Genomic DNA, 172,734 nt, shown 5'->3' on the forward strand with positions numbered 1-172,734 from the left:
CGTAGCTCGTAGCTAGAGACCTTGCTTCAAACTCGCTTCGATGAACTGATCCAGATCGCCGTCGAGCACCTTGTCGCAATTGCTGCTCTGCACGCCGGTGCGCAAATCCTTGATCCGCTGATCGTCGAGCACGTAGGAGCGGATCTGACTGCCCCAGCCGATATCCGCCTTGCTGTCCTCGGCCTGCTGCTTGGCCTCGTTACGCTTCTGCATCTCGTGCTCCCACAGCCTCGCCTTCAACTGCTTCATGGCGAAGTCGCGGTTGGCATGCTGGCTACGCTGGCTCTGGCACGCCACTACGATGCCCGTCGGCTCGTGGGTGATACGCACGGCCGAATCGGTGGTGTTGACGTGCTGACCGCCAGCGCCGGAGGAGCGATAGGTATCGGTTCGCAGATCGGCCGGATTGATCTCCACCTCGAACTTGTCGTCCACCTCGGGGGAAAGAAACACGGACGCGAATGAGGTGTGGCGACGGCCGCCAGAGTCGAACGGGCTCTTGCGCACCAGACGGTGGACACCGGTTTCGGTCCTGAGCCAGCCGAAGGCGTATTCGCCCTGCACGTGAATCGTGGCGGACTTGATACCGGCGACTTCGCCTGCCGAGACTTCGGTCAATTCTGCCTTGAAGCCGTGATGCTCGGCCCAGCGCAGATACATGCGCAGCAGCATGTTGGCCCAGTCCTGAGCCTCGGTGCCGCCGGAGCCGGCCTGGATATCGAGATAGGCGTTATTCTCGTCCATCTCGCCGGCGAACATGCGCCGGAATTCCAGCTTGTCGAGCTGCCCCTCGAGATACGCAAGCTCCTTGCGCACTTCGTCGATGGTGGCGTCGTCCTCTTCCATCACCGCCAGCTCGAGCAGCTCGCGGTTGTCGGTGAGGCCGCTGTCGAGCGTATCGATCGTCTCGACCACCGCCTCGAGGGAGGCACGCTCCTTGCCCAGTTTCTGGGCATAGTCCGGATCGCTCCAGACATCCGGGTTTTCCAGCTCGCGGGAGACTTCTTCTAGCCGGTCTTTCTTCTCGGCATAGTCAAAGATACCCCCTCAGGACGTCTGTCCGTTCGGACAGGTCCTTGATGAGGTTGTTGATCGGGTTGATCTCTTGCATGGGGTTCCTGCCAACGTAGCCACGGGCGCTCCCCCGAGCCGACAAAAGCGTGAGCCGGAAACCGAATCGAGAGAACGCCCCAAAAGGGCGCTCATTGTAGCCAAATGGCGCCATAGCGTCATCCCGNNCGGGATGACGCTATGCGCTAAGGTTGGAAAAATCGCGCGTCATCGATACGCGTTCGACTCAACAATCATTCGAGGGATAGCGCTTCCATGATACCGACCCGACTTGCCACCGCTATCGGTTTTGCCGCCAGCTTGACCGCCCTGCCGCTTCAGGCCGCCACGCTACAGGTGGGCATCTCCGGCGATCCCGCCTCGCTGAGCCCGGCCAAGATCACCGGCGGCGTGTGGGAAGAGGATGTCCTGCGGGATATCTTCGAAGGCCCGATCGCCATCGATGCCGACGGCCAGATCATCCCCGGTGCCGCCGAAAGCTGGGATATTTCCGCTGACGGCAAGATCTACACCTTTCACCTTCGCGACGATCTCGAATGGTCCGATGGCGAACCGTTGACCGCCGATGATTTCGTCTACGCCTATCGTCATCAGGTCGATCCCGAGACGGCTTCCAACTACGCGCATCGCCTTTATCCAGTGGTCAACGCTCAGGCGATCAACGCCGGTGACAAGCCGTTCGATTCACTGGGTGTCGAGTCCCTGGACGACGGCAGGACGCTCAGGATCACCTTGAACGCCCCTACCGTCTATTTCCTCAAGACGCTGGTGCTGCCGTTCGCCTACCCGATCCCGAAGCACGTCGTCGACGAGTTCGGCGATGACTGGAGCGATCCGTCGCATATCGCGGTCAACGGGGCGTTCAAGCCAGTGAAATGGGTCTCCAACACCGAGCTGGAAACGGTCAAGAACCCGAACTTCCATGATGCCGACAACGTCAGCCTGGACGGCGTCGACTACTATCCGCTGGAGGACAAGAACGCCGGCATCCAGCGCTTCCGCGCCGGCGAGCTCGATATCCTGCGCGACTACCCGGCGGCGCAGTATCCACGGCTGTCGGAAAACCTGCCGGACGCCACCCACCTGTTCCCGTCACTGGGCACCTACTACTACGTGTTCAACCTTCGCGACGGCTCCCCGGTCGCCGACAAGCGCGTCCGCGAGGCGCTGAGCCTGGCGATTCGTCGCGACGTGATCGCCAAGCAGCTGCTGAAAGGCGGTGTCGAGCCGGCGACCTCTCTCGTTCCCCCGGGTACCAGCGACTACGAGGCCCAGTCCCAGCCGGGCCTCGACGACGACATGGACAGCCGACTGGCCAAGGCCAGGTCGCTGATGCAGGAAGCCGGCTACGGCCCGGACAAGCCGCTCGAACTGACGCTGCGCTTCAACAGCGGCGACGAGCATCGCCAGATCGCGGTGGCCGTGGCAGCCATGTGGAAACCGCTGGGAGTCGACGTCGAACTCAGAAATACCGAAGCCAACGTCCATTACGCCGATCTGATGGAGGGCGATTTCCAGGTCGCCCGCGCCGCCTGGATCTCCAGCTACGATGATCCTCAGAATTTCCTGCAGCTGCTGTCGGCGGAGACCAACAATTACGGCGGCTACCAGGATGCCGATTACAATCGGCTGATCAGCCAGTCGGACGCCGAGCAGGACCCGGCCAAACGCAGCAAGCTGATGGCCCAGGCCGAAGCGCTGGCCCTGGCCGACTATCCGCTGACCCCGATCTATACCTATAGCTCGCGCAACCTCGTCGATCCCGAAGTCGAAGGCTGGAAAGACAACGCGCTGGATATGCACGCCTCGCGCTGGGTCGATCTGCCAGAGTGAATAGACCAACGTCTAACGGGGATCGAATGCAAGGCAAAGGTGGCGTATCCGCCGCCTTTGCGGTCCTCTATGCGTGAAATGAAACAGGCCATCGAGCATTTGAATTAGACGGCTCATGAGGTTCGCGCGAAGGTACTGCATCGAATCTACGGGCCATACCGGCCATAGGTCGGGAACGCATTCGGATCGGCTCCTTCTCGGCGCTGCCCCGTAAAGATTTCCACCAAGAATGTTTCACAACGAAATGTTTCACAACAACAAGCCGGAGTGCTCCATCCATGTCGAAGACGTCCCTCCCCCGCACGCTGTTTCCGCTCAGTGCTTTGGCGCTGGCCACCTCGCTGATGGCATCGCCGGCGTTGGCCGAGACACTCAACATCGGCGTCATGGGCGAGCTCGCCTCCTTCGATACCTCGCAGGTTTCCGGCGGCGTGTGGGAATCCCAGGTGTTGATGGACGTCTACGAAGGGCTGTTCAAGAAGTCGCCGGATGGCGAGCTGCTGCCGGGCATGGCGACAGACTGGGAGGTCTCCGACGATGGCAAGACCTACACCTTCCAACTGCGTGAAGGCGCCAAATGGTCCGACGGCGAGCCGGTCACAGCCGAGGACTTCGTGTTCGGCTGGCAGCATCTGCTGGCGCCGGAGAACGCCTCCAAGTACGCCTACATGCTCTATCCGATCGTCAACGCGGAAGCGATCAACACCGGCGACAAGGCCGCGGACACGCTGGGAGCGGAATCTCTCGATGGCGGCAGGACGCTCAAGGTCACGCTCAACCACGCCACGCCCTATTTCCCGCAACTGCTGACCCACTACACCTCCTACCCGGTACCCAAGCACCTGGTCGACGAGTACGGCAAGGATTGGGTAAAGCTCGACCACATCGCCACCAACGGGGCGTTCAAGCCGGTGGACTGGGTCTCGCAGTCGAAGATCAGCGTCGAGAAGAGCTCGACCTACTACGATGCCGACGATGTCTCCCTGGACGGCGTCAACTACTTCACCACGGAAGATCGCAACGCCGGCATCTCGCGCTTCCGCGCCGGCGAGCTGGACGTGCTGCGAGAATATCCCTCCAGCCGTTACCAGTGGCTGACCGAGAACCTCCCCGACGCCACCCACATGAGCCCATATCTTGGCTCCTACTACTACGTGCTCAACAACCGCGAGGGCAGCCCCACCGCCGACAAGCGCGTGCGCGAAGCGCTCAACCTGGCGGTCCGTCGCAACGTGCTCTCCGAGCAGATCATGGCCGGCAGCTTCAAGGCCTCGACTGCCATGGTCCCGCCGGGCACCAGCCACTACGACGTCCAGCAGATGGATCTCGGCAGTGACGACATGAACGCGCGCATGGCCAAGGCGAAGGAACTGTTGAAGGAAGCCGGATACGGGCCGGATCACCCGCTGGATCTACGCCTGCGTTACAACACCAGTGACGAGCACAAGAAGATCGCCATCGCCGTTGCCGCCATGTGGAAGCCGCTGGGCGTCAACGTGCAGATGATCAACTCCGAAGCGACCGTCCACTACCAGACCATTCAGCAGGGCGATTTCGACGTCGCCCGGGCCGGCTGGATCGCCGACTACGACGATGCCGAGAACTTCCTCACCCTGCTGCACACCGGTGTCGGCAACAACTACGGCGCCTACTCCAACCCCGAGTACGACAAGCTGATGGACCAGGCGGCTCAGACCCTGGATCTGGATGCCCGCGAGAAGCTGCTCGAGAAAGCGGAGAACGTGGCCCTGAACGACTATGCGTTCATTCCCATGCTGACCTACGTCACCCGCAATCTGGTGAACCCGAAGCTCGAAGGCTGGGCAGACAACGTCGAGGACGATCATCCGTCCCGCTGGGTTCACTTCACGGAGTAATCGCGTGAATGACGCTCAGCGAGGCTTGACGTGAGTTGCGTAGGTGTTGCCGTCGCCGGATTGTGGACATCCCCCGAAGCGCCGAGAGCCATCGACTCCCCGGCGCTGGCCGACCCGGTGCTGCTGGAGCAGTGGCTGGCCGATCTGGACGACGACACCCGCCTTGCCCTGTGCCAGGAGAAGCGGCTCGCCACGCAGGTCCTGCTGGACACGCCGGTCGAGGTGCTCGAACGCCAGCGGGACAGCCAGGGCAACGACTGGAATCGGGTGGTGGTCCCGAGCCAGCGGTCCTCGCTGGACGAGCGCGGCTACCCCGGCTGGATTCCGGCGACGCAGCTCGTCGAGGCAGAGGGCTGCCCGGCCGATGCCGAGTCGGTGGTGGTGATGGCTCCCATCGCCTGGCTCCAGGGTCTACCCCAGGGACGCTCGCTGAAACTGAGTTTTCTGACTCGGCTGAAACTGGCCGAACCGGGAGACAACGCCAAGACCCGCGAAGGGTCGCGAGTGTGGGTGAAGACCTCGCTGGGACGCGGTTGGCTGCCACGCGACAGCGTCCAGTTACCGGGCGACGCTTTCCCGGCTACCGCGGCCACCCTGGAAATGCTGGGTCGACGATTCGATGGACTGCGTTATCTGTGGGCCGGCAACTCGAGCTTCGGCTACGACTGTTCAGGGCTGGTTCATAGCCTGTTCGCCGCCATCGACATCGCGCTGCCTCGCGACGCCCACGATCAGGTCAAGACGGGTCAGCCGGTCGAGCTCGACGAGCGGCGCTCCGGCGATCTGCTGTTTTTCGAGAAGCCCAACGACCAGGGCCGGCGGGTCGTCGATCATGTCGCGCTATACCTCGGCGAGGATCGCATGCTGCACTCGCCCACCAACAATGCGCGTATCGAATGCCGTCGACTTTCGGGTAGTCGCTATGAAACGGAGCTCTGCGCCGTGCGTCGCTATCTCGACCCGGGCGGTCAGGAAACGGTGATTCCCGCAGGAACTGTTCCAGCGGGAACATGAAGACTTAAGATCGAGACGGGGTCGCCAAAACCGGCGAAGGCGCCAGCAGCCCCGGCAATAACAAACGCTCAACAACGGATGGACTCGATCATGCGTACACAGCCCAGATACGGCTCACATCGAAGAACCGCCAGGCTCGTCCTTCCCCTGCTCGCGGCCGTGAGCCTTGCGACATCCCTGTCCGTCGACACCGCCCGGGCCGCCACGCTGAATATCGGCATCCAGGGCGAACCGGCATCACTGGATACCGCCCGGATCGGCGGTACCACCTGGGAGAACGACGTCCTCGGCGACCTGTTCGAGGGCCTGGTGACGTTGAATCCGGGCGGCGAGTACATCCCCGGCGCAGCCAGCAGCTGGGACATCAGCGACAATGGCACCGTCTACACCTTCAAGCTCCGCGACGACGCCAACTGGTCGGACGGCGAACCCGTGGTTGCCAAGGACTTCGTGCTCGCCTTCCAGCGTCTGTTCGATCCGGCCAACGGCGCCGTCTACGCCAGCCTGTTCTATCCCATTCGCGGCGCCGAAGCGCACACCAAGGGCGAGCAGGACGCCCCAGAACTCGGCGTCGAAGCCATCGACGCCAAGACGCTGAAGATCACCCTGAACCAGCCAACGCCCTACTTCCCGACGCTGCTGGCGCACATCGCCGCGTCTCCGGTGCCCTCGCATCTGGTCAAGCAGTATGGCGACGACTGGACCCAGATGGACCATATCGCCACCAACGGTGCCTTCACCCCGACAAGCTGGACCTCTCACGATCACATCGCGGCGCGCAAGAACGCCGAGTTCCATGCCGTCGACGACGTCGCCCTCGACGGCGTCGACTACTATCCGGTCGAGGATCGCAGCGCCGGCCTGCAGCGCTTCCGCGCCGGCGGCCTCGACATCGTCCGCGACTTCTCGCCGGATCGATATCAGTGGCTGCAGGAGAACCTGCCCGACGCCGTGCATCTCGCCCCGCAGCTGGCCAACTACTACTTCGCCCTCAACCAGCGCGACGGCCACCCGACCGCCGACAAGCGTGTCAGGAAAGCGCTCAACCTGGCGATTCGCCGGGACGTCATCGCCGACAAGATCATGGGCGGCGTCGTCTCCCCGGCCAGCGGCTTCGTGCCCGATGGCGTCGGCCATTACGATGCCCAGACCATGCCCGGCCTCGATCAGGCGATGGACGACCGAGTCACCGAGGCCAAGGGCCTGCTCGATGAGGCCGGCTACGATGCCGACCACCCGCTCGAATTGACCCTGCGCTACTCCACCACCGAGGCCAACAAGCGAATCGCCGTGGCGCTGGCCGCGATGTGGCAGCCGCTGGGCGTCGAGACGCAGCTGATCAATGCCGAAGGCGCCGTGCACTACGCCGAGCTCGCCGCAGGCAACTTCGACGTCGGACGCGGCAGCTGGGTCGCCGACTTCGACGACGCCAGCAACTTCCTCGGCATTCTGCAGAGCGACTCGCCCAAGAATTACGGTGGCTACAAGGGCCAGCCCTTCGACGAGCTGATGACCAAGGCCAGTCGCGAAACCGACCTGGCGGCCCGACAGCAACTGCTGCAGCAGGCCGAACAGCAGGCGCTGTCCGACTACGCGGTGGCACCGATCTACGTCGACGTCTCGCGCAATCTGGTCAATCCCAAGCTGGAGGGATGGGAGGACAACGCGCTCAACCGGCATCTGTCGCGCTGGTTTTCACTTCAGTGAACCAGAGCAGGATGTCGTGACCGGACCGGTGCCGAATCCCGGTGAGAGACAAACACAATGACAATGACAAAAGCCGCCAGCAGCGAGTGGCGGGATAAGGGAAAACAGGTATGACGATCAAGCAGTTCATCGCCGGTCTAGGCTGTGCCCTCATGGTTTTGACACCAGCGGTGGCCGTGGCAGACATTCAGGGATCGAAACAGATACTCAGGCGGGCCAACGGGGCCGAGCCTTCGTCACTGGATCCTCAACTGACGACGGGGACGTGGGAATCGACCATCGTCTCGGATCTGTTCGAAGGCTTGCTGGCACGCAACGCGGCAGGCGAGTCGATTCTCGGCGTCGCCGAATCCTGGGATGTCTCCGACGACGGGCTGCACTACACCTTTCACCTGCGTGACGACGCAAAGTGGTCGGACGGAACGCCGCTGACCGCCGAGGATTTCGTCTATGCCTGGCGTCGAATCCTCAGCCCGGAACTCGCCGCCCCCTACGCCTACATGCTCTATCCGATCCTCAACGCCCGTGCCTATAACCAGGGCGAACAGCCAGCCGATGCGCTGGGCGTCGAGGCCAGCGACGGCCACACGCTGAGCGTCACACTGGCCCGCCCCGCGGGCTATTTCCTGGAGATGCTGAGCCACGCATCGACCTACCCGGTTCCACGCACCGCCATCGAGCGGTACGGCAGCGACTGGACCAAGCCCGGCCACATGGTTTCCAACGGCGCGTTCGAACTAACCGAGTGGGTCTCCCACGACCACATCGCCGCAGTGAAGAACCCCGACTTCCATGACGCCGCCAATGTCGCGCTCGACGAGGTCCGGTTTCTGCCCATCGACGACGGTCGCGCCGCCCTCAATCGCTTTCGCGCCGGCGAGGTCGACATGACCAGCAGTGTGCCGACCGATCGCATCGAGTGGGCTCGCGAGAATCTGCCCGAAGCGCTGCATGAAACGCCGACGCTGGCGACGTTCTATTTCGCGTTCAACCAGCGCCCGGGCAGCGTTCTTGATGATCCCCGTATTCGCGAGGCGCTCAACCTTGCCGTTCGTCGTGACATCATCACGACGCAAATCACCAAACTCAATCAGCCCCTCGCCTACAGCCTGGTGCCCACCGCAATCAGCCATTATGACGGCCCCGAGTTCGACTTTGCCCGGGAGCCGATGGCTGAGCGGCTCGCCGAAGCGAAAGCGCTCATGCAGGACGCCGGCTACGGCCCCGATCACCCCCTGCATCTGACGATCGACTACATCACCAACCAGGACACCAAGCGCATCCCTGTTGCCATGGCCGCGATGTGGAAACCGCTCGGGGTCGAGGTAACGCTCACCAACAGCGACGCCGCCGTCTACTACTCGAAATTGCGCCAGGGCGACTTCCAGATCGGCATGGCGCCGTGGAACGCTGACTACAACGACGCCAGCAACTTTCTGGATCTGTTCCGCACCGGCGTGCCCAACAATCACTCCGGCTATAGCAACGCCGACTACGACGCCATGATGGAGCGCGCCTCGAACGAGCTGGATCTGGACAAGCGCGCGCGGCTCATGGCCGACGCGGAGGGCATTCTGCTGGACGACTACGCCATGTTGCCGCTCTATTTCTACATTCGGCCGGCACTGGTCTCGCCGTCACTCTCCGGCTGGAAGGAGAGCCCGATGGACGATCATCTGAGCCGTTGGATGCACTTCAAAGATGCCGAGTGACGAACCTGAGACCATGCCGACTACTACATACTAGAAGGTTACTCATGACCGCAGCCAAGCCGAGAAGAGACCGCAACACATGCTGATCTACACCCTCAAGCGCCTGCTGCAGGCGATTCCCACGCTGCTGATCGTGATCACGATCTCGTTCTTCCTGATGCGGGTGGCACCGGGCGGGCCGTTCGACGGCGAGCGCCAGCTGCCGCCGGAGATCGAGGCCAACCTGATGGCGGCCTACCATCTCGACGAGCCGCTGCCGATGCAGTATCTGCGCTACATGGGCAACCTGCTCCAGGGCGATTTCGGGCCGTCGTTCAAGTACAAGGACTTCTCCGTCACCGAGCTGATAGCCCAGGGCTTCCCGGTGAGTCTGGAGATCGGCGGGCTGGCGATCCTGCTGGCACTGATCATCGGGTTACCGCTGGGGATCGCCGCGGCGATCAGGCGAAATTCGACCGTGGACTACGTGGTCATGGGCACGGCGCTGACCGGCATCGCCGTCCCCAACTTCGTGATCGCGCCGATCTTCGCGCTGGTGTTCGGCGTCCTGCTGGGCTGGCTGCCGGCGGGCGGCTGGAACGGCGGCGCCCTGCCCAACCTGGTGCTGCCGGTGGTGGCGCTGTCGATCCAGCAGATCGCCTACATCGCGCGGATGATGCGCGCCAGCATGATCGAAGTACTGGGTAGCCACTTCATCCGTACCGCGCGGGCCAAGGGTCTCAACGAGGGCGAAGTGATCTGGCGCCACGCCATTCGCCCCGCCCTGCTGCCGGTCATGTCCTATCTCGGACCGGCCATCGCCGGAATCATCACCGGTTCGGTGGTGATAGAGCAGATCTTCGGCATCCCCGGCATCGGCCGCTACTTCGTGCAGGGGGCGCTCAACCGCGACTACACCCTGGTGATGGGTACCGTGGTCTTCTACGGCGTCTTGATCGTGCTGATGAACCTGATCGTCGATCTGCTCTATTCCGCGCTCGATCCCCAAATTCGCTACGACGACTGACCCATGAACAATAACCGCCTCATGAACAACGACCGAGCCTCGACTCCATTCATTCGTGCCACCGGGGAGGCCGCTAATGACGTCTGAATCCAAGCCCTACAGCGGCGAACAATCCCATGGTGCTCCGCTGCCCGCGGGCGGCCCCAATCCGCCCCGCGCGCCGGAGCCGGAGGCGGGCGCCGCCCCTATGGGTGAAAGCCTGGCCCGCGACGCCTGGCGGCGGCTCTCCCAGAACCGCGCTGCCATGCTCAGCCTGGGCCTGCTGATCGCGATCATCGTGGTCTGCATCGTCGGCCCGTGGCTGCTGCCGTGGGGGCTGGCCGAGGTCGACTGGAATGCCTTCGGCACCGGCCCTGCGCTTGAGGGCGCCCACTACCTGGGTACCGATGCCAACGGCCGCGACCTGCTCACCCGGGTGCTCTACGGCGGGCGTGTCTCCCTATCGGTGGCACTGGTCGCCTCCTTCGTCAGCCTAGTGATCGGGGTGCTCTATGGCGCCATCTCGGGCTATCTGGGTGGCCGCGTCGACAACGTCATGATGCGTTTCGTCGACATCATGTATTCGCTGCCGTTCATGTTCCTGGTGATCCTGCTGATGGTGGTGTTCGGGCGCAACATCTTCCTGATCTACGCCGCCATCGGTGCGGTGGAGTGGCTCGACATGGCCCGCATCGTGCGCGGCCAGACCCTGGCGCTGAAACGTCGCGAGTTCATCGAGGCCGCCCATGCGCTCGGCGTTCGCGATACCAAGATCGTCACCCGCCACCTGATCCCCAACGCCATCGGACCGGTGATCATCTACGTCACCCTGACCGTGCCCAAGGTGATTCTGCTCGAAAGCTTCCTGTCGTTCCTGGGACTCGGCGTGCAGGAGCCGTTGACCAGTTGGGGCGTGCTGATCTCCGAAGGCGTCGACATGATGGAGAGCGCACCGTGGATGTTGCTGGTGCCGTCATTCTTCCTCGCGGCGACGCTGTTCTGTCTCAACTTCCTGGGCGATGGGCTGCGCGACGCCCTCGATCCGCGCACGCGTTAAGGACTGATCGATGACTCAATCCCTGCTCGAAATCGACAAGCTCAGCGTGACGTTTCAGCTGCCCAATGGACCGGTGACCGCAGTCAAGGACGTCAGTTTCTCCATCGCCGAGGGCGAAACGATGGCGCTGGTCGGCGAATCCGGTTCCGGCAAGTCGGTGACTTCCACCGCCGCGATGCGTCTGCTTCCCGAGCTCGCCGAAACCACCGGTGCGATCCGCTTCAATGGCGAAAATCTGCTCGAGGTGACCCCCAAGCGGATGCGTCGCGTGCGCGGCAACGATATCTCGATGATCTTCCAGGAGCCGATGACCTCGCTCAATCCGCTGCATCGCATCGGCCGCCAGATCGGCGAGGTGCTGATCAAGCACAAACAGCTTACCGGCAAGGCCAATCGCCAGCGCGTCCTGGAGCTATTGAACCAGGTCGGCATTCCCGAGCCGGAACGACGCATCGATAGCTATCCCTACGAGCTCTCCGGCGGTCAGCGTCAACGGGTGATGATCGCCATGGCGCTCGCCTGCGAGCCCAAGCTGCTGATCGCCGACGAGCCGACAACGGCACTCGATGTCACCGTACAGGCGCAGATCCTCGACCTGCTCAAGTCGCTGCAGGCCAAGTACGGCATGGCGATCCTGTTCATTACCCATGATTTGAGCATCGTTCGTCACTTCGCCGATCACGTCGCGGTGATGCGCTATGGCGAGGTGGTCGAGAGCGGCCGCACCCTCGAGGTATTCGACAATCCCCAGCACGACTATACCCGCATGCTGCTGGACGCGATTCCGCGAGGCCGCAAGGAGCCGGCGCCGGCGGATGCGCCGGTGTTGATGAGCGGGCGCGACATCAAGGTCCGCTTCGCGCTCAAGAAGCGTCTGTTCGGCAAGAGTCAGTACTTCGAAGCCGTCCGGGGGATCGACCTCACCATTCGGCGTGGAGAGACGCTGGGCATCGTCGGCGAGTCCGGCTCGGGAAAGTCGACGCTAGGCCGAGCCCTGCTAAGGCTGCTGAAATCCAAGGGCGATATTCGCTTCGAAGGGACCGATATTTCCGGGCTCGACAAGTCCGGGATGCGGCCGCTGCGGTCGCGCCTGCAAGTGGTATTCCAGGACCCCTTCGGTTCGCTCTCACCGCGCCTGACGGTGGGCGAGATCATCAGTGAAGGCCTCAAGGTGCATCACCCGGCGCTGAATCGGCGTCAGCGCGAGGTTGAGGTCATCGCCGCGCTGGAAGAGGTCGCACTGGACCCCTCGATGCGCAACCGCTACCCGCATGAATTCTCCGGCGGCCAGCGTCAGCGAATCGCCATCGCCCGCGCGCTGATTCTGAAGCCCGAGCTGCTGCTGCTCGACGAACCGACCTCGGCCCTCGACCGCTCGGTTCAGGTCCGGGTCATCGACCTGCTGCGGGATCTGCAGAAGAAGCACGGCCTGACCTATCTCTTCATCAGCCATGATCTCTCGGTGGTTCGCGCGCTCTCCGACGACGTGATGGTGATGAAGGAGGGGCGGGTCATCGAACACGGCTCGGTGGAGGATATCTTCACCCATCCGAGAGAACCCTACACTCAAGCACTGCTCAAGGCGGCATTTCTGGAGTCCGAGGCCGCAGCCTGAGACAGCCGAAACGGCAACAATGACGATCGACCAACAACAATCGACCAACAACAACAATCGACTCGAGAGGCCATCGTGGTTTTCCTAAGATTTACCGACAACAAGACAGCCGCGTCACTGATTTTCGGCGCTCTACTGACGAGCGCTTCGTTCATGGCGTCACCGGGCGCGCTGGCGCAAGCACAAATGCCCTCGGCCGAGAATGGCGAGTGGAATCTCACCGATCTCTACCCGTCCCTCGACGACTGGCAGCAGGCGCTGAAAGATGTCGACGAGCGCATCGGCGACCTCGGCGACTATCAGCGCACGCTGACCGAGAGCCCGGAAGCGCTGGCCACGGCGCTGGATGCTATCCGCTCGGTCGAAAAATCCGCCAATCGCGTTCAGGCCTATGCCTCTCTTCAGGCCGATGAGGATCTGCGTGACGGTCAGGCGCAGGAGCGACAGGGACGCGCCGAGCAACTGATGGCGCGGTTCGAATCCGCCATCGGCTATCTGCGTCCGATGCTGATCGCGATGGACCGAAGCACACTCTCGAGCTGGCTCTCCAACCCGCAACTCCAGGATCATCGCCGCTTTCTGGAGAACGTGATTCGGGAGGCGCCCCACACGCTCTCCGAGCAGACCGAAACCGCGCTGGCGGCTCTCGGCCCGGTGATGAGCCACGAGACACCTTATTCGCTACTGGCGAACTCCGACATCGACTGGCCCACTATCACCATCGACGGCAAGCGCGTGCGACTCGATGCCGCCGGTTACAGTCATTGGCGAGAATCCAGGGATCGCGACGTACGCCAACGTGTCTTCGAGGCCTATTGGCCGGCCTGGCAGCAGTTCACTTCCACTTTCGGGTCGCTCCTCAACGCCCAGGTGCAGCAGCATGTCACCGAAGCCAAGCTGCGTCACTACGACAGCGCGATGGCCGCCGCGGTCTCCCGCGACGATATCCCCACGGCGGTCTATCAACAGTTGGTCGACTCGACAAACGCCCATCTGGATACGCTGCATCGCTACCTCAAACTGCGCCAACGCATTCTCGGTGTCGATCAACTGCACTACTACGATATCTATCCACCGCTGGTGGAACTCGACAAGACCTTCGATCTCGCCGACGCGCGACAGCTGACCCGGGAAGCGACGGCACCGTTGGGTCCGCATTACGCCGAACTGCTCGAGCGTGCCACCGATTCCCCCTGGACCAGCGCCTACCCGAGTCAGGGCAAACGCTCCGGCGCCTACATGAACGGCTCGGCCTACGATGTGCACCCTTACGTGCTGATGAACTTCAATGGCAGTTACGGCGATGTATCGACCTACGCTCACGAGTGGGGCCATGGCCTTCATAGCATGCTGACCGAGGAGAATCAGCCATACGCGACGTCGGACTACTCGATCTTCACCGCCGAAGTCGCGTCCACGACCAACGAGCAACTGCTGGTCGATCGCATGATCCAGCAAGCCAAGACGCCGGAGGAAAAGCTCTTCTATATCGGCCAGGCACTCGAGGCGCTTCGCGGGACCTACTTTCGCCAGGCGCAATTTGCGGAGTTCGAACTGGCCATTCACCAGGCAGCCGAAAATGGCGAACAGCTATCCGGTGATCGCCTGACGACAATGTACGGCAAGATTCTGCGCAAGTACTACGGCGTCGATGAGGGCATTACCGACATCGACGAGACGGACTATGCCGAGTGGGCTTACATCCCGCATTTCTACTACGACTTCTACGTCTACCAATACGCCACCTCGATCACAGCGGCACAGGTTTTTGCCCAAGGACTGGAAAAGGACCCCGAAACATGGAGAGATCGCTACCTCAACGTGCTTTCCCAGGGTGGCGCGCAAAGCGGATATCAATTATTGAAAAATGCCGGCGTCGACCTCGCAACGCCGGCACCTTACGACAATCTTATCGAAACCATGAATCAGCTCATCGATGAGGCGGAAGACATTCTCGACCAGAAAAGCTGACGGCCAGCGCTCTTTTCTCGCCGCTTTCAATAACGGCCTCGCCATGAGCCACACCCAACGCCTTCCTTCCGGAAGGCGTTTTCTATTCTGAGATGCATAAAACCTCTCTCACCTTCTCAAAATCATCATTCAAATTCTCTATTCACATATTCAATAAACGTATGTTTTTTTCGAGAGCAAAATCTATAAACACGCACAAACAAAGTGCAATAAATTGGCACGATACGGGACATTCTGAAATACAAGTACGCTACTCAAAACAACGCCACACAAAGACAACAATAACGCCATGGCGCCGAACGATTCTAAGATACCGCGACACAAGAACCCTGCACGCCATAGACTGGCGCATCGCCCCTGTTTCATGAAAATACTCTGTACAAACAAACGCTTATTTTAATTTAAATATTGCCAAATCATTTTGTATAAAATATTCACCCCCCCCCTTTTTATCATCTCATTGCCTGACGTCGGAATCTCACTCCGAAAAACCCGTGATTACTGCCAAATCTGGCACACAAATTGCTCTAAACCTCAGAAGGGAGAGCGGCCGCCTATTGGTAGGTCGCAAGCAAGCAGTCACTAGAACAATCGAGACAATATGACCGCGATCGAGCACGCGCTTCCCGCTCAGGGATTCACGCAAAAAAACAGACGTTCGATATCACGACCGGAAGTGCTGGTCCTGATAGCGATATCGGCGCTGATTCACGGATTGATATGGTGGTCGTTGAATCGTCAACCCATGGTTGCGGCCGAAGTTCTGCCCAATCAGGCATCCCAGGCCTCGGAAGTCACGGTCTCGCTGACCAGCGCACCTCCGCCGCAACCACCGCCCCCGCCACCGCCTCCCCCGGTCGAACCGCCGCCCGTTCAGGAAGCACCGGTCGTGGATGATGTCGCCGTCACACCGGCCGAAGAGGAAGTGGATCCCGAACCAGAGCCGGAACCTCAACCAGAGCCTGAGCCACAACCCGAGCCCGAGCCCGAACCGGAACCGGAACCGGAACCGGAACCGGAACCGGAACCGGAACCGCAGCCTGAGCCTGAGCCACAACCTCAGCCCGAGCCGCAACCGAAGCCAGCACCCACGCCGGCTCCGCAGAAGCCTGCACCGACACCGAGCCAGCCTTCTAAGCCGGCGCAGAGTGCCAGCGCATCGTCGAGCAACGAGGTCACGCCCGCAGTATCCGGCATGCAGAGTCTCGGCAACCCGCCGCCCCGCTATCCTTCGCTGGCACTGCGCCGCGGATACGAAGGCAATGTGCAGTTGAAGATCCTGGTCATGCCTGATGGCACGGCGGGTCAGGTACAGGTCATTCAGTCCAGTGGGCATCGAGAACTGGATGAAGCCGCCGTCGAGACGGTTCGTGGGTGGACGTTCAAGCCGGCAAGACGTGGCGATACGCCGATCAAGGGCTGGGCGCTGCAGACAATCGCGTTTCAGCTTCCCAACTGACAAACAACAACGATGCAACATCTTCAGCAAGGAAAACACCATGATGGAATCCAACGATATTACCGCCATGATCGTCCCCGGCGTGCTGTGGACGCTGATCGTATTCTCCATCGCGACCTGGGCCATTCTGCTGATCAAGGGCCTTCAATTCGCCAGGAACCGAGTCGAGAACAAACGCTTCCAGAAGGCTTTCTGGGAGGCCAAGAGTATGGAAGAAGGCGAATCCATCAGCGAAAAACGCCCCGGCACCATGGCATCGATCGCGCGAGCCGGATTCGATGTCATTACGGGACGAGACATCGCGCCCAGAAATCAGGATCTGGCCCAGAAGATCAATCGCTCCGATCGCCTCGAACGTACGCTGAGACAGCAGATCCAACGTGAAAGGCGCTCTCTGGAAGGCGGCCTGGCGATCCTCGCCAGTATCGGCAGTACCTCGCCGTTCATCGGTCTGTTCGGCACGGTGTGGGGCATCATGGAGGCATTGATTACCATCGGCGAAACCGGCGAGGCGGGCCTGGATACCGTGGCCGGCCCCATCGGACATGCACTGATCGCGACAGGGGTGGGTATCGCTGCCGCCGTGCCAGCCGTGCTGGTTTACAACTACTTTACGCGGCGCCTGAAACTCAACGTCTCGCTGATGGATGACTTCGCTCACGATTTCTACAGCCTGGCCCAACAGCATGCCTTTCAAAGCCATGCCCCCAGACCTGTCGCACCGGAAGTACCATCGCCTGCACCGGCAATGGGTTGACCCCGACGTACGAGTTCTCCCTCAACCTGCAAATAAGAAGGTAACGAGACATGGCTTTTTCCAGTCACGACGATGACGAAGTGCTCAGCGAGATGAACGTCACGCCGCTGGTCGATGTGATGCTGGTGCTACTGGTGGTCTTCATCGTCACCGCACCGCTCATGACCAATGCCGTCCACGTCAATTTGCCCAAGACGGGGGCCGTCGCGCCTCCCGAAACCAAGGAGCCAATGGTCGTGAGCGTCGATGCCGATGGTGCTTATTTTATTGGCAAAAAGGAGTACAGCTTCGAAGACCTGGAGCAGGCGCTGGTCCAGGCTCACGAGGACAACCCCGACCAAGCCGTACAGCTTCAGGCGGATGAAGGGGTGGAGTACGGCACGGTTGCCAAGGCCATGGCAGCGTTGGAACGCTCCGGCATTCAGAAAGTGGCCGTGCTCACGCAGCCCTAGGCTTTCCGGAATAGCCGTCGCTCTCAGCTAGCAGCGGGTTCACTCTCATCCTGAAAGGAGAAAAAGCACCACTCATAACAACAATCTAGAGCATCCAAATAATAGCTATTGAATTTCGAATACCAACAACTGCTATTCAAGGAACACCCCGACAATGACCACCCCAAAAATTTGGGATGCCAAGCATCCCACGGACCCGTTTTGCCCGAAATTCGGCTGGCGACGCTCGATCCTGAATCCCGGCGTATGGCGCAAGTCATCCCTGCTGGCGTCGACCTGTCTGATCCTGGCAGCGGCACCACTGGCCATGGCGCAGAACAGTGACGACGATTACGTCGCCCCGCCGGCCGGTGCATCCGACGAGATTGCCGAGCCGGCACCGGCCGCTCCCGCCGAAGCGGCACCCGCTGCGGCTGCCGCGGCCGTCGCGGCGCCCGCAACGGCACCGACGCAGGATCTCGGCCGTATGCAGGTGACCGGCTCGGCAATTGCCCGGACGGACGCCGAAACTGCCGTCCCGGTCACCATCATCGAAGCCGAGGAGATGCGACAGCAGGGCATCACCTCGACCGCCCAACTGCTCTCGCAGATTTCCGCCAACGACACCAGCTACGGGCCCGGTTTTGGCACAGGCACAGCCATTACCGGCGGTGCCAGTTTTGCCAACCTACGTGGCATCGGCACGGACAAGACATTGGTACTGCTGAATGGTCGCCGACTGGCCAATAACTCGCTGGACGGCAGCGCCGTCGACCTCAACTCGATCCCGTTCGGCGCCATCGAACGCGTCGAGGTCCTGCGTGACGGCGCCTCCGCCATCTACGGCACCGACGCCATCGGCGGGGTCATCAACTTCATCACCAAGAAAAATCTTACTGGCGGTAATGTTGAGTTAGGTTACGACGCGCCCACCCACAGTGGCGGCGGCGATAGCGGCGACATCAGCGCCACCTGGGGTAACGGCGATCTCGAGAAAGATGGCTTCAACTTCATGGGGTCAATGCGATACCGCAAGCAGGATGCCGTCGACTACACCGACCGTGGCAATATTCGGCAGATTTACGATCCCTCAAGCGGTATCAACGGCACTTCATCCTTTGCCTATCCAGGCAATTACTATCAAGGCGGCGTAGCAGGTAATCCGATTGCGGGAGAAGGGTGTGGCGGAGAGGGATTGGTCGATACCGGTGGCGACACTTGTACCTATGATTACGGTCGGTACGGGCAAATACAGCAGGAAACCGAGAACACATCTCTCTATACGCGAGCAGCAGCCAAGCTGGCGGAGAATCACACGGCATCTCTTTCCTATCTGTGGTCACGCAACAAGAACACCTCATTGAGCGCGCCGTCGCCCACTTCCGGTGGTCCAGTGATGCAGCCAGGTACACCCTTCTATCCGAACGATCCGGCGCTCGATCCGACCCAGCCGATCGATGTGCGCTGGCGCGGTATCCCTGCAGGGCCCCGTGTGACTGACAACACCATCGACGCCCAGCGTCTGGTGCTGGATTTCACCGGCGATTTCTCCGGTTTCAACTACGACAGTGCCGTCTCCTGGAACCAGAGCACTACCGACCTGAACTATCGCAGCGGCTATCTCGATGACGACGATCTGCAAGACGCTTTCAACAACGGATTGATCGATCCGTTCTCCACCGACCCGCTGACCGCAGCTGGCCAACAAGCGCTGGCGGATGCCGAGGCCAGCGGGCTCGTATGGAGCGCGCAGAACGACGTCTATGCCTGGGACGGCAAACTCAGTCGTGAAATCGGCGACTGGTTTGGTGCAGGCTCCTCGGCGATTGCCGTCGGCGCCGACTACCGTCACGAACGGCTGAAGCTAGAAACCGATCCCGACGTAGCCTCCCGCGCTACCAGCGGCGGGCTGTCGCCGGATGCCTCGGTCAACGAAAGTCGTGATGTCAAAGGCATCTACAGTGAACTGAACGTACCGATTATCGACGGCCTCGAAGTCACGGCCGCGGTACGATACGACGACTATAGCGACGTCGGCGACACCACCAACCCCAAGATCTCCTTCCGCTGGCAACCATTTCAACAACTGCTGGTTCGTGGTGCCTATAGCGAAGGCTTCCGCGCCCCCTCGCTCTACGAACTCTACGATCCCGCAGCGCAAACCTTCTCGCCAGGCGGCCTAAATGACCCGCTCCTTTGCCCCGGTGGCTCGCCAGCCAACGGCGGCGTTGGCAGTCGCGACTGTAACACCCAGTTCCTGGAAGAGCAGGGAGGTAACGAGGATCTGAAACCGGAAGAGGCCAAGAACTGGACGCTCGGCTTCGTCTATCAGCCATTCCAGAGCTTTTCAGCAGGGCTGGATTTCTGGTGGATCGAGATCGAGAACGAGATCGATCTTCCGACCTCGGATTACGTTATCGCCAACGAGCCAGGCACTATCGTGCGTGACGGAGAAAATGGACCGATCAACTATATACCGGTTCGCTATCAAAACCTTGGCACGACCAAGACAAACGGTGTCGACGTGTCGGCAAATTACCGCCTCCCGACAGACTACGGCTTCTTTTCCGTGGGCTATACCGGCACGTACGTCGACCGCTATGACTTCCAGGAAACGCCGGATGGCAGCTATGTCAGTCGCGTCGGCCATTACCGCTCGGGTTATGGCACTGTCTTCCGCTGGAAACACAAACTTTCCGTCAACTGGAACAAGGGCCATTGGGGTGCCGGTGTCATCAATCACTACATGACGGGTTATGACGACTACGACACCTCTACTCACAGTAAAGTCGGTTCCTACACCACTTGGGACGCACTGGGTTCGTACGCGTTCACGGCCGGCCCGACGGTCACCCTCGGCGTACGTAACATGTTCGACCGCGATCCCCCGTTCTCCAACCAGCCGGAGGTCGGCCAGCTCGGTTACGATGCCCGCTACGCCGATGCACTGGGTCGCACTGTCTACGCCCGTTTCAATTACGCTTTCTGACGGGCATCGCGTTCCTTAACGATCGATTGCCGCTGACTCGTGCAGCGGCTTTTTTTCATCCGAACTACCGAGACGTTATGACTGACAGACACTTCAAGCTAACGGCGGCGATCCGCCGCGCCCTCTTGCTCCTGATGATTACCGGTACCGCCAGCTCGAGCGCGCTTGCCGATGCCCCAGAGAGCGCTTCGCCCTCCGCGCCCGCCGCTGCCAGCGCCTCTGCCACGGCGCCCTCTTCTGCCATGCTGGGGCCCTGGGGTGTCGATCTGGGAGCCAGAGACACTGCCATCGACCCCGGCGACGACTTCTACCACTACGTCAACGGCGGCTGGCTGGCACGCACCCCAATTCCGGCCGACCGCAGCAACTACGGCGCCTTTACCGTGCTGGCCGACCGCGCCGAACAGCAGGTGCGCGACATTCTCCGCCAGCTCGATGGCGCCAACACGCCGCCGAACTCGCCCCAGCAGCGGTTGGGCGATCTCTACCACGCCTGGATGGACGAGGGCGCTATCGAGGCCAAGGGCCTCACGCCGCTGATACCGGACCTGGAGCGCCTGGCGGCGATCGGGAGCAAGGGGGATCTGGCCCGGTTCAGCGCCGACAGTCGCCTCGGCGTGCCGGCTATCGTGACGCCAGAGATCGATATCGACGTCAAGGCGCCGGATCGCTACGCCGTCTACCTGTCGCAGATACCGCTGATCCTGCCCACCCGGGACTATTACCTTGGCGAAGATCCGCGGTTCGACGCGATTCGCCAGGCCTACCTCGGCTACATCGACAGGCTCCTCACATTGGCGGGGCAGCCTCATCCCCGACAGAGCGCACAGCGAATCCTCGAGCTGGAAACTGCCATGGCGAGGGTCGAGTGGGCACCGGCCAAACAGCGGGATCGCGATCTGACCTACAACCCGCTACGACAGGATCAGATTGGCGAATACGCCGCCGGCTTCCCGTGGCAGGGCTGGCTCGCGGCCAGCGGTCTTTCCGGGCAGGATAAGATCGTGCTGACGGAAAACACCGCCATTCGCGACCTGGCACGGCTTTATGACACAACGCCGCTCTCGACGCTCAAGACCTACTCGATGTTCCGCCTGCTGGATGCCAAGAGCCCGTACCTTTCGAGCGATTTCAGTCAGGCGCACTTCGATTTCCACGGCAGGCATCTGTCCGGCCAGCCGGAGCAGCGCGAGCGCTGGAAACGCGGCGTATCGCTGATCAATGATTTTCTGGGCCAGGCCGTCGGCAAGCTCTACGTGATGCTGCATTTCCCGCCCCGGGCCAAGAGCGAGATGGAGACGCTGGTCGCCAATCTCGAGGACGCTTACCGCGACCGTCTGCAACACCAGGTGAGCTGGATGACCGACCAGACCCGCCAGCGAGCGCTGGACAAGCTCGACGCCTTCACCGCCAAGATCGCCTATCCCGATGAATGGGAAACCTATGCAGGGATGGACATCAGTTCAAACGATCTTTACGGCGATATCGGAGCCGCGCGCCAGTGGCACTGGCAGGATGATCTGGCCAAGCTCGGTGGTCCGGTAGACCGGGACGAATGGTTCATGAACCCGCAGACCGTCAATGCCTACTATTCGCCATCACGCAACGAGATCGTCTTTCCGGCGGCGATCCTGCAGCCGCCCTTCTTCGATCCGAACGCCGATCCGGCGGTCAACTACGGTGGCATCGGCGCGGTGATCGGTCACGAGATGAGCCATGGTTTCGACGATCAGGGCCGCAAGTCGGACGGTACCGGCATGCTGACCGACTGGTGGACACCGACCGACGCCGAGCATTTCGACGAACTGGCCAAACGCCTCGGGCAGCAGTACGCCCAGTACGAACCGGTGCCGGGCTACCCGCTCGACCCGCAGTTGACGATGGGCGAGAACATCGGCGATCTCGGCGGACTCAACATTGCCCTGGGCGCCTATCACCGCTCGCTCGATGGCAACCCCGCGCCGGTCATCGACGGCTTCACCGGTGACCAGCGCTTCTTCCTGGCCTGGGGCCAGGTCTGGCGCCGCCTGATGCGCGAAGAGGAGATGATCAACCGGGTGCAGGGCGACCCCCACTCGCCGTCGCAGTTCCGCGTCAACGGCATCGTGCGCAACATGGATGCGTGGTACGACGCCTTCGATGTCACGCCCGGCGACGATCTCTACCTACCGCCAGAAAAGCGGGTGGTGATCTGGTAGCGTTCAGCGACGATCGTGCCAGCCCGAACGACGAACCCCAGCCATGTGGCCGGGGTTCGTGGTGGTTGTGATCCAGGTCGTGACGATTCAATGGGGGACCAGCTCGCCATTAGGCTCAGGCGATATCAAGAAACTTCTTGAGATCGTCGAGATCGTTGTAATCGTCGGTACTTCCGAACAGCTCGTCGATCTGCGCCGCGAGACGCTTGTTCAGCACACCATCATCGTGGGTGATGTCGTAAAGCTCCTTGAGGTAGCCGGTGAACTTGTCGAACTCGCCGTCGATCTTGCTGTTGGCGTTCGGTGTGAGCACGTACCAGGTTCCCGACTTCTTGAAGTAGACCTGGCCATCGTCGAACACCCGGATGGAGGCCACATCGACCTTGTCCATGTCCTCCTTGAAGTCTCCGAAATTACCCGGGCTCCCCTTGTCGCCGAAGATATTGACGACATCAGGCTTTTCGTCCCAGGCGGCAGGGTCTTCCGCCTTGACGTAATTGCCGATGGCATCGACATCGTTGTAGCGATCGGTCTGGGCGAATACGCTATCCATCTCGTCGATACGCTGCTGGCTTCTCTCCCCGTCTGGATGCGCGAGATCGTAGAGCCCCTTGAGGTAGTCGATGATCTCGGTGCGAGTCTCCTTGTCCGAGTGACTGTCGCCGGCCTCGGGGTCGATGATCTGCCTGACGCCATCTTTCACGAACACGACGCGGCCATCATCGACGAGCTCGATGGAACCGATATCGACCCGGTCGATATCCTCTCTGAAGTCGCTGAAGGTGCCCGCGCCGCCACTATCACCATATCGGGGCAGACCGGATTCGTCCGCAGGGTCCAGTATTTCCGTGTCCGTATCGCCCCAGGGACGCCAGTCATCGGTTTTGTAGTAGCTGTCCTTGCCGTTCTGTCGCGTGGTGCCGCCATCCAGATGTTTTTCCCAGAGATTTTTCTCGTCCGGGTCGCCGTCCTTGTGTAGATGAGGCGCCAGGCGCGGCAACGAGCTGCCTTTCTCGCCCTCGGTGTTCTGGAAGTGTTCCCATTCGTCGGCCTGGTACTCGAAGATCGACTGATCGTCGGGCGAGTCGCGCCCGCCATACATGTAGGACTCGTAGCGGGCGAACTCGAGCTTGTCGCCCCAGTCCTCCTCGGTCACGCCGTACTCGGAGAGATCCTTGAAGAACTCGCCCTGGGAGTCGGTCAGCTTCTGCAGCTTCTTGTGGTTGATCGCCTCGGCGATCAGCGTCCCGGCGATACCGAAAATGGTGCCGACGACACCCAGTACCGGGCCAGCCACGCGGGCTCCCATGAAGATCCCGCTCATCACGCGAGTGCCGATTCCGCCGATATTGGCAGCCAGATTGCTGCCGCTGGGCGCGAACATCGACACCGTATTGGCGATCGCCATGCCGGTGCCGGAAGCACCGAGCCCGATCTGAAGGCCGGCCCCTGCCCTTTCCAGCGCGGTGTCGGCATCCTTGAGCTTCTTGACGCCGCTGACGAGGTCCATGACGCCACCGGTGATATCCAGTCCGGCGCCCCCCATGAAGCGAAGGAACGAACGCCCGGCATTCTTGGCGATATCCCCGCCCGAGGTGCGAGACCCCGTGTCGATCATCTGATTGCCCAGGTTTTCCGCCAGCTTCTCGAAATTCTTGCGCCCGTTCTCGTCGAGATCATCCAGCGGGATCCCCTGATTGCCCAGATTCTCGGAGGCCTTGTTGACTCGGGTACTGATCGCCTCGGAGAACAGGTCGGCCTTGACGTCGGCTCCGGTTCTCCAGATATCCGGGAAGTTGTCGCCCAGCAGCCCCAGCCAGGAGGTCGCCTGCGCTCGGGGAACGCCACCCTCGACGCCGGGCACATCGATCTTGCCCGATAGTTGCTCGATGAGGTTCGAACCGAATCGGGCGAAATCGTTGCCGAAACTCAGCGCACCGACCAGATCCCTGACCGCGGCGACGCGCTCGTCGGTGGACATGTCGTCCCAACCGCCGTTGGAAATCTGCATACCACCGCTGATCAGGCTCATCGTGCCACTCATCGCGCCCAAGGTGCCGGTGGAACTCGCCGAGTCGAGCAGTTTCTTGAAGGTACCTCTCTCCGCTGCGGGCAGCGATTTCAGGTTATCGTTGATGACCGACTGGAACAGCTTGTTCTTCTCATTCTGACTGATGCCAGGACGATTGGTGACCTCGGTCGCCAGCTGCAGCGCCTTGGCCAGTTGCTTGTGGCCCTCCGGCGACAGGCTGGGCAGAGACTGCTTGAAGGACTCCAGATCCTTGTTCAGGGTCTGATAGGCGTTGTAGGACTTGTCGGACTTGTCGAGGCTCTGAAGCGTACTGTTGACCCCGGCCTGCACGATATCGATCGTGTCCCGCAGGCCAATGCTGGCATTTTCGGCATCCACCGAGTCGGGATTCTCCATATAGGAGTCCAGCTGGTGCGTCATCATGTTCTGATCGAAGGTCTGTTTACGATCGACGTAGCTGTCCGGCTCCAGCGCCTGCAACGCTTCGAAATAGTTGTCGACCTCTTTCTGGATCTCGTCCGACAGCGCCTCGTCATCCGTCGCGTCCGCCTTCTCCTTCATGGCGATGACGTAATCCTCGAAGTCCAGATTGGGGTCCTTGCTGTCGGGCTCGAATAGCGCCTTGTCCACCCTGTCGGCGATATCCGTCCTGGTATCCTCGGGGATGCTCTCGATCGCGCCTTGCAGGGCATCGTCGTAACGCTTGCTGATACCTTCCTTCTGCATCAGGCCGGAAATCTGTTTGGCCAACTCGTCTTCGTCGATGATCGCCTTGGCGTCATCGCCCGTAAGGTGCGTCGGGTCCGTCTGGGTTTGACGGTAGGTCGAGCCGCCAGACTCCATCAGCTCGACGTAGCCGTAGAGATCGTAGCCGTTTTCGGTGGCGCCCTGAGCGTCGATCAGATCGACCAGTTTCGCTTCATCCGAATCCTCGGCGAGTTTTCCACTCTTCACGTCGTCGCGGATACCGTTGATGAAATCCTCGGCGGCTTTCTCGCCCACGGTCTTGTCGTCACCGACCTTGACCTCCAGCAGACCGTCACCTGTGAAATCCGGAATGTCGTACTTGTCGCGCATCTGCTCGACGCTCAGCGAGGTATCGGAGGTCGATTCGGATGCCTCGGAATCACGACTTTCTTCCGTTTCGCCATTGGACTTGCTCGAAGCGATGGCCTTCACCAGCGTCGACAACCATTGTGGAGAGCCTGCCGTGGCGGCTGTGGCATCCAACGTGTTGATATCGCGGTCTGAGTTCACCGAAGGTGCCATCGATAGCCTCCTGAGCCATGAAGATATTAAGGAGTCGGTCAAGACAAGAGAGACGAACAGGTCTCGGCCTGAATCAGTATCCCGTCTCTCTATTCTTCTGAGAGCGCTGCTACGTGACATATTTTTTTATTATGTAAAGGAAATGAAACGTCCAACGTTATTTATGCATCTCCGTGACTCGGGTAGAGGGATCGTCCCGACGCGCCCCATGACGCAAAAACCCCGGCCTGGGCCGGGGTCATAGGGTTGCCGCGACTGGCGTGGCATCAGAAGCGGTAGGTCGCCTGTAGTCCGAACAGATTGAGGGTATTGTCGTACTCGGCGCGGTAGGAAGTGCCGTTGGCGTCCTGCAGATCGACATCCGCTCGATCTTCCCAGATATAGCTGTAGGCCGCGTCGATGGTCAGGTCGTCGATCGGCGTCCAGCCGGCACCGATCGAGACCAGCGTCCGGTCTGCGGATGGCACACGCGGACTACGATGCTCGTCGTTGATCGGCGATTCGTCGTAGCCGATGCCGGTACGGAGCAGCCACTGCGGATTGACGCGATAGGAAAGACCCGCGCGATACTGCCAGACATCGTCGTAATCCTGCTCTTCCACGATGTCGCCGGTTGGCGCGCCGGGCCCGACATTCACCTTGATTTCGTCGAAACGACTCCAGCGGATGTAACTCGCGCCGGCCATCAGCGTCCAACGCTCGTCGAGCTCGTGGGTCAGTGAGAGATCGATGGTCTCCGGCAGCGTGATCGCCAGACCCGCATCGGCACTGGTGTTGATGGGCCCGGCCAGCGGATTGGCGCTATTGAAGATATTGTCGTAGTCGACATCACCATCGAGATCGAAATCGACCTTCGAGTGGTAGGTCAGACCGAGTGTCGTCGACTCGACCGGGCGATAGATCATGCCGATATTGTAGCCCCAGGCGTCGTCGTCAGCCTCCATGTTGACGGTGCCGTCACCGGTGCCGCCAAGTGCTGTTGGCAGCGGATTGGGCGTCTTGCTCTCGAGTTCGCCGTTGATATGGTTCCAGGTCACGCCGACCCCGATCGCGAATTGATCGCTGAAGCGATAGGCGAGCGTTGGCTGAACGGTGATGACTTCGACTTCACTGTAGTTGCCGAAATAGCGACCCTGAAAATCGTTGTCGTAATCGGTGACCAGGCCGAAAGGCACGTAGGCGCCGAGGCCGAAGGTCCAGCGGTCGTTGATCGGCTGGACGTAGTAACCGAACGGGATCGCCTTGTGCGGGATCATGTCGCCGTCGTTACTCCCGCTGGAGGGCACGGCGCCGATCACGGGCCCGCCCGGACCGACACCGGTTACCGCCGGCTGAGTGCCGCTGGCCTCGTCGATGTCGGCACTGGCATCGATGAGGTTGGCACCGGCCGTGATCTGGGCACGATCGAGGAAGGACATCCCCGCAGGGTTACCGTAGACGATGGAAGCATCCTGTACGTTGGAAGCTCGCCCGGCCCAGGAGGTGCCCTGACCGCTGACGCTCTGCTCCTGCAACTGGAACGACCCGGCGAAAACCTGTCCCGATGTCGCGACGCTCGCTAAGGCGATGGCCAATGTCAGACGGTGATAACGAATAATCATGATTGGTTCCCCTGGACCCAGGAAGCCGCCGCGGCGGCTTGTTTGCCTTTAATGCGGTCGGTGATTCCGTTTTTCTCTGAGCCATTTCCCGAGATGAAAAAGCTCGACTTTTCGCTATCCGTTTTGACGGAACGGGGGTTGAGCGTCAATGCGCAAACGGTCGTTTTAATCGCTTTTTAGAGATTTCTTTAGTCGTAAGACCAACCGCTATATCCCGGTCAGGCCAGGGGCAACCGATGACGAGGCTGCTTGACCATTGGGCTACACCTGGGTTTTAGACTGACGTTATCAGTGGATCAGCGAGGACGAGAGATGAAGGTAACCGAACTGGCCCGAACCGCCGGTGTCACCGCCGAGACGGTGCGTCACTACACGCGTCAGGCGCTGCTGAAGCCCAGCCGCGACCCGGACAATGGCTATCAGCTGTTCGATCAGCGAGATCTCGAACGGCTGCGTTTCATTCAGCGAGCCAGGACGCTGGGCTTCAGCCTCAAGGAGATCGCCGACATTCTCGAGCAGGCCGATCAGGGGGACTCTCCCTGTCCGCTGGTCCGCGACCTGCTGGCCGCGCGTCTGCCGCAGATTCACGCCCGGATCCGCGAACTTCAGGCGCTGGCGGATCGGATGGAGCGTGCCATGAACGAATGGTCGCGACTGCCGGACGGCACGCCCGACGGCCATAGCATCTGCCGCCTGATCGAGCAGACGCCCGACAACGCCGATGCCTGTTGCGCACCGGCAAGGAAGAGCTCATGAACCGCTACCAGTATCGCGTCGATGCCATGCACTGCCAGGGCTGCGTCAAACGGATGCGCGTGGCCATTCAAGCCGCGGATGATCAGGCCGAAGTCACCGGCGAACCGGATCGGCATCGCCTTCACGTCATCAGCACGCTGTCACAGGATCGGCTCGCCCAACTGCTGACCGAAGCCGGTTATCCCCCGGTCGAGGGGGCGCGCGAGGAAGACGCCGGGACACCAGACACGGCTCCGGTCGAGGCCGCAGTCGAGTCCAGCGCCGATGGGAGCGAATCCGACGAGACGGGATCGACCTCAGAGATCGGCCAGTTGCAACGCCTGTCGATCAGCGGCATGACCTGCGCCGGCTGCGTCAACGCAGTGCAGAAAGCGCTGTCGAACACGCCTGGCGTGCAGCATGCCCAGGTCAACTTCGCCAGCGAGACGGCTCAGGTCAGCGGCCAGGCAGGCACCGCCGAGCTGATCGCGGCGGTCGAGAGCGCCGGCTATGGTGCCTCGCCAATCGAGGATCTGCGCGAGGCCTCCGCCAAGCGCCAGCAGAACGCTTCCCGCCTGGCTCGCCGCCATGCCATCGAATCCGCCATCAGCCTGGCGCTGGGGGTGCCGATGATGTTGGCCATGTTCGTGCATACCCCACAGCTCGAAGGCGGCGAACGTGGGATCTGGCTGCTGCTGGGCCTTGCCACCCTGGGCGTGCTGGCGACCGCGGGCCGACGTTTTTTCGACGGCGCCTGGAAAGCGTTTCGTCATCATCAGGCCAACATGGACACGCTAATTGCCCTGGGCAGCGCCGCCGCATGGCTCTATTCGATAGCCGTGCTGCTGGTACCCACGGCCATTCCCGAGGGTTCCCGCCATCTCTATTTTGAAGCGTCACTGATGATCATCGGTCTGATCGGCATCGGTCAGACACTGGAGCTGAGGGCCCGAGGCCGCACCAGTCAGGCGCTGTCTCGACTGCTCGATCTGCAGAGCAAGACGGCCCGGGTGATCCGTGATGGACAAGAGCGCGATATCGAGATCGAGCAGGTTCAGGTGGACGATCGAATTCGCGTGCGGCCCGGCGAGCGTCTACCGGTCGATGGCGACGTCGAGGAAGGCGAAAGCTTCATCGACGAGTCGATGCTCACCGGCGAGCCGGAGCCGATACGCAAGACGCCGGGAGATCGTGTCAGCGCCGGCACGGTCAATGGCAAAGGCAGCCTTATCTATCGAACGAGCCATATCGGCGACGACACCCGGTTGGGGCGTATCGTCGATCAGGTCTCCCGCGCCCAGGAGTCGCGGCCGCCGATCGGCGCGCTGGCAGACCGGGTGTCGGCGATCTTCGTGCCCAGCGTGATGATCGCCGCCGTCGTCACGGCGCTGGTCTGGCTCAACTTCGGCCCCGCACCGCAACTCGTGCACATGCTGGTGGCGGCAACTACCGTGCTGATCATCGCCTGCCCCTGTGCGCTGGGTCTGGCGACACCGATCTCGACCATGATCGGCATCGGCAAGGCCGCCGAATACGGCATTCTAATTCGCGACGGCGAAGCGCTGCAGACCGCCAGCCACTTGACCACGCTGGTGGTCGACAAGACCGGCACCCTGACCGAGGGCAAGCCGCGCGTCACCGATAGCCGCTACTGGCAGCACGAAGCGCGTGTCAACGCGGTGGTAGCGGCCGTGGAGCGCGGTTCGGAGCACCCGCTGGCCGATGCGTTTATGACCCATGTCGGCGATACCGGGGATACTCTGTCGATTCACGACTTCCAGAGCCTGACCGGCCGTGGCGTCAGCGCTACGCTAAATGACGGAAGCCAGGTGTTTCTGGGTAACGCCGCGCTGATGAACGAGCACGACATCGATATCGCTCCCGCCGCGTCCGCTGCCGGAGAGTGGCAGGCGCAGGCGACCAGCGTGATCTATCTCGCCATCGGCGGTGAGCTGGCAGCCCTTTTCGGGATTCGCGATGCACTGCGCCCGGATAGTCGCGCGGCGATTTCGCGGTTACAGGCGGAGGGCCTGAAAGTGGTGATGCTGAGCGGTGACAATCGTGCTGCCGCCGAAGCCATCGCAAAAGAGGCGGGCATCGACGAGGTTCGTGCCGAACTGATGCCTGGCGACAAGCAGCAGGCCATCGCCGAGCTGCAGCGACGCGGCGAACGTGTCGGCATGGTCGGCGACGGCATCAACGACGCCCCGGCACTGGCCCAGGCGGACGTCGGCTTCGCCATCGGTCAAGGCACCGACATCGCCATCGAAAGTGCCGGCATCACGCTGATGCGCAACTCGCTGCATGGCGTCGGCGACGCCATCGCCATCAGCCGCGCCACGCTTGCCAACATCAAGCAGAATCTGTGGGGCGCGTTCGGCTACAACGCGTTGGGCATCCCGATTGCCGCCGGTATACTCTACCCGTTCACCGGGATGCTGCTGTCGCCGATGATCGCGGCGCTGGCGATGTCGCTCTCTTCGGTCACGGTGGTCAGCAACGCCAACCGACTGCGCCTGTTTCGGCCCGATCGCGGTCGCCATTCGAAACCCGAGATCCAAGCAGAGGAAGCAACGGCATGACACTCCTGCTCAACACCCTGGGCATCGCCGTGATCGTGTTCATCGTCTGGTGGTTCTGGCTGCGCGGCTGATCGCAGCCAGCCAAGGCCGAAACCAGCAAGGAGATAGCGATGACTTCACCACGCCAGGCACCACCGCTGGGCAGCGTCATCGAGAGCGTTCTTTACACGGCCGACATGCAGCGGGCGCGGGACTTCTTCATGCGCGTGCTAGGGCTCGAGCCTCATCTCGAAGACGAGCGCTTCACCGCCTATCCCACCGGCAACACCATGCTGCTGGTGTTTCAGCGGGGTCAGACCGACGAGACGATATTCCTGCCGGGTGACATGGGTACGATTCCGCCCCACGACGGCGAGGGCCGTCAGCACCTGGCGCTGGCGATTCCCACGGCGAGTCTCTCAGCCTGGGAGGCGCACCTCGCCGACCAAGGGATCGAGATCGAAGGTCGAACCCGCTGGCCGAAAGGCAGCGTGAGCCTCTATTTTCGAGACCCGGACGGCCACCTGCTCGAACTGGTCACCCCGGGCCTGTGGCCCAACTATTGAATCGCGGCGCTGGCGGACGTTTTCCGGCGCGTTCTTCAGCTCTGGCTGATGCCGGCGTAGAGTCCCGGGCGGTGATTGATGGTCAGAATCGCACCCAGCACCACGGTGCCGACGATCGAATAAAGCACGTTGGTCACCGGCAGCACGAAAAACGCGGCCAACATGATCAGGCCATCCAGCCCCATCTGCACCTTGCCTGCCGGCCAGCCATAACGATCCTGCAGATAGACCACCAGGATGTTGAAGCCGCCGAGACTGCCACGATGGCGGAACAGAAACAGCACGCCCAGACCGATCAGGCTGCCCCCGGCCAGCGCCGCGAACAGCGGGTCGACCTCGCCGATCTCCAGCCAGCTCGGCAGCATCCAGGATATCCACGAAAGCAGTGCCACCGCGCCGAACGTCTTGAAAGTGAAGTGATGGCCGATGCGCCGCCAGGCGAGCCAGTAGAACGGCAGGTTGATGACGAAGAAGACGGGCCCGAAACTCCAACCGGTGATATAGGTCACCAGTAACGCCATGCCCGCTGTGCTGCCGATCAGAATCTCGGCATGGTGATAGAGCGCCAATCCCAGCGCCGCGCAGGACGATCCCAGTAAAATAGCCAGCGCATCCTCGTAGGAACGGTGACGTTGCGTCGCTTCCATCAGGCAATCCCTGTTGTCTTGTCACTGCCGGATAGGCAGCCGAATTCAAAGGCGGCGCTTGTGGCGCATCCGGGGGGATTATAACGGCAAGTCTATAAAGCAGACGGCAACAAGTCAGCGAAAATCTCTTGAACCCCGATGAGCCGAGGACATGCCGAATCAATCGGCGAGCAGAGTCAAGCACAAGGCGTGCGGAGCAAAGACTTGAAGCGAAGCGGAAAGAACGTCCGAAGGACGGCTCCGAAGGGGCGAGAAATCGCAGGTTTCAAGTCAACCGGAGCCTATGGGGTATCGGTGAGGGTTCCGATCGGCCCGGCGCCCCGGCACCGCACAACGCAGTGATTCATCGGGGACGCCGAGTTCGCGCAGCCATCTAGTCAGTGTTGTCCTGAAGGCGCTCGGCGTGCTCGACCATCAGCTGCAGCGACTCACGCCCCTTCCAGCGATTGCGGGAGAGCTTGAACGCACAGCGCACTCGATCGCCCAGCGAAATCGGGGCGGCTTCGCCGGGGTTGAGCGCGCGGAACCAGATGGCCCGACTGACGACTGCCTCGCAGGAGAGTTCGAGCATCAGGTGATTGCCCTCGGCGCCCACCGGACGCAGCTGCTCGACCAGGAACTCGGCCTCGAACAGCGGCGCATCGAATTCACGGCCGTAGGGCGCCAACACCTCGAGTTCGTCCAGCGTTGCCAGGGTCAGCTGCGACGCGTTCAGGCTGCCGTCGGTCCAGACCACCGGGAACAGCTCACGTTCGCCCAGCTGTTCCCGCACGGCCTGCAGAAAGGCGTGGCGGAACGTACCCAGCTCGGCCAGCGGGACACCGACACCGGCCGCCCCGTGGTGGCCACCGAAACGCGGCAGGCTCGAGGGTGCGAGATCGTGGGTGCGCTGCAGCGCATCACGCAGATGCAGCGCCTCGATCGAACGTCCGGAACCGGTCAGCATGTCCGGCGCGGTGGCCGGCGTCAGCACCAGCGTCGGGCGACCGTAGGACTGGACCAGGCGCGAAGCGACGATGCCCTGCACCCCGGCGTGTCCTTCCGGCAGGTGGATCACCAGCGCCGGCAGATCGTCCGCCAGCTGCGGTTTGGCCAGCGCACGGGCGCTTTCGACCATATCGGCCTCGAGCGCCTTGCGGGCCTGATTGTCGTCGTCAAGTATCTGAAGATGCTGGCGGGCGATGCCATCCTCTGCTGCCAACATGTAGTGCAGGGCCGCGTAGGGGTCATCCAGGCGCGAACGGGCGTTGATGCGCGGCCCCATCTGAAAGGCGAGCGTTTCGGCGTTGAACGGCACGCTGTCGGCACCCAGGCGCTCCGCCATCACGCGCCAGCAGGCCGCTTCCATCCGGTTGATCAGTCGCAATCCGCAGGTCACCACGGCGCGGTTGGCGGCACTCGCCCCCAGCGACACGCAATCGGCCACCGTACCCAGCGCGACGTAGGAGAGCCAGGGCGAGAGCTTGGGGGTAGAGGCCGACAGCACGCCCTGCTCGATCAACACCGAGCGGGTCAGCGACATCGTCAGCCACGCCACCATGCAGCCCGCGATGGTCTTGTCGGGATAGCCGCAGTCCGGACGAGTGGGATTGATCGTGGCGTAGGCGGAAGCCGGCGGGCCTTCGATGGGCAAGGCGTGGTGATCGGTGACGACCACATCGATCCCCGCTTCGCGCAGACGGGCGATACGCGGCTCGTCGGAAGAGCCGCAATCGGCGGTAATCACCAGGCTGGGACGTGGCTTCAGTGCCAGCGTCCGCTCGACCAGCGGCAGGCTGATGCCGTAACCGTCGTTGATGCGATGACCGATCAGGCTATGCAGCTTCTGGGCCGGCACGCCGAACAGCTCGGTCATCGAGCGCAGCATCACCACATGCGAGGTGATGCCGTCGACGTCGTAATCGGTGAGGATGCCGATGTGCTCGCCATCGCTGACGGCACGCGCGATGCGCTCGGCACCCCGGCGGGCGTCGCAAAGCTGCTCGGGATGGCTGAGATAGCGCAGCGCCGGTGCGGTCAGTGCCTCCAGCGGCCCGTCGTACCCGTGCAGCCGACCGGCGAGAATGCGCGACTGGAGCTCGCTAAGCCCGCCGTCCAGCCCGCGCCGATAGACACTCTCGTCTCTCGGCCGCGATTGGATTCGACACCGGGCAGAATCCGGAATGGCAATGGCCTCAGGCATGCGTCGCGCTCAGCGTCGGTTATCGGCGATGAAGCTCTGTACCGCTTTCAGCTCGGCCGGCAGCACCGTATAGCGCTCTTCGCGCTCGAGCAGATCGTCCATGTGCGGCGGTAGCGGCACGCCGGAGAAACCCGCCCTCACCACGGCTTCGGCAAACTTGGCCGGATGCGCCGTCGCCAGGGTAATCATCGGCGTCACCGCATCGGCGCGGGCGCGCTCTGCCGCCCGGTAACCGGTGGCGGTATGCGGATCGAGCAGCGCCTTGGTGCGATGATGGGCATCACGAATAGTTTCGAGGATGGTGTCGTCATCGACGCTGAAACTGGAGAATTTCTCGCGCAGCTTGGCGAGCGGGGCTTCGGCCAGCACGGCCGGCTCCTGCTGGAAACGCTCGAGCAGTTCGCGCACGGCATTGCCGTCCCGGTCGTAGGCATCGAACAGCAGGCGCTCGAAGTTCGACGACACCACGATATCCATTGACGGCGCCAGCGTCGCTGCCAGCTCGCGCTTCGAAAAATCGTTGTCGGCCAGCGTGCGGTGCAGAATATCGTTGGCGTTGGTGGCGATGATGAACTGTTTGACCGGTAGCCCCATCTTGTAAGCCATGTAGCCGGCGAAGAGGTTGCCGAAATTGGCCGACGGCACGCAGAAGCTCACTTCACGATGCGGGGCACCCAGCGCCACGCCAGCGGCAACGTAGTAGACGATCTGGGCCATGATGCGGGCCCAGTTGATCGAGTTCACCGCCACGAGTCGAGCGCCGTTCAGGAACGCCTGGTCGGCGAAGCTCGCCTTGACCATCGCCTGGGCATCATCGAAGTTGCCCTCGATGGCGATGTTGAAGACGTTGTCGGCCAGCACCGAGGTCATCTGGCGTCGCTGTACTTCGGAGACGCGGTTGTGCGGATGCAGGATGAAGATGTCGAGATGATCGCAGTGACGACAGCCCTCGATGGCGGCAGAGCCGGTATCGCCGGAGGTGGCGCCCATGATCACCGCCCGCTCGCCACGCTTGGCCAGGAAGTGATCGAGGATGCGCCCCAGCAGCTGCAGCGCGACGTCCTTGAACGCCAGCGTCGGGCCATGAAACAGCTCGAGCAGGAAGTGGTTGGCATCGAGCTGATTGAGCGGCACCACGGCATCGTGGCTGAAGGTCGCGTAGGCATCGCGTACCAGCCCGCGGAAGGTGTCGTCGTCGATCTCGCCGCCGACGAACGGCTTCATCACCCGAAAGGCGATCTCGGCGTAGGAGAGCCCGGCCATCGCGGCCAGCTCCTCGTGCGACAGCTGCGGCACCGTCTCCGGCACGTAAAGGCCACCGTCGACCGCCATGCCAGTCAGCACGACCTCCTCGAAACTCAGCGCTGGCGCCTGGCCGCGCGTACTGATGTAACGCATCGTCAATTCCTCACCCGAAAGAACGCGGCGGCGCCGCTTGAAGACAGAATGGCGGCGCGTTGCGCCAGGAAGAGCCAGAGAACCCAGGAGCCCAGGAGCCCAGGAGCCCAGGAGCCCAGGAGCAGGATATTGCCCGGTTCCTCGCACTTCTCTGGTGCGACTGGCCTCTTCCCTCTCGGTTTGTTACTGCTCGTCCAGCGACTCGACCCGAATCCGCGTGACCGGCCCGGCGATGTCAGCCAGCGATTCCAGCTGTCGAATCGCATCGTTCATATGCTGTTCGCGAGTGCGATGGGTCAGCAGAATGATCGGTACCAGCTCACCTTCGGTCGCTTCTTTCTGAATGATGGCCTCGATCGAGATGCTCTGCTCGGCGAGAATCGTCGCCACTCGAGCCAGCACGCCAGGGCGATCCACGGCCAGCAGTCGCAGGTAGTATGCCGTGACGATCTCTTCCATCGGCAGAATTGGCAGCGCGTTGGCTTCATCGTTGATGCCACTGAAAGCGAGGTATGGCACGCGATAGCGATGCGCGGTGGCAATGTTCCGCGCGACGTCCAGCAAATCGGCAACCACGGCCGATGCCGTGGGTTCCGCCCCGGCGCCCGCACCGTAGTAGAGCGTCGGACCAACCGCATCACCCATCACGGCGATGGCGTTCTTGACGCCGTGCACATTGGCCAGCAGCCGCTCTTTGGGAATCAGGGTCGGATGGACTCGCAGTTCGATACCATTGTCGCCGCGCCGGGTAATGCCGAGATGCTTGATGGTATAGCCCAGGTTGTCGGCCTGTTCGACGTCTTCGGCGGTAATCCGCGCGATGCCCTCGGTATAGGCACGATCGAACTGCAGCGGAACGCCGTAGGCGATGGATGCCAGAATCGTCAGCTTGTGGGCGGCGTCGATGCCCTCGACATCGAAGGTCGGGTCGGCCTCGGCATATCCTAGCGCCTGCGCTTCGGCGAGTACGTCGTCGAAAGCCCGCCCTTCGTCACGCATGTGGGTGAGGATGTAGTTGCCGGTGCCGTTGATGATGCCAGCCAGCCACTGAATGCGGTTGCCGCCCAGGCCTTCCCGCAGCGATTTGATCACCGGTATACCGCCAGCGACGGCAGCTTCGAAAGCGACGATGACACCCTTTTTGTGGGCGGCATGGAAAATTTCGTTGCCATGAACGGCGATCAGCGCCTTGTTGGCGGTGACCACGTGCTTGCCGTTTTCGATCGCCGTCATGACCAGCTCGCGGGCGACGTCGTAGCCACCGATCAGCTCGACCAGTACATCGATATCAGGATTGCGCGCGACTTCGAAAATGTCGCGTGTCACCTTGACCCCGGTGGTGTCGCAATCGGGGTTGTCACGACGGGCACCGACCTGTTCGATGACGATGGGACGTCCCGCACGACGGGCAATCTCGTCGGCATTGCGCGTCAGAACGTCAAAGGTGCCACCGCCTACGGTGCCCAGTCCGCAGATACCCACTCTCACCGGATCCAAGATGTCGCTCTCCCCTACTGATATGTACTCTTCGCATCACCCTCCGGAGCGGTAACCGCGGTCACGGCACCAGACTCTTTGCAGTACCGATATTGACGCACAAAGTGCCCTGAAGGGCGGTCACGGTAGAAAGCCCAGCCCCCCTTGTCAAGCTGACTCGAGGGGTTTCGCGCCGGCGATCAGCTATCGCCGTCCGCATCGATGCCGAGCATCGTCGCCAGGCGCTTCGCCGGCAGATAGCCCGGCACCATCTTGCCATCGGGGAAGATGATCGCGGGCGTGCCCTGAATGCCCGATTCGACCCCCAGCCGATACTGCGAGTCGATGGGTGCCTTGCAGCTGCCGGACGCCTCCACGCTGTCACCGCGGAAGGCCGCGCTCATCGCTTCGGAACGGTTGTCGGCGCACCACACCTGGGCGAGCTGTCTCGCCGCATCCGAATTCGGCCCCATGCGCGGGAAGGCCAGATAGTCGACTTCGATACCCAACTCATTCAACTGGGGCATCTCCTCATGCAACTTGTGGCAGTAAGGGCAGGTGGGATCGGTAAACACGGTGAGCCTGGCCTTGACCTCGCCAGCCGGTCTGTAGACCACGCGCTGCGCTTCGGGGATCGCATCGACCAGCGCCTTGCGCCGCTGGTTGGCAGCCTGCTCGGTCAGGTTGACCATGCCGTCGTCGGCATTCTGATAGAGGTCCCCGACGATCAGGTACTTCCCGTCGGCATCCGAATAGAGCGTATTGCCACCACGTAGCCGAACTTCGTAAAGCCCCGGCACCGGCGAATCGTCGATGGCCTCTATCGGCAGAGGTTGTCCGCTATGCGCATTGAGCTTGTCGGCGAGATCGGCCGGGGGGGCGGCAAAGACCGCCGGCGCCAGAACGGTCCCCAACAGCGCGATAGTGGACAACAGTAGACGACTTCTCATGTTCAACCTCTTGGATGGTGTTGAGCGTGTAGCGCTTCCAGACGCGCCTGGGCCACGTGGGTGTAGATCTGCGTGGTCGACAGATCGCTGTGACCGAGCAGCAACTGTACGACACGCAAATTGGCTCCATGATTCAATAAATGCGTCGCAAAGGCGTGACGGAGGGTATGCGGCGACAGCGGCTTGTCGATGGCGGCGAGCTGGGCATAGTGCTTGAGTCGATACCAGAAGGTCTGGCGGGTCATGAAACCATCATGGCGCCCAGGAAACAGCGGCGGCTGGCGGATATCCTGCATCAGTTCGCTGCGCCCTTGGCGGAGATAGCGCTCGACCCAGGCCATCGCCTCTTCGCCCAGCGGCACGAGCCGCTCCTTGTCGCCCTTGCCGCGGATCAGCACGACACCCTGGCGCAGGTTGACCGCGGCCACCGTCAACCCCACCAGCTCTGAGACGCGCAGCCCGCAGGCGTAGAGCACCTCCAGCATGGCCCGGTCGCGCAGGCCCAGCGCCGTCTCCACGTCCGGTGCCATCAGCAGCCGGTCGACATCGTGCTCCTCGAGCGTCGACGGCAAACCCGGCTGTACCCGCGGCGCCTGAATCTCGACCAGCGGGTCGTAGCTCATCAGGCTCTCCGCCAACGCCCACCGGTAGAACCGTCGCAGGCAGGAGAGCTGTCGCGCGATGGAACGTGGGTGGTAGCGTTCGCGACACGTCTCGACGAAGTCGATCAGGGTGGCGTCGCCGGGCGCCAGCAGACGCTCGTCCTGCGCCTCGAGATAGACGATCCACGCCGTCAGGTCCCGGCGATAGGCGCTCAGCGTGTGCTCGCTGACACCCCGCTCCAGCCACAGCGCGTCGAGAAAGGCATCGCGTCGATCGTGATCGTTCATGCGGCTCCGAAGCGGAAATTGGCGGGTGAAACAAGGAGCCCAATCATAACGCGGAAACCCCGCGAGCCGAATGACTCGCGGGGTTTCCGTAGCTCCTGCCGGGCACGCTCCAGAGCGATGAACGGGAGCGCGTGAATCAGCGGCGTGCGCTGAATCAGCCCAGCTTTTCCTTGATACGAGCAGACTTGCCGCTGCGCTCGCGAAGGTAGTAGAGCTTGGCCTGACGCACGTCACCGCGACGCTTGACCTCGATACCGGCCACCAGCGGGCTGTAAGTCTGGAAGGTACGCTCGACGCCGACACCGTGAGAGATCTTGCGCACGGTGAAAGCGGAGTTCAGACCGCGGTTACGCTTGCCGATGACAACGCCTTCGAAAGCCTGGAGACGTTCACGGCTACCTTCCACGACCTTGACCTGGACGATGATGGTATCGCCAGGCGCGAACGCCGGGATTTCCTTGCCCATCTGCTCGTCTTCGAGCGCCTGGATCACTTTGCTCTTGCTACTCATGTCTTGCTCCTGATTGAAGAAACATCCCTGGGGGACATTTCGTGATCCCGGCGCCCGTCCGACAGACGGTCGGGGCGGAATCGGACTCGTGGATGACGCATGTCGACGATTCATCCGTTCGAAATTCACGCATTCGAAGATCGATCGCCTCATGCACCGCCGTCACGAAAAACCGCTTCCTTCGCGACGTGTTCATCGATGAATTCGTCGAGCAGCTTGCGCTGTTCACGATCCAACGTTCGGCTCTGCAACAGGTCCGGACGCCTGAGCCAGGTGCGCCCGAGAGATTGCTTCAGTCGCCAGCGACGAATCAGCTCGTGATTGCCGCTGAGCAGGACGTCCGGCACCCGGTGGCCGTCGATGACCTCGGGCCGCGTATAGTGCGGACAATCCAGCAGGCCGTCGGCAAACGAGTCTTCGCTGGCCGAAGACTGATGACCCAACACGCCCGGCACTTCTCGCGCCAGTGCATCGATCAACACCATGGCCGGTAGCTCGCCACCGCTGAGCACGTAATCGCCGATCGACCACTCTTCATCGATATCGGCCTCGACCACGCGCTCGTCGATACCTTCGTAACGCCCCGCCACGACGATCAGGCCATCCCGCGATGCCAGCTCGCGAGCCCCGGCCTGATCCAGCCTGCGTCCCTGGGGCGAGAGATAGATCACGCTGGGCCGATGCCCGGCGGCTTCCGCGCCGGCCCGCGCTTCGACCAGGGCTCCACGCAGGGTGTCGACTTTCATCAACATGCCGGGGCCACCGCCGTAAGGTCGATCATCGACCGTACGATGTCTGTCCGTGGCATAGTCCCGGGGATTCCAGAACGCCACTTCCAGTAGTCCACGCTCCACGGCGCGACCGGTGACGCCATGCCGGGTAATGGCCTCGAACATCTCCGGAAACAGGGAGACGACACCAATCCACACGGTACGCTTCTCCTGTCCGTCGCCGACGATCGCTCTCTCGCTGAGCTCTGCTACCGGCATCCACCCGCCAGCGTACAGAGTGTCAGAAGGCAGGATCCCAATCGACGATCATGGATTGCCCGACCAGATCGACCTGAACGATGACATCGTCAGGCAGGAACGGCAGCAACCGTTCGCGATCATCGAGACTGCCCTCGGCGGGCTTGATCACCAGCACATCGTTGGCACCGGTCTCGAACAGATGATCGACTCGCCCCAGCTTGACGCCGTCGCGGGTCTCGACCTGCAAGCCTTCCAACTGATACCAGTAGTACTCGCCGCTATCCAGTTCGGGCAGCGCCGTCTTTTCCATCAACACGTCGGCGCCGGCCCACTGCTCGGCCAGCTCTCGCGTATCGATACCTTCCAGTCGGACCACCAGACCTTTGCCTTGCGGCCGCGCCTCGAGCAGACGCCGCGACTCGCGCTGCCCCTGCCTCGAAAGCACCCATACCGGATAGTCGAAGATGCCTTCGCTCGGACTGGTATAGGAGTAGACCTTGAGCCAACCCTTCACGCCGTGCGGGCTAGTCAAACGCCCCAGCACCAGGTGCTGCGTCTCTTCACGCTGGATCGGTTCGTCCTTGCCGGATTCATTCGGCAAGGGTTCACCCGGCAGCGTTTCGTGAGCCGACTGCGGCATGATGATCGAACTCAGGCCTGGGCCTTGCGCGCTTCTTTGACCAGCTCGGCCACGCGCTCGGAAACCTGTGCACCCTGGGACTGCCAGTGGGTGACGCGTTCCAGATCGACACGCAGGCGCTCTTCCTGGCCGCGGGCGACCGGGTTGAAGAAGCCGACGCGCTCGATGAAGCGGCCATCGCGAGAAACGCGAGAATCGCTAACGGTCAGGTGATAGAAGGGACGCTTCTTGGCGCCACCACGTGCCAGACGAATGGTTACCATTGCGTTGATAATCCTTCGGTTAAGTTAATCGTTACGCCACGAAATCAAGTCTTCTCGAACACTTGCCCGAGACGAAGACGCAGCATTCTACGGAAAAGGCCGTGCCTTGGGAACCTTTTGTTGCGGTCAGCGAACGAATCAACGTCGGGGGAAACCGCCGCCGCCCATCCCGCCCATGCCACCGGGGCCTCCAGGACCACCCGGGCCTCCGCCACCCATCATGCCGGACATGCCGCGCATCATTTTCTGCATACCGCCCTTCTGGCCGGCCTTTTTCATCATCTTCTGCATCTGCTTGTGCTGCTTGAGCAGACGATTGAGATCCGGCACCTGCAAGCCCGCGCCCATGGCGATGCGGCGCTTGCGCGACCCGTTGATGATCTCGGGTTTGCGGCGCTCCTGCGGGGTCATCGAATTGATCAGCGACTCGAGCTTGCCGAACTCCTGCTCGGCGCCCTTGTTCTGGGCCATCTCCGCCATTTGCCCCATACCCGGCATCTTGGACATCAGCCCGCCCATACCGCCCATCTTCTTGAGCTGCTGGAGCTGATCGCGAAAATCCTCGAGATCGAAGCCCTGCCCCTTCTTGACCTTCTTGGCGAGTCGCTCGGCCTTGCCCTTGTCGACGTTGCGCTCGGCTTCCTCGATCAGCGACAGCATGTCGCCCATGCCGAGAATACGCGAGGCCACGCGATCGGGATGGAAAGGTTCCAGGGCGTCGACCTTCTCGCCCATCCCCATGAACTTGATCGGCTTGCCGGTAATGTGGCGTACCGAGAGCGCAGCACCACCGCGCGCATCACCATCGGCCTTGGTCAGGATCACCCCGGTCAGCGGCAACGCGTCATGGAAGGCCTTGGCGGTATTGGCAGCGTCCTGGCCGGTCATGGCATCGACGACGAACAGTGTCTCCTGCGGCTGAATCGCCTGATTCAGCGCCTGGATTTCCGCCATCATCGCCTCGTCCACCGCCAGCCGCCCGGCGGTATCGACGATCACCACGTCGTGGAACTGAATCCTGGCGTGCTTGATCGCGGCTTCGGCGATCGCCACCGGCTGCTGGGCACTGTTCGACGGAAAGAAGTCGACCTCGACCTCCTTCGCCAGCGTCTCGAGCTGATCGATCGCCGCCGGACGATAGACGTCGGCAGAAACCACCAGTACCTTCTTGTTTTCCCGCTCGCGCAGATACTTGGCCAACTTGGCGACGGACGTGGTCTTGCCCGCGCCCTGCAGACCGGCCATCAGCACCACGGCGGGTGACCCTCGAAGCGTCAGCGCCTCGTTGGCCTGACCCATGATCGCTTCCAGCTCCTGCTGGACGATCTTGACGAACTGCTGACCCGGGGAGAGGCTTTTGGAAACCTCCTGCCCCACGGCGCGTTCACGCACCCGCTCGACGAAATCCTTGACCACCGGCAGGGCAACGTCGGCCTCGAGCAAGGCCTTGCGCACCTCGCGCAGGGTATCCTTGATATTGTCTTCGGTCAGACGTGCCTGGCCGGTAATCGACTTGAGCGTCTGCGACAGGCGATTGGAGAGACTTTCGAACATGGAACGCTCCGGGCAACGATGCCTGGCGCCACCGATGCTCGAACTCAAGCTCGCGGCGCCGCTAGAAGGAATGTGGCCGGTATTATACGCATGGAAGCGGCCTGGCTCCATGCGACCGGTCGCATCCCGTTACTTCGCCGTGCTTGGCCGCTGGAAGCCATGGCTGGGCGAGGTGGCAGCGATTGGGTATAGTAGCGGCGAAACGCGATTGCCTATCATCCAGCACATCTGCTTCTCGAACTCTTTTCATCGTCACGGCGGCCACCAGAAACCGCTAACGAGGCCAAACCACCGATGCCGGCGCTTCCTTTCGCCCTTGTCGCTATTGTCTGTTATCTCGCCGCCGGGCTATGGCAAAGCCTGAGCCTCGCCCGGCGCGTGACCGAACGCCCGAACTGGGTGCGCGGCGCCGGGCTGATCGCACTGCTCTGTCACACCCTCATCGTCGGGGTGGCGATCATCGGCCCGTACGGCCTGCACCTGGGCCTGACCCAGAGCGCGGCGCTGGTCGGCTGGCTGGTGGTGGCACTGCTGCTGCTGGCCAGCCTGTTCAAACCGGTCCTCAACGCGGGCGTCTGCGTCTTTCCGCTGGCCGCCGTCACCATCGTCGGCGTCGTCGGCATGCCCAGCCGAATGATCGAATCCGGCGTTTCGCCCGGACTCTATTTCCATATCCTGAGCTCGATCGCCGCGTTCTCCTTTCTCGCCATCGCCGCCGTTCAGGCAGCGCTGCTGGGTTTTCAGCATCATGCCCTCAAACGCCGCCACACCGGCGGCATCGTCCAGGTGCTGCCACCGCTGACCCGGATGGAACAGCTGCTGTTCGAACTGATCTGGTGCGGCATGCTGTTGCTGACCGTCGCTATCATCAGCGGCTTCGTGTTTCTGGATAACCTGTTCGCCCAGCACCTGGCCCACAAGACCATTCTGTCGCTATTGGCGTGGTTGATCTTTGCCGGACTGCTGGCGGGACACCATTATCTGGGCTGGCGCGGCCAGAAGGCGGTACGCTGGACGCTGGCCGGCGCCGGCGTGCTGGTACTGGCCTTCTTCGGCACCAAGTTCGTGCTCGAGTACATTTTTCACTACAACGCCTGACTCCTGTCAGCCGACAGCCGCGACGGATGCGGCTATCGGCGGCGTTGACAGGATTCGGTTAACGCCCTAAAACAACCTGACCACCCCTGAGGAATTCCCCGCCTTGAGCGATGACATACCCTTGGGCCTGATGCTGGGCCTGCTGTTCATTCTGGTCTGCCTGTCAGCATTCTTCTCAAGCTCCGAAACCGGCATGATGTCGATCAATCGCTACCGATTGAATCATCAGGCCAATGCCGGATCTCGCTCGGCCAGGCGTGTCGTCGAACTACTCAAGCGTCCCGACCGATTGCTGGGCGTGATACTGATCGGCAACAATCTGGTCAATAACCTCGCGGCTTCGATCGCCACCATCCTCGCCATCCATTTCTTCGGCGATGTCTCGGGGCCGGCGATCGCGACGCTGGTGCTGACGATCGTGGTGCTGATTTTCGGTGAAGTGACACCCAAGACCTACGCGGCCATCAAGCCCGATCGGATCGCGCTGCCGGCGTCGCTGGTCCTGGCGCCGTTGCTGAAGCTATTCTACCCCCTGGTCTGGCTGGTCAACGCCATCTCCAACAACCTGCTGCGGCTCATCGGCGTTCGCCACCTCAACGCGGGCGCCGACAGTCTGACCCGAGACGAGCTGCGCAGCGTGGTCCACGAAGCCGGATCGCTGATTCCCGGCCGTCACCAGGCGATGCTGCTGTCGATCCTCGATCTGGAAAACGTCACCGTCAACGACATCATGGTGCCGCGCCACGAAATCGTTGGCCTCGATCTCGACGACGACCTTGAGACGCTGCTCGCGCAGATTCGCCAGAGTCAGCACACCCGTCTGCCGATCTTCAAGGGCGACGTCAACAACATCATCGGCATCCTGCATCTACGCAACGCCTCGCGTTTTCTCTCCAAGCCGGATCTGCAGAAGGCGGCGATCGTGCAGGAAGCGCGCGAGCCCTACTTCATTCCGGAGTCGACGCCGCTGCATACGCAACTGCTCAACTTTCAGCAGCAGAAGCGCCGCATCGGCGTGGTCGTCGACGAGTACGGCGACGTGCAGGGGCTGGCGACGCTGGAAGACATTCTGGAAGAGATCGTGGGCGAGTTCACCACCGATGTCGCCGGCACCTACCGGGACATTCACCCGCAGACCGATGGCAGCTACGTGATCGAAGGCACGGCCAACATTCGCGAAGTCAACAAGGCGCTCGGCTGGCAACTGCCGACGGACGGCCCCAAGACCCTGAACGGCCTGATTCTCGAGGAGCTGGAGTCCTTTCCCGACGCCCAGGCCTGCCTGCAGATCGGCGCCAATCGGCTGGAGATTCTCGAGATCGGGGATAACCTGATCACCTCGGCACGCTGCTGGCAACAAGGCGTTCGACGCCGCAGCAGCGAGTAGACCGGCCGGTCTTCGAGACGACGGCCAGTCGCCGGCGCTGGCGACTGGCAAATCCGGGAAGTCGGCCGCGATGTCCGGCGGCTAGATCGGACCACCCAGCCTCGAGGCCAGACTCTGGTCCGCCGCCCGCTTGAGACCACGGACCCGCCGCTCCAGCGTCCGGCGCGGCGAGTGCCCTGCCGGGATCGGTTCACCGAAGACCAGCAGTACCCGAGCTCTCAATCGCCGCGGCCATTTGGTCAACGCCTTGCCGTCCTTGTTCGATGTCCACGATCCCCACAATCCCGACAGCGCCGCCGGCACTACCGGCACCGGATCGCGCGCCAGCACCAGATCGAGACCGCGCCGGAAGGCCTGCACGTCGCCGTCCGGCGTCAACCGGCCTTCCGGGAAGATCATCACCACCTCACCATTGCGCAGGGCTCGGCTGACTTCCTCCAGGGCTCGCCGCACGCCGCCCGGGTCGCGCCGGTCGGAATCCACGGGAATCGCGCCGGCGATGCGGAAGAACCAGTTGACCCAAGGGTTTTCGTAGATCGGCCGATCCATCATGAAGCGCAGCGGACGAGGACAGGCGCCGCCCAGCACCAGCGCATCCATGAAACTGACGTGATTGCAGACCACCAGTGCCGGGCCGGTCGCCGGCACATGCTGTCGACCGCGGCAGCGAAGCCGATAGAGCACTTGGATCAAGGCGAAGATCAACAGCCGCAGCGCCGGTCTCGGGTTGCGCATCAGCAGGGCGATGCCCACCAGCAGCGCCGACCACCCGAGGCAGGCGAACAGTACGAATAGCGACAGCTTCATCACGCTCAGCACCACGATCCCGAACACGGCGGACAGGATCATGAACAACGCGTTGAGGATATTGTTGGCAGCGACCATGCGGGCGCGCCGCTCATCGCGACTGGCCACTTGCATCAAGGTATAGAGCGGCACGCTGTAGAGACCGCCACCGAGCCCCACCAGCGCCAGCAGCGTGCTCATCTGCCAGAAACCGGTCATCGTCAGCAGTTCGCCAAGCGCCAGCTGTTCGCCGGCAAGGCCCGATTGCGAGGCCAGCTCGATACCTGACACGCCGATCACCAGCGCCCCGATCGGCACCAGTCCGAGCTCCAGACGCCCTGCCGACAACCGCGAGCAGAGCAGCGCCCCAAGTCCGACGCCAACCGCGAAGGCCCCCAGCAGAAAGCTGACCGCGCCTTCGCTGCCGTGAACCACGTCACGCACCCAGGCCGGTAGCTGGGTCAGATAGCAGGCCCCCAGAAACCAGAAGAAGCTGATCCCGATCAGAGCCGGCCGCACCCGCTTTTCGCCGAGACCGTCGCGCATCACGCGCCAGGTCCCGGAAAACGGTCGCCATGCCACGCGCCCGGCCACACTCGGCGGCGCGGCGGGAATCTTGAGGCTGACGACGACGCCGATCAGCGCAATGATGATCAGGCTCGCCGCAATCGTCGCTCGGCCCAGGGCGCCATCCAGCGATGCCAGCACGCCGGCCAGCAGCGTGCCCAGGAGTATCGAGACGAACGTGCCCAGATTGACCCAGGCGTTGCCCTTGACCAGCTCGGTGGCGGCCAGATGCTGGGGGAGAATGGCGTACTTAACCGGCCCGAACAGCGCCGACTGAGTCCCCATCATGAACAGCAATGCCAGCAGCAGGCCGAACAGTTCGAACCAGACCGCCACCGCCGCCGCGATCATCGTCACCAGCTCCAGCAACTTGAGCCGACGTACCAGACGCTGCTTGTCGAGATGGTCGGCGAGCGTACCGCCCCAGGCGGAAAACAGGAAGAAAGGCAGGATGAAAAGGCCCGCTGCCAGATTGTTGAGCAGTCCCGTGTCCCAGCCATATCGAGGCACGGCAACGAATGTCAGCAGCAGCAGCAGGATGTTCTTGAACAGATTATCGTTGAACGCGCCCAGCGCCTGAGTCCAGAAGAACGGCGCAAAGCGGCGCTGGGTCAGAAACCCCGAGATCACGAGGCATCCGGTCGGTAGCTCAGCCCGTTCAGGGTCATCGTCAGCAATTGATCGAGCAATTCACCGACTTCCATCGGCTGCCCCTGCCAATAACCGAGACGATCGTTGAGCCCCAGTTGGACCAGACCGTGGACACTGCCCCATAGCGTTCTCGCCATGCGTCGGGCGCCGAGGTCGTCGAGGGCCGGCTGATGCGCCTTGAGGGCGCTCTCGACCCGCAGAAACAGGGCTTCGATGATATGACTCTGGCGCTCGTCCAGCTCACCTTCGTCGGCAAGCGGATATTCGAACAGCATCTGCCAACGGTGGGGTTCATGCTGGGCAAATTGCCAGTACGCCGTCGCCAGCGCCTTGAGCTGCGGCTCCGGATCGGCATCCTCGAGCCAGGAGACAGCAGCGCCCATACGATCGAGCGTCTCGATATTGACGTACTGCAGCAGGTTGCTGAAGCTGCCGTACAGTTTGAGCAGCGTGCTCGGTGCACAGCCCACATCGCGAGCCAGCGAGCGCAGCGACAGCGTGTGCACGGGATTGTCTCTCAGCCAGGCATTGCAGGCCGCCATGACCTGAGCATGGAGCGCCTCGGGGGCGTGCTGTCGCGGTCGAGCCATGAAATTCCTCGCTCGGAATAGTGTCGAATCGCTGCCGATGGTCCGGAAGCCGGAAAAATGTTGTTGTCGACTTAAAATCGAACAGCGTTTCCCAGCATATCGCCATACCGCATAAACGCAAGCGTCATGCGCATTAACGCTACGTTTTCGCGAGAGTTTTACGCCTGATGACCGTAGCTGGCCCAGGCGGAAGCTGGCTGGGCCATCCGCGCGATAACGCCTTGGCCCCGAGCCCACGGTGGCATAGGCTGTGACTCCTGCAGCCCGCACACCCACGAGGAGAAATCATGGCTGGTCGACTGCATGTCGACGACTGGACGCGCCATCCGCAACGTCCCGCATTTCGTGGCATCGATCCACCGGTGCTCGGCCCCAACCTGGCGCCTCGCCGCTGGTTGTCGATGCTGCGCCGGGAGGCGAATGTCACCGTGCTGCGCGACGCGTTCTGGGGCCTCACCCCCACCTGGCTGAAAGTCCTCGATCAGGCGCCTCACTGCGCGCGCGCCGAGTCCCTCGACGAGCGCCCGATGTTCCGTGAAGCGATGGCGCAACGGCGCTGCCTGATTCCCGTGACCGGCATTTACGTCTGGCAGCCCGGGCTACGCGGCAAGCAGCCCTTCATGGTCACTCACACCGACCGTTCGCCACTGTTGCTGGCCGGCATCTGGAGTCGCTACGCACCGGATACCGGCGAGTCACGCGACTCGTTTGCGCTGATCACCGTGCCCACCACGGAGGTCATCTCGCCGATGAGCGATCGTCTGCCTGCGGTCATCGCCTTGTCGCAGGCCGAAGAGTGGCTCTCTCAGGAGACCTCGCTGGCCTCGGCGCGCAACCTGATCGGCGTGGCGGATAGGGAACTGTTGGGCGCTTTTCCGGTATCAAGGCAGGTGAACGACCCGGCAAATCAGGCGTGGGCTTGCGGTTATCCGACCGGCCCCATGCGGGTGTGGAGTGCCTGAAAGGCCACCTCGCCACCTGCTTCGCTGTTGACGACCGGGTAGAGAGTTCACCGCCTGACCCTTGTTCATCGCCTGGCGTTGTCAGCCAATGAGTCGATCCATTACTGAGAGAGTCTGTATGCAGCAATTCCATCACCGAGCGTCATCGCACCGTGCGCGGCTCCCCGGCACCTCGGTAGCGCAGCGTTTTGGACTTCGCACCTGGTTCGCTGCCGGTTATCTGGCCCTAGGGCTTGCGCTGGTCGGCATCACGATGCCTGCAACCACCCTCGCCGCTGCCGATGCCGCCTCGGTGGATCGTGTTCAGCCGAGCCAGAGTTCCGCAGCCCAGAGCGCTCTGGTTCAAAACGCCCTGATCCAGAGCCCTAATGACGACCGCCAGTATCGGGCCATCACGCTCGACAATGGTCTGCAGGCACTGCTGGTCAGCGACCCCGATGCCGACAAGGCCGCGGCGGCGATGGATGTCTCGGTGGGCAGCGACAACGATCCGGCCGACATGCCCGGGCTTGCACACTTTCTCGAGCACATGCTGTTTCTGGGAACCGAGGGATATCCCGATCCGGACGGTTATCAGCGCTTCATCAGCCAGAATGGCGGGTCCCACAACGCCTTTACCGCGGACCAGGACACCAATTTCTACTTCGATGTCGATCCCGGCGCCTTTCCCGACGCTCTCGATCGCTTCTCGCAGTTCTTCATCTCCCCCCAATTCAATCCCGATTACGTCGATCGCGAACGACATGCGGTCAACTCCGAGTATCAGGCGCGTCGTGACGACGACGGCCGTCGCATCAACGAAGCGCTGGGCAAGGCGCTCAACCCCGATCATCCGATCAATCATTTTTCCGTCGGCAGCCTGGAGACGCTCAATAGCGACAAACGTCCGCTGCGTCAGGCCTTGCTCGATTTCTATCACCAGCATTACGGTGCCAACGTGATGCACCTGGCCGTGTTGGCTCCGGAGCCGCTGGACACGATCGAACAGCAGGTGCGTCAGCGCTTCGATGCGGTGCCGGATCGCGACCTGAAAAAGCCGGTCGTCGATCAGCCGCTGGCGAGAGACGGTGACCTGCCGGCATCGCTGCGCATCAAGACCAACGAAGCCCGGCGCCAGCTGGAGTTCCTGTTCCCCGTCGACGACCCGATCCTCGAGTACGCCGACAAGCCCGACGATTATCTTGCCAACCTGCTGGGCCACGAAGGCGAAGGCAGCCTGCTGGCCGCCTTGCGCAAGGCCGGCTGGGCCGATGGCCTGTCCGCCGGCACGAGCCAGGGCGACGGTCAGCATGCGCTGTTCGATATCTCGATCAGTCTGACGCCGAAGGGCGAAAATCACCTCGACGACATCCAGGCAAGCCTGTTCGACCAGATTCGGCGCATCCGCGATCACGGCGTCGACGCCTGGCGCTACGACGAACAAGCCAAGCTGGCCGAACAGAGCTTCCGTTTCCAGCAGCGCAGCGAGCCGATCGATACCGTCAGCGGCATGGCAATGAGCCTGGCGCACTATCCGCTCAAGGACGTGCAGTACGCGCCCTACCGCATGGATCGATTCGACAAGGCGGCGATCGACGACATTCTCGACCGGCTGACACCGGGCAACCTGCTGCGGGTCTATAGCGGGCCGGATGTCTCGGGAGACGAAACCACACAGTACTTTGCGACGCCCTACACCTTGACGCGTCGCGACGACTGGCCCCGCGGAACGTCACTCGACGGACTGGCGCTTCCCGAGCCCAACCCCTACATCGCCGAGGACCTCAGCGTCCAGCCGTTCGATAGCGCCGAACCCGCGCGCCTCGTCGATTCACCCAGCGTCGAGATCTGGCACCAGGCCGACAGCGAATTCGGCGCCCCGCGCGTCGAATGGCGCTTCAGCCTGCAGAACCCCGATGCCACGCAGGATGCCCGCCATGCGGTGCTGACACGACTGCTGGCCGGCTGGTTGAACGACGGCCTCAACGAGCGCTTCTATCCCGCTTCGCTGGCCGGCCAGGAGTTTGCGGCCTATGCCCACGGTCGCGGCATCACGCTCGCCTTTTCCGGATGGCGTGACCATCAGGACCGCTTGATGCAGACGGTCATCGAACAGTTGCAGCAAGGCGACATCACCGATGGCAGCATCGAGCGGGTCAAGCAGGGATTGGAGCGCAATTGGGAAAACGCGCCCCAGGATGCGCTCTACCGGCAGATGCAGCGAACACTGGGCGAGGCCTTGATGCGCCCTCAGATCAGCACGCCCAATATGCTGGCAGCGATCGACGAGATCAGCGCCCAGGATGTGCGCGACTACCGCCGGCAGTTTCTCGGCAAGCTCTACGTACAAGCGATGGCGGTGGGCAACCTCGATGCCACGCTTGCCAAGCGCGAGGGGCTGTTGGTGGCCAACGCGCTGGCGCCCCGACTTCGCGCCGACGACATCCCGCCTTTGACCGTGCTCGACGTACCGCCGGACGCGCCGGCTCTGCACCCGGCGACGGCGCGAAACGACGCAGCCGTGCTGCGCTACCTTCAGGGGCCCGACCGCGCGCTGCAAAGCCAGGCCAGCCTGGCCGTGATCGGGCAACTGATCGGACCACCTTTCTTCGCCAAGCTGCGCACCGACGAGCAGCTGGGCTACATCGTCAGCGCCGGCTACGCACCGTTCATGGATGCCCCGGGGCTGATACTGCTGGTGCAGTCGCCAAGCGTCGCAAGCGACACCATCGAACAGCGCATGGATGCCTTCCTGAAGACCTTCGATCAGCGCATCGAGGCGTTGAGCGATGATGATCTGGCGCCCTATCGCCAGGCCGTGCGTCAGCAGCTGCTGCAGCGCGATCAGTCATTGTCGGCGCGGGCCGATCGACTGTGGCAGACGCTTGCCTACCCCGAGGCGGATTTCGATCGTCGCCAGCAGTTGGCCGCGCAGGTCGATAAGCTGGCCGCCTCGGATATCCGCAGCGCCTGGCAGACCCTGCGCCACAGCCCGGCGCTCGACATCACCGCCGACCCGCGCGATCAACCCAGTGACGTCGATGCGCTGACCAGCGACTTCGAGCCTTTGACACAATAGGGCCCCGCATCGTCGCGGATCCGTCAACGCAAAACCCCAGCCGTCTGGCTGGGGTTTCGTCGTTAGCGCAGGCTCGGCGCGGTCGATTATCGGATAGTGCCTAGAAACGTATCTTCAGATTGGCGTCGATACTCTGGTCCCGTGCGTCGCTGGCCAGTCTGCCCGTATAGCCTACCCCCACCGAGGTTGCCGGCGAGATCGCCATGTCGATCCCGGTTTCGAGCGTGATGGCGTCCTCGCCCACCGGAACGGCATCGACCGAAAAGGTGTCCCCGCCCCGGAATGCCTGGTCCGCCGTCGGTGTCCGCTCGCCAAAAGCGTGCTGCCAGCCCACCGCCGCCTGCCAACCGGCGTTTACACTGCCGATCTCGAATGGCGTCGTCGACCGCAGCCCCAGCGTCGAAAAGGTAACGTCGGCGTCCCCATCCTGGCCATGCAGGCCCGCCTTTCCGCTCTCCTGATAGCCGTCGCTGTGCAGATCGACATAGGCGAGTCCGGCGTAGGGCTCCAGCCGAATCCGGCCCGCCGTCAGAGAGATGCCGATCTCGCCGAACACTTGAGCGGTGCGAGCATCGTAGGAAGCCTTGGCCGTCTCGAAGTCCGCGACGTCGATCGAGCGGCGCGTGTCGACATCGTGCCAGGATTGCGCCGCCCCCAGACGCAGACCCAACGGCCCGAAGGATCGGCCGGCGTAGGCGGCCAGGGTGTAGCTGTCGATATCAGCGGACGAATCGCGACGGTCGACATCGTAGTCCGAGCGACCATAACCCGCGGCCATACCGAGTCGCCACGCATCATTTTCGCTGGCGCCCATCATCGTATCGACCCCCACGAAAAGCCCGTGTATCGAGCGCTCCAGCCCGGCCGCATTGTCATCGCCGTCACTCTCACCCCAGCCGCCAAACCCTTGCAGCCAGAACCCCGACCGGTCGCTGGACAGCCCTTCCATGGCCGATGAGGTGGCAATGGCGACATGAGGAGACTCCGCGTCGGCACGACGGATCCGCTCGAACACCGCCTCGCGCACGAACCGGCTCTCCTCGATCAGCCCGGTGCGCGTGCTGGCATGAATCTCGCCGGAAAGCGCGTCGTAATCGTGGCGAAGCTTCGCGGTATCGGTCGTGCTGATGATCAGGTCGTAGAGACCGTTGCCCGCGCCCAGACTCTCGATCCCGGCGGCCGCCGCACGCTGATTATCGCTCGCGGCAAGATCGGCGAAGCGGGTGTCGTTGCGCGTGACGTCGAGCACGACGGCATTGTTCCGATAATCCAGATCGAGATCGAAAAACGGTGAGTATGCTTCGGGATCGGTGTAGACGCCGCTGACGCCCTCGGTCGCGGTGACCAGGGTGTAGCTCGAGGCCGCATAAGCGGCATCCGATAGCGGCGTCACGACGAGCTCGCCAGCCAGCGCCGCCATGCCATCGACGCGGATTCGATCGGCGCGCCCGGCGCCATCGATCTCCGCCTGATAGGTCGAACCGGCGGTCTGCCGGTAATCGCCGGTCACGTTCAGCTGGCCGACGGAGTGGCCGGGCGAGATGGTGCCATTCACGGTCACCTCCCCCAGCGTGCCATTGCCTTCGAGCAGGCCCTCGGCCGCAACCGCCAGCGGGCCATCCAGCGTGCCGTCCAGATCGAGACGACTGCCGCTGGTGACGTCGATCCCATCCGCATAGCGCTGATTGCCGGTGATCCGCCAGTCACCGTTGATCGAGAGCGACTCGAAACCGTCGCCACCGGCAAATTTACCGTCACCGTCGAGCAGAACGCTATCGACGCCATCTCCACCGTCGATACGACCATCGAACGCCCCGCCAGTCTCGACGACCAGCGTGTCGTCACCATCACCCAGATCCAGCGCCAATCCGTTACCGCCGGCAATCCGCCCCGAGTTGACGACGGTGTCGTCGTAGTCGCCGACCAGCGAAATCCCGTAGCCATCGATGCCTTCGATGGTGCCGCGGTTGACGATCGTGGTCTCGCCATAGGCACCACCGCTGCTGCCATCGTCGATCAGAATGCCGTTGTCGGCGCCGCTGATCAGCGCACTCTCGCTGGCATTGACGATGGAGCCGCCGCCCATGGCGATACCTTCGCTCTGATTGGGCGTGTCGCCCGGCTTCTGGCCCTTGGCCCCGGTTCCCCGGATCGTGCCGCGGTTGGTGATATCGCCGATGAAGTCGATATCCACGCCGTCGCCATCGCCCAGTTCGGAGTCGCTATCGATGTCGCCGCTGATCAAGCCCTCGTTGACGACCGTCCCATTGCCATCGGAACCGATACCCGAGCCGTTGCGACCCCGGATCGTCGCCCCGGCCGCGTTGTAGACGGTCACGTCGACATCGGTCGTGATACCGTGGCGTGCGCCGGAGATCGTGCCACCGGCCAGATTGTTGACCGTCACGGCATGGGCTTGAAGATCGACCGCGTCGTTGGAGGCATCGGGTTCGCTGCTGTTGGAGACGATGGTGCCGGTATTGTTGACCGTGGCGCCCTCTCCCGGGCGCAGGGCATCGGCATCTTCGGCCCGGATTTCGCCGCCGACGTAGTTATTGATCGTGACGGCGGTCTGCCCGGACTCGATGTGATCGAAATCGATCGCCTGACCGGCATCGTCGCCGGTGCCGGAAGAGAGAATCAGGCCGTGGTTGTCGACCGTGACGACGCCGTTGGCGCCCCGCTGGTCGTCATCGCCATCGATTCGCACGGCGTCGTCGATGGACTCGATGATCCCGGTACGATCGTTGGTCAGATGAAATTCGGAAAGGTTGGCGACATCGTCGACATTGATCGCCCGGTTGGCGGAGGCCGTCGACAGAATCCGGCCCGCGTTATCGATGATGATCTTGCCGGCGCCCGGGCGAATCGCATCGTTGTCGTCGGCCTCGATCACGCCACTTTCGGCATTGGTGATCGTGACGGCGGCCGTCGGCGATGCGATCGAGTCGAAATCCAGAACCTGACCGCCGATCGAGTGCAGGGTGCCTGCGTTATCGACGCTGATCTCGCCATCGGTGACGTCGGTGTCGTCCCGGAAGGCGTCGTCACCCGTTTCGATAACCGCGCCGGCGGCGTTGTACAGCGTCAGCGAGCGCTCGCTCTCGTCGCCATCGGTATCGATGCCCCGGCCCCGACTGAGAATCGAGCCGGCGTTGATGATGGTCACGCCGGGCGCGGGCGACGCCCCGGTCCACTCGACCGCGGTGTCCCCGGTTTCGAGCACGGCCCCGGCCTCGACGCTCAACGTATCCGTACCGGTCACGCTGCGAGGCGTCGCTTCGCTGTCACCACCAGCGATGGTATAGACGTCGGCAATGCTCAGCACCGGCACCAGTGCCGAGAACGCCGCCGCAGAAAACGACACCGCCATCAGCGCCACGCCGCGACGCCGTCTGATCTCGATCCCCATGAAGCTCCCCTGATCCATGCTTGTTGTTTGTCATCAAGGGAATGCAGGCTAGGCAGTGTGTGTGACAGCGCGATGACGCGCGACGATTGCGCCCTGAATGTCGGGCACGAGACATCTCAGTAGGCGTCGAAGGCCTGCTCCGGCATGATCGATTCGACGTACATCACCAGTTCCTCGAGCACCTGGCGTTCACGATCCTCCAGCGGGGTCTGATTGAGGCGTTCGATCTCGCGGGCGAAATCCTTGAGCGTCATTCCGCCACTGTGGGCGTCGTTCATGCGCGTCCAGCGGAAGGCATCCCACTGCGCTTTCTCGTCGCTGCTGAGGGTATCGGGGTAGCTACGCGCCCGCATCCGGAACAGCATCTCCTCGAGCCGAGGATCCTGAAATGCGAAGCCGGTTTCGCCCAGATCATCCGGCGAGGTGGCATGCACGCGCTCCATCGCCTGGCGGTCGTGCGGCGAGAAAAAGCCGCCGGAGTAGAGCATCAGATCGGGATCCTGCGGCGGATCGGCGGGCGCATCGGCGAAGGCCAGAGCTGCCTTGCTGGCGGATTCCGGATTCTGCACCAGCGCTTGCCAGTGGCGCTCGCACAGCGGCCGGTCGAGCCCCAGGCGCTTGGCCACGGTCTCGTCTGCCGTGGCGATCGGCAGCAGCACCGGGCTACGATTGAGATGGACCACTTTCAACGGAATTCGCGTCTCGCCTTCGGCCAGCTCGCTGTCGCTGACGAAGATGCGCGCGCGAATCTCCTCGGGCGTCAGCGAGAACAGCGGCGCCGGGTCGACGGCGAGATCATAGACGATGATCCCGTTGGGATTCGAAGGGTGTGCGGCCAGCGGCACGACCAGCGCGCTGCAGCCCCGACTGGCGGGATAGCGCCGCGAGATGTGAAGCATCGGCTTGCGGGCCTCGACATCGAGCAGCCCGGCTACCCGGCGCTTCTGACGCAACGACAGCAGATAATCGAAGAACTTGGGGTTCTGCGCCCGCAGCAGCCGAGCCAGGCCGATCGTGGCACGCACGTCCGCCAGCGCATCGTGAGCGCCCTCGTGCTCGATACCATTGGCTGCGGTGAGATGCTCGAGCTTGAAGCTCGGCGCGCCATCCTCGCGCTTCGGCCATTCGATGCCCTCGGGACGCACGGCATAGAACGCGCGCACGGCATCGATCAGATCCCAGCGTGAATTGCCGTTCTGCCACTCTCTGGCGTAAGGATCGAAGAGATTGCGATAGAACAGGTGGCGGCTGACTTCGTCATCGAAGCGCAGGCTGTTGTAGCCCAGAGAACAGGTGCCGGGAACGCTCATTTCCGCCTGAATCCGCGCGGCGAATTCCACCTCGGGCACGCCACGGCGTAGCGCCGCCTGGGGCGTGATACCGGTGATCAGACAGGCTTGGGGGTTGGGCAGGTCGTCATCGGCCGGACGCGCGTATAGCGTCAGCGGCTCGCCGATCTCGTTGAAATCGGCATCGGTGCGAATCGCCGCGAACTGGGAGGCTCGGTGCCGTCGCGGATCGGCGCCGAAGGTTTCATAGTCGTGCCAGAGGAACGTCAGTTCTGCCTGGGGCTGGGCTTTTTTGCCATGGACCATTCCACTCTTGGCCATTCCGCTCTCCGCCTGCGCAAAAGGCCAAGCCTAGCATAGCCGGCAACACGACTCATGTGCCGCTGAGCGACTGACCGACCATCGACTCGCGAAGCATCTGTTCGCGAGCCCTGATCCGAGTCGTCGGCGACACTAACCCTTGACCGTTTCGCCTTCGTTGGGCAGCGTCACGTTGAGTTCGAGCACCGAGCAGTCGTTGTCGCTGTCCAGGCTGATATTGATGGCATCCTGGTCGACCTTGACGTAACGCCGAATGACCGCGAGCAACTCCTGCTCCAGCATTGGCATGTAGTCGGGCTGACCCCGATGTCCGCGTTGATGGGCAACGATGATCTGCAGCCGTTCCTTGGCAACGGATGCCGATTTCTTGCGTTCGCCCTTGAGAAAATCGAGTAGCCTCACCGGCGGCCTCCTCCTCCGAACATGCGTGCGATCAACCCGCGTTTCTGCACCGACTGGAAACGTAGCGGTACGTCCTCGCCCATCAGGCGTGACACGGTATCGGCGTAAGCCTGCCCGGCATCGCTCTTGTCGTCATGGATGACCGGCACCCCCTGGTTGGAGGCGCGCAGGACGGCTTCCGATTCGGGAATCAGGCCGACCAGATCGATCGCCAGAATCTCGCGAATGTCGTCCAGATTGAGCATGTCGCCGTCGTCGACCCGGTTCGGATTGTAGCGGGTGACCAGCAGATGCTCCTTGATCGGTTCGCGGTTCTGCTCGGCGCGGCGCGACTTGGAAGACAACAGCCCGAGAATGCGATCGGAATCTCGCACCGACGACACTTCCGGGTTGGTGACGACGACGGCCTCGTCCGCGAAGTAGAGCGCCAACTGGGCGCCGCGCTCGATACCGGCAGGAGAGTCGCAGATGATGTAGTCGAACTCTTCCGACAGATCCATCAGCACCTTCTCGACCCCTTCCAGCGTCAGCGCATCCTTGTCGCGGGTCTGGGAAGCCGGAAGGATGTGCAGATTCTCGGAGCGCTTGTCGCGAATCATGGCCTGCTTGAGCCCGGCCTCGCCCTGAATGACGTTGACCAGATCGTAGACGACCCGGCGTTCGCAACCCATGATCAGATCCAGGTTCCGCAGCCCCACATCGAAGTCGATGACCACGGTCTTGTTTCCGCGCAGCGCCAGCCCCGTGGCAATAGCCGCTGCGCTGGTCGTTTTACCGACGCCACCTTTACCGGATGTTACAACGATGATCTTGGCCAAGATGAACTTCCTGTTACCCGATAAATGTTGATCATTCTCGCGCCATTCAGTTCAGCGCCGAGATCCTTAGCTGGTCTTCCTTGAGCTGCACTTGTACCGAACAACCCAGAATCTTGGGGTCGATATCTTCCAGCCGCTTGTACGTTCCGGCCACGGAGAGCAGCTCGGCATGCAGGTCATGGCAGAAGATGCCGGCTTCACGGTCGCCGTGAATGCCGGCCAGCGCCCGCCCCCGCAACGACCCGTAGACGTGCACGCTACCCGCCGCCAGCACTTCGGCGCCGGGGTTGACGGCTCCGATGACGACCAGGTCGCCTTCCGAGGCGGAGATCTGCTGACCAGAGCGCACCGTGCCACGATGAATACGCCCCCCGGCGTGGACCGACACCTCCGGCGGCGGTACCGGCAGCTCCGCTTCGACCGGCGCTTCGACGGGGCGGGGCTCGACCGCCCGCGGACGACTCTCCTGCGGCGGGAACCATCCCAGTCCCAGCGCCCACGCCGACTGCTTGACCGGATCCGAACCGCCGCGCACGGCCACCGGCAACAGCTTGTGCGCACGGCAGACAGCACAGATGCGCTCGAGCGCGAGATGTGGCTCATCGAGCTGTTCGACGCTCAACACCACCGGGGTATGCTGAAAGAAGGCTGGTGCCTGACTCACCTTGCCAGCCAACTGCGCGCGGATACGCTCGGGGTCGCCACTGGACAACTCCATGACTGTCATCGGCAGCATGCCGCCTTTGAATGTAAAGGCAGTATCTGCCCGATCCCTGTTGAGACTCATGACCGAACTCCGCAGCGGGGGAATGGGGTTACGCTAAGCGAGGGAGGGCGTCGCTGCAACCGATCATAAGGCTCCTCAGACCTTTTGTCAGGTGTCTCCACAGACCGACGCAGCTGACGATCCCGGACCGATGCATTCATTGGTCGCAGACCGCCGCATCCATCAATACCAGACTTCATCGCAGACCGACGTCCATCAATCGGGCTTTTACCGCCGGCCGTCAGATGGTTAGATAGACAGTTGCCGTCGGCGCCGCCAAGTTGCGAGGTCGACCTTTGCCAGCCTCGTCGTTTTCAGGATGCCACACCGGCCATGCCAGGACTCTTTCAACGTTTTTTCTCTCCCCGCTGGCGGCACAAGGATCCCGCTGTCCGCGCCCAAGCCGCCTCTCAGCTGAGCCCGGACGACCTCGACACGCTTCGACAGCTCGCCCAGGATGATTCGCCCGCGGTTCGTCAGGCAGCACTCGCTCGGGTGCAGGCGCTCGATCCGCTGTTTCAGTGGCACCGCCAGTCGCCCAGCGAAGAGTCGTTCCAGCGCCTCGTCGATCTCCTCGGCGGTCGCGTCTCGCCCAGTCCCGACCTCAATACCCGTCTCGCGAAGGTCGAGCAGCTCGAGGACATGGCGCTGGTCGATGCGCTGATCGTGCTCAGTGACAATCAATCCCTGCGTCTCGCCGCGCTGGCGCGCATCGACGATGAAAGTCGCCTGATTCATCACGCCAGTGAAAACGGCATTACCGCCGTGCGCCACGCCGCCGCGGAGCGAGTCGTCTCCGCCGAGGGGCTCGCGCTGTTGTCCAAGCAGGCGCGACGCGACAAGCAGGTGGCTCGCCTCGCCCGCGAACGTCTGGCACGGCTGCGCGCCGATGCCGAACAGCAGAGTCGTGAGGAGGGTGAGCGAGAGCAGCTTCTGGAGACGCTGGAGGCACAGGCCAACCGCCCCTGGGAACCGACGTTCGAGGCGCGCTTGAAGCACTGGATCAAGCGCTGGGACGCTCTCACCAGTAGCGTCGACGAGAGCCAGCATGCCCGCTTCGAGACCGCAGTGACACGCTGTCGCCAGCGCATCGCCGAGCACGACCATCAACACCGCGAACTCGAGCGCGTCAAGCGCGAGAAGTCCGAGGCACAAGCAACCCGCGACGGGATTCTCGAGGCGCTGGGTCAGGCACTGGCGATCGTCGGCGAATCCGAACGGCTGACGCCGGAAGTCATGCAGGCGCTGCAAGGCAAATGGCGGCTGCAGGAGGAGCGCTGGCAGGATGTCTCGGACCGTTACGGCGTCAGCGAGCCTTACCAGCAACGCTACGTCGCGCTCGATCAGCAGGCCCAATCCATCTGGCAGGCCTGGGAGCGGCTGCAGGCCGAAGCCCCCGCCCTGCGCGCGGGTCTGGAGAAGGGCGAACCGCTGCAGCCCGCTCTCGATCGGCTGGCCTGGCCAGACACGTTGCCGCCGACCGAGCTGGTACTCGACGCGCAGCGCCAGGCGACGGCCAGCCAGCGATATCTCGATGCCCAGGGCGCAGCCAAGGCCGAGAGTCAGTGGTCGCAAGAGGAGATCGGCGAACACCTCGACGCGCTGTCTCAGGAACTCGACCAGGGCCGCTATCGCCCCGCCTCGCAGCTACATCGCCGATTGCGTCAACATCTGGAGTCCAGCGGGCAGCCCCTCTCCTCGACTCACGAGCAGACCTACAAGCAGCAGTCCGCCCGACTGGCCGAACTGAAGGACTGGCGCGGCTTCGCTGCGGCGCCGAAGCGTGAAGCCCTGCTGGCGAACATCGAAGCGCTGGCCGAAGCCCGAGAGCAGCCGGATGCGGAGCGTCATCGCCGACATCAGCAGCTGATCCGCGACTGGCGCCAGCTCGGCGACGCCGCCGCGACCCGTGATCTGGCCCAGCGCTTTCGCACCGCCTCGGATGCCCTGCATGCACAGCTGGCGGAGTGGGAGGCCGAGCTCGAGTCGCGGGAACAGGATAACCTCGCGGTCCGCCAGGCGCTCTGCGAGCAGCTCGAGACGCTGCTGGCCCACCCTTCCGACGCCGCCGATCCGGACGGCCTGCGCAAGGTTCGCGATGCCGCCCAGGAGCAGTGGGATCAGCACTGGCCGGTGCCGCGGCGCCAGGCCGCCTCGACCGGCCGGCACTACGCGCGCCTGCGCCGCCAGCTGCAGTCGCTGATCGACGAGCGCGCCGGTGATGTCGCCAGCCGCAAACGCGACCTGGTCGAGCAGGCACGACAGCTGGCAGAAGATGCGGCGCCGGCCGGGCAGCGAGCCGAGCAGGCCAAAGCGTTGCAGCAACGCTGGCGAGAACTGGGTCGAGCGCCCAAGGGCATCGAACAGACTTTGTGGCGCCAGTTCCGCAGCCACTGCGACACCATTTTTGCCTCCCGCGACAGCGTCCGCGACGAGCAGCAGGCGAAACAGCAGCAGCGCTTCGACGATATGCAGGCGCTGATCGACCGGCTGGACGCCTGGCAGCCCGAATCCGCCAGAGAGCGACATGTCCTCGACTCGGCACTGGCAGAAGCGCAGCGTCTGGTGCCGCTGCCGCGCAGCCGACGCAGCGAAGGCATGGAGAAGCGCTGGCAAGGCATCGTCCACGCGCGGGAAGTCACGCTGGACCGGCTCTCCCTGATGGAAGAGGCGCGACAGTGGCCCGAATATCGCGAGTGGATGCGACCGGAAACAGCAGAGGCCGCAGAGACGACCCAGCTCGACAGCGAAATCCGCCAGGCGCTGGAAGCCCGCCACACCCAGCGCCAGACGCAGTCTCCGGAGCAGGCCGAGGAGCACCTCCAGCGCTGCCTGGTCCAGCTCGTGCTGCTCGCCGGCGACGCCATTCCTACGGCGCTGGAGCCGCTGCGCCTGGAAGTTCAGGTGGCACGACTCAACGATGGCCTGGGCCGCCCGCCCACGCCCCCGGAAGAATTGCATCAGACGCTGCTGCGCTTGTTGTCGATCGCTCCGGTCTCGGGCGAGTTGTGGGAGCGCTATGAATCCGCGTTCGATAACGTGATGGCACACCTGGGCCGCCCAGGACATCGTCATGAAGATGACGGTGTTGACATCGTCTAATCCATACGTATAATACGCCACAAGTTGATGCGGGGTGGAGCAGTCTGGTAGCTCGTCGGGCTCATAACCCGAAGGTCATCGGTTCAAATCCGGTCCCCGCTACCAAATTATTTAACCGGTGCCTTCCTCAGGCGCCGGTTTTTTTTGTTGCTACTTTTGGGTTTGGCAAATCTTTCTGCGATGCCCGACCGTCTCTACGAGCATCGCGCCGAGGCTTTGCCTCACCCACCTTTGCGCTGTCGTTCTATCGAATTTCTTCTCGAAGTCCTTCCTTCAAGACCTGTCATTCAACGCACTTGATGCGACGAGCCACCTCCAACGGGATTGTTCCGGACCGCCCGGCTATCCATCCGTTCTGATGCCGGTTCATGATTGGAAGCGGAGAGTCACCGCCTAAGGCATGTCCTGCTCCACTGCCTTTTGTGACTGGCTGCCGGTCGGCTGCGCCATGCCGACCCGGCCGATACCGGGCAACTTGAGCGCCGGCGACTGCCAGTCGAACCCGACCGTCAGGCCAAGCACATCGAGTTCGAAGCCCTCGTCCCAAGCCAGCATGACGCCGAACAGTCCACCGAGCGAAAGTTGATAGCCGGTCTGCGTCGGCGTCTGCGCCATGATCCGGCCCGGCAGATAATCCTTGCCGATGGCATTGGGCGGAAAATCGACCGACAGCTCCGGCACCTGTCGCACTACCCAGGCAACGAAGGTATTGCTGTTGGGGCCGGGCCAGATACGGTATCGATCGGGATCCGGGTAATCGGGCACGACACGCTCGATCTCGCGGATCGCCCGCGCTGCCTTGTCACCTCGGATCTCTGCCAGCAACGTCGGCGGGTTGCCGTACCATTGACGATCCGGCAACGCATAGCCGGTTTCCACCGTGGGCCGACGCCAGCTCAGCACCTGATAGACGCGGTAGCGACTGGCGCCCTCGGCCTTGGTCGCTATCCAGGTATGGACGCCGAATGCCCCGCGCCACTCGAAAGTGCGCGCCGCGTAGACCTGGACCACGGCCTCGCGCATCTCATCCGGGTCCGGCGCCAGGCCACTGGAAGAGCGGTCGGCACCCTGCCAGTTGGCATGCAGCGGCACCTGCTGCGAAGCCAGCATGTAGGCAGGCCCCAGCAATAGCGCGATGACCAGAACGGCGAACGCCAGCACGAGGGCCAGCGTGCGCCTGAGTATGCGAGACAATGGCATGAAATGGCGGATTCCAGAGGGTGAGTCGAACGCCGGGGTTGAATAGACGCACCGTTACCCGCATAACACTCAGCAATCTCGAATCGAACATCAAGGGTTTTTACATGGCTATCGTCGATCCCCGTACCGGACAGCCGCTGACCGGCCCGGAACAGAGCAATCCGAACGGCACCGGCAGTAGCGTTGCCCCGGAGGACGTCATTGTCGACGTCACGCTGGAAAACTTTCAGCAGGTCGTGCTCGAAGGCTCGATGCAGTACCCGGTGGTGTTGCAGAGCTGGGCCAACTCGAGCGAGTCGTGCAGGGGCCTGAAGCCGGTGCTGGAAAAACTCGCCCAGGAGTACGCCGGCGCGTTCGTGCTGGCCCGGCTCGATATCGAAGCCTTCCCGCAGATCGCGTCACAGCTTGGTGTGCGCTCGGTGCCGGACGTCAAGCTGATCTCTCAGGGTCAGCTCTATGATCATTTCCAGGGCGCGCTACCGGAGAAGCAGGTGCGCGAATGGCTGGGCAAGTACATCGAGGCGCCGGCCGATGCGTCCCAGAGCCCGGAGGAGATGGCCGAGTCGGCACTGGCCGCCGGTGACACCGAAACTGCCGAGGCGATCTATCGGGAGCTGATCCAGCAGTACCCGGAACATCACGACTACCAGATCGATCTGGCCAGCGTGCGAGTGGCCGCCGGCCGCACCGACGACGCCAAGCAGATTCTCGACAACCTGCCGCCGGAACAGCGCGATGCCGCGAAGGCGCGCGGCGTACGTGCCCGCATCGAATTCGGCGAGGAAGCCTTGAGTCAGGCCGACATCGACGCCCTGGGCGAGCGCGACGATAGCGAAGCGCAGTATCAGCGCGCCATGCGCCAGATTGCCGACGGTCACTACGAAACCGGCCTCGAGGCACTGCTGGCGGTGATGAAGCGTGATCGCGCCTACGGGGAAGACGCCGCACGCAAGACGCTGCTGCGCGTTTTCGACGCGCTGGGTGCCGAGCATCCGCTGACCGTGGTCTACCGCCGGCGTCTGTTTGCCCTGCTCTACTGATCGGCGCCGATTCGGGGAGAGTCAGGAACGCCCGGTCCGAGTGGAGTCTCGGGCCGGGCGTTTTTGTCAGGCCGGTTCCGCCAGCAGCCTGTCCAGCCTCATCAGCGCCTCTTCCAGCCAGCTTCGCGGCATCCCGAAGTTGAGCCTGACGAATCCCGGAGAGCCGAAGTCGGCGCCATCGGAAAGCGCCACGCGGGCTTCCTCCAGCAAGCGCTGCTGCGGCGATTCGGCCAACGCGCTATGGCGGAAATCCAGCCACGCCAGATAGGTCGCTTCCGGCGTCGCCATGGTCACGCCCGGCCAGCGCGAGACATGGGCCTCCACCATGGCCAGGTTGTCCCGCAGCTCGCTCAGCAGCGCCTGCCGCCAATCTTCGCACTCGGCGTAGGCGGCCAGCGATGCGCTCAGCCCGAGCACGTTGACGCCGGGCAGCAAGCCGGCGGCCGCTGCCTGGAATCGCTGGCGCAGGTCGTCGTCGGCGATGATCGCGCAGGCCGAAGAGAGCCCTGCGATGTTGAACGTCTTTGACGGCGCCCACAGCGTGACCAGGCGATCCGCCAGCGCCGGGCACAGCTGGCCCAGCGGGCGATGGGGGAGCGCCGGATCGAGAATCAGATCGCAGTGCAGCTCATCGGAGACGACGATCAGGTCGTGCCGTACCGCCAGCTCGGCCAGCCCCTCGAGCTCATCGGGATTCCACACCCGGCCGGTGGGGTTGTGCGGATGACACCACAGCAGGACGCGGGTGTTGGGCCGGATCGCCGCCTCCAGCGCCTCGAGATCGAGCCGCCAGGGCCCGCCGGCTGCCACGGGTTCGGCCAGTTCGAACGTCTGCGCCTCGCGTCCGGTGTTACTGGCCACGCTCAGGAACGGCGGATAGATCGGGGTCGCGGTGAGCACGCCCTGGCCGGGGTCACTGAATGCCATCGCGGCCAGGTTGAGCGCCGGTACCACACCGGGCACCCAGTGTTGCCACCGCGCGTCTATCGCCCAGTCATAGTGATGGCGGCTCCATTCGCACAGCGTCTGCTTTAGACTCTCGGAGACCCCGCCGTAACCGAACACGCCATGTTCGACGCGCGTCGCCAGCGCCTCGAGTATCGCCGGCGGCGAGCGGAAGTCCATGTCGGCAACCCACAGCGGCAGGACGTCTTCGTCGTACTGCTGCCATTTCTTGGTGGGGTGCTGGCGGCGATCGATACGCGTGGCAAAATCGAAGTTCACGATAGTGTTCTCATCATCGGAAATGGATGGACGAATATGTGCAAGCGGCCTGACGCGCCCGACAACGCTTCCTCCCGGCCGTTCTACGCTCGGGTGCTGGCCGGCAACTCGAAACTGGTCGGCCACTGGCTGATGCTGGGGCAGGCCGATCCCGACCGGCTGGCCATGATTCTGGCCGATACCGCGCGCATCGCCAAACTGGGAGAGCCCGAGTCGACACCGGACGGCGCCACCCTGACCCACTGGAGCGGCGACGCCAGGCCGCCGCGCTGGGCCGCCAGAACGGCGCTTTTCCTGCTGGTGCAGATGCCCGCCAAGCCCCTGCCCCGTGACGAAGACGAGGCCTGTGCCTGGGCTTATTGCTGGCTGCACAACCGTGATTTCGAAGCCTTCGAGACGGCACGTGACAGCCTGCCCGAACATTTGCGTGACCGCCTCTCGGCACCGCTCGCGGAGGCGTGGCAGGATTTTCGCGGCCTGCGCCTGGTCTGATATCCATGAGGTCACGATCCGCGGCGCCTAGCCTGACGCTTGGGCACGAAGCCATCCGGCTTGGTCGACAGCCATGCGGCGAAGGCGCGAATGTCGGGATGCGACAGCAGCGCCTCGCGGCTTGCATAATGATCGGCGAGTTCGCGTTCGCTCAGGGTACGGTGCAGATGGGAATGGCACGGCCGACAGACCCACAGCACCGCCATCTGCATCCGATCGCGACCATGACGCTTGCGATAGCGCGGCTTGCGGTGCAACGATCTGGGAATCAGATGATGACGCGTCAACGGCGCGGCACGCTCGCAAAGCGCGCAGCACCCGGTCGGCTCGCAGTCGGTCAGTTCGCAGTCAGTCGCCATCGGCAGGGAGTCTCCATAGCATGATCAGCGTAGAAACGTCCCCGGGTACTCCGCAACCCGGTACGAGCGAGAGGCGGGCAACCTCGTGACGCCGGCCGTCCGGCTGCTCGAGTCGCGCAAGATTCCTCATCAGGTCACCAGCTACGAACTGAATGGCGAGTCCGACTCCCAGGGTTCCTATGGCCTCGATGCCGCACAGGCGCTCTCGCTTCCACCTGCCAGCGTGTTCAAGACACTGCTTGCGCAACTCGACGATGGCCGTCTGGTCGTCGCTCTCGTTCCCGTCGATGCCACGCTGGATCTCAAGGCATTGGCCAAGGCCGCCGGCGGGCGCAGGGGCCGCATGGCTGAAGCCGCGACGGCCGAACGCACCACCGGCTATCTGGTCGGCGGCATCAGCCCGCTGGGCCAGAAGAAGCGGCTGCCGACCTTCATCGACGAGAGCGCCATGACCCTGGCGACGATACACGTCAGCGGCGGCCGGCGCGGGCTGGAGCTATCGCTGGCGCCCAACGACCTGATCGCCCTGACCGCAGCTCGTACTGCGGATCTGGCGCGACGCGGATAATCCCCGCATGTCGATAGACTTCGACCTGTGGATCGATCCTGACGATCTCGATCGTCATCGCGCGGTCGAGCGTGTGCTGGAGCACTACTTCATGGAACGCCTGGCCGACTATCCACATCTGCGTTTGCCGGGCCCCGATCCCTACGACTATGATGCGCCGTTCAATCGACTGCACGCGGTGTTGGTCGAGCGCGCCCGCGATTACCTGTTGCGCGACTATCTCTACTCGCCCACCCCGATGCAGCTGAGCCAGGCCTTCTATCGCGCCGTGGCGCGCTCCAACAAGGTCATACTGGACTGAGTCGTGGCAGGCTGAGTCGCAACGGACTAGGTCATACTGGATTTCGCTATGGTGATACACCCCAATCAGGCCCCCACCGACGAGCAGCTATCGATCATCGCCGAGCAGCTGGGCCGCCCGCCCCGAGGCCTGGAGGCGGTTGCCGCCACCGATAGCCACGGCCGCCCGCTGGTGCTGCGAATGGCCCCGATCGTCGACGAGGCACCGTTTCCGACGCTCTACTGGCTCTCCTGCGAGCGTCTCAAGATCGTGCTGTCCCGTCTCGAGGCCAGCGGTGTGATCAAGGAGCTGGAGGCCCGGTTACAGCAGGATTCCGAATGGCTCGCCAGCTATCATCAAAGCCACGCCGACTATGTCCGCCAGCGCTGGGACTTCATGAGTGACGAACAGCGCCAGGCGGTCGAGCAGCGCGGCTACTCGCAGCTGATGCGCGAGCGCGGCGTCGGCGGCATCACCAACTGGGATCAGGTGCGCTGCCTGCACACGCAGTACGCCCACCATCTCTGCGGCGACAACGCCATCGGTCGCTGGCTCGACGCAGAGCATGACGTCGCGGCCAGCATTCCCTGATCGTAGACGAGGTCCCGGCCACTCCCTTTCATTCATTTTCCAGGAGCGATAGCGTGAAAATCTGTGTTTATCTGGGCTCGCGCGAAGGCAACGATCCGCGGTTCGCCGAGGCGACGGAAGCGCTGGGTGCGGCGATTGCCAGACGCGGCTGGGGTCTGGTCTACGGTGGTGCCCGTAACGGTCTGATGGGCAGACTGGCCAACGCCTGCCTTGCCGAAGGCGGTGACGTGATCGGCGTGATGCCCGAACATCTGGTACAGCGCGAAGTCTCGCATCACGGCCTGAGCCGGCTGATCCGGGTCGACAACATGCACGAGCGCAAGGCGGCCATGGCCGCACATGCCGATGCGTTCATCGCCCTGCCCGGCGGTATCGGCACCCTGGAGGAGCTGTTCGAGATCTGGACCTGGCGCTATCTGGACCTGCACGGCAAGCCGATCGGCGTGCTCAATGTCGCCGACTTCTACTCGCCACTGCTGACCTTCCTCGACACCACCGTCGAGCACGGTTTCCTGGATGTCGAAACCCGTCGCACGCTGTTTTCCGAGAGCGATATCGAGGCCTTGCTGGACCGTCTGGCCGACAGTGCAGCATGAACGAGACCGGGCTGGAAAACGACCGGGCTTGAGTGAAGCGATTCGAAGCTCGGTAACGCACGCCGTACCATCAAGGAGGATTACGAATGCATGCCATCGCTATCGAAGCCAATCAGATGATCTGGCGCGAGCACGACGCCCCCGGCGCCTTGGGTGCCAGCGACGTGCGAATCAACGTCGCCTGGGCGGGAATGAATCGCGCCGACTTGATGCAGCGTGGCGGCAACTACCCGCCGCCGCCGGGAGAGTCCGAAATACCGGGGCTGGAAGTCAGTGGCACGATCAGCGAAGTCGGCCACGGCGTCGAGCGTTTCCGGAAAGGTGACCGGGTCTGTGCCCTGCTTGCCGGCGGCGGCTATGCCGAACAGGTCGTCGTCAATGAAGCGCAGGTGCTGCCCATTCCCCAGGGCCTGGGGCTGCGTGAGGCCGCCGCGCTGCCGGAAGTCTTCGCCACTGCCTGGCTCAACCTCTACATGGAAGGCGCCGTTCAGACCGGCCAGCGCGTCCTGCTGCATGCCGCCGCCAGCGGCGTGGGCACCGCGGCGATTCAGCTCTGCCGAGTGTTCGGCAACCCCTGCTTCGTCACCGCCGGCAGCGCCGACAAGCTGGAGACCTGCTATCGACTGGGCGCCGACGCCGGCTGGAACCGGCATGACGGCAGCTTCGTCGAGGCGGTCAAGAACTGGGGCGGCGCCGACATGATTCTCGACCCGGTAGGTGGCGACTACATCGCCCAGGATCTGGCCGTACTGAACGCGGATGGCCGACTGGTGCTCATCGGTCTGATGGGCGGGCTGGAAGCGCAGATCAACCTGGGCCGCATGCTGATGAAGCGCCAGCGGGTGATCGGCTCGACCCTGCGCTCGCGCTCGGCGAAGGCCAAGGGGGCGATTCTCGATGCGCTGTACGCCCACGTCTGGCCCAAGCTGGTCAGCGGCGACATCAAACCGCTGATCGCCGGGGCCTGGCCCATTCAGGAAGCGGAGACGGCGATGCAGCATCTGTCCGACAATCGCAATACCGGCAAGATCCTGCTGAGCGTCAGCGGAGAAGGTTGAGGCGCCGCCGGGCCGTCGTCCACGATCAGCAGGCGATGGCGGCGAACTAGTCGAGATTCAGCGTGGCTTTATAGGTCAGCTGCAACAGGCGGGCGTCGTCACCGGCACGATGACGGCGTATGTCGTGCTGCTCGGCGATCCGCTCCTTGGTCGCAGCCCAGCACTCGGTCTGCGCCTCGCTCAGCAGTCGTCGCAGTGCTTCCAGCCGAAACCGCGGCAGCATGCCGGCCTGATCGAACAGCAGCGACAGCCAGGTATTGTCGTAGCCCCAGCAGTCGCTGTAGGCGATACCGCTCGCCGCCAGCTCGTCGTTGAGCCAGCGCGCGACTTCGATCGGTGGGTGACCTTCACGCAGCAGACGCGATCGGGAGATGCCGTGCAGCAGTTCTGCCTTGGGATCCCAGTGCGTCCACGCCTGGATCGGCTGGATCAGGAACGCACAGCGACTGCCATCGCCACGGGCCAGGCCGATCTCGATGGGATAACTGCCACGGCCAAAGCCGGAAGCTTCGATGTCTAGCAGGGTGGGCAGCAACACGTTGCGGGCTCCCTCTCCATGATGCCGTCTCATCTTGCGACGCCGATGAGGCATCATCATGACAGCGTTGGGGCGTGACTTCATCCCGCCACCGGAGGGTGACGGGGTTCACGCGGAGTGCTCCGACGGTTGCGGGCGGTCAGTGCGTGGCGAGCGCGGCAGGCGTCTCGCCGTTGGGTCCGTCTGCAGCGAGATTGTGCGCCCAGCGCTGCCATTCGTCCGCACGCACGGGGTCATGGGGCAAGCCCAGCTCACCGCGGCGATACGCATCGGCCAGCCGCTGCGCCGCCTGGAGATGTCCATTCTCGCCGGATCGCGCGTACCAGGTCACCGCGTGATGCACGTTGGGCTGATACTGCGAGCAGCCCAGCTCGTAGATGCGTCCGGCCTGATACTGAGCGTGGCTGTCGCCCTGCTGGGCTGCCTGCAGCACATAGCGCGCACCGGTCGACTTGTCCCGCGGCGAGATTCCGCGATGCATCAGCACGCGACCGTAGAGCGAGCGCGCCGGTACGTGGCCGGCGTCGGCGCAACGCTTGAACCAGCGCAGCATGAAGCGCTGCTTGCCCGGCGACCCCGTCATCCAGCGCGTGTGGCTGAGCTGCGTGGCCAGCTGAAACTCGAAGCGCGTAAAGAAAGAAAACGTCTGTGGCATAACTGACAGTGACCCTGGAGACTGGGATCCGTTGACGGTCCGAACTACCGTGTCGATCTGGAGGCCTCTTGTTCTCTATGGCCGCACGCTGTCTGGACAGCAGGACAGCGTGCCGCTTTTTTACAATCCATGGCGCGTCGGAATCGACTCTACACAGGCGCGCTCGACCGGGGCCGAGCGGCGAAAGGCCGCAAGAATACGCCTGCCCGGGCAGCGACTCAACCCCTGACGCCCAGCCCTGGTTTGCCGCCTCACAGCGGCGCCAGTAACATACGATTTTCACCGCCTTTTTCGTCTCGGTCCGGTTCCTTTCGACCCGGCTTTTTTACACTCTGGAGCGCAACATGCAGCGACGCCCCCTAGGCAATACCGACATGCAGGTCTCGCGTCTGTGCCTCGGCACGATGACATTCGGTGAACAGAACACCGAAGTCGAAGCGCACCAACAGCTCGACCGGGCCATCGCCGCCGACATCAACTTCATCGACGCTGCCGAGATGTACCCGGTGCCGCCGAAGCCCGAGACTCAGGGGCGCACCGAAGCCTATATCGGCAGCTGGCTGCAGAAACGTGGCAAGCGCGACGATCTGATCATCGCCAGCAAGGCAGCGGGCGCCGGCCGGGGCATGGAGCACCTGCGTGGCGGCCCGCGACATACCCGCGAGCAGATCCATCAGGCGCTGGACGCGAGTCTGAAGCGCCTGCAGACCGACTATCTCGATCTCTACCAGCTTCACTGGCCGGACCGGCACGTCAACTGCTTCGGTCAGCTGGGCTACCTGCCCGGCGACGACAGCGATGCCACACCGCTGGAAGAGACCCTCGGCGCGCTGAAAGAGGCCATGGAGGCAGGCAAGATCCGCGCCGTGGGACTCTCCAACGACACCCCCTGGGGCGTCATGCGCTGCCTGCACCTGGCCGAGACTCAGGGCCTGCCGCGGGTCGCCAGCGTGCAGAACCCCTACAATCTGCTCAACCGAAGCTTCGAGATCGGCCTGTCCGAAATCGCTCATCGCGAGTCCGTCGGCCTGCTGGCCTACTCGCCGCTGGCGTTCGGTGTGCTTTCGGGCAAGTATCTCGACGGCCAGAAGCCAGCCAAAGGTCGGCTGACGCTGTTCGAGCGTTTCTCCCGCTACACCTCCGAACTGGCGAACGAGGCAACGCAGGCGTACGTCGACATCGCCCGCGAGCACGGCCTGGATCCGGCCCAGATGGCACTGGCCTACGTCACCTCGCGGCCGTTCGTCACCAGCAACATCATCGGCGCAACCACCCTCGAACAGCTCGATGCCAACATCGACAGCGACTCGCTCACGCTTTCCGACGAGGTACTCGACGCCATCGAGAGGGTTCATCAGCGGATTTCCAATCCCTGTCCTTGAAGCTCGGCCCCGGGGCGCGTTGTTGAAACGCGATCCTGACGCTCGCCGACAGCAGCGCACCATAACGAATCGTTCACGAAACGGATAAGCACGCCATGCTCAGCATCCTCTCTCCGGCCAAGACGCTGGACTTCGAGACGCCCCCGACGACCCGGGACGTCACCCGCCCCGACTATCTCGATCTGAGCCGGGAGTTGATCGACATCCTGCGCGGCTATTCGCCCCAGCAGCTATCGAAGCTGATGGGTATCAGCGACAAGCTGGCCGGACTCAACGCCGCCCGTTATGCCGACTGGAAGACGCCGTTCTCGCTCGACAATGCCAAGCCGGCAGCGCAAGCGTTCCAGGGCGACGTTTATATCGGACTGGAAGCCGGCAGCTTCAGCGCTGCCGACAACGCCTTCGCTCAGGACCACCTGCGGATTCTATCCGGGCTCTACGGCATGCTGCGCCCGCTGGACCTGATCCAGCCCTATCGACTGGAGATGGGTATCCGTCTGGAGAACGCCGCCGGCAAGGACCTGTATGCTTACTGGCAGGATCGCTTGACCCCGGATCTGGACAAGGCGGTCGCCGCCAGCGGCAGTTCGACGCTGGTCAATCTCGCCTCCAACGAGTACAGCAAGGCGATCGACTTCAAGCGGCTCGAGGCCGATGTCGTCTCGCCGGTCTTCAAAGACGAAAAGAATGGCCAGTTCAAGATCATCAGCTTCTACGCCAAGAAGGCCCGCGGGTTGATGGCAGCCTGGCTGATTCGGGAACGGATCGAGAAGCCGGCGACGCTGGCCGAGTTCGACGTCGCCGGCTATCGCCATTCGCCGGAAGAGTCGAAACCGGGCAAGCCCGTCTTCTGCCGACGCGAGCGGGATCGCGAGTAGATCGCCACGATCGTGCTATCGGGCGATAGGACGATCGCGACCAAAGAATCAGGCCGGAAGCCGGTACGTTCAGCTTCCATTCATGCCCGTCTGCGACAATGCTCGCAGCAACGAGTGCGCTCGATCGAGACTCGTTTCGAAACCCGCATCGGTTCGAAACCCCTGTTCGGTCGCAATCCGCATCCATCCGGCCTCTTGCCGGTTCGGGCTCGGTACTCGTCCAGGACAACGATTTTCAGGAGAACGCCATGCGCCATCTGCTCGTCATGTTAATGGTCGGCCTGCTCGGCTTCAGCGCCGCCGTCGACCACGCCGAGGCCCGCCGGCTGGGCGGTGGCAAGAGCTTCGGTTCCTATTCGCGTTCGGCCCAGCAGCCGACCCCGACCACCACGCGCAGCAACGCCGCCGCGCCGCCGCGTCAGCCAAGCGCGGGCCTGTCCCGTTTCGCCGGTCCGCTGGCCGGCATGCTGGCGGGCGGCCTGCTGGCATCGCTGTTCTTCGGCGGCGCCTTCGACGGTTTCCGGATGCTGGACATGCTGCTGATCGCGCTGGTGGCGTTCATCGCCTTCCGGTTCATTGCGGGACGTCGACGCCATGCGCCGGCCGGCCATCGCGACGGCGGTCAGCCGCGCGACGCGGCGCACCACGATGCCAGCTCGCAGCCGGCACCGTTCATGGGCGGCAACGCCACCGGAGCGAGCGCCGGCGGTATCGCCACCGAGCCGCAGTGGTTCGATCGCGAGCGTTTCCTGACCGGAGCCAAGGAGCACTTCACCACCCTGCAGCGCGCCTGGGACAACAACGATCTGAGCCAGATCCAGGAGTACGTGACGCCGGAGCTCTACAACCTGCTCAAAGCGGAACGCATGGCGCAGCCGGCCAACAACCGCACCGAGATCGTGCGTCTGTTTGCCGAACTGGGCAGTGTGCAGGAACTCAAGGATGAAGCCGAAGCGACCGTATTGTTCCATGGCGTGCTCGATGAGAACGGCGAAGAGACCGAATTCAACGAGACCTGGCACTTGAAGCGGGCCCTGCGCGATGGCTCTCCCTGGTACGTTCAGGGCATCGAGCAGAATCCCGGCGTCTAACCATAAAGCTCAAGCATTCCAGCAAGCTCTGACGCAAGGCCAATAAGAAAGACCAACGAGAAAGGCCCGAGCCCTGTCAACCACAGGCTCGGGCCTTTTGCGTATATCCTCTCGCCGGCTCGTTATCGCGCCGGCTTCCGAACCGCCATCAGTCGTCGCGATCGACCGCGAAAGCCGACCAGGCCTGGCGCGTCGGCATCACCTCCACGCGGTTGAAATTGATGTGCGCCGGCAATGTCGAGATGTAGAACATCTGCTCGGCGATATCCTCGGCCGTCAGTGCGGTGGTACCGCGATACAGCTTGTCGGAAGCCGTCTGATCGCCGCCGGTACGTACCAGGGTAAATTCGGTTTCGGCCATGCCCGGGGCCAGATCGGTCACCCTCACGCCGGTACCTTGTAAATCGCAGCGCAGGTTGTAGCTGAACTGCTGAACGAAAGCCTTGGACGCGCCGTAGACATGACTACCCGGATAGGGCCACTGGCCGGCAATCGAGCCCACATTGACGATCGTCGCCCCTTCACCGACCTCGATCAGCGTCGGCAGCAGCGCATGGGTCACATTGACCAGGCCGGTAACGTTGGTATCGATCATCGTATGCCAGTCCTTCAGCGCCACCTTCTGTGCCGGCTGCGGCGCCAGCGCCAGACCCGCATTGTTGATCAGCGTACGCACGCGCTTGAACGGCTCCGGCAGTGTATCGACGGCCTTCTGTACGGCCTCGTCGTCGCGCACGTCCAGAACCAGCGTATGCACCGCGACCTTGTCCCCCAGCTCGGCTTCGAGCGCATCCAGACGATCGCCCCGGCGACCGGACAGCACCAGCGACCAGCCGGCCTCGGCGAAACGATGGGCCGCGGCACGGCCGAAACCGGAGGTCGCCCCGGTGATGAAAACGATATCGCTCACAGTATGTTCCTCGTCAGATTTCGATAGGCCGAGCGACAGCGCTCGACGGTGTTCATCCGCTCGCCAGACGGTTCTAGCCATAGCCAGCTTCACGGGCCAGCACCCAGACCGACAGCACGATCAGCAGCGGCGCCACGGTGGCTCTCATCGAGCGTGGTCGGGAGTGCTCGAACGCCCACTGCCCCAGAATATTGCCGATCAGCGCCGGTGCCACAAGCCAGGCAGCGCGGATCAGTGTTTCCCGGCCCAACTCTGCCGCCAGCGTCAATCCGATCAGCGACGCCGTGCTGCTGGCCGCGAAGAACATGATCGCCGTGGCCCGCAGCGCCTTGGGGTGCAGTCGCTGATGAAGCAGATAGAGCATCAGCGGTGGCCCGCCGGAAGAGGCCAGCGTCATGCAGAGACCGGAAATGCCGCCGGCAGCCACGCTGGACCAGCTTCCCTTTTTGCCGCTGCCGGCCCGCGCTGGAGCGGGCTCTTCGGCTTCGACCGGCGACTCCCGCCGCAGCAACAGCGCCACGGCTCCGGTCAGGGCCAGCAGGGCGACCGCAATCCGCATCGGTGCCGTCGGCAACGAGGCCATCAGGCCCACACCCAGAGCGGTCGCCACCACCATGCCACAAAGTAGCCGCCGAAGGCGGGGCCAGTCGGCCAGACGACCGGCGCGCCGCCACAGGCCGACACTGGTGACCAGATCCAGCAGCAACGCCAACGGCACCGCTTCGATCGGCGGCAGAAACAGCATCAGCCCCAGGGCCAGCAGCATGGCGAAGCCGAAGCCGCAGTAGCCCCTGACGAATCCGGCAAAGCAGGCAAGCCCCATGGCCGGCCACAGCATTGGCATCGATGAGATCACGCTGAGGGGTACTTCCCTGATAGATCGGCCTTGATCCACCGAGCATGGGTTGCCTGCCGATATCGCTCATTCCAGATATCGATCGGCTACAGATATCGTTGGGTGCCATGAGGTTCGCTCGGTGCCGAGCGAGAACCATACCCAGCGGCTCGAAGCCCGGGTAGGGCCAGTTTGGCGTCCAGCTCGGGACATCCGGCTACGCTGTCACGACCTCTGCCGAATTCTGGCTCTACGCGTTTCGATCGCAGCGTCCTAGTCTTTGAACATCCGGCTCGAACCTCCGCAAGCCCGGCCAGGAATCAAACCCGAACAACAGGAAGCTCGCCATGACCGACACCATCATCAACGAAGACGTGTCCAATGAGTACGTCCACCAGCTCGACCGCCAGCACGTGTTCCACTCCTGGTCGACGCAGGGCAATCTCTCGCCGATGGTGATCGCCGGTGGCAAGGGTTGCCGGCTGTGGGACTACGCTGGCAAGGAGTATCTGGATTTCAGCAGCCAGCTGGTCAATACCAACATCGGCCACCAGCATCCCAGGGTCGTTGCTGCCATTCAGGCCCAGGCCGAGACCTTGACCACCGTCGCGCCAGCGCATGCCAATCTTGCCCGGGGGGAAGCGGCCAGGCGCATTCTCGAACGCGCGCCGTCCGGCTTCGGCAAGGTGTTCTTCACCAACGCCGGCGCCGATGCCAACGAGAATGCCATGCGCATGGCCCGCAGCGTCACTGGCCGCGACAAGATTCTGTCGGCCTACCGCTCCTATCATGGCAATACCGGTGCGGCGATCGTCGCAACCGGTGACCCCCGCCGGGTCCCCAACGAATTCGCCCGCGGTCATGCCCACTTCTTCAACCCGTTCCTCTACCGCAGCGACTTCTGGGCCGGCAACGAGGAAGAGGAGTGCCAGCGCGCGCTGCAACATCTCAAGCGAGTGATCGAGTGCGAAGGCCCCAGCGCCATCGCGGCGATTCTGCTGGAGTCGATTCCCGGCACCGCTGGCGTGCTGATTCCTCCCAGGGGCTATCTGGAAGGTGTCCGCCAACTGGCCGACCAGTACGGCATCCTGGTGATCTTCGATGAGGTCATGGCCGGCTTCGGCCGCACCGGACGCTGGTTCGCCCTTGAGCATTTCGGCGTCAGGCCGGATCTGATCGTGTTCGCCAAGGGCGTCAATTCTGGCTATGTGCCGGCCGGCGGGGTAATCATTTCGGATGAGATCTGCCGCCATTTCGACGATCACATGTTCTTCGGCGGCCTGACCTATTCGGGCCATCCGCTGGCGATGGCTTCGATCGTCGCCACGCTGGATGCGATGCGCGACGAAGGCATCGTGGAAAACGCCGACCGTGTCGGCAACGGCCCGCTGGCCGCCGGGCTCCAGCAGCTCGCGAAGGATCATGCCATCGTCGGCGAAACCCGAGGCCTCGGCGTCTTCCATGCACTCGAGCTGGTCAGCGATCGCAATACCCGTACCCCATTACCGGCTGCTCGAATGGGCGCCATCAAGAACGCGCTGATCGCCAAGGGACTGCTACCGTTCGTGGTCGAGAATCGCATTCACGTGGTGCCACCGTGCATCGTCAGCGAAGCGGAAGTCACCGAGGGGTTGACGATCCTCGACGCCGTGCTGGGCGAGTTTGCGGCTGGCTGATTGGTTTCCTAAGACCAGACAGCGGCGACCGGCGACATGCCGGTCGCCGCTGTCCGGCTGAACGCAGGCGTTTGAATGCGCACAGGATATCCGCCTAACCGAAGGCCCGAGCCAATCGGGTGATTCCCGGCGCAATGCGCTCGGCATCGATGGCCCCGAATCCCAGTCGCATGTAGTTGCGCGGTGGTGCCTGATCGAAGAAGTGCTGAAAGCCTGGCTCGATCAGCACGCCGTACTGCGCGGCCTGCCACGCCAGACGTTGGGTATCGACCGACTGGGGGGCTTCCAGCCAGAACACGCTGGCATGGTCGCCACCGACTCGACGACAGGCGGGGAGATCCCGACCGATGGCAGCGTCCATGATCTCCCAGCGATGACGCATTTCGTCGGCGAACAGCCTGAGATAACGGTCGTAATGCCCCTGGGAGAGAAACTGCGCCAGTTGCTGCTGCAGTCCGGAAGGCGGGTGTCGATACATCAGCCGGCGCAATGCGCGAAGCTCCTCGATCAGCTCGGCATCGGCCACCACGTAGCCCAGTCGCAGTCCCGGCGACAGCGGCTTCGACAGACTGCTCATGTAGATCACGCGGGAGCCTGCCCGGCTCGCCTTCAATGCCGGCTGAGCATGACGATCGAAATTGACCTCGGCGTCGTAATCGTCTTCCAGCACGATCTGATCGCGGCGCTGGATCTGCTCGATCAAGGCTTCCCGTCGACGGCGGCTCATGGTCACCCCGGTCGGCCCCTGATGGCTCGGCGTCACGTAGAGGTAGTCGCTCCCGGCCGCTGCCGCATCCAGACAAATGCCTTCAGCATCGATCCGCTGGTAGCTCAGCTGAGCGCCCTGCCGCAAAAAGACGTTGGCGGCTTCCCGGTAGCCGGGATTCTCCATTGCCACCCGCGTCCGCGCATCGAACAGCAGTTGGGCGATCAGAAACAGGGCATTCTGCGATCCCAGCGTGATCAGGATCTCGTCGCTGCGAGCATGAATTCCGCGCTTGGGTAGCACCCGGGTTCGCAGTTGCTCGACCAGCATGGGATCGTCCTGATCGTAGCGATCGCTCAGCCAGTGGCGTTCGCGCCGTCCGCCCAGTAACCGGCGCGACGTCTCTCGCCACTGCTCCAGCGGAAACAACCGGGTATCGAGCTGACCGTAGACGAAAGGAAATTCGTAGCTCATCCAGTTGCCGGGACGCAGGACGCCCTGCAGATGGCTGGGGCGATGGGTGAAACGACTGCCCCACACGGGTGCATCCACGATCTCGTCGCGCATCCCCCGGCCCGTTTCCAGTGCATCGGGCTCGTGGTAGGCATCGTGCAGGTAATAACCGCTGCGCGGCCGGCTGACCAGATAACCGTCCTCCACCAGCCCCTCGTAGACCAGCGCGACCGTATTGCGCGAGATGCCGAGCTGCAGCGACAGCTTGCGACACGAGGGCAGCGCCTCCTCGGTCGGGATCGTGCCGGTGTGAATGGCATCCAGCAGCGCTTCGCGCAGCTGCTCCTGCAGGCCGCGCCGGGTATCGAAGTCGAGGTGAAAATAATGATCGAGCATGCCGAGCTCCCGCCCCGTGGCTGAGCTCTAAACGCTGCAAGATTCGCGCCAGTCGACCTGTTCGACAGGCGGCCGGGGTTCGGAACTGTCCCGAGCATGACGAGAATCTGGCCTGTAGTGCCGTGCAGCGCGAACTTTAGTATGAGCCAACCATAACAACGTCAATCACGAGGACTACATCATGGGCAGCACCTTCCCTGGCGTCATTGCCTTCGCGCTGATCGCCGCCCTGCTGGTCGCCGGCAGTCTGCTGCGCAGTCGTCTTTCCTGGCTGCGTGCCAGCCTGATCCCCGGCAGCATCGTCGCGGGGATCATCGGCTTCGTCGGACTCTCCGCGGGGCTGATTCCCGGCTATGGCCCTTCGGATTTTACCGCGCTGGCCTTCCACTTCTTCACCCTGAGCTTCATGTCGCTGTGTCTGACCGGCAGCCCCAAACCGGCCGCGGGCGAACAGCGTCAGGGTATCGTCGGTGGCGGGCTGTGGTTGACGCTGATCTGGACCGCCAGCCTCGGCGCTCAGGCGGTGATCGGTTATGGCTTGATGGCGGGCTACGACCTGATTACCGACAGCGATCTCAGCCCGCTGCTCGGCGCCATCGTCACTCATGGATTTACCCAGGGGCCGGGCCAGGCGCTGACCTACGGCACGATCTGGGAGAACGATTACGGCATTGCCAACGCCGCGCAAGTGGGCGTGATCTTCGCCTCGCTGGGCTTCGTGGCCGCCTTCCTCGTCGGTGTACCGGCCGCACGCTATTTCCTCAAGCGAGGGCTCAACGCCAATCGCCATTCGACGCTCGACGACGACTTCGTGCGCGGCTTTCACACGCCCGAGACTCAGCCTTCGGCCGGCAGACAGGTGTCGCACGCCGGCACCGTCGACTCGCTGGCCTGGCATCTGGGCCTGCTGGGCGTGGCCTATGTCATTACCTATGCATGGCTGAGTGCGATGCAACCGCTGGTGGCGGGCAATCAAGTGCTGTCGGTGTTCTTCAGCTATAACCTGTTCTTCATCCACGGGCTGACGGTCTGCGTGCTGATGCGAATGGCGATCGACCGCTTCGGCTGGGCCGCCAAGGTCGACGACGACACGCTCAAGCGCATCACCAGCGGCTCGGTGGACTTCATGGTCGTCGCCACGCTGATGAGCATCCAGATCGCCGTGCTGTCGGCCTTGCTGGTGCCGATCCTGCTTATCGCGGTCGCGGTGACGACGGTCACCTTCTTCGGCGCGATGGCGATCGGCAAGCTCAGCGGACGACTCGGTCCCGAACGCGCCGTCACCGCCTTCGGCTGCTGCTGTGGCTCCACCGGCACCGGCCTTTTGTTGCTGCGCATGCTGGATGCCGACTTCAGCACCTCGGTACCCAAGGAGCTGGCGTTCTTCAACATCGCGATCATCGTGGTCAACATTCCCACGCTGTTCTTCGTCGCCCCGATCGCCCCCTCCCTCGGCGCCTGGAGCTACCTGGCGATCTTCGGCGGCTACGTGATACTGATGTTGATCTGCATCCCGCTGCTGCTGAAATGGCAGCGCCGTCGGGGCGGTGAGACATCTTCCGTTCAGGAGCCCAATCCCTCATGAGCCATCGCATCTTCTCCGCCCGGCGCATCCTGACCATGAACCCTTCGCAGCCGGAGGCCACGCACATCGCGGTACGCGATGGCCGGATTCTCGGCGTCGGCTCGCTGGAAACGCTGTCGGATCTGGGAGACTTCGAGCTCGACGAGCGCTTCGCCGACAAGGTGATTCTGCCCGGCTTCGTCGAGGGCCACAGCCACGCGCTGGAAGGCGTGCTATGGGAGTATCCCTACGCCGGCTTCTTTCCCCGACAGGACCCCGACGGTCATACCTGGCCGGGGCTGACCGACATCGCTTCACTGCAGCACCATCTTGGCGAGCAGGTAGCCAAGCTCGACGCCGAGACGCCACTGATCGCCTGGGGCTTCGATCCCATCTACTTCCCGGATCGTCGCCTGGATCGCAACGACCTCGATGCCGTCGACGCCGAGCGGCCGATCGTGGTCATTCATGCCAACCTGCACATGATGACCGTCAACAGCGCCATGCTGCGCGCCTCGGGACTCGAATCGCAGGCCGACATCGAGGGCGTGGTGACCTTCGAAGACGGCCGTCCCAACGGCGAGCTGCGCGAGATGGCAGCGATGTTCGCGATCTTCGACTCGCTCGACCTCGATCTCTTCGACCGCGGCAGCGAGGAAGCGACACTCGAGCGCTACGCGCGCATCGGCCAGCGCCACGGGGTGACCACGCTGACCGACCTCTACAATCCGCTGAGCGAGGCCGGCGTCGAGAGCATGCAGCGCACCTGCAACCGGGACGACGTGCCGATGCGGCTGGCGCCGGCGATGAGCGCGCTGACCTACACGCCCGAAGACGGTATCGAGCGGGTGCTGGGCTGCCGCGACAAGAGCAGCGACAAGCTCCATTTCGGACTGGTCAAGCTGATGACCGACGGCTCCATCCAGGGCTATACCGCACGCCTCATGTGGCCGGGCTACCACGACGGCTCGCCCAACGGCATGTGGAACGCCGAGCCGGAACGCCTGACCGAGATCGTGCAGCGCTATCATCAGGCCGGGCTGCAGCTGCATATCCACACCAACGGCGACGAGGCCGTCGAGCTGATGCTGGACGCCATCGAATCGGCGCTGGAACTGTGGCCGCGGGCCGATCATCGCCACACCCTGCAGCACTGCCAGATCATCAGCCACGCCCAGTTGAAACGCGCGGCACGACTGGGGGTGTGCCTCAACATGTTCGCCAACCACCTCTACTACTGGGGCGACATCCACCGCTCGCGCACGCTGGGTTTCGAGCGCTGCCAGCGCCTCGAACCGCTGGCCTCGGCGGATCGCCTGGGCATCCCCATCGCGGCGCATTGCGATGCCCCGGTCACCCCGCTGGCGCCGCTGTTCACGGCGTGGTGCGCCGTCGCCCGTCAGACCGCCAGCGGCGAGGTGCTGGGGCCCAACGAGGCGCTGAGCGTGGAACGCGCGCTGCGCCTGATCACGCTGGACGCGGCCTACACCCTCAAGCTGGACGACCGCGTCGGCAGCCTGGAGGTGGGCAAGCTCGCCGACATGGCGGTGCTCGACGAGGACCCGCGCGAGGTGCCGCTGGCGCGGCTGGCCTCGATCGGCGTCGCCGCGACGGTCGTCGGTGGTCGCGTCTTCGACAATGGCTGAGCCCGACGCCGATCCGATCCCGGTGATACTGATTGCCGGCTATCTCGGCGCCGGCAAGACCACCTGGCTCAACGCCTATCTGCGAGACGGCGTGGCGCCGGATACGCTGGTGCTGGTCAACGACTTCGGCACCATCAATGTCGATGCCGAGCTGATCGACTACGCCGGGGAGCGCCTGCTCAAGCTCAGCAGCGGCTGCCTGTGCTGCTCGCTGAGCGACGAGCTGGGAACCCAGCTGTCGCGTATCGGCCGTTGGCCGGCGCCGCCGGCGGCGCTGATCATCGAGACCAGCGGCGTGGCCCGGCCGCGCCGGATCGCCGACCTGATCCGGGTGGCGCGCCGCTTCCGGCTGGCACGCATCGTCACCCTGGTCGATCTGGCGAGCCTGGCACAGCGGCTGATTGACAGCCGCGTCGGCGAGCTGGTGGCCGATCAGATTGCCAGCGCCGACACCCTCTCGCTCAATCGCGGCGACGATCTCGACGATGCCGAGCGCGAACGATTGATGCGTCGGCTGCATTCGCTCAATCCCCATGCCCAGGTCGCTCACGCCGGTTTCAGGACCGGACGACGGGAGCGAGCGGCACCGAAGCGACCGCTGACATTGCGCCGTACCGACGAGCGCGACCCCGACTGGCAACGCTTCGCGATCGCGCTTCCCTCCTCGCTGTCACGGCAAACGCTGGAAGCGTTGCTGACCGAGCATGCCGACGGCCTGGCGCGAGCCAAGGGGTTCCTTCAGGCCGACGGCCGGCACTACGTGTTCCAGTGGAGCGGCGGACAGGCCGAATGGACGCCCACTGCGCCACGCCCGGGGGCCAGCCAGCTGGTGGGAATCGGCTTTGCCGGGGCACCCTTGGATGCGCTGATCGCGGCACTGAGGGCCCTCGCCTGATTTGCCGGCAGCAACGCCGATCTGGCCAGCCGATGTTCATCAACTGGCTCTACAGCAACAGCTCCCGGATTCTTTAGGGTGGGATCACCGGTACGCAATCGTCACGACCCATCACCGACACCAACAACAATGAGAGGGTGTACTTCATGATGCGCTTCCCGAACCGCAAATCCACCGTCAGGTTCCCACTGTCCCGTCTCGCCGCCAAGGCCATGGCCGGTACGCTGATGGCACTTTCCCTGTCGACTGTGTCGCTGGCGACGTTCGCCGCCGACCTGCCGGAGATCGAAAGCCGCGGCTATCTGAGCGTGGCGACGGAGGACAACTACGCCCCGTTCAACTTCATCGAGGATGGCAACGCCAAGGGCTTCAACACCGACATGCTCGAGGAGCTGCGTAACTACGCCGACTTCGAGATCCGCCAGGACATCCTGCCCTGGACCGGCCTGCTGGCGGCCGTCTCTACCGGCCAGTACGACATGGCGCTGACCGGCGCCTCGGTCTCCGACGAGCGCCTGCGGGTGTTCAACTACACCCCGCCCTACGCCTCCGCCCAACACTTCGCGATCAAGCGCGCCGACGACGACAGCATCAACGACGTCGACGACCTCAGCGGCAAGAAAGTGGGCGTTCAGGCGGGCAGCGTGCTGCTGTCGCGGCTGCCGGAGCTGAAGAAGATGCTCGAGGACGACGGCGGCGAGCTGGGTGAGGTAGTGCAGTACGAATCCTACCCCGAAGCCTTCGCCGACCTGGCCAACGGCCGCCTCGATTTCGTCATCGACTCGGCCGTGCCGGTCAACACGCTGGTGACTTCCAAGCCGGACGTCTTTGCCAAGGGCCCGGCGGTCTCCGGCGCCGGCTACGTCTCCTGGCCGATCCCCAAGTCGAGCCCGGAACTGCTCGCCTACATGACCACATTCCTCGATCACATGAAGGAAACCGGCCGTCTGGCCGAGCTGCAGGAGAAGTGGTTCGGCGAGAGCTTCCCCGATCTGCCCGACGAGCCGTTGGAAAGCGTCGAGCAGTTCCACGAGCTGGCGGGCCTGGACGACTGATCCTGGTGGCCCGATCGTCGAGTCGCACGACACACCTCATCGCCTGACACGTCACAGCGCCTGACACGTAACATCCTTGGCGCCGCAGGTTTGCGCGGCGCCTTCCCCGTTCTCAAGTCTTCGGGAGCCGCCCATGAACGCCAGTGCCTGGCAGATGCTGCTCGAGGGCGCCTGGACGACCGTCTGGATTTCCGGCGTATCGATCGCCATGGGGGTCACGGCCGGCCTGATGCTGGCCCTGATCCGCCTCGCCCGCATTCCCGTCATCGATCAGATTCTGGTGCTGTATATCAGCCTGGCGCGTGCCACGCCGCTGGTCACGCTGGCGCTGTTCATTTTCCTCAGCGCCCCGACCTTCGGCATCAACCTCGATCGCAACGTCGCCGGCATCCTGGCGCTGACGCTCAACACCACGGCGTTCAACGCCGAAATCTGGCGCAGCGCCTTTCGCAACTTCTCCCGCGATCAGCGCGAGGCGGCCATGGCCGCCGGCATGACACCGTGGGTCACTTTCCGGCGCATCATGCTGCCGCAGATGATGATCACCAGCCTGCCCGGATTGATCAACGAGATGTCGTTTCTGATCAAGGGCAGCCCGGCGATCGCGGTGATCGGGATCGTCGACCTGACCCGGGTCACCAATCGCATCTCGGCCGTCACCTACGAACCCCTGCCACCGATTCTGGTCGCCTGCGCGCTCTACATGGCCGCGATCGGCTGCCTGGTCTGGCTGCAGCGAATCGCCGAACGTCGCGCCAATCGGCTGGCGGTGTGATGGGCCAACAACGACAGGGCGGCAGTCCCCAAACGCCGAGGAGGCGCCATGAGTAACTGGGAGATTCTGTGGAGCGCCCGTGACCAGTTCTGGAGCGGATTCTTCAGCACGATGGAGATCTTCGGCCTGTCGATCAGCGCTGCATTCCTGATCGGCTGCGGCATGCTCTATCTGCTGGAGGGAAGCCGGCCACGCCTGACCGTGCCGCTGCGGGTAGTCATCGACGGCATGCGGATGCTGCCGTTTCTGATCCTGGCCTATCTGCTCTACTACGGTCTGCCGGCGTTCGACATTCGTCTCGATGCGTGGTGGTCCGGCGTCGGGGCACTCGCGGTCTACCACGGCTGCTATTTCGCCGAGATATTCCGCGGCACCCGGCTGACCTTCCCGCCCGGCCAGGTCGAAGCCGCCAAGGCGCATGGATTCACCAAGGGCAAGATGTTCTTCCGCCTGATCCTGCCCCAGATCGTGATGCAGACCCGGCCGCTATTGGGCAACCAGCTGATCTACGCGCTCAAGGACACCGCCTTCCTGGTAATCATCACCGTGCAGGAACTCACCGCCGCCGCCAATAGCCTGTCGGGAACCTATTTCATCCCTACCGAGGCCTTCATCGTGGTCATCGGCTTCTACTGGGCGGTCAGCGTGGTCATGGAGATCATCATCAAGCAGTGTGGCCGCTTCAGCGCCAAACGGGGGTTCGACAATGTTTGAGAAGAACACGTCTGAAAGGGTCGGGGCTGAACAAACCGTGCCTGACGCAGCCCGCAGCGAGCGGACCGCGGTCTCGATCCGCCATCTGTCGAAGAGTTTCGACGGCGTCGAGGTCCTGCGCGACGTGGATCTGGAGGTGCGCGAAGGCGACGTGGTGACGATTCTGGGCTCCTCCGGCTCCGGCAAGTCGACGCTGTTACGCTGCATCAACTGGCTGGAGCAGCCCGACCGCGGCAGCATTCATATCGGCGGCCAGCGCATCGGGGTCAACGACGCCGGCCGGCCCATGCCGGTGCGCGAGCTGGCCAGGGTTCGCGCCCGTACCGGCATGGTCTTCCAGAGCTTCAACCTGTGGCCGCATCTCAACGTGCTGCACAACGTCACCGAGGCGCCGATCCACGTACTGGGCAAATCGAAGACCCAGGCCGAGGCCCACGCTCGCGAACTGCTGGAGAAGGTCGGCATGTCGCCCAAGGCCGACGCCTACCCCAGCACCCTCTCCGGCGGCCAGAAGCAGCGCGTGGCGATCGCTCGCGCCCTGGCGATGCAGCCGGAGGTGATGCTGTTCGACGAGCCGACGTCGGCGCTCGACCCGGAGCTGGTCGGCGAGGTGCTGTCGGTGATCAGGGATCTCTCCGCCGAGGGCTACACCATGGTCATCGTCACCCACGAGATGGCCTTCTCCCGGGCGGTGTCCGACAAGGTCGTGTTCCTGGACAAGGGGCTGATCATCGAACAGGCGGACCCGGAGACGTTCTTCACCAACCCCAGTACCGAGCGGGTACGCAAGTTCCTGGAGCGCGAAGAGAGTTGAAACGAAGACCGGCCATCGAAGACGGTGAAAGCGACTCGACAGCCGATGGCGAAAGTGCCAACAATGCGCAAACGCCATCATTTCGAGGGATCAGTCATGTCGATAACGGTCACGGTCTTGGACGACTATCAGGGATGCTGTGCCTTTCTCGATGCCGCCCACGAACTCGACGGCAGCGATGTGCGCCTGGACATCGAACATCGACATCTCGACGACCAGGCGCTGCCCGCCCGCCTGGCGGACAGCGACGCCATCATCCTGATCCGCGAACGCACCTCGTTGACCCGCGAACTGCTTGAGCAGCTGCCGAATCTCAAGCTGGTGGTCCAGACCGGGCGACTCTCCTCGGCCATCGATGTCGAGGCCTGCCAGGAACTGGATATCGCCGTACGCGACGGTGGCGGCTCGCCAATCGCGCCGGCGGAGCTCACCTGGCTGCTGATCATGGCGGGCTGTCGGCGTCTGGGCGGCTATCTCGCCCGACAGGCCGAGGGTGACTGGCAGCGCACCAACCAGCTCCTGGAGGCGGAGTCGCTGGGCCACACCGTCCACGGGCGTACGCTGGGCATCTGGGGTCTGGGCAAGATCGGCAATCTGGTTGCCGGTTACGCCCAGGCCTTCGGCATGAACGTCGTCGCACACGGTCGGGAAAGCAGCGCCGGACGTGCCTTCGAAATGGGCGTCGAATTCGAGCCCGATCGTCACGCCTTCCTTGCCCGCTGCGACGTGATCAGCCTGCATCTCAAGCTCGATGGCGATACCCGAGGCATGATCACGCCGGCGGACCTTGCCGCGATGCGCGCCGATGCGCTCTTGGTCAACACCAGCCGTGCCGAGCTGATCCGCCCCGGTGCGCTGCTCGACGCCCTCGATGCCGGGCGTCCCGGGGCGGCCGCGCTGGACGTATTCGAGAACGAGCCCGCCGGTGCCAACGCTTACCAGGCCCATCCCCGGGTGCTGGCGACCCCGCATATCGGCTTCGTCGAGAAGGACACCTACGAGCTCTATTTCTCGACCGCGTTTCGCCAGGTCCGGGAGTTCTTTGCCGGCTAGAGCGCAAAACGACAACCCCGGCCGAGGCCGGGGTTGTCGTGGATATCGCCAAGTCTGGCGTCGTGGCGCAGGCGCTACTGCCCGAACAGGTGCTTGCGCGCCTCGTCGGTCATTTCCACGTTGTTCTGCGGATTGATCTCTTCCGCCCTGGCGTAGGCGACCCTGACCGCCTCGCGCTGGCCGATCTGCTCGAACCAGCGCTGCAGGCTGGGATAGTCTTCCAGGTCCATGCCCTGCTTCTCGTAGGGCTTGATCCACGGCCAGATCGCCATATCGGCAATGGAGTAATCATCGCCGGCGACGAAATCGTTATCGTCGAGCTGCTTGTCCAGCACGCGGTAAAGCCGCGAGGTCTCGTTCATGTAGCGTTCGACGGCGTAATCGATCTTCTTCGGCGCGTAGTTGCGAAAGTGATGGTTCTGGCCCGCCATCGGCCCCAACCCGCCCATCTGCCAGTTGAGCCACTGCAGCACGCGATAGCGCTGGCGCCCGCTCTTGGGCAGGAACTTGCCACTCTTGTCGGCCAGATATTCGAGGATCGCGCCGGATTCGAACAGCGACAGCGGCTGACCGCCATCGGCCGGCGCACGATCGACGATCGCGGGAATACGGTTGTTGGGGGCGATCTCGAGAAACTCAGGCGTGAACTGCTCGCCCTTGCCGATATTGACCGGATGAATACGATAATCGAGACCCGCTTCCTCGAGAAAAAGCGTGATCTTGTGACCGTTGGGGGTCGTCCAGTAGTAGAGATCGATCATCACAGGCTCCTGTCGTGACGCCCGGCGGTAAGCCGGATGCTGTCAGGATAGGCTTTGCGCGAGGCGGCGTCTTCCGACATCGCCCCGCGCCGTTCAAAAGCGCCTGCTCGATCGGCTAAAGCTCGCGATCAGTTGGCATAGCCGCCGTCGATATCGACGATCCGTGTGGCATTGCGGCCGACGCCGCCATGCAGATCCAGCATTCGCTGGAACCAGGCGTAGACCGGGTCGGCGTTGGAGATCAGATCGGCCGCGGAGGTGACCCGCGCCCACATGAACGCGCCCACCACCAGATAGTCCGATGCGCCCGCTTCGTCGCCTTCCAGAAACGGCGATTCTTCCAGTCGACCGCGCATCGGCTCCAGTGCCTTGTCGAGCATCGATAGCCCCTGGCTCGGCGAGTGCATCTCCTCCAGCGTGCGGCCGAACGCCTTTTCGCGCGTGGTACGGAAATAGTCACGGTCGTCGGGATGCACGGCGTTGAATACGTCCATCAGGATGGTGCGCATGACGCCCGGCGCCAGCGAACGCTCAGCGTAGAACTTGAAGAATCTTGCCCGAGCCTCGGCCGTCTCGCCTCCCAGCAGCGGCTTGTCCGGATAGACGCGATCGAGATAGCGGAAGATTTCGTAGCTGTCGACGACCGTCTGGTCACCATCGACGAATACCGGCACCTTCGTCTGATCGGAGAAGGCGATCGCCTCCTTGTCGGTGAACTTCCACGGCACGAATTCGCAATCGAGCCCTTTATGCGCCAGCGCATACTTGACCCGCCAGCAGTAGGGAGAGAATCGCAGACGCTCGTCGCGCCCACACAGATCGAACATCTTACGGCCCATGTCACACTCCTCGTCAGATACGGCTGTCACGCTGCAGTGGTCGCAGCATGTCCAAGGGAGCGTGAGTCGTCAAACCCTGAACGCGCACGCTGACGATCCACATCGCGTCGGCGAAAATCGGAAATCGTTGCCATACTGTTACGGATAGCAGTCATACCGTGAGCCTGCGAGTCACCTTTTCAGGCAGGACTTTTCAGACAGGAGCACGGCGGGTTTACCACCTCGGATCGGTCACGAAGGAGTAGATCATGGTACGCCGACTCAAGGATGACGAGTTGCATGGCAAGCAGGGCAAACACGATGCGCCGGGCGGCGGCTGGCAGTCGATTCAGGCCACCGAGTCGCATTTCCTGCGTGAGAAGGTGCCGTTCAAGGGCAACGGCCTGATGTTCAAGATCAATCACCCGAACGGCGGGTTCGAGTGTCCGAGCTGCGCCTGGCCCAATCCGGAAAAGCCTGGCCCGGCGGAGTTCTGCGAAAACGGCGCCAAGGCGGTCGCCTGGGAGGCAACGGCCGCGCGGACCACGCCGGAATTCTTCGCCAGGCACACCGTCTCCGAGCTGCACGGCTGGTCGGATCACGCCCTCGAGAAGCAAGGGCGGCTGACGCACCCGATGCGCTACAACCCGGCGACCGACAAGTACGATCCGATCGACTGGGAGACTGCCTTCCGCGAGATCGGCGAGCGCGTCGCCGCCTTCGACCCGAAGCGAGTCGAGCTCTACACCTCGGGGCGCACCTCCAACGAGGCGGCATTCCTGTGGCAGCTCTACGGTCGCATGCTCGGCACGCACAATTTTCCCGACTGCTCCAACATGTGCCACGAGACCACCACCGTGGCCCTGCCCCAAAGTATCGGCGTGGGCAAGGCAACCACGGTGCTGGAGGATTTCGAACATGCCGATTGCGTCTTCCTGTTCGGCCAGAACGCCGGCACCAACAGCCCACGGATGATGGGGCTGCTGCACGAGGCGCGCCTGCGCGGCGCCGAGGTGATCACCTTCAACCCGCTGCGCGAACGGGCGCTGGTCAAGTTCGCCAACCCGCAGACGCCCAGGGACATGCTCACCAACCACGGCGTGCCGATCAGCTCGCAATATCACCAGGTCCGCATCGGCGGCGATATCGCCACGATTCAGGGCATCTGCAAGCACATTCTCGATGTCGACGACGAGGCTCGTGCCAGCGGCGCCAAGGGTGTCATCGACCACGATTTCATTGCGATGCACACCGATGGCTTCAGCGCGTTCGCGGATCACTGCCGCAACCTGAGCTGGGCGCGTATCGAGCGCCACAGCGGGCTCGAACGTGCGGCGATAGAGGAAGCCGCCCGGGCCTGGATGCGATCCGAGCGCGTGATCTGCTGCTGGGGCATGGGTATCACCCAGCACATCCGCGGCGGAGACAACGTCCATCAGATTCTCAACCTGCTGCTGATGGGCGGTCATATCGGCAGGCGCGGCGCCGGCGCCTGCCCGGTTCGTGGCCACTCCAACGTCCAGGGCGATCGCACCGTGGGGATCTTTCACAAGTCCGGCGAGGCATTCCTGGCGAAGATGGACGAGGTGTTCGGGATCGAATGTCTGCGCGAGCACGGTCACGACGTGTCGCTCTGCTGCGAGGCGATCCTGCGTGACGAGGTCGATGCGTTTCTCGGCATGGGCGGCAACTTCTTCCGCGCCATCGCCGACCAGGCCCGTGTCGCCGCCCACGTGGGCGACATCCCGCTCACCGTCCAGATTGCCACCAAGCTCAATCGCAGCCATCTGATACACGGCAAGGCGGCCTACCTGCTGCCGGCGCTGGCGCGCACCGAGAAGGACATCCAGGCCGGCGTCGAGCAGACCATTACCATCGAAGACGGCATGTGCAACGTTCAGGGCTCCAAGGGTGCCCTGGAGCCGGCGTCGGAGCATCTGCGCTCCGAGATCGCCATCGTTGCCGGCCTCGGCAAGGCGACGTTCGCCCCCAACCCGAAGGTCGACTGGGAGTGGCTCGCCGAGGATTACGCCCGCATCCGCGACAGGATCGAAGCGACGCAGCCGGATACCTTCTACGACTTCAATCAGCGCCTGGGGGAAAAAGGCGTCTTCCATCTCGATATCGCCGCCCGCGACCGGATCTGGAAGACCGACTCCGGCAAGGCCCACTTCCTGTTCCCCGACGACCATCTCACCGAAGATGCCTCCGAACCGGGCGACACCCACTTCCAGCTGCTGTCGATCCGCGGGCACGATCAGTTCAATACCACGGTCTACTCCCTGGATGACCGTTATCGGGATATCTACGGCACCCGCATGGTACTGATGATGAACCCCGCCGACATCGAGAAGCACGGTTTCCAAGCCGGCAACCGGGTCACGTTGAGGGCGGTGAGCGACGACGGTATCGAACGCCAGGTCTCGGGCTTCAAGATCATCGCCTACGACCTGCCGGAGAACTGTCTCGGCGCCTACTACCCGGAGGTCAACGATCTGATTCCGCTGGCCAATCGGGATCGGCAGAGCAACACCATCGCCGGCAAGTCGATTCCCGTGACGCTCGAGTTGATGTCCACCGAGCAGGTCGAAGCCGAGACCGGCGTGCTCGCCACCGGCTGACGGTTCTGTCGCCGGGCCATTTCACCGCACCCCGTGGCCGGGCCCTCTCTTGCCTCGACACCGTCGCCGCCTCGCCGTTCCGGTGAGGCGGCGATGTCCATTAGTCGCAGCGCCACCGCCAACCGCCCCCGTTTCCACCCCCGCCAATAGGCTCCTAACTCTTTTCCGTTCAAGGACTTGAAAAGCGATCCCATGTCCCGCCCCATAAAGGTCTGACCAATTAACCACGATTGGCAGTGACCCGTTCTGTGGTTATCTTCCGAGTCAATCGCCACGCCTGAGTATCGAGCGGAAGAATATCGACATCGGCCGGCGATCCGGCAAGCGCCATCGTCAGGTCGCGATGGCTACCGGCGACCTCCCACTGATAACAACGACACAGGGGCTCTCGATATGGATCACACGCTTCTCTCTCTGCTTGCCTTCCTGCCGCTGGTGCTGGCCGGTGTCCTGCTGATCGGTTTCCGCATGGCGGCACGGACGGCGATGCCGATCGTATTCGTCGTTGCAGTGCTGATCGCGCTGCTGGCCTGGGACATGACCGGCACCCGGGTGCTGGCCTCGACGCTGCAGGGGCTGATCATGACGGTCTCGCTGTTGTGGATCATCTTCGGCGCCATCCTGCTGCTCAACACGCTGAAGCACTCGGGTGGCATCATGGCGATCCGCAACGGCTTCTCCGGCATCAGTCCGGACCGTCGTGTGCAGGCTCTGATCGTGGCCTGGCTGTTTGGCTGTTTCATCGAGGGTGCCTCCGGTTTCGGCACGCCGGCCGCCGTGGCCGCCCCGCTGATGGTGGCACTGGGCTTCCCGGCGCTGGCTGCCGTGGTGGTCGGCATGATGCTGCAGTCGACGCCGGTTTCGTTCGGCGCCGTCGGCACCCCGATCGTGGTGGGTGTCACCGGTGGCGTGAATCAGGTAGCGATCGCCGATCAGCTCACCACCAACGGCTCGACCTGGGAGACCTATTTCCGCCTGATCACTTCGGAGGTGGTCGTCACCCACGGGATCATCGGTGTCTTCATGCCGCTGATCCTGGTCATCGTGATGGTGCGTTTCTTCGGCGAAAACCGATCCTGGACCGAAGGCTTGTCGATCACACCGTTCGCGCTGTTCGTCGGCGTCAGCTTCGTGGTCCCCTCGATGCTGGTCGGCGTCTTCCTGGGACCTGAATTCCCGTCGCTGCTGGGCGGCCTGATAGGGCTGGCGATCGTGGTCCCGGCGGCGCGCAAGGGCTTCCTGCTGCCCAAGGATACCTGGGACTTCCCGGAGCGCTCGAAATGGCCGGCAGAATGGATCGGCACCATCGAGATCAAGGTCGACGATGTCGCCGGCCGTGCGCCGATGTCGACGCTGCGGGGCTGGATGCCCTACGTCATCGTCGCCATCCTGCTGGTGATCTCGCGCACCATCCCCTCGGTCAAGGCGGGCCTGTCATCGATCAGTACCGGCTGGAGCAACATCCTCGGCGAACAAGGCGTCTCCGGTAGCGTCGAATGGCTGTATCTGCCCGGCGGCATCATCCTGATCGCCGTCATCTGCACGATCTTCCTGCATCGCATGCGCGCCCCCCAGGTCAAGGCCGCTTTTGCCGAGTCCTCCAAGACCATCTTCGGCGCCGGTTTCGTGCTGCTGTTCACGATTCCGATGGTGCGGATCCTGATCAACTCGGGCGTCAACGAGTCCGACCTGGTCTCGATGCCTGTCGCCATGGCCCAGCTGGTCGCCGATGGCGTGGGTCAGATCTATCCACTGTTCGCCCCGGCGGTGGGTGCGCTCGGTGCGTTCATTGCCGGCTCCAACACCGTCTCCAATCTGATGCTGGCGGCGTTCCAGTTCAATGTCGCCGAAGTGCTGGGCGTCTCCACCGCGATGATGATCTCGCTGCAGGCCGTGGGCGCCGCTGCCGGCAACATGATCGCGATTCACAACGTGGTTGCGGCTTCCGCCACCGTCGGACTGCTCGGTCGGGAAGGCACGACGCTGCGCAAGACGATCCTGCCGACGATCTACTACTGCCTGTTCGCGGGGATCATAGGGCTGCTCGCGTTCTATGTGTTCGGCTTCAACGACCCGCTCATGGGCGGATGACCAGACAGCGCGATCGACGTCAGGCGTTAACGCTCGAGGACTCCCGGCCACGGTCGGGAGTCGCGCCATTGCCACCCTTTTGGTCTGACCACTTTTCCTTTCGTTGGGCTTTTGGCTAATAGCCGCTGCCGAAGACCTTCCACAGAATGGTCGGATCACCGATGTGGAAAGCGCTTCCACAAAATCGTTTTCCCGAGCCGCACCCGATGCAAGATCAGCACCCAGGAGAGGCCATGGAACTGCTTTATGACGAGCGCATCGATGGCGATATCGCCGACGTCGACAAATCGGCGCTGATGGCGGCGATCCTGGCGGTCGCTCCCCAACTGACGGTGCTCGATCGCGAGGAGGACCTGCGACCGTTCGAGTGCGACGGCCTGTCGGCCTATCGCGTGGTGCCGATGCTGGTGGCCATGCCCACGACGCTGGCCGAGGTCGAGGCGCTGATGCGGGTCTGCTACGAGCATCATGTACCGGTAGTGACACGCGGCGCCGGCACCGGGCTTTCCGGCGGTGCGCTGCCGCTGGAAAAAGGCGTGCTGCTGGTGATGTCCCGCTTCAACAAGATCCTCAGCGTCGATGCCGATGCCCGCATCGCCCGCGTTCAGCCCGGCGTGCGTAACCTGGCGATCAGCGAGGCGGCGGCGCCTTTCGGTCTCTACTATGCCCCCGATCCGTCGTCGCAGATCGCCTGTTCGATCGGCGGCAACGTCGCCGAGAACGCCGGTGGCGTGCACTGCCTGAAGTACGGCCTCACCGTCCATAACGTGCTGAGCGTGGAGATCGTCACCATCGAGGGCGAGCGCATGACCCTCGGCGGCGAGTCGCTGGATACTCCCGGCTACGACCTGCTGGCGCTGTTCATGGGCTCGGAGGGGATGCTCGGGGTGATCACCGAGGTCACGGTGCGGCTGCTGCCCAAGCCGGAAGTGGCCAAGGTGCTGATGGCCTGCTTCGACGACGTCGAGCTGGCCGCCAGAGCAGTCGGGGACATCATCGCCGCTGGCTGCATTCCCGGCGGACTCGAGATGATGGATAACCTGGCGATTCGCGCCGCCGAGGATTTCGTTCACGCCGGCTATCCGGTCGAGGCTCAGGCGATCCTGCTATGCGAACTGGACGGCGTCGAGGTCGACGTGCAGGCCGACTGCGAGCGCGTTCGCGATCTGCTCAATGCCGCTGGCGCGACTAAGATCCAGCTCGCGCGCGACGATGCCGAACGACAGCTGTTCTGGGCCGGCCGCAAGGCCGCCTTCCCCGCCGTGGGCCGGATGTCGCCGGACTATTACTGCATCGACGGCACCATTCCGCGGCGTGAACTGCCGCGCGTGCTCAAGGGCATCAACGAACTGTCCGCGCATTACGGACTGCGGGTCGCCAACGTCTTCCACGCCGGCGATGGCAATCTTCACCCGCTGATCCTGTTCGACGCCAACCAGCCGGGCGAGCTCGAGACCACGGAGGCATTCGGCGGCAAGATTCTCGAGCTGTGCGTCGAGGCGGGCGGCACCATTACCGGCGAGCACGGCGTCGGCCGCGAGAAGCTCAACCAGATGTGCACGCAATTCGCCGACGACGAGATCACCCTGTTTCATGCGGTGAAGTCCGCCTTCGACGAGCGTCGCCTGCTCAATCCCGGCAAGAACATCCCGACGCTGGCCCGCTGCGCCGAATTCGGTGCCATGCACGTGCATCACGGTGAGCTGCCGCATCCCGAGCTGCCCAGATTTTGAGCTCTGATACGAGGCATAGCGCCACGCCGCTTCAGAAACAGGAATCACGCCCATGACTCATCTGCAGGATCAGCGGCCGGAATACACCCCGGCGGACGAACCCGGGCCGGATGCGCTGGCGGGCAACGACGATAGCGAGGCGCTCTGCGAGCAGGTCGCGCGCGCCCAGGCCGAGCGAGCCACGCTGCGAATCGTCGGCGGCGACACCAAGGCGTTCTACGGTCGCCAGGTCGATGCCGCGCAGTCGCTCTCCACCACCGGCCACCACGGCATCGTGCATTACGATCCGGTGGAACTGGTAGCGACCGTGCGCGCCGGCACTCGGCTTCGCGATCTCGAACGGGTGCTCGCCGACAACGGCCAGCGCCTCGCCTTCGAACCACCGCACTTCGGTGACAACGCCACGGTGGGCGGCATGGTCGCCGCCGGACTTTCCGGCCCCCGCCGCCCGTGGGTTGGCGCCGTGCGCGATTTCGTGCTCGGCGTTCGCGTCATTACCGCTGAGGGCAAGCTGCTGCGATTCGGCGGCGAGGTGATGAAGAACGTTGCCGGCTACGATCTCTCGCGGTTGATGGTCGGCGCCCAGGGCACGCTCGGGGTGCTGACCGAGATCTCTTTCAAGGTGTTGCCGCTGCCCCAGGCACGCGCCTGCCTGCGGTTCGAACTGCCGCTGGCCGAAGCGCTCGATCGGTTGACGGCCTGGGGTCGAGAACCCTTGCCGATCACCGGTGCCGCTCATGATGGCCAGACGCTGCACCTGAGACTCGAGGGCGGCGAAGGCTCGGTGACGGCCACGCGTCAGCGCCTTGGCGGTGAAGCGGAAGAGCCGCTGTTCTGGGAACAACTTCGCGAGCAGCGGCTGCCCTTCTTCGCTGACGCGCTCGAGACTTCTGCCACCCTGTGGCGTCTGTCGCTGCCGGCGCTGGCCCGCACGCCGGCGCTCGAGGGCGACTGGCTCGTCGATTGGGCCGGTGCCCAACGCTGGCTGAAAGGTTCCGAGGGACGCGGTGTCGAGGGCGACCCGCAGGCCGACGCCCACATTCACGAGGCCGCCATCGCGGTCGGCGGTCACGCCACACGCTTCACGCCCGATGCCAGCGGCGCGTCACCGTTCACGCCGTTGGCGCCGGTGCTGGCCAAGTATCACCGCCAGCTCAAGAACCGACTCGATCCTCAGTCGATTTTCAATCCCGGCCGGCTCTACGCCGAGTGGTGAGGAGACTTCCATCCCATGCAGACCCATTTCTCCGAAGCCGCCCGCACGAAGCCTCATATTGTCGAGGCCGATCGCATTCTGCGCACCTGCGTGCACTGCGGCTTCTGCAATGCCACCTGCCCAACCTATCAACTGCTGGGTGACGAGCGCGACGGTCCCCGCGGGCGCATCTATCTGATCAAGGAGCTGCTGGAGAGCGATGACGGCGATGCCCGGATCACCGAGGAAACTCAGCTGCATCTGGATCGCTGCCTGAGCTGTCGCAGCTGCGAGACGACCTGCCCTTCAGGCGTCGAATACCACAAACTGCTGGATATCGGGCGTGCCGAGATCGACCGCCGAGTCGGTCGCCGGCCCGGCGAGCGCGTGATGCGACTGGGCCTGCGCACGGCGCTGGTCGAACCCAAGCGCTTTCAGGCCCTGCTGGCCCTGGGCCAGACGTTTCGACCTTTGGCGCCACAGGATCTGCGCGACAAGATTCCGGCCCGCCAGCCGCAACGGCAACCCTATCGCCAACAACGCCCCGACCCTGCCCGCCACGACCGCCAGATGCTGATCCTGGAAGGCTGCGTGCAGCCAGGGCTGGCGCCGAACACCAACGACGCCACGGCACGGGTGCTCGACCGGCTGGGTATCGGTGTCAAGCCGGCCCGGGAAGCCGGCTGCTGTGGCGCCATCGACTTTCACCTCAATGCCCAGGCCGCTGGGCGCGAACGCATGCGTGCCAATATCGATGCGTGGTGGCCGCTGATCGAAAACGGAGGAGCCCCCGGGGAAACCGGCGTGGAAGCGATCGTCCAGACCGCCAGCGGCTGTGGCGCCTTCGTCAAGGAGTATGGCGAAATGCTGGCCGACGACCCCGAGTATGCCACCAAGGCCAGGCGCGTCAGCGAGCTGGCCAAGGACCTGGTCGAGATCCTGCGGGAGGAGGATCTGGAAGCGCTGGGCACGCGCCATCCGGCAGCACGGCTGGCGTTTCACTGCCCGTGCACTTTACAGCATGCGCAGAAACTGGGGGGAGCCGTCGAAGGCGTGCTCATGCGGCTGGGGTTCACGCTCGCCCCGGTGCAGGACTCGCACCTCTGCTGCGGCTCCGCCGGTACCTATTCGATCACCCAGCCGACGCTGGCCAAGCGGCTGCGCGACAACAAGCTGGACGCGCTGGAAGCGCAAGCGCCGGATACCATCGTCACCGCCAATATCGGCTGCCAGAGTCATCTCAATGGCGCCGGACGCACGCCGGTACGCCACTGGATCGAACTGGTGGATGAATGCCTGGACACCGCCTGACACCAGGCGCCAGTCCTCCCATAACGCTTGATCGTTGACCATAACCCAACGGATTCCTCACAGGAGAACCCTGATGTTTACCCAAGCCGCACTCGAACTCACCGACGTCAACACCATCCTGGATGCCGCGCAGACCGAAGCCGAAGCGCAAGGCTGGGCGGTCACCATCGCCGTCGCCGATAACGGCGGCCATCTGCTCGGCCTGCGTCGCATGAATGGCGCCGCGCCTTTCAGCGCTGGCGTGGCCACCGAAAAGGCGCGCAACGCGGCGATCGGGCGCAAGGAGACCCAAGTCTTCGAGGATATGATCAACAATGGCCGCACCGCCTTCGTGACCGCCCCGATGACGGCGCTGCTGGCCGGCGGGGTGCCGGTCATTCACGATGGCCACGTGATCGGCAGTGTCGGCGTATCGGGAGTGAAACCGGACCAGGACGTCCAGGTTGCCAAGGCCGGTGTCGAAGCTGTCGGCTAGGCTTTGTCTGAAAAGTCGACGAGCGAAGGCAAGACCGGGCTGGCGTACCAGTTTCCGGGATGTCAATGAGCATCTTGATCGGACTGGCGCACCATCCGATTTTTAACACCGTATGAGCAAGCGCAGTACTTTTCAGACATAGCCTAGGTCCGGTCGCCACGGCGGATAAGCCGGGCCGTTCTCCATGCACCACTGTCAGGATCGTCACGACTCACAGAAGCGCCACGACTGACCTTTTCATTGTTCCGATTCTCCCCTCCAGCGGCCGCGTTCGGCCGCTTTTTTTCGTCTCGATGCTGGCCGGTTGCAGCGGCCCTAACGCTAACGCGCTTCGGCTATCGCTTGAATCGACCTCTTTGTATGCTGTATACAATCTCGGACAGCACGACACATAACAAGCTCAAGAACGCTAGAGGTGCGAAATGACTTCACGGAATGCCCGACCACCGGGGCCTGGTGCCCTCTGTCTGATCCTTGCCAGTTTCGCCGTCATCATGTCGACGGTGCTGATCCTCAAGATTCCGGTGGCGCTGGCGCTCTTTGCCGCCTGGTTCGCCATGTTCGCGATCGGCAAAGGGTTGGGGCACGCCTACGACTCGCTACAGCAGGGTGCGCTCGACGGGATCCGCAGCGGGCTCGAAGGCGTTCTGATCATCGTGACCGTCGGTGCCCTGATCGGCGGCTGGATCGCCGGTGGCATCGTTCCCAGCGTCATCTATTACGGCGTGTCGCTGATCGACCCCGCATGGTTCCTGCCGGCGGCGTTTCTGATCTGCGCCCTCACCGGCCTGGTCACGGGTACGTCCTTCGGCGCGGTCGGCACCATCGGGATCGCCATGATGGGCATCGGCCACGGTTTCGAACTGCCGCTGCCGGTCGTTGCCGGCGCGGTCATCTCCGGCGCCTACGTGGGCGACAAGCTCTCGCCGCTTTCCGATACCACCGTGCTGACGGCCTCCATCTGTGAAGTGCCGCTGATCGAGCACGTGCGCTCCATGCTCTACACCGGCGTCCCTTGCGTGAGCCTGGCAACCGTCGGTTTCGCCATCGCCGGCAATCACTTCTCCAGCGCCGACTACGACATGCAGCAGGCCGATGCGGTCATGAATCAGCTCGACGCGCACTTCTCGATCTCGCTCTGGCTGCTGCTGCCCATCCTCGCCACACTGGTGCTGCTGGCCCTGCGCAAGCCGGCGCTGCCGGTCATCGCCATCGGTGCGGTACTCGGCGTCACCTGCGCCTGGGCAATCCAGGGCAGTACGCCGCTGCAGGCCGTCACTGCACTCTATGCCGGCAATCAGGGCGACTACGGCGACGGCTACCTCGCCAGCATCCTCAACCGCGGCGGCATGGTGTCGATGCTACCGGTGATCGCCATCGTCATCTTCGCGCTGGGCCTCGGCGGACTGATGGAACGTCTGGGCGTGCTGGAAACCATCGCCAACGCGCTGACGAAGATGGTGCACCGCAGCACTGGCAGGCTGACGCTCGCCACCATGGCCTGCGGTTTCTTCGGCACGATCTTCGGCGGCGCGGCGTATGTCGCCATCTTCACGGCCGCGTCGATGACCCGAAACATCTACGACCGGCTGGGGCTTGCGCGGGTGGTGCTGTCACGCAACGTCGAGGCCGGCGGCACGCTCTCCACGCCGATGATTCCATGGACCAGCGGCGCCGTCTTCATGGCGACCACCACCGGTGTCGCTACCGCCGACTACCTGCCCTTCCTCTGGTACCACTGGCTGGTGATGGCGTTTTCGCTGCTCTACGGCTTCACCGGTTTCGCCATGTGGCAACGCCCGCAGACCGATGTCGAACCCGCCCATTGATTTTCGTTTTCTGGAGACACCCGAATGACCCATACCAACGGCAGCTCGCAATCCTACGTCGCCGACGCGCGCAACGAGGACGTCATCGTCTACGTCGACGGCGAATTCAAACCCAAGAGCCAGGCGACGGTGTCGATCTTCGACAGCGGTTTCGTGCTGGGTGATGGCGTGTGGGAAGGTATTCGCCTGGTGAACGGCAAGCTGGTCGCACTCGACCAGCACATGAAGCGCCTCTATCAGGGGGCGGCGTCGATCTCACTGGATATCGGTGTCGACCGCGACGAACTGGTCGGCCTGATCCACGAGACGCTGGCGAAAAACGACATGACCGACGGCGTTCATATCCGTTTGATGGTCACCCGCGGCCTCAAGAGCACGCCCAACCAGGACCCGCGATTCCTGCTCGGCGAGGCGACCATCGTCATCGTTGCCGAGCACAAGGTGATCGACAAGGCGGCCAAGGCGAAGGGGCTGACGCTGTTCACGTCGACGTTTCGCTGCAGCTCGCCGGACGTGTTCGATCTCAGGCTCAACTCCCACAGCCGACTCAACTTCATTCAGGCCCTGATCCAGGCGATCAACGCCGGGGCCAACGAGGCGCTGATGCTCGACCCTCACGGTTTCGTCGCCAGCTGCAACTCCACCAACTTCTTCATCGTTCGCGATGGCGAGCTGTGGACCTCAACCGGCCGTTACAACTTCAACGGCATCACCCACAAGACAGTCATGCGTCTGGCCCGCGACAACGGTATCGTCGTTCGCGAGACGGACTATACCCTGGCAGAGACCTACACTGCCGACGAGGCTTTCGTGACCGGCACGCTTGGCGGTCTGACACCGGTCTATCAAATCGACGGACATGCTATCGTGAACCCCCAAAGCGAAAGCCTTACGGCACGTCTGGCGGCGCTCTACGACGCCTACCTGCACGCCTGAAGGCCTCCATTCCAACCGCTGGAACCGAATGTTCACCACCGACATCGAGCAGATACCCGGGCGACGCACACTCTGGGAACAGACCGCACAGCGTCTACAGACGCTGATCGCCAACGGCACGATTGCGCCGGGGACACGACTGACCGAGAACGCGCTCGCCAAGCAGCTCGGGGTCAGTCGCGCTCCCTTGCGCGAAGCGATTCGGCACCTGATGAATATCGGACTGCTGATCAGCGAGCCCTACAAGGGCGTGCGGGTACTCGAGCTGACCAGCGAAGGGCTGCATCAACTCTACGAGTACCGCACCGGGATCGAGCAGATGGCGTTTCGCAGCCTGTGGCCCAAACGCAGCGCAGAGAGTTTCGCGGATCTCGACCGGCGTCACGCCCGCCTGCTCGAGGCAATCGACAGCGGCGACAGTGCGCTTGCCATCGATCGTGAGCTGGAGCTGCATCAGTGGTGCTACGAACTCAGCGGCAATGCCCTGCTGATCGATGCCTGGGGGCGAGTCAAGCCGCATCTGCGCTGCTATTTCGTCCTGCATCAGCGGGCACACAACCGATCCGGCCCGGCGCGCCAGTCCCACGACCGCTATTTGGAGCATGCCAAGGGAGAGTCCCTGCCGGCGGCGCTCGACTTCATCGAAGCGCACATGAAGCAGGGGTTCGATCAGGTAATCGACCACGTCGGCTGACGCGGCGCGAGCGGCGCAAACATCGGCATCGACGGCCCGCGCCTTAGCGCTTCTTGCGACCCTGCGCTGAACGGCCGGCGCTCTTGCCGCTTCGGCGGGCATCAGGTTTGCCCGGTTTCGATGACGCCGCCTTGGACTGGCTCGGCCCGCCGTTGCCGGACTTCGTGGCGTGTTGCCCTGCCGGCTTGCCCCTGGCGCCAGGCTTGCCCTGGGTGGCCTTCGGATTGCCTTTGGCGCCGGGTTTTCCGTTCGCCGTTGGCTTTCCCTTCATGGCCGGTTTGCGCTTCGCGGCCGGCTTGCCCTTCTCTGCAGACCTGCCCTTCCCCGGGGGGGTGGCCGAGCCCCGCGCGCCCGATTTCGCGGCGTGACGGCTGGCGGGGCCACCCTTGCCACCCGCGCTGGGCGGCTTGTTCTTCGCGCCACCGGCCGAGCTATTCCCTGGCCCATGACCGGCGCTTTTCGCACCCGCTTTCGACGCCGACCTGGCGCGGGGTGACTGGCCCTTGTCGGCCACCTTCTCGGACTGCTGGGTCAGCGCGAGAATACCGTCGAGTTCCTTTTCGGTCAGATCCCGCCAGTCGCCCAGCGCCAGACCCTTGAGCGCCACGTTCATGATCCGGGTACGAATCAGCTGAGTGACTTCATAGCCGAAATACTCGCACATGCGGCGTATCTGTCGGTTGAGCCCCTGCACCAGGGTAATGGTGAACACGAACGTGGACTCTTTGCGCACCTGGCAGCGCTTCGTCACCTTGCCCAGAATCGGCACGCCACTTTGCATGCCGTCGATGAATTCGTCGGTGACCGGCTTGTTGACCGTCACCTGATACTCTTTCTCATGATGATTGTTGGCGCGCAGGATCTTGTTGACCAGATCGCCGTTGTTGGTCAGGAAGATCAGCCCCTGGGAATCCTTGTCGAGTCGGCCGATGGGAAAGATTCGCGCGCCGTGTTTCACGAACTCGACGATATTGTCCTTCTCGCTGGACTCGGTCGTGCTGACGATACCCACCGGCTTGTTCAGCGCGATCAGGATCAGATCCTCCGCTTCCTGAGGCTCGATCTCCTGCCCATTGACCTTGACCCGATCCCCCGCCACCACCTGGTCGCCGGTCGTCGCTCGGCGCCCGTTGATCCATACGTTGCCCTGCTCCACGAAACGGTCGGCTTCACGGCGAGAGCACATCCCGCTTTCGCTGATGTACTTGTTGATACGGGTCGATTGTCGTAACGCCATAAAACACCGTGGTGGCCAGATAGTTGATAAAGAGATGGCTCGGAGTCGTCCACTCCCCGAAGGCGTCAGCCCTCCCAACCGAGGACGACGCGTCCGGGTAGTTTGACGCTCAAGCCGCGGGGATAAAACCTGGACCCGTCGATAGCGTCTTCTCTACGACTGCCGGGGGAACTTGTCGGCCCGAAAAGTTCTACCTGAGAGAACAATATAGCCTCTGTCAATATTCTTTAGTCGTAATTCATGGTCTTGAGATTGACCCCGTTCCCGAGCCGACATAATTTCCACTGTCGGAACAGGTTCTATAAGAGAGAATAATGGAGACGTCATGAAACTGCTGTCCTTGAAACCATCCGCACTCTGTGCGGCGCTCACGTTGGCAACGCTGTCCCTGTCGGCCCAGGCGGCCGGTCCGAGCGGGAAGATCGACTGTATCGCGCCCGCCAATCCCGGCGGCGGCTGGGATTTCACCTGCCGCAGCGTGGGGCAGGTACTGAGTGAAATCGGCGCCATCGACGGCAGCGTCCAGACCACCAACATGCCAGGCGCCAGCGGTGGCGTCGCATTCTCTCACGTCGTCACCAAACGGGCCGGTCAGAACGACGTCATCGTTTCGGCGTCGACGTCCACCACCACCCGCCTGGCCCAGCATCAGTTTCCGGGCTTGGACGCCGACATGGTCAACTGGGCCGGCACCGTCGGCGCCGACTACGGCGTCATCGCGGTGAGCAAGGATTCTCCCTACCGGACCCTCGAGGATCTGCTCTACGCGATGGAGCAGAAACCCTCCAGCGTCAGTTTTGCCGGCGGCAGTGCCAGCGGGGGCTGGGATCATCTCAAGGTACTGATGATGGCCCGCGCCGACGGCATCAAGCCGCTGAACAAGATCAAGTATCTTCCGTTCGACGGCGGCGGCGAAGCGATGACGCAGGTCGTCGGCGGTCATATCGACGCCTTCTCCGGAGACGCCTCGGAGATTCTGGGTTTCGTCGAATCGGGCGATCTTCGCGTTCTCGCCGTACTCGCCGATGGCCGCCTGCCCGGTGCGCTCAACGACTTCCCCACTGCCAAGGAACAGGGCGTGGATGTCGAAGGCATCAACTGGCGCGGCTTCTACCTACCGCCGAAACTCTCCGACGAAGACGTCGCCTGGTGGGAAGATGCCCTGCACAAGGTGTACGAAAGTCAGGAGTGGAAGGACGTCATGCGTCAGAACGGGCTGATTCCGTTCGACCGTAGCGGCGACGACTTCAAGGATTACGTCCACCAGCAGATCGCCGATATCGAAGAGATCTCCAAGGAAGTCGGCCTGATCCAGTAAGCCTGATCCGGCGGGTCTGATCTGGCGAGCCTGATTTGGTAAGTCCAGTCCGACACGGCGGTTCCACAAGCGGGTTCAGCAGCAAGGTAAATCTCGATTCCTGCTCGCAATCAGCTGGCAACTCGTTGGCAACGGGACGACTCGCTACCGAGCCGTCCGTTGTATCACGCGAACGCCGATTTTCAGGAGGTGCGCAGCGCGCGTGGCCATTGGCGTTCGAGACGCGGGGCGTACTGTGTCAGTAGCGGCATGTGGCGGTCCTTGGCGGCCAGGTTGAATCGCTCGCTCGGACCCGACAACGCCAGCGCGCCCATCAACTCCCCTTCACCGTTATAGATGCCGATGGCCGCCGCCGACAGGCCGGCCTGGCGCTCTCCGCTCGACACCGCGACCTGGCCCCGGGGTGTCTCGTAATTGAGCACCCGGCCCGCCGCACCGCGACCCAGAGGCAGTCTGACGCCTTCCTCGAGGTGGTGGCGCACCTCCAGCCGACCGTTTTCGCGCAGCCGACAGATACGATGGTCGCCATCGCGGACGTAGAAAGAGGCGGTCTCTTCGCTGGCGTCGCGCAGCGATTCCAGAATCGGCCGCACCAGATTCTCGAGCTGCGGTCCGTCGCCCGCCAGCGGCGCCAGGCGCGACACGGCGGGGCCGACCCGGTAGATGCCGCGCTCGTCACGGGTGACGTAGCCGAAATGCTCCAGCGACGCCATCAGCCGCAGGATGGTGCTCTTGTAAAAACCCGAGGCGTTGGCGAGTTCGGTCAACGAGAACTCTCGCCGCTCCTGGGAGAACGCCTCGAGCAGAGTCAGGGCTCGCTCGACGGCCTCCACACGTCGCTGGGCCATGGGACGCTCCTTTCGATCGTGGATATTTTCTGTCACGGACATTTGACTTGAACTAATGGCGAATGTTGCGACAGACAAAACGCTATTGCAACCAACTCGCACCGAACATATTCTCTCTGAAAGAATTTGTTTCATCAGGAGGAATGATGTCATCGCCGTTAACCGGTTATCGGGTACTCGATCTGACCAACGTGCTGGCCGGCCCGTTCTGCTGCCATCAACTGGCTCATCTGGGGGCCGAGGTGATCAAGGTCGAACGACCCCAGGGTGGCGATCTGGCCCGCCAGCTCGGCGCGGACCCCGCGCTCAATCAGGCGCTGATGGGGGTTTCCTTCCTCGCCCAGAACGCCGGCAAACGTTCGGTGACGCTCGACTTCAAGCGACCGGAAGAGCGTGAAGCCTTTCTCGAACTGGTCGCCACCGCCGATGTCGTGGTCGAGAACTTCCGCCCCGGCGTGATGCAGCGCCTCGGGCTCGGTTTCGAGACCTTGCGCCAGGCCAATCCCGAACTGGTCTACTGCGCGATTTCCGGTTTCGGCCAGGACGGCCCGCTGGCCAACTATCCGGCCTACGACCAGATCATTCAGGGCATGGCCGGCGTGATGAGCATCACCGGCGCGCCGGAGAACGCACCCTACCGGGTCGGCTATCCGCTGGCCGACACCGTTGGCGGCCTGACGGCGGCGATGGCGATCAACGCGGCACTAGCGGAGCGCCCGCGCAAGGCACACTTCATCGATATCTCGATGCTCGAGTCCGTGCTCGCCACCATGGGCTGGGCGGTATCCAACCTGCTCATCGCCGGCAAGCCGCCGCAGCCGCTCGGTAACGACAACGTGACCGCGAGCCCTTCCGGCACCTTCTCCACGGCCGATGGGTTGATCAATATCGCCGCCAACAAGCAGGAGCAGTTCGAAGCGATCTGCCATTTGCTCAGACGCCCCGAATGGCTGACGGATACGCGATTTGCCCAGCGCCAGGCACGGCTGGATAACCGACAGGCGCTGAGCGACTGCATCGAGGTGGTGCTGAAACAGGAAACGACCGAGTACTGGTGGCCACGCCTGGTCGAAGCCGGCGTGCCCGCCGGGCCTGTCTACAGCGTCGCCGAAGCGCTGGCCCACCCCCAGGTTCGCGACCGCGGGCTGATCGAGCGATTCGACGACACCTCGATCGGCCGACCGCTGGAGGTGGTCAGCGGCGGTTATCGCTTCGATGACCAGCCACCGCGGGTAGCGTCGCCGCCGCCTCGGCTAGGCCAGGACAACGCCACCCTGCTTTCCGCTCACGCCGCCAACGACGAATAGAACCGGAGATATCTCATGACCGACGCTCACACGCCCGAATACCAGGCTCAGCAGTGGTGGAAAACCGACATCATCGATATGCGCCCCGGCGAGATCCGCTATCGCGGCTACCCGATCGAGGAGCTGATCGGCAACGTCGGCTTTACCGACATGGTGTGGCTGATGACTCGCGGTGAGCTGCCCACCCGAGCGCAGGCGGCGCTGCTGGAAGCGGCGTTGATGAGCGCTGTCGATCACGGTCCGCAGGCCCCGAGCATCGCCATCGCACGGATGGCGGTGACCTGCGGCAGCAGCCTCAACAACGCCATGGCCTCGGCCGTCAACGTGCTCGACGACGTCCACGGCGGCGCTGGCGAACAGGCCGTCGAGCTGTACCAGTCGATCCTCGAATACCAGCTTGGCGGGCACAAGCTGGAAGCCGCCGTCCAGGAAGGGATTGCCGCCTGGCAGCGAGAACGAACCAAAATCATTCCCGGCTTCGGTCACCGCTTCCATCCGGTCGATCCCCGCGGGCCGCGACTGCTGGAACTGGTCGAGGAAGCCGCCGGTCGCGGCGAGGTGGATGGCAATTTCGTCGCCATTGCCCGCGAGGTCGAACGCCAGCTCATCGCCATGAAAGGCAAGCCGATTCCGCTCAACATCGACGGTGCTACCGCCGTGATCTATGCCGAACTGGGCTTTCCCGCCCCGCTGGCTCGCGGCCTGTTCTGCCTGTCGCGCTCGGTGGGCATCCTCGCCCACGCCTGGGAACAGCAGTGCCAGGGCGGTCGCAACAAAGGACCGATGCCCAAGGGTTGGCTGTGGCCCTACGGCGGTCCGGCCAAGCGTCCGGTACCAAGCCGGGGCTGATCTCTCTTGAACGGCGGCCGTTCAAGTCTGGTGAAACACACGCCCGGCGGTGGTCGCGTTGATCTCGCCGATGCGAATCACGAAGTCGCCGAAGGGCTCGCCATCTTCACGCTCGGTGGCGTAGCGCTGGATCAGCGGCGTCAGCGCCTCGAGAATGGTCGCTTCGTCGATGTTCTCGCGGTAGAGCTTGTTCAGCCGTTGGCCGCTGAAACCGCCGCCAAGATAGAGGTTGTAATGCCCCGGCGCCTTGCCGACGAAGCCGATCTCGGCCAGGTACGGACGCGCGCAGCCGTTGGGGCAGCCGGTCATGCGCACGATGATGGCATCGTCGGCGAGCCCAGCCTTGCGCATCACGGCGTCGAGCCGGTCGATCAGCGACGGCAGGTAGCGCTCGCTTTCCGCCATCGCCAGCCCGCAGGTCGGGAATGCCACGCAGGCCATGGCGTTGCGTCGCAGCGGCGAAGTTTCCGCGACCAGCCGATGACGGTCCAGCAGCGCGTCGATGGCCCCGCGCCGGGACTCTTCGACCTGGGTAATGATCACGTTCTGATTGGTGGTCAGAACCAGATCGCCGTCATGCTGCTCGGCGATCTCGCGCAGACCGGTGCGTAGCTGCGGGCCATCCGGGAAGTCGGCGATGCGGCCGTTCTGGACGAACAGGCCATAGTGCCAACGACCGTCATCGCCTTGTATCCAGCCCAGCCGATCGCCGTTGTTGTCGAAGTGATAGTCGTGCGCCGGTGCCAGCGATTCGCCCAGTTGCCGTTCCACCTCCAATTTGAACGCGTCGAGTCCCATCTCCTCGACGGTATATTTCAGTCGTGCCTGCTTGCGATCGCGGCGATTGCCGTTATCGCGCTGGACCAGCATGATCGCTTCCGCGACGGCGGGCGCGGCTTCCGGCGAACAGTATCCGATGGGATCGGAAAGGCGCGGAAAGGTCGACGGCTCGCCATGGGTCATGCCCATGCCACCGCCGATGCAGACGGTAAAGCCGTGAAGCTCGCCGTCGACCACGTCGGCGATGAAACCGACGTCGTGGGCGAACAGATCGACATCGTTCTCCGGCGGAATCGCCAGTGCCACCTTGAACTTGCGTGGCAGATAATGGCGCGTATAGAGCGGCTCCCGTGGGTCGATCGGCTCGTGGTCGTCTCCCACCTTCACTTCCGGCTCAGCGCGCTCCGATTCACTCTTCGATCCACGTTCCTGGGCCCCACCGGCGACACGCTCCTCGCCGAGGAAGATTTCGTGATAGGCGCGGGTGCTGGGCAGTAGTCGGGTACTGATCCGGTGACTCAACTCGTAAACCTGACGATGAACGGCCGAGCGATGCGGATTGGCGGTGCAGATCACGTTGCGGTTGACGTCGCCACAGGCGGCGATGGTGTCCACCATGGCCTGATGGATCGTCTGCAGGTGCGGCCGCAGATTTTCCTTCAGCACGCCATGGTACTGAAAGGTCTGCCGTGTGGTGATGCGCAGCGTGCCGTTGGCGTAGCGTGACGCCACGTCGTCGAGGGTCTGCCACTGCGCCGGCGTGACCAGACCGCCGGGCAGCCGCAATCGCACCATGAAGCTGTAGAGCGGTTCGAGTTTCTGATGCCGGCGCTCGTCGCGCAGGTCTCGATCATCCTGCTGGTAAAAGCCGTGGAACTTGGTCAGTTGGGTATCGTCCTCGGCGACGGCACCGGTAGCACGGTCGGCCAGACCCTCTTCGAGCGTCCCCCGCAGGTAATCGCTTTCAACCTTGAGCCGCTCGTTGGGATGCAGCTCATCCAAGGGTACGTCACGCAATTTGGCGATGATGTCCATGTTGGCGCTCCTACGCTTAATAGATGTCGCGCTGATACCGCTTCTCCTGCTGCATCTCGCGCAGATAATCGTCGGCGCCGGCCTCGCCGTGCCCACCCTGCTCACGGATGACGTCGCGCAGCGCCTGATGCACGTCCGGCGCCATGAACTCGGCATCGCCACAGACGTAGACATACGCCCCTGCTTCGAGCCAGGCATAGAGCGTTTCAGCCTGTTCGCGCAGACGATCCTGAACGTAGACCTTGTCGGCCTGATCGCGAGAGAAAGCGACATCCAATCGCGTTAGCAAGCCATGCTGGCGCCACTTGAGCCATTCCGATTGATACAGAAAGTCGCTGCGGAAGCGTCGGTCACCGAAGAACAGCCAGTTGTCGCCGCCGGCGCCACGCTCCTCGCGTTCCTGCAGGAAAGCGCGAAACGGGGCAACGCCGGTGCCGGGGCCGATCATGATCAAAGGCGCCTCGTCATCGTCCGGCAGCTTGAACTGCTTGTTGCGGTCGATATAGATCGGCACGCGATCGCCGGGCTCGATGCGATCCGCCAGGTAGCTCGTGGTGACGCCGTTGCGGGCGCGGCCGTGCGTCTCGTAGCGCACCACGGCGACGGTGAGATGCACTTCGTCGGGCACGGCTGCCTGGCTCGAAGCAATGGAATAGAGCCGTGGCGGCAACTTGCGCAGCGCCGCCGAAAACTGGGCGGCATCGATCCCCTCGACCGGGAACTGCTCGACCACATCGATGATCTGGCGCCCGTGAAGCCAGTCACGCAGTTCATCGCGGGCCTCTTCACCCAGCAGCCGGCGCAATTCCGGCGCCTGCGACCATTCGGCCCATTGCTGCAGGAACGGCCGCGTCAGCGTCGTCACCTCGAAGTCCGTCAGCAGCGCGTCCCGCAGCATGCGCCCCTCTTCCAGCGGCGATTCGGCATCGAACTTGAGCATCTCGATCAGCTCGTCGACGTGGCCAGGGTCGTTCTGCGGCACCACGCCGACCGCATCGCCCGGCAGATATTCGAGCCCCGACTCTTCCAGCGACAGTTCGAGATGCAGGGTCTGCTTGTCCGAGTCGCGACCGTTGAGCGGCTGGCTGGTCAGCACTTCGGCCAAAAACGGATGCTTCTTGGAGTAGCGTGGCTGAACGTGTTGCGAAGCGTCGGTTGCGGCGACCTGAGTCGGTGGCGGCGTGGCGAGATCCCCGGCCAGCGACTCGAGCACCTCGTCGATCCAGGTTTCGGCCGTCTCTTCATAATCCACGTCGCAATCCATCCGCTCGTGGATCGCTTCGCCACCGAGCTCTGCCAGCCGGGCGTCGAACTCCTTGCCGGTCTGGCAGAAGTGCTCGTAGCTGGCGTCGCCTAGCCCCAGCACGGCAAAACGCAGCCCCGCGAGTTTGGGCGCCTTGCGGCCCATCATCAGCTCGTGGAATTCGAGCGCCGGGTCGGGCGGATCGCCGTCGCCCTGGGTGCTGACGACGACCAGCAACCGCTCGACCGCCTTCAGCGTCTTCTTGCTGGCATCCGCCATGCTCAATAGCGTGACGTCGAAGCCCTGGGCACGGGCACGCTCGGCGGCCAGCTCGGCCACCCCCTCGGCATTGCCGGTCTGGCTGCCGTAGAGCACGGTCAACGTGGTGGACGCTGTCGGCGTTGTCTGCGAGGCCCCGGCCTGCGTCGTCCCTGCTGCGGCCTGGGCGCCGAGACCGGCCAGATAACCGCTCAACCACTGGCGCTGGGAGGCATCCAGATCCGCCAGCGCCTGCTGCACGCGCTTGGCCTGATCGGCACTCAGGGGGCTGTTGGTGTCGGTCAGCGAGTTGGGAGCCATCCATGACCTCTCGGCATATCCGGTAACCGATCAACCGGTAATTGAACGAAACGGCGCAAAGCGCGCTCTCGACATCGATTGGCTAAAGCCTAGTCGGTTAACCGTTGAGTGTTGGGGCGAGTGAAAAGAATCAAAAAGTCCGATCGGCGCTGTGCTTATTCCATCGAACGATCACGCTTCATTGGATCGCGCGCTGTGTCCCGAGTAATCAGGCGCTGTTCTCTCGAACGTTCGGCGACCGAGTGACCGAGGCTTTGCGGATCAACGACGAAATCGCAATACTCGACGTTTCCCTGACAGCGGAGGCCGCCATGACGTATCGACTCTTCATTGCCAACAAGAACTACTCTTCCTGGTCGATGCGACCCTGGGTGCTGCTGCGCGCGCTGGACATCCCGTTCGAGGAGGTGCTGACGCCGTTCGAAGGTGCCGGCCAGCAGCAGGCGTTCACGCACTTTTCGCCCACGGCCAAAGTGCCCTGCCTGCACGATGGCGAGCAGGTGGTGTGGGATTCACTGGCGATTCTGGAATATGTTGCCGAGGGTCACCCGGCCGCATGGCCCGGCGATCGCGCCGCCCGGGCCTGGGCGCGCTGCGCCAGTGCCGAGATGCACTCGGGCTTTGCGGCGATACGCGACGAGTGCTCGATGAACTGCTCGCTGACCCTCGATCTGGATACGCCGAGCGAAGCGCTCGAGAAGGATCTGACTCGCCTCGATATTCTCTGGCAGGAAGGTCTCGAGGCGTTTGGCGGCCCATGGCTCGCCGGCGACGCATTCACCGCCGTGGATGCCATGTTCGCCCCGGTGGCGGTGCGTATCCGCGGCTACGGCATCGAGCTCGGCCCCGATGCCATGGCCTACGCCGAGCGCCTGCTCGCGCATCCGGCGGTGGCCGAATGGATCGAACAGGGCATCGCCGAGCCGTGGATCGACGAGCCACATGAGGCCGACTGCATTCGTGGCAGACGAATCATCGAGGATCGGCGCCAGCGAGCCTGAGTCGAGATCCGGCCTCGTCGCCTGCCATTGCGCAATAATGTCCAAGCTATCGGCATGCCGCTCGGCCTAGGCTAGGCGGATCGGCGTTCGGGGAGAGGAGTCATGGCCAAGCAGACCAGCCAGTTTCGGTTTTTCAAGAGTCGGCACGTGCCCGAGCTTACCGTGCTGCAAGCGGCGATGAGTGATTTTCGCTACGATCCTCACGCTCACGAGGAGTATGCCTTCGGCGTCACGCTCGCCGGCCGCCAGGATTTCTTCAGCGGCGGGCAGTATCACCGCAGCCCGCCCGGCAACGTCATCCAGTTCAATCCCGGCGAGGTCCACGATGGCCAGTCGGGTGGCGGCAGCGCGCTGGGCTACGTGATGACCTACGTGTCGCCCGCCCAGCTCGAAGCCGCGTTTGCCGATGCGACGGGGCACGAGAGTACCGAAAGCTTCAGAAGCCGCGACACGCTGATCCCCGACCCGGTACTGCGCGACGCCATCCTGGAGCTGGCGCGCCTGGTGACCCAGCATGTCGGCAGCCGTATCGACCAGGAATACGCCCTCTACCGGATCGCCACCCGACTCGTCCAGCGTGACGGCCAGTTCAATCCGGGGGCCGTCGTGGGCCGCTCCGATGCGCTGCTGAAGCGCGCCAGGGAGTACGTTCTCGCTCATCTGGAAGAGGATATGTCGCTGGACGATCTGAGCCAGGCTGCGCATCTTTCGAAGTACCATTTCCTGCGACTGTTCCGCCAGCAGTTCGGCATGACGCCGCACCAGTATGTCATCAACTGCCGCATCAACGCCGCGCGTCATGCGCTGGAAACCGGCGAGCAGCCCAGCGCGGTTGCGATGCGTTACGGCTTCGCCGACCTCAGCCACTTCAACCGGCGCTTCAAACGCATCTACGCCATGACGCCGTACCAGTACCAGCGCGCCGTCACCCCCTGACCGAGAGTCCGCCATGTTAGCGATCGTCGCCTATGCTCTGGGCGTCATGTACACGCCTGGGCCCGTGAACCTGCTCGGCCTGAATGCCGGGCTCCATGGCCAGGCCAGATCCTCGCTGGGGTTCTATATCGGCGTGGGGCTGGCCATGCTGATCCTGTTTCTCCTGTTCGGCTGGGCCGGTGCCGCCTGGGTCCGGGGCGATATGCTTGCGGTGGTGGGCGCGCTGGGCTGCGGTTACATCTTCTATCTCGCCATCAAGATCGCCCGTTCGAGCATCGACCTGCCGGCCGTGCGCCAGGCACCACGGGTAATGCGCTTGCGCGATGGGCTGATCATGCAGCTGTGCAATCCCAAGGGAATCGTGGCGACGCTGCCGATCGCCACCATTCAGTTTCCCGCTGCGGGCATCCACGGGCTCAGCCTGACGCTGTGGTCACTGGGTCTGGCCGCGCTGGCTGTCGGTGCCCCCGGCAGCTACGCGCTGATCGGTGTCGTGCTCGGCAAGCGACTCGAGAATCCCAAAATCCTCCAGGGCTTCAGCCTGGGGATGGCCGCGCTACTCGCGGGTGTCGCGCTGTCCATCGGCTACGAGCATGTCTGGCTGCCGCTGACGGCTGATTGACTGATGGCTGGCCGAATAGTGCCCAGATCGCCAGCGCTGATAATCGTGCAGCGTGACGCTCACGTCAGTGGCGCCCAATGACGGCTTCCCGGAAATCCGTCGGTCCTGCCAATCGATCCGGCCGTCGTCCGCCTCGATACGGTCGATGCCGAGCGGCGCGACGTTCCCCGACGATGAATCCTCGCCCAGTGTGGTCAGGTTGAGCGCCCCGGAGGAAGGAAAAACGAGGTGGAGACGTGGCGAATGGAGCTGCACCTCAGAGATATGAATGCCGGGCTGCCAGAGCGTCGACCACGAGAAGACGACCTTGCCGGACTCGATCGAGATCATCGGTGTGCCGTTCTCGCCGATTCGCAGCGCCGAGAACGCGGCAGTCGCCGTGAACGGATTGAAACTGACGCGTTCGATCTGGACACGCTCCCCCAGCGATTGGGTGAAGCGGCTTTCCGCCCACTTCGTGAGCGCCCAAGGCCCCACCACGAGGATCAGAAACATCACCAGGACAGCCAGGCCGAATAGCCTGGCGCGGCGGCCGCGAGCCGCGTTGAACATGGCCTCGCTCCCTTGCGTTGATACCAGAGATTGCGAAAAAGACATCGTCATCAGCCTGACTCGGGCCGATGCCTTGCGCGATGAAGACGCCAGATGGTGAGAAGGTTGGTGCCGAGCGCCAACGCTTCGGCGATGGCACCACCGATCGAGCCGATGATCAACGCATTGATCAACCAGCTAAGCGCCACGCCGGCGAGCATGGCCCGCATGACCAGGCCGCGGAACAGGAACATCGCCAGCGTGCCGAAGGTGGCCGCCAGCAAAGGAAAGAGATCGTACCATTCGCGCCACGTCGCGAGCGCCACGAGGCCACTGGCGACCAGCACCAGACTCATCACCGTCAGATTGCGGGGAAAACGACGTGCCAGCAGGATACGCAAGACGACCAGCACCGACATGCCCATCGCCACCCACTGCCCGAAAAAGCCGAAATGCACCGCGAAAGCGACATTGGCGAAGATCAGATAGACCAGCAGCCGATCATCCTGGCGGCTGGCAAAGGCGATGATGATAAAGCCGAGAGCGACGAGCCCGCCCAGTTGGGCGGCGATCCAGGTCGGGCTGAAAGCGTCCATGCGGCTCCTAATGTCGAGCAGGATTGACTTGAAAGCCCTCAAGCTTAGACGGTTCGGAACGCGACCGATGCCTCAGTATGAAAAAGGAGAGGCAATGCAAAATCCGCAGCCGTCATGAGGAACTGGTGTGAGACGCTTGGCAGACCACTTCCACATTGATGCCATCCGGGTCCAGCACGTAGGCCGCGTAGTAGTGCTCGTGATAGTGCGTCCGGACGCCGGGCGGTCCGTTGTCGGTTCCGCCCGCTTTCACTGCGGCCTGATAGAAGGCATCGACGATGCCCCGGTCCCGCGTCGCGAAGGCTATGTGCATACCCGCTCCAGGCGCCTCGTGATCATGGACCCAGAGGCTGGGATAGCCGTCCTTGCCGAAACCGTGGCGCGTGCCCCCGGTGCGGGTACGCTCGGGCCCGACGGTGATGACCCGGACGATACCCAGCGGCGCGAGGGCAAGTTCGTAGAAGCGACGCGACACCTCGGCGTCGCGCACGGCAAATTCGATGTGGTCGAGGATGGTCATGGTTTGCGCAGAGGCTCCAGTGGTATGGGTCACCGGCTCGCTGGCTGATCAGACCTGGGACGCGCCACCATCGGCGAACAGTTCGACGCCGTTGATATAGCTCGAGGCATCGCTCGCCAGGAACGCCGCCGCCTTGCCGATTTCGTGTGCCTCGCCGATCCGTCCGAGCGTGCTCTTTTCGCTGAACGCTTGAATGATCTGCTCCGCGTCATCGGCCAGCATGCTGCGCAGAGATTGCGTGTCGACCGGGCCGGGACTGAGGAGATTGATCCGCACGCCGGAACCCTTGATGTCCAGAATCCAGCTTCTGACCATGGCACGCAGAGCGGCCTTGGTGGCGCCGTAGACACTCAGGCCAGGGCCGGGGTTCATCGAGGCGGTCGAGCCGATGATGACGATGCTGGAGCCCCTAGGCATCAGGGGCAGCGCGCCCTGGACGGTAAACGTCACCCCTTTCACGTTGGGATTGAAAATGCGATCGAAGGTCGCTTCGGTGATCGTACCCAGTGGCGTAATTTCTCCCGTCCCCGCGTTGGCGATCAGGACATCGAGACGGCCATGCAGCGACTCGATGCGGCTAAATATCGAGGCGAGATCGGAGGTGTTCGACACATCGGCGGCAATGGCGACCGCGTTGTCGCCCAAGCTGGACAAAGCCTCGTCCAGCGCCTCCTGTCGGCGCCCGGTGATGACCACGCGAGCGCCCTGCTCGGCGAACTCCTGCGCAATCGCGAGCCCCAGACCGGATGAGCCACCGGTGACCAGCACGACTTTATCTTGGAATGACATGGAAATTTCCCTGTACGAGGAAGGAGACGGAAATGACCCATGTAGTGAACGCTACATACCACGATGGGTCACGCACTTTATTTAGCGGTCGATATAGAGAAGTCCTTGCTCATGCATTGGAGCTTTGATATAGCAGTCGCTACAATGCAGTTTTCATCTCGCGAGGTCCCATGAACGCCAAGACCCGGCAACGCCGTCCTGCTTTCGATCGCGAAGCGGGCGTCGCTATTGCCCAGGCGCTTTTTCATGAGCGCGGCTATGACGCGGTCAGCCTTGCGGACCTGACCCACGCCATGGACATCAAGCCGCCCAGTTTTTATGCCGCCTATGGCAGCAAGGCAGAGCTGTTCGAACGGACTATGCTGCGCTATGCGCAGGAAAACGCCCTGCCGCTGGCCGAACTTCTGGCACCTGATCGCCCCCCCGCCGAAGCGCTTCCCGCGCTGCTGCTCGCCGCGGCCGAACAGTACGGTCGAGATAGCGTGCTGCGAGGCTGCATGATTACGGAGGGAATGCGGGCAGATGACCCGGCCGCTCGTCGGATGGCCGAGAATCTTGCCAGCGGCGGCCTCCAGGCGATTCGCGCTTACCTCGACCAAGTCCATCCGCAGGATGCGGAGTCCCTGACCGACTATGTGTCGGTCACCTTGCGCGGGCTATCCGCCTCGGCCTGCAACGGCATGCCCTACGAGCGCCTGACGCAAGTCGCCCGGACCGCCGGCCGATTTATCGCGCATGAACTGGAAGCCGACGAACCCACGACAGCTTCCTGAGCCGTGGACTCATCGCAGGATTCGTCGCGTCTATCTCTGCAAGTCTGCCTACAGATCGATCTCTATGAATCCGTGATCGTCGTCCCTTCGATGGTCTCGGCGAACCCGCCACCGAACAGCCGCGCTGGCGTTTCGAAACCCGGCCGGCGTTCACCTTCGAGGACTCGACTTGCAGCCGCCACGGCCGCCAGCGGCGTATAGGAATAGCCGTTGACGGTTTCGATCATCGAGCGGGCCACCGTGCCGTCAGCCGCCGTTACCTCGGCCACGGCGCGGGCGCGATGGGCATCGCGTTGCTCCGCCGTCGGGCCGTCAGGCAGTTGTGACAAATCGCCCTCGGGAAATGCATCGCCACTGACATGCACGAACATGGCGATATTGGGGATACTGGCAGAGTGCCAGGCGGTCACCAGATCCCCGAACGACAGCGGCGCGCACGGCACCAAACCCTCGCCGAAATCGAAGTCTTGCGGCTGCGCCTCGGGGATGGGTACGAGATGGCCGTCGACCCTCGCCATCAGACCCGCGCCGATGATCTCGCTGACGCTCATGGCGGAGCCCCGCGACATGGAGCCGGGAACCTGAAGCGCCACCCTCAGCGACTGCGGCTCGTGCACACGCTGCGCGACATGCACTGCCAGGCAATCGGTCGGCACCACGTCCCAGCCGACACCAGGCAGCAGCATGACGCCGGCCTCGACTGCTTCATCACCCAGGCGTTCCGCCAACCGATAGACGTTGATCTCGGCGGTGATATCCAGGTAATCGACCCCGGCCTCGAGGCACGCCCGCATCAATGGCTCCGCCGTTTTCGCGAAAGGACCCGCGACGTTCAGCAGCACATCGATACCGGCCAGGGCTTGCGCTGCCCCGGCATCGGCCTCGGCCTCAAATACCCGCAACGGAACACCCAGCTGTTCAGCGAGGGGCGCCAGCCTTTGCTGGTTGCGTCCGGCGATCTCGAAATCGAGCCCCCACGTTTTGGCATGCGCTGCCGCCATGCGGCCGGTATAGCCGGTCGCGCCGTAGATCAGGAGTTTTTTCATTGCGCGTGCTGCCAGTTCTTGTAGACGAATTCGAGACTGTAGCCATCGGGATCCAGCACGTTGCCGGCGTAATAGTCGGGGTCGTAATGCAGCCGTGCCCCGGGCGCGCCGTTGTCGATAGCACCGTTGTCGATGGCCGCAGCGTAGGCCGACTCGACTTCTGCCTTGCTGTTCGCCACGAAACCGACGTGAACGGCTTTTCCTTCGACCACACCCTCGCGCAGCCAGAAGAACATCCGGCCATTGGCGCCGAATCCCTTGAGATCCGGGTGGCCCGGCGGGCCGTCTTTGCCGTCGTAATCGAGCCGCGCCGTAATCCCCAGCGGGGCGAGCACGGCCTCGTAGAAGCGAATCGAGCGTTCGATATCGCTGACGGATAGAAAGAGATGATCAAGCATGGAGTAGCCTCGCGGTTCCGACGATGTCGCCAGCGACTACCGTAACCCTTACCCTCATCGCGGGCTCAGCCGTTCCTGCCCCAAACCTGCCCGTTTCTGCTTTTTGCTTGCGCGGACACGCGCCCGGGATCAGCATGCTTGGCATGCAAGATCTCATGAACGATCAACTGCTCGACCTTCGCGCCTTGGCTTCCAGGGCCGAGAATCGCCGTACCGAAACGGGTATCCCGCGGGTGGCCATGGTTCAGGGCGAAATCCCGGAACATATGCTGGCCGCCGTCTACGACCCGATGATCAATCTGATCCTGCAGGGCAGCAAGACGATGACCGTCGGCGAGCGCACGCTGCGCTATGATCCGGCCACGTATTTCGTCATGTCGATCGAGTTGCCGGCGGTGGGCACGATCCATCCGGCGGCGTCGGGAGAGCCCTATCTCGCGCTGAGTCTGACGCTCGATTCCACGGTGCTCTCGACGCTGCTGACCGACCTGCCCTCGCCCGCCGAACGCAACGAAAGCGAAGCCGGCTTTTCGGTGGCTGCGGTCACGCCTGAATTGATGGACGCGTGGCTACGTATGCTGCGATTGATGGACAGGCCAGACGACATCGCGGCTCTCGCGCCGGTATATGAGCGGGAAATTCTCTATCGCGTCCTGCAAGGGCCCCACGGCTGGATGCTGCGAGACATCGCGGCGCCGGATACCGCCATGGCACGCGTCAGCCAGGCCATTCAGTGGATCCGGCGGGACTTCGCCGAACCGATCCGAGTGGAGACACTGGCTCGGAAAGCGTCGATGAGCGTGTCCGCTTTCCACCGGCACTTCAAGGCAGTCACGACGCTGAGCCCATTGCAGTATCAAAAGCGGGTTCGCTTGCTCAAGGCACGCATGCTCATGGTGGCCGGTGCCAAAAGCGTCACCAGCGCGGCCTTCGAAGTCGGCTATGAAAGCGCCACCCAGTTCAGCCGTGATTACGCCCGGGTATTCGGGCTGCCGCCGGCCCGGGATACCGCGAGAATTCTGGGTGAGACGCAGCGGTAAGAGACGCTGCAGAGCCAGGCCAACCACTATCCTCCCTTTGATCTGCCTGCCACCCGACGGCTCGGGGGATCGGGGGATCGGGGGATCGGGGGATCGCCATACTCTCGTCTTTTTCATTGCCTGCTAGACTTCCTCCCTCGGGCTTCACCGTCTATCTCAAGTTCAGTCAACCGCCCACAAGGAGAGACCATGTCTCAGAGCGATTCCCAGACGAACATCAAGACCGAATGGATCGAGATCACCGCCGAGGACGGCAAGACGTTCAAGGCGTACCAGGCGCTGCCGCACAAGGGTAAAGGCCCGGGCATTCTGCTGATTCAGGAGATCTTCGGCGTCAATGGCCACATGCGTGGCGTCGCCGAGCAGTACGCGATGGATGGCTATAGCGTCATCGTGCCCGACATGTTCTGGCGCGATGAGCCGGACGTCGAGCTGGGATATGACGGCGACGACTGGAAAGCGGCGGTCGCCCACAAGCAGGCGCTCGATTACCCGACGGCGACCAGCGACCTGCGCGCCGCGGTCAAGGCGTTGAAGGCAAGCCCGGTCTGCGACGGCCCGGTAGCCTCGGTGGGCTACTGCATGGGCGGCGTCTTTTCCTACCTCTGCGCCCTGGATGCCGGTGTCGATGCGGCGATCTGCTATTACGCCGGCGGCATCACCGAGTATCTGCCGCGGGCCGGCGAACTCAAGGTGCCGGTCCAGTTTCACTTCGGTGCCGAGGATGACCACATTCCGCTCGAGCATGTCGAGCAGACCCGCCAGGCACTTGCCAGCCACCAGAATGCCGAAGTCCATCTGTACGACGGAGCGGAGCACGGTTTCAACTGCTGGGCACGGGCGAGCTACCACCAGCAAGCGTCGGCGCTGGCCCACGGTCGTACGCTGACCTTCCTGGCCAGCCGTACCGCCTGAGAAGCGAGTCGAGCTCGTGTCGGAATGGCTGAGAGCGTTTCGGCGCGAGTGTTGAAAGGCCAGGGCTGATGAATCAGGGCCGGTGAAAATGCGGCAAAGCGTGAGCGGCCAGTCCTCGAGGATGGCTTCGGCCGGCGCGATCGCTGGTCGACTCCGCCAGCAGACATGCCCCCTCCCTGGATCATTCGATCGATATCCAGCGATGCGTCGTCCGAGCGCGATCTGGCTCATGATGCCCGAGAGGCGAGATCATGACGTCCGGAACACCCGACGCAAGCCATGATGATAGCGCCGATCCTTGCTTGTCGTTTCCCCCATCTACGACTAACTTCCAAGGGCGTGTCAGGAAGGATGCGCTTGTTGCGAATCACTCAGCATGACTCAAACAGGGACAGACACCATGGGAATTATTGCGTGGATCATCTTCGGCCTGATCGCCGGTGCCATTGCCAAGCTGGTCATGCCGGGTAAAGATCCGGGTGGCTTCATCGTCACGATCATCATCGGTATTCTCGGTGCCGTCATTGGCGGCTGGATCGGTACGGCACTCGGCTTCGGCGACGTTTCCGGGTTCAATCTCGGCAGTTTCGTCATCGCCGTGCTCGGTGCCATCGTGCTGCTGATCATCTATCGCGTCGTGCGCAAGTAGCACCGCCTGGATGCTCGGCCCGGCGGCTCAGTCCGCCGGGCCGACAAGCTGTCGGCTCCCGATCGACAGAGCGGACTGAAGGTCTCTCGCCCAGACCTGATCGAGAGCCCTGATCGAGAGCCCGGATCAAAAGCCTAGAGCGAATGTTTGAGACCAATCGATCCTCTTCCCGTCAGTTCGTTAGCCCGCCTCTCTCCATCAAGACGCTCCATCAAGACGCTCCATCAAGACGCTCCATCCAGACTTTCAGGATCCTCCGGTATGCCCAACAACGCGCATTTCTATGAACCGAGCCGCGGCCATGGGCTGCCCCATGACCCGTTCAATGCCATCGTCGGCCCGCGACCGATCGGCTGGATCTCGTCTCGTAACCGCGAAGGCCAGCTGAATCTCGCCCCTTACAGTTTCTTCAACGGTTTCAACTACACGCCACCGATCGTGGGTTTTGCCAGCGTCGGCTACAAGGACAGCGTGCGCAACATCGAAGCGACCGGCGAGTTCTGCTGGCAGCTGGCCACGCGCCCGCTGGCCGAGCCGATGAACCAGAGCTGTGCCGCCGTCGGCCCCGAGGTCGACGAATTCGAACTGGCCGGGCTGACGCCGGCCGAATCGCAGGTAGTGGGCGTCCCCCATGTCAAGGAAGCGCAGGTCGTGTTCGAATGCCGGCTGACGCAAACCCTTCAGCTGCAGTCCTCCGCCGGCGACAGGATCGATACCTGGATGGTGCTGGGCGAAGTGGTCGGCGTGCATATCGACCCGACGCTATTGGAGGACGGCGTCTATCAGACCGCTGCCGCTCGGCCGATCCTGCGTGGCGGCGGCCCCGCCGACTACTTCGAGATAAGCCAGGATCAGAATTTCAAGATGTTCCGTCCCGGCTGAGATTCGGCGTCGGATCGCGCCTGATTTTCAGATCGTGCCTGACCTTCAGATCGTGCTCAGGGCCTCGTAAAAGCGCCAGGTATTGCGCCCGGCGCGTTTGGAGGCGTACATCGCCATGTCGGAGAACTGCACGGCCTGGCTGACGTCATCGGTGTCCAGACCCAGCATGGCGACACCGATGCTGACACCAATGGCGATATCGCTATTGTCCTCGACCTTCAACGGTACCCGCAGGCGGTCGAGGAATCGCGCCAGAACGATCTCGACATCGGCACGCTGATCGCACCCTTCGAGCAGCACCACGAACTCGTCGCCGCCCAGGCGAGCCACGTAGTCCCGCTGTCGCATCAGATCCGCCAGAATGGCGCCGACATGACTCAGCACCAGATCTCCGACCTGGTGGCCATAAGTATCGTTGATGCGCTTGAAGTGATCGAAATCCAGCGTGATCAATGCATGGCAGCGTTCGGGATAGAGACGGTGGTGGCGTGCCATCACCGCCAGACGGTGATCGAAACCGCGACGGTTGCCCAGTCCGGTCAAGGGGTCGGTCATCGCCATCCGTTCGGCGGCATCCGCGGCTCTCTTGCGCTCGGTAACGTCGTGCGCAACCCCTTGCAGCCGTCCGGTCTCGAGCGGGCTCAGGATCAGGCTGACCCAGCGCTGCTGATCGCCATTCTCCAGCGCCACTTCCCACTGCCGTTCGTGCCCGCCGGCGTCATCGTCGATCAAGAAGGGCCCAGTCATGCCCTCACTCTCGCTCACCAGCGATGCGAACGCGACCGGGTGACTTTCCAGATCCATCTCGCCCGAGATGTCGAACAGGCGCCGGAAGGCCGGATTGGCGGATCGGATCAGGCCGGCACCGTCGAGCTCGAAAATACCGGCCTCCACGTTGTCGAAGATCGCCCGGTAACGGCGCTCCTCGACTTCCCGCTCGAGCCGAAGCCGGCGCTCCTCGCTGAGACTCTGGACCAGGTTGTCGATCATGGCGTTGACGCTGATGACGAGCTGACCGATCTCGTCATCGCGGTTGCCCTTGGGCGCCTGTAGCTGCTGGCCGGTCTCCGCCTCCAGTTCGCTCAAGCGATGCGAAAGCCCGGTGATCGGCCGCGTGACGAACTTCACCACTACCAGCACGACACAGAAGCCGATGCCTATCAGCTGCAGCAGCAACGCGCCGCCGATGAAGTTCGAGGCCTGCGCCACGAGCGTGTCGATATAGGCCTGGTTGGGCTCGATCGTGATTCGGCAGACCGGCGTCTGCGGCTCGAACGGCGAGGCAACGTCGCGGGTGACCCGTGTGACACCGGGGGCGATCTGACCGGCTCGGCCACTCGCCAGCGTGGTGCCATCGGCGGACTCGATGCTTACGGCGTTGACGATATTGTTGCTGAGCAGACCGTCGGTGACCTCCTGCGCCAAATGGCGATCGCCGAGGAAGCAACCGACCTGGGCGGTACGCTCCACCGTCGTCAGCAGCTCCTGGATACGCGACTGCTGCTCCTGCTGGACGCTCTCCGCCCGCAGGTAGACGGCCAGCGACAGGAACACCACGCCCAGCAGCGTGACGATGAGCAGAATGATCGCCGTGGTGCGCAGCGCCAGCCGTGTGTGCAGCAGCAGCAATAGGCGAGGCATGCGATTACTCGCCCAACATCAGTACGACATGCATGTCGTCGGGTACGTTGGCGCCATCGACATAGCTCAAGGCGTTCATGTTCTGGATCACGAGTTGATGCACGTCATCGCTCGAGGCGATCTGCTGTGGCGGCGACGCCTCGCCGGAAAACACCAGCCTGGCCCAGTAGGAGTTGATCTCCGCCAGATCCTTGTTGACCAGCGCACGGTAGAAGCGCGCCTTGAGCGAAGACGAATCCACCGGCAGCGCGACGTTACCCGTGGGCAGCTTGCGGTAGCGGCCCATGAAGATATTGACCGCATCGCTCCGGGTCAGTTGGTCGATGCCGCTGCCGGCATTGACCACGATCGCGATGTCGGCACTGGCCGACGAGGTGATCAGCGTGGTGACGGTCAGGGTTGAGGCAAGTAGAAGCCTTCGGACTCGGTTCATGGACGCTATCCTAGAAAATGAAGTCCAGACCGAGGCTGAAGATCGATCCCCAGCCCCCGTTCCAGTCACTATCGATGTCTCGCCACAGAAATCCGGGGCGCTGAATATGAACGCGGTCCAGCTGTGCCTTCAAGGCCATGTTGGCCGTGACATCATAGCGCGCACCCACCGAATAGGTCCGTTGCTTGAAGTCGCCCTCGCTGCCGCCCTCGCCATCGGACGTCGTCTCGACCTCCGAATAGACCAGATAGGGCGTGACACGATCGATACGATAGCCCGCCGAGACGAATCCCGAATCGACGGCACCTTCCGCGCTGGTCTTGCTGCGATTCCACATCGCCTGCAGCTGCAGGGGCCCCTGATCGTAGACTGCGCCCAGCGAGTAAAGCCGGACCCGGTCGAAACCGAAGGCATCGCCCAGCACGTCGTCGGCGGTCAGGCTGAAAAAGGGATTGAACGCGCGGATCTGATCGAACTGAGCGTCGAGCTGCTCTGGAACATCCCCCGAAAAGGTAATGTCGGATTCGACCTCAGTGTAACCCACGCGGAATCGCCACGGCCCGGTCTCGTAATCGAGATGCCCGCCGTAGACCTTGTCGACGTCGAAATGGGCCTCGATGCCTTTCCCGATGAAGACATCGCTGTCGGAACGCCCCGTGTAAAGCTTCAGCAGCAGCAGATCGCTGCCGACCGGTTGCTTGAAAGTGACATCGGCCCCGTCGATATAGGTCAGCTGCAGGGTGCCGAAATGATCCACCGGCGGTCGTACCCAGGGATAGGCGTAGCCGACATAGCGTGAGTCGGAGAGCTGATAGACATCCCAGCCGAGCCGGCCGACGCGCAGCTGCACACCCGGATCTGGTCGATAGCGCAGGAACGCCCAGCTCACTTCCGGACTGAAATCGCCGCTGTCGTGGTAGCGGCTGATGCCCTGCACCACGGTGTCGAGCCGATCGGTGAAGCGATAGCCGACCTGCGCGCCCAACAGCGAGTCGGTGCGCGCGCTCCAGCCCTCGCCGGCGCCCTTGGGCTGACTGATGTCGCGGGTAAAATCCGCCTCGTCGAGGTTGTTGTGGATCAGCCCCAACGTGCCGAACCCGCTGAACGTCAACCGCCCATCATCGGTCAGGGGGCGCGCCTCGGCGATGCCGCTCAGCGCCGCCATGGCCAGCCCCGCACAGACCGGTAGTAATCGTCTCATGCCGCATCTCCGACGGGAGCGCCGAACCGCTCAACGTCGCAAAGGAAAATTAGGTTTGCTGGGGTTATTGTCGGCAGGACGCCCGCATTCTGAAGGGCCGATTGACCGGGGTTGGACGATTCGAATCCCGATACCGCAGGGGTGAGGAGGCGTCGGCGTGTTAGACTTTGCGCCTAGATCCACGTTTTCCACGCCCCTTATTCTCGGATGGAGTCAGGCGCTCAATGTCTCTGGAAGAACTGCACCTCAATCTGCGCAACCTCACCCCCGAGGACTACCCGCAGCTCAAGCGACTGATGGACGCCGTCTACGACGATATCGGCGGCGCATGGTCGAAGCTGACGATCGACAAGCTGATCGGTGAATTTTCCGATGGTCAGATCATCATCGAGGACGACGGCAAGATCGTTGGCGTCGCGCTCACGGTGCTGGTCGACTACGACCACTTCTCCAACCCGCACAAGTACGACGAGCTGATCGGCCATCGCGAGATCATCCTCAACGATGCCAATGGCGACGCGCTCTACGGGCTGGATGTACTGATCGACCCGGCCTATCGAGGCTATCGTCTCGGCCGGCGCCTCTACGAAGCGCGCAAGGATCTGTGCCGCTCGATGAACCTGCGCGCGATTCTCGCCGGCGGCCGGATCCCGAACTACCACCAGCACGCCGACGAGATGTCCCCCGCCGAGTACATCGATCGGGTCGCGCGCAAGGAGTTCTACGACCCGATCCTCTCGTTCCAGCTGGCCAACGACTTCCTGGTCAAGCGCCTGCTGACCAAGTATCTGCCCGAAGACGAGAAATCGATGGGCTACGCCACCCTGCTCGAGTGGAACAACATCCTCTACGAACCGGCAAGCCGGATCATCGAGACCCGCCGCACCCAGGTTCGCGTGGGCGCCGTGCAGTGGCAGATGCGCGAATTCGACTCGGTCGAAGCGGTGCTTCAGCAGGTCGAGTTCTATGTCGATGCGATCTCCGACTACCAGAGCGATTTCGCGGTCTTCCCGGAACTGTTCAACACGCCTCTGATGGGGCTGACCGACCAGACCGATCAGGTCGCCGCGATCCATTTCCTGGCCGGGTTCACCGAGCGCTTCAAGACCGAAATCTCGCGCATGGCGATCTCCTACAACATCAACATCGTGGCCGGTTCGATGGTCGAACTGGGCGAGGATGGCAAGCTCTACAACGTCGCCTATCTTTGCCACCGCGATGGCGAGATCGACCGTCAGGCCAAGCTGCACATCACCCCGCAGGAGCGTCGTGACTGGGTGGTCGAAGGCGGCGACGAGCTGCAGGTGTTCGAAACCGATGCCGGTCGCGTCGGCATGCTGATCTGCTACGACGTCGAATTCCCCGAACTGCCGCGGCTGCTGGCCGAGCAGGACATGGACATCCTGATCGTACCGTTCTGGACCGACACCAAGAACAGCTACCTGCGCGTGCGCCACTGCGCCCAGGCCCGCGCGATCGAGAACGAGTGCTACGTGGTGGTCTGCGGCAGCGTCGGCAACGTGCCGTCGATCGAGAACCTGGACATCCAGTACGCCCAGTCCTCGGTGTTCTCGCCGTCGGACTTCGCCTTTCCCCACGATGCGGTGCTGTCGGAAACCACGCCCAACACCGAAATGGTGATGTTCTCGGATCTCGACCTGACCAAGCTCAAGCTGGTGCGCTCCGAGGGCGCGGTGACCAACCTCAAGGATCGCCGTTTGGACCTGTTCGACCTGCGCCTGCGCGACTGGTCGTGGAAATCCGGAGGCCGTCAGGAAGAGAGCTGAGCGTGACATGAGTGCCTGGAAAGACGGGGAAAAGAGCGGGTGGCAGGGCTGGTGGAAAGCCCGGCGCCAGGATTGGAAGGATAGCCGGCGCGACGCCAGGAAGCGGTCGCGCCAGCCATTCGACCCAGAGGCATGGCGGACGATCCGCCACGGCCTGCCACTGCTGGCCGATCTCGATGACGCCGATGCCGAACGCCTTGGCCCGCGGGCCTGGCAACTGCTTCAGCGCAAGCGTTGGGTGGCCGGTGACGACGTCGAGTTCGACTCATCCGCCCTGCTCGCCATCGCCGCGCAGGCTCAACTGCTCACCCTCGGCTGGTCGGACCGCGACGCCAGCGCCGCCTTCGACAATGTCACCGAGATCCTCCTGCTGCCGGACGCCTTCCATCGCCACGTCGAGGAGATGGACGACTTCGGCGTGATGCACGAATACGTCGACGAACGCGCCGGGGAAACCTCCTGGCGCGGCCCCGTGGTACTGGCGATCCCCGATGTCGCCGAAAGCGGCGACTACACCGGCTATAACGTCATCATTCACGAATTCGCCCACAAGCTCGATCTGGGCAACTCGCAGGATGTCGACGGCTTCCCCCCGCTCGCCGCCAACAGTGATGTCACCGCCCAGGAGTGGCATCGCGTTTTCACCGCGGTGTGGGACGACCTGCAAGCTCATCTCGGACGTGGCGAAGACACCCCCATCGACGACTACGCCGCCACCCACCCCGGCGAATGCTTCGCGGTGTGCTGCGAACTCTTCTTCACCGCCCCAGATCAGTTAGTCGATGTCTACCCCGAGCTTTACGACCTGCTGAAGCGCTACTTCCGACAGGAGCCATTGGTGCGGTTTCAGCGGTGGCAAGCATGATTCCATCCTTTCTAACTCAAAAATTCACCAGCCTTCCCTTAAACTCGAAGGGGCACAGAATGCCTGAAGACCTATTTTAAAAAATAAAAAAATTCAACGTAAAATACAAGAAGGAAAATACCGCTACAATACAGGCCGCGATAAATTAGAGAGCTCCAACGACTCACTAAAACTTTACCTAATCACTGTACCCCTTCTCACTTTAGGGGCATCACTGACAAGCATTTACTACTCACTAACACAACTTCCCATCATCAAAAAAATATCTTGGATTTTCTTTACTTTATCATTTTTCACAGCAATCGTACATCGAGGCGTATCTTCTATACTAAGCCATGAGATCTACGAAAACATAGAGCGCCTGCGGGAGGAAAATGAAGCAAATCAAAAAATAACGCTAATAGAAAATGCCGTTAAAAACGAAAAGCATGACAATACACAACGCCTACTCATGGAATACTTGGAAAGTGAAAAACCAAACATCAAGCAACCAGATAAGTCGCCCAAGAATTTTAGGTCGACACTAGCAATCAAACATATGCGCGAATATGAGTGTATCGAAAAATACGGCGCCCCAGCCAATAGCCAGGCTTTCGGGAGTGGCGAGCAAAGGCGATAACGACGGTTTCTTCCGGCAACTCGATCGCGACAACGTCAAACGGGAAGCGCTCCAAGATCAGTCTCTTTGCACCGATTTCGCCAGCTTCTTCCGAGAGGGGAGATAAAGGGATGAAGTTTTCTTCAATGATGTCAATGGCAGCTTCAATAGCAACGAAAAACTCTGTTCCGAGTCCAGGTTGCTCGTATTCGTACCAAGCTGCAGCCTCCATCGCGCTTCCTGAGAGGCTTCTTCGAATATTCTTGCCGTTCGCACTTACTGGCCCAGTCTCGCCCGCATCTTGGTTCGGAATTCTTCGCGACTTAACATTGTGCCCTTGCCGCTTTTGGCCTTGGATGCACGGCGAACGATTTCCTTATTCCAGGCCTGCTCAACGGAGTCGTCACGGGGGCCATCCAGGCTCATGATGAGCTCGCGAGCCAGCGCCGCGCGTTCTGACTTGGAGAGAGTCAAAATCTGGGAGCGTAGGTGATCCAGCGTTTCGGTAGTCATGACGCCTCCGCGAGTAGCGATAAAGTTATGCTATGCCGTCTGATAAGCCCTAACAAGGCCAGTCACGGAAACGGCATTGCGGTTTCACATTGATGCCGCAGCCGCACGTGCTCAGTGGCATTATATTCACATCGCCTAATCCGGCCATTCAAAAGGCTACCCACTTTCCCGATAGGGAAAACCAGAGCGCCATCGGCCCACCGCTTTGCTATTTTTCCCTATCGGGAAAACCCGGTTATGCTGGTGTCGTGTCGGCTCGTTTTGCCGCGAAAGGCTTGATTGGCCACCCATCTGCGCCAGCTTTGAGGTTCCATGCGAAAGATTCTGCTCGCCGACAACGGCTCCCTGCGCCCTGCCGCGACGCTCAATCTGCGTCGTCTTGCCGACGCCTTGAGCCAGGCCACGGGCGAGGCGGTCGAGGCCGCATCGCTCCTCCACTCCTTCAAGATTCCGCCCGAGCAGCTCGGCGGGCAGAAGGCTGTATCCGTGGGGCCGCTGGCCGAACGATATGCGGCCGAGGGCGTGACGGAGCTGCTGATCCTGCCCTTCTTCTTCGGGCCCAGCCAGGCGCTGACCCGCTACCTGCCGGAGCGTCTGGCCGAGGTGCAGGCCAGCTACCCGCAGCTGTCGGTGAAGGTCGCCCCGCCGCTGGTCGATACGCTGCTGGCGCCGGACCTGCGCCTGGCCCGGCTGCTGGCGGAGAACGTGCGCGAGCGAATGGCCGGCCTATCGCGCCCCAAGGTCGTGCTGGTCGATCACGGCAGCCCGATCCCGGAGGTCACGGCGGTGCGCAACTATCTCGCCGGGCAACTGAGCGCGCTGCTGGCCGATGAGGTCGACTGCGTTACTTTCGCTTCGATGGAACGCCGTGACGGCGACGCCTACCGCTTCAACGAGCCACTGCTGGAGACATTGCTGGCCTCGCCGGCCCTGGCCGAAAGTGACGTGATCCTGTCCATGCTGTTTCTTTCCCCGGGCCGTCACGCCGGTGAAGGCGGCGATATCGCGGAGATCTGCGCGCAGGCAATGTCGAACTCCCCCGGCCTGAATCTCGTGACGACCCGACTGGTGGGCGAGAACGACGCCATTCTGGAACTCCTCGCCACTCGCCTGCGCCAAGCGCTGGCCGGCGGGCCGCGGCTGATGGAGATGCCCGCGAGACATATCTCGACTTGCCCCCTCCGCCCCCACTCATGAGTCTTGCCTAAACGCCTCCCTTTGGCGACATCGCAGTCCAGATCAGGAAGTCCCCTCGACAATGACAAAGGTTCCGGTACCGGCTTCGGCACGCAAAACCTTGGCGGCCTGGTAGTCAGGACTTTCATAGAACCGCTTGGCCTCGGAGAACGACTCGAACTCAAAGATCACATGTCGCTCATGGGCCTCGCCTTCGAGATTTTCATAAAGCCCCGACGCTGCAATGACTTTCGGGCTGAAACTCTTCATCGCGTCACCGGCGGCTTTTGCATAAGCGGCGTAGGCCGTTGCATCCGTAATACTGACATGTCCGATCAGATAACCTTTGGGCATAGTAATATCTCTTTCGCTGCGGGTGTATTGCCTTCGACGCAGAGCGTGGTGATGCCTAACAATGTCGAAGGTACAGAAGCCGATGCTAGTTCGACGCGACAGGCGTAACAGGTTGCGGGTACCTAGTCGCATCCTGATGATCGATCATCCAACCGGGATACTCGGGAGGTAGCGCACTTACGGCCTCAAGCCGGGCAAGCTCCTCCTCGGTGAGAACGACATCGACCGCGCCAAGATTATCTTCGAGCTGTTCGACTCGCTTGGCGCCGATAATGACGCTGGTGACATGCGGCTTGGCGAGTAACCAAGCGAGCGCGATCCGAGCGACCGAAATGCCCCGTGCGTCGGCGATCGCACGCATTTCGGCAACACACGGCCAGGCGCGATCAAGATTGACCGGGGGAAAATCGAAATGACTACGTCGTGAACCTTCTTCGGTGGGCGCCCCGGGGCCGAATTTTCCAGACAGTAAACCGCCAGCCAGTGGCGACCAGACCAGCAGCCCCATTTGCTCCTCGGTCACGAGTGGCACCAGGTCACGTTCAACGTCACGCCCGGCGATCGAATAATAAGCCTGGAGCGTCTCGAAACGCGTGGCACGGAGTGCAGCACTCAGCCCGAGCGCTTTACCGATCTTTCCAGCGCGCCAATTCGAGACGCCGACGTACCGAACCAGCCCCTGTCGGATGAGATCGTCGAGGGCACGCAGCGTTTCTTCGATTGGCGTGACAGGATCGCTGGCGTGAATCTGGTATAGGTCGATATGGTCGACCTGCAGCCGTTCCAGGCTTTGCTGCACCGAATCGGTGATATGTCCGCGAGATGCCCCCTGCTCGTTGGGCTTCGGGCCCATCACGCCGCCAGTCTTCGTCGCCAGCACGATGTCGCTACGGGATACGCCAAGGTCTCTCAGCGCCTGCCCGACAACACGTTCAGATTGGCCGAAAGAATAAATGTCGGCGGTATCGATAAAGTTTATCCCCTCGGCCAGCGCTCGCGCGATCAGCTGATTCGCCTCGTTCTGGCTGACTGCCCCAATTGCTTTCCACATGCCGGCATCGGCGTTGCCGCCCAACGTCATGGTGCCGAGGCACAGCTCGGATACATACAGGCCGGTGCGGCCCAGTCGTTTGTATTTCATGATCCTTTCCCGACGTATAGACCCAAAGAACACCTATGAACCCGTTGGATAGCAGCCCACGCACATGGATTTCAGTGGCTAGAGTATTTTCCCGCCTTGAACTGCCCGGCGATCATCACCACACGGGCGCCATAGCAGCGTGCCGTCTCAAGATCCCCAGGCGACATCTCTTGAGGTGACGCATCGGCGGGCGTCTGCGCCATGGGCCCGATATAGGAGCCCATACGATTCAGATCATCTCGCCTCGAGGCTTTCACGTTGGCCGGCTTGATATCCATGCTGACCCAGATGCCGCCGTGCTGTCCGGCCAGCAGAACGAAGTATTCCAGCGTATTCAGCTTGTCGCCGTTGACACTGGCACTGTTAGTGAAGCCGCCGAAAATCTTGTTTTGCCACTGGCCTTCGAACCACGGCTTTGATGAGGTATCCGCGAACTTCTTAAACTGCCAGCTGGGGCCGCCCATGTAGGTGGGGGAGCCAAACAAAATCGCATCTGCCTCGGCCAGCGTATCCCAGGCTTTATCGTCAATATTGCCGTCGGCATCGATCGCGACCAGCACGGCATCGGCGCCTTCAGCGATCGCTTTCGCCATACGCTCGGTATGCCCATAGCCAGAGTGGTAGATGACGACTGTGTTAGTCGGTGGTGTTCGTTGCGTCATGACGGCTCTCTCCATTTCATCGTCCTTCCAGGACAATAGGAAAAATGAATTTACTGGGTCGCCACCGAGTTATAAATTACGTTAAATAGAACGCACTGTTACCTTTTTGGTGAACAATGAAGAATCTCGACGCCCTTTTGATCTTTTCCCGTGTCGCCGAAATGACGAGCTTCACTCGTGCCGCGGAGAGCTTGGGTGTCCAAAAGGGGCGTGTTTCAACGGCGATTCGTGAACTCGAGCGGGATGTCGGTGCGACTCTCCTGCATCGGACCACTAGGCGGGTCCAACTGACTGAAGAGGGACGCGTCTTCTATTCACGTGCACGCGACCTGTTGGCCGAAGTACAAGAATTACAGTCAATGTTCGCAGATCAAGCGGGGCTTCTACGGGGAAGATTGCGGGTCGATATGCCAACCGAATTGGCGCAAAGCGTAGTGATACCCGCACTACCTCAACTGATGAAAACGCATCCAGAGTTGGAACTGGAACTTTCCAGCACCGACCGGCGTGTCGATCTCGTTGAGGAAGGATTCGATTGCGTGATCCGCCTGGGCCCGATCATCGATGAGACGCTGGTGGCTCGTCCACTTGGCAAGCTGCGCATGATCAATGCTGCGAGCCCTGGCTATCTCGCGAGCTACGGCATGCCGAACACGCTCGATGACCTACAAAGCCAGGGTCACCGGATGATTCACTATACCCAAACGCTCGGTGCCCGGCTTGCCGGATGGGAATATCCGGACGGCTCCAGCTATGCGACGCAGACGCTGCCAAGCGCGATACACGTCAACAGTGTGCAGACCTATCATGCGGCTGGACTGGCGGGGATGGGTTTGATCCAGGCGGGATATTTGTCACTCGCGCATCACATCCAACGGGGCGCGCTAATAGAGGTCCTGCCAGATCTGCGCCCCGAGCCTCTCGCCGCGTCGCTCGTCGTGGCCCATCGGCGTAATCTGTCGCAGCGCGTCAGAGTCTTCATGCATTGGATCGAGACAGTGCTGAAACCCTACTTCGATTGACCGCCAGCTATCGTGACCCAACCAGCAGGAACTTATCGACGCCGATCACTCTCATGACAAGGCCAACTTCATGAGCGACCTTCACAGCGACACCGTCACCCGCCCCAGTGCCGAGATGCGACGGATCATGCTCGATGCGCCGTGAAGGCGAGGCCTACCGGTTCAACGAGCCGTTGCTGGAAGATCTGCTGGCGTCAACCGCGTTAACCGACAGCGATGTGATCCTCTCCATGCTGTTTCTTTCCCCGGGCCGCCACGCTGGCGAAGGCGGCGATATCGCGGAGATCTGCGCGCAGGCTATGTCGAACTCCCCCGGCCTGAACGTCGTGACAACTCGGCTGGTGGGCGAGAACGACGCCATTCTGGAACTCCTCGCCACTCGCGTGCATCAGGCGCTGGCCGGCGATCGGCACCCAGGACGACTGACCCGCGCTTCGGCTGGGACAGGAGTGTTTGCCGCAGTTCTCTACTTCATCGCTGCCAGCACGCGCCCGAACTCCTGCCGCCAGCCCTTAGCATATTGCACCGGGTCGGCGGGGAACCGCCCCAGGTCCACTGCGAAATCGAAGAAGCGCCGAGCCGGCAGTGTTTTTGCGAGTCATTGGATGGTGCCCGATGTACGCATCCAACTTTTGTCCGTAAGCAGTCAAAGGTCGTCACTGACCCTGATCACGTGGCGACTGAACTGACTGCGGTTCTAGCGGCTCTCTGTCGTTGGCGTACCGCGTCGGCGGAGTGCCAACGTGGCGCGTGAAGGCAACGCTGAAAGTGCTCGCCGAACTGTAGCCGACCCGCTCGGCAACATCGGCGATACGACTCTGATCGTTTCTCAATATTCGCTTGGCTAGCGCCATGCGCCAGGCGAGCAGATATGCCATCGGCGCAAGACCGACCGTCTGTTTGAAGCGCTCGAAGAAAGCCGACCGTGACAACGCCGCCTGCCGCGCCAATTCTGCAACCGTCCACGCGTGTGTCGGCTCGGCGTGCATGGCACGTATCGCGTTCGCCAGGCGATTATCGGCGAGCCCGAGCACCAGGCCGGGCGAGGCCGCTGTTTCTCCGGTGACTCGCAGCGCTTCGATCATCAGCACTTCCAGCAGCCGCGACAGCACCATATCGCGCGCCGGCCGATCGGCGCGCGACTCTTCACTGACAAGCTTGACCAGCATCGCCAGTCGCTGCTGACCGCGAATATGCACGCGTTGCGGCAACAGCGAGACCAGCAACGCCGCGTCGGGAGATTCGAAATGACAATGGCCGATCAGCATGCGCACATCGGGCGCCGCATCTGCCGCGCCGAGCCGGAATACGCCGTCGCCAATGGCGACAGGCCAGTTCTCGACATCGAGTGGCGGTGGCGGATGACTGGACGCGACGATGTCCTGCGCCGATGGAGCCAGCAGGAAATCACCGGCAGTGAGATGGATCGGTTCCCCGGCACCGGGGGAGGAGAGGCACTCGCCTTCCAGCACGACGCAATAGAACAAGTCGCCCGGATCGCTGCGGCGCACGCGCCAGGGGCCGCCACCAACGATCAGCTTGGAAAACCGCATGCTGGGCTGTAGCAAGGAAACCACCTCGGCCAGCGGATCGATCATGGTCGGACTCTCGCCAATGAAATTTGGATTATGGGTTGTAGTGAGTGCGGTCAGTGACGCCTATCGTGTGTAGCTCAATGTTCGGATCACAGGAGTTCCCATGAAGACGGTTCTGATCACGGGTTGTTCGTCCGGTTTCGGCTTGGAGATCGCGCGGTATTTTGTTGAGCGCGACTGGCGTGTCATCGCCACCATGCGCACGCCGCGCGCGGATGTATTACCGACCTCCGATCGTCTACGCGTGCTTGCGCTCGATGTGACCGATCCCGCCGGCATAGCCGCGGCCGTCGACGCCGCCGGCCCGATCGACGTACTGGTCAACAACGCCGGCGTGGGCGCGGCCGCACCGTTCGAACTCACCGACCCGGACCTGGCACGTGCGCTGTTCGAGACCAACACCATCGGCACCATGGCGATGACCCAAGCCTTCCTGCCGCAATTTCGTGCTCGGGGCGCCGGCACCATCGTCAATGTAACCTCGACGGTCACACTCAAGGCATTGCCGCTGCTATCGATGTATACGGCCAGCAAGGCCGCGGTGAATGCGTTCTCGGCGTCATTGGCCATTGAGCTTGCACCGTTCGGCATCGGTGTGCGCGTCGTGCTGCCCGGCCGTTCGCCCGAAACGCAGTTCGGCGATAACGCGTACCGTCACGGCCTGGAGAGTGCTGACTACGCGGATCTGATTCAACAGACTATCGCACGGATCACCGACGAATCGGGCTCGATCACCCATGCCACGGATGTAGCCGAGGCGGTCTGGCGTGCAGCAACTGATCCGGCCGCGCCGATGCGCATTCCCGCAGGTGCAGACGCCCTGGAATGGGCGCGAGAAGCCGGCCTCCCAACGGCTACTACGTCATAGCCGCCAGCACGCGCTCGACCTCCTCCCGCCAAGCCTCGGCCTGCCGTGCCGGCTCGGCGGGGAATCGCCCGAGTTCCACCGCCAGATCGAAGAAGCCCTGCGCCGGCAGCCCTTCCCCGCGGCGGCTGACGACCAGTGCCGCGATAAAGGGCCGGCCATGCAGGGCATCCTCGCGCATCGTGCTCTCCAGCGCCTGGGCGACACGCTGGATGGTGCGCGGCGGCTGTAACCCCAACACCTCGGCGAGCTGCTGGTAGGTCAGCGGCAGGGTTTCGCGAGGCGCCGTTTCGAGAAGCTGACGGACCTGCGCGGGTAGCGAGACGTTATCGGTCATGACTCTCTCAGGCGTTGGGATCGAAGAGCTTCACTTCGCGAATGTCGACGCGCTCCCAGACCCGCCCGGTCATGTAGGGCTCGGTTTCGAGCCAGGCGTCAAGATCGGCGCGGTCGTCGAAACGAAAATGCGCGTTGGAGCCGATCATCTTGCCCTCATCATTCAGGATCGCGCCGCCACTGAGAAACTTCCCCTGCGCGGCAAGCTCACGCACGCCGGCCAGATGCGCATCGCGATTGGCCAGCCGGCGGTCGAGCGCCTCATCATCCGTGTAGTCGTAAGCCACTACGGCGTACTGTGTCATGCGCTTCTCCTGTCGTTCAGACGTTTTCGAAAATGATTCGCATCATGCGTCAGCCCTGCTGGCGAGACAAATCGATATTGGCGATAGGTTCTCTCGATTTCGTGACACGCGAGCTCTCGATTTCGTGACACGTGAGCTCTCGATTCCGCGATACGCGAGCATTGCCGCTACAATCTCTCAGCAACTCCAACACCACGCGCAAAGGGCCCAATTTCCATGATCGATCTTCGCAGCGATACCGTCACCCGCCCGAGCGAGGCGATGCGTCAGGTGATGTTCGAGGCGCCGCTGGGCGATGACGTCTGGGGCGACGATCCCAGCGTTGCACATCTGGAAGCCTATATCGCCGAGCGTACCGGCAAGGCGGCGGCGCTGTTCTTCCCTTCCGGCACCCAGAGCAACCTGGTGGCGCTGTTGAGCCATTGCCAGCGCGGCGATGAGTACATCGTCGGCCAGCTGGCACACACCTATCGGATGGAGGGCGGTGGTGCGGCAGTGCTGGGCGGCATTCAGCCGCAGCCGATCGAGAACGAAGCGGACGGCACGCTGCCTCTCAAGAAGATCGAGGCCGCGGTCAAACCGATCGATCCTCACTTTGCCCGCACGCGCCTGCTGACACTGGAGAACACCTTCCACGGCCAGGTGCTGGAGGCGAATTATGTCGAAGAGGCCACGACACTGGCGCGGCGTTACGGCCTGGCGACCCATCTGGACGGCGCGCGAATCGGCAACGCCGCGGCCGCTACCGGGGCCAGCCTGAAGGCGCTGTGCCAGCCCTTCGATACGATCTCGATCTGCTGCTCGAAAGGGTTGGGAGCGCCGGCCGGTTCGGTGCTGGTCGGCGCTGCCGATTTCATCGAGACGGCGCGACGCTGGCGCAAGGTGGTCGGCGGCGGCATGCGTCAGGTCGGTATGCTCGCGGCGGCGTGCGAATATGCGCTGGAGCATCATCTGGCGCCACTGACCGAAGACCACGCCAAGGCCGAGCGTCTGGCGGCAGGTCTCGCCGATATCGACGGCATCACGGTAACAGCGCAGGCCACCAACATGGTGTTCGTCGCATTTACCCGCCCGCAACTCGACCCTGCGCATCTGCATGCCTGGTTAAAGGAACGCGACATCCTGGTCGGTGCGCTCTATGCGCCACGCTTCGTGACCCACCGCGATGTCTCGATGGCCGATATCGACCGGGTCGTCGCCGCCCTCGAGGAGTACTTCGCCCGCTGACGGACTCGACGAGCTCAGTCGAGTCGCGTCGACGAGGACGTATTGGGCCGGGTTGGCGCAGGCGAAGAAGATCGGGCCGGAGCGTCGTCAGCGCCGCCATCGCCGGCGGGTGCGCCGGGATCGCAGGCACGCCGTGCGGTGGAGACGGTCGATCCGCCATCGTTGCCATGGCAGATCGAGCCACCGCCGCTGGGCCGCTGCTCGCGGGTCTCACGCGGATAGGTGAGCCCAGGGCTGACATGGACATCCAACCGGTTGGGCACATAGTCGGCGCGACCGTCGCGATCGTTGTCCGGGAGTCTCACGCGGTGGCCGGTTTTGGGATCGACCACCGAGACACCGTCGGCGACGGCGACGGCGGGATAACCGACCAGCGTCGTGCCCGCCAGCGCGAGAGCGATCAAGGTCGTTGCCAGCGTGATGCGACGCCTGGCGGGCGTGAAGAACGTTGCCATGGTCCACCTCCGGTAGGATCCGTTACCACTAGAGTGTAGCGTCCGCCAGGATTCAGGGCGGAGATTCACTGGTCTGGGAGAGCCATTCCCACAGCGCCGCAGCGGCAGGCCTGAGCTGGCGACGGCTGGGGCGGACCAGCCAGAACGCTTCATCCGTTGCCATGTCGAGATCGAACGGCGCGACCAGGTCCCGGCTGGCCTCGAGCAGGCGGCGATGCGACAGCGCAACTCCACCGCCATAGGACGCCAGCGCCAGCGTCGTCACGTGCGTATCGCAGATCATCGCCTGACAGCGGTGCTCGAGACCGGCGAACCCTGCCTCGACCAGCCAGCGCGGCCAGCCGGCGGCGAACCCGGCGGCATGCAGCAGCGTCTTGCCGGCAAGATCCTCCGGCGAGTTGAGTTCCGCCGCCAGCGCGGCGGAGCAGACCGGCAGCAACCGCTCTTCCCCCAGACATTCCGCTGTCACGTCGCTCCAGTCGCCATGCCCATAGCGGATCTCCAGATCGGCCCCTTCGGCGCCAAAATCGTCCGCCCAGATGGCGCTGACCAGACGGAGCGTGATCTCGGGGTGCATCCGCTGAAAATGAATCAATCTCGGCGCCAGCCAGGTCTGCTGCATCGCCGGCGTGGCGCGTAACGTCACCGGCGCGCCGGGGCTGGGGCCGAAGACTTCCGATGTGCCCTCGGCCAGCCGGCTGAATGCGCCCTGTACGCTGGGCAGCCAGGCTTGCCCGGCCGGCGTCAGCGCCAGACTGCGCGGATAGCGGACGAACAGCGGCTGGCCGACGCGATCCTCGAGGAGCCGGATCCGCTGGCTGATCGCCGACTGGGTGACGCCGAGTTCGCGCCCGGCCTCGGTAAAGCTCAGCGTTCGCGCCGCGGCTTCGAACGCCTGCAGCCATAGCACCGGCGGTAGTTCCGACATGACGCTCCCAAAGATGATTCGTTGGCCCAAGAGACAAAGCTGGTCATTAGCCAAACTTGGCCTTAGCGGTCAGATTAATCGTTTGTCATGTCACGACGCAATCCGCATCCTAGTGACACGCAATAACACACGTTACTAACACAGATGGCAATTTCAGCCATCGAGGAAGTGCCCTGTTGTCATCCGCTCTTTTGTCGTCCGCTCTTTTGTCATCCGGAGGCGCCTTCAACGACGCTCTGACTGCTCGTCAGGGCCAGACTCCCATCGACATGGCCGAACTGCGCCGCTATCGCCAGGGCAACGGCGCCACGGAGGCTGCGCTGGCAAGCGCCGTCCAGGAGGCTCGACGTCTGACGCTGACCTGGTCGGATGGCCGAACCGGCCAGTTTCCGCTGATGTGGCTACGCGATCACTGCGCCTGTGATCAGTGCCGTCATCCGATGACGCGTGAACGCCTCTACAAGCTGCTCGATGATCCCTTGTGGGAGCGCTTCGCCTCTGACGAAGCGCTGGCGTCGTTCGAGTTCGATGTCGATTCGCTGACGCTGATCTGGCAGGACGACCACGTGTCACGCTTCGACGCCGGCTGGCTACATCAGCGCTGTCCAGGGCAGGAGCTCGCGACCTTGCTGCCGACACCGCCCCCCTGGCACCAGGGCTTCACGCCAAGCCACGTCAGCCATGCCGATTTCGTCGGTGGCGGCGATGGTCGCAGCCGCTGGGCCAGCGCCCTGCTGCGCGACGGGCTGGTGATGCTCGATCACGGGCCGTGCGAGCTGGAAGAAGTGTCGCGTATCGCGGAGAGCATCGGGCCGATGCGCTCGACCAACTTCGGCGGCCGGTTCGACGTGCGCTCGGTTCCCAATCCAAACAACGCCGCTTACACGGCGATCGGTCTTGAGCTGCACACCGACCTGCCCAACTGGCGCCAGCCGCCGGATATCCAACTACTTTACTGTCTCGAGAACGATGCCGAAGGTGGCGAATCCAGCTTCGCCGACGGCTTCGCTGCCGCCGAAACCCTGCGGGTGGAAAACCCCGAAGCGTTCCGGGTGCTGTCGGAAACACCGATCGACTTCCGCTTCCAGGACGAAGGCCACGATATCGCGGTGCGCGAACCGGTCATCGATCTGGATGCCGAAGGCCGCCCCTGCGAGATCCGCTTCAACAACTGGATCCGCGATACGCTGAGCCTGCCATCGGATCGGATCGAGGCGTGGTATGACGCCTATCGCGCGCTGTGGCAGATCCTGCGTCGCCCGGAAGGACGCGTGGAACTGACGCTCGCTCCTGGCCAGATGGTCGCCTTCGACAACCGCCGCGTGCTACATGGTCGCAACGCCTTCGACCCCAACACCGGCAAGCGTCATCTCCAGGGCACCTATCTCGACCTGGACATGCTGCAATCACATCTACGGGTGCTGTCGAGATGAACCGGACAGCGTTGCGTTGATGCAAGCCGCCCGAGGTTATGGATTCGATCCACTAACCGGGCGGCTTTTCTGCGTGTATCCCTGGTACGCGTGCGCGCCGAGACCGCGCGCCTATGCGGAGGAGATACGCCAATTGAGGGAACGACAGGAGACAATAAATGAAACGAGCGACAACGATTTCCGCCCTGACGCTGACCACTGGCTTGCTGATGGGCGCCGGCCTGACGTTGGTCAGCGCGAGCGCGGCGCAGGCCGCCGACACCGTCACCTACGGCGTGCCGGCCTGGCCCGGCATCACCGTGAAGACCGAGATTGCCCGCCAGCTGCTGGCACCGCTGGGATACCAGGGCAAGGCCCAGGAGATCGGCCTGCAGGTGATCTATCAGGGCCTCGACACCGGCGACGTGGACGTCTTCCTGGGCGCCTGGCTGCCGGCGCAGAATTCGATGCTGGAACCGCTGGAAGCCGACGGCAGCATCACCCGCCTGGCCACCAACGTGACCGGGGCGCAGATGACGCTGGCCGTGCCCGATTATGTCTACGATAGCGGCGTCACGTCGTTCGCCGATCTCGATGCGCATCGTGACGAGTTCAACGGCGAGATCTACGGCTTCGGCGCCGGCTCCGCTGCCAGCGAGATCCTCAACAAGGCGATCGATGAGGACACCTGGGGCCTGGGCGACTGGACGCTGGTCGACACCAGCACGGTGGGCATGCTGAGTGCCGCCAAGAGCCACATCGCCAACGAGGAGCCCATCGTCTGGGTCGGCTGGACACCACACTGGATGAACCTCGAGCTGCCGATGCGGTATCTCGGCGATTCGAAGAACCTGTTCGGCGAGGGCAACGGCGCCAGCGACGTACGCACGTTGATGGCAAGCGATTTTGCCGACGCCCACCCCAACCTGGTCACCTTTTTCAACCAGTTCTCGTTTTCTGCCGAAGAGCAAAGCTGGATGATCAAGCAGTACGGCCAGGAGGAGAAATCGATGGAAGAGGTCGCCAAGACCTGGATCGAAGATCATCCGGATCGCGTCGAAGCCATGCTCGACGGCGTCGAGACCCAGGGTGGCAAGCCTGCATGGCCAGCCGTCGAAGGCGCATTCTCGTTCTAGAATGTGAGAGTAATCCAGGTGTCGCGATTCGTGCTCGCGGCACGATGGCCGCTGGCAAAATAACGTTACAATTTCATGCCGATTTTTTTTGATCTCTCTCGGAACTAATCGGAACGGCTCGCACTCTGAGTTAGTGTTCCCTTGAATGATCCCTTACTCGCCCACCATCCCCTGGTGGGCATTTTTTTGCCCGGCTTTTGTTTCCCCCACTCGCTGACTTGAGTCTCCGCCCCATCGAGCCACGGCATCACGACAACGGTGGCACCCGCCCGGCCATCTCCGCGGTCATGAAGTCGACGAACTGTCGAATCCGCGCGCTCTCGCGTGCTCGTTCGCTGTAGAGCAGATGAAAATCCGCTCGGATCCCCTGCCACTGAGGCAGCACGGACACCAGCTCACCGCTCGCCAGATGCTCGTGAACGTCCCACCACGAACGCAGCAACACGCCATGGCCATCCAGCGCCATCCGCGTCATGGCTTCGGCGTCATTGCTGGCAAGCCGGCCCTGAACGCGAATGGCGCGCAGTGTGCGCGTCTCGTCGGTGGCCTCGAACCGCCACAACGAATAGTCGCTGTCGTTTTCGCGCACGATCAGGCAGCGATGCCGTGCCAGATCCTCCAGCCGTTCGAGCTTCGGTGACTGCGCCAGATAGCCGGGCGCCGCGCAGAGCATGCGGCGGTTGGCGAGCAGGCGTCTGGCGATCCAGCGCGACGCCGGCGGCTCACCGACACGGATGTTGATATCGAACCCCTGCTCGTCGAGCCCCACCGGAAAACTGGTGAGCTCCAGCAGCAGCTCCAGCTGGGGATGAAGCGCGGCAAAACGTGAGATCAGTGGCGCGACATGACGCCGACCGAAACCGAACGTCGCATTGATTCTCAGCCGACCAGACAACGCAGCACTCTGATCTCTCAGCGAGTTTTCCAGGTCGCCCAGATCATCGAGGATCATCGCGCCGCGTTTGAGGTAGCGCTCCCCCTCCGCCGTCAGCGCCAGTCGCCGCGTCGTCCTCGCGGCCAGCGATACGCCCAGACGCGCCTCGAGCTGCTGCAGTCGTTTGCTCACCGTGGACAGGGAAAGCCCGAGTTCTCTGGCGGCGCCGGTCAAACTACCGGCCTGGGCGACCCGCTGAAAGAAGGCCAGATCATCGACCGCCGACATAAGATTCTCCACTTGAGCGAAATAGTCGCTTCGATTCTAGCCCGATTATCCCGAGCCGCTCAGTGGCTACACTGCAGTCAGCGCAGAAAGAAACTCAAGCCGAGGCCAAGCCGATGTTCGAGGGATTCCGGAAGTTCGATATCGAGGTGAGAAACGACATCGCCATTCATGGCGTGATCGGCGGCGAAGGCCCGCCGCTGTTGCTGCTTCACGGTCACCCGCAGACCCATGTCATCTGGCATCTGCTGGCACCCCGTCTGGCCGATCGCTACACCGTGATCGCGACGGATCTGCGCGGCTATGGTGATTCTGGTAAGCCCAAGGGTGATTCTGGTAAGCCCAAGGGCGATTCCGGCAAGACCGAGGGAGACGAACGGCACCTCAGCTACAGCAAGCGCCGGATGGCGCATGACCAGGTTGCGGTCATGCAGGCGCTGGGGTTCGAGCGATTCTTTCTCTGCGGCCACGATCGCGGCGGTCGGGTAGCGCATCGGCTGGCGCTGGATCACGCCGACCGGGTGATCAAGCTGATGGTGCTGGATATCGCGCCGACGTTGGCAATGTACGAGGCCACCGATCTGGCTTTCGCCACTGCCTACTGGCACTGGTTCTTTCTGATTCAGCCCGCGCCGCTACCGGAATCCTGGATCGAAGCCTCGCCCAGCGACTACGTCACTCGAATCATGGGCGGTCGTCATGCCGGCCTGGCGCCGTTCGATCCTCGCGCCATCGCCGAGTACCAGCGCTGCCTGGCACTGCCCGGCGCCGCACATGGGATCTGCGAGGATTACCGCGCCTCCCGCACCATCGATCTGGAACACGACCGCGCCGATCGAGATGCCGGCCACCATCTTCGCGTTCCGCTCAACGTACTGTGGGGCGAGCATGGAACCATCGAGCGGTGCTTCGATGCGCTCGCCGAGTGGCGGGCAGTCTCCAGTGCCAGCGTCGAGGGCGGCGCCCTGCCCTGCGGACACTATCTTCCCGAGGAAGCACCGGATGCGGTCTTCCGACAGCTCATCGACTTCATGAGGTAACTCGACCATGGTTCAACAGAAAGCCCAGAAAAAGGCCCACAAGATTGCCGTGATCGCCGGCGACGGCATCGGTATCGAGGTGGTTCCGGAAGGTCTGCGCGCGCTGGAGGCGGCCACCAGGCGCTTCGATATCGAGTTGGAGTTCGAGCATTTCGAGTTCGGCAGCTGCGACTACTACCTCGAACACGGCAAGATGCTGCCGGATGACTGGTTCGAGATCCTGTCTGGCTTCGACGCCATCTTCTACGGCGCGGTGGGCTGGCCGGACAAGGTGCCGGACCACATCTCGCTGTGGGGTTCGCTGCTGCAGTTCCGGCGCCACTTCGATCAATACATCAACCTGCGGCCCTGTCGTCTGATGCCCGGCATCAAGAGCCCGCTGGCCGATCGAGAGCCCGGTGATATCGACTTCTACGTGGTCCGCGAAAACACCGAAGGGGAATACTCGAGCATCGGCGGCAAGATCTTCGAGGGTACCGAACGGGAAACGGTGATGCAGGAGACCGTGATGACGCGAACCGGCGTCGACCGGGTGCTGAAGTACGCCTTCGAGCTGGCCCAGAGCCGTCCGCGCCGGAAGCTGACCTCCGCGACCAAGTCCAACGGGATCTCGATCACCATGCCGTACTGGGACGAACGGGTGAAGGCGATGGCCAAGAGTTATCCGGACGTCAGCGTCGACCAGTTCCACATCGATATCCTGACCGCCAATTTCGTGCTGCATCCGGACTGGTTCGACGTCGTCGTCGCCAGCAACCTCTTCGGCGATATTCTCTCCGACCTCGGCCCCGCCTGTACCGGCACCATCGGCGTCGCGCCCTCGGCAAACATCAACCCGGAAGGCAAGTTCCCGAGCCTGTTCGAGCCGGTCCACGGCAGCGCGCCGGACATCGCCGGCAAGGGCATCGCCAATCCCATCGGCCAGATCTGGTGCGGCGCAATGATGCTCGAGCATCTCGGCTTCAAGGAAGCCGGTGACGCGATGGTCAGCGCGATCGAGAAAGTGCTGGCGAGCGACGACAAGTCAGCGCTCACCCCGGACCTGAAAGGCAAGGGAACGACCCAGAGCCTGGGCGAGAAGATCGCCGCAGCGATCGGTTGATGCAAGGCGGCGACGGCGAGCTGGAGCGCCGTCGCCGGTCACCCAGAAAGTCATTTTTCGTTCTGGTCGCTTACGATCCGGCGCACTCGAGCATGAAAAAACGATCTTGGAAAGGCTTCTTCAACGTTTCGTTAAACTGTATCGAAAGCGAATGAATAATATCGCTGTAGAACGCTTTCAGCTCAGGCTTCAAATCCCCCTCTGCCTGGTGCTGATCGATATAATAAGCTGCTCGGACACCGTTGAACTGCTGAATATTTCCGACTTGAAGGAACGCCAGCCCGAATCGACTCAACAATCTGGCTAGCCGAGGCTCCATCAGGGCCAGTGCGTGTCTTCTCTCCATCAAGCCAATCATCACGGTCGAGGCCAAGTATACCGAGATACCTAATAGCGACGACACTTTATAGTCGTTGTCCGTGGCTGGATAACCAGACCATTCTTTCTCCGCTCCGGATTGTCTCTTACGGTAACGCCCCAGAATAGCTGCGCGTGAGACTTCACAGATCAGGTTTCGAGGCAACGCATCTGGATTGAGTTCAGCATGGGAGAATTCGCCACGTGAATTTGATTCGATAGGCAATTCACTGCGAACAGAGCTTGGATAGATAACGCGAATACAGGCTACTGGCTCCTGCGTAGCACGATGACGAATAAAGCAATGAAGAGCCGATTGATCGAACTCATCGTATTCCAGTTGTCGCGCAGGCTCGCCTGGCATTGAGTGGCCGAACTCCTGAGTGTAGACCTGGTACCGCAAACGATAGACGTACTGCTTCTCGGATTCCGAGGTTGCCAAGACAAATTCGAACTGCTGATGAAACTGATCGTACAGACTCATCTCAGGTGCCCCACATTTAAAATGGCATAACCAATTGTTATACATTAACTAAAAGGTTGAGGTTTTCCCAACCAATATCCCTGAATGTAATCTACGCCGTACTCTTTCAAAATATCGTAAACTGACTCGCGATCAACGAACTCTGCTACGGTCTGCTTGCCAAAGCCTTTCGCAATCTCGACGATCGCCTTGACGATCATTTGACTCCGTCTATTTTCCGGCAGATCTTGAATAAAGGAGCCGTCGATCTTGATGTAATCCACCGGCAGCTGATCCAGATAGTAAAAGCTGCTAAAACCGACGCCAAAATCATCGAGGGCAATCGCGCATCCCATATCTCGAATATCCTGCAAAATGCACCTTGCAGTAGCAAAATCCGTGACCGCCGTGGTTTCCGTCACTTCAATAATCAGCCGATGAGCGGCTATACCATTCGCTTCAAGGGCGTGCGTGAGAAAGCTCGTCAGAGTTTCATCATGCAATGACTGACCCGACACGTTAATCGCAAGACGGCGATCCGAATCCCCCCAAGTCTTCATCATTATCAGACTTTGCGAGATAACCCATCGATCAATACTGATAATCTGACCACTACGTTCTGCAATCGGTATGAACAATCCTGGTGAAACAACTTCTTTTGTATCAGGCAGGTGCATTCGCAGCAGTACCTCATGATGTTTCACCTCAAGGCCTTCGACGCTCGCGATTGGCTGCCCCCAAAGTTCAAAACCCTCATATTCCAATGCATAGCGGATACATTCTTCCCAGTGGACACGTTCCTGCAGCGCTTCTTTGTCCGTTTGAGACGATAGGAGATGCCAGCGTTGACCGGAATCCTCTTTAGCCCGATACATGGCAAAATCGGCGCTGGCCATGAGCTCCTTGGGCGTTGTCCCATGATCGGGGTACAATGCAATGCCTATACTCGCAATGGCCCTATGCTTTTGTCCATCCACATCCAGGCTGATTTTTTCCAAACTTTGCACAATGGCTTTAGCCAAGATTACGGCCTGATCGGCAGAAGCATTTTCCATTAGGATGCCAAATTCATCGCCGCCTAGCCGAGCAATGGTTCCAGAATGATGAAATTGGGTCTGAAAAAGTTCCGCAACCAGGACCAGCAGTTGATCGCCGGATTGGTGGCCACCCAGCTCATTAACCTCCTTGAAACGATCCAGATCCATGTAGAGCATGGCGCCACGAACATCATGAACGACGGCATGAGCCAATATCTCTTCAAAATGTCTTCGATTATAAAGCGCGGTGAGGGGATCCCGATTTGCCAGCCATGAGATCCTCTGCTCTGCTACTTTTCGGTCGGTAATATCCAAACCCACGGATATGGTCGCTGCCTTATCTTCAGCCCAAGTGCTCAATGGCGTGTGATGCCAGGCAATAGTTCGACGTTTGCCCCTCAAGGTAACCAAATCGCTTTCTTGCTGCCCATTGGAAAATTCTCTTGCAAAGGGCAGGAACGTTTCTGCGAAAGATGACTTCAAAAGAACCGATTCTGGTGCATCCAGCATGTCCATCGCGTAACGATTGGCCATCAATACTTCGTCATTACCACCATGGATAACGACGAGAACCTGTGCCGTATTCATGAGTCCACTAACAAGATCTCGCTCACGCTCGAGTTCCACTACCTGCTGCTGCAACATTTTTCCGCGCGCGCTCACCTCACCTTCCAAGCGTTCCAGCTGATAGGACAACTCCACCGCAGTATCCGCTAAAACGTCAATTTCATCCCCAGGCATCCCCTCGGAATATCGCGATACGTGCACCCTCAATTTTTCGAACTCGCCTCGTGCCAGCCCCGGCAAATTCTGACTCAACATTCTAATTCGATAAATAGGTTTACGTAAAATCAATAACAGAAGAACTTCCGAACACAACCATCCTAACAAGGCGACGTAAAAGACCATTCTAGTCATTTCTTGAATATCGCCCAACTGCTTGGTGACATCCTCGACTGATATAAAATAACCTGATCCATCGGCGCTATTTCCGTCATTGCTTTTGAGAGGAATGACGCTGGCCTCATACTGCCGCCCATCATGCTCAATACTCTCTGGAGCAACGCTTAACTCATCGAGCGACACCTTATGCGAAACATCCTTGATAACCGGTAAAACGATATTTTGGTGAGTCAACGCTAGTGAATAAGAGTTCCATTTATGTATGAGACGATCGGAATCTTCATGAATGCCCCCCTCTTTCTGACGAGTGAGTAGCGCAACATCATCTCCGGAGCTTCTCTGGAAATAGCTCATGACGTCTACCAGTGACCGGGAAACCATGAGTACGCCCGCGTTTTCTCCCCGAGCAAGAATAGGTACGGCTGCAAATTGCAGACAAGAATTTGAGCATAGCAATATATCGCGGGGCTGTTCAGATTTGACGACTCCCAGCAGCCAATCCATAGAGGGAGTGTGACTATTGCTCCTGGTCTTCTCGCCATAGGTCGCCAGAGGCCTTCCCTCCAAGCTGAAGACAACAAGCTTGGTGATACCCGAATCCAATTGCAGGGTCGGCCACTGGTTCATGAGGGAATCGGAAATTGCGTCTTGGTTCGACGACAACAGCGCATCATTAAGAGACTCAGAAGATGCGGCAACTGCCGCTAGCTGCTTTAGCTCGTTTGCAGAATTCTGCAATGCGATCTCAATCTGATGGCGCTGATCCGCTTGATTGGCCTGTTGATGGGCTTGAAACTGATCCATCAAACTCTTGTAACTAATCCACGCAATCAGGACACCCAGCCCTAGCAATATCAAGCTGGTTAATGCAAAGGCTCGCCATTTTAGACTGAGCCGATAGGGCCGAGGATTAGGATTTGACATTAGAAGCTAAAGGACGTCTGTAACAATAGCATGTTCCAATACTGCTCCGTCTTCTCGTCGTCATTATCCTGTCTCGGTAACCATGCGGTGCCATTGACGTGATGAAACTCTGCTTGAACATTCCAGTCTGGTGTGACTCGCCATTGCAAGCCTGACGTAATATCCTTGGCAAAGCGTGAATAGTCTGGGCCTCGACCGGAGGCCTCATACCGCTTACCATCCCGGTCATTTCTATTGCTGACCGCATAATCATACCTGAGCAGCCATTGCCAGTTATTGGAAAGACGATACAAGTACTGAAGATAGGCACTTTCCCCATCAGCTCTTCCGTTGTAAGAAGATATCTGAAAACCTTTCAGCTCTCTTTTTTGATATTCATATTCTGCCGTCAGACTCCACTTTTCCGCGTTATATTGGAACGACACCACAGTGGGTTGGAAAACAAATTCTCCAGAGGCTTGCCTATCCTGCCTGGACTGATAATCGGATCTTACCTGAGCCATGCTCAACGCCACATTAATTCGACCGCCATCGTGAGAATAAAGCACCTGTCCGATCGTTGATACCTTACCATTTAGCGAGGGATTGCTAGGTGACAAAGATATCTCTGCATCGCCATTAATCTGAGGAATGCCCACCCCACCCTGAATATATACCGTACCATTGGAAAGCCGCTCTTCGTCGTAGACACTAAGCCCATCCGAAGCAAGACCCAGCGATCGACTTCTATCAAAATAGATGGATTGAGGTAACAGAATACTTGGCCGTGTCGAGGGTGCGTCACGAGTTTGGTTATAAAATCCGAACGGATTTTTGAATCTTCCGAGCTGTACCCCTAGCGCTCGCTTTTCGTCACCAATCACCTGGTAATCTACGACGCCATAATCCAATTTAGGTTGCCAAGCATCCCCATAATTTCCAGCTTTCCGACTCAACACCTGCCCCGCCACTAGCACATTGCTCAATGGCCGAACAGAAGCGTTAAGCCCTAATTCGGTATATTCCAGGCTGCCGCCTTTCTCACTACTAGGACCGAAGAAGTCATTGTGGTCAGTCACGATGAGTGCCTGGCTCATGAAGCCATGAACCTGAAAGGTATCCGACATTTCCACGGCATGAGCGTTTGCCGCGAGCATCAGGGATATCGCCGCTTGAGCTGCGATCGATAACGGTTTCAGTTTATTCAATGTCGAGCACCCGCACTTGATCCGTCAGGCTTGTTTGTTTGATGTATCCAACGCTGCCAGGCGTCGAGGCAACGGCCTCGAGCATTTCGGTTTCGTCGTCGACCTCATTGGGCGCTTGCCCGGTGCCCGAGAACACGGCGCGGTCCCAGGCCAGTCGAAGCTGGTGAGGGTAGACCCCAAGTATTTTCTTGGAGAAAGCTTCGTGAATCGGATTGTCGTCGGGCAACACGAAAACGTGGACGGCCTGGCCGTCGGGAAGCGTTCTCTGTCGCATCGCGAATATGGCTCTAAGCGTTTCGAGCGGCAGGGAGGACTGTTGCACGGTCAGGTTGGCAATGATGGCAGGCGCGAGCTCATCGCCCCGACTGTCGAGTGAAACGAAGGAGAGTAGCGACAGACATCCGATCAACGCCCATCGCATGCGGCTCGCCCCCTGATCCTGTCTGCTTTTGCCATTGCTGTCGTCACAGACGAACCCCGACCCGAAGATGACTAGATCCTGGAAACAACCGACGGAATAACCTAGGCCCGTCAATGAGTGTGGCAGATTGAGGTGTCCGACAAGTCAGAATCTACATCGGGAATGGTTCGTATCTCTCGAGATAGGCGATCCAGCTCCATGTTCGGCATCATTGCTCTTCCCTCGTCCCCCTGCTTTATTCTCTGCATTATTCGCGCAAAAGCGGCCTTGACCGTCTCGCACCATCGGCGGCGTGTGAATCCACAGCATACCCATGTTGTTCCGGCGCGCCCAGCAGCCATATGGATCACGGGTGCCATTCGAAGACAGTCGGGAAAAAGCGAATGGCAGAACCGGCTTTAGCGCGTTCTTCTCAATCGGCTCATGTCCATCTGCTCGATCTCCGTAATACCGAGAAGTGCCATATCGCGGGTGACTTCATCTTGCATCAGACGGATCGCATGGCTGACGCCGGCTTCTCCGGCGTAGGCTGCCGCATAATTGAAAGGGCGCCCGAAGAAGACGAAGCGGGCACCCAGCGCGAGGGCTTTCAGCACGTCGGTTCCGCGCCGGAAGCCACTATCGATCATGACGGGGAAGTCTCCGACCGCATCGACCACTTCGGGAAGCATTCGTAGCGGCGCGATCGTGCCATCCAGCTGTCTGCCGCCGTGATTGGACACGATGATGGCATCGACACCTTGCGCCTTGGCCCGCCTGGCATCCTCAGGATGCAGGATGCCCTTGACGATCAGATTCCCCGGCCAGCGTTCTCGCACCAGCGCGAGATAGTCCCAGTCGAGATGCGTGCGTCCGGAGAAGTCGCGATTGACGTGACGGGAAATGACTGGAATGCCCCGGGTCGCGTGATTGTTCTCGAAATGAGGGATGCCGTGGTGGCGAAGCGTCTTGTAGAACGTCTCGTAGAGCCAACGCGGCTTGACCAGCCCATCCAGGGCCAGGCGAAGACTCGGACGAATTGGCGATGAAAAGCCGCTGCGTCGGTTGTTGTCGGGATTGGGGGGAACGGGATAGTCGACGGTAATGACCAGATGATAAAAGCCGGCTCGCTGGACGCGGGCGATCAACGCCTCGATGCCCGGCTTGTCTCCCGGCAGATAGGCCTGGAACCAGTCTGCGCCCTCGACCCTGGCTACCTCCTCCATCGGGATCAACGACGAGCCACTCATGATCATCGGCACATTGGCCTGAGCCGCCGCCCGAGCGAGCGCCAGATCCCCCCGATAGGCGGACAAGGCACTGATCCCCATGGGCGCGATCCCGAACGGGGCGGCATAGCGCTTACCCAGCAGTTCGGTCTCGAGCGAAACGCGGGAGACGTCGGTCAGCGCGCGGGGCAGGAAACAGTAGTCATCGAAGGCCGCGCGGTTGGCGGCCAGGCTCTTGCCATCTTCCGCCGCGTTGGCGACGTATCCATGGAGTGGCCGGGGAAGATGGCGCTGACCGGCGCGCTCGAGATCCAGGAAATTGCGAATGCGGGACAGGCGGCGTTGTTGACGCGTCACGAATGATCCTTATCACTGAAAAAGACGATCGACTCTACTTCACCAACAGTCACCCTGCGACGCCCGGCATCGTGAATCCGACCCGTGCCAGCGACATCAGCAACGTCTCGCGCTGGCGCTCGTCGAGCGAGACCAGCGGCGGCCGCAGGCGATCCCACTCGGTATCGCCGCTGAAATGCGCGGTGGCAGCCTTGAGCGCCGGGATCATCGGCACACTTTCGAAGATATCGCGAATCTCGTTCAGCGCCTGCTGGCGCGCATCGGCATCGTCGCCCTGCCAACTGCCGCCCAGCGCCGAGATCGCGCGGGGATTGACGTTGGCCGTGGCACTGATGCAACCGGCGCCGCCGGCTCGCAGCGTGGGCAGCAGAAAGCGCTCGCTACCCGCATAGACTCTAAATCCCAGCGTTCCGAAGGCATCGATGACAGCTTGAGTATTGGCCCAATCACCAGAGCTGTCCTTGATCCCAGCCACGACCTCGGGATAGCGCTTCAGCAACCGCTCGATAAGACCCAGCCCGATCGGCACCTGCGCCACCGGCGGGATATGGTAGAGATAAAGGCGCAGCCGCTCGTCGCCGACGCGTTCGATCACCTCGCAGTAGAACCGGAACAGCCCCTCTTCCGAGACGCCCTTGTAGTAGAACGGCGGCAGCATCAGCACGCCACCCACGCCCTGGCTCACGGCATGGCGGGTCAGGGCCACGCTGTCGGGTATCGAACAGCAGCCGGTCCCCGGCATCAGCCGGGCGGTGTCGATCCCCGCCGCGACCAGGTGATCGAGCAGATCGAGACGCTCCTGCAGCGACAGCGAATTGGCCTCGGAGTTGGTGCCGAAGATCGCCAGACCGATATCGTTGGCCATCAACCAGCGGCAATGGTCGACGAAGCGCTCGGCATCGGGAGAGAGATCATCGTTAAACGGCGTGATGACCGGCGAAAGTACGGCACCGCAGGGCGCATTCGACGACATGAGCACAAACCTCTGGCAGGCAGGTAATGAGGAAAAGGTAGTGGGAAAATGAAAAGCGTCGACCCTGGCGATCGCTCGACTCAGGACCAGGGGTCGGCGGCGTAGCGCGACAGCGCCGCCTCGTCGAAGTCGAAACCCAATCCCGGCGTCTGCGGAAGGTGCAGACGTCCGTCGCTGAAGGTCAACTGCGTATCGATCAGTCTACGGAAGTTAAGCACTTGATCGTCGGCAAAAAATTCGACGAAAGGCGCATTCGGTGTCGAGCCGACCAGATGTACGTGAAGATCATGGAACCAGTGCGGGCAGATCTCCACCCCGTAACTGGCCGCCGTGGCGGCGATGCGACGAAATTCCGTGATCCCGCCACAGACCGCCGCATCGGTCTGCAGGATCATCGCCGCCTCCTTGTCCAGCAGCTCCTTGAAGCGCCAGCGTCCGGCTTCGATCTCGCCCGTCGCCACCGGAATCGGCGTGCGCTCGGCCAGGCGACGATGGTTGTCGATGTCGTCCGGGCTGAACGGCTCTTCGATCCAGTAGGGAGAATAGGGCTCGGCCATCCGCGCGAAGGCCAGGGCCGAAGGCAGATCGTGCCAGGCGTTGTTGGCGTCCATCATCAGCAGCACATCGGGGCCGATGGCCTCGCGGACGGCCGCCAGACGCGCTTCCTCGCCAGCTAGGTCCTCGCGTCCCACCTTCATCTTGACCGCCTTGAAGCCCTTCTCGACGTAGCCGGTCATCTCTTCCGCCAGCCTGGCCGGCGTCTTGCCGTCGAGGTAATAGCCACCGCTGGCGTAGGCCGCCACGCTCTCTTCGTCGCTGGCGCCAAGAAATTTATAGAGTGGCAGATGGGCGGCGCGGGCATTGCGATCCCACAGCGCCACGTCGAGGATGCTCAGCGCCCGCATCACCGAACCGGTGCGGCCGTGCAGCAAACTCTCCTGATACATCTCCTGCCACAACCCCTCGACGCGGTGAGTGTCCTGCCCCATCAGCACGGGCTTTAGCAGATCGCGTACGGCCTGCGTCACCAGGTGGCCGGCATTGTTGCCGCCATAGCAGAAGCCGATACCACTGATGCCGTCGTCGCCGGTCACCTTGACCAGCGCGTAGTCACGCTTGAGGACCTGCCGGTTGGAAAAGCGGGTCGGGTTGTCCAGCGCGACATTGACCGTTCGCGCCTGTACATCGGTAATTCGGGTCATCGGTCATCTCTCCGGTTGGTTGGCATGCCGTGGCATCAATCAGGTTTCAGGCGACGCTTGAACGGCACGCGCAGCCAGCGGAAGAACGGTGTCGCCTGCAGGATCGACAGCAGCGCGAGGATCAGCAGCACGGTGGCGATCGGGCTCTCCAGAAACACGCCGAAGCTGTCGTTGCCGATCAGCATCGATTGCTGGAAGCTGGTCTCCATCACCGGACCCAGGATCAGACCGATCACCATCGGCGCAGGAGATACTCCGGCCTTGCTCATCCAGTAACCGAACAGACCGAAGCCGAGCATGAGTCCGACATCGAACAGGCTGTTGTTGATGGCGAAGGCGCCGATGATGCACAGCGTGAGAATCGCGCAGGCGATGAAGCCATCGGGGATCTTGGTCACCGACACGCTCATCTTGGTGAACGCCAACCCCACCACCAGCAGCGCGATGTTGGCGAGAATCACCGCCCAGATCAGGGTGTAGGTGACATCGCCGTAATCGGTCAGCAGATTGGGGCCCGGCAGAATACCCTGCACCATCAGCGCACCCAGCAGGATCGCGGTGGAAGAGCTGCCCGGGATCCCGAGGGCGATGGTGGGGATCAGTGCGCCACCGACCACGGCATTGTTGGCGGCCTCAGGCGCGGCGACCCCGGCGACCTCTCCCTTGCCGAAGCGGCTCTTGTCCTTGGCGAAGCGCTTGGCCTCGTTGTAGGCGAACCAGCTGGCAGTATCGCCGCCGGTGCCGGGGATCAGCCCAACGACAATACCGATGCCGCTGGAGCGCAGGATGTTGGGCATCAGTTGCTTGATGGTGCTCCACCGCGGCATCAAGCGGTCGGTGATACGGCTCGCCACCTTGCCACCCTGGTGAGAATTCTCGATCAGGGTCAGTGCCTGGGGCACCGAGAACAGTCCGATCAGCGCTACCGTGAAATCGATCCCGCCGAACAGATTGATCTGATCGAAGGTCATCCGTGGCGTGCCCGTCGTCAGATCCATCCCGACGGTACTGAGCAGCAGACCCAACCCGCCGGAGAGCAGCCCGCTGATGACCGAGCCCTGGGCCAGCGAGCCGATGATGGTGATGCCCAGTACGGCGATCGCGAACAGCTCGACCGGACCGAACTCGAGCACCAGCGTGCCGAGGAGCGGCGCCGCCGTCAGCAGCGCGATGCCGCTCATCAGCCCGCCGAAGAATGAGGCGAACAGCGACACTCCCAGCGCTTCGCCGGCACGCCCCTGCTGCGAGAGCGGAAAGCCATCGAGAACGGTTGCCGCCGCCGACGGCGTACCGGGCGTGCGCAACAGAATCGCAGCGATGGAACCGCCATAGGACGCCCCCACGTAGAGCGAAGCCAGCATGCTCAGCCCGGTCGCGGGGTCGAAGCTGAATGTCAGCGGCAGCAGCAAGGCCAACGCCATCGTTGCCGACAACCCCGGCATCGCCCCGACGAACAACCCCAGCAGCGTCCCGCCAAGGATGCAGGCTATGTTGTTGAAGCTGAGCACGTTGGTCAGCCCGATCATTACCAAAGAGGAATCCATGCGCGTCTACTCTCCTGCGCTCGATTTGAGCAACGTGGGCCGCCGGTTGTGACGAGTGCTTACAAGCTGTCCTTGATGAGCGCTTATAGAAAGCTCGGCAGCAGCGGAATCGGCAAGCCCAGGAACTGCACGAACACCAGGCAGATCATCGCGATCAGCACCGCTCCGGCGATCAACGCGAAGGTCCACTTCACCGTGCGCAGAATCGCCAGCGCCAGGGCCATGAACAGCGCCGTGGCCAGCACGTAGCCGAGTGTCGTCATCACCGCGACGTAACCCACCGCCAGCAGGAAAATGGCGGCGACCGCCGCCCAGCGCCGAGGTTCCGGCGTTGCCTCGCTCGAACCCTCCGCAACGGTGTTTACGCCCGTAGCTCCAGCACGGGTCACTCCAGCACCTGCGCCAGTCACTCCCGTACCTGAACCAGCTCCGGCACCGGAGCCGCGAGTGGCCGTCGCACGGCGCCGGAGGCGAAGTTCGCTGGCCACCATCGCCAGCGACAGCAGCGCCACGGCCACGGCGTAGATCACCGGCATCTGGGCCGCGGCGCGCGGGTACTGGCTGGCGTCGAAGAAGAAGACGCCGGCCACGACGATGCCGAACACACCCAGCAGCAAACGACTGACATTCATGGCGCCCTTCTCCTCGCTAGTGCGTCAGCCATTCAGCGACCGACCTCGTCCTTGACCGACTCCCAGATCCCGCGATAGTCGCTTTCCATCTGCTCGATCATCGCGCGGTAGTCATCGCCGGTGACGACATCGAGGTTCATGGCGCGTTTTTCCGCCTGGGCCTGGAAGTCGGGATCCTTGGCCAGAGTCTGGAATGCCTCGATCAGCTGCTGACGAGCCTCATCCGGAATGCCCGCCGGTGCGCTGTAACCGCGCGAGGAGCCCGCCACGATATCGACGCCTTTCTCTTTCATGGTGGGCACGTCAGGCAGGCTGGTCAGCCGCTTTTCGGCGAACACCGCCAGCGCTCTGAGGTTGCCGGACTCGACCTGGCCATAGACGTTGCCCACGTTGTTGAAACTGGCATCGATCTTGCCACCCATGGCGGCCGTCGCGGAGGGGCCGTCGCCCTGGAACGGTACCTTCTTGAACGACAGGCCCTTGGCCTGCTCGAGCAGGATGGTGGTGAAGAAATCGTCCCCGCCGACGCCGGAATTGCCGATGGTCACCGTTCCCGGGCTCTGCTCGGCGGCTTCGAAAAGATCCTCGATGGTCTGATAGGGACTGTCAGGGCTGACGACGACGATGCCCGGATCGGTCACCACGTTGGCGATCGGGGTCAACTCGTCGGTGCTGTAGGTAATGGCATCGTTCATGATGTAGTTGGTCATCAGCATCGGCGTATTGGTAATGCTGATGGTGCCGCCATCCTTGGGCGACTGCTTGGCCAGACGCGTCCAGGCAATGGCACCGGTGGCGCCGGGCATGTATTCGTTGACGAAATCGACGCCGAGGATCTCGCTCAGGCGCGGCTGGACCAGCTGTGCCAGGGCGTCACTGCCGCCTCCCGGTTTGAATCCCTGCAGTACGGTGACTTCATCGCCTCCCACGTAATCGGCGGCTTGCGCCAGGGGAGACAGACTGATGGCCATGGCGGTGATCGTCAGCCAGTGGCGAAGGGCTTTGGCGTGCATGATCGATTCCTCTCTGACGGAGTCTGGTTATCGTTATCGTGCTTATTCGTTGTCGTACCTGTCCTTGTCGTACCTGTCCTTGTCATGCCTGTTCTTGCCGCGACTGAAAGAACGTATTAATTTATCGATCATATTGTCAATAATATTGACGCCAATAGAGACTAAAGCACTAACGTCCTACAAAACGGCGCTAAAAGCTGAAAAACTGGCATCATCCGAGAGGTTGACGCAGCAGAATCGATTCTGCACGTTTCGATCATGATTCTTGGTGGGAGTCGTGCCGAAGCGCCACTTGCCCCACTCCGATCGGCTGCAGACAATGGCCGACAGATCGACGGGAACTTCATCATGACGGGAAACGCTCATGCCAAAGCGAGACATCGCTAAATCGACCATCCCCGCTAGCGGTCAGCGGCTCGCCGACGAGCGTGCAGAGGCGACTGCCGAAGCGGTCAGCGTCGCCGATATCGTCTCGGCCATCGAAGAGGACATCGTGCTGAATCGGGTGCACCCGAAAGAGAGACTGGTCGAAGAGGACCTGATGCAGCGCTTCGCCGGCAAGCGCCACGTGGTGCGCCAGGCGCTATTTCAGCTCGACAACGCCGGTCTGGTGGAACGGATCAAGAATCGTGGCGCCTTCGTCAAATCCTACACACCCGAAGAGGTGGAAGGGATCTATGTCATGCGTGAGCTGCTGGAAGAGGCCGCCGCGGATCGCATCCCGATGCCGGCCCCGCCCGCGTTGATCGATGCGCTGACCGCCATCCAGGACCGGCACAGCGCAGCGGTGGAGAGTGGCGACCTGCGCGCGGTGTTCCATCACAACATCGCCTTCCATCGCACGCTGTTCGCGGCCTGCGGCAACGACTATCTCGCGGACACGATCAACGAGTTCGCGCAGAAGGCCCACGCCATTCGTTTCATCGGCACCACCGATCGCCAGGCGATCCTGCTGGCGCGCGATGAGCACCTCGCCATGATCGACGCGCTCAAGCAGCAGGATCGTGCCGAGCTACACCGCCTCTGCTACCAGCATCTCCAGCCCTCGAAAGAGCGTTATCTGCATCTCTACCGGCTCCGGGAAGGCGGCTGATACGAGTGATCGGCCTCGAGGCCCGCCATCACTTCGGCACCCGACGCTGGATGTTCGGCGGCCGCAGAAAGGTGAAATCGCAACCCTGATCCGCCTGGGTGATCTGCTCGAGAAACAGCTTGCGATACCCTCGCTCGGCGGTCAGGGCAATCGGCCGCCAGCCTTCCCGGCGCCGCGCGAGTTCTGCGTCATCGACCAGCAGCTCAAGGCGGCGTTCGCTCACGCTCAGGCGAATCCGGTCGCCGTTCTCGACCAGCGCCAGCGGCCCGCCCAGGGCGGCTTCGGGCGTCACGTGCAGCACGATGGAACCCGCCGCCGTGCCGCTCATGCGGCCGTCGGAGATTCGCAACATGTCGCGCACGCCCTGCCGGGCCAGCTTGCGCGGGATCGGCAGATAACCCGCTTCGGGCATTCCCGGTGCACCGACGGGTCCGATCCGCTTGAGCACCAGAACATCCTCCGCTGTGACGTCCAGCGCCGGATCGTCGATGCGCGCGGCCATGTCCTCGGCATTTTCGAACACCACCGCACGACCTTCGTGCTCCATCAACCGGGCATCGGCGGCCGACTGCTTGATGATCGCGCCATCGGGCGCCAGGTTGCCGCGTAGGAAGGCGATCCCGCCGGCCGGATAGAGCGGCGCGTCGAAGCGATGCACCACCTGCTGCTCGAAAGCCGGCACGGCATCGATCTCTTCGCCCAGCGTGCGTCCGGTCACGGTCATGGCATCCAGGTGCAGCAGCGGTTTCAGTTCGCGCAGCACGGTCGGCAGCCCGCCGGCACGATGCAGATCCTCCATGTAGTGCTGACCCGACGGCTTGAGATCGACCAGCACTGGCGTCTCGCGGCTCATCCGATCGAAAGCCGCCAGGTCGATATCGATGCCCATGCGTCCGGCGATGGCCGTCAGGTGAATGATCCCGTTGGTGGAACCACCGATCGCCAGCAGCACCCGCAGCGCATTCTCGAACGCCTTCTCGGTCAGGATCCTGTCCGGCGTCACGCGCGTCCTGGCGTTGATCACGGCTTGTCTTCCGGTCGCCTCGGCGACGCGCAGGCGATCCGCGGTCACCGCTGGCGGCGAGGCGCTGCCCGGCAACGCGATGCCCAGCGCTTCGCTGATACACGCCATGGTGCTGGCCGTGCCCATGACCGAGCAGGTACCGACACTGCCGACCAGTTTGGCGTTGACCTCTTCGATCTCCTGATCGTCGATCTCCTGGCCGCGATACATGCCCCAGTAGCGACGACAGTCGGTACACGCGCCGACACGGACGCCGCGATGGCCGCTGGTCAGCATCGCGCCGGTCACCAGCTCGAGCATGGGCACATTGGCGGAAGCGGCGCCCATCAACTGGGCGGGCACCGTCTTGTCGCATCCGCCGATGAGCACCACCGAATCCATCGGCTGGGCACGGATCATCTCCTCGGTATCCATCGACATCAGGTTACGCAGGTACATGCTCGTGGGCGTGGAGAAACTCTCGGCGATCGAGATGGTGGGGAATTCGATCGGCAACCCGCCCTCCAGCATCACCCCGCGCTTGACCGCCTCGATCAGTTGCGGCGCATTGCCGTGACAGGGGTTGTAGCCGCTGCCGGTATTGACGATACCGACAATGGTGCGATTGAGCGCATCGTCGCTGTAACCCGCCCCCTTGATGAAGGCCTTGCGTAGAAACAGCGAAAACCCGGCGTCGCCGTAGTTCACCAGGCCCTGATTGAGCCCGGTCTGCCGCTCGTCGGCCGGGATGTCTTTCTGCCCGTCGTGCCGCTCGTTACTGGCGTCGTCTGCCATGGCATCCTCGTCGTCATAATTATTGATAATATTATTGACACAAGTAACCACAGTTGAGACGTCATGGACATCCGACTTAAGCCGTAACTGCCCTCGCACGAGGATAATCGTGAAGGATTTAGCAGCCGCCGCTCATCTCACCTAACCTTGTCTGTGGCAGCGGCCCTGACCCGTTGCCGACACCCGCCAGGACCGCGACACAAGGATGAAGAAGATGACGCTTTTTGAAGACCTGCGTGAAAGTCACGACAAGCAGCGCCGTTTGCTGGACCTGCTGGTCAAGACCCATGGCGACAGCGAAGGTCGCGACGAGCTGTTCAAGCGTCTGCGCGCCGAGCTGGAGAACCATGCCGTCGCGGAAGAGCGCGCGCTCTATATTCCGATGATGGAGCACGACATGACGCAGGAGAAGGCGCGTCACAGCGTTGCCGAGCATCACGAGATCGACGAGCTGATCGAGACGCTGGAAGAGACCGAGTACGACTCTCCCGGCTGGCTGGCCAGCGCCAAAAAGCTTCAGGATCTGGTGACGCATCATCTCGATGAAGAGGAACAGGAAGTGTTCCAGTTGGCGGGGCGCGCCCTGAGCGACTCGGAAAAGGCCACCCTGGCCAAGACCTACCGCCACGAGATGGAAGCTCGGGAAGCCAGCTGATGAAACGGCCGCCTCTCTCGGGGCGGCTACCCTCGTTCACGACGAAAGGATGCGACGATGTCCCATGACAAGGTCATCTTGATCACAGGCGCCTCGAGCGGGATCGGTGCCGCCACCGCAAAGCTGGCAGTCGAATCGGGATATCGCGTTGCCCTGGCCGCTCGCAACACGGACAAGCTCGACGCCCTGGTGGCTTCCCTCGGCGAAGACCATGCGCTGGCGCTCAGTTGCGACGTGACCTCCGCCGAGGATCAGCACCGGGTCGTGGCACAGACGCTTTCCCGTTTCGGCCGTCTCGACGGGCTTTTTGCCAATGCCGGCATGGGCGGAACGCCTGGTGGTTTCAGCGGCGCCGATGCCGAGGTGTGGAAGTCGATGATCCTGACCAACGTCTACGGCGTCGGGCTGTCGATTCAGGCAGCGCTGCCGGCCCTGCGCACGAGCCACGGACATGTGCTGCTGACGGGCTCGGCCGCCGGGCGCACCACCATCGCCGGCTCGATGTATAGCGCGACCAAGTGGGCAGTCACCGGTATCGGCCACAATCTGAGAGAGGAGCTGCGTGGCTCGGGAATTCGCGTCACGCTGATCGAGCCCGGCATGGTAGACACGCCGTTTTTCGATTCGCCGCCCGAACAGGCCCTCGAAGAGCAGGATATCGCCAATGCCGTGATCTACGCCTTGAACCAGCCGGAACGCGTCGATGTCAACGAGATACTGATCCGTCCGACGCCACCGCGTGACGAGACGTGAGGCATGTGAGGCGGCCGCGCCGACAGCGAATGCAACTTTTTCTCATCGAAAAACTCTCAGCAACAGCCGCAAAAGGAAGGATCCCCATGCTGTTGCCAACGAGACTCCCACATTACCCTCGCCTGACCTGGCTCGCCCCCTTCACGTTGCTGGCCGGCTGCACGGGCGTTCCCGAGGGAACGCAGCCGGTCAATGACTTCCGGATCGAGCATTACCTGGGCCAGTGGTACGAGATCGCCCGACTCGACCACGGTTTCGAGGAGGGTCTCGAATGCGTCACGGCGGAGTACAGCCGCCGCGACGATGGCGACATTCGCGTGATCAATCGCGGCTACGATCCGGCCGAGCAGCGCTGGGAGAGCGCCGAGGGTCGCGCCAGCTTCGTCGGCGACCCCAGTGTCGGTCATCTCAAGGTCAGCTTCTTCGGCCCCTTCTACGCCGGCTACAGCGTGCTGGCGCTGGATGACAGTTATCAACATGCGCTCGTCGCCGGTCCGGATCGAGACTACCTGTGGATACTTTCACGTGACCCCACGCTGGACCCGCCCACCTACGCCGGGCTGATCTCCAAGGCACGGGCACTCGAGTTCCCGGTCGACGAACTGGTCCAGGTCTCGCAGGATCCGGAAATCTGCCAGCGAACCGGCGCCATCGGAGGAGCGTCTGGCTGACCCGGAAGCTCATGCTTTGGTCGAGAATCAGCGCTCATCCTCTCGCCCCTCCCAACGGGCGTTCTATAGTGGGAGCACCTTTTGACTGGAAGCCTGCCATGACCCTCGATCGTCGACAGCTACTGCGAAATTCTGCCTTGATCGGCGCCTCCGTCGCCTTCTCGCCCAGCCTGCTGGCCCAGACGGCAACCGAGCCCCCCGCTCGCTATCCGGACGAGGCGTGGCAGGTGCTGGATGATCGCTTCAAACCCTATTATGTCTTCAATACACCGCTCGAGCGCCACTGGTCGGCGGGGCTGTGGCTGGAGGGACCTGCCTGGAACGCCGTCGGGCGCTACGCCGTGTTCAGCGATATTCCCCGCGCCCGGCAGATGCGCTGGGACGAGATGACCGGTCGGGTCAGCGTGCTGCGCGAAGGCGTCGGTCACTCCAACGGCAACGCCTTCGACCATCATGGCCGTCTGGTCGCCTGCGAGCATTCACCGGCGCGCGTCGTACGCTACGAGTGGGATGGCACCACCACCGTTCTCGCCAGTCGCTTTCAGGGCAAACCATTGAATGCCCCCAACGACCTGGTGATCCTGCCCAACGACGGCGTGATCTTCACCGATCCCGGCTACGGCGCCCATGTCGATTATGAAGGCGAGAAGCGCCCGCTGGAGGTCAAGCCGGCGATCTACTACGTCGACGACACGCTGGAAGCGCCGAAGCTGCTGTCCGACGAGCTGGGCAAGCCCAACGGCATTGCACTGTCCGGCGACAAGCGCCGCCTCTACGTCAGCGATACCGCGCCTTCCCATTTTCCGGATCGGCCGGCGACGGTGTCACGCTGGGCGCTCTCCCAGGACGGCCAGTCGCTCAGCAATCGCGAAACCGTGGTGTCGAGCCAGGACAGCGAAACCTACGACGGCATCACGCTGGATCAGGACGACAACCTGTGGGCGGCAGTCTCCGGGGGCGAGGGCCATGACGGCGTCTCGATCTTTGCCCCCAATGGCGACCGCATCGGTCGCATCCTGCTGCCGGAGGTGTGCGCCAATCTGTGTTTCGTCGGCGAGCACCGCAACCGGCTGCTGATGACCGCAAGCCGTTCGATCTACACGCTCTATACCGGAACCCGCGGGGTCTGACGAAAGCCGGAGGGGTGATCGAATAGCGGCACGACAGCGCCGCGAACGAACCGGGAAGACCCGCGACGAGCGGGTTTTCCCGATCAGACTCCACGCCACGACTTTCTCGACGGAAGACAAGACCCAAGGCTTTCCGGTCGAAGATGTCCACCACTGCGCTTTCATGACGCCGGTTTCAAGATCAGGCCGCATTCTTTCAGCGTATCGACGAGGCGCCTTGCCGGAGACGACGAACGGGGTAAGCTGGCTGCTTACCGACAGCAGCCAACACTGGCGAGAGCCCAGCCTATGTCCACGCCGATCTTGCTTCCCTTCCCGTCCCCCCGCATCATCCCGATGCCGCCGCGGCGAGCAGCTCATGCTGGATAAGTGGCTCTCGGCAACGCTTGACGAGGCATTGGCCTCGGAAGGCTTCGACTCTTTCTCACCGGGTGCCGCCGGCCAGGGCCGCCTACCCGGTGGACGCTACCGCATTCTCGGCGAGGGCATCCTCGAACTGACGCCGGACGTCGTTTCCGCGGACGCGCGTAGCGTGGTGATCTCCGCCGGCATCCACGGCAACGAGACCGCGCCCATCGAGCTCGTCGGAGAATGGCTGGCCGCCCTCGAATCGGGTCGTCTCGCACTCGCCGCACCGCTGCTGGTGATCCTCGGCAATCTCCCCTCGATACGCGCGCAGACCCGTTTCGTCACCACCAATCTCAACCGCCTGTTCCGGCGTGGGCTCGACCAGCACGGAGCGGAACCCGAGCGCGCGCGTGAGCTGATGCGGGCAGTGGACGATTTCTTTGCGAGATATCCCGAGCGCCGGCTGCATCTCGACATGCACACCGCCATTCGCGACAGCCGATACCCGCGCTTCGCCGTGGTGCCCTATTCAGAAAAACGGCCAGAGTCGGAAAAACGGCCAGAGACGGAAAAGCAGCCAGAGACGCAGCCCAGGTTCCACTGGCGAGCGCTCGCGGCCGCTGGCATGCAGGCCGTGCTGCTTCAACACCAGCACAGTTGGACCTTTTCCCACTATTCGCGCCATTACCACGCGGCCGAGGCCTATACTCTGGAGCTCGGCAAGGTACGCCCGTTTGGCGACAACGATCTCGACGCCTTGAACGGCATGCGCGCATGGCTTGGCGCGCTGGCGGAAGGACGCCCATTCTCCACCGCAACCCTCGATGAGCTTCGCTTCTTTCAGGTGGCGCATGAGCTGATGCGGACGAGCGACACCTTTCGCCTTACCTTTGCCGAGAACGTCGCCAATTTCAGCGAATTTCCGGTCGGCGAGACGTTGGCCGAAGATGACGAGAGCGGGCCTTTCGTCTTGGAAGAGGGACCGCTCTCGGTGGTCTTCCCCAATGCCCACGTCGAGCTGAACGCGCGTGCGGCATTGCTGGTCCGCCCCTGTGAACCACCCGATTCGCCATGACGGCTTCGCGCCGATCGATAGCGACAATCGATAGCGACAATCATCAACGACGATAACCCATCAACGACGATAACCCATCAACCACGATAACCGATCAACAACGACAATAGCGCCGAGGAGTTTTCCAACATGAACAATCAGTTACGGTCCGATTACCGACCTGTCGCCCCGCCGCGCCGCCGCCTGGATCAGCCCTTGTCTGGAACCTAACGGCGAAACTGCTAGAATCGCCGGATTTTTCGCCGGGGAGTCGGCGTCGCCAACGCCATCCCAGGATGGCACGACCGACAGCAAGACGGGCCATCTGACGCCGTGCCGCTTCCCGCCAGCCAACCCACTCGGTGGACAACATCATGGCCGCGACCCCCATCCCCCTGGAAGCCCAGGGCATCAAGAAGCGCTTCGGCGACCACGAGGTGCTCAAGGGGATCTCTCTCCAGGCGCACAAGGGCGACGTCATCACCTTGATCGGCGCTTCCGGCTCCGGGAAAAGTACCTTTCTGCGCTGCATGAACCTGCTGGAACAGCCCGACGAGGGCGAGCTGATCGTTCACAACGAAGCGATCAATTTTCGCGCCACCAAACACGGCCGCGAGCCCACCGACTGGAAACAGGTCGAGCGGATTCGCGCCAAGCTCTCGATGGTGTTCCAGAACTTCAATCTGTGGTCGCACATGACGCTGCTGGAGAACGTCATCGAGGCGCCGGTCTACGTGCTCGGCAAGCCCAGGAAACAGGCGATCGAGGAAGCCCGGGCGCTGCTCGATCGCGTCGGCCTGCTGGATCGCGCCGACTACTTCCCGACCCAGATGTCCGGCGGTCAGCAGCAGCGCGGCGCGATCGCCCGGGCCCTGGCGATGGATCCGGAAGTCATGCTGTTCGATGAGCCGACCTCGGCGCTGGATCCGGAGCTGGTCGGTGACGTGCTTCAGGTCATGCGCGGCCTTGCCGACGAAGGGCGGACCATGATCCTGGTCACCCACGAGATCGCCTTCGCCCGGGATGTCTCCAGCCAGGTGATCTATCTGCATCAGGGTGTGGTCGAAGAGACCGGCACGCCGGCCGACGTCCTCGACAATCCGCGCTCCGAGCGCCTGCGCCAATTCCTGGCGCCCAAGCATTGAGGCGGACTCCATCATGATCGACCTGCAAGGCTACGGTCCGCGGCTGCTCGACGGCGCTCTGGTCACCATCGAACTGGCGGTGCTCTCGCTGATACTGGCCGTCATCCTGGGATTGCTGACCGCCAGCGCCAAGCTATCGCGAAATCGACTGATCCATGGCATCGGCACGCTCTACACCACGCTGGTACGTGGCGTGCCGGATCTGGTGCTGATGATGCTGCTGTTCTATGGCGGCCAGATCGGCATCAACATGCTCACCGATCAGCTCTACTACGCGTTCGATATCGATATCTTCATCAATATCAATGCCTTCGTGGCAGGCGTCATCACCATCGGCCTGATCTTCGGGGCCTACATGGGTGAAACCTTCCGCGGTGCCTTCCAGGCGGTGGAAGAGGGTCAGATGGAAGCCGCGCGCGCCTACGGCATGAGCCCCCTGCTCGCGTTCAGACGCGTTCGTTTCCCGCTGATGATGCGCCACGCCCTGCCGGGAATCGGCAACAACTGGATGGTCCTGCTCAAGACCACCGCGCTGGTGTCGATCATCGGCCTGACCGACATGGTCCGCGTCGCCGCCGAGGCGACCAAGGCAACGCATGAACCGTTCATGTTCATGATCCCGGTGGCGATGATCTATCTACTGATCGCCACGCTGTCCGAATGGGGCTTTGCCAAGCTGACCAAGCGTTACAACACCGGTTTTGGGGAGTCCAGCGAATGGAACAATTGAACGGCTGGTTCACCGATCTGCTCTCCGGCAACGTGATATTCACCGCCAACACGCTGAGTTTCTACTGGAGCGGTCTCGTCACCACGGTACAGCTGGTGTTCCTGTCGCTGCTGATCGGGGTGATCCTGGCGGTACCGCTCGCCATCGGCCGCGGCTCGAAGCGGCGCTGGATCAAGCTGCCGATCTACGCCTACACCTATGTGTTCCGCGGTACGCCGCTGCTGATCCAGCTCTATCTGGTCTACTACGGCGTGGTGTTCTTCGACGGTATCCAGGACAGCATCTTCTGGGTGGTATTCAAGCAGGCGTTCTTCCCGGCGCTGATCGCATTCACCCTCAATACCGCGGCCTACACCACCGAGATCTTCCACGGCGCGATCAAGAATACCGCCAAGGGCGAGATCGAGGCGGCACGGGCCTACGGCATGTCGCGCAAGTTGATGATGCGCCGCATCATCCTGCCCAGCGCCTTCCGTCGTGCCCTGCCAGCCTACGGCAATGAAGTGATTTTCATGCTGCATGCCAGCGCGGTGGCGAGCGTGGTCACGATCATGGATCTGACCGGGGCGGCCTACTATGTCTACGCCCGTTTCTACGCGCCGTTCGATGCCTTCATCTTCGTCGCGCTGATCTATCTCTGCCTGACTTTCAGTATCATGTTCACGTTCCGGACCCTGGAGAAGAGACTGCTGGCGCACCTGCGCCCGCGCGGGGCCTGATCGCGAGACAGGTCCATCGTTCGACGTTTCGTCATCCATGACAAATCACCACACACAAAAGAGAGTCATCATGAACAAGTGGATCACCAGCGCGCTGATCGCCGGCGCCCTCTTCTCCGGTCAGGTCTTCACTCAGGCCATGGCTCAGGACGATAACAAGGACGCCATTCGTCTGGGTATCGATGTGCCCTACGAACCCTTCGTGGTGCGCAACGCAGACGGCGATCTCGAGGGCTTCGAGATCGATCTCGGCAACGAGCTCTGCGCCCGCGCCAACCTCGAATGCAGTTGGGTCGAGCAGAGCTGGGACGGCATCATTCCCGGTCTGCTGGCGCGCAAGTACGACGCGATCCTGTCGTCGATGGCGATTACGCCGGAGCGTGAGCGCCAGGTAATGTTCTCGCTGCCCTACTACAACACGCCGAGCGTCTGGATCGCCGCCCGCGATCGCGATATCGACATCGACGACAAGGACTCCCTGAAAGGGCTTTCCGTCGGCGTGCAGCGCGGCACCATTCGCGATGTCTATGTCACCCAGGAATATGGCGACGTGCTCGACATCCACCGTTACGGCTCTTCACAGGACGTGGTCAACGACCTCAAGTCCGGCCGACTCGACCTGACCTTCGAAGACTTCCCGATCGCCGTTGATGCCATCGATTTCCGTCAGGACGACAGCCCTTACAAGCAGCTCGGCGACAGCATCAAGACGCCGACGTCGATCTTCGGCAAAGGCGCCGCCATGGCGTTCCGCCAGCGTGACAAGGCGCTGGCCGCCAAATTCGACCAGGCGATCTGCGCCGTCTACGCCGATGGCACCTTCGACATGCTGATGGATCAGTACTTCGACTACGATCTGTCGGTACGTCCTGGCGAGCAGGACTGCGCCAAGTAAAACCGCCGCCACCGCCCGGCCGCTGAACTGACGGCCAGCAGGCCGGGCTTTTTCGATCCTTGAGCCGAGGAAGCGTCGTGGAACATCAGAAGCACCCCTTGATCAGCCCGGTGCCGGGCACCGAGCGCCATATCGACAGCTTTCACTTCGGCCCGGCGGATGCCGAACGACATCTCTACGTGCAGGGCGCGCTGCACGCCGACGAGCTGCCGGGCATGCTGGTTGCCTGGACCTTGAAGCAGCGTCTGGCCGAGCTCGAAGCGCTGGGGCAACTGGCCTGCCGGGTGACGCTCGTTCCGGTCGCCAACCCGATCGGCCTGGATCAGCAGCTGATGGATACGCCGCTGGGCCGCTACGATTTCGAGAGCCTGACCAATTTCAATCGCCGTTACGCCAGCGTCGCCGACGAGATTGCCGATGGGCTGGACGCCGCGCTGAACGACGACATCGCCCACAATCGTAATGTGATTCGTGATCGCTTCGAGGCCGCACTGCTCGCGGCTCTCGAGAAATCCGGGCCGACCACCGCGCTGGAGTCGATGCGCCTGACCCTGCAGCGCCTGGCCTGCCGCGCCGATTTCGTGCTCGATCTCCACTGTGATTTCGATGCCGTGGAACATCTTTACACCACGCCGGCGGCGTGGCCCGTGTTCGAGCCGCTGGCGCGCTACTTCGGCTCCAAGGCCAGCATGCTGGCCACCGACTCCGGCGGGCAGTCGTTCGACGAGTGCTTCACGCTGGTGTGGGAACAGCTGCAGCAGACCTTCGGCGCACGCTTTCCAGTCGACTACGGCTGCCAGTCGGTGACGCTGGAATTGCGCGGTCAACGCGACGTCGACCATGACCTCGCCGGCCGCGATGCCCAGGCCATCATCGATTGGCTAAGACATCTCGGCCTCGTCGCGGGCGAGGCGCCGCCTCTGCCCGAACTGGCCTACCCGGCCACCGAACTGGCGGCAATGGACTTCCTGCATGCACCGATCGGCGGGCTGCTGGTGTTCCATGCCGCGCCCGGCATCGAGGTGGAAGCCGGTCAGCTGATCGCCGAGATCATCGATCCACTCAGTGATCGGGTCGAGCCAGTCCATGCGCCGCAGGCGGGCATGTTCTACGCCCGCAGCGAGCGCCGGATGGCAACGGCGGGGATGATCGTCGCCGATATCGCCGGCCATCAGAGTCACCGCAGCGGCTATCTGCTGGCGCCGTGAGTCAGGCGTTGATTGACGTGATATTCAATCGTGTAAGCTTTCGTTATGCTGCGGTTGTCGTCATTGGATGTCTCGAAGCGTTCGTGACTCGAGAAGGTCGCCATCGAATCGGGCCAAGTCGCAACACACAAGAACACACGTATCACTAAAGAGAAGCGATCCATGAAAAAACTGCTGACTACCAGCCTGCTCGGCGCCGCGCTGATCGCGGGTGCCGCCCAGGCCCAGGATACCGAACAGCTGCGTATCGGCGTCGATGTCCCCTACGAGCCGATGGAATACCGCACTCCGGACGGCGAACTGACGGGCTTCGATATCGAACTCGGCAACGCCATGTGCGCGCAGATCAAGGCCGACTGCGAATGGGTCGTGCAAGCCTGGGACGGCATCATTCCCGGCCTGCTGGCACGCAAGTACGACGCCATCATGTCGTCGATGACGATCAACGACGAGCGTCGCCAGACCGTGCTGTTCTCCGACCCGTACATCCAGCCGCCCTCCGCGTGGTTCGCTGCCGCCGACAGCGGTATCAAAACGGTCTATCCCGAGTCGCTGAAGGGCAAGACCATCGGCGTCCAGCGCGGCACGCTGCAGGATAACTACGTGACCGACATGTATGGCGACGATGCCAACATCAGCCGCTACACCACCGCCGATGACCTGGTACTGGACATGGACGCCGGTCGCGTCGACGTCGCCTTCCTCGACTTCCCGGTGGGCAAGTCCACGCTGCTGGACAGCGAAGAAGGCAACTACGTCACCGTCGGCGACATGATCAGCGAGCCGGAGAAGTATTTCGGCGAAGGTTTCGGCATGGCCTTCCGTCCGCGTGACAAGGAGCTCGCCGAGCGCTTCGACGACGCCCTGGCCACGCTGAAGGACAACGGTACCTACGACAAGATCTACGACAAGTACTTCAAGGTCCAGCAGTAACCGAGGCTTCCAGGGCGCGTCGCTCGCTTCCAGCCGCGCGCCCTGGCAAACATTCTGCGCTTCAAAACGCACGGCCCCGGTCTCATGATCGGGGCCGTGCGCCTGTGGAGCATCGGTGTTCGACGATAGCCCGCGCGATCAACGCTTGGGCGTTGCCGGTACCGTCCCGCCACTCTTCTCGCCAATCTTCTCGCCGCGCTCCATGGCGAACTCCTCTTCCGGCGACAGAATCAGCCGGTGGCGACCCACGATGGCGAAGTAGGCAATCGCCACGGCAAACCAGACGATGACGCCGAGAATGCCGACACGGTAGGTCGGATCGCTCAACTGAAAGAACAGCGTCACCAGCGCGATGACGATTGTGACCCAGGCGCCCGGTTCGCCGAACGGACTACGATAGGGTCGCGCGATATCGGCTCGGTTTCTGCGCAGCAGGATGAACGAAGCGGCCTGAGCGATGTAGGAGCACATGGCGCCGAACACCGCCATGTTGAGCAGCGTCCCGCCGATCACCGCCGAACCCTGATCGATTCCCAGACCGACGAACAGCACCAGCATGATGACCAGCCCGAGACAGGCACCGGCGATCATCGCCACGTGCGGCGTCTTGCGGGTGCCGTGGGTGACCGACAGCCAGGTCGGAAAGTAGCCGGCGCGCGACAGCGAGTAGATCTGGCGGCCCTGGGCGAAGATGATGGTATGAAAGCTCGAGATCAGCCCGATGATCGCCACCAGCGCCAGCACCTTGGCCAGACCGCTGCCGTAGATCGCCGTGAATCCGTCCAGCAAGGGTTCGCCGCTTTGGCCCAGCGCATAGGCGCCGACACCGACCAGAGACGGGTTCAGGAACAGCACCATCGAGGCCGAGACGATCAGGGTGATCATGCCCAGAATGATGCCCTTGGGCATGTCGCGCTTGGGATCGACGGCTTCCTCGGCGGCCAGCGGCAGTTGCTCGATGGCCAGGAACAGCCATACCGCGAACGGCATCGCTGCCAGCGCGCCACCGATACCCATGGGCAGGAACGGCCCGCCACCGCCCTCCAGCAGCTCCCCGTCACTGCCGATGTTCAGCGCCCAGACCGAGAAATCGATATTGGGAATGGCCGATATCCAGAACACCACCAGCACCGCCAGGGCCAGCAGCGTCACCGTCAACGTCACCTTGAAGGAGAGCTCCACGCCGACGATGTTGAGACCCACGAACAGGATATAGCCGATGACCCACCATAGCGGCTGTATTGCCGCCGGCGTCTCGAAGATGCTGCCCAGATAGGAGCCAATGAAGAAGACGATGACTGCCGGCGTCAGAATGTACTCGACGTTCTCGCACAGCCCGGTAATGAAGCCACCCCAGGGCCCCATCGACGACCGGGCGAAAGAGTACGCCGCTCCGGTATGTGGCAGCGCCGGCGACATCTCGGCGATACAGAATGTCAGCCCCAGATACATGATCGCAATCAATACGGTCGCGATCGCCATGCCACCCCAGCCGCCGAGCGACAGTCCCAGATTCCAACCCGAGTAGTGGCCGGAAATGACCGCGCCCACGCCCAGCGCCCATAGCGACCAGGGGCCAGCGTAGCGGCTCAACCCGCGCTGTTCGAAGTAGCTGGCATCCTGCTGCCGATATTGAATGTTGGAAGATTGTCGTTGCATACCTGCTCCCGCCGTTGTCGTTGTTGTGTTTGCTGGATCGTCAGATTGCGAAGCCAACCGATGGGCGGCGCACCGTAACCCCGCGCCACGAGCGAAACCGCGTTGACGACTCAGGAATACTGCAGACCCGAGTCGTCCGCAAACCCCGTGACGCGATTGGAACAGTGGCCCCGGAACAGGGCGTAGGAAGAACCGTCTCATCAATCGGGAAATCGCAATCGCAATCCCTGCCGATGACTACGTTAGACAGCAATTGTTTACCGTTCTGATGTGGAGAGCCGAACTGGCGATCCGTATTCTGCTAGGCAACGCTCGACCCGACAGCGTCGAAAAGCGTCCTCGAAGGCGCCGTATAAGAAGACGATCTGCCCACCGACAGAGGCTATCGCGTTCAGCAGCAGGGGGACTTCATGGATCAATGGCTCAATCTAACGCCGGAAGAGATAGCAACGTGGCTGGGCTTATGTTCCATCGCGTTGATCTATCGTCATTTTTCCAACTCTGCCCCGCACGCGACGCCGATGGCGTCCGCGAGCGACAAAGGGGCGGAAGCCGCCGTCCAGGTCGCCGCTCACCCGGTCAACGGCAAACTGCAGGTCTACCACCTCTCGCGCTGGTTCGAAGCCGTGTTGATCGATCCCGCCAACCCGCCTCTGCGCGACGGCGAGACGGTCTATCTGATTCGCTGGGAAAATCGCCAGGCATGGGTCAGCCGAGTTCGCAGCCACACCCCGACGCCCTCTCCATCGAGACGCGCCCAAAAGCGCTGGCAGTGGAGTTTCGACTAAGCTCTGTCAGAAAAATCGGCGAGCGATGGCCAGACAAGGCAAAAATTG

Annotated in this window: 152 protein-coding genes and 1 tRNA gene; 86 read left to right on the forward strand and 67 right to left on the reverse strand. The window is 62.5% G+C overall.

Going from position 1 to position 172,734, the window contains the following annotated elements; translation table 11 throughout:
• Positions 1–12 precede the first annotated feature (12 nt).
• A protein-coding gene (gene prfB / locus DOM36_RS00005) for a peptide chain release factor 2 (protein WP_110640452.1) occupies positions 13–1,111 on the reverse strand; the annotation gives its coding sequence in 2 pieces (ribosomal slippage) (positions 13–1,035 and positions 1,037–1,111; 1,098 coding nt in all).
• Positions 1,112–1,326: 215 nt separating this feature from the next.
• On the opposite strand from prfB, the gene DOM36_RS00010 reads away from it, so the two are divergent.
• From DOM36_RS00010 to DOM36_RS00075, 14 genes are all read left to right on the forward strand, one after another.
• Positions 1,327–2,904, forward strand: a complete 1,578-nt coding sequence (locus DOM36_RS00010) for a peptide ABC transporter substrate-binding protein (RefSeq protein ID WP_110640454.1) — start codon at positions 1,327–1,329, stop codon at positions 2,902–2,904.
• 278 nt (positions 2,905–3,182) lie between these two features.
• Positions 3,183–4,781 (forward strand): peptide ABC transporter substrate-binding protein, encoded by a 1,599-nt coding sequence (locus DOM36_RS00015; protein ID WP_075568228.1) that lies wholly within the window; start codon positions 3,183–3,185, stop codon positions 4,779–4,781.
• 30 nt (positions 4,782–4,811) lie between these two features.
• A complete protein-coding gene (locus DOM36_RS00020; RefSeq protein WP_157958517.1) occupies positions 4,812–5,795 on the forward strand; it encodes a C40 family peptidase in 984 nt (327 codons plus the stop codon).
• 159 nt (positions 5,796–5,954) lie between these two features.
• The gene (locus tag DOM36_RS00025) at positions 5,955–7,502 is read left to right on the forward strand and encodes a peptide ABC transporter substrate-binding protein (protein WP_232823673.1); all 1,548 of its coding nucleotides are present in this window, start codon (positions 5,955–5,957) and stop codon (positions 7,500–7,502) included.
• 110 nt (positions 7,503–7,612) lie between these two features.
• On the forward strand, positions 7,613–9,214 hold the full coding sequence (locus DOM36_RS00030; RefSeq protein WP_110640458.1) for a peptide ABC transporter substrate-binding protein: 1,602 nt from the start codon (positions 7,613–7,615) through the stop codon (positions 9,212–9,214).
• 79 nt (positions 9,215–9,293) lie between these two features.
• Complete coding sequence (gene oppB / locus DOM36_RS00035) at positions 9,294–10,220, forward strand: oligopeptide ABC transporter permease OppB (protein WP_075568230.1); 927 nt, start codon at positions 9,294–9,296, stop codon at positions 10,218–10,220.
• Between the two features lie 187 nt (positions 10,221–10,407).
• A complete protein-coding gene (locus DOM36_RS00040) occupies positions 10,408–11,256 on the forward strand; it encodes an ABC transporter permease subunit (RefSeq protein ID WP_232823696.1) in 849 nt (282 codons plus the stop codon).
• Between the two features lie 10 nt (positions 11,257–11,266).
• Positions 11,267–12,871 (forward strand): ABC transporter ATP-binding protein, encoded by a 1,605-nt coding sequence (locus DOM36_RS00045; protein WP_110640462.1) that lies wholly within the window; start codon positions 11,267–11,269, stop codon positions 12,869–12,871.
• A 153-nt stretch (positions 12,872–13,024) separates the two neighbouring features.
• Positions 13,025–14,842, forward strand: coding sequence for an oligoendopeptidase F (gene pepF, locus DOM36_RS00050; RefSeq protein ID WP_110640464.1), 1,818 nt, complete (start codon positions 13,025–13,027; stop codon positions 14,840–14,842).
• 730 nt (positions 14,843–15,572) lie between these two features.
• Positions 15,573–16,301: an energy transducer TonB gene (locus DOM36_RS00055; RefSeq protein WP_232823674.1), complete on the forward strand. Its 729-nt coding sequence runs from the start codon at positions 15,573–15,575 to the stop codon at positions 16,299–16,301.
• Between the two features lie 40 nt (positions 16,302–16,341).
• Positions 16,342–17,058 (forward strand): MotA/TolQ/ExbB proton channel family protein, encoded by a 717-nt coding sequence (locus tag DOM36_RS00060; RefSeq protein ID WP_198651146.1) that lies wholly within the window; start codon positions 16,342–16,344, stop codon positions 17,056–17,058.
• A gap of 50 nt (positions 17,059–17,108) precedes the next feature.
• Entirely contained in the window at positions 17,109–17,510 is a 402-nt protein-coding gene (locus DOM36_RS00065; protein WP_110640466.1) for a biopolymer transporter ExbD, read from the forward strand.
• Between the two features lie 154 nt (positions 17,511–17,664).
• Positions 17,665–20,478, forward strand: coding sequence for a TonB-dependent receptor (locus DOM36_RS00070; RefSeq protein ID WP_110640468.1), 2,814 nt, complete (start codon positions 17,665–17,667; stop codon positions 20,476–20,478).
• 77 nt (positions 20,479–20,555) lie between these two features.
• Positions 20,556–22,676 carry a M13 family metallopeptidase gene (locus tag DOM36_RS00075; RefSeq protein WP_110640470.1) on the forward strand — a complete coding sequence of 707 codons (2,121 nt, stop codon included), beginning with the start codon at positions 20,556–20,558 and terminating at the stop codon, positions 22,674–22,676.
• A 115-nt stretch (positions 22,677–22,791) separates the two neighbouring features.
• Here the strand turns inward: DOM36_RS00075 and DOM36_RS00080 are convergent, their stop codons facing one another.
• Entirely contained in the window at positions 22,792–25,977 is a 3,186-nt protein-coding gene (locus DOM36_RS00080) for a hypothetical protein (protein WP_110640472.1), read from the reverse strand.
• A 266-nt stretch (positions 25,978–26,243) separates the two neighbouring features.
• A complete protein-coding gene (locus tag DOM36_RS00085; RefSeq protein WP_110640474.1) occupies positions 26,244–27,578 on the reverse strand; it encodes an outer membrane protein transport protein in 1,335 nt (444 codons plus the stop codon).
• A gap of 312 nt (positions 27,579–27,890) precedes the next feature.
• Here DOM36_RS00085 and DOM36_RS00090 point away from each other — a divergent pair, with 312 nt between their 5' ends.
• The 3 genes from DOM36_RS00090 (at position 27,891) to DOM36_RS00100 (ending at position 31,440) form a co-directional block, all read left to right on the forward strand.
• Entirely contained in the window at positions 27,891–28,334 is a 444-nt protein-coding gene (locus DOM36_RS00090; protein WP_075568237.1) for a MerR family transcriptional regulator, read from the forward strand.
• Entirely contained in the window at positions 28,331–30,895 is a 2,565-nt protein-coding gene (locus DOM36_RS00095) for a heavy metal translocating P-type ATPase (protein WP_232823675.1), read from the forward strand. Before DOM36_RS00090 ends, DOM36_RS00095 begins: the two co-directional genes overlap by 4 nt.
• Before the next feature lie 110 nt (positions 30,896–31,005).
• Complete coding sequence (locus tag DOM36_RS00100; protein WP_110640476.1) at positions 31,006–31,440, forward strand: VOC family protein; 435 nt, start codon at positions 31,006–31,008, stop codon at positions 31,438–31,440.
• Between the two features lie 35 nt (positions 31,441–31,475).
• On the opposite strand, the gene DOM36_RS00105 is transcribed toward DOM36_RS00100, so the two are convergent.
• From DOM36_RS00105 to ffh, 11 genes are all read right to left on the reverse strand, one after another.
• Positions 31,476–32,087, reverse strand: a complete 612-nt coding sequence (locus tag DOM36_RS00105) for a YitT family protein (RefSeq protein WP_075568239.1) — start codon at positions 32,085–32,087, stop codon at positions 31,476–31,478.
• A 373-nt stretch (positions 32,088–32,460) separates the two neighbouring features.
• Positions 32,461–34,269: a DHH family phosphoesterase gene (locus DOM36_RS00110; RefSeq protein ID WP_110640478.1), complete on the reverse strand. Its 1,809-nt coding sequence runs from the start codon at positions 34,267–34,269 to the stop codon at positions 32,461–32,463.
• A gap of 9 nt (positions 34,270–34,278) precedes the next feature.
• Positions 34,279–35,667: a threonine synthase gene (gene thrC, locus DOM36_RS00115; RefSeq protein WP_075568241.1), complete on the reverse strand. Its 1,389-nt coding sequence runs from the start codon at positions 35,665–35,667 to the stop codon at positions 34,279–34,281.
• Positions 35,668–35,850: 183 nt separating this feature from the next.
• Entirely contained in the window at positions 35,851–37,164 is a 1,314-nt protein-coding gene (locus tag DOM36_RS00120; RefSeq protein WP_110640480.1) for a homoserine dehydrogenase, read from the reverse strand.
• A 179-nt stretch (positions 37,165–37,343) separates the two neighbouring features.
• Positions 37,344–38,093: a DsbC family protein gene (locus DOM36_RS00125; RefSeq protein ID WP_110640482.1), complete on the reverse strand. Its 750-nt coding sequence runs from the start codon at positions 38,091–38,093 to the stop codon at positions 37,344–37,346.
• 2 nt (positions 38,094–38,095) lie between these two features.
• Positions 38,096–38,983 carry a site-specific tyrosine recombinase XerD gene (xerD, locus tag DOM36_RS00130; RefSeq protein ID WP_075568244.1) on the reverse strand — a complete coding sequence of 296 codons (888 nt, stop codon included), beginning with the start codon at positions 38,981–38,983 and terminating at the stop codon, positions 38,096–38,098.
• A gap of 154 nt (positions 38,984–39,137) precedes the next feature.
• Positions 39,138–39,494: a 50S ribosomal protein L19 gene (gene rplS / locus DOM36_RS00135; RefSeq protein WP_075568245.1), complete on the reverse strand. Its 357-nt coding sequence runs from the start codon at positions 39,492–39,494 to the stop codon at positions 39,138–39,140.
• A gap of 149 nt (positions 39,495–39,643) precedes the next feature.
• Positions 39,644–40,423, reverse strand: coding sequence for a tRNA (guanosine(37)-N1)-methyltransferase TrmD (gene trmD, locus DOM36_RS00140; RefSeq protein WP_075568415.1), 780 nt, complete (start codon positions 40,421–40,423; stop codon positions 39,644–39,646).
• 82 nt (positions 40,424–40,505) lie between these two features.
• Complete coding sequence (gene rimM, locus DOM36_RS00145; RefSeq protein WP_075568246.1) at positions 40,506–41,105, reverse strand: ribosome maturation factor RimM; 600 nt, start codon at positions 41,103–41,105, stop codon at positions 40,506–40,508.
• A gap of 11 nt (positions 41,106–41,116) precedes the next feature.
• On the reverse strand, positions 41,117–41,368 hold the full coding sequence (rpsP, locus tag DOM36_RS00150) for a 30S ribosomal protein S16 (RefSeq protein ID WP_075568247.1): 252 nt from the start codon (positions 41,366–41,368) through the stop codon (positions 41,117–41,119).
• A 138-nt stretch (positions 41,369–41,506) separates the two neighbouring features.
• On the reverse strand, positions 41,507–42,922 hold the full coding sequence (gene ffh, locus DOM36_RS00155; protein ID WP_110640484.1) for a signal recognition particle protein: 1,416 nt from the start codon (positions 42,920–42,922) through the stop codon (positions 41,507–41,509).
• Between the two features lie 294 nt (positions 42,923–43,216).
• Here ffh and ccsA point away from each other — a divergent pair, with 294 nt between their 5' ends.
• Positions 43,217–44,020: a cytochrome c biogenesis protein CcsA gene (gene ccsA, locus DOM36_RS00160; protein ID WP_075568249.1), complete on the forward strand. Its 804-nt coding sequence runs from the start codon at positions 43,217–43,219 to the stop codon at positions 44,018–44,020.
• A gap of 103 nt (positions 44,021–44,123) precedes the next feature.
• Complete coding sequence (locus DOM36_RS00165) at positions 44,124–45,407, forward strand: HlyC/CorC family transporter (RefSeq protein WP_075568250.1); 1,284 nt, start codon at positions 44,124–44,126, stop codon at positions 45,405–45,407.
• Positions 45,408–45,488: 81 nt separating this feature from the next.
• On the opposite strand, the gene DOM36_RS00170 is transcribed toward DOM36_RS00165, so the two are convergent.
• Both DOM36_RS00170 and DOM36_RS00175 read right to left on the reverse strand, forming a co-directional pair.
• Positions 45,489–47,390, reverse strand: coding sequence for an MFS transporter (locus DOM36_RS00170; protein WP_110640486.1), 1,902 nt, complete (start codon positions 47,388–47,390; stop codon positions 45,489–45,491).
• Positions 47,387–48,001 (reverse strand): TetR-like C-terminal domain-containing protein, encoded by a 615-nt coding sequence (locus DOM36_RS00175; RefSeq protein WP_075568252.1) that lies wholly within the window; start codon positions 47,999–48,001, stop codon positions 47,387–47,389. Before DOM36_RS00175 ends, DOM36_RS00170 begins: the two co-directional genes overlap by 4 nt.
• A 287-nt stretch (positions 48,002–48,288) precedes the next feature.
• Here DOM36_RS00175 and DOM36_RS00180 point away from each other — a divergent pair, with 287 nt between their 5' ends.
• Together DOM36_RS00180 and DOM36_RS00185 are read left to right on the forward strand one after the other, a co-directional pair.
• Positions 48,289–48,963 (forward strand): SOS response-associated peptidase, encoded by a 675-nt coding sequence (locus DOM36_RS00180; RefSeq protein WP_110640488.1) that lies wholly within the window; start codon positions 48,289–48,291, stop codon positions 48,961–48,963.
• 118 nt (positions 48,964–49,081) lie between these two features.
• Positions 49,082–52,021, forward strand: coding sequence for an insulinase family protein (locus tag DOM36_RS00185; protein ID WP_232823676.1), 2,940 nt, complete (start codon positions 49,082–49,084; stop codon positions 52,019–52,021).
• Between the two features lie 100 nt (positions 52,022–52,121).
• Here the strand turns inward: DOM36_RS00185 and DOM36_RS00190 are convergent, their stop codons facing one another.
• The 5 genes from DOM36_RS00190 to minC all read right to left on the reverse strand — a co-directional run bounded on the left by DOM36_RS00190 (position 52,122) and on the right by minC (position 59,050).
• Positions 52,122–55,433, reverse strand: coding sequence for an autotransporter domain-containing protein (locus tag DOM36_RS00190; protein WP_157958518.1), 3,312 nt, complete (start codon positions 55,431–55,433; stop codon positions 52,122–52,124).
• 116 nt (positions 55,434–55,549) lie between these two features.
• Positions 55,550–57,043 (reverse strand): exodeoxyribonuclease I, encoded by a 1,494-nt coding sequence (sbcB, locus tag DOM36_RS00195; protein ID WP_232823677.1) that lies wholly within the window; start codon positions 57,041–57,043, stop codon positions 55,550–55,552.
• A 132-nt stretch (positions 57,044–57,175) separates the two neighbouring features.
• Positions 57,176–57,445 carry a cell division topological specificity factor MinE gene (gene minE, locus DOM36_RS00200; RefSeq protein ID WP_075568255.1) on the reverse strand — a complete coding sequence of 90 codons (270 nt, stop codon included), beginning with the start codon at positions 57,443–57,445 and terminating at the stop codon, positions 57,176–57,178.
• Complete coding sequence (gene minD, locus DOM36_RS00205) at positions 57,442–58,263, reverse strand: septum site-determining protein MinD (protein WP_075568256.1); 822 nt, start codon at positions 58,261–58,263, stop codon at positions 57,442–57,444. Before minD ends, minE begins: the two co-directional genes overlap by 4 nt.
• A gap of 46 nt (positions 58,264–58,309) precedes the next feature.
• Entirely contained in the window at positions 58,310–59,050 is a 741-nt protein-coding gene (minC, locus tag DOM36_RS00210) for a septum site-determining protein MinC (protein ID WP_075568257.1), read from the reverse strand.
• Positions 59,051–59,362: 312 nt separating this feature from the next.
• On the opposite strand from minC, the gene DOM36_RS00215 reads away from it, so the two are divergent.
• Both DOM36_RS00215 and DOM36_RS00220 read left to right on the forward strand, forming a co-directional pair.
• Complete coding sequence (locus tag DOM36_RS00215) at positions 59,363–62,131, forward strand: DUF349 domain-containing protein (protein ID WP_075568258.1); 2,769 nt, start codon at positions 59,363–59,365, stop codon at positions 62,129–62,131.
• A gap of 28 nt (positions 62,132–62,159) precedes the next feature.
• Positions 62,160–62,236: transfer RNA gene (locus DOM36_RS00220), tRNA-Met, on the forward strand.
• 288 nt (positions 62,237–62,524) lie between these two features.
• Here the strand turns inward: DOM36_RS00220 and DOM36_RS00225 are convergent.
• Positions 62,525–63,331 carry a DUF3750 domain-containing protein gene (locus DOM36_RS00225; protein ID WP_075568259.1) on the reverse strand — a complete coding sequence of 269 codons (807 nt, stop codon included), beginning with the start codon at positions 63,329–63,331 and terminating at the stop codon, positions 62,525–62,527.
• A gap of 104 nt (positions 63,332–63,435) precedes the next feature.
• Here DOM36_RS00225 and DOM36_RS00230 point away from each other — a divergent pair, with 104 nt between their 5' ends.
• On the forward strand, positions 63,436–64,371 hold the full coding sequence (locus tag DOM36_RS00230; protein ID WP_075568260.1) for a tetratricopeptide repeat protein: 936 nt from the start codon (positions 63,436–63,438) through the stop codon (positions 64,369–64,371).
• 66 nt (positions 64,372–64,437) lie between these two features.
• Here DOM36_RS00230 and DOM36_RS00235 read toward each other — a convergent pair whose 3' ends face one another.
• Positions 64,438–65,595 (reverse strand): MalY/PatB family protein, encoded by a 1,158-nt coding sequence (locus tag DOM36_RS00235; RefSeq protein WP_075568261.1) that lies wholly within the window; start codon positions 65,593–65,595, stop codon positions 64,438–64,440.
• A 36-nt stretch (positions 65,596–65,631) separates the two neighbouring features.
• Here DOM36_RS00235 and DOM36_RS00240 point away from each other — a divergent pair, with 36 nt between their 5' ends.
• On the forward strand, positions 65,632–66,087 hold the full coding sequence (locus DOM36_RS00240; RefSeq protein ID WP_110640492.1) for a hypothetical protein: 456 nt from the start codon (positions 65,632–65,634) through the stop codon (positions 66,085–66,087).
• 11 nt (positions 66,088–66,098) lie between these two features.
• Here DOM36_RS00240 and DOM36_RS00245 read toward each other — a convergent pair whose 3' ends face one another.
• The gene (locus DOM36_RS00245; RefSeq protein WP_075568263.1) at positions 66,099–66,446 is read right to left on the reverse strand and encodes a hypothetical protein; all 348 of its coding nucleotides are present in this window, start codon (positions 66,444–66,446) and stop codon (positions 66,099–66,101) included.
• An 85-nt stretch (positions 66,447–66,531) separates the two neighbouring features.
• Between DOM36_RS00245 and ybaK the strand changes: the two genes are divergently transcribed.
• The 5 genes from ybaK (at position 66,532) to DOM36_RS00270 (ending at position 69,539) form a co-directional block, all read left to right on the forward strand.
• On the forward strand, positions 66,532–67,014 hold the full coding sequence (gene ybaK, locus DOM36_RS00250) for a Cys-tRNA(Pro) deacylase (protein WP_075568264.1): 483 nt from the start codon (positions 66,532–66,534) through the stop codon (positions 67,012–67,014).
• A 7-nt stretch (positions 67,015–67,021) separates the two neighbouring features.
• Entirely contained in the window at positions 67,022–67,315 is a 294-nt protein-coding gene (locus tag DOM36_RS00255; protein ID WP_075568265.1) for a hypothetical protein, read from the forward strand.
• A 48-nt stretch (positions 67,316–67,363) separates the two neighbouring features.
• Complete coding sequence (locus tag DOM36_RS00260; RefSeq protein ID WP_110640494.1) at positions 67,364–67,885, forward strand: DUF501 domain-containing protein; 522 nt, start codon at positions 67,364–67,366, stop codon at positions 67,883–67,885.
• Between the two features lie 53 nt (positions 67,886–67,938).
• Positions 67,939–68,481, forward strand: coding sequence for a TIGR00730 family Rossman fold protein (locus DOM36_RS00265; RefSeq protein ID WP_075568267.1), 543 nt, complete (start codon positions 67,939–67,941; stop codon positions 68,479–68,481).
• An 86-nt stretch (positions 68,482–68,567) separates the two neighbouring features.
• Complete coding sequence (locus DOM36_RS00270; RefSeq protein ID WP_110640496.1) at positions 68,568–69,539, forward strand: NAD(P)H-quinone oxidoreductase; 972 nt, start codon at positions 68,568–68,570, stop codon at positions 69,537–69,539.
• A 46-nt stretch (positions 69,540–69,585) separates the two neighbouring features.
• On the opposite strand, the gene DOM36_RS00275 is transcribed toward DOM36_RS00270, so the two are convergent.
• Together DOM36_RS00275 and DOM36_RS00280 are read right to left on the reverse strand one after the other, a co-directional pair.
• Positions 69,586–70,077: a 3'-5' exonuclease gene (locus tag DOM36_RS00275; protein ID WP_232823678.1), complete on the reverse strand. Its 492-nt coding sequence runs from the start codon at positions 70,075–70,077 to the stop codon at positions 69,586–69,588.
• Positions 70,078–70,216: 139 nt separating this feature from the next.
• Entirely contained in the window at positions 70,217–70,732 is a 516-nt protein-coding gene (locus DOM36_RS00280) for a tetratricopeptide repeat protein (RefSeq protein WP_075568269.1), read from the reverse strand.
• Positions 70,733–71,076: 344 nt separating this feature from the next.
• Between DOM36_RS00280 and DOM36_RS00285 the strand changes: the two genes are divergently transcribed.
• The 3 genes from DOM36_RS00285 to DOM36_RS00295 all read left to right on the forward strand — a co-directional run bounded on the left by DOM36_RS00285 (position 71,077) and on the right by DOM36_RS00295 (position 74,083).
• On the forward strand, positions 71,077–72,114 hold the full coding sequence (locus DOM36_RS00285; protein WP_110640498.1) for an NADP(H)-dependent aldo-keto reductase: 1,038 nt from the start codon (positions 71,077–71,079) through the stop codon (positions 72,112–72,114).
• A 95-nt stretch (positions 72,115–72,209) separates the two neighbouring features.
• Positions 72,210–72,992 carry a peroxide stress protein YaaA gene (gene yaaA, locus DOM36_RS00290; protein ID WP_110640500.1) on the forward strand — a complete coding sequence of 261 codons (783 nt, stop codon included), beginning with the start codon at positions 72,210–72,212 and terminating at the stop codon, positions 72,990–72,992.
• A gap of 248 nt (positions 72,993–73,240) precedes the next feature.
• Positions 73,241–74,083, forward strand: coding sequence for a TIM44-like domain-containing protein (locus tag DOM36_RS00295; protein ID WP_110640502.1), 843 nt, complete (start codon positions 73,241–73,243; stop codon positions 74,081–74,083).
• Between the two features lie 148 nt (positions 74,084–74,231).
• On the opposite strand, the gene DOM36_RS00300 is transcribed toward DOM36_RS00295, so the two are convergent.
• Both DOM36_RS00300 and DOM36_RS00305 read right to left on the reverse strand, forming a co-directional pair.
• A complete protein-coding gene (locus DOM36_RS00300) occupies positions 74,232–74,993 on the reverse strand; it encodes an SDR family NAD(P)-dependent oxidoreductase (protein ID WP_075568273.1) in 762 nt (253 codons plus the stop codon).
• A 73-nt stretch (positions 74,994–75,066) separates the two neighbouring features.
• Positions 75,067–75,837, reverse strand: coding sequence for a sulfite exporter TauE/SafE family protein (locus tag DOM36_RS00305; RefSeq protein WP_198651147.1), 771 nt, complete (start codon positions 75,835–75,837; stop codon positions 75,067–75,069).
• A gap of 338 nt (positions 75,838–76,175) precedes the next feature.
• Between DOM36_RS00305 and DOM36_RS00310 the strand changes: the two genes are divergently transcribed.
• Positions 76,176–77,504, forward strand: a complete 1,329-nt coding sequence (locus tag DOM36_RS00310; protein ID WP_110640507.1) for an aspartate aminotransferase family protein — start codon at positions 76,176–76,178, stop codon at positions 77,502–77,504.
• Positions 77,505–77,598: 94 nt separating this feature from the next.
• On the opposite strand, the gene DOM36_RS00315 is transcribed toward DOM36_RS00310, so the two are convergent.
• Positions 77,599–79,059 carry a PLP-dependent aminotransferase family protein gene (locus tag DOM36_RS00315; RefSeq protein WP_075568276.1) on the reverse strand — a complete coding sequence of 487 codons (1,461 nt, stop codon included), beginning with the start codon at positions 79,057–79,059 and terminating at the stop codon, positions 77,599–77,601.
• Positions 79,060–79,240: 181 nt separating this feature from the next.
• Between DOM36_RS00315 and DOM36_RS00320 the strand changes: the two genes are divergently transcribed.
• From DOM36_RS00320 to DOM36_RS00355, 8 genes are all read left to right on the forward strand, one after another.
• Complete coding sequence (locus tag DOM36_RS00320) at positions 79,241–80,644, forward strand: sodium/glutamate symporter (protein WP_110640509.1); 1,404 nt, start codon at positions 79,241–79,243, stop codon at positions 80,642–80,644.
• Positions 80,641–82,269, forward strand: coding sequence for an amidohydrolase (locus DOM36_RS00325; protein WP_110640511.1), 1,629 nt, complete (start codon positions 80,641–80,643; stop codon positions 82,267–82,269). Before DOM36_RS00320 ends, DOM36_RS00325 begins: the two co-directional genes overlap by 4 nt.
• Positions 82,262–83,164: a CobW family GTP-binding protein gene (locus DOM36_RS00330; RefSeq protein WP_110640513.1), complete on the forward strand. Its 903-nt coding sequence runs from the start codon at positions 82,262–82,264 to the stop codon at positions 83,162–83,164. The genes DOM36_RS00325 and DOM36_RS00330 overlap by 8 nt, the downstream gene beginning before the upstream one ends.
• A gap of 146 nt (positions 83,165–83,310) precedes the next feature.
• Complete coding sequence (locus DOM36_RS00335; protein WP_232823679.1) at positions 83,311–84,219, forward strand: transporter substrate-binding domain-containing protein; 909 nt, start codon at positions 83,311–83,313, stop codon at positions 84,217–84,219.
• A 133-nt stretch (positions 84,220–84,352) separates the two neighbouring features.
• Positions 84,353–84,994, forward strand: coding sequence for an amino acid ABC transporter permease (locus DOM36_RS00340; protein WP_075568280.1), 642 nt, complete (start codon positions 84,353–84,355; stop codon positions 84,992–84,994).
• Positions 84,995–85,042: 48 nt separating this feature from the next.
• A complete protein-coding gene (locus tag DOM36_RS00345) occupies positions 85,043–85,708 on the forward strand; it encodes an ABC transporter permease subunit (protein ID WP_075568281.1) in 666 nt (221 codons plus the stop codon).
• 37 nt (positions 85,709–85,745) lie between these two features.
• Positions 85,746–86,522, forward strand: a complete 777-nt coding sequence (locus DOM36_RS00350; RefSeq protein ID WP_232823680.1) for an amino acid ABC transporter ATP-binding protein — start codon at positions 85,746–85,748, stop codon at positions 86,520–86,522.
• Between the two features lie 96 nt (positions 86,523–86,618).
• Positions 86,619–87,575: a D-2-hydroxyacid dehydrogenase family protein gene (locus DOM36_RS00355; RefSeq protein ID WP_232823681.1), complete on the forward strand. Its 957-nt coding sequence runs from the start codon at positions 86,619–86,621 to the stop codon at positions 87,573–87,575.
• A gap of 74 nt (positions 87,576–87,649) precedes the next feature.
• Here the strand turns inward: DOM36_RS00355 and DOM36_RS00360 are convergent, their stop codons facing one another.
• Both DOM36_RS00360 and DOM36_RS00365 read right to left on the reverse strand, forming a co-directional pair.
• Positions 87,650–88,336, reverse strand: coding sequence for a glutathione binding-like protein (locus DOM36_RS00360; protein WP_075568283.1), 687 nt, complete (start codon positions 88,334–88,336; stop codon positions 87,650–87,652).
• A 128-nt stretch (positions 88,337–88,464) separates the two neighbouring features.
• Positions 88,465–89,175 carry a glutathione S-transferase N-terminal domain-containing protein gene (locus DOM36_RS00365; RefSeq protein ID WP_075568284.1) on the reverse strand — a complete coding sequence of 237 codons (711 nt, stop codon included), beginning with the start codon at positions 89,173–89,175 and terminating at the stop codon, positions 88,465–88,467.
• 248 nt (positions 89,176–89,423) lie between these two features.
• On the opposite strand from DOM36_RS00365, the gene DOM36_RS00370 reads away from it, so the two are divergent.
• The 9 genes from DOM36_RS00370 (at position 89,424) to DOM36_RS00410 (ending at position 102,039) form a co-directional block, all read left to right on the forward strand.
• Positions 89,424–91,775: an FdhF/YdeP family oxidoreductase gene (locus DOM36_RS00370; RefSeq protein ID WP_110640517.1), complete on the forward strand. Its 2,352-nt coding sequence runs from the start codon at positions 89,424–89,426 to the stop codon at positions 91,773–91,775.
• 393 nt (positions 91,776–92,168) lie between these two features.
• Entirely contained in the window at positions 92,169–93,866 is a 1,698-nt protein-coding gene (locus tag DOM36_RS00375) for an L-lactate permease (RefSeq protein ID WP_110640519.1), read from the forward strand.
• A gap of 233 nt (positions 93,867–94,099) precedes the next feature.
• A complete protein-coding gene (glcD, locus tag DOM36_RS00380; protein WP_110640521.1) occupies positions 94,100–95,599 on the forward strand; it encodes a glycolate oxidase subunit GlcD in 1,500 nt (499 codons plus the stop codon).
• A 52-nt stretch (positions 95,600–95,651) separates the two neighbouring features.
• Complete coding sequence (glcE, locus tag DOM36_RS00385) at positions 95,652–96,815, forward strand: glycolate oxidase subunit GlcE (protein WP_110640523.1); 1,164 nt, start codon at positions 95,652–95,654, stop codon at positions 96,813–96,815.
• A 15-nt stretch (positions 96,816–96,830) separates the two neighbouring features.
• Complete coding sequence (glcF, locus tag DOM36_RS00390; protein ID WP_075568289.1) at positions 96,831–98,105, forward strand: glycolate oxidase subunit GlcF; 1,275 nt, start codon at positions 96,831–96,833, stop codon at positions 98,103–98,105.
• A 73-nt stretch (positions 98,106–98,178) separates the two neighbouring features.
• Positions 98,179–98,580, forward strand: a complete 402-nt coding sequence (locus DOM36_RS00395; RefSeq protein WP_075568290.1) for a heme-binding protein — start codon at positions 98,179–98,181, stop codon at positions 98,578–98,580.
• A 422-nt stretch (positions 98,581–99,002) separates the two neighbouring features.
• Complete coding sequence (gene nhaC / locus DOM36_RS00400) at positions 99,003–100,409, forward strand: Na+/H+ antiporter NhaC (RefSeq protein WP_075568291.1); 1,407 nt, start codon at positions 99,003–99,005, stop codon at positions 100,407–100,409.
• A 24-nt stretch (positions 100,410–100,433) separates the two neighbouring features.
• Entirely contained in the window at positions 100,434–101,345 is a 912-nt protein-coding gene (locus tag DOM36_RS00405) for an aminotransferase class IV (protein ID WP_075568292.1), read from the forward strand.
• A gap of 28 nt (positions 101,346–101,373) precedes the next feature.
• Positions 101,374–102,039 carry a GntR family transcriptional regulator gene (locus tag DOM36_RS00410; RefSeq protein ID WP_075568293.1) on the forward strand — a complete coding sequence of 222 codons (666 nt, stop codon included), beginning with the start codon at positions 101,374–101,376 and terminating at the stop codon, positions 102,037–102,039.
• 43 nt (positions 102,040–102,082) lie between these two features.
• Here the strand turns inward: DOM36_RS00410 and rluF are convergent, their stop codons facing one another.
• Complete coding sequence (rluF, locus tag DOM36_RS00415; RefSeq protein ID WP_110640525.1) at positions 102,083–103,276, reverse strand: 23S rRNA pseudouridine(2604) synthase RluF; 1,194 nt, start codon at positions 103,274–103,276, stop codon at positions 102,083–102,085.
• A 325-nt stretch (positions 103,277–103,601) separates the two neighbouring features.
• Between rluF and DOM36_RS00420 the strand changes: the two genes are divergently transcribed.
• Entirely contained in the window at positions 103,602–104,594 is a 993-nt protein-coding gene (locus tag DOM36_RS00420; protein ID WP_110640527.1) for a tripartite tricarboxylate transporter substrate binding protein, read from the forward strand.
• Positions 104,595–104,776: 182 nt separating this feature from the next.
• Here the strand turns inward: DOM36_RS00420 and DOM36_RS00425 are convergent, their stop codons facing one another.
• Positions 104,777–105,442, reverse strand: a complete 666-nt coding sequence (locus tag DOM36_RS00425; RefSeq protein WP_075568296.1) for a helix-turn-helix domain-containing protein — start codon at positions 105,440–105,442, stop codon at positions 104,777–104,779.
• Positions 105,443–105,588: 146 nt separating this feature from the next.
• Here DOM36_RS00425 and DOM36_RS00430 point away from each other — a divergent pair, with 146 nt between their 5' ends.
• Positions 105,589–106,749, forward strand: a complete 1,161-nt coding sequence (locus DOM36_RS00430) for a CoA transferase (protein WP_198651148.1) — start codon at positions 105,589–105,591, stop codon at positions 106,747–106,749.
• Positions 106,750–106,764: 15 nt separating this feature from the next.
• On the forward strand, positions 106,765–107,598 hold the full coding sequence (locus tag DOM36_RS00435) for a citryl-CoA lyase (protein ID WP_110640531.1): 834 nt from the start codon (positions 106,765–106,767) through the stop codon (positions 107,596–107,598).
• A gap of 21 nt (positions 107,599–107,619) precedes the next feature.
• Here the strand turns inward: DOM36_RS00435 and DOM36_RS00440 are convergent, their stop codons facing one another.
• Positions 107,620–109,413 (reverse strand): NADPH-dependent assimilatory sulfite reductase hemoprotein subunit, encoded by a 1,794-nt coding sequence (locus tag DOM36_RS00440; protein WP_110640533.1) that lies wholly within the window; start codon positions 109,411–109,413, stop codon positions 107,620–107,622.
• A gap of 16 nt (positions 109,414–109,429) precedes the next feature.
• Positions 109,430–111,235 carry an assimilatory sulfite reductase (NADPH) flavoprotein subunit gene (locus tag DOM36_RS00445; RefSeq protein ID WP_110640535.1) on the reverse strand — a complete coding sequence of 602 codons (1,806 nt, stop codon included), beginning with the start codon at positions 111,233–111,235 and terminating at the stop codon, positions 109,430–109,432.
• A 311-nt stretch (positions 111,236–111,546) separates the two neighbouring features.
• Between DOM36_RS00445 and DOM36_RS00450 the strand changes: the two genes are divergently transcribed.
• The 3 genes from DOM36_RS00450 (at position 111,547) to DOM36_RS00460 (ending at position 113,794) form a co-directional block, all read left to right on the forward strand.
• Entirely contained in the window at positions 111,547–112,236 is a 690-nt protein-coding gene (locus DOM36_RS00450; protein WP_110640914.1) for a glutathione S-transferase family protein, read from the forward strand.
• A 102-nt stretch (positions 112,237–112,338) separates the two neighbouring features.
• Entirely contained in the window at positions 112,339–113,172 is an 834-nt protein-coding gene (locus tag DOM36_RS00455) for an AraC family transcriptional regulator (protein ID WP_110640536.1), read from the forward strand.
• Between the two features lie 13 nt (positions 113,173–113,185).
• Entirely contained in the window at positions 113,186–113,794 is a 609-nt protein-coding gene (locus DOM36_RS00460) for a LysE family transporter (RefSeq protein WP_110640538.1), read from the forward strand.
• Here the strand turns inward: DOM36_RS00460 and DOM36_RS00465 are convergent.
• The 4 genes from DOM36_RS00465 to DOM36_RS00480 all read right to left on the reverse strand — a co-directional run bounded on the left by DOM36_RS00465 (position 113,729) and on the right by DOM36_RS00480 (position 116,230).
• The gene (locus DOM36_RS00465; RefSeq protein ID WP_110640540.1) at positions 113,729–114,346 is read right to left on the reverse strand and encodes an AsmA family protein; all 618 of its coding nucleotides are present in this window, start codon (positions 114,344–114,346) and stop codon (positions 113,729–113,731) included. The two genes, DOM36_RS00460 and DOM36_RS00465, sit on opposite strands and share 66 nt — an antisense overlap.
• A gap of 50 nt (positions 114,347–114,396) precedes the next feature.
• Complete coding sequence (locus tag DOM36_RS00470) at positions 114,397–114,921, reverse strand: YgjV family protein (RefSeq protein WP_075568304.1); 525 nt, start codon at positions 114,919–114,921, stop codon at positions 114,397–114,399.
• A gap of 112 nt (positions 114,922–115,033) precedes the next feature.
• Positions 115,034–115,441, reverse strand: a complete 408-nt coding sequence (locus DOM36_RS00475) for a VOC family protein (RefSeq protein ID WP_110640542.1) — start codon at positions 115,439–115,441, stop codon at positions 115,034–115,036.
• Positions 115,442–115,489: 48 nt separating this feature from the next.
• Positions 115,490–116,230, reverse strand: a complete 741-nt coding sequence (locus tag DOM36_RS00480; RefSeq protein ID WP_110640544.1) for an SDR family oxidoreductase — start codon at positions 116,228–116,230, stop codon at positions 115,490–115,492.
• 170 nt (positions 116,231–116,400) lie between these two features.
• Here DOM36_RS00480 and DOM36_RS00485 point away from each other — a divergent pair, with 170 nt between their 5' ends.
• The gene (locus DOM36_RS00485) at positions 116,401–117,003 is read left to right on the forward strand and encodes a TetR/AcrR family transcriptional regulator (RefSeq protein ID WP_075568309.1); all 603 of its coding nucleotides are present in this window, start codon (positions 116,401–116,403) and stop codon (positions 117,001–117,003) included.
• Positions 117,004–117,065: 62 nt separating this feature from the next.
• On the opposite strand, the gene DOM36_RS00490 is transcribed toward DOM36_RS00485, so the two are convergent.
• Together DOM36_RS00490 and DOM36_RS00495 are read right to left on the reverse strand one after the other, a co-directional pair.
• A complete protein-coding gene (locus tag DOM36_RS00490) occupies positions 117,066–118,049 on the reverse strand; it encodes a saccharopine dehydrogenase NADP-binding domain-containing protein (protein WP_110640546.1) in 984 nt (327 codons plus the stop codon).
• The gene (locus tag DOM36_RS00495) at positions 118,046–118,447 is read right to left on the reverse strand and encodes a VOC family protein (RefSeq protein WP_110640548.1); all 402 of its coding nucleotides are present in this window, start codon (positions 118,445–118,447) and stop codon (positions 118,046–118,048) included. Before DOM36_RS00495 ends, DOM36_RS00490 begins: the two co-directional genes overlap by 4 nt.
• 143 nt (positions 118,448–118,590) lie before the next feature.
• Between DOM36_RS00495 and DOM36_RS00500 the strand changes: the two genes are divergently transcribed.
• The 4 genes from DOM36_RS00500 (at position 118,591) to DOM36_RS00515 (ending at position 121,933) form a co-directional block, all read left to right on the forward strand.
• Positions 118,591–119,487, forward strand: a complete 897-nt coding sequence (locus tag DOM36_RS00500) for an AraC family transcriptional regulator (protein ID WP_232823682.1) — start codon at positions 118,591–118,593, stop codon at positions 119,485–119,487.
• A 189-nt stretch (positions 119,488–119,676) separates the two neighbouring features.
• Positions 119,677–120,402, forward strand: a complete 726-nt coding sequence (locus tag DOM36_RS00505) for a dienelactone hydrolase family protein (RefSeq protein ID WP_075568313.1) — start codon at positions 119,677–119,679, stop codon at positions 120,400–120,402.
• Between the two features lie 400 nt (positions 120,403–120,802).
• Positions 120,803–121,051, forward strand: a complete 249-nt coding sequence (locus tag DOM36_RS00510; RefSeq protein ID WP_075568314.1) for a GlsB/YeaQ/YmgE family stress response membrane protein — start codon at positions 120,803–120,805, stop codon at positions 121,049–121,051.
• Between the two features lie 261 nt (positions 121,052–121,312).
• Complete coding sequence (locus tag DOM36_RS00515) at positions 121,313–121,933, forward strand: flavin reductase family protein (RefSeq protein WP_110640550.1); 621 nt, start codon at positions 121,313–121,315, stop codon at positions 121,931–121,933.
• A 45-nt stretch (positions 121,934–121,978) separates the two neighbouring features.
• On the opposite strand, the gene DOM36_RS00520 is transcribed toward DOM36_RS00515, so the two are convergent.
• The 3 genes from DOM36_RS00520 to DOM36_RS00530 are packed head-to-tail and all read right to left on the reverse strand — an operon-like array spanning position 121,979 to position 125,208.
• Positions 121,979–123,574, reverse strand: a complete 1,596-nt coding sequence (locus tag DOM36_RS00520; RefSeq protein ID WP_110640552.1) for a sensor domain-containing diguanylate cyclase — start codon at positions 123,572–123,574, stop codon at positions 121,979–121,981.
• A gap of 4 nt (positions 123,575–123,578) precedes the next feature.
• Entirely contained in the window at positions 123,579–124,007 is a 429-nt protein-coding gene (locus DOM36_RS00525; RefSeq protein ID WP_075568317.1) for a hypothetical protein, read from the reverse strand.
• Between the two features lie 10 nt (positions 124,008–124,017).
• Entirely contained in the window at positions 124,018–125,208 is a 1,191-nt protein-coding gene (locus tag DOM36_RS00530) for a porin (protein ID WP_083941378.1), read from the reverse strand.
• 224 nt (positions 125,209–125,432) lie between these two features.
• Between DOM36_RS00530 and DOM36_RS00535 the strand changes: the two genes are divergently transcribed.
• Together DOM36_RS00535 and DOM36_RS00540 are read left to right on the forward strand one after the other, a co-directional pair.
• Entirely contained in the window at positions 125,433–126,995 is a 1,563-nt protein-coding gene (locus DOM36_RS00535; RefSeq protein ID WP_075568319.1) for a bifunctional GNAT family N-acetyltransferase/carbon-nitrogen hydrolase family protein, read from the forward strand.
• 7 nt (positions 126,996–127,002) lie between these two features.
• On the forward strand, positions 127,003–127,860 hold the full coding sequence (locus DOM36_RS00540; RefSeq protein WP_110640553.1) for a M90 family metallopeptidase: 858 nt from the start codon (positions 127,003–127,005) through the stop codon (positions 127,858–127,860).
• A 530-nt stretch (positions 127,861–128,390) separates the two neighbouring features.
• Here DOM36_RS00540 and DOM36_RS00545 read toward each other — a convergent pair.
• Together DOM36_RS00545 and DOM36_RS00550 are read right to left on the reverse strand one after the other, a co-directional pair.
• Positions 128,391–128,690 carry a hypothetical protein gene (locus DOM36_RS00545; protein WP_110640555.1) on the reverse strand — a complete coding sequence of 100 codons (300 nt, stop codon included), beginning with the start codon at positions 128,688–128,690 and terminating at the stop codon, positions 128,391–128,393.
• A gap of 44 nt (positions 128,691–128,734) precedes the next feature.
• Positions 128,735–128,971: an addiction module protein gene (locus DOM36_RS00550; RefSeq protein ID WP_110640557.1), complete on the reverse strand. Its 237-nt coding sequence runs from the start codon at positions 128,969–128,971 to the stop codon at positions 128,735–128,737.
• 312 nt (positions 128,972–129,283) lie between these two features.
• Between DOM36_RS00550 and DOM36_RS00555 the strand changes: the two genes are divergently transcribed.
• On the forward strand, positions 129,284–130,168 hold the full coding sequence (locus tag DOM36_RS00555; RefSeq protein ID WP_110640559.1) for a CbiX/SirB N-terminal domain-containing protein: 885 nt from the start codon (positions 129,284–129,286) through the stop codon (positions 130,166–130,168).
• A 42-nt stretch (positions 130,169–130,210) separates the two neighbouring features.
• On the opposite strand, the gene DOM36_RS00560 is transcribed toward DOM36_RS00555, so the two are convergent.
• The 3 genes from DOM36_RS00560 to DOM36_RS00570 form a co-directional block, all read right to left on the reverse strand.
• Positions 130,211–130,501, reverse strand: coding sequence for a DUF1330 domain-containing protein (locus tag DOM36_RS00560; protein ID WP_110640561.1), 291 nt, complete (start codon positions 130,499–130,501; stop codon positions 130,211–130,213).
• An 85-nt stretch (positions 130,502–130,586) separates the two neighbouring features.
• Entirely contained in the window at positions 130,587–131,642 is a 1,056-nt protein-coding gene (locus tag DOM36_RS00565; RefSeq protein ID WP_110640563.1) for an aldo/keto reductase, read from the reverse strand.
• A 71-nt stretch (positions 131,643–131,713) separates the two neighbouring features.
• A complete protein-coding gene (locus tag DOM36_RS00570) occupies positions 131,714–132,304 on the reverse strand; it encodes a flavodoxin family protein (protein WP_110640916.1) in 591 nt (196 codons plus the stop codon).
• 116 nt (positions 132,305–132,420) lie between these two features.
• Between DOM36_RS00570 and DOM36_RS00575 the strand changes: the two genes are divergently transcribed.
• Together DOM36_RS00575 and DOM36_RS20235 are read left to right on the forward strand one after the other, a co-directional pair.
• Entirely contained in the window at positions 132,421–133,326 is a 906-nt protein-coding gene (locus DOM36_RS00575; RefSeq protein ID WP_110640565.1) for a LysR family transcriptional regulator, read from the forward strand.
• Positions 133,327–133,460: 134 nt separating this feature from the next.
• On the forward strand, positions 133,461–134,015 hold the full coding sequence (locus DOM36_RS20235) for a CbiX/SirB N-terminal domain-containing protein (RefSeq protein ID WP_198651150.1): 555 nt from the start codon (positions 133,461–133,463) through the stop codon (positions 134,013–134,015).
• Here the strand turns inward: DOM36_RS20235 and DOM36_RS00585 are convergent.
• Complete coding sequence (locus DOM36_RS00585) at positions 133,983–134,924, reverse strand: AraC family transcriptional regulator (protein ID WP_110640567.1); 942 nt, start codon at positions 134,922–134,924, stop codon at positions 133,983–133,985. The two genes, DOM36_RS20235 and DOM36_RS00585, sit on opposite strands and share 33 nt — an antisense overlap.
• A 100-nt stretch (positions 134,925–135,024) precedes the next feature.
• Here DOM36_RS00585 and DOM36_RS00590 point away from each other — a divergent pair, with 100 nt between their 5' ends.
• Entirely contained in the window at positions 135,025–135,789 is a 765-nt protein-coding gene (locus DOM36_RS00590) for an SDR family oxidoreductase (protein ID WP_110640569.1), read from the forward strand.
• Here the strand turns inward: DOM36_RS00590 and DOM36_RS00595 are convergent.
• Complete coding sequence (locus tag DOM36_RS00595; RefSeq protein ID WP_110640571.1) at positions 135,779–136,123, reverse strand: hypothetical protein; 345 nt, start codon at positions 136,121–136,123, stop codon at positions 135,779–135,781. The two genes, DOM36_RS00590 and DOM36_RS00595, sit on opposite strands and share 11 nt — an antisense overlap.
• A gap of 7 nt (positions 136,124–136,130) precedes the next feature.
• Complete coding sequence (locus DOM36_RS00600; RefSeq protein WP_110640573.1) at positions 136,131–136,427, reverse strand: YciI family protein; 297 nt, start codon at positions 136,425–136,427, stop codon at positions 136,131–136,133.
• A 216-nt stretch (positions 136,428–136,643) separates the two neighbouring features.
• Here DOM36_RS00600 and ltaE point away from each other — a divergent pair, with 216 nt between their 5' ends.
• The gene (gene ltaE, locus DOM36_RS00605; protein WP_075568331.1) at positions 136,644–137,654 is read left to right on the forward strand and encodes a low-specificity L-threonine aldolase; all 1,011 of its coding nucleotides are present in this window, start codon (positions 136,644–136,646) and stop codon (positions 137,652–137,654) included.
• A 14-nt stretch (positions 137,655–137,668) separates the two neighbouring features.
• Here the strand turns inward: ltaE and DOM36_RS00610 are convergent, their stop codons facing one another.
• Together DOM36_RS00610 and DOM36_RS00615 are read right to left on the reverse strand one after the other, a co-directional pair.
• Positions 137,669–138,109: a hypothetical protein gene (locus DOM36_RS00610; RefSeq protein ID WP_110640575.1), complete on the reverse strand. Its 441-nt coding sequence runs from the start codon at positions 138,107–138,109 to the stop codon at positions 137,669–137,671.
• 52 nt (positions 138,110–138,161) lie between these two features.
• Entirely contained in the window at positions 138,162–139,037 is an 876-nt protein-coding gene (locus tag DOM36_RS00615) for a LysR substrate-binding domain-containing protein (protein ID WP_075568333.1), read from the reverse strand.
• Between the two features lie 269 nt (positions 139,038–139,306).
• Here DOM36_RS00615 and DOM36_RS00620 point away from each other — a divergent pair, with 269 nt between their 5' ends.
• Both DOM36_RS00620 and DOM36_RS00625 read left to right on the forward strand, forming a co-directional pair.
• Entirely contained in the window at positions 139,307–140,470 is a 1,164-nt protein-coding gene (locus DOM36_RS00620; protein WP_110640918.1) for a TauD/TfdA family dioxygenase, read from the forward strand.
• Between the two features lie 209 nt (positions 140,471–140,679).
• Entirely contained in the window at positions 140,680–141,585 is a 906-nt protein-coding gene (locus DOM36_RS00625; protein WP_110640920.1) for an ABC transporter substrate-binding protein, read from the forward strand.
• A gap of 247 nt (positions 141,586–141,832) precedes the next feature.
• Here DOM36_RS00625 and DOM36_RS00630 read toward each other — a convergent pair whose 3' ends face one another.
• On the reverse strand, positions 141,833–142,747 hold the full coding sequence (locus DOM36_RS00630) for a LysR family transcriptional regulator (RefSeq protein WP_110640577.1): 915 nt from the start codon (positions 142,745–142,747) through the stop codon (positions 141,833–141,835).
• Positions 142,748–142,860: 113 nt separating this feature from the next.
• Here DOM36_RS00630 and DOM36_RS00635 point away from each other — a divergent pair, with 113 nt between their 5' ends.
• Positions 142,861–143,784 carry an alpha/beta hydrolase gene (locus DOM36_RS00635; protein ID WP_110640579.1) on the forward strand — a complete coding sequence of 308 codons (924 nt, stop codon included), beginning with the start codon at positions 142,861–142,863 and terminating at the stop codon, positions 143,782–143,784.
• A gap of 7 nt (positions 143,785–143,791) precedes the next feature.
• Positions 143,792–144,886, forward strand: coding sequence for a tartrate dehydrogenase (locus tag DOM36_RS00640; protein ID WP_110640581.1), 1,095 nt, complete (start codon positions 143,792–143,794; stop codon positions 144,884–144,886).
• 70 nt (positions 144,887–144,956) lie between these two features.
• On the opposite strand, the gene DOM36_RS00645 is transcribed toward DOM36_RS00640, so the two are convergent.
• The 10 genes from DOM36_RS00645 to DOM36_RS00690 all read right to left on the reverse strand — a co-directional run bounded on the left by DOM36_RS00645 (position 144,957) and on the right by DOM36_RS00690 (position 157,107).
• Entirely contained in the window at positions 144,957–145,727 is a 771-nt protein-coding gene (locus DOM36_RS00645; RefSeq protein ID WP_157958519.1) for a PEP-CTERM/exosortase system-associated acyltransferase, read from the reverse strand.
• A 44-nt stretch (positions 145,728–145,771) separates the two neighbouring features.
• A complete protein-coding gene (locus tag DOM36_RS00650; RefSeq protein WP_198651151.1) occupies positions 145,772–148,450 on the reverse strand; it encodes an EAL domain-containing protein in 2,679 nt (892 codons plus the stop codon).
• 119 nt (positions 148,451–148,569) lie between these two features.
• The gene (locus DOM36_RS00655; RefSeq protein ID WP_232823683.1) at positions 148,570–149,757 is read right to left on the reverse strand and encodes an OprO/OprP family phosphate-selective porin; all 1,188 of its coding nucleotides are present in this window, start codon (positions 149,755–149,757) and stop codon (positions 148,570–148,572) included.
• Entirely contained in the window at positions 149,750–150,292 is a 543-nt protein-coding gene (locus DOM36_RS00660; RefSeq protein WP_232823684.1) for a hypothetical protein, read from the reverse strand. The genes DOM36_RS00655 and DOM36_RS00660 overlap by 8 nt, the downstream gene beginning before the upstream one ends.
• A 284-nt stretch (positions 150,293–150,576) precedes the next feature.
• Positions 150,577–151,743: an alpha-hydroxy acid oxidase gene (locus DOM36_RS00665; protein ID WP_110640590.1), complete on the reverse strand. Its 1,167-nt coding sequence runs from the start codon at positions 151,741–151,743 to the stop codon at positions 150,577–150,579.
• 49 nt (positions 151,744–151,792) lie between these two features.
• Positions 151,793–152,716: a dihydrodipicolinate synthase family protein gene (locus tag DOM36_RS00670; protein WP_110640593.1), complete on the reverse strand. Its 924-nt coding sequence runs from the start codon at positions 152,714–152,716 to the stop codon at positions 151,793–151,795.
• Between the two features lie 80 nt (positions 152,717–152,796).
• Positions 152,797–153,918 carry a mandelate racemase/muconate lactonizing enzyme family protein gene (locus DOM36_RS00675; protein WP_110640595.1) on the reverse strand — a complete coding sequence of 374 codons (1,122 nt, stop codon included), beginning with the start codon at positions 153,916–153,918 and terminating at the stop codon, positions 152,797–152,799.
• Between the two features lie 35 nt (positions 153,919–153,953).
• Positions 153,954–155,462, reverse strand: coding sequence for a tripartite tricarboxylate transporter permease (locus tag DOM36_RS00680; protein WP_075568342.1), 1,509 nt, complete (start codon positions 155,460–155,462; stop codon positions 153,954–153,956).
• Positions 155,463–155,545: 83 nt separating this feature from the next.
• Entirely contained in the window at positions 155,546–156,094 is a 549-nt protein-coding gene (locus DOM36_RS00685) for a tripartite tricarboxylate transporter TctB family protein (protein WP_110640597.1), read from the reverse strand.
• A gap of 32 nt (positions 156,095–156,126) precedes the next feature.
• Positions 156,127–157,107 carry a tripartite tricarboxylate transporter substrate binding protein gene (locus tag DOM36_RS00690; RefSeq protein WP_083941382.1) on the reverse strand — a complete coding sequence of 327 codons (981 nt, stop codon included), beginning with the start codon at positions 157,105–157,107 and terminating at the stop codon, positions 156,127–156,129.
• A gap of 364 nt (positions 157,108–157,471) precedes the next feature.
• On the opposite strand from DOM36_RS00690, the gene DOM36_RS00700 reads away from it, so the two are divergent.
• Positions 157,472–158,200, forward strand: a complete 729-nt coding sequence (locus DOM36_RS00700; protein WP_110640601.1) for a GntR family transcriptional regulator — start codon at positions 157,472–157,474, stop codon at positions 158,198–158,200.
• A 28-nt stretch (positions 158,201–158,228) separates the two neighbouring features.
• Here the strand turns inward: DOM36_RS00700 and DOM36_RS00705 are convergent, their stop codons facing one another.
• The gene (locus tag DOM36_RS00705; protein ID WP_110640603.1) at positions 158,229–159,998 is read right to left on the reverse strand and encodes an IlvD/Edd family dehydratase; all 1,770 of its coding nucleotides are present in this window, start codon (positions 159,996–159,998) and stop codon (positions 158,229–158,231) included.
• Positions 159,999–160,212: 214 nt separating this feature from the next.
• Between DOM36_RS00705 and DOM36_RS00710 the strand changes: the two genes are divergently transcribed.
• From DOM36_RS00710 to DOM36_RS00760, 11 genes are all read left to right on the forward strand, one after another.
• Complete coding sequence (locus DOM36_RS00710) at positions 160,213–160,653, forward strand: hemerythrin domain-containing protein (RefSeq protein ID WP_075568345.1); 441 nt, start codon at positions 160,213–160,215, stop codon at positions 160,651–160,653.
• A gap of 57 nt (positions 160,654–160,710) precedes the next feature.
• Positions 160,711–161,406, forward strand: coding sequence for an SDR family oxidoreductase (locus tag DOM36_RS00715; RefSeq protein ID WP_110640605.1), 696 nt, complete (start codon positions 160,711–160,713; stop codon positions 161,404–161,406).
• Positions 161,407–161,492: 86 nt separating this feature from the next.
• Entirely contained in the window at positions 161,493–162,077 is a 585-nt protein-coding gene (locus DOM36_RS00720) for a lipocalin family protein (protein WP_075568347.1), read from the forward strand.
• 98 nt (positions 162,078–162,175) lie between these two features.
• Positions 162,176–163,207, forward strand: coding sequence for an SMP-30/gluconolactonase/LRE family protein (locus DOM36_RS00725; protein ID WP_075568348.1), 1,032 nt, complete (start codon positions 162,176–162,178; stop codon positions 163,205–163,207).
• 358 nt (positions 163,208–163,565) lie between these two features.
• Complete coding sequence (locus tag DOM36_RS00730) at positions 163,566–164,630, forward strand: succinylglutamate desuccinylase (RefSeq protein WP_110640607.1); 1,065 nt, start codon at positions 163,566–163,568, stop codon at positions 164,628–164,630.
• Between the two features lie 353 nt (positions 164,631–164,983).
• Positions 164,984–165,754 carry an ATP-binding cassette domain-containing protein gene (locus DOM36_RS00735; protein WP_075568350.1) on the forward strand — a complete coding sequence of 257 codons (771 nt, stop codon included), beginning with the start codon at positions 164,984–164,986 and terminating at the stop codon, positions 165,752–165,754.
• A gap of 13 nt (positions 165,755–165,767) precedes the next feature.
• Positions 165,768–166,484, forward strand: a complete 717-nt coding sequence (locus DOM36_RS00740; protein WP_075568351.1) for an ABC transporter permease — start codon at positions 165,768–165,770, stop codon at positions 166,482–166,484.
• Complete coding sequence (locus DOM36_RS00745) at positions 166,472–167,203, forward strand: ABC transporter permease (RefSeq protein WP_075568352.1); 732 nt, start codon at positions 166,472–166,474, stop codon at positions 167,201–167,203. Before DOM36_RS00740 ends, DOM36_RS00745 begins: the two co-directional genes overlap by 13 nt.
• 70 nt (positions 167,204–167,273) lie before the next feature.
• A complete protein-coding gene (locus DOM36_RS00750) occupies positions 167,274–168,098 on the forward strand; it encodes a transporter substrate-binding domain-containing protein (RefSeq protein WP_110640609.1) in 825 nt (274 codons plus the stop codon).
• Positions 168,099–168,175: 77 nt separating this feature from the next.
• Positions 168,176–169,306 carry a succinylglutamate desuccinylase/aspartoacylase family protein gene (locus DOM36_RS00755; protein WP_110640611.1) on the forward strand — a complete coding sequence of 377 codons (1,131 nt, stop codon included), beginning with the start codon at positions 168,176–168,178 and terminating at the stop codon, positions 169,304–169,306.
• Positions 169,307–169,468: 162 nt separating this feature from the next.
• Entirely contained in the window at positions 169,469–170,239 is a 771-nt protein-coding gene (locus tag DOM36_RS00760) for an ABC transporter substrate-binding protein (protein WP_110640613.1), read from the forward strand.
• Positions 170,240–170,377: 138 nt separating this feature from the next.
• Here DOM36_RS00760 and DOM36_RS00765 read toward each other — a convergent pair whose 3' ends face one another.
• Positions 170,378–171,898, reverse strand: a complete 1,521-nt coding sequence (locus tag DOM36_RS00765; RefSeq protein ID WP_110640615.1) for an amino acid permease — start codon at positions 171,896–171,898, stop codon at positions 170,378–170,380.
• A gap of 410 nt (positions 171,899–172,308) precedes the next feature.
• Between DOM36_RS00765 and DOM36_RS00770 the strand changes: the two genes are divergently transcribed.
• Positions 172,309–172,686 (forward strand): hypothetical protein, encoded by a 378-nt coding sequence (locus tag DOM36_RS00770; protein ID WP_110640617.1) that lies wholly within the window; start codon positions 172,309–172,311, stop codon positions 172,684–172,686.
• Positions 172,687–172,734 lie beyond the last annotated feature (48 nt).

The organism is Salinicola sp. CPA57 (genome assembly GCF_003206035.1).
Taxonomy (GTDB): Bacteria; Pseudomonadota; Gammaproteobacteria; order Pseudomonadales; family Halomonadaceae; genus Salinicola; species Salinicola socius.

Coding starts and splice junctions, on each gene's coding strand:
- DOM36_RS00010 (WP_110640454.1), top strand. CDS start 1,327: ATGATACCGACCCGACTTGCCACCGCTATCGGTTTTGCCGCCAGCTTG.
- DOM36_RS00015 (WP_075568228.1), top strand. CDS start 3,183: ATGTCGAAGACGTCCCTCCCCCGCACGCTGTTTCCGCTCAGTGCTTTG.
- DOM36_RS00030 (WP_110640458.1), top strand. CDS start 7,613: ATGACGATCAAGCAGTTCATCGCCGGTCTAGGCTGTGCCCTCATGGTT.
- oppB (WP_075568230.1), top strand. CDS start 9,294: ATGCTGATCTACACCCTCAAGCGCCTGCTGCAGGCGATTCCCACGCTG.
- DOM36_RS00040 (WP_232823696.1), top strand. CDS start 10,408: ATGGGTGAAAGCCTGGCCCGCGACGCCTGGCGGCGGCTCTCCCAGAAC.
- DOM36_RS00045 (WP_110640462.1), top strand. CDS start 11,267: ATGACTCAATCCCTGCTCGAAATCGACAAGCTCAGCGTGACGTTTCAG.
- pepF (WP_110640464.1), top strand. CDS start 13,025: ATGGCGTCACCGGGCGCGCTGGCGCAAGCACAAATGCCCTCGGCCGAG.
- DOM36_RS00060 (WP_198651146.1), top strand. CDS start 16,342: ATGATGGAATCCAACGATATTACCGCCATGATCGTCCCCGGCGTGCTG.
- DOM36_RS00065 (WP_110640466.1), top strand. CDS start 17,109: ATGGCTTTTTCCAGTCACGACGATGACGAAGTGCTCAGCGAGATGAAC.
- DOM36_RS00070 (WP_110640468.1), top strand. CDS start 17,665: ATGACCACCCCAAAAATTTGGGATGCCAAGCATCCCACGGACCCGTTT.
- DOM36_RS00075 (WP_110640470.1), top strand. CDS start 20,556: ATGACTGACAGACACTTCAAGCTAACGGCGGCGATCCGCCGCGCCCTC.
- DOM36_RS00080 (WP_110640472.1), bottom strand. CDS start 25,977: ATGGCACCTTCGGTGAACTCAGACCGCGATATCAACACGTTGGATGCC.
- DOM36_RS00085 (WP_110640474.1), bottom strand. CDS start 27,578: ATGATTATTCGTTATCACCGTCTGACATTGGCCATCGCCTTAGCGAGC.
- DOM36_RS00090 (WP_075568237.1), top strand. CDS start 27,891: ATGAAGGTAACCGAACTGGCCCGAACCGCCGGTGTCACCGCCGAGACG.
- DOM36_RS00095 (WP_232823675.1), top strand. CDS start 28,331: ATGAACCGCTACCAGTATCGCGTCGATGCCATGCACTGCCAGGGCTGC.
- DOM36_RS00100 (WP_110640476.1), top strand. CDS start 31,006: ATGACTTCACCACGCCAGGCACCACCGCTGGGCAGCGTCATCGAGAGC.
- DOM36_RS00105 (WP_075568239.1), bottom strand. CDS start 32,087: ATGGAAGCGACGCAACGTCACCGTTCCTACGAGGATGCGCTGGCTATT.
- DOM36_RS00110 (WP_110640478.1), bottom strand. CDS start 34,269: ATGCCTGAGGCCATTGCCATTCCGGATTCTGCCCGGTGTCGAATCCAA.
- thrC (WP_075568241.1), bottom strand. CDS start 35,667: ATGCGTTACATCAGTACGCGCGGCCAGGCGCCAGCGCTGAGTTTCGAG.
- DOM36_RS00125 (WP_110640482.1), bottom strand. CDS start 38,093: ATGAGAAGTCGTCTACTGTTGTCCACTATCGCGCTGTTGGGGACCGTT.
- xerD (WP_075568244.1), bottom strand. CDS start 38,983: ATGAACGATCACGATCGACGCGATGCCTTTCTCGACGCGCTGTGGCTG.
- rplS (WP_075568245.1), bottom strand. CDS start 39,494: ATGAGTAGCAAGAGCAAAGTGATCCAGGCGCTCGAAGACGAGCAGATG.
- rimM (WP_075568246.1), bottom strand. CDS start 41,105: ATGCCGCAGTCGGCTCACGAAACGCTGCCGGGTGAACCCTTGCCGAAT.
- rpsP (WP_075568247.1), bottom strand. CDS start 41,368: ATGGTAACCATTCGTCTGGCACGTGGTGGCGCCAAGAAGCGTCCCTTC.
- ffh (WP_110640484.1), bottom strand. CDS start 42,922: ATGTTCGAAAGTCTCTCCAATCGCCTGTCGCAGACGCTCAAGTCGATT.
- ccsA (WP_075568249.1), top strand. CDS start 43,217: ATGCCGGCGCTTCCTTTCGCCCTTGTCGCTATTGTCTGTTATCTCGCC.
- DOM36_RS00175 (WP_075568252.1), bottom strand. CDS start 48,001: ATGGCTCGACCGCGACAGCACGCCCCCGAGGCGCTCCATGCTCAGGTC.
- DOM36_RS00180 (WP_110640488.1), top strand. CDS start 48,289: ATGGCTGGTCGACTGCATGTCGACGACTGGACGCGCCATCCGCAACGT.
- DOM36_RS00185 (WP_232823676.1), top strand. CDS start 49,082: ATGCAGCAATTCCATCACCGAGCGTCATCGCACCGTGCGCGGCTCCCC.
- DOM36_RS00190 (WP_157958518.1), bottom strand. CDS start 55,433: ATGGGGATCGAGATCAGACGGCGTCGCGGCGTGGCGCTGATGGCGGTG.
- sbcB (WP_232823677.1), bottom strand. CDS start 57,043: ATGGCCAAGAGTGGAATGGTCCATGGCAAAAAAGCCCAGCCCCAGGCA.
- minC (WP_075568257.1), bottom strand. CDS start 59,050: ATGAGTCTCAACAGGGATCGGGCAGATACTGCCTTTACATTCAAAGGC.
- DOM36_RS00215 (WP_075568258.1), top strand. CDS start 59,363: ATGCCAGGACTCTTTCAACGTTTTTTCTCTCCCCGCTGGCGGCACAAG.
- DOM36_RS00225 (WP_075568259.1), bottom strand. CDS start 63,331: ATGCCATTGTCTCGCATACTCAGGCGCACGCTGGCCCTCGTGCTGGCG.
- DOM36_RS00230 (WP_075568260.1), top strand. CDS start 63,436: ATGGCTATCGTCGATCCCCGTACCGGACAGCCGCTGACCGGCCCGGAA.
- DOM36_RS00240 (WP_110640492.1), top strand. CDS start 65,632: ATGTGCAAGCGGCCTGACGCGCCCGACAACGCTTCCTCCCGGCCGTTC.
- DOM36_RS00245 (WP_075568263.1), bottom strand. CDS start 66,446: ATGGCGACTGACTGCGAACTGACCGACTGCGAGCCGACCGGGTGCTGC.
- DOM36_RS00255 (WP_075568265.1), top strand. CDS start 67,022: ATGTCGATAGACTTCGACCTGTGGATCGATCCTGACGATCTCGATCGT.
- DOM36_RS00260 (WP_110640494.1), top strand. CDS start 67,364: ATGGTGATACACCCCAATCAGGCCCCCACCGACGAGCAGCTATCGATC.
- DOM36_RS00270 (WP_110640496.1), top strand. CDS start 68,568: ATGCATGCCATCGCTATCGAAGCCAATCAGATGATCTGGCGCGAGCAC.
- DOM36_RS00280 (WP_075568269.1), bottom strand. CDS start 70,732: ATGCCACAGACGTTTTCTTTCTTTACGCGCTTCGAGTTTCAGCTGGCC.
- DOM36_RS00285 (WP_110640498.1), top strand. CDS start 71,077: ATGCAGCGACGCCCCCTAGGCAATACCGACATGCAGGTCTCGCGTCTG.
- yaaA (WP_110640500.1), top strand. CDS start 72,210: ATGCTCAGCATCCTCTCTCCGGCCAAGACGCTGGACTTCGAGACGCCC.
- DOM36_RS00295 (WP_110640502.1), top strand. CDS start 73,241: ATGCGCCATCTGCTCGTCATGTTAATGGTCGGCCTGCTCGGCTTCAGC.
- DOM36_RS00305 (WP_198651147.1), bottom strand. CDS start 75,837: ATGCCAATGCTGTGGCCGGCCATGGGGCTTGCCTGCTTTGCCGGATTC.
- DOM36_RS00310 (WP_110640507.1), top strand. CDS start 76,176: ATGACCGACACCATCATCAACGAAGACGTGTCCAATGAGTACGTCCAC.
- DOM36_RS00315 (WP_075568276.1), bottom strand. CDS start 79,059: ATGCTCGATCATTATTTTCACCTCGACTTCGATACCCGGCGCGGCCTG.
- DOM36_RS00320 (WP_110640509.1), top strand. CDS start 79,241: ATGGGCAGCACCTTCCCTGGCGTCATTGCCTTCGCGCTGATCGCCGCC.
- DOM36_RS00325 (WP_110640511.1), top strand. CDS start 80,641: ATGAGCCATCGCATCTTCTCCGCCCGGCGCATCCTGACCATGAACCCT.
- DOM36_RS00330 (WP_110640513.1), top strand. CDS start 82,262: ATGGCTGAGCCCGACGCCGATCCGATCCCGGTGATACTGATTGCCGGC.
- DOM36_RS00335 (WP_232823679.1), top strand. CDS start 83,311: ATGATGCGCTTCCCGAACCGCAAATCCACCGTCAGGTTCCCACTGTCC.
- DOM36_RS00340 (WP_075568280.1), top strand. CDS start 84,353: ATGAACGCCAGTGCCTGGCAGATGCTGCTCGAGGGCGCCTGGACGACC.
- DOM36_RS00345 (WP_075568281.1), top strand. CDS start 85,043: ATGAGTAACTGGGAGATTCTGTGGAGCGCCCGTGACCAGTTCTGGAGC.
- DOM36_RS00355 (WP_232823681.1), top strand. CDS start 86,619: ATGTCGATAACGGTCACGGTCTTGGACGACTATCAGGGATGCTGTGCC.
- DOM36_RS00360 (WP_075568283.1), bottom strand. CDS start 88,336: ATGATCGATCTCTACTACTGGACGACCCCCAACGGTCACAAGATCACG.
- DOM36_RS00365 (WP_075568284.1), bottom strand. CDS start 89,175: ATGGGCCGTAAGATGTTCGATCTGTGTGGGCGCGACGAGCGTCTGCGA.
- DOM36_RS00370 (WP_110640517.1), top strand. CDS start 89,424: ATGGTACGCCGACTCAAGGATGACGAGTTGCATGGCAAGCAGGGCAAA.
- DOM36_RS00375 (WP_110640519.1), top strand. CDS start 92,169: ATGGATCACACGCTTCTCTCTCTGCTTGCCTTCCTGCCGCTGGTGCTG.
- glcD (WP_110640521.1), top strand. CDS start 94,100: ATGGAACTGCTTTATGACGAGCGCATCGATGGCGATATCGCCGACGTC.
- glcE (WP_110640523.1), top strand. CDS start 95,652: ATGACTCATCTGCAGGATCAGCGGCCGGAATACACCCCGGCGGACGAA.
- glcF (WP_075568289.1), top strand. CDS start 96,831: ATGCAGACCCATTTCTCCGAAGCCGCCCGCACGAAGCCTCATATTGTC.
- DOM36_RS00395 (WP_075568290.1), top strand. CDS start 98,179: ATGTTTACCCAAGCCGCACTCGAACTCACCGACGTCAACACCATCCTG.
- nhaC (WP_075568291.1), top strand. CDS start 99,003: ATGACTTCACGGAATGCCCGACCACCGGGGCCTGGTGCCCTCTGTCTG.
- DOM36_RS00405 (WP_075568292.1), top strand. CDS start 100,434: ATGACCCATACCAACGGCAGCTCGCAATCCTACGTCGCCGACGCGCGC.
- DOM36_RS00410 (WP_075568293.1), top strand. CDS start 101,374: ATGTTCACCACCGACATCGAGCAGATACCCGGGCGACGCACACTCTGG.
- rluF (WP_110640525.1), bottom strand. CDS start 103,276: ATGGCGTTACGACAATCGACCCGTATCAACAAGTACATCAGCGAAAGC.
- DOM36_RS00420 (WP_110640527.1), top strand. CDS start 103,602: ATGAAACTGCTGTCCTTGAAACCATCCGCACTCTGTGCGGCGCTCACG.
- DOM36_RS00425 (WP_075568296.1), bottom strand. CDS start 105,442: ATGGCCCAGCGACGTGTGGAGGCCGTCGAGCGAGCCCTGACTCTGCTC.
- DOM36_RS00430 (WP_198651148.1), top strand. CDS start 105,589: ATGTCATCGCCGTTAACCGGTTATCGGGTACTCGATCTGACCAACGTG.
- DOM36_RS00435 (WP_110640531.1), top strand. CDS start 106,765: ATGACCGACGCTCACACGCCCGAATACCAGGCTCAGCAGTGGTGGAAA.
- DOM36_RS00440 (WP_110640533.1), bottom strand. CDS start 109,413: ATGGACATCATCGCCAAATTGCGTGACGTACCCTTGGATGAGCTGCAT.
- DOM36_RS00445 (WP_110640535.1), bottom strand. CDS start 111,235: ATGGCTCCCAACTCGCTGACCGACACCAACAGCCCCCTGAGTGCCGAT.
- DOM36_RS00450 (WP_110640914.1), top strand. CDS start 111,547: ATGACGTATCGACTCTTCATTGCCAACAAGAACTACTCTTCCTGGTCG.
- DOM36_RS00455 (WP_110640536.1), top strand. CDS start 112,339: ATGGCCAAGCAGACCAGCCAGTTTCGGTTTTTCAAGAGTCGGCACGTG.
- DOM36_RS00460 (WP_110640538.1), top strand. CDS start 113,186: ATGTTAGCGATCGTCGCCTATGCTCTGGGCGTCATGTACACGCCTGGG.
- DOM36_RS00465 (WP_110640540.1), bottom strand. CDS start 114,346: ATGTTCAACGCGGCTCGCGGCCGCCGCGCCAGGCTATTCGGCCTGGCT.
- DOM36_RS00470 (WP_075568304.1), bottom strand. CDS start 114,921: ATGGACGCTTTCAGCCCGACCTGGATCGCCGCCCAACTGGGCGGGCTC.
- DOM36_RS00475 (WP_110640542.1), bottom strand. CDS start 115,441: ATGACCATCCTCGACCACATCGAATTTGCCGTGCGCGACGCCGAGGTG.
- DOM36_RS00480 (WP_110640544.1), bottom strand. CDS start 116,230: ATGTCATTCCAAGATAAAGTCGTGCTGGTCACCGGTGGCTCATCCGGT.
- DOM36_RS00485 (WP_075568309.1), top strand. CDS start 116,401: ATGAACGCCAAGACCCGGCAACGCCGTCCTGCTTTCGATCGCGAAGCG.
- DOM36_RS00490 (WP_110640546.1), bottom strand. CDS start 118,049: ATGAAAAAACTCCTGATCTACGGCGCGACCGGCTATACCGGCCGCATG.
- DOM36_RS00495 (WP_110640548.1), bottom strand. CDS start 118,447: ATGCTTGATCATCTCTTTCTATCCGTCAGCGATATCGAACGCTCGATT.
- DOM36_RS00500 (WP_232823682.1), top strand. CDS start 118,591: ATGCAAGATCTCATGAACGATCAACTGCTCGACCTTCGCGCCTTGGCT.
- DOM36_RS00505 (WP_075568313.1), top strand. CDS start 119,677: ATGTCTCAGAGCGATTCCCAGACGAACATCAAGACCGAATGGATCGAG.
- DOM36_RS00510 (WP_075568314.1), top strand. CDS start 120,803: ATGGGAATTATTGCGTGGATCATCTTCGGCCTGATCGCCGGTGCCATT.
- DOM36_RS00515 (WP_110640550.1), top strand. CDS start 121,313: ATGCCCAACAACGCGCATTTCTATGAACCGAGCCGCGGCCATGGGCTG.
- DOM36_RS00520 (WP_110640552.1), bottom strand. CDS start 123,574: ATGCCTCGCCTATTGCTGCTGCTGCACACACGGCTGGCGCTGCGCACC.
- DOM36_RS00525 (WP_075568317.1), bottom strand. CDS start 124,007: ATGAACCGAGTCCGAAGGCTTCTACTTGCCTCAACCCTGACCGTCACC.
- DOM36_RS00530 (WP_083941378.1), bottom strand. CDS start 125,208: ATGAGACGATTACTACCGGTCTGTGCGGGGCTGGCCATGGCGGCGCTG.
- DOM36_RS00535 (WP_075568319.1), top strand. CDS start 125,433: ATGTCTCTGGAAGAACTGCACCTCAATCTGCGCAACCTCACCCCCGAG.
- DOM36_RS00540 (WP_110640553.1), top strand. CDS start 127,003: ATGAGTGCCTGGAAAGACGGGGAAAAGAGCGGGTGGCAGGGCTGGTGG.
- DOM36_RS00545 (WP_110640555.1), bottom strand. CDS start 128,690: ATGGAGGCTGCAGCTTGGTACGAATACGAGCAACCTGGACTCGGAACA.
- DOM36_RS00550 (WP_110640557.1), bottom strand. CDS start 128,971: ATGACTACCGAAACGCTGGATCACCTACGCTCCCAGATTTTGACTCTC.
- DOM36_RS00555 (WP_110640559.1), top strand. CDS start 129,284: ATGCGAAAGATTCTGCTCGCCGACAACGGCTCCCTGCGCCCTGCCGCG.
- DOM36_RS00560 (WP_110640561.1), bottom strand. CDS start 130,501: ATGCCCAAAGGTTATCTGATCGGACATGTCAGTATTACGGATGCAACG.
- DOM36_RS00565 (WP_110640563.1), bottom strand. CDS start 131,642: ATGAAATACAAACGACTGGGCCGCACCGGCCTGTATGTATCCGAGCTG.
- DOM36_RS00570 (WP_110640916.1), bottom strand. CDS start 132,304: ATGACGCAACGAACACCACCGACTAACACAGTCGTCATCTACCACTCT.
- DOM36_RS00575 (WP_110640565.1), top strand. CDS start 132,421: ATGAAGAATCTCGACGCCCTTTTGATCTTTTCCCGTGTCGCCGAAATG.
- DOM36_RS20235 (WP_198651150.1), top strand. CDS start 133,461: ATGCGCCGTGAAGGCGAGGCCTACCGGTTCAACGAGCCGTTGCTGGAA.
- DOM36_RS00585 (WP_110640567.1), bottom strand. CDS start 134,924: ATGATCGATCCGCTGGCCGAGGTGGTTTCCTTGCTACAGCCCAGCATG.
- DOM36_RS00590 (WP_110640569.1), top strand. CDS start 135,025: ATGAAGACGGTTCTGATCACGGGTTGTTCGTCCGGTTTCGGCTTGGAG.
- DOM36_RS00595 (WP_110640571.1), bottom strand. CDS start 136,123: ATGACCGATAACGTCTCGCTACCCGCGCAGGTCCGTCAGCTTCTCGAA.
- DOM36_RS00600 (WP_110640573.1), bottom strand. CDS start 136,427: ATGACACAGTACGCCGTAGTGGCTTACGACTACACGGATGATGAGGCG.
- ltaE (WP_075568331.1), top strand. CDS start 136,644: ATGATCGATCTTCGCAGCGATACCGTCACCCGCCCGAGCGAGGCGATG.
- DOM36_RS00610 (WP_110640575.1), bottom strand. CDS start 138,109: ATGGCAACGTTCTTCACGCCCGCCAGGCGTCGCATCACGCTGGCAACG.
- DOM36_RS00615 (WP_075568333.1), bottom strand. CDS start 139,037: ATGTCGGAACTACCGCCGGTGCTATGGCTGCAGGCGTTCGAAGCCGCG.
- DOM36_RS00620 (WP_110640918.1), top strand. CDS start 139,307: ATGGCCGAACTGCGCCGCTATCGCCAGGGCAACGGCGCCACGGAGGCT.
- DOM36_RS00625 (WP_110640920.1), top strand. CDS start 140,680: ATGGGCGCCGGCCTGACGTTGGTCAGCGCGAGCGCGGCGCAGGCCGCC.
- DOM36_RS00630 (WP_110640577.1), bottom strand. CDS start 142,747: ATGTCGGCGGTCGATGATCTGGCCTTCTTTCAGCGGGTCGCCCAGGCC.
- DOM36_RS00635 (WP_110640579.1), top strand. CDS start 142,861: ATGTTCGAGGGATTCCGGAAGTTCGATATCGAGGTGAGAAACGACATC.
- DOM36_RS00640 (WP_110640581.1), top strand. CDS start 143,792: ATGGTTCAACAGAAAGCCCAGAAAAAGGCCCACAAGATTGCCGTGATC.
- DOM36_RS00645 (WP_157958519.1), bottom strand. CDS start 145,727: ATGAGTCTGTACGATCAGTTTCATCAGCAGTTCGAATTTGTCTTGGCA.
- DOM36_RS00650 (WP_198651151.1), bottom strand. CDS start 148,450: ATGGATCAGTTTCAAGCCCATCAACAGGCCAATCAAGCGGATCAGCGC.
- DOM36_RS00670 (WP_110640593.1), bottom strand. CDS start 152,716: ATGTCGTCGAATGCGCCCTGCGGTGCCGTACTTTCGCCGGTCATCACG.
- DOM36_RS00675 (WP_110640595.1), bottom strand. CDS start 153,918: ATGACCCGAATTACCGATGTACAGGCGCGAACGGTCAATGTCGCGCTG.
- DOM36_RS00680 (WP_075568342.1), bottom strand. CDS start 155,462: ATGGATTCCTCTTTGGTAATGATCGGGCTGACCAACGTGCTCAGCTTC.
- DOM36_RS00685 (WP_110640597.1), bottom strand. CDS start 156,094: ATGAATGTCAGTCGTTTGCTGCTGGGTGTGTTCGGCATCGTCGTGGCC.
- DOM36_RS00690 (WP_083941382.1), bottom strand. CDS start 157,107: ATGCACGCCAAAGCCCTTCGCCACTGGCTGACGATCACCGCCATGGCC.
- DOM36_RS00700 (WP_110640601.1), top strand. CDS start 157,472: ATGCCAAAGCGAGACATCGCTAAATCGACCATCCCCGCTAGCGGTCAG.
- DOM36_RS00705 (WP_110640603.1), bottom strand. CDS start 159,998: ATGGCAGACGACGCCAGTAACGAGCGGCACGACGGGCAGAAAGACATC.
- DOM36_RS00710 (WP_075568345.1), top strand. CDS start 160,213: ATGACGCTTTTTGAAGACCTGCGTGAAAGTCACGACAAGCAGCGCCGT.
- DOM36_RS00715 (WP_110640605.1), top strand. CDS start 160,711: ATGTCCCATGACAAGGTCATCTTGATCACAGGCGCCTCGAGCGGGATC.
- DOM36_RS00720 (WP_075568347.1), top strand. CDS start 161,493: ATGCTGTTGCCAACGAGACTCCCACATTACCCTCGCCTGACCTGGCTC.
- DOM36_RS00725 (WP_075568348.1), top strand. CDS start 162,176: ATGACCCTCGATCGTCGACAGCTACTGCGAAATTCTGCCTTGATCGGC.
- DOM36_RS00730 (WP_110640607.1), top strand. CDS start 163,566: ATGCTGGATAAGTGGCTCTCGGCAACGCTTGACGAGGCATTGGCCTCG.
- DOM36_RS00735 (WP_075568350.1), top strand. CDS start 164,984: ATGGCCGCGACCCCCATCCCCCTGGAAGCCCAGGGCATCAAGAAGCGC.
- DOM36_RS00740 (WP_075568351.1), top strand. CDS start 165,768: ATGATCGACCTGCAAGGCTACGGTCCGCGGCTGCTCGACGGCGCTCTG.
- DOM36_RS00745 (WP_075568352.1), top strand. CDS start 166,472: ATGGAACAATTGAACGGCTGGTTCACCGATCTGCTCTCCGGCAACGTG.
- DOM36_RS00750 (WP_110640609.1), top strand. CDS start 167,274: ATGAACAAGTGGATCACCAGCGCGCTGATCGCCGGCGCCCTCTTCTCC.
- DOM36_RS00760 (WP_110640613.1), top strand. CDS start 169,469: ATGAAAAAACTGCTGACTACCAGCCTGCTCGGCGCCGCGCTGATCGCG.
- DOM36_RS00765 (WP_110640615.1), bottom strand. CDS start 171,898: ATGCAACGACAATCTTCCAACATTCAATATCGGCAGCAGGATGCCAGC.
- DOM36_RS00770 (WP_110640617.1), top strand. CDS start 172,309: ATGGATCAATGGCTCAATCTAACGCCGGAAGAGATAGCAACGTGGCTG.